This window comes from Sporomusa aerivorans (assembly GCF_041428895.1).
GTDB classification, from domain to species: domain Bacteria; phylum Bacillota; class Negativicutes; order Sporomusales; family Sporomusaceae; genus Sporomusa; species Sporomusa aerivorans.
The window spans coordinates 2,865,001-3,042,500 of the sequence record NZ_CP156926.1 but is presented as its reverse complement, the minus strand read 5'-3'; the positions used below and the strand labels follow the sequence as shown (position 1 = coordinate 3,042,500).

150 protein-coding genes, 12 tRNA genes, 1 rRNA gene, 1 riboswitch and 1 other annotated feature (1 of these 165 running past the window's edge) are annotated in these 177,500 nt (G+C 45.9%); of the genes, 49 read left to right on the top strand and 114 right to left on the bottom strand.

Annotation, left to right across the window (positions count from 1 at the left end; all coding sequences use genetic code 11):
- The 6 genes from SATMO3_RS14220 to SATMO3_RS14195 all read right to left on the bottom strand — a co-directional run.
- Positions 1-47, bottom strand: a tRNA-Ala gene (locus tag SATMO3_RS14220) (it extends 29 nt beyond the left edge of the window).
- 85 nt (positions 48-132) lie between these two features.
- A tRNA-Ile gene (locus tag SATMO3_RS14215) sits at positions 133-209 on the bottom strand.
- Positions 210-461: 252 nt separating this feature from the next.
- Positions 462-2,119: ribosomal RNA gene (locus SATMO3_RS14210) — 16S ribosomal RNA — on the bottom strand.
- A gap of 388 nt (positions 2,120-2,507) precedes the next feature.
- Positions 2,508-2,663, bottom strand: coding sequence for a hypothetical protein (locus SATMO3_RS14205; protein ID WP_371381424.1), 156 nt, complete (start codon positions 2,661-2,663; stop codon positions 2,508-2,510).
- Positions 2,664-2,960: 297 nt separating this feature from the next.
- Positions 2,961-3,926, bottom strand: a complete 966-nt coding sequence (locus tag SATMO3_RS14200; RefSeq protein WP_371381423.1) for a TIGR01212 family radical SAM protein — start codon at positions 3,924-3,926, stop codon at positions 2,961-2,963.
- On the bottom strand, positions 3,901-5,670 hold the full coding sequence (locus SATMO3_RS14195) for a B12-binding domain-containing radical SAM protein (RefSeq protein WP_371381422.1): 1,770 nt from the start codon (positions 5,668-5,670) through the stop codon (positions 3,901-3,903). The genes SATMO3_RS14200 and SATMO3_RS14195 overlap by 26 nt, the downstream gene beginning before the upstream one ends.
- A gap of 148 nt (positions 5,671-5,818) precedes the next feature.
- Here SATMO3_RS14195 and SATMO3_RS14190 point away from each other — a divergent pair, with 148 nt between their 5' ends.
- The 6 genes from SATMO3_RS14190 (at position 5,819) to ligD (SATMO3_RS14165) (ending at position 11,973) form a co-directional block, all read left to right on the top strand.
- Positions 5,819-6,601, top strand: a complete 783-nt coding sequence (locus SATMO3_RS14190) for an N-acetylmuramoyl-L-alanine amidase (RefSeq protein ID WP_371381421.1) — start codon at positions 5,819-5,821, stop codon at positions 6,599-6,601.
- Positions 6,602-6,692: 91 nt separating this feature from the next.
- Positions 6,693-8,504, top strand: coding sequence for an oligoendopeptidase F (gene pepF, locus SATMO3_RS14185; RefSeq protein ID WP_371381420.1), 1,812 nt, complete (start codon positions 6,693-6,695; stop codon positions 8,502-8,504).
- A 132-nt stretch (positions 8,505-8,636) separates the two neighbouring features.
- Entirely contained in the window at positions 8,637-8,933 is a 297-nt protein-coding gene (locus SATMO3_RS14180; RefSeq protein ID WP_371381419.1) for a zinc-ribbon domain containing protein, read from the top strand.
- Between the two features lie 265 nt (positions 8,934-9,198).
- Positions 9,199-10,185 carry a non-homologous end-joining DNA ligase gene (ligD, locus tag SATMO3_RS14175; RefSeq protein WP_371381418.1) on the top strand — a complete coding sequence of 329 codons (987 nt, stop codon included), beginning with the start codon at positions 9,199-9,201 and terminating at the stop codon, positions 10,183-10,185.
- 17 nt (positions 10,186-10,202) lie between these two features.
- Positions 10,203-11,060 carry a Ku protein gene (locus SATMO3_RS14170; protein WP_371381417.1) on the top strand — a complete coding sequence of 286 codons (858 nt, stop codon included), beginning with the start codon at positions 10,203-10,205 and terminating at the stop codon, positions 11,058-11,060.
- Positions 11,050-11,973 carry a non-homologous end-joining DNA ligase gene (gene ligD / locus SATMO3_RS14165; protein ID WP_371381416.1) on the top strand — a complete coding sequence of 308 codons (924 nt, stop codon included), beginning with the start codon at positions 11,050-11,052 and terminating at the stop codon, positions 11,971-11,973. Before SATMO3_RS14170 ends, ligD (SATMO3_RS14165) begins: the two co-directional genes overlap by 11 nt.
- 48 nt (positions 11,974-12,021) lie before the next feature.
- On the opposite strand, the gene pckA (SATMO3_RS14160) is transcribed toward ligD (SATMO3_RS14165), so the two are convergent.
- The 6 genes from pckA (SATMO3_RS14160) to SATMO3_RS14135 form a co-directional block, all read right to left on the bottom strand.
- On the bottom strand, positions 12,022-13,557 hold the full coding sequence (gene pckA / locus SATMO3_RS14160; protein ID WP_371381415.1) for a phosphoenolpyruvate carboxykinase (ATP): 1,536 nt from the start codon (positions 13,555-13,557) through the stop codon (positions 12,022-12,024).
- A 229-nt stretch (positions 13,558-13,786) separates the two neighbouring features.
- Complete coding sequence (thrC, locus tag SATMO3_RS14155; RefSeq protein WP_371381414.1) at positions 13,787-15,289, bottom strand: threonine synthase; 1,503 nt, start codon at positions 15,287-15,289, stop codon at positions 13,787-13,789.
- 31 nt (positions 15,290-15,320) lie between these two features.
- Complete coding sequence (locus tag SATMO3_RS14150) at positions 15,321-15,995, bottom strand: B3/4 domain-containing protein (protein WP_371381413.1); 675 nt, start codon at positions 15,993-15,995, stop codon at positions 15,321-15,323.
- A gap of 34 nt (positions 15,996-16,029) precedes the next feature.
- Positions 16,030-16,503: a Cys-tRNA(Pro) deacylase gene (ybaK, locus tag SATMO3_RS14145; protein WP_371381412.1), complete on the bottom strand. Its 474-nt coding sequence runs from the start codon at positions 16,501-16,503 to the stop codon at positions 16,030-16,032.
- Positions 16,504-16,572: 69 nt separating this feature from the next.
- Positions 16,573-17,646, bottom strand: coding sequence for a DUF362 domain-containing protein (locus SATMO3_RS14140; RefSeq protein ID WP_371381411.1), 1,074 nt, complete (start codon positions 17,644-17,646; stop codon positions 16,573-16,575).
- Positions 17,647-17,786: 140 nt separating this feature from the next.
- A complete protein-coding gene (locus tag SATMO3_RS14135) occupies positions 17,787-18,044 on the bottom strand; it encodes a hypothetical protein (protein ID WP_371381410.1) in 258 nt (85 codons plus the stop codon).
- A 187-nt stretch (positions 18,045-18,231) separates the two neighbouring features.
- Between SATMO3_RS14135 and SATMO3_RS14130 the strand changes: the two genes are divergently transcribed.
- The 3 genes from SATMO3_RS14130 to nadE all read left to right on the top strand — a co-directional run bounded on the left by SATMO3_RS14130 (position 18,232) and on the right by nadE (position 23,172).
- On the top strand, positions 18,232-19,308 hold the full coding sequence (locus SATMO3_RS14130) for an HD-GYP domain-containing protein (RefSeq protein ID WP_371381409.1): 1,077 nt from the start codon (positions 18,232-18,234) through the stop codon (positions 19,306-19,308).
- Positions 19,309-19,512: 204 nt separating this feature from the next.
- Entirely contained in the window at positions 19,513-21,045 is a 1,533-nt protein-coding gene (pckA, locus tag SATMO3_RS14125) for a phosphoenolpyruvate carboxykinase (ATP) (RefSeq protein ID WP_371381408.1), read from the top strand.
- 231 nt (positions 21,046-21,276) lie between these two features.
- On the top strand, positions 21,277-23,172 hold the full coding sequence (gene nadE, locus SATMO3_RS14120) for an NAD(+) synthase (RefSeq protein WP_371381407.1): 1,896 nt from the start codon (positions 21,277-21,279) through the stop codon (positions 23,170-23,172).
- Positions 23,173-23,290: 118 nt separating this feature from the next.
- Here the strand turns inward: nadE and SATMO3_RS14115 are convergent, their stop codons facing one another.
- From SATMO3_RS14115 to SATMO3_RS14095, 5 genes are all read right to left on the bottom strand, one after another.
- Entirely contained in the window at positions 23,291-23,650 is a 360-nt protein-coding gene (locus tag SATMO3_RS14115) for a zinc ribbon domain-containing protein (protein ID WP_371381406.1), read from the bottom strand.
- Between the two features lie 19 nt (positions 23,651-23,669).
- Positions 23,670-24,266, bottom strand: coding sequence for a hypothetical protein (locus tag SATMO3_RS14110; RefSeq protein ID WP_371381405.1), 597 nt, complete (start codon positions 24,264-24,266; stop codon positions 23,670-23,672).
- Complete coding sequence (locus SATMO3_RS14105; RefSeq protein WP_371381404.1) at positions 24,259-25,218, bottom strand: hypothetical protein; 960 nt, start codon at positions 25,216-25,218, stop codon at positions 24,259-24,261. Before SATMO3_RS14105 ends, SATMO3_RS14110 begins: the two co-directional genes overlap by 8 nt.
- A gap of 184 nt (positions 25,219-25,402) precedes the next feature.
- Entirely contained in the window at positions 25,403-25,675 is a 273-nt protein-coding gene (locus tag SATMO3_RS14100) for a hypothetical protein (protein ID WP_371381403.1), read from the bottom strand.
- A gap of 218 nt (positions 25,676-25,893) precedes the next feature.
- Positions 25,894-26,208 (bottom strand): pyrimidine/purine nucleoside phosphorylase, encoded by a 315-nt coding sequence (locus SATMO3_RS14095; RefSeq protein WP_371381402.1) that lies wholly within the window; start codon positions 26,206-26,208, stop codon positions 25,894-25,896.
- Between the two features lie 638 nt (positions 26,209-26,846).
- On the opposite strand from SATMO3_RS14095, the gene SATMO3_RS14090 reads away from it, so the two are divergent.
- Positions 26,847-27,761 (top strand): dihydrodipicolinate synthase family protein, encoded by a 915-nt coding sequence (locus SATMO3_RS14090; protein ID WP_371381401.1) that lies wholly within the window; start codon positions 26,847-26,849, stop codon positions 27,759-27,761.
- A 52-nt stretch (positions 27,762-27,813) separates the two neighbouring features.
- On the opposite strand, the gene SATMO3_RS14085 is transcribed toward SATMO3_RS14090, so the two are convergent.
- The 9 genes from SATMO3_RS14085 to SATMO3_RS14045 form a co-directional block, all read right to left on the bottom strand.
- Entirely contained in the window at positions 27,814-28,938 is a 1,125-nt protein-coding gene (locus SATMO3_RS14085; protein ID WP_371381400.1) for an ABC transporter permease, read from the bottom strand.
- On the bottom strand, positions 28,935-29,840 hold the full coding sequence (locus tag SATMO3_RS14080; protein ID WP_371381399.1) for an ABC transporter ATP-binding protein: 906 nt from the start codon (positions 29,838-29,840) through the stop codon (positions 28,935-28,937). The genes SATMO3_RS14085 and SATMO3_RS14080 overlap by 4 nt, the downstream gene beginning before the upstream one ends.
- Positions 29,837-30,742, bottom strand: coding sequence for an ATP-binding cassette domain-containing protein (locus tag SATMO3_RS14075; RefSeq protein ID WP_371381398.1), 906 nt, complete (start codon positions 30,740-30,742; stop codon positions 29,837-29,839). The genes SATMO3_RS14080 and SATMO3_RS14075 overlap by 4 nt, the downstream gene beginning before the upstream one ends.
- Positions 30,739-31,716, bottom strand: a complete 978-nt coding sequence (locus SATMO3_RS14070; protein ID WP_371381397.1) for an HlyD family secretion protein — start codon at positions 31,714-31,716, stop codon at positions 30,739-30,741. Before SATMO3_RS14070 ends, SATMO3_RS14075 begins: the two co-directional genes overlap by 4 nt.
- A complete protein-coding gene (locus SATMO3_RS14065; RefSeq protein WP_371381396.1) occupies positions 31,703-32,305 on the bottom strand; it encodes a TetR/AcrR family transcriptional regulator in 603 nt (200 codons plus the stop codon). Before SATMO3_RS14065 ends, SATMO3_RS14070 begins: the two co-directional genes overlap by 14 nt.
- Positions 32,306-32,459: 154 nt before the next feature.
- Positions 32,460-33,767: a DUF429 domain-containing protein gene (locus SATMO3_RS14060; protein WP_371381395.1), complete on the bottom strand. Its 1,308-nt coding sequence runs from the start codon at positions 33,765-33,767 to the stop codon at positions 32,460-32,462.
- 206 nt (positions 33,768-33,973) lie between these two features.
- Entirely contained in the window at positions 33,974-35,215 is a 1,242-nt protein-coding gene (locus tag SATMO3_RS14055) for an LL-diaminopimelate aminotransferase (protein ID WP_371381394.1), read from the bottom strand.
- Positions 35,216-35,277: 62 nt separating this feature from the next.
- Positions 35,278-35,748 carry a MarR family winged helix-turn-helix transcriptional regulator gene (locus tag SATMO3_RS14050; protein ID WP_371381393.1) on the bottom strand — a complete coding sequence of 157 codons (471 nt, stop codon included), beginning with the start codon at positions 35,746-35,748 and terminating at the stop codon, positions 35,278-35,280.
- 142 nt (positions 35,749-35,890) lie between these two features.
- Positions 35,891-36,700, bottom strand: coding sequence for a D-alanyl-D-alanine carboxypeptidase family protein (locus SATMO3_RS14045; RefSeq protein ID WP_371381392.1), 810 nt, complete (start codon positions 36,698-36,700; stop codon positions 35,891-35,893).
- 277 nt (positions 36,701-36,977) lie between these two features.
- Here SATMO3_RS14045 and SATMO3_RS14040 point away from each other — a divergent pair, with 277 nt between their 5' ends.
- The 8 genes from SATMO3_RS14040 to SATMO3_RS14005 all read left to right on the top strand — a co-directional run bounded on the left by SATMO3_RS14040 (position 36,978) and on the right by SATMO3_RS14005 (position 45,533).
- Positions 36,978-37,910, top strand: a complete 933-nt coding sequence (locus tag SATMO3_RS14040; RefSeq protein WP_371381391.1) for an ABC transporter permease — start codon at positions 36,978-36,980, stop codon at positions 37,908-37,910.
- A gap of 4 nt (positions 37,911-37,914) precedes the next feature.
- Positions 37,915-38,826 (top strand): ABC transporter permease, encoded by a 912-nt coding sequence (locus SATMO3_RS14035; RefSeq protein ID WP_371381390.1) that lies wholly within the window; start codon positions 37,915-37,917, stop codon positions 38,824-38,826.
- A 9-nt stretch (positions 38,827-38,835) separates the two neighbouring features.
- Positions 38,836-39,852, top strand: a complete 1,017-nt coding sequence (locus SATMO3_RS14030) for an ABC transporter ATP-binding protein (RefSeq protein WP_371381389.1) — start codon at positions 38,836-38,838, stop codon at positions 39,850-39,852.
- Positions 39,839-40,804, top strand: a complete 966-nt coding sequence (locus tag SATMO3_RS14025; protein ID WP_371381388.1) for an ABC transporter ATP-binding protein — start codon at positions 39,839-39,841, stop codon at positions 40,802-40,804. The genes SATMO3_RS14030 and SATMO3_RS14025 overlap by 14 nt, the downstream gene beginning before the upstream one ends.
- A 41-nt stretch (positions 40,805-40,845) precedes the next feature.
- Positions 40,846-41,625: a serine hydrolase gene (locus tag SATMO3_RS14020; protein ID WP_371381387.1), complete on the top strand. Its 780-nt coding sequence runs from the start codon at positions 40,846-40,848 to the stop codon at positions 41,623-41,625.
- 12 nt (positions 41,626-41,637) lie between these two features.
- The gene (locus tag SATMO3_RS14015; RefSeq protein WP_371381386.1) at positions 41,638-43,239 is read left to right on the top strand and encodes a peptide ABC transporter substrate-binding protein; all 1,602 of its coding nucleotides are present in this window, start codon (positions 41,638-41,640) and stop codon (positions 43,237-43,239) included.
- A gap of 70 nt (positions 43,240-43,309) precedes the next feature.
- Entirely contained in the window at positions 43,310-44,257 is a 948-nt protein-coding gene (locus SATMO3_RS14010; RefSeq protein WP_371381385.1) for an LD-carboxypeptidase, read from the top strand.
- Positions 44,258-44,411: 154 nt separating this feature from the next.
- Positions 44,412-45,533, top strand: coding sequence for an amidohydrolase (locus SATMO3_RS14005; protein ID WP_371381384.1), 1,122 nt, complete (start codon positions 44,412-44,414; stop codon positions 45,531-45,533).
- Between the two features lie 157 nt (positions 45,534-45,690).
- Here SATMO3_RS14005 and SATMO3_RS14000 read toward each other — a convergent pair whose 3' ends face one another.
- The 4 genes from SATMO3_RS14000 to SATMO3_RS13985 all read right to left on the bottom strand — a co-directional run bounded on the left by SATMO3_RS14000 (position 45,691) and on the right by SATMO3_RS13985 (position 52,256).
- Positions 45,691-47,388, bottom strand: a complete 1,698-nt coding sequence (locus tag SATMO3_RS14000) for an amidohydrolase (RefSeq protein ID WP_371381383.1) — start codon at positions 47,386-47,388, stop codon at positions 45,691-45,693.
- A gap of 87 nt (positions 47,389-47,475) precedes the next feature.
- Positions 47,476-50,520: an efflux RND transporter permease subunit gene (locus SATMO3_RS13995; protein WP_371381382.1), complete on the bottom strand. Its 3,045-nt coding sequence runs from the start codon at positions 50,518-50,520 to the stop codon at positions 47,476-47,478.
- A complete protein-coding gene (locus SATMO3_RS13990) occupies positions 50,517-51,605 on the bottom strand; it encodes an efflux RND transporter periplasmic adaptor subunit (RefSeq protein ID WP_371381381.1) in 1,089 nt (362 codons plus the stop codon). The genes SATMO3_RS13995 and SATMO3_RS13990 overlap by 4 nt, the downstream gene beginning before the upstream one ends.
- Positions 51,606-51,647: 42 nt before the next feature.
- Entirely contained in the window at positions 51,648-52,256 is a 609-nt protein-coding gene (locus SATMO3_RS13985) for a TetR/AcrR family transcriptional regulator (RefSeq protein WP_371381380.1), read from the bottom strand.
- Positions 52,257-52,424: 168 nt separating this feature from the next.
- Between SATMO3_RS13985 and SATMO3_RS13980 the strand changes: the two genes are divergently transcribed.
- Entirely contained in the window at positions 52,425-53,564 is a 1,140-nt protein-coding gene (locus tag SATMO3_RS13980) for an efflux RND transporter periplasmic adaptor subunit (protein WP_371381379.1), read from the top strand.
- 114 nt (positions 53,565-53,678) lie between these two features.
- On the opposite strand, the gene SATMO3_RS13975 is transcribed toward SATMO3_RS13980, so the two are convergent.
- The 3 genes from SATMO3_RS13975 to SATMO3_RS13965 form a co-directional block, all read right to left on the bottom strand.
- Positions 53,679-56,420: a cation-translocating P-type ATPase gene (locus SATMO3_RS13975; RefSeq protein WP_371381378.1), complete on the bottom strand. Its 2,742-nt coding sequence runs from the start codon at positions 56,418-56,420 to the stop codon at positions 53,679-53,681.
- A 36-nt stretch (positions 56,421-56,456) separates the two neighbouring features.
- Positions 56,457-56,786 carry a hypothetical protein gene (locus SATMO3_RS13970; RefSeq protein WP_371381377.1) on the bottom strand — a complete coding sequence of 110 codons (330 nt, stop codon included), beginning with the start codon at positions 56,784-56,786 and terminating at the stop codon, positions 56,457-56,459.
- A 165-nt stretch (positions 56,787-56,951) separates the two neighbouring features.
- Positions 56,952-57,245, bottom strand: coding sequence for a hypothetical protein (locus SATMO3_RS13965; RefSeq protein WP_371381376.1), 294 nt, complete (start codon positions 57,243-57,245; stop codon positions 56,952-56,954).
- 136 nt (positions 57,246-57,381) lie between these two features.
- A riboswitch (ZMP/ZTP riboswitch) is annotated at positions 57,382-57,464 on the top strand.
- Positions 57,465-57,996: 532 nt separating this feature from the next.
- Here SATMO3_RS13965 and SATMO3_RS13960 point away from each other — a divergent pair.
- From SATMO3_RS13960 to SATMO3_RS13950, 3 genes are all read left to right on the top strand, one after another.
- A complete protein-coding gene (locus SATMO3_RS13960; RefSeq protein ID WP_371373135.1) occupies positions 57,997-59,757 on the top strand; it encodes a formate--tetrahydrofolate ligase in 1,761 nt (586 codons plus the stop codon).
- A gap of 182 nt (positions 59,758-59,939) precedes the next feature.
- Positions 59,940-60,893 carry a formate/nitrite transporter family protein gene (locus tag SATMO3_RS13955; RefSeq protein WP_371381375.1) on the top strand — a complete coding sequence of 318 codons (954 nt, stop codon included), beginning with the start codon at positions 59,940-59,942 and terminating at the stop codon, positions 60,891-60,893.
- Positions 60,894-60,920: 27 nt separating this feature from the next.
- The gene (locus SATMO3_RS13950; RefSeq protein ID WP_371381374.1) at positions 60,921-61,388 is read left to right on the top strand and encodes a hypothetical protein; all 468 of its coding nucleotides are present in this window, start codon (positions 60,921-60,923) and stop codon (positions 61,386-61,388) included.
- A gap of 119 nt (positions 61,389-61,507) precedes the next feature.
- On the opposite strand, the gene SATMO3_RS13945 is transcribed toward SATMO3_RS13950, so the two are convergent.
- The 3 genes from SATMO3_RS13945 to SATMO3_RS13935 all read right to left on the bottom strand — a co-directional run bounded on the left by SATMO3_RS13945 (position 61,508) and on the right by SATMO3_RS13935 (position 64,523).
- The gene (locus tag SATMO3_RS13945; protein WP_371381373.1) at positions 61,508-62,725 is read right to left on the bottom strand and encodes an ABC transporter substrate-binding protein; all 1,218 of its coding nucleotides are present in this window, start codon (positions 62,723-62,725) and stop codon (positions 61,508-61,510) included.
- A gap of 62 nt (positions 62,726-62,787) precedes the next feature.
- Positions 62,788-63,801, bottom strand: a complete 1,014-nt coding sequence (locus SATMO3_RS13940) for an ATP-binding cassette domain-containing protein (RefSeq protein ID WP_371381372.1) — start codon at positions 63,799-63,801, stop codon at positions 62,788-62,790.
- Positions 63,802-63,836: 35 nt separating this feature from the next.
- Complete coding sequence (locus SATMO3_RS13935) at positions 63,837-64,523, bottom strand: GTP-binding protein (protein ID WP_371381371.1); 687 nt, start codon at positions 64,521-64,523, stop codon at positions 63,837-63,839.
- A gap of 487 nt (positions 64,524-65,010) precedes the next feature.
- Here SATMO3_RS13935 and SATMO3_RS13930 point away from each other — a divergent pair, with 487 nt between their 5' ends.
- Both SATMO3_RS13930 and SATMO3_RS13925 read left to right on the top strand, forming a co-directional pair.
- Positions 65,011-66,672 carry a hypothetical protein gene (locus SATMO3_RS13930; protein WP_371381370.1) on the top strand — a complete coding sequence of 554 codons (1,662 nt, stop codon included), beginning with the start codon at positions 65,011-65,013 and terminating at the stop codon, positions 66,670-66,672.
- A gap of 397 nt (positions 66,673-67,069) precedes the next feature.
- The gene (locus SATMO3_RS13925) at positions 67,070-67,273 is read left to right on the top strand and encodes a molybdopterin-binding protein (RefSeq protein WP_371381369.1); all 204 of its coding nucleotides are present in this window, start codon (positions 67,070-67,072) and stop codon (positions 67,271-67,273) included.
- 78 nt (positions 67,274-67,351) lie between these two features.
- Here the strand turns inward: SATMO3_RS13925 and hydG are convergent, their stop codons facing one another.
- From hydG to SATMO3_RS13910, 3 genes are all read right to left on the bottom strand, one after another.
- Entirely contained in the window at positions 67,352-68,770 is a 1,419-nt protein-coding gene (hydG, locus tag SATMO3_RS13920; RefSeq protein WP_371381368.1) for a [FeFe] hydrogenase H-cluster radical SAM maturase HydG, read from the bottom strand.
- 68 nt (positions 68,771-68,838) lie between these two features.
- On the bottom strand, positions 68,839-69,102 hold the full coding sequence (locus SATMO3_RS13915) for a TM1266 family iron-only hydrogenase system putative regulator (RefSeq protein ID WP_371381367.1): 264 nt from the start codon (positions 69,100-69,102) through the stop codon (positions 68,839-68,841).
- A gap of 508 nt (positions 69,103-69,610) precedes the next feature.
- The gene (locus SATMO3_RS13910) at positions 69,611-70,432 is read right to left on the bottom strand and encodes a transporter substrate-binding domain-containing protein (protein WP_371381366.1); all 822 of its coding nucleotides are present in this window, start codon (positions 70,430-70,432) and stop codon (positions 69,611-69,613) included.
- Positions 70,433-70,720: 288 nt separating this feature from the next.
- Here SATMO3_RS13910 and SATMO3_RS13905 point away from each other — a divergent pair, with 288 nt between their 5' ends.
- Positions 70,721-71,047 (top strand): MGMT family protein, encoded by a 327-nt coding sequence (locus SATMO3_RS13905; RefSeq protein WP_371381365.1) that lies wholly within the window; start codon positions 70,721-70,723, stop codon positions 71,045-71,047.
- Positions 71,048-71,122: 75 nt separating this feature from the next.
- Here SATMO3_RS13905 and SATMO3_RS13900 read toward each other — a convergent pair whose 3' ends face one another.
- The 8 genes from SATMO3_RS13900 to SATMO3_RS13865 form a co-directional block, all read right to left on the bottom strand.
- Positions 71,123-71,635 carry an L-2-amino-thiazoline-4-carboxylic acid hydrolase gene (locus SATMO3_RS13900; RefSeq protein ID WP_371381364.1) on the bottom strand — a complete coding sequence of 171 codons (513 nt, stop codon included), beginning with the start codon at positions 71,633-71,635 and terminating at the stop codon, positions 71,123-71,125.
- Between the two features lie 394 nt (positions 71,636-72,029).
- The gene (gene gdhA, locus SATMO3_RS13895) at positions 72,030-73,382 is read right to left on the bottom strand and encodes an NADP-specific glutamate dehydrogenase (RefSeq protein WP_371381363.1); all 1,353 of its coding nucleotides are present in this window, start codon (positions 73,380-73,382) and stop codon (positions 72,030-72,032) included.
- A gap of 114 nt (positions 73,383-73,496) precedes the next feature.
- Entirely contained in the window at positions 73,497-76,442 is a 2,946-nt protein-coding gene (locus SATMO3_RS13890; RefSeq protein WP_371381362.1) for a DUF5752 family protein, read from the bottom strand.
- A 23-nt stretch (positions 76,443-76,465) separates the two neighbouring features.
- The gene (locus tag SATMO3_RS13885) at positions 76,466-78,466 is read right to left on the bottom strand and encodes a molybdopterin-dependent oxidoreductase (protein WP_371381361.1); all 2,001 of its coding nucleotides are present in this window, start codon (positions 78,464-78,466) and stop codon (positions 76,466-76,468) included.
- A gap of 246 nt (positions 78,467-78,712) precedes the next feature.
- Positions 78,713-79,597: a radical SAM protein gene (locus SATMO3_RS13880; RefSeq protein ID WP_371381360.1), complete on the bottom strand. Its 885-nt coding sequence runs from the start codon at positions 79,595-79,597 to the stop codon at positions 78,713-78,715.
- Positions 79,598-79,633: 36 nt separating this feature from the next.
- The gene (locus SATMO3_RS13875) at positions 79,634-82,738 is read right to left on the bottom strand and encodes an EAL domain-containing protein (protein WP_371381359.1); all 3,105 of its coding nucleotides are present in this window, start codon (positions 82,736-82,738) and stop codon (positions 79,634-79,636) included.
- 175 nt (positions 82,739-82,913) lie between these two features.
- On the bottom strand, positions 82,914-83,750 hold the full coding sequence (locus SATMO3_RS13870) for a family 1 encapsulin nanocompartment shell protein (protein ID WP_371381358.1): 837 nt from the start codon (positions 83,748-83,750) through the stop codon (positions 82,914-82,916).
- A gap of 20 nt (positions 83,751-83,770) precedes the next feature.
- A complete protein-coding gene (locus SATMO3_RS13865) occupies positions 83,771-84,139 on the bottom strand; it encodes a demethoxyubiquinone hydroxylase family protein (protein WP_371381357.1) in 369 nt (122 codons plus the stop codon).
- A 339-nt stretch (positions 84,140-84,478) separates the two neighbouring features.
- Here SATMO3_RS13865 and SATMO3_RS13860 point away from each other — a divergent pair, with 339 nt between their 5' ends.
- Both SATMO3_RS13860 and SATMO3_RS13855 read left to right on the top strand, forming a co-directional pair.
- Entirely contained in the window at positions 84,479-85,189 is a 711-nt protein-coding gene (locus SATMO3_RS13860; protein ID WP_371381356.1) for a CAP domain-containing protein, read from the top strand.
- A 145-nt stretch (positions 85,190-85,334) separates the two neighbouring features.
- Positions 85,335-85,605 (top strand) — a binding site (T-box leader).
- 81 nt (positions 85,606-85,686) lie between these two features.
- Complete coding sequence (locus SATMO3_RS13855; RefSeq protein ID WP_371381355.1) at positions 85,687-87,087, top strand: sodium:solute symporter family protein; 1,401 nt, start codon at positions 85,687-85,689, stop codon at positions 87,085-87,087.
- A 152-nt stretch (positions 87,088-87,239) separates the two neighbouring features.
- Here the strand turns inward: SATMO3_RS13855 and SATMO3_RS13850 are convergent, their stop codons facing one another.
- Both SATMO3_RS13850 and SATMO3_RS13845 read right to left on the bottom strand, forming a co-directional pair.
- The gene (locus tag SATMO3_RS13850; protein WP_371381354.1) at positions 87,240-89,486 is read right to left on the bottom strand and encodes a heavy metal translocating P-type ATPase; all 2,247 of its coding nucleotides are present in this window, start codon (positions 89,484-89,486) and stop codon (positions 87,240-87,242) included.
- A gap of 115 nt (positions 89,487-89,601) precedes the next feature.
- Positions 89,602-90,225 (bottom strand): hypothetical protein, encoded by a 624-nt coding sequence (locus tag SATMO3_RS13845; RefSeq protein ID WP_371381353.1) that lies wholly within the window; start codon positions 90,223-90,225, stop codon positions 89,602-89,604.
- 211 nt (positions 90,226-90,436) lie between these two features.
- Between SATMO3_RS13845 and SATMO3_RS13840 the strand changes: the two genes are divergently transcribed.
- The gene (locus SATMO3_RS13840; protein ID WP_371381352.1) at positions 90,437-91,288 is read left to right on the top strand and encodes a hypothetical protein; all 852 of its coding nucleotides are present in this window, start codon (positions 90,437-90,439) and stop codon (positions 91,286-91,288) included.
- Positions 91,289-91,353: 65 nt separating this feature from the next.
- Here SATMO3_RS13840 and SATMO3_RS13835 read toward each other — a convergent pair whose 3' ends face one another.
- The 11 genes from SATMO3_RS13835 to SATMO3_RS13785 all read right to left on the bottom strand — a co-directional run bounded on the left by SATMO3_RS13835 (position 91,354) and on the right by SATMO3_RS13785 (position 101,573).
- Positions 91,354-91,893: a hypothetical protein gene (locus SATMO3_RS13835; protein ID WP_371381351.1), complete on the bottom strand. Its 540-nt coding sequence runs from the start codon at positions 91,891-91,893 to the stop codon at positions 91,354-91,356.
- A 132-nt stretch (positions 91,894-92,025) separates the two neighbouring features.
- Complete coding sequence (locus SATMO3_RS13830; RefSeq protein WP_371381350.1) at positions 92,026-92,562, bottom strand: hydrolase; 537 nt, start codon at positions 92,560-92,562, stop codon at positions 92,026-92,028.
- 47 nt (positions 92,563-92,609) lie between these two features.
- Positions 92,610-93,392 carry a response regulator gene (locus SATMO3_RS13825; protein ID WP_371381349.1) on the bottom strand — a complete coding sequence of 261 codons (783 nt, stop codon included), beginning with the start codon at positions 93,390-93,392 and terminating at the stop codon, positions 92,610-92,612.
- Positions 93,393-93,710: 318 nt separating this feature from the next.
- A complete protein-coding gene (locus tag SATMO3_RS13820; RefSeq protein WP_371381348.1) occupies positions 93,711-95,006 on the bottom strand; it encodes a purple acid phosphatase family protein in 1,296 nt (431 codons plus the stop codon).
- Between the two features lie 130 nt (positions 95,007-95,136).
- Positions 95,137-97,113, bottom strand: a complete 1,977-nt coding sequence (locus tag SATMO3_RS13815) for a TonB-dependent receptor (protein ID WP_371381347.1) — start codon at positions 97,111-97,113, stop codon at positions 95,137-95,139.
- Positions 97,114-97,172: 59 nt separating this feature from the next.
- Positions 97,173-97,949, bottom strand: a complete 777-nt coding sequence (locus SATMO3_RS13810) for a Rossmann-like domain-containing protein (RefSeq protein ID WP_371381346.1) — start codon at positions 97,947-97,949, stop codon at positions 97,173-97,175.
- Positions 97,950-98,032: 83 nt separating this feature from the next.
- Complete coding sequence (locus SATMO3_RS13805) at positions 98,033-99,064, bottom strand: ATP-binding cassette domain-containing protein (RefSeq protein WP_371381345.1); 1,032 nt, start codon at positions 99,062-99,064, stop codon at positions 98,033-98,035.
- Positions 99,064-99,759, bottom strand: coding sequence for a GTP-binding protein (locus SATMO3_RS13800; RefSeq protein WP_371381344.1), 696 nt, complete (start codon positions 99,757-99,759; stop codon positions 99,064-99,066). The genes SATMO3_RS13805 and SATMO3_RS13800 overlap by 1 nt, the downstream gene beginning before the upstream one ends.
- Positions 99,760-99,780: 21 nt before the next feature.
- Positions 99,781-100,206 (bottom strand): ExbD/TolR family protein, encoded by a 426-nt coding sequence (locus tag SATMO3_RS13795; protein WP_371381343.1) that lies wholly within the window; start codon positions 100,204-100,206, stop codon positions 99,781-99,783.
- Complete coding sequence (locus SATMO3_RS13790) at positions 100,203-100,802, bottom strand: MotA/TolQ/ExbB proton channel family protein (RefSeq protein WP_371381342.1); 600 nt, start codon at positions 100,800-100,802, stop codon at positions 100,203-100,205. The genes SATMO3_RS13795 and SATMO3_RS13790 overlap by 4 nt, the downstream gene beginning before the upstream one ends.
- A gap of 45 nt (positions 100,803-100,847) precedes the next feature.
- Positions 100,848-101,573, bottom strand: a complete 726-nt coding sequence (locus tag SATMO3_RS13785; RefSeq protein ID WP_371381341.1) for a TonB family protein — start codon at positions 101,571-101,573, stop codon at positions 100,848-100,850.
- 398 nt (positions 101,574-101,971) lie between these two features.
- Here SATMO3_RS13785 and SATMO3_RS13780 point away from each other — a divergent pair, with 398 nt between their 5' ends.
- Genes SATMO3_RS13780 through SATMO3_RS13765 form a run of 4 tightly spaced genes read left to right on the top strand, consistent with a single transcriptional unit; the run spans position 101,972 to position 105,867 of the window.
- The gene (locus SATMO3_RS13780) at positions 101,972-102,961 is read left to right on the top strand and encodes a trans-aconitate 2-methyltransferase (RefSeq protein WP_371381340.1); all 990 of its coding nucleotides are present in this window, start codon (positions 101,972-101,974) and stop codon (positions 102,959-102,961) included.
- A gap of 20 nt (positions 102,962-102,981) precedes the next feature.
- Positions 102,982-104,031 (top strand): ABC transporter substrate-binding protein, encoded by a 1,050-nt coding sequence (locus tag SATMO3_RS13775; RefSeq protein ID WP_371381339.1) that lies wholly within the window; start codon positions 102,982-102,984, stop codon positions 104,029-104,031.
- 6 nt (positions 104,032-104,037) lie between these two features.
- On the top strand, positions 104,038-105,042 hold the full coding sequence (locus tag SATMO3_RS13770; protein ID WP_371381338.1) for a FecCD family ABC transporter permease: 1,005 nt from the start codon (positions 104,038-104,040) through the stop codon (positions 105,040-105,042).
- A 9-nt stretch (positions 105,043-105,051) separates the two neighbouring features.
- Complete coding sequence (locus SATMO3_RS13765; RefSeq protein WP_371381337.1) at positions 105,052-105,867, top strand: ABC transporter ATP-binding protein; 816 nt, start codon at positions 105,052-105,054, stop codon at positions 105,865-105,867.
- A 162-nt stretch (positions 105,868-106,029) separates the two neighbouring features.
- Here SATMO3_RS13765 and SATMO3_RS13760 read toward each other — a convergent pair whose 3' ends face one another.
- Entirely contained in the window at positions 106,030-107,967 is a 1,938-nt protein-coding gene (locus tag SATMO3_RS13760; RefSeq protein WP_371381336.1) for a heavy metal translocating P-type ATPase, read from the bottom strand.
- A 2-nt stretch (positions 107,968-107,969) separates the two neighbouring features.
- Complete coding sequence (locus SATMO3_RS13755; protein WP_371381335.1) at positions 107,970-108,389, bottom strand: MarR family winged helix-turn-helix transcriptional regulator; 420 nt, start codon at positions 108,387-108,389, stop codon at positions 107,970-107,972.
- A gap of 234 nt (positions 108,390-108,623) precedes the next feature.
- Here SATMO3_RS13755 and SATMO3_RS13750 point away from each other — a divergent pair, with 234 nt between their 5' ends.
- On the top strand, positions 108,624-110,471 hold the full coding sequence (locus SATMO3_RS13750) for a nitrogen regulation protein NR(II) (RefSeq protein ID WP_371381334.1): 1,848 nt from the start codon (positions 108,624-108,626) through the stop codon (positions 110,469-110,471).
- A 495-nt stretch (positions 110,472-110,966) separates the two neighbouring features.
- On the opposite strand, the gene SATMO3_RS13745 is transcribed toward SATMO3_RS13750, so the two are convergent.
- The 6 genes from SATMO3_RS13745 to SATMO3_RS13720 form a co-directional block, all read right to left on the bottom strand.
- Positions 110,967-112,343 carry an SGNH/GDSL hydrolase family protein gene (locus SATMO3_RS13745; RefSeq protein ID WP_371381333.1) on the bottom strand — a complete coding sequence of 459 codons (1,377 nt, stop codon included), beginning with the start codon at positions 112,341-112,343 and terminating at the stop codon, positions 110,967-110,969.
- Between the two features lie 232 nt (positions 112,344-112,575).
- Entirely contained in the window at positions 112,576-113,343 is a 768-nt protein-coding gene (locus SATMO3_RS13740) for an amino acid ABC transporter ATP-binding protein (RefSeq protein ID WP_371381332.1), read from the bottom strand.
- Between the two features lie 14 nt (positions 113,344-113,357).
- Positions 113,358-115,724, bottom strand: a complete 2,367-nt coding sequence (locus SATMO3_RS13735) for a hypothetical protein (RefSeq protein WP_371381331.1) — start codon at positions 115,722-115,724, stop codon at positions 113,358-113,360.
- Between the two features lie 82 nt (positions 115,725-115,806).
- The gene (locus SATMO3_RS13730) at positions 115,807-118,929 is read right to left on the bottom strand and encodes an efflux RND transporter permease subunit (protein WP_371381330.1); all 3,123 of its coding nucleotides are present in this window, start codon (positions 118,927-118,929) and stop codon (positions 115,807-115,809) included.
- Positions 118,930-118,944: 15 nt separating this feature from the next.
- Positions 118,945-120,045 (bottom strand): efflux RND transporter periplasmic adaptor subunit, encoded by a 1,101-nt coding sequence (locus SATMO3_RS13725; RefSeq protein WP_371381329.1) that lies wholly within the window; start codon positions 120,043-120,045, stop codon positions 118,945-118,947.
- Positions 120,046-120,072: 27 nt separating this feature from the next.
- The gene (locus SATMO3_RS13720; RefSeq protein ID WP_371381328.1) at positions 120,073-120,708 is read right to left on the bottom strand and encodes a TetR/AcrR family transcriptional regulator; all 636 of its coding nucleotides are present in this window, start codon (positions 120,706-120,708) and stop codon (positions 120,073-120,075) included.
- Between the two features lie 367 nt (positions 120,709-121,075).
- Here SATMO3_RS13720 and SATMO3_RS13715 point away from each other — a divergent pair, with 367 nt between their 5' ends.
- Positions 121,076-122,239: an ABC transporter substrate-binding protein gene (locus tag SATMO3_RS13715; RefSeq protein WP_371381327.1), complete on the top strand. Its 1,164-nt coding sequence runs from the start codon at positions 121,076-121,078 to the stop codon at positions 122,237-122,239.
- Positions 122,240-122,333: 94 nt separating this feature from the next.
- Here the strand turns inward: SATMO3_RS13715 and SATMO3_RS13710 are convergent, their stop codons facing one another.
- The 4 genes from SATMO3_RS13710 to SATMO3_RS13695 all read right to left on the bottom strand — a co-directional run bounded on the left by SATMO3_RS13710 (position 122,334) and on the right by SATMO3_RS13695 (position 125,844).
- Entirely contained in the window at positions 122,334-123,920 is a 1,587-nt protein-coding gene (locus tag SATMO3_RS13710) for a DHA2 family efflux MFS transporter permease subunit (RefSeq protein WP_371381326.1), read from the bottom strand.
- 9 nt (positions 123,921-123,929) lie between these two features.
- Positions 123,930-124,949: an HlyD family secretion protein gene (locus SATMO3_RS13705; protein ID WP_371381325.1), complete on the bottom strand. Its 1,020-nt coding sequence runs from the start codon at positions 124,947-124,949 to the stop codon at positions 123,930-123,932.
- Between the two features lie 18 nt (positions 124,950-124,967).
- Positions 124,968-125,333, bottom strand: a complete 366-nt coding sequence (locus tag SATMO3_RS13700; protein ID WP_371381324.1) for a PadR family transcriptional regulator — start codon at positions 125,331-125,333, stop codon at positions 124,968-124,970.
- 295 nt (positions 125,334-125,628) lie between these two features.
- Positions 125,629-125,844: a small, acid-soluble spore protein, alpha/beta type gene (locus tag SATMO3_RS13695; RefSeq protein WP_371381323.1), complete on the bottom strand. Its 216-nt coding sequence runs from the start codon at positions 125,842-125,844 to the stop codon at positions 125,629-125,631.
- Positions 125,845-126,062: 218 nt separating this feature from the next.
- Between SATMO3_RS13695 and SATMO3_RS13690 the strand changes: the two genes are divergently transcribed.
- Both SATMO3_RS13690 and SATMO3_RS13685 read left to right on the top strand, forming a co-directional pair.
- A complete protein-coding gene (locus SATMO3_RS13690) occupies positions 126,063-127,031 on the top strand; it encodes an alpha/beta hydrolase (RefSeq protein WP_371381322.1) in 969 nt (322 codons plus the stop codon).
- 124 nt (positions 127,032-127,155) lie between these two features.
- The gene (locus tag SATMO3_RS13685; protein ID WP_371381321.1) at positions 127,156-127,374 is read left to right on the top strand and encodes a hypothetical protein; all 219 of its coding nucleotides are present in this window, start codon (positions 127,156-127,158) and stop codon (positions 127,372-127,374) included.
- Positions 127,375-127,427: 53 nt separating this feature from the next.
- Here the strand turns inward: SATMO3_RS13685 and SATMO3_RS13680 are convergent, their stop codons facing one another.
- Genes SATMO3_RS13680 through SATMO3_RS13665 form a run of 4 tightly spaced genes read right to left on the bottom strand, consistent with a single transcriptional unit; the run spans position 127,428 to position 131,830 of the window.
- On the bottom strand, positions 127,428-127,592 hold the full coding sequence (locus SATMO3_RS13680; protein WP_371381320.1) for a hypothetical protein: 165 nt from the start codon (positions 127,590-127,592) through the stop codon (positions 127,428-127,430).
- Positions 127,589-128,866, bottom strand: a complete 1,278-nt coding sequence (locus SATMO3_RS13675; protein ID WP_371381319.1) for a Ger(x)C family spore germination protein — start codon at positions 128,864-128,866, stop codon at positions 127,589-127,591. Before SATMO3_RS13675 ends, SATMO3_RS13680 begins: the two co-directional genes overlap by 4 nt.
- Entirely contained in the window at positions 128,851-129,960 is a 1,110-nt protein-coding gene (locus SATMO3_RS13670; RefSeq protein ID WP_371381318.1) for a GerAB/ArcD/ProY family transporter, read from the bottom strand. Before SATMO3_RS13670 ends, SATMO3_RS13675 begins: the two co-directional genes overlap by 16 nt.
- Complete coding sequence (locus SATMO3_RS13665) at positions 129,950-131,830, bottom strand: spore germination protein (protein ID WP_371381317.1); 1,881 nt, start codon at positions 131,828-131,830, stop codon at positions 129,950-129,952. Before SATMO3_RS13665 ends, SATMO3_RS13670 begins: the two co-directional genes overlap by 11 nt.
- 350 nt (positions 131,831-132,180) lie before the next feature.
- Here SATMO3_RS13665 and SATMO3_RS13660 point away from each other — a divergent pair, with 350 nt between their 5' ends.
- Genes SATMO3_RS13660 through SATMO3_RS13650 form a run of 3 tightly spaced genes read left to right on the top strand, consistent with a single transcriptional unit; the run spans position 132,181 to position 134,628 of the window.
- Complete coding sequence (locus SATMO3_RS13660) at positions 132,181-132,426, top strand: ferrous iron transport protein A (RefSeq protein WP_371381316.1); 246 nt, start codon at positions 132,181-132,183, stop codon at positions 132,424-132,426.
- Positions 132,427-132,451: 25 nt separating this feature from the next.
- A complete protein-coding gene (locus tag SATMO3_RS13655; protein WP_371381718.1) occupies positions 132,452-133,225 on the top strand; it encodes a FeoB small GTPase domain-containing protein in 774 nt (257 codons plus the stop codon).
- Positions 133,222-134,628, top strand: a complete 1,407-nt coding sequence (locus tag SATMO3_RS13650; protein WP_371381315.1) for a nucleoside recognition domain-containing protein — start codon at positions 133,222-133,224, stop codon at positions 134,626-134,628. The genes SATMO3_RS13655 and SATMO3_RS13650 overlap by 4 nt, the downstream gene beginning before the upstream one ends.
- A gap of 23 nt (positions 134,629-134,651) precedes the next feature.
- Here SATMO3_RS13650 and SATMO3_RS13645 read toward each other — a convergent pair whose 3' ends face one another.
- Positions 134,652-135,083, bottom strand: coding sequence for a metal-dependent transcriptional regulator (locus SATMO3_RS13645; protein WP_371381314.1), 432 nt, complete (start codon positions 135,081-135,083; stop codon positions 134,652-134,654).
- A 313-nt stretch (positions 135,084-135,396) separates the two neighbouring features.
- On the opposite strand from SATMO3_RS13645, the gene SATMO3_RS13640 reads away from it, so the two are divergent.
- Positions 135,397-137,646: an ATP-binding protein gene (locus SATMO3_RS13640; protein WP_371381313.1), complete on the top strand. Its 2,250-nt coding sequence runs from the start codon at positions 135,397-135,399 to the stop codon at positions 137,644-137,646.
- A gap of 146 nt (positions 137,647-137,792) precedes the next feature.
- Here the strand turns inward: SATMO3_RS13640 and SATMO3_RS13635 are convergent, their stop codons facing one another.
- From SATMO3_RS13635 to SATMO3_RS13625, 3 genes are all read right to left on the bottom strand, one after another.
- Positions 137,793-139,232 (bottom strand): sodium:solute symporter family protein, encoded by a 1,440-nt coding sequence (locus SATMO3_RS13635; protein ID WP_371381312.1) that lies wholly within the window; start codon positions 139,230-139,232, stop codon positions 137,793-137,795.
- 321 nt (positions 139,233-139,553) lie between these two features.
- Positions 139,554-140,849, bottom strand: coding sequence for a dicarboxylate/amino acid:cation symporter (locus tag SATMO3_RS13630; RefSeq protein WP_371381311.1), 1,296 nt, complete (start codon positions 140,847-140,849; stop codon positions 139,554-139,556).
- 550 nt (positions 140,850-141,399) lie between these two features.
- Entirely contained in the window at positions 141,400-141,582 is a 183-nt protein-coding gene (locus SATMO3_RS13625; protein ID WP_371381310.1) for a hypothetical protein, read from the bottom strand.
- Between the two features lie 207 nt (positions 141,583-141,789).
- Here SATMO3_RS13625 and SATMO3_RS13620 point away from each other — a divergent pair, with 207 nt between their 5' ends.
- Entirely contained in the window at positions 141,790-141,987 is a 198-nt protein-coding gene (locus tag SATMO3_RS13620) for a hypothetical protein (protein WP_371381309.1), read from the top strand.
- Between the two features lie 156 nt (positions 141,988-142,143).
- Here the strand turns inward: SATMO3_RS13620 and SATMO3_RS13615 are convergent, their stop codons facing one another.
- The 12 genes from SATMO3_RS13615 to SATMO3_RS13560 form a co-directional block, all read right to left on the bottom strand.
- Positions 142,144-142,956: a YaiO family outer membrane beta-barrel protein gene (locus SATMO3_RS13615; protein ID WP_371381308.1), complete on the bottom strand. Its 813-nt coding sequence runs from the start codon at positions 142,954-142,956 to the stop codon at positions 142,144-142,146.
- Positions 142,953-143,891 (bottom strand): hypothetical protein, encoded by a 939-nt coding sequence (locus SATMO3_RS13610; protein WP_371381307.1) that lies wholly within the window; start codon positions 143,889-143,891, stop codon positions 142,953-142,955. The genes SATMO3_RS13615 and SATMO3_RS13610 overlap by 4 nt, the downstream gene beginning before the upstream one ends.
- Complete coding sequence (locus tag SATMO3_RS13605; RefSeq protein ID WP_371381306.1) at positions 143,818-145,572, bottom strand: hypothetical protein; 1,755 nt, start codon at positions 145,570-145,572, stop codon at positions 143,818-143,820. Before SATMO3_RS13605 ends, SATMO3_RS13610 begins: the two co-directional genes overlap by 74 nt.
- 68 nt (positions 145,573-145,640) lie before the next feature.
- Complete coding sequence (locus tag SATMO3_RS13600; RefSeq protein ID WP_371381305.1) at positions 145,641-146,660, bottom strand: hypothetical protein; 1,020 nt, start codon at positions 146,658-146,660, stop codon at positions 145,641-145,643.
- A 13-nt stretch (positions 146,661-146,673) separates the two neighbouring features.
- Positions 146,674-147,939 carry a glycosyltransferase family 2 protein gene (locus SATMO3_RS13595; RefSeq protein WP_371381304.1) on the bottom strand — a complete coding sequence of 422 codons (1,266 nt, stop codon included), beginning with the start codon at positions 147,937-147,939 and terminating at the stop codon, positions 146,674-146,676.
- Entirely contained in the window at positions 147,927-148,715 is a 789-nt protein-coding gene (locus SATMO3_RS13590; protein WP_371381303.1) for a hypothetical protein, read from the bottom strand. The genes SATMO3_RS13595 and SATMO3_RS13590 overlap by 13 nt, the downstream gene beginning before the upstream one ends.
- Before the next feature lie 282 nt (positions 148,716-148,997).
- Entirely contained in the window at positions 148,998-150,305 is a 1,308-nt protein-coding gene (locus tag SATMO3_RS13585) for an amidohydrolase (RefSeq protein ID WP_371381302.1), read from the bottom strand.
- Positions 150,306-150,357: 52 nt separating this feature from the next.
- Complete coding sequence (locus tag SATMO3_RS13580; protein WP_371381301.1) at positions 150,358-151,836, bottom strand: sodium:solute symporter; 1,479 nt, start codon at positions 151,834-151,836, stop codon at positions 150,358-150,360.
- Positions 151,837-151,856: 20 nt separating this feature from the next.
- Positions 151,857-152,054, bottom strand: a complete 198-nt coding sequence (locus SATMO3_RS13575; RefSeq protein WP_371381300.1) for a DUF3311 domain-containing protein — start codon at positions 152,052-152,054, stop codon at positions 151,857-151,859.
- A gap of 229 nt (positions 152,055-152,283) precedes the next feature.
- Positions 152,284-152,607 carry a hypothetical protein gene (locus SATMO3_RS13570; RefSeq protein ID WP_371381299.1) on the bottom strand — a complete coding sequence of 108 codons (324 nt, stop codon included), beginning with the start codon at positions 152,605-152,607 and terminating at the stop codon, positions 152,284-152,286.
- 446 nt (positions 152,608-153,053) lie between these two features.
- Positions 153,054-154,532, bottom strand: a complete 1,479-nt coding sequence (locus tag SATMO3_RS13565; protein WP_371381298.1) for a YdiU family protein — start codon at positions 154,530-154,532, stop codon at positions 153,054-153,056.
- Between the two features lie 221 nt (positions 154,533-154,753).
- Positions 154,754-155,197 (bottom strand): tetratricopeptide repeat protein, encoded by a 444-nt coding sequence (locus tag SATMO3_RS13560; RefSeq protein WP_371381297.1) that lies wholly within the window; start codon positions 155,195-155,197, stop codon positions 154,754-154,756.
- A gap of 326 nt (positions 155,198-155,523) precedes the next feature.
- On the opposite strand from SATMO3_RS13560, the gene SATMO3_RS13555 reads away from it, so the two are divergent.
- The 3 genes from SATMO3_RS13555 to SATMO3_RS13545 all read left to right on the top strand — a co-directional run bounded on the left by SATMO3_RS13555 (position 155,524) and on the right by SATMO3_RS13545 (position 156,710).
- Positions 155,524-155,871, top strand: a complete 348-nt coding sequence (locus SATMO3_RS13555; protein ID WP_371381296.1) for a hypothetical protein — start codon at positions 155,524-155,526, stop codon at positions 155,869-155,871.
- A 140-nt stretch (positions 155,872-156,011) separates the two neighbouring features.
- The gene (locus tag SATMO3_RS13550; protein ID WP_371381295.1) at positions 156,012-156,377 is read left to right on the top strand and encodes a carbohydrate-binding protein; all 366 of its coding nucleotides are present in this window, start codon (positions 156,012-156,014) and stop codon (positions 156,375-156,377) included.
- Between the two features lie 12 nt (positions 156,378-156,389).
- Complete coding sequence (locus SATMO3_RS13545; protein ID WP_371381294.1) at positions 156,390-156,710, top strand: carbohydrate-binding protein; 321 nt, start codon at positions 156,390-156,392, stop codon at positions 156,708-156,710.
- A gap of 89 nt (positions 156,711-156,799) precedes the next feature.
- Here SATMO3_RS13545 and SATMO3_RS13540 read toward each other — a convergent pair whose 3' ends face one another.
- The 4 genes from SATMO3_RS13540 to caiT all read right to left on the bottom strand — a co-directional run bounded on the left by SATMO3_RS13540 (position 156,800) and on the right by caiT (position 161,563).
- Positions 156,800-157,447, bottom strand: coding sequence for a B12-binding domain-containing protein (locus SATMO3_RS13540; RefSeq protein WP_371381293.1), 648 nt, complete (start codon positions 157,445-157,447; stop codon positions 156,800-156,802).
- A 45-nt stretch (positions 157,448-157,492) separates the two neighbouring features.
- Complete coding sequence (mtgB, locus tag SATMO3_RS13535) at positions 157,493-158,917, bottom strand: glycine betaine--corrinoid protein methyltransferase (protein ID WP_371381292.1); 1,425 nt, start codon at positions 158,915-158,917, stop codon at positions 157,493-157,495.
- A 103-nt stretch (positions 158,918-159,020) separates the two neighbouring features.
- Positions 159,021-159,941, bottom strand: coding sequence for a tetrahydromethanopterin S-methyltransferase subunit H (locus SATMO3_RS13530; protein WP_371381291.1), 921 nt, complete (start codon positions 159,939-159,941; stop codon positions 159,021-159,023).
- A 32-nt stretch (positions 159,942-159,973) separates the two neighbouring features.
- On the bottom strand, positions 159,974-161,563 hold the full coding sequence (caiT, locus tag SATMO3_RS13525) for an L-carnitine/gamma-butyrobetaine antiporter (RefSeq protein ID WP_371381290.1): 1,590 nt from the start codon (positions 161,561-161,563) through the stop codon (positions 159,974-159,976).
- Positions 161,564-161,922: 359 nt separating this feature from the next.
- Here caiT and SATMO3_RS13520 point away from each other — a divergent pair, with 359 nt between their 5' ends.
- The 3 genes from SATMO3_RS13520 (at position 161,923) to SATMO3_RS13510 (ending at position 165,544) form a co-directional block, all read left to right on the top strand.
- A complete protein-coding gene (locus tag SATMO3_RS13520) occupies positions 161,923-163,383 on the top strand; it encodes a sigma-54 interaction domain-containing protein (RefSeq protein WP_371381289.1) in 1,461 nt (486 codons plus the stop codon).
- A 100-nt stretch (positions 163,384-163,483) separates the two neighbouring features.
- A complete protein-coding gene (locus SATMO3_RS13515) occupies positions 163,484-164,827 on the top strand; it encodes an MFS transporter (protein WP_371381288.1) in 1,344 nt (447 codons plus the stop codon).
- Between the two features lie 15 nt (positions 164,828-164,842).
- Positions 164,843-165,544 (top strand): DUF1638 domain-containing protein, encoded by a 702-nt coding sequence (locus SATMO3_RS13510; protein ID WP_371381287.1) that lies wholly within the window; start codon positions 164,843-164,845, stop codon positions 165,542-165,544.
- A 131-nt stretch (positions 165,545-165,675) separates the two neighbouring features.
- Here SATMO3_RS13510 and SATMO3_RS13505 read toward each other — a convergent pair.
- From SATMO3_RS13505 to SATMO3_RS13450, 12 genes are all read right to left on the bottom strand, one after another.
- A tRNA-Gly gene (locus tag SATMO3_RS13505) sits at positions 165,676-165,749 on the bottom strand.
- 11 nt (positions 165,750-165,760) lie between these two features.
- Positions 165,761-165,849, bottom strand: a tRNA-Leu gene (locus tag SATMO3_RS13500).
- 4 nt (positions 165,850-165,853) lie between these two features.
- A tRNA-Ser gene (locus SATMO3_RS13495) sits at positions 165,854-165,942 on the bottom strand.
- A gap of 22 nt (positions 165,943-165,964) precedes the next feature.
- A tRNA-Ser gene (locus SATMO3_RS13490) sits at positions 165,965-166,055 on the bottom strand.
- Positions 166,056-166,057: 2 nt separating this feature from the next.
- Positions 166,058-166,133, bottom strand: a tRNA-Gln gene (locus SATMO3_RS13485).
- Positions 166,134-166,146: 13 nt separating this feature from the next.
- A tRNA-His gene (locus SATMO3_RS13480) sits at positions 166,147-166,222 on the bottom strand.
- A 6-nt stretch (positions 166,223-166,228) separates the two neighbouring features.
- A tRNA-Met gene (locus SATMO3_RS13475) sits at positions 166,229-166,304 on the bottom strand.
- A 363-nt stretch (positions 166,305-166,667) separates the two neighbouring features.
- On the bottom strand, positions 166,668-166,934 hold the full coding sequence (locus SATMO3_RS13470) for a hypothetical protein (protein ID WP_371381286.1): 267 nt from the start codon (positions 166,932-166,934) through the stop codon (positions 166,668-166,670).
- A 186-nt stretch (positions 166,935-167,120) separates the two neighbouring features.
- Complete coding sequence (locus SATMO3_RS13465; protein WP_371381285.1) at positions 167,121-167,330, bottom strand: hypothetical protein; 210 nt, start codon at positions 167,328-167,330, stop codon at positions 167,121-167,123.
- Between the two features lie 161 nt (positions 167,331-167,491).
- Positions 167,492-168,847 carry a 4Fe-4S dicluster domain-containing protein gene (locus SATMO3_RS13460; protein ID WP_371381284.1) on the bottom strand — a complete coding sequence of 452 codons (1,356 nt, stop codon included), beginning with the start codon at positions 168,845-168,847 and terminating at the stop codon, positions 167,492-167,494.
- A gap of 3 nt (positions 168,848-168,850) precedes the next feature.
- Entirely contained in the window at positions 168,851-169,792 is a 942-nt protein-coding gene (locus SATMO3_RS13455) for a DUF362 domain-containing protein (protein ID WP_371381283.1), read from the bottom strand.
- Positions 169,793-169,870: 78 nt separating this feature from the next.
- Positions 169,871-171,259, bottom strand: coding sequence for an SGNH/GDSL hydrolase family protein (locus SATMO3_RS13450; protein ID WP_371381282.1), 1,389 nt, complete (start codon positions 171,257-171,259; stop codon positions 169,871-169,873).
- A gap of 225 nt (positions 171,260-171,484) precedes the next feature.
- Between SATMO3_RS13450 and SATMO3_RS13445 the strand changes: the two genes are divergently transcribed.
- Complete coding sequence (locus tag SATMO3_RS13445; protein ID WP_371381281.1) at positions 171,485-172,177, top strand: response regulator transcription factor; 693 nt, start codon at positions 171,485-171,487, stop codon at positions 172,175-172,177.
- Entirely contained in the window at positions 172,161-173,603 is a 1,443-nt protein-coding gene (locus SATMO3_RS13440; RefSeq protein WP_371381280.1) for a sensor histidine kinase, read from the top strand. Before SATMO3_RS13445 ends, SATMO3_RS13440 begins: the two co-directional genes overlap by 17 nt.
- A 105-nt stretch (positions 173,604-173,708) precedes the next feature.
- On the opposite strand, the gene SATMO3_RS13435 is transcribed toward SATMO3_RS13440, so the two are convergent.
- The 6 genes from SATMO3_RS13435 to SATMO3_RS13410 form a co-directional block, all read right to left on the bottom strand.
- Positions 173,709-174,518 (bottom strand): 3-keto-5-aminohexanoate cleavage protein, encoded by an 810-nt coding sequence (locus SATMO3_RS13435; RefSeq protein WP_371381279.1) that lies wholly within the window; start codon positions 174,516-174,518, stop codon positions 173,709-173,711.
- Positions 174,519-174,541: 23 nt separating this feature from the next.
- Positions 174,542-175,870 (bottom strand): aspartate aminotransferase family protein, encoded by a 1,329-nt coding sequence (locus tag SATMO3_RS13430; protein WP_371381278.1) that lies wholly within the window; start codon positions 175,868-175,870, stop codon positions 174,542-174,544.
- 265 nt (positions 175,871-176,135) lie between these two features.
- Positions 176,136-177,101: a glycosyltransferase family 2 protein gene (locus SATMO3_RS13425; RefSeq protein ID WP_371381277.1), complete on the bottom strand. Its 966-nt coding sequence runs from the start codon at positions 177,099-177,101 to the stop codon at positions 176,136-176,138.
- A 153-nt stretch (positions 177,102-177,254) separates the two neighbouring features.
- Positions 177,255-177,328 (bottom strand) — tRNA-Gly (locus tag SATMO3_RS13420).
- 8 nt (positions 177,329-177,336) lie between these two features.
- Positions 177,337-177,413: transfer RNA gene (locus tag SATMO3_RS13415), tRNA-Met, on the bottom strand.
- Positions 177,414-177,422: 9 nt separating this feature from the next.
- A tRNA-Thr gene (locus tag SATMO3_RS13410) sits at positions 177,423-177,498 on the bottom strand.
- Positions 177,499-177,500: the final 2 nt, after the last annotated feature.

Sequence of the window (177,500 nt, the reverse complement as noted above, 5' to 3'; positions counted from 1 at the left end):
ACCCCCTGCTTGCAAGGCAGGTGCTCTCCCAGCTGAGCTACGCCCCCGTGTTTAGCTGTTTGGACGTTGCATTTTAAATATTAGATAAAGGATTTAAGCCAGTATCTAAAGTCTAATAACCAATATCCAAAATGGTGGGCCTAAGTGGACTTGAACCACTGACCTCACGCTTATCAGGCGTGCGCTCTAACCAGCTGAGCTATAGGCCCAAGGTTCCGGCTGTATGAAAACTCGCCCTCGCTGTGTTGCTTAGCGATACTTGCTTATGACAGCCTCAAAGGAATTTTTTATACTCACTACCCCCGGCCCCTACCACGAACGCTGCAACCCGTTAACATGGTTTTGTCGGAGTATATTTTAAATGAGCATTCCCTCAAAACCAAACAATGTAAGAGTTATCATCTGCCTGATGTGTCGACCTTGGAAGTAGTTCAGGTGTTACCCCGAACGGTTCTCCCTAGAAAGGAGGTGATCCAGCCGCACCTTCCGATACGGCTACCTTGTTACGACTTCACCCCAATCATCGGCCCCACCTTAGACGGCTGGCTCCTTGCGGTTACCCCACCGGCTTCGGGTGTTTCCAACTTTCGTGGTGTGACGGGCGGTGTGTACAAGGCCCGGGAACGTATTCACCGCAGTATGCTGACCTGCGATTACTAGCGATTCCGACTTCACGGAGGCGAGTTGCAGCCTCCGATCCGAACTGAGAGCTTGTTTATGCGTTTCGCTTACCTTCGCAGGCTTGCTTCGCTTTGTTTAAGCCCATTGTAGTACGTGTGTAGCCCAGGACATAAGGGGCATGATGACTTGACGTCATCCCCGCCTTCCTCCGCATTGTCTGCGGCAGTCTCCCTTGAGTTCCCACCATAACGTGCTGGCAACAAAGGATAAGGGTTGCGCTCGTTGCGGGACTTAACCCAACATCTCACGACACGAGCTGACGACAGCCATGCACCACCTGTTTTCGTGTCCCCGAAGGGAGGGATCTATCTCTAGACCTTTCACTCAATGTCAAGCCCTGGTAAGGTTCTTCGCGTTGCGTCGAATTAAACCACATACTCCACCGCTTGTGCGGGCCCCCGTCAATTCCTTTGAGTTTCAACCTTGCGGCCGTACTCCCCAGGCGGGGTACTTATTGCGTTAACTCCGGCACAGGAGGGGTCGATACCTCCTACACCTAGTACCCATCGTTTACGGCCAGGACTACCGGGGTATCTAATCCCGTTCGCTCCCCTGGCTTTCGCGCCTCAGTGTCAGACACAGTCCAGAAAGTCGCCTTCGCCACTGGTTTTCCTCCCAATATCTACGCATTTCACCGCTACACTGGGAATTCCACTTTCCTCTCCTGCACTCAAGATCCCCAGTTTCCTGCGCCCATACGGAGTTGAGCTCCGCACTTAGACACAAGACTTAAAGATCCACCTACACGCCCTTTACGCCCAATAATTCCGGACAACGCTTGCCACCTACGTATTACCGCGGCTGCTGGCACGTAGTTAGCCGTGGCTTCCTCCTTTGGTACCGTCATTACCTTGCATTATTTACACAAGATATGTTCGTCCCAAACGACAGAGCTTTACGATCCGAAAACCTTCTTCACTCACGCGGCGTTGCTCCGTCAGACTTTCGTCCATTGCGGAAGATTCCCCACTGCTGCCTCCCGTAGGAGTCTGGGCCGTGTCTCAGTCCCAGTGTGGCCGTTCATCCTCTCAGACCGGCTACTGATCGTCGCCTTGGTGAGCCATTACCTCACCAACTAGCTAATCAGACGCAGACCCATCTCTAAACGGTAGCTTATATATAGAGGCCACCTTTCTTAACTCAGTCATGCAACCAAGTTACCACATTCGGTATTAGCACCACTTTCGCGGTGTTGTCCCCAGTTTAGAGGCAGGTTGTCTACGCGTTACTCACCCGTTCGCCACTATCTGCTATTCAACACCGAAAACTCAGGTGTTGGCACTTTTTATTTGCGTGAAGCGCTCTCTATCGTTCGCGCTTGACGCTGTCGGAGTTCACATCACCAAAACCCTCGGTGTTGAACAGCAGACCGTTCGACTTGCATGTGTTAGGCACGCCGCCAGCGTTCGTCCTGAGCCAGGATCAAACTCTCCAATAAAGTTTTATTTATTGAAGCCATCTGATGGCTCATAAAATTTAAAAGAAATTATTTAATGTGCTCAAATGAGCACCGCACATCTGGCATATGATGCATTACTTACATTGTTCAGTTTTCAGGGAACGTATTCTGACATCATTAGATGATCGTCACTTTTTGTTAACGATAAACCGTAATGACAGTTTTTATATATTAACACAATACATACACCGAGTCAACATACAACTTTTGTCAGTTTTTGTTCGGCATTGCTTTTTCGCAGCCGACTTTTATATATTAACACGCACATCATAGCGTGTCAATAAGCCCAGTAGGGTATTTTTTACCATGAGCATGCCCAGTAAAAAAGAAGTCCTGAGCATAAAGAAAACATCGTATTAAAACGATGTTAGCAATAGCATTCAATATATTCTTCAGTAAGAATATCGAGTTTTTCGCGCATCTCACTGATTGTTCCCGCTGTCAAATTGAGTTCCTCCAGATCGCTGCTATGAAGCAGAGATGAAAGTTTATCAATCTGCTTTAATAATTGAAGCTTTCTCATTGTTAATACTACACTCTCCTTAAATCGTAAACTGCAGTATAATATTAACAACTCTAACTTTCTTTGTAAATAGATTTAGACAAACACAGAAAAGCAAGTGTTTTCACATAAGTCAGAAAACGCATTCGTCCGGAATCACTGTCAGCCTTTCAACATACACACCAACATAAAATCCATAAAGATTTACAAGCAGACTAAACGCCCGCGGCAAAGCGTACCTAACACCCCTGTTTAAGAGAAAATCTTTATTGATTTCCTAATAAAGCAGACTTAGCTTCAGTTAACCCCATCTGAAGGTTAGTCGTCGGATAAAAACCTTTGGACTGCTCTTCCATTTAAATATTCACATTTTTTCCCCTGCCAAGTGTCTCTGACTCTCAGCTCGTCTTCAATAGCTTCACGTATTTTCCACCAGCCAGTCTGCCAGTTGGTAAATAGAGTATTGGTTTCCGGTGCTCGGCCGATTAAACGCTGAATTACCGTGTCTGGGTGAAGATATTCAAGGAAGCTAACTACTCTATCAACATAATTTTCTTTACTAATGAGTGTAAAGTCACCTTTTTGATACCACTCAGCCATAACCGTGTTTTTTACAATGTACAGGGCATGCAGTTTTACTTGCTCAATACCTAATGCTGAGATAATTTTAGCACTCTCAATTGTATCGATCATATCATCCCACGGGAGATTCAAAATAAGATGGGCACATACCCCCATCGACCAGCGTTTAATCCGTTGTGTGGCGTCAATAAACTCAGCCAGCGAATGCCCTCTGTTAATTTTCATTAATGTATGATAATTAACTGTCTGCAATCCCAATTCAATACTAATATCAATACCATATTCAAGCTGGATATTAGCCAGCATCTCCAGGTAAGCATCATTAATACAATCAGGTCTGGTGGCCAGTGCTATGGCCACAATATCTTCCTGACAGGCTTCCAGGACATGACGCTTGAGTTGGTCTACCGGCAAGTACGTATTACTGAAATTCTGAAAATAGGGAATAAATTTTTTCGCTTTGTACTTTGGGGCAATATGTGCTTTATTAGCAGCAAGTTGGTCACTTACACTTAGAGAAGCGGGAAGATTTTCATAACCGGCGCCAATCTCACCGCAAAATACACAACCGTTATGCCCGCACTGACCATCACGGTTAGGACAGGTTACAGGCAGACTGACCGGCAGTTTATACACCTTTTCGCCATATTTTTGGCGTAAATATTCGGAATAAGTTTTATATCTCGGTACAGAAATCATCATCTTTAATCCTCTGATAAGACGGTCTCCCGTTTTGATATGAAAAAAGTACAGCAATTTTCCGGTTATCCAAATAGCCACAGCCAGCGAGATAAGAAGGAATATCAACCATAAATACTTCAACATGGTACGCCTTTTTAATTTCCCGCCAAGTAGTAAATGAGAATTCCGGCAAATAATGCTTAGCGCGGCTGGTATCCCGCCAAAAAGAAGTTTTTGCGTCAGCCCACTTATCAGCTGCTGCCTGATTTATCTGATTCCAGGGCAAAAAGTCAGGCCGCACTGTCCCCTGTTCACTCATAAGCGCATCAAACTTCAAAAGTTCAAGATAGCTGTGCAGCAAAACCGGGTAAAGAGCCTCGCAGAATTCTGCCATATATTTATATAAGTTTTTGGCACTATGGGCAACAAGATGGTAACCGTGCTGTTCCCAATAGCAGGCAAGGTGGTAATAAAAGTCAAAAGCCCCACTGCCTGTTGCTGCTATCAGCCAAGTCAGACTATATTTAAAACGCCCGCTATTATATACCTGTTCAAATACTTCTTCTAAAATTTTAAGCCTTCTGACCTGATCATAACTTAGATAATTATTTGCTAAGACCTCATAAGGAGCAGTATCCATAGCTATATATCCATGTCTTCCGGCATCCTCCCGGATACCCGCGCCTTTAAGGAGTTTAAGAAAACCGATTTGCAGCATGTCCGGCTGAAGGCTATAGACATCATCAAACGATTTAGCAAATATAGTTTGATCTTCGTAAGGTAAGCCAATGATCAGATCAAGGTGTAAATGAATATTGTTATAACTTCTGATCCTGTTAATGTTTTCAACGATGCGCGACCAGTTATTGTGCCGCTGTATGGCCGTCAATGTTTGTTGATTTGTTGACTGAATACCGATTTCAAATTGAAATCGGCCAACCGGTACCCCATGCAAAAAATCAACTACTTCTTTATCCCAAATATCAGCAGCAATTTCAAAATGAAAATTTGTCCGGCAAGTCTGGTCCGCCAGAAATTTTAATATGGGAAAATAATGATCTTTACGGGCATTGAAGGTACGGTCAACGAATTTAACTTGTCTGACATTGTGATCAATAAAAAACTGCAAGTCGTTAAATACACGCTCAAGACTCAAAAACCTCACGCCAGAGGTTGCACTTGACAAACAGTACTGACAGGAAAACGGACAGCCCCGTGAACTCTCATAATATATTATTTTGTCCTTAAGCAACGGCATCTCAGCCTCTGAATAAGGAAAAGGTATATCATCGAGGTTATCAATTATTTGGGGTGTTCCAACAATCCCTTTGCAACTGCCGCGATAAGCTATTCCGGCGATAGCCTCCGCCGTTTTTCCCGCTTTAAGTGCGTCCAGCAACAGACTTAAGGTTTTTTCACCTTCGCCCAGGACAATATAATCCACTGCGGGATTTGCTGCCAGCACAGCCTGCGGTTCATAAGATACTTCCGGTCCGCCTAAGACAACAATAACCTCTGGCCGGACTTTCTTTATTAACGCAGCGAGCTGCAAACTGGCTTCAATATTCCATATATAACAAGCCAGTCCAATTACATTTGCCTGATAGGTATATATATCACTTAAAATCTCAAGCAACCCGTTATTCACTGTGTATTCACGGACCGTCACACTTTGTCCGTAACGCTGACAAAAAGATGCAAGATATCTAAGGGCTAACGAAGAGTGAGTATATTTTGCATTTAATGTTGAAAGTAACACCTTCATAGTCTTCTCCTGAATCCATGATCTCCTGAAAGTATAGTGTTTTCGGGCACGCTTGTCAAATATCCTGCCTGGCTGATTTACGGGTATTCACCACCCCAGTTTGCTTCGCATAAAATAGAATAAGGTTAACATGAGGATGGTGAGAAATATGCGGATAATGATCGACGGACGCTATTTACCCGGCAGTGCCCGCGTCAACCGTGATTTATTAATAACTCTCCGTAATATGGCCAAAGCGCTTAACTGGGGAATCCGTTATGATGCACAACATGAATTAGTTCTGATCAATTCCAAAGATTCCTCTATGCCCCCGCTGCCTGTCAGCCAGCAGGCCGATGACAGAATCGAAGACGAGAACGCCCGCTTGGCCGGCAAGGCCATTTGCCTGGACCCCGGACACGGGGGCAGTGACCCGGGTGCGACAGGACCTACAGGCACCCTGGAGAAAGACAATACATTAGCTATTGCGCTTCTGCTTAAAGAAAAACTGGAAAAAAACGGGGCTATTGTTATTATGACCAGAGACGCCGACGCCGACGTAGCCCATGCCGAGGCAAGCGCCAATCAAGGACTTGAAGCAAGAGTAGAGGCCGCCAATCAGGCTGAAGCCGATTTATTCGTCAGCATCCATAATGACTCCTTTACCAACAACACAGCCGCAGGCACTACCACCTTCCACTATGGTGATAAAGAGTCGACAAAATTGGCCAATCTAGTTCAGCGGACTCTGGCGGAAAACCTGGGAACAAAAAATCGCGGCGCCCGTTTTGCCAGTTTTTATGTATTACGTTATACCAATATGCCGGCGATATTGGTTGAGGTAGCTTTTATTTCCAATCCTGTGGAAGAAATGCTTTTATCCAGTGTTGACGGACGCGATAATGCTGCTGTAAGTATCTGTGAAGGAATCCTCAAATACTTCAAAGTATAGAAAATATTTTATTCAGGGCATCCTATACCAGGAAATGGCACAATCTCGGCTAATATATCTATGTGATAATTTTTGAAAGGAAAGTGATTATATGTCGCAAACATCTACTGCGCTGCCAGTACGCGAGGATATACAATCCGAGTATAAATGGCATGTTGAAGATATCTATGCAACGGAGGAGCAATGGCAAACTGACCTAGCGAAAGTAAAAAATGACCTCCCTGCTATAGGCGCCTATAAGGATACTTTGTCCCAATCTGTTGATAAGTTGGCTGCTTGCTTAAGATTACGGGATGAGATTAATATCTTAGCCGGCAAATTGTTTGCCTATGCCCGTCTACACCGGGATGAAAACACAGCAAATGCAAAATATCAAGCGCTTGTCGGTAAAACTGAAGGTATGCTTGCTGAGGCCAGTGCCGCCACTTCGTTCATAGAGCCGGAAATTTTGGCCATGCCTGATCAAGTCTTGGCTACCTACCGCAGGGAGCAGCCCCTTGCGGATTACAGCTTCTATTTTGATAATTTAGACCGGCAAAAACAACATATTTTATCACCTGCGGAAGAAGAAATTCTGTCCCGTTCAGCAGAAGCCACACAGGCATCCGAAACCATTTTCAACATGTTGGCCCATGCCGATATGAAATTTCCGGATATCTCAGGCAAAAATGGCAACCCCGTAGCCCTAAGCGAAGGACGTTACCGGTCACTGATTATGTCAAATGACCGTCGGGTTCGCAAAGACGCCTTTACAGGGTTGTTCGGCACTTATAACTCTTACCGCAATACATTTGCCGCGACGCTGTCAGGTAATGTCAAAAAAAATATCTTTTATGCCCGTACCCGGAAATTCGCTTCAACCCTGGAGTCTGCCCTGTCAGACGGGAATATACCCGTAGGTGTGTATGATAACTTACTTGCCACTATAAATTCCAACCTCGCCCCTCTCCATCGCTATATTGCACTGAAGAAAAAAGCCCTGCAGCTTGATACTATTCACATGTATGATTTGTACACCCCGTTAGCTCAGCATGTGAAATTCGATATTCCCTATGCCGATGGCCTAAAACTGGTTCGCGACGGACTAGCACCACTCGGGCCGGAATATACAGATATTTTAAATAAAGGTCTTACTTCCGGCTGGATTGATGTGTATGAGAATAAAGGAAAACAGACAGGCGCTTACTGTTGGGGTGTATATGGTGTCCACCCGTTTGTACTCCTTAACTATAATGACCGGCTGGAGGACGTCAGCACCCTGGCTCATGAAATGGGGCATGCCATCCATAGTCATTACAGTCAGGCTACGCAACCGTATGCCACTTCTCAATATACTATTTTCACGGCCGAAGTAGCGTCCACGACTAATGAAATCCTGCTAAACGATTATTTATTAAAAACAACAACTGACAAACAAAAAAAATTGTATTTGATTAATCAATATCTGGAAATGGTCAGAGCTACTGTCTACCGTCAAACTATGTTTGCCGAATTTGAGCGAGACATTTACAACAAAGCCGAAGACGGCGAGACACTTACGGCTGATTTGCTGGATGAAATGTGGCATAACCTTAATGTCAAATATTATGGTCCGGATATGGTGGTAGATAAGGAAATCGACATAGAGTGGGCCCGGATTCCACATTTTTACTGGAACTTCTATGTCTATCAATATGTAACCGGTTATGCCGCAGCCACAACTCTTGCCGCCAAAATGCTGGAAGAGAAAGCCGATGCTCAGAAAAAATATATTGGTTTCTTAAAAAGCGGCGGATCGGATTATCCCATAAACATACTAAAGAAAGCCGGAGTAGATATGTCAACGCCAGAGCCGGTAGAGCTCACACTTAACAAGTTCTCCGGCATGCTGGACGAACTGGAAAAAATACTATCCATCTCTTGACAATTAATTCTCTAAAAGGTATATTTTAGATATGACAAAACATAATTGCTCTCGATGGCTAGCGTCTTCATGTCTTGACCAACCGACCAGCAATTGTTTGCGTCAAACACATTTAACGGAGGTTGGTTAAACATGGATTATCAAGACAAAGATCTTACCTGTAAAGAGTGCGGTGCAGCTTTCGCTTTCACTGCATCTGAGCAAGCTTTTTACGCTGAGAAAGGCTTCCAAAATGATCCTTCCCGTTGCCCGGACTGCCGTGCAGCTAGAAAACGTCAAAATGGTGGCCGCATGGGCGGCAATGCTCGTCCGCAACGTGAAATGTTTGACGCTACTTGCAGCGCCTGTGGCATTCAAACTCAGGTTCCTTTCCGTCCTACTGCCGGAAAACCTGTATATTGCCGCGATTGCTTCCAAGCCAATCGTTAATTATTATTGCCTTGCTAACAGGCCGGTTAAATCCGGCCTGTTTTTATTTTTTCCATTTTCTGTCCCTACCCCATCTATATAGTATCCAATAAAGATTTACAGGCACGGCGTTAGTAAAAACTTAGGCCCGGCAAAGAGCCAATGGCAAAGTGACCTACTACCTGTCTTTTAAAAGACTCTTTATTGGATTTCATATAAGAGAATTTTGTAATATATTTGCTGTCCCTGCAAAAACTAAGACCATACTATCAATTACGAGGATATTATGCCACTAATTAAACCTATGCTGGCTAAGACAGGTAATTTGCCTGACAATCAAACCCAATACAGTTTCGAAATCAAGTGGGACGGCATCAGAACCATCTTATACTTTGAAGATTCTAAATGTAAGATAGTCAGCCGCAATCTTAAAGATTTAACCGGGCAGTATCCGGAACTAACGGCGTTGGCTTCTTCAATTGGAACTGGTCATCAAGAAATAATTCTTGACGGCGAGATCGTAGCTTTTAACACTGCCGGCCTGCCTTCTTTTTCCCTGCTCCAGCACCGTATGGGAGTAACCGATGACAAGCTGATTGCAAAACTAAGGCAAGAAATCCCTGTGCATTACATAATATTTGATATTCTGTCCCTAGACGGTAATTTACTGTTAGACAAAAACTATCTCGAACGCAGATCCATATTAGCAAGCCTGGCTTTAGAGGGACCCAACTGGCAGACTCCCGGTTTCAAAACAGGTGATGGACAAGCAATTTTAACCGCCAGCCGGAATTTAGGCCTGGAAGGTATTGTAGCCAAACGACTGGACAGCTCCTATCAGGCAGGCAAACGCACCGGCGCCTGGCTAAAAATTAAAAACCAACGCCGCCAGGAACTGATTATTGGCGGCTGGGTTCCAGGTCAGGGAACCCGCCAGGGAAAAATTGGCGCTCTGCTTGTTGGTTGTTATGATATTACTCAGCAAAACGCAAAGACACAGGGTATATCCCAACGGTTGCTGTATGCCGGCAAAGTAGGTACCGGGTTTACTCAGGCTACCCTCCAAGCTTTAGCTAAACAACTGGCGCCATTATATCGGGATGATAACCCGTTTGACCAAGATCTGCCAGTAAAAAACGTCCGTTATGTTGAACCGGTATTGATTGGCGAGTTTGAATTTACCGAATGGACCCCTAACCACACACTTCGTCATCCTTCTTTCAAAGGTTTAAGATATGACAAAAATCCGCGTCAGGTGATACGCGAAGAATAATTCCGGAGGTGATACCTGTGCCCCGTCCAATGTGGAGTGGAGCCATTAGTTTTGGACTGGTCAATATTCCGGTTAAATTGTACAATGCCGTAAAAAAGAAATCTATTCATTTCAATCAGCTTCGCAAATCAGATGGTTGTCGTATACGCTTAAAAAAAGTCTGTCCTGCCGACGGCAGCGAAGTACAGGCTGAAAACATTGTCAAAGGTTACGAGATTTCACCAGATCAATATGTGGTGGTAACAAACGAAGAGCTGGAAGCAATTCAGCCCAGAAATGCCCGTACCATTGCCATCGAGGATTTTGTCAGACTGGATCAGATCGACCCTCTTTACTATGACAGTTGCTATTACCTTACGCCTGATAAAGGCGCCGGTAAGGCCTATTCTCTGCTACATACTGCCATGCAGAACACCGGCAAAGTTGCCATTGCAAGAGTTGTTATGCGTAATAAAGAATATCTTACTGCCATCCGTCCGGTTGGGCAAGCACTGGCCCTGTCGACAATGCACTTTGCTGACGAAGTGCTGGCGGCCGACCAACTGGAAGATTTGCCAATTGATATTCCCGAGCCGCAAAAGAAAGAACTGATTATGGCCGAACAATTGATTGAATCACTGACAACTGAGTTTGATCCTGCCAAATATCATGACCAGTATCACCAGCAAATCATGGACTTGCTTGAGAAAAAAGCAGAAGGCCAAACTGTCATCAGCCGGCCTGAAGTTAAAGAAAGCGGCAAAGTTATTGATTTGATGGCTGCACTGGAAGCAAGTATCTCGGCTATTAAAGGTAAGAATACTACAGATAAGAAAATGATGCCAACCGGCAAACAAGCCGCTCCGGCCAGGAGGAAAAAAGCCCGTGCCCAGTGATAGTAAAAATAAAACTATTATTGATATAGCCGGACATAAACTTAAAATCGGCAATCTCGACAAAGTGTTTTACCCGGCAACCGGCTTTACAAAAGGGCAAATGCTTGATTATTATATCCGTATTGCTCCGTTTCTGCTTCCTCATCTAATCAATCGGCCGCTTACAATGAAACGTTACCCGAATGGAGCTAACGGCAAATTCTTTTACCAAAAGGAATGTCCGGCACATCGTCCTGATTGGGTTAGGACAATCCCTGTTTGGAGCGGTGGGAATCACCGCAATATCAATTTTTGTAATGCCGCCGATTTACCAACACTGGTATGGGCCGCTAATCTGGCGGCCTTAGAACTGCATACCTCACTATCGCAGGCACCAAAAATAAATCAACCGACCCAGCTTGTTTTCGACCTTGATCCCGGCTCGCCGGCAACAATTGTAAATTGCGCACAGGTAAGCCTGCTGTTAAAGAGTTTTTTCGATAAGCATAAGCTGCAAAGCTTTCCAAAGACTTCAGGCTCCAAAGGGCTGCAGGTGTATGTGCCATTAAATACCCCGGTAAACTATGACGCGACCAAAAATTTTGCCCGGATTCTAGCCAGCCAGTTTCAGGAAAAATATCCGGAGCTGATTACCGCCAATATGAAGAAAGCGTTGCGCCCCGGTAAAGTCTTTATTGACTGGAGCCAAAACGATGAACATAAAACCACGGTATGTGTCTATTCTCTCCGCGCCAAAGAGCAGCCCACAGTTTCCACGCCTGTTACCTGGCAGGAAGTAATCCGGGCCGTTGATCAAAACGATCCCAAACTGCTAACTTTTGAAGCCACACAAGTGTTGGAACGCACCGCTCAGGCAGGCGACCTCTTCTCTCCCCTGCTTAGTCTTATGCAGAGATTGCCCGCTCTGTCGTAATATGTACCAAGGCCGCCGTCTTATAAAAACGGCGGCCTTTCACATTTGTTAACATCTTGGTCCGGCGGAAGAGATTGCGTCCGGCATATTTTGCTTGAAGCTGCTGAAGTTTTTTACGAAAAGCCTGGCCAGTTCCAACGCCTTTTGATCATAAGCCGACTTATCCGCCCATGTGTTGCGGGGTGCAAGAATTGCCTCCGGCACGCCCGGACAGCTTGACGGTACATAAACATTAAATACCGGATCAAGCTGATATGGCACTTGATCTAACTGACCTTCAATTGCAGCGGTCACCATAGCCCGCGTATAGGATAACTTCATTCGGCTGCCTATTCCATAAGGTCCACCCGACCAGCCAGTATTAATCAGAAATACCTGCGTACCATAGCGTTTCAACTTGTCCCCTAACAGTTCAGCATATCTTAGCGGAGACAGTGGTAAAAACGGTGCGCCAAAACAAGCCGAAAAGGTTGCCTGCGGCTCGGTAATGCCACGTTCGGTACCAGCAAGCTTACTGGTATAGCCGGAAAGGAAATGATACATCGCCTGTTCGTTGTTTAGCTTGGCAATTGGCGGCAGCACGCCAAAGGCATCGGCTGTTAAAAATACAATGGTTTTGGGATGACCGGCCACTCCGGGAATCAGAGCATTCGGTATGTATTCGACAGGATAAGCAACTCTGGTATTTTCGGTAATGGAACTGTCGGCAAAGTCGGGTATTCTTGTCGCCACATCAACAACCACATTTTCCAATACAGCGCCAAAGCGAATAGCTTCCCAAATCTGTGGTTCAGTCTCGTGCTTGAGGCCAATGCATTTGGCGTAACAGCCGCCTTCAATATTGAAAATCCCTGCATCACTCCAGCCGTGCTCGTCATCGCCAATTAGCCGCCGGTAAGGATCGGCGGATAAGGTTGTTTTACCGGTACCGCTCAAGCCAAAAAACAGGGCGGTATCACCAGCCTTGCCTACGTTTGCCGAGCAATGCATGGACAAAATGTTCTTCTCCGGCAAGATATAATTCATCACGGTAAAAATAGACTTTTTCATTTCCCCTGCGTATTGCGTTCCGCCAATAAGCACCAGTTTTTGTTCAAAATTCAGGATAATAAATGCCTCTGAGTTTGTAGCGTCAATAGCCGGGTCAGCTTTAAAACCGGGAAGACAAATTACTTTATAATCCGGGCTATTAGTCGCAGTTTCCGGGGATGGGCAAATAAACAACTGCTGTACAAACAAATTTTGCCAGGCATATTCATTTATAAACTCAACATGAATACGGTATCCGGGATCAGCTCCCGCAAAGCCGTTAAACACAAACAACTCCCTGTTTTGCATATAGGCCAGCATCCGGTTATGCAACTGATTAAATTTATCTACAGAATAAGGCTTATTATTAGTCCAGTCTATTATATTGCGAACTCCCGGTGAATCGACCACGAACTTGTCATTAGGCGACCGGCCGGTGTATTTACCTGTCGTAACATGCAAGGCGCCACTGCTTGTTAATTGGCCCTCGCCCCGCTTAATGGCCGCTTCGGTCAAATGCGCCGGACTCAAATTGCGTAATATTTTACTTGTCATACCTTATACCCCTTCCCTTTCAGCAGTTATTAGTATAATGTACTTCATAGTATACTGTATACAGATCTATTTGGCTATATTAAATACAAATAAATATACTACAATATCTTTATATCAACCTATTAGTATACCTAATTGAAATAAAAAAAATACTGCTCCACATCCTTGACCGGATTACTGGCTTCAGTATTAGGCAAGGATAGTGATGCAGTATTTTTAATATTTTTCTTTATTCAGCAATTTTCAGGGCAACCTTTACGACCCCGGGCATATCCTTGGGATTACACACACTCGTATGGCGTACAGGCAAGTGTTCAAGCTCAGCCAGTGCCGCCGGCACCGGCGTATCAATAAGTTCAGCCAGCTTATTCAATGCAGTAAATTCTGATACTGCAGCCAAACTGTCAGTGCCTTGCAAAGCGCTAAGTACCGTATCATTAAATTTAAAAGGACTGGCAGTGGCAACAATAATGTTTGGACTCGAATCACCGGTCTCACGGCGATAGTTTTCAGCAACCTGCCAGGCAACTGCCGTATGAGGATCCAAAGTATAGCCATATTCCTTATAAACCTTATCAATTGTAGCTACTGTTTGCGTGTCGCTTACCCACCCTGCCGGGAAGATAGCTTGGATAGCTTGCAATTGTTCATCACTGACCTGATACTCACCTTTACTGTTTAGTTCACTCATCCAGCGGCTGACCTCAGACGGAGCGTTATTGCTCATATGGTAGAGCAGCCGCTCTAGATTACTGGAGATCAAAATATCCATAGAAGGCGAGTAGGTCTTGTGGAACTCTCGCTTACGGCTATATACACCTGTTGCAAGAAAATCGGTCAGTACATTATTCGAATTAGAAGCACAAATCAGCTTATTAATAGGCAGACCCATTCGCTTGGCATAATAGCCTGCGAGAATATTGCCGAAGTTACCAGTTGGTACAACAAAATTGACCTGCTGGCCGGCGCTAATATGCTTACTTTGGACTAAATCCGCATATGCGCTGAAATAATATACAATCTGCGGCACAAGTCTCCCCCAGTTGATGGAGTTGGCAGACGACAGCTTAAAGCTGTTAGCGGCCAATTGTGCATTAAATGCGTTATCGTTAAAAATATGTTTTACACCAGTTTGTGCATCGTCAAAGTTGCCTTTTACCGCAAATACAGCAAGATTATTCCCTTGCTGGGTAACCATCTGCAAACGCTGAATTTGACTCACACCATTTTCCGGATAAAATACCATGACGCGTGTCTGATCAACATCTTTAAACCCCTCCAGCGCAGCCTTGCCAGTATCGCCGGAAGTCGCTACCAGAATCACAATTTCCGCGTGTTCGTCAATTTTCTTAAGTGCGCAGGATAAAAGTCTGGGCAAGAGTTGCAAAGCCATATCTTTAAAGGCACTGGTTGGCCCGTGCCACAATTCCAAAGCAAAAACATCATCAGTAACTTTAACAACCGGCGCTACTGCAGAACTGGAAAACTTATCACCGCCATAAGCGCCGGCAACACAGCTTTTCAGTTCGCTCTCGCTATAATCAGTTAAAAATAATTGCAGCACAGCAACAGCACGTTCCTGGTAATTCAGTGAAATCATGCGCTTTAAGGTCTGTTCATCCATCACTGGCAAAGATTCCGGGACAAATAAGCCTCCATCCGGGGCTATCCCTTGGGCAATGGCTTGGGCCGATGTTAATTTTTCAGCTGCCCCCCGTGTGCTAACATACATATAAGTTTCCCCTTCCTACAGCTTATGGCAGTTATTCACCGGTATGAGCAACATTTTTTCCGGCTACCGTCCCACCATTATAACAAACAAACATAGCGCCTGCAAAATCCAGTATGCTATTTAATTCATTTACACTCACACTTTCATCAGCATAAATAACAGCCAAAAGATTACGGGTTGTCAGGGTAACAGCCGTCCGCCGCGAGTCTGACGTCGGATTGCCAAATACCCCCAGCGAATCTGTAAGAAACGGCTTATTGCCTGTTGAAACCTCATTATTAGCGATATTTATGTAATTGCCTTCATCGGCTCGCCGGTACACTACATCGCTGGTTATCTGATCCAAATCATACAGCCCAAAAGGCAGCAGATATTTAATTGAACAATAATTATTAACATCAACGGCACTATTGACATAGTACAAGTCTTTTTTTTGTAATACCCGCCGTACCAGCGCCTCCGACGCCGGCCGATAACGCGACGGGTCAAAATCAAGTTTTTTGTACATATTGCGCACTGCCAAAATCCGGGGAAGCTTCGGCAGAACTTCCATATTATATGCTTTGGCAACTTCCTGTTGTAACTGGCCAAACTCCTGACTTAAAGCAGGCGGCGTTCCCCGGACAACAACATTGTTAATAAGCAAATACCCCAGGCGGCAATTAGGAACAACCTGACTAATGCTTTTATGAATAATAATTTGCATACTTTACTCCTCCCCGGACATTCAGATGAATCATTTACTCGCCGCGGGCAATCGGGCACAACCGGGCATTTACCGCCTGCACCAAACTAGAAGGTGCAACCACTATCTGACAACCCCGCACACCGGCGCTAACAGCAATCACCGGCCAACTCTCAGCACTCTCATCAATAAAAACCGGATAACGTTTTTTGGGGCCGAGCGGCGAAACCCCGCCCCTGACATATCCGGTTAGAGGTTGTACCTCTTTTAATGCTACCATTTCTACTTTTTTATTGCTACTGGCGACAGCCAAAGCTTTAAGGTCCAACTCCGCAGCACCGGGAATGCAGGCCATAATTACACCAGTCTTGTCGCCTCTGGCCACCAACGTTTTAAAAACCTGACCATGCGGCATATTCACCTTGTCAGCCACATGCTGAGCACTTAGATCACTCTCATCGACCTCATATTCATGCAACTCATAGCTAATTTTGAGACCATCCAATATTCTGGCGGCATTTGTTTTCATAACATTTCCGTTTCTCCTCTAACAACCCGCACCGGGTAAGGCAATCTGTTTATATAAATGATAATCGATCTATTCCAGTGTAATCAATTGATATTCCAAAGAACCCATACCAATTTTTGCAGCATGCTTGATTTGAATCATGGCATCATGGTGAGCATAAGAAATTTCCGCTAAGGTTTTGCCATGCGCCTTGGCAGTCAGATCCAGTGTCGCCTTATCAACGGCTACAGGATCATCCGCCGCCAAAATGCCAATATCAGGAATGATCTTTGCCTGCTTTACATTAAAACAGTCACAATCCTTGGTCATATCGACAAGAACATTAAAGTAAAAACACTTGCCCGGTTTACCAATTACACTGCCATATGCATGCTCTGCCATACTCCTTTGCATATAACCCGACTCGGCATTCCAATCATATTTTACAGCATCAAACCGGCAAACAGCCAGACATTCACCACAACCTATACACTTTTCCGCAACAATAAAAGCTTTACTGCCCTGCTCAATTATAGCATCCTGCGGACACCATTTGATACATTTTTGACAATACTTACAGGCTGCGGCATTCACTTCCGGCATCATAGCCGAATGCTGCCGCATTTTTCCCATGCGGCTGGCCAAGCCCATACCGATATTTTTAATGCAGGCGCCCAAGCCGGCAGCAGGATGGCCGGTAGGATGCGAAACCACTAAAAGCGAATCGGCGCTTAACACCTCTCTGGCAACTTTGACAGATTTGTGAAGTTCGCCGTTTATCTCGACCTCGTGTTCGGTATTGCCTGCAAGCCCGTCGGCCATTACAAAAGGCGCGCCAACATTGTCAATGCTAAAACCGTGGTTGTGGGCATGCAGAATATGCTTAACAGCATTTTCACGCTCACCTTTATATAATGTAGAGGTTTCGGTTAAAAATGGCTGCCCACCTAAAGCTTTGGCCTCTTGCACCAAAACCCGGACTACTTCGGGTTTAACATGCGTTGTGTTTTTCTTCTCGCCAACATGTAATTTAATTGCGACAAAATCGTTAGTACTTATAATTTTTGAAGCGCCGGAAGCCGCAAAAATCCTGGCCATAGCGCTTACTTGCTCACCAACCGGCAGACCATCAGCCAACGGAATATAATACACATTTACAGACATTGAACATTCCCTCCACTGTTAAAATCCACCTTAGCTTTTGCATTTTTTCACAAGTATATTATTGTTTCCTCATTTTGTCAATAAAACAGCTGTATAGCAAACAAACAGGTACGAGCGCGGTAAGCCGCGCCCGTATTTTCCTAATCAATTACCATGTATTTTACTTTTACATCAGGTATTTGTTTTAGTTCTTGCTCAATCTGTTTAATTGGAATATCCTCGCCGCATAACTGCAGTAGGATTATGCCATCATTAGTACAGGAATTAACAGCCGCATCATGTAATCCCAGCCGCACCCTGATATAACAGCCATATTTGGTTAGTATATCCTGGACTTTTACAGCCGTTTCCAGACGGTTCTCCTGAACAATGGCCATGATAGTTGAACAATTGGTCATATAAACCAACACCTCCGGAAATATACTTGGTATAATACTTATCCGCAAATTACAAAAATCCTTCTGCCAAGTTGAAAAAACAGAAAATATTACCGTAGAAATTTGTCTTATGTTGGAGGATTTCTTTATATTATGTTGAATAATTTGCCATATATTTATTTATACCACTCTGATATGAGAGGTGTCTATGAGCTTAACAACTGACGAAACACGCAAGGTAATCGAGCAGCCAATAGCCTTTCTTGTTCCAGGAATGGAATTGGCGCGCGATGTCTGCTCAAGCAACGGCAAAATTTTATTTAACAAGAACAATATCCTCACTCAACATAATATTAGACAGCTTAGCAATTGGCAGATACCAAAAGTTTTTATCTATGCTGAGGTAGAAACCGCTAACCCTATCGTCGACCCCAAACTCCAAAAATTTCTTAATACCTACAACCAAACTGTAACAGTGGTACAAAAGGCGTTTGATGATATCCGGTCAACGCAGGAAATACCCCTTGATACTTTTAATACGGCTGCCGGCGAAATTGCCGCCACTGTCCATGAGGCCGGCAATGTAATTGACCGCTTGTATAACTTGCCGCCTTGCGATGACTATACTATGTACCATAGTGTTAATGTCAGCGCCATTTCGGCTCTCATTGCTATCTGGCTCAAATATCCGCCCGAATCAGTTAACGCCATTTCATTGGCGGGGTTGTTGCATGATGTGGGCAAATCCCTTTTGCCGCCCGAATTACTAAATCAGACCCACAAACTGTCTCCTGCTGAATATGAGCAATACATGAAGCATGTCGCCTATGGCTATGAACTCGTCAGTAAAATTCCTAACATATCGCAAAGCATTACCGCCGCCGTTTTTCAGCATCATGAGCGCCGAGACGGCAGCGGTTATCCGGGAGGAATCACCGAAGCCCATATACATCCTTATGCCAAAATCGTGGCCATTGCCGATTTGTATGATGAAGGCATGACCATTAACCGGGAAAACCCACAAGCTATGCTCAGTCCTTACCTAAGCCTGCAAAAATTACGGGATGAGTTATGCCGGCTTGATCCCAAAGTCTGTATAACGTTTTCCGACAACATGATGAACTTTTTATCCGGCAACAGGGTTGCGCTCACCGATGGACGCCAAGGTCGAGTAGTATTTGTAAATAAGGAGCAGCCAGCATTAGCCATGGTTCAGCTTGATAACGGAACTGTACTTGATTTGTCAGAGGGGTATGGTCTTAGTATTCACTATATTATACGTTAGTGAAAAAAAGACTATTTTCTCAGACCTTCAGGTCCTACATACAAACTCCCCCTTTTCGATGAAAGTTATACGTTCTGGCCAAAATCCGCCGTCTTTGGGACGGCTTTTTTCTATATGTTTTTAATACTCTTCCCTGTCGCATCTTTCAATTGTCTGAATACTATATTACACCATATTGAACGACAGTACCGGGGAGGGGTATAAGTGATTTATTTCAATACTGCGATACCTAAATTAATTGAGATGGCCTTGTTCCGTCGTGAAGGTATGCTAACAGCGACAGGTGCATTCTTGGTCTACACCGGCAAATATACCGGGCAATCCCCAAATGACAAATACATTGTTGAAACCGCTGATACAGTTCAGGATATCTGGTGGGAAAACAATCTCAAAATGAGCGAAAAGCAGTTTAATTCCCTTCACAACAAAATGCTGGATTACTTACGTGGCAAAGATCTGTTTATTTTTGCCGGTTATGCCGGCGCCGACCCCAGATATAGTCTGCCGGTCAAAGTCATAAATGAATTTGCGTGGCAAAATATTGTTATGCAGCAACTTCTGATCAGAGCCCAAGACACCTGTTGGCCTGTCCCCACTACACCTCAACTTACCGTATTGGCCGCACCCAGTTTTACAGCTAACCCTGCAGCCGACGGCACAAGATCGGAAACCTTTATCATTATTAATCCAGGTAGAAAGCTAATACTTATTGGTGGTACTCACTATGCAGGCGAAATAAAAGAATCCATATTTTCGCTACTAAATTACCTGTTGCCTAAACAAAATATTTTGCCGATGCATTGTTCGGCTAATCAAGCCGCAAATGGGGAAACTGCTCTTTTCTTCGGTCTGTCCGGTACCGGCAAAACCGCTTTGTCCACAAATACCGATCGCTGTCTTATCGGGAATGATGAGCATGGCTGGAGTCAGGATGGTATATTTAATATTGAGGGCGGCTGCTATGTCAAATGTACCCGTCTTTCCCGAAAATATGAACCGGAAATCTGGGATGCTATCAAATTTGGTGCAATTTTAGAAAATGTTGTTGTAGATAATGAAGCCCGCCGGCCAAACTATGACAGCCAGGCGATAACAGAGAATACACGCGCGGCATACCCTATGGACCATATACCAAATAGTATTTACCCCGGCACTGGATCTCATCCGTCCACAATAGTCTTTATGACAGCAGACGCATTTGGGGTACTGCCGCCAATTGCCAGGCTCACCACCGAACAAGCCTTGTTTTATTTCCTTTCCGGTTACAGCAGCAGGCCGGCGGGAACGGAAACTGGCATTACCGAACCGCAGGCTACATTCTCGGCCTGCTTTGGTTCATCGTTTTTCCCGCTTAAGCCTGGAGTATATGCCAACCTCCTTAAAGAGAAAATCAACAGACATAAAGTTCGCGTATTTTTGGTAAATACCGGCTGGCAGGGGGGCCCTTATAGTTCAGGGACAAGAATCAACAGTAATAACACCCGCCTGCTGGTGACAGCCGCGCTAAACGGTTTCCTGGACTCTGCCGAATATATAACAGAACCGGTATTTAAATTACACCGGCCGCTAAAATGTCCGGGAATTCCTGATGACTTACTGAATCCGTCATTATTCTGGCACAGCCAAACAGCGTACCGGGAGAATGCGCTAAAGCTTGCCGCCATGTTCCACAGCAATGCCTGCCAAGCGGATATTCCTCCTGAACTTTTCGCCGCAGGTCCTGGTTATACAAACTGAATACAAACCTGGCCGCTCTTGGCACTTTTAGGGTCAAATAAAAGTAGATGGCAGCAAAGAGCGGTCAGTTCATCGGATAAGGTTTTGTGAGATAGTGTAAAATTACAGTTAGGACTTGAATTTCCTTTCGCAAATAAAAACTGCTCAAATTGCATCATTTAGAAGGACAAGCAATGCTTGACAGCGAAAGGAACACAGCATGTTAATTGTACGATTTGAGGTGAATACTTTTTGCTCAAAATTGCTTTAGGCCAAATAGAAGTAATTCCTGGCAGACCAGATCTTAATACCGGCAGAATGCTGTCTATGATTGCCGAAGCTCGCAAAGAGCAGGCTGATATGATTATTTTTCCGGAAATGTCTATTCCCGGTTACCTATTGGGAGACATTTGGGAACAGCAGGCTTATTTACGCGACTGTGAAGCTTTTGGCCGGGAGGTAATCTCTGCTGCCCAACATATCTGCGTTATTTTCGGTAACGTGGCCATTAATTGGGAAAAGCGCGGCGATGATGGCCGGGTCCGGAAGCATAATGCCTGTTTTATTGCGCAGAATGGCCGTCTTATTGGCACCCGCATTAAAACCCTGCATCCCAATTATCGTGAATTTGATGATACCCGTCATTTTTTCAGTTTAAGAAAACTGGCCCTGGAACGAAAACAGGATATCGAAACATTACTGGAGCCTGTAAAAGTAATTATTAAGGGCGAGGAATACAACTTAGGTTGTATTATTTGTGAAGATGGCTGGAATGATGATTACAGCGTCGATCCAATTGCCGCGCTCACTGCTGACGGCCGGAGCGATCTCCTAATTAATATTTCCAGTTCTCCGTTTACTCTTGGCAAAAACAATAAGCGCAACCGGGTGTTTTCCAAACAGGCCCAGGAAGCTGGCATTCCCCTAATCTATGTCAATAATACCGGGTTGCAGAACAACGGCAAAACAGTCTATACATTTGACGGGTTCAGTACGGTATACAACAGTAACGGCCAAATCATCGCCTACTGCCAACCCTTTACAGAAAAGCTCGAGTACATCCAACTTGATATTGCTGCCGGCGGCCAGTCCCTGGGGCCGGTCAACGTACCCGATGATTTTACCATTGACAGCCTGCATCAGTGTATCAGCTACGGTGTAAAAAAGTTTCTCCAGGCTATTAATATGAACAAGGTCGTGATCGGAGTATCGGGCGGAATTGACTCGGCCGTATGCGCCGCACTGTATGCCAGCATACTTAATCCGGCGGATATTCTCCTGGTCAACATGCCTAGCCGCTTCAATTCACAAACAACCAAGGATTTGTCCTATCAATTAGCGCAAAATCTGGGTTGTCTCTACACGGTTATGCCAATTGAACAGTCTGTTGAACATACGGCAGCTCAAATTAGCGACGCCCGGATTACCGATTTGTCCAGCGGCAGACAAAACAAGCTGGCGGTAAGTTCTTTTGTTCTGGAAAACATTCAGGCCCGTGACCGTTCATCACGTTTACTGGCAGGTATTGCGGCGGCCTTCGGCGGCGGTTTCACCTGTAATGCCAATAAAAGTGAGCTGACCGTGGGCTACTCTACTCTTTACGGTGATCAGGCCGGTTTCCTAGCCGCTCTGGCCGACCTATGGAAACATCAGGTCTACCAATTGGCGCAATACCTGAACACCAGCATTTTTAGGCGTGAAGTAATACCCCAGGCGACTATAGATTTAGTGCCAAGTGCTGAGCTTTCTTTCGACCAGTCGGTTGATGAGGGCAAAGGCGATCCGATTATGTACGCCTACCATGATTATTTATATCGGGCTTTTATGGAATATTGGAACAGAACTACACCTGAGGACATTTTAGCATGGTATAGCCAGGGCAGTGAGCTACTTGAGCAAAAACTTGGCTGTGCACCCGGTCTGGTCGATAAGTTATTTCCTGGTCCCCGTCAATTTGTCGAAGACCTGGAACGCTGGTGGCGACTATATACCGGCATGGGTGTGGCCAAACGGATTCAAGCTCCGCCTGTCTTAGCAGTTAGCCGGCGGGCTTATGGCTTTGACCATCGCGAAGCACAAAACAGTGTCTATTTTACCCAAGAATATATAAAGCTTAAGAACAGATTATTATCAGAAACGCTTGGCTAACTACAATAGTAAGGAAAACACGCCCTGCCCACTTGCATCGGCAAATTATCTATTGCGAAATGTATATATAGGAAAACAAAAAACGCGGATGCATTTTTCAGTGCGTCCGCGTTCATTATTATTTAACCAGCGTCCGTAACAGCCAATAAGCAATCAGTATCACGCCTCCCACCAGCAAAAAAAACATCAGCATCGGGAGAAAAAAGAATACTAAAAGCGCCAGCACGGCAGCTATTGCCAGTTTACTGAGCCAACTTGAAGAATCAAAGGCAAGGTTAATTTGTTTTACCCGTATTTTTTCGTCTGCTCCGCCCCCTCCATACTGGCGGCGGCTGTCGCGATTTTCTTCCTCAATGGTAATTCCGTTAAAGCTGTCACGATCCTGGCGGCTTAACACAGTAACCTCCATTTCGTGACCGCAATGCAGGCACTTTCCCGCCCCGGCTTCAATTTGCTCGCCGCAATTGGGACATTTCACGTTTTACACCTCCTGATGCTTACTGTAAGTCATACAGCAAGGAGACAATGCCTTCTTCACTCAAATAGCGCGGATCGTATTTTTCCAGTTTCAGTACCTGGTATATCTTAGTCTTATTTGCACTTATACTCGACTTACCTACCGCCATCTCTTCCGCCAGTGTCTCTGCCGACATTTCAGATTCACCATTGTTCAACTGAGAATATGCCTGAATAATTGCTGCTGCCCAGGCGGCCGGTTTACGTACATTTATTGTTTCTATGCCGGAAAAATCCTGCCACATCTTTTTAGCTAAAATGGTGTCATGCTGTGAATAACCAAATTTCAGCATAAAAACTTCAATCAATTCCATGACAATTACATTTACAGTCTTATCACCGGCGGCCGGCTGAGGAAAGCTGCGTTCAACCTGCGTATAGGAAGTTACATTTACTCTGGCCCAGGTTGCCAGCAGATCGATAGTATGCCGCACGGCATTTGCGTGCCGGCCGACAAAATCTTCCCAGGCAGCTCCCGGTTGCTGCAGCTCCAACATAGCTTTCTGGCGAAAGATCTCTTCCTTTATTCGCCGGCGAAGATTATTGCTTATCTCAACACTGGTAATGAAATTAATCATTACCAGTTCGCTTTCTTCTTCGTCGCAAAAAAACATGCCCATAAAACAGCAGTCTTTTTACAAGCTTATAGTCGAAGTTAGGATTGGGCAGCCGGAACTTCTCTTCTGTCAGTAAATTAACACACTCAACCCAATCCTGATTGATTACACTTTCAACATAAAATACTGTGAACTTAGCGCCCATAAGCTCGCGGAGTATTTTCTGCTCCTCCCCGGCCAGCTTGTCGCTATAATCGATATTAAACTGGACAAGCGGCGTCCGGTCATTAGACAGTAAATGATAGTCGAACAGAAAGTAATCCCAAAAGCCCAACCAAAATTCATCATCATTCTCATCTTCCGGCATTTGTCCCAGCGGTCCCAGAAAAAGCATTAACGCGCGATCAAAATCCTCGACAAAAGATTCTTGTTGAAAATAGGCGCTAAACTTAAGCATAAGACGTTCAACAGCCTCTCCGACAATTCTGCCGATATCTTTGGGAACTGTAAGCGGCGATTTTACCGGTAATTCGCCCTGCTCATCCCCTTCTTCAATAAACCGCAGCCGTTTGCCGCCTGTCATGTATTCTGCCGCTTGCTCAAGCTCTGCCGCGCTTGAAATGATCCTCTTGGCTATAAGATAGTTGTAAAACTCTTGCAAAATATTAAAAAGATGCCTCACCGTCTGTATATTAGGCTTAAAGCCGTCAATTTGCACAATCATCCATTCCACTGCCAGACTGTACTCAGATGCCATTATTTCGTCAAGGGTATTCTCCCCTGAATACGCCAGATAGGAAATAAACATATGAAGATTACGCCACGTATCCCGCAAACCCTCATCACTGTCTCCTTGCCAGGCCTTCTGACGCAAAAACCCGTCCACCCATTCGCGTTTTACAGCAAAATCCCATTCGAGTTTTTCCTCAAAATATACCCGGACTTCATCATAAACATTTTTTATATTGGTCATTATTAGTAATTTACTCCTTTAAGCACTTTAACGAACCTAATTATAACACGTTTACCCCTTGTAACCAATAGTCCGCTTGCTTGTTCGGAATACTCTTCCAAAATTAGGTATTTATGTACATTATACTATAAAGCAAAAAATCCCCCAATACTATTTTGGGAGATTTGATTTCCGGTTTTCTTGGCTATAATTCCCCAATGAGCAAAATTGCTCTGCCCAATTCCTGCCCTGCCGGCGGCTCAGACCAGTCAAAGTAAAAATAAGTCTGACGGACTTCGGCAAACGCAGAATGTCTGCGCCACAAATAAGGCGGCTGGCCAAAGACTACTATATATTCACCGGCTTCTTGATATACAATCGCTTGTACATTTTGGTCAGGCTGCAATTCCAAATAGTCAGCTGCCCCTCGGTAATCCGCCAGCTCAACTACTTTACCCATAACAGCCTTATTCGTCATACCATCAACTACCTTCTATGTTCTTACGGTTTAAAGCTATACTTAGTGTAACCGGTCCGCATAAAAATTATAATTCAGCCGCTGGTTGAAAATGCGGGCGGCGAACAGGCGATAGCAAAACCGGCCGGCACCAGTACCGGCAATTAACAACGCAGATAAAAAAGGCAGCGCCGTACACGGCGCCGCCTTTTTTCGCAAGTTCCAGCTATTCCAGACTTTTATTCTTTATAAGAACAACAATAATCAACAACAGTCATGACTTTGAGTTTGAATTTTGAATTGGCAGGCACATCAAAAGTTTCTCCCCGCTTATATGTACGCCATGCATCCTGCCCCGGCAGCAGCACATCCATCTCACCGGCCAGCATTTCCATAACTTCTGCCGCTGCTGTGCCAAACTCATATTCACCCGGCAGCATAATACCCAATGTTTTACGGCTGCCATCGTGAAATAACACGGTACGACTTGTCACCTTGCCGTCAAAATATATGTTAGCCTGTTTTATTACCGATACATTTTCAAAACTTGTCATAAGTATTATCCCCCTATACCTTTTGTTACAATTAGTCACCTGTATTACATAAAAGTTCGCTATTGTGTAATTTTTTCCTGCCATAATTTTGTAGCCTGTTAAACAAAAACTCTTTTGTTATTCATCCCGCCGGGATAAAAAACAAAAGAGTTCTGCCTGATCAGACAACGCTTTATGCTTTCGAATTCTGCTGCCAGGTTGCTATGAGCGTAACCGCCCGGCAAAGGAACAAGGACCCAAACAAAAACCAAACCAAAGCAGACTCAATAACGGCTGTCCGGAACATTTTTTCACCTCCTCTCTAAGTGGGCATATCACCAAAATAAAAAAACATAAAACAGTAAGGGCTAGATTTAGTCCTTTTATGCTTTATGCCTCTCTCTATTCTCTGGCAAATATGGTCAAAATACAATTTGACTTTGTTCAAATTGTAACATAGTTTTATGAATTCTGTCAATAATCTCCAGCTCATTCTCACCTATAGCAATCGCCATTATTGTTTCACATGGTGAACTTTAATACTGTATGGTAACTCTTGTAAAGAATTAATGATATAATCAAACTGCAATTAATAGTACACCTATTGTGAAAATTATTTTGACGGACATTTTATATAAAATAACTTGGGGGAATGTACAGTGACCACACCTGTATTCAAAGGAATTATCCCGCCGGTACCAACTATCCTTACCCGTGAGGGACAACTTGATAAGGCCGGGATGGGACGCATGATTGATCACTTGATTGCCAGCGGCGTCGATGTTTTATTTTTCCTGGGAAGCGCCGGGGAATTTAGTCAAATGTCCAGCGGCATGCGCAAAGAGGTAGCCGAATTTTGCGTAACATATACCAACCATCGCCTCCCCGTTTTAATTGGCATTGCCTCTCCGTCAACGGCCGAAGCTATCAACTTTGGTCTTCACGCTAAAGCGATCAAGGCAGACGGGACTGTTTTAGTCAACCCCTATTATGCTCTTTTGCAAGAAGAAAATATATATAGCTTTTATAAGCAAGTAGCCGAAGCCGTAGATCTGCCGATTATCCTCTATAATTTTCCGGCCCTCACCAACCAGGATCTCAGCCCTGCGCTTGTAAAACGCCTGGCGCTCGATTTTCCGAACATTGTGGGGATAAAGGATACGGTAGATACTATCCGTCACATTCGTGATGTAATTCTTGCCGTTAAGGCAGTACGCCCTGATTTCGCCGTTTTTGCCGGCTTTGATGAATACCTTCTGGATACCCTGATTATTGGCGGTGACGGCGGTTTCCCTTCCAGCGCCAATTTTGCCCCATACCTTACAAACGGAATTTACCGCGCCTTCCAGGAAAAAGACGGTGGCCGGTTAATCGAACTACAAAAACTATTGTCTTATGTTCCGCCTATTTTTGCGCTGGAATCGCCTTTTTACAGTGTTGTAAAAGAAGCTGTTAGAATGTCGGGTATCGATATCCCGACTTATGTTCTGCCACCGGCGGCTCAGTTAACCGGAGAAAAAATAGAGCTGGCAAAAGAAGTTCTGGCTAAACTCGGTGTACTTAAACAGGCATAGGTTGCTAAAAAAGAAAGCCGCATCCGGTCCGGACGCGGCTTTGGCAATATTCTTAGGCAATTTTTTTCTGAAATTTTATGATACTAATCGATAAGGCGGCCAGGATATAGACAATAAGGGCTAAAACCTGGGACCATAAGAAATTGATCCCGATTCCCTTAAGCACGATGCCCCGTAGGATTTCCAGATAAAAGGTCAGCGGCAGCAAATGCCCCAGTTGGTAAAACAATTGCGGCATGGCATCCCTGGGAAACATAAAGCCGGATAAAAGCACACTGGGCAAAAATACAAAAAAGGACATTTGCATGGCCTGCATCTGAGTTTTTGCCACTGTCGAGATGAGTACACCCAAAGACAGGGATGCTATGATAAACAAAGTCGTCAGGCCATATAACAGGCTGAGGCTGCCTCTAAGCGGCACATCAAAGACAAGCACCCCAACCAACAGCGCCAGAGTTACCTGTACATAACCTACGATGATATAAGGGATAATTTTTCCCAGCATTAATTCATAGGTTTTCATGGGCGTTACAATCAATTGCTCCAGCGTGCCTCGTTCCCGTTCGCGGACAATGGCCATGGAAGTGATCATAACCATAGTCATGGTAAGAACAATCCCCAATATTCCCGGTACCATATAAAACGGCGAAATAAAATCCGGATTATACCAGGGCCTGATGCGAATATCAATTGGAGCCGTAATCTGTTTTCCAAGCGATCCCTGCAGGCGCTGTACCAGTAACTCCTGCGACCGCAGCTGGCCAATCATCTGGGCCGAAGCTATGGCCGAGGATGCGGCCATGGAATCGGAGGCGTCAACAATAACCTGTACTGTGGCGCTGCGGCCATGTTTTATATTATCTGTATAGTCAGGCGGAATAATAATTCCTACCTTGGCTTTGCCGCTTTCAACAGCCTTGGTAATTTCCTGGTAGCTTTTGGCCGTATATTTTACTTCAAAGTATTCACTGGCCTGAAAAGCGGCCAGCAAATCCCGCCCTTCCTGCTGGAGTGACTGATCAAAAACAATGGTCGAGAGGTGTTTTACATCGGTATTAATCGCAAAACCAAACAATAAAAGCTGCACAATCGGCAGACCTACCATCATGGCAAAAGTCAGCCGGTCCCGGCGCATTTGAATAAACTCTTTAATCAGCAAGGCTCTAAGCCGAATCATACTACCAGCTCCTTGCGTTTTGATTTAACATAATATACAAAAATATCTTCAAGCGACGGCGTAATTATATTATACGCATACGCTTGATAATCGGACAGGCGCTCTTCGCTGACCAGGGCATGCACGCTGGTTCCGTAAGGATACAAGTCTAACACTTCCAGGTGCTTTCCTGTGAGGTCGGTAAACAGGCCCATAGGGTCCTGGGTGGGGAGTTCAAGTAATAGTCCCGGCAGGTTTTGCTTAAGGTTGGCCGGGGTGTCGTCAGCAATCAGGCATCCTTCGTAAATAAAGCCTATATAATCACAGTGTTCGGCTTCGTCCATAAAATGGGTTGTAACCATAACTGTAGTCCCCTGCTGTGAAAGATCGTAAATAATATCCCAAAACATACGGCGGGATTTCGGATCAACGCCGCCTGTAGGTTCATCCAAAAACAAAATCGCCGGTTTATGAAGAATAGAGCAGCCTAGCGCCAGCCGCTGCTTCCAGCCTCCGGCCAAATTTGCCGTCATTTCCTGCCGCCTGTCCTTAAGTCCGGCCATTTCCAGCATGACATCGATTCGCTCTTTCCGTCCACTGGCAGACATACTGTATAAACCGGCGTAAAATTCCAGATTCTCAACAACGGTAAGATCGTCATAGAGACTGAATTTTTGCGACATATAGCCGATATGTTCTTTAATGGCCTCCCCCTGAGCAGCCAGGTCCAGTCCCAAAATACGGCCGGTTCCGCTTGTCGGTGTGAGAATCCCGCATAACATGCGAATGGTGGTTGATTTTCCTGAACCGTTTGGCCCTAAAAATCCATATATACTCCCTTGCTTTATTGTCAGGCTGACCTTATTAACGGCAACAAAATCACCAAAGACACGAGTAAGGTCTTCTGTTTCTATTACATTCATGACGCACCTTCTTTCTCAGCAAGGTGAACAAAAATATCCTCTAAGGTTGGGGTAATTTCCTGTAAGCTGTAATGCTGGATACCGGCATTTCTCAGCGCTGCTTCGACAGACGCACTAACACCGGTATCGGATCCGCTAACCAAATGATACCTGTCGCCGAACGCGTTTATATCCAGAATAGGACAATCAGCCAAAATTTGCTTAAGCTGTTTTCCGGCCGCCTTAAGCTCGAACAGCCGGTAGGGATAGCCGGCTTTCAATTGCGCCGGAGCGTCACAGGCGACAATGCGGCCCTGGCTCATAAACGCAACTTCGGTGCAAAGCTCTGCTTCGTCCATATAAGGAGTGGAGACGAAAATAGTCATGCCTTCTTTATTAAGACGGTATAGCATCTGCCAGAACTCGCGGCGGGAAACCGGATCAACGCCGGTGGTCGGCTCATCCAGAAAAAAAATTTTGGGACGGTGCATCAGCCCGGCAGCCAACGCCAGCTTCTGCTTCATGCCGCCGGAAAGATTATCTGCCAAGCGGTCTTTAAACGGCAGCAGGTTGGTAAAAGTCAGTATTTCTGTTGCCAGCGCATGCACCCGCTCATCATTTGCGCCGTATAAAGCGCCAATGACCCGGATATTCTCCATTACGGTAAGATCACCATACAGACTGAACTTTTGCGGAACATAGCCAATTTGTTCTTTAACCGTTTCGCTGTTATCACTGCCCAGTAGCTGTATTTGTCCTGCTGTAGGACTCATTATGCCCGTAATCATGCGGATGGTTGTTGTTTTACCTGCGCCATCAGGCCCGACCAGTCCAAAAATAGCCCCTGCTTTAACTGTCAGGCTGAGATTCCTGACAGCCGTCAGTTGACCAAAACATTTGGTTACATTACTCAGGCTAATCATTTCAGCACCACATCGGCCGGCATTCCCGGCTTTAGGCTTCCCTCGGAATTATCTACTTTAACTTTGACGGCAAATACCAAGTTAGCGCGTTCACTCTGCGTAATACTCTGGCGTGGTGTAAATTCGGCATTTTGACTGATTTCTTTAATAGTTCCCTTAAATACCCTGTCAGGGAAGGAATCCACTTTCACGGCTGCTTCCTGCCCGACAGCAATTAAACCTAAGTGAGTACTGGGCACATATACCTTCACCCAGCAATCAGACATATCGCCAACAGTCAGAATAGCCGCACCGGGATTAACATACTCCCCGTCTTCAAAATTTTTCGACAGAATCAAACCTCCCAGCGGGCTGATCACAACGGTATCTTCCAGCAGTACCTTACTGGCTGCCAGCACCGCCTTACTCCGTTCCACTTCCAGACGCTGCGCTGCAATTGTTTCCGGCCTGCTCCCTTCTTCCCCCATACTCAACCGCTCTTTGGCCGCAGTCAACGAGCTATAAGCCACTTCCATATTTGAGCGGGCTGCGTCCAATTGCTGGGTGGAAATAGCGCCTGTGGCATAAAGGCTTTGATAGCGCTCAAAATCTTGTTTTGCTTTAACATATACCGAGTTGGCCGAATCAACCGTTGCGCCAAGCTCCTGCCTTTCCTGCCGGCGCAGGCCGGATTCCAGGTCCTGCAACTGAGCAACGGCCTTGGCCAAAGCGGCTTCATCCCTAACTACCTGCGCCGCCAAATCAGCCCTGACGATTTTTGCTATTGGCTGACCGGCCTGTACAGGATCGCCTGCTTTTACCGCCAAGCCGGTCAAATACCCGTTCACTTTCGGCATGACATCAGCCCTTGTTATCTCAATTGTACCTGTGGCAGTAATTCCTGTTGCCGCCGGTTTAAGATAGTTATAGCCGGCCGCTCCGGCGATAACGGCAATAATCAAAATACCCGCGAACAGTTTTTTATTGGCGATCATATTGTTTCACCCCATTCAAAAAAATGTCAACCGCCTGCAAAACATACTGCGCATCCTGTTCAGCACCGCCTGAAACAAAATGCCGGGAAATAGGCCGGGAAATAAAGTAGAAATTCATTATGCCGGCCAAAGCCAGAGCTGCTGTCTTTACATCAATGTCCTGGCGCAATTCCCCGGCGGCAATCCCCTCATTGAGAGTATCTGTCAGAAAATCGAAGATACGTTCAATGTACTTGCGGATGACAGGTTCGAAAAACCGGGACGGGTTCAGAATTTCCCCCATAAGGAATTTCGTGAGAAAAGGCATTTTATGATGTACATTCGCTACATGACTGGCATAGCTGACAATCTTCACCTCTGCCGGATCCTTGCTGTCTGTCACTGTGTCCAGGATTGCGCCAATTGGCGCAAACTGCGCCTCCAGGACAGCAGAATAAAGACCTTCCTTGCCGCCAAAATAGTAAGAAATCAAAGCGCTGTTAGCTCCTGCTTCTTTTGCTACTTCCCGGATAGACACACCGGTCAATCCTTTTTGGGCAAACAGTTTTTCCCCGGCGGCAACCAGCTTTTCTCTTACATCCTTTTCCATGAGCCACCTCCTCTTATTTAATAAGTTCATGCTAAAATTCAATTAATCAATCGATTAATTGAATTTTAGCATGAACTCTCCTCTTTTGTCCAGAAAATTATGTAAGATCAGAAAAGCCGGCTAAACAAAAAGGAAATCTGCCTCTGTACAGAGTTCAGATTTCCTCATCACACCGGGGATATACCACTTCCATCGGCAATCCCTGCCGATCCTTGGCCGGCTGTGCGGGAATCGATGCGAAGCCGGTTTTTAGCCCGATACTTCCCATGACCGCAAGCACCATGGCATCCAGAAAATCGTCGAGCAAGCGCTGTGGGTAATGCGCTATAATTTCATCCAGGGCGTTATCGGCTTTACTAAAGAATTGTCTAAGCACCGAGCGGCGCTCACCTAAGCCAGCTTCCTCACTTTTTTTGCTCATAAGCGGCCGACCGGCATTTAGGATCGCAAAACCATATTCGGGATGCGATTCAGAGAGTCGCCCGATATATTGCGGATGGTTGCGCAAAAACTCATCGACCTGACGAATTTTGCCGCTAAAACCCAGGGACTGTTCAGACAGACTCTTTTTAAGCACAGCCTGATTGATAGTCTTGGCGGTTTGTTTATCCTGACAATAAACGGCCTGCCGGCACGGCGTGTTAAATACACTGGAAGATTTCCCTTTTAGCCTGCGCCGCAGTTCACTGTCAGGCCTCGCCGCATCCTCCGCCTGTGTTTCGGGCAGACCGATCGGAATATCGATGAGCAGGCAGGCCGCAGCATGATGATCAGCCATTATATCAGCAATTGCGGGATAGACCGCATAACCATAATCACCGGTTTCTTCTATCCAAAAAGCAGCCCATCCGTGATACCTGCCTGTTTTCTTGCAACTATCAATCCCAACACTCTTGCCACCCTGCTTCCCTTTCTCCTGACTTCGCGCCAACTGAGCGGCAAGCAGCAGAAATTCATGTTCAACTTCCCGCATGCTCCGCTCGTCAAAGTCAAGAGACGCTGACAATTCGGGGCAAGTTTCCAAAATACCCTGATAGTGCAATTGCTTAAACTCATGGTGGAGCAAGGCATTATCAATATCGCCAATATGTCTGCATTCTTCTGCAGTAAGGTCGCGTATGCCGAATTTTTCATAAATAACCTGCTGAAGCTTACGTTCTATACGTTTATACTCATCCAAATAATATTTAACCGGTCTCGTTATATCCGAAATGTACGCTTCGCTTGCATCGTGCAGAAGACAGGCCAGCTGCAGCCGGTCAGACAAGCCGCGTGCTTTGGCCTCCCGCGCACAGTTAACGGAATGCTGAGCGACACTATAAAACGTTTTGAAATGGCCATTGGCCCGGCACATTTGTGATAATGCATGGGCGATGTCTTCAAGCATTACTTTATCAGCCTCAGGGTCCAGCGGATAAAAAAGCGTGTTGGTGTATGTCAGAATTGCGTTCTCCCGTTTCATTGAAATATTAATCTCCTTGAACTAAATTCTCCTGCTAGGAAAAACTTTACCTTACTCAATATTAGCAATTTGACATCAGGGCGTAAAACACCTACACGCTTTTACAGAAAGTAAAAAATGCCGAAGAGCGGACTGTCCGCCACCAATCTGCTATAATACTGCCGGCATGCTGTATAACCAGTTGTACAATAACCTGAAATAATTATTCAAAAGAGTAAATCAAGCTCGGATAGACGTTTTTTTACTTCAGCCATAACCTGCTGTTCGGCCGCTTCATCCCCGGCTTCAAAGGTAACGGAAAAACGGACATAAGAACCGGCATCATCCCAGGGAACAGTCGCAATTAGTTTTTTCTCAATGAGATATTCGGAAAACTGTTCGGCCGATCTAAAGACATAGCCGTTTTTAGTGCCCTGGGGAATCCGGGCATACAAATAAAAAGAGGCTCCGGGCTTTTTGACCGAAAAACCGATACCTGTCAATACATCCACCAGCATATCATGCCGCCGCGAGTACTTGGCGGCCGTTCTTACGGTTATTTCCGGGTGTTCAAGGCAGTAAATACCGGCTTTTTGAATAGCGGCGAATTGTCCGGAATCCTGATTATCCTTGACTGCCGCCAAGGCTTTGACAACTAAAGCGTTGCCGCAAATAAAGGCTAAACGCCAGCCGGTCATATTATAGGCCTTTGATAGGGAATGGATTTCCACGCCCACCTCTTTCGCCCCATCCACCGACAAAAAACTCAACGGCTTTTCCGGTCCGAAAGTAAGCGCGGCATAAGCCGCATCTGCCACAACAATAATGTTATGCTTTCTGGCGAAATGCACTACCTTCCTGTAAAACTCCCTGGTGGCCGTTGCGCCGGTCGGGTTGTTCGGATAATTAATATATAAGAGTTTAGCCTTCCGACACTGCTCAGACGAAAGTGAATCCAGATCAGGTAGAAAATTGTTCTCTTCCACCAGAGGCAGGTTTATAACCTCTCCCTGAACCGCTTTCGTCATAGTGCCGATAACCGGATAGCCGGGAACAGTCATCAGCGTAATATCCCCCGGATTGATAAATGCCAAAGGCAGCATCGCCAAAATGGACTTCGAGCCGATACCATGATTAATTTCCTTTTCCGGATCTAAACCGGCAACCTGGTAAACCGATTGCATATAACGGACTGCCGCATCTTTAAAAGCCTGCAGTCCGTTATCGGTATACCCCCTGTTCTCCCGGGACCGTGCTTCCCTGCATAAGCTCTCAACCACTTCCGGGTCCGCCATCCAGTCAGGTTCGCCCACTCCTAAGTCGATTAGTTCAACACCAGGGTTATTTGTTATTGCCAGTTTTTTTGCCTGTTTAAATTTCTCGAATTTATACAAAATCGTACTTTGACCAAACTGCTCTCCGCCAATGCGGTCGGCAAATAACTGTTGGATAAAGTTGTCATCTCGCATCGCCTTACCTCCTTTTATTTATCAGTAATATATTTGTATGATACAAATATTATTTATAAAGACTAAGCGTCTTTATTACCGGCTTGCACAACAGCCGTTAACAACTGTTGTGTTGCACTCATAACTTCCCGTACATGACCGGCCGGGAGCAGCGAAATGATATTTTGATAATAACTGTGAATGCTGTTACGTAACTTAATTGCTTCCCGCCGGCCTGCTTCGGTTAATAAAGCCTCTACAATGCGTTTATCTCTTGGGGAACGCGTGCGCACCACCAGGCCATCCCGGACCAGATTATCCATAATCCTCGTTATGGTACTGATTTCCAAACCCATCTTAAGACTGATTTCGTTGATTGTCATGGATTCAGCTTTTAAAATCTCCAGTAAAATATAACATTGCGAGCTTGTGAAGCCATGTGTTCTAATTTGCTGACGCTCAAGCACCTGGCAGGTTCGCACCGTCTGTCTCAGTAATTCACCTATGTCTTCAATGCAACGATTATATTTATCAGGATCTTCGTAATTGGTCATTTTTGGCATCACTCCAATAATTATATTTGTATCATACAAATATAATTACTGTCAAGTTAAATATAGAGGGGACTAATATATTTATAGGACAGGCACCCGTCAGTTTCCTGGTGTCCTGCCCTATTCTCCTATTTTAAATTAATTATAATCCAAGCTGCTGAAATCCATAATTTAAAAGCTGAGCAGCATCATCCCAGCGCTCTTCGCTGTTTAGCACAACAGCAATCAACTCAACATCATTTCTTTTGGCAGAAGCAACCACACATTCACCTGCCGCATTAGTAAACCCGGTTTTTACACCATTGGCGCCGTTATATGTAGTAAGCAATTTATTGGTATTTCTGGCATGGGTAACACTGCTTCTGTTCAAAAAATGAACGTCATAATTGCGGGTTGCAACAATATTGGCAAACACCGGATTTTTTAACCCGTAAGCGGTAATCAGCGCCAGATCATAGGCTGTAGTAAAATGATTAACAGGATCAGGCAAGCCATGAGGATTGCTGAAGTGAGTGCGTGTTGCGCCGATTTTTTCTGCCTCCTCATTCATTTTTTTTACAAACGCAGGTATCGAACCGGCTACACTTTCGGCTACCGCCTCTGCGGCATCATTGCCTGAGACCAGCATCAGTCCGTATAAAGCTTCCTGCAGCTTGAGCCTGTCCCCGGATCTTAAATCAAGACTTGAGCCTTCACAAATTGCCGCCTTCGGGCTGACAACAACGACACTGTCCGGATTGCCTGCTTCGAGTGCGGTAATCAGAGTCATAATCTTAGTGGTACTTGCCGGATACATAATGCTGTCGGCATTCTTGGTATACAGGACCCGCTTATCGCTTGCATTCATGACAATAGCAGCTTCTGCCGCCACCTGCGGCTCAACCGCCGCAAACACGATCTGACCCCAGGTTAGCATCGTGAGGCACAAGATGAGTGGTATCTTTTTGATCATTGAATAGTTCTCCCCAATATTATGTCAGTAGAAATTCACAGCCAAAATTCCCTCCTGCACGCCAATGAATTCTACATAGATGCATGAACTCCTCCCTCATTTCTTAAGTCAAAATGAATAATTTTGCAGCAGGGCAGGTATCGCCGTCAGGAGTTTTACCGTCAATATCGGCCCATAATATGTTTATGATTTACTGTGAAAATCGAAGAACGAAAAAGGGATCAGGATAAAGGAAGCGAATATATGCTCTTATCTGCTTCCAAAGGGGTGTATAAGCTTGTTCAGATATACGCTGAACCGTATTTTTAGTTCTCTGCTTGTTTTGTTCGCAATTATTTCAGTTACCTTTGTGCTCATGCATGCTATCCCCGGCGGCCCCTTTACCAATGAAAAAAACATTCCAGCCGCTGTACTAAAGAATATCGAGGAACACTACCGGATAAATGATCCATTATGGAAACAATATGTTGATTATTTAGCCAGCTTAGCCCGCTTTGACCTGGGACCTTCCTTTAAATACGCCGGGCGTTCGGTCAACGATATTATTCGCGAGAGCTTTCCCGTCTCTTTTCAATTAGGCCTTGCGAGTATTGGTTTGGCTGTTCTCATGGGTATTCCCGCCGGGGCGGTTGCAGCCCTGCGTCAAAATAAATGGCAGGATTATTTAGCCATGCTGCTGGCGACGATTGGCGTGTCTGTCCCCAGTTTTGTCGTTGCCACCATGCTGGTTTATTTCCTGGCCATCAAGCTGGCATTGCTGCCCGCCGCCATGTGGGGCGGTATTGAATACATGATTATGCCTTGTCTGGCATTGGCAGCCCACCCTATGGCCTTCATCGCCCGCCTCACCCGTTCCAGCATGCTGGAAGTTCTTGCGCAGGATTATATTAAGACCGCCCGCGCCAAAGGCCTGCCGCAGTCGGTCGTTCTCTACCGCCATGCGCTCAAGAATGCCCTGATCCCGGTTGTAACCTATATTGGACCAATGTCTGCTTCCATACTTACGGGAAGCTTCATAATTGAAACCATTTTTGCCATCCCTGGCTTAGGCCGTCATTTCGTTACAAGTATCTATAACCGTGACTATACAGTAATACTTGGTATAACCATTTTTTACAGTGTATTAGTCATTGTTCTCAACTTAATTGTGGATCTTATCTATCCACGGCTTGATCCCCGGATAAAACTGCATGGAAAAGAGGAGGGCTGAAACTATGGAGCTTAATAGCGATTCTTTTACGCCGCTTGCCCGCACCGGCTCCCCGTTTTCCGCAATCCGGCCAAGCGCCACTTATAGCCAGGATGCCTGGCGGCGCCTGAAGAAAAACAAGCTGGCTATGATCAGCCTGTATGTAATTCTGTTTATAGTCACCGCCGCAATTATTGGTCCGTGGCTCTCCGGCCAGTCTTATTCTGATCAAAACCTCAGTCTGACCAACAAGCCTCCCAGCGCCGAGCACTGGTTCGGCACCGATAACCTCGGCCGCGACTTGTTTATCCGCGTTCTGTACGGTGCGCGGATTTCCTTAGCCATCGGCGTTGTCGCCAGTCTGATCAATCTGACCATTGGTGTTGTCTATGGCGGTTTGGCCGGATTACTCGGCGGCCGGACAGACCGAATCATGATGAATATTATTGATATTCTTTATGGTATCCCTGTTTTGCTCTATGTTATTTTACTGATGGTGGTTCTAAAACCGGGGCTTACCAATATTTTTATTGCCCTGGGTATCGCGTACTGGCTGGGAATGGCCCGGATTGTCCGCGGGCAGATTTTAAGTTTGAAGGAACAGGAATATGTACTGGCCGCCCGGACGCTGGGCGCAAGCACCTGGCGCATTCTCCTAAGGCACCTTGTCCCCAATTGTATGGGACCTATTATTATTACTATGACACTGGCCATACCGGAAGCCATTTTTACAGAAGCTTTCCTAAGCTTCATCGGCCTCGGCGTGGCAGCGCCTATGGCCAGTTGGGGGGTATTGGCCTCCGAGGGCGTTACCAGCCTGCGGTCTTATCCCTTCCAATTATTTTTTCCGGCCTTAGCCATCAGTATTACCATGCTGGCTTTTAATTTTCTCGGGGACGGTTTGCGTGACGCGTTGGATCCCCGTGTGCGGCGGTAAGGGGGACATATGAATCCATTGTTAACTGTACAGGAATTGGCGGTTTCTTTTGACACTTACGCCGGTGAAGTAAAGGCAGTTGATAAAATTACGTTTGAGGTTTTTCCCGGAGAGGCTGTGGGCATTGTCGGCGAATCCGGCTGCGGCAAAAGTGTAACTGCGCATGCCATTATGCGTCTGATTACTACTCCTCCGGGTAAGTTTACAAATGGCCGGATACTCTTCGCCGGTATGGATTTACTGCTAAAATCTGAAAAAGAAATGGAAAAAATCCGTGGAAATGACATAAGTATGATTTTTCAGGACCCCATGACTTCGCTCAATCCGGTACTTACAGTAGGTTTGCAAATTGCCGAGTCCCTTGAGTTGCATCAACAAATGAACAGAACGGCAGCCTACGCCCGGGCAGTGGAACTATTGCGCCTGGTAGGAATTCCCTCGCCTGAACAGCGAGTAAACAATTACCCTCATCAGTTTAGCGGGGGCATGCGGCAACGGGCTATGATTGCCATGGCTCTGGCCTGCGAACCCCAGTTGCTGATTGCCGATGAACCGACAACTGCACTGGATGTAACCATTCAGGCCCAAATTCTGGATCTGATGAAAGAGCTGCAGCAAAAACTTAACACTGCCATTATTTTTATTTCCCATGATCTTGGCGCTGTTGCCGGCCTATGCAACCGGGTTGTGGTAATGTATGCCGGTAAAATTGCCGAAACCGGAACAGCCTTGGATATCTTCCACTCGCCGCAGCATCCTTACACCTGGGCGCTTTTACAGTCGGTGCCGCGTGCGGATATAGCCCGCCAAGAGCAACTAGCCGTCATTGAAGGACAGCCGCCCGACCTGCTAAATCCGCCTGCCGGCTGCCCGTTTCATCCACGCTGCCCTCATGCCATGCGTATCTGCGCCGAGCATTATCCGCAGACGACAATACTGGCTGCGGCGCATAGTGTAAACTGTTGGCTGCAGCACCCCGGCGCTCCCAAACATCAGCGGGAGGTAGAGTCCCATGTTGCAAGGTAGTATTCTGGAAGTACGTAATCTGAAAAAATATTTTCCGGTAAATACTGATTTTTGGGGTCGGCCTACTGCCTGGTTAAAAGCAGTGGATGACATAAGCTTCGATATTGGCCGGGGAGAAACGCTGGGGCTGGTAGGTGAAAGCGGCTGCGGCAAATCTACAACCGGCCGGACAATCATACAGCTTTATCAGCCGACAGCCGGCACCATCCGGTTTAACGGCCGGCTCCTTGACCGTGAGGCCAAGGAAAAACAGCTATACCGTGATATGCAGATGGTATTTCAGGATCCCTATGCCTCACTGAACCCGCGCATGACTGTCAGGGATATCATCGGCGAGCCTTTGGACATTCACGGCCTGGCCGCAGGCAAAGAACGCGCCGAACGTATTGGGGACATTCTCAATATGGTGGGACTAAATTCTGAGTTTGCCAGCCGGTTTCCCCATGAATTCAGCGGTGGTCAGCGCCAGCGGATTGGTATTGCCCGGGCATTGGCGGTGAATCCTAGCTTTATTATCTGCGATGAACCCATATCTGCGCTGGATGTATCTATTCAGGCCCAAATCGTAAACTTATTGGAACATCTCCAGGCCAAGCTGGGACTGACCTATTTATTCATTGCCCATGATTTAGCCATGGTTAAACATATCAGTAACCGGGTAGCCGTAATGTACCTGGGGAAAATTGTCGAGATAGCCGCCAGCCAGGAATTATACAGTAAACCACAGCATCCCTATACACAGGCACTGTTGTCGGCTATACCGGTACCCGATCCGGTGGCTGAAGCCAGGAGGAAGCGCATTCTTCTCGCTGACGATGTACCCAATCCCATGCACCCTCCCTCCGGCTGCCGGTTTCGCACCCGCTGCCAGTATGCCATGCCCCGGTGCGCCAGTGAAGAACCGCCACTTGCTGACAGAGGCGCAGGCCATATGACTGCCTGCCATCTTTAGGCATACCTATTACCTGATAAGGAAGAGGAAAAGGAATCAATATGGAAGAATTACGCAATAAGATTGAGAGTATCTTATCTCACTATACCGGCCGTTGGGGAATTGTCATTATGAATCAGACCACCGGCGAAAAAATGGAGTTAAATCCTGATATGGCATTTCCGGCCGCCAGCATGATCAAGGTTCCTATTATGGTAGAAATTATGCGCCAGGCTGCAGCCGGCCTGCTCTCGCTTGATCAGAAGCTGGTCATTGACAGCGCCGCTAAGGTTGACGGCGCAGGTATTTTAAAAGAACTGCGCCCGGGGTTAACCATGACTGTCCGCGAACTGGTTACTTTGATGATCATTTTAAGTGACAACACAGCCACTAATATACTCATTGATCTTGTTGGCATGGAAGCCGTCAACCAAACCATGAGCAATCTGGGATTACAGTCGACAGTGCTCCGCCGCAGAATGATGGATTTTGCGGAGGCCCGGTCCGGCAAGGAAAATATGACTTCTGCAGCCGATTTGGCTCACCTGTTTGCCGGTATTGCCAGCGGCAGTCTCGGCTTGCCGCCCGCATACAGCGCTATCATGCTGGATATTCTAAAACGTCAGCAAATCCGCGATAAACTGCCGTTTTACTGGCCGGAGGAACTTGTGATCGCTCACAAAACAGGAACATTGCCGGGAGCCGAGCATGACGGCGGAATTTTATATTTACCCGGCGGCCCTTACGTGGTATGTGTTCTCGCAGCCGGGCTTAAAGAAAATTATTTAGGATTGCAAATGGTTGCCAGTATAGGCAAATGCCTATATGATCACATATCTTAAGGAGGAATGATAATGTCTTGTAAAAAACTATGGGCAGTCTTGCTTACAGTGACAATGCTGCTGACTGTAACGGCAGGCTGCGGTAAATCAGGTACCGGCGGCAACGAACAGGTACTCCGCTATGCCTTGGAGGCCGAACCGGCCACTCTGGACCCTGCTAGATCTACGGCCATTCCCGAATCATTGGTTGAACTTCAAATCTTTGAGGGTCTAACCCGCCTGGATGCCAAAGATCAGCCAGGACCGGGGGTTGCCGAAAAATGGGAAGTGTCAGCCGATGGCCTGCGCTACATCTTTCATCTGCGGGCCAATGCCAAGTGGTCTAACGGCGAACCGGTCACCGCACACGATTTCGCCTTTGCCTGGAAGCGGGCTTTAAGCCCGGAAGTAGCCTCAGAAAACGCCTATATGCTGTTTCCTTTAAAAAACGGGCAGTCCTATAACGAAAAAAAGGCAACCGCCGACCAGGTGGGAATAAAAGTTATTGACGACCGTACCCTGGAAGTAACCCTGGAAAAGCCCACTGCCTACTTCCTGAGTCTCGTTGCCTTCCATGCCTTTTATCCGCTGCACCAAAAGACGGTAACCGCTAGTCCGGACAAATGGGCTAACGAAGTAAATACGCTCATTGGCAATGGTCCGTTTAAAATCAGCAATTGGGTACACAGCGGCAAAATCGAATTTATCAAAAACGACCAGTACTGGGATGCCGCCGCCGTTAAGCTGGCTAAGATGGAATGGCCTGTCAGCGATTCCCAGACCACCCGGCTGGCCATGGTTGAAAATAATCAGGTTGATATGATGGTAGAGCCGCCTGTTGTGGAACATGACCGGCTTACCCAGGCAGGATTACTCAAAATCTCCCCTTACTTGGGACTATATTACTATGTATTTAATACCCAAAAGGCCCCCTTTGACAAAGTTCAGGTCCGTAAAGCCTTCGCCCAGGCCATTAACCGGGAGATGCTGGTCAAAAACGTCATCAAAGGCGGTAAAAAGCCGGCCTATGCCTGGGTTGCACCCGGTCTTACCAATCCGGTTACCGGTAAGGATTTCCGGGAGGAAGGCGGTAATTACGCCTTAGAAGACCCTGTGCAGGCCAAAAAACTGCTTGCTGACGCCGGTTATGCCAATGGCAACGGCCTGCCGCCTGTTACTGTTTTATTCAACACCGGCGAACTGCATAAAGCCATTGCCGAGGCCGTTCAGGAAATGTGGAAACAAAATCTGGGAATAACAGTTAACTTAACCAATCAGGAGTCCAAGGTATTCCTGGAATCGCGTAATCAGGGTGATTTTCAGGTGGCCCGGGCGTCCTGGGTCGGTGACTATGCAGATCCCATGACCTTCATGGACGTATTTTACGACCCGGATAACGATGCAAACTATAATAATCCTGCCTATAACCGCCTTATTGAACAGGCCAAGTCCACAAATGACCAGCAGGTCCGGATGCAGGCCATGCATGACGCCGAGAAAATCCTCTTTGAAGATGCGGTGATTATTCCCATTTATTACACCACCCAGCCCTTTATCGCCAAACCCTATGTCAAAGGCTATTTCTGGTCGGTACTTGGCTTAGCCGACTTTAAAACGGCTTACATAGAGAAATAAATAAAATTCGGGATATGCCGTCTACTGCGTGCATATCCCTTTTAATGATACTTAACAAGGAGATGACGGTATGAATTCCATCCCTCGGATTAAGCCCCGGCGACTTAAGGCTGGGGCTACCCTTGGCGTACTGGCTCCCGCCAGTCCCGGCGCGGCGGAGTTTGCCTCAGCCGGCGTACAGTATCTGACAGCTCAGGGATTTCAAATCCGGCTGGGCAAATCGGTAAATCAGGAGGAAGGCTACCTCTCAGGTACGGATGCCCTGCGAGCCGCCGATATAAACAACATGTTCGCCGATCCCGCTATTGACGGCATCATTTGTCTGCGTGGCGGCTACGGCACTATGCGCTTATTGGAACTTTTAAATTATGAACTGATCAAAAAAAACCCCAAGATTTTCATGGGATATAGCGACATTACCGCCCTGCACACCAGTATCGGCCAACGTACCGGTCTTGTTACCTTCCACGGGCCTATGGTTGCCTCCGATATGGGCAAAGACTTCCCAGACTACTCGGCGGATTATCTCTGGCGAGCCCTCACGCTCGCCGGGCCGCTAGGCCCTATTGCCAATCCGCTCCTCAGTCCTGCCGCCGAATTTATTTCTCCCGGAACGGCCAATGGCTGCTTAACCGGCGGTAACTTGACTCTCCTTGCGGCCACGCTGGGAACCCCTTATGAAATTGACACCTGTGGTAAAATTCTCTGCCTGGAAGAAGTCGGTGAAGCCCCTTACCGTATTGACCGGCTGCTGACGCAGTTGCTGCTGGCCGGCAAACTACAGGCTGCAGCCGGCATTGTATTTGATGTTTGCGCCGATTGTGACGCTGAAGCAAAACCGCCCAGCTTCACAGTTGAGGAGGTCTTGCGGGATCGCCTGGGCGGACTAAACAAACCGGTCCTCATTAATTTACATTTTGGCCATACTGCCGAAAAAGCCACCCTTCCTTTCGGGGTTATGGCCACCTTGGAAGAGCAAAGCGGGCTAATCATAACCGAAACAGCCACAGAGGGCTAAACAAATAGACAAAGGTATACCTGTCATTGCGAGCGATAGCGGCAATCTTGCTCTTCGTCCACGTTGCAGCCGTCAAACCCAGGTTATGTATTATCTGCTTCGTCGTACCCTCCTCGCAATGACGGTTCAGGCTATGTAAACAGGAGTTGACAGTATGGATAAACAAGCCCTGAAAAAATACGCCATAGCGGTAGTTGACGCTATGGCTCCCGAACTAAAGAAAATCAGCCTGGCATTACACAACCACCCTGAGCTGGGCGGCCAGGAACATCAGGCAGCCCGCCTGCTTACGGCCGCTGCAGAACGTCATGGTTTTTCCATACGCCAAGATATCAGCGGCTATAAAACAGCTTTTATCGCCACCAAAGGAGATACCGGACCCAAGATTGCCTTTCTCGCCGAATATGACGCTTTACCGGAGCTCGGCCATGCCTGCGGCCATAATCTGATTGCCGCTATGAGCTGGGGCGCGGCGGCAGCATTGGCGGCCGTGGCCGGCGATCAGGCTGCCACCTATTTCATCGGCTGTCCTGCTGAAGAAACAAGCGGCGCCAAAGTGGCTATGGCTGACGACGGCATTTTTAACGGATTAACGGCGGCGCTTATTGTGCATCCTGCCGACAATAATTGTATCGGCGGCACTTCCTACGCCACCCATCCGCTGAAGGTAACTTTTCATGGCCGTCCGGCCCATGTGGCCAGCAACACCGACAAAGGCGTCAATGCGTTGGATGCCCTGGTGCTGTTTTATCAAGGTCTGCAGGCACTGCGTCAAACCTTTACGCAAAAAACCATTCTTGCCGGTATAATTACCAAAGGGGGCCTCGCCCCCAATATTGTTCCCGAAGAAGCCGAAGCCAAATTTACCGTCCGGGCGTTATCCGCACAGTATTTGGAAGAAACTGTCCTGCCGGCGGTACGGCGTCTGGCGGCGGGAATCGCTTCAGCCACCGGTACTACGGTCGAACTCGTTCATTACGAGCCATTATTTAAAGAACTACGCAACTCTCCCCGTCTCATGGAGTTATTCCAGACCAATATGACGGCATTAGGTGAAGAAGTAATTGTCCTCAAGGCCGATGATGCCGACGGCTCTACCGATGTGGGCAATGTCAGTCATGCAGCCCCAACCATTCATCCTGATATCAGCATCGGTCCGGGGTTAGTGGCTCACACACCTGATTTTGCCGCAGCAGCAGGCTCTGATTATGCACAGGAACGGCTGCTTGTCGGCGCCAAAGCCATGGTAATGACGGCTATCGACCTGCTGGAATAAATCCAGTTCCGTTAATTATAAATCAAACTCCTTGACCTGCAAGCTACGAAAGAAGGGCAAAAGACTATATAATCTTTTGCCCTTCTTTCTACTTGCCACACTGGCCGCTTCGATAAAGATTTCAGGTGTTACTTACTGCCCGCCCAGGAAAAAATCTTTATTGGCTGCTAGTATATACTATTTTTCCGCCAAAAAAGGTCATGCCTACCTTTGTCGCAGCAATATCAACAGGATTTATCGTCAGCAAATCCTGTTCCAGAACGACAAGATCAGCCAGTTTCCCGGTCTCGATAGACCCGGTCTCATGATCCATAAACAAGGCATAGGCATTGTTTATGGTAAAACTCTTTATCATCTCCGTAACCGGTATGCGCTCATTTTTATTAAGCAAATACCGCTCGTCATCCATATCGTTTATGTCCTCCACGCCAAAAGGACGGCCATTAGAAAGATTGCGGGTCACTCCAGTCTCTATGGCCAAGAGAGGATTAGGTACAGGCGTGATGGGATAGTCGGAAGAGGAAGCCAGAGTGGCGCCATGTGTTAAAAAGCTCTTGAGCGGATATTCGAACTCAGCCCGTTCTCCCAATATGCGGTGATCGACATTTTGCCACCAGTTCGGCCCTTTGAAATGCCAATAAGGCTGAACACTGGCAACCACTTGCAGTTTCTTAAACCGGGGTATGTCGTCTTGATGAACTAGTTGCAGGTGGGTAATGGCATTGCGAAATGCACCTGAATTTTTTGCCTGAGCCGTTTCCAGCGCATCTAAAACCCGGCGCGTGGCGGCATCACCGATGGAATGAACATGAATTTGCAAACCTCGCCGGTTTGCCAGACAGCAGGCCTCGGCAAACATTTTTGTATCCCACAGAAAATTGCCATAATAGTCTTTTCCCCTGCCTGTAGCCAGTGTGTAAGGCTCAAGCAGATAACTGGTGCCTCCCTCCACAACGCCGTCGGCAAAAAACTTGGCCGTCGTTATCTGAAAATAGGGCGAGTTATACTGGGCCCGCAGTCTGTCGATAGCATCAAACTGACCGTTCAGGCTGTCCTGAGGGTGGACCATAATAGCGCCCCGGACATGCAATGCCAGATCATCCTGCCTGGCCAGATGATCCCAGGCCGGGATGATCCGGTCAATAAACCGCCCCATAATGCCAAGGACACCGGTAACTCCAAAGCTATGCATTCTGTTTTGAAAGGCTTTCATGGCTTCGATATATTGCTCAAGCGTATATTCGGGCTGAATAACCAGTGATATGGCGCTCTCCTTTACCGTCCCCCACACCTCACCGCTGACGGCATCTTTTTCCACTATGCCGCCTTCAGGCGATTCGGTATCCCTGGTTATACCGCTTAAAGCCAACGCCTTGGAATTAACCCACCAGCTATGACCGTCCATGGCCCGTAAAACCACCGGAATGTCAGGTGCAACTGCATCCAGGTGCTCTTTGCGCGGCCCTTTGGTCACCTCTTCCCCGGAAAAAGCGCTCCAGAGCCATCCCTGCCCATAGACAACCTTGACATCAGGATGCTGCTCAATGAAACTCCTTACAGCCTCCTGGTATCCTCGCAGGCTATTAATGCCGAACAACTGTACTTCATAAAGCTCGTAAAGAGCGATCCCCGGCGGGTGAATATGGCTGTCAATCATTCCCGGGATGACCATTTTTCCCTGTAAGTCAATTATCTTTGTCCGGGCGTCAATATAGCCGGCACACTGCTCATTACCGCCTGCGAAAATAATCCTGTCGCCTTTTACAGCAACTGCCTGGCATACGGTATCCTGCGCATCGGCGGTGTATATAACGCCATTTATTAGTGCAGTATCAGCTGCAAGTCCTTCTGTCATTTAATCCACCTGCCTGATTTCAGTTGTAGAAAAGTTAAATATCATCTTTGAGGCAATTCTGCCACTGACAGCCTTATTCCTGCCTCCTTATTTAGGTTTTACCCGAAACCAGGCTGCATACATGGTAGGCAGTACCAGCAAGGTTAAAATAGTAGCACCCAATAATCCGCCGGCGATGGCTACCGCCATCGGCCCCCAGAAGGAACTGGTAATTAGAGGGATCATTCCCAGGATTGCCGCAGCCGCTGTAAGCATAATAGGCCGGAACCTGAGCACAGCCGAATTGATAATGGCATCCCAGGCCTCTTCACCGGCCTGAATATGTTGTTCGATCTGATCAATTAAAATAACCGAATTGCGAATAATCATGCCGCTTAGCGACAAAATCCCCAATTCAGCCACAAACCCCATCGGTCGCTGGGTCAGTAGCATAAACAGGCTGACTCCGATAATTCCCAGCGGCGCCGTCAGTACTGTCAAGACCATGAGTGATATTTTCTGCAACTGGAACATAAGCAAAATGGCGATAACCAGTAACATCACCGGTACCGGCTGCAATAAGAACCCGATTGATTTTTTACTGCTCTCCATAGAGCCGCCGACATCAACACTGTACCCGGGCGGCAGCTTCTGCCTGAGCGCTGTTAGTTGCTCATATACCTGACGGGTGGCGTCATTGCCGGTAATTCCCGGTTTGACATCGGCCTGAACGGTAATGGCAGGCTTAAGATCACGCCGCCATATCAGGCCGTCTTCCGCTTCATAACTTATTTGGGCAATCTGATCCAAGGGGACAAATTTCCCGCCGCCGCTATGGATCATAAGATCTTTTATGTGCGCCAGATCCTGCCTGTTCTGTTCATCAATGCGGAATACCATATCTACCGTTTTGTCCTTTTCCCTAAACTCGGCAATAGCCGCCCCGGAAACCTGCATTTGCAGCATGGTAGCCAAACTTTGGCTATCAAGCCCCAGCGCCCGCGCTTTGTCCTGATCAACGGCTAAATGCATGCTTTTGCTTTTTTCATACCAGTCAAAATTGCAATCCCTCAAATTAGGATTAGCCGTCATTATTGTCCGCACCTCTTCCGCTATGGCGCGCACCTTGTCGTGCTCGTACCCGCTTACCCGCAGCATAACCGGATAGGCCGAAGGCGGTCCGGTCTGAATCAGCTTGATATTTTTACGAACTTCGACAAACTGTTCGGCAAACAGAGTTTCAATCTTCCGGTGTAATACGTTGCGTGCTTCCACATTCTTAGCGACAATAACAAATTGCGCATAGTTAGTGGCCGGAAGTTTCGGCTCAGTCGTTAGAACAAAGCGCGGTGCGCCCTTGCCCACATAATAGCTGAAATTATCGATATTGTCATCACCGGCAAGAGTTGCGGCAAACCGCCGGGCTTCCTGCTCAGTGGCCTTAAGCGAAGCGCCTTCCGGCAAGGTCATCTCAATAATAAGCTCAGACCGCAGCGATGGCGGGAAAAATTCCTGTTTAATGAATTTTAATAAAAAAACTGAGCCGGCAAAACTGAGTATGGTAACCCCCAAAACAAGTTTTTGGCGTTTAAGACACCATGTGAGCAATTGCCTGAACACCCGGTAAAACCGGGAATCATATACGTCATGTTCAACTTTCTCGGCCGGACGGTCCTTAAGCAGCTTATAGCCAATAAGCGGCGTAACAATAACGGAGACCAGCCAGGACAATAGCAAAGCTACCGTAATTACAATAAACAGGCTGCTGGTAAATTCGGCGGCGGGCCCTTTGGCAAAACCGATAGGAATAAAACCGGCGCAGGTAATCAGTGTACCTGTCAGCATAGGAAAGGCCGTGACTGTATAGGCATGACAAGCCGCCTTAAACCGGTCCCAGCCTTGTTCCATTTTGACCGACATCATTTCGATCGCAATAATGGCATCGTCGACCAGTAAGCCCAGGGCAATAATTAAAGCACCCAGTGATACCTTGTGCAGATCAATACCCAAGGCTTTCATCAAGGCAAAAGTTCCTGCAATAACCAACGGAATACACAACGCTACCACAATTCCTGAGCGCATGCCCAAACTAAAGAAACTAACCGCTAAAACAATGATAACAGCTTCCCGCAGGGACTTTACAAAGTCACCGATGGATTCTTCCACAACTTTCGGCTGATTAGAGACCTGGCTGATCTCAAGACCTAAGGGCAGATTTCCTCTGACTTGCGCGATGGTATTACTTAAATTTTCGCCAAGGGTAAGAATATTCCCGCCTTTTTCCATCGAAATGGCCAGACCAATGGCAGGTTGACCGTTAAAGTACATCTTGGGCTCCATGGGTTCGGCGTATTTGCGTTCCACTTTGGCAATATCCCCTAACCGGAAACTCCGGCCATTGGCATGGATCGACAGTTCCCGAATACTGTCAATAGTGTCGAATACGCCGCTAATCCTGAGATGTACATTATCAGACGAGGTCTCTACCATGCCGGCAGGCGCCATAGCGGCCTGCGCTTTTACGGTATTTAATATTATATTGGGGTCGATACCCAGTTGCGCTAACTTGCTGCTGGTCATTTCGATATATATTTTCTCTTCCTGCACCCCCAGCAGTTCCACCTTTTTCACATTAGGCACGCCCAGCAGCGTCCGGCGTATGATTTCGGCCTGTTCACGCATCTCTTCATAAGTAAAACCGTCAGCAGTCAGGGCATAAATTGAGCCGTATACGTCATCGAAGCGGTCATTAAAAGCCGGCCCCACCACACCCGCCGGCAATGTCCCCTTGATATCATTAACCATATTACGCACTTCCAGCCAGGTTGGGCGAATCTCTTTTTCACTCAGAGTATCTTTTAAGTTTACGTAAATTACAGCCTGGGAAGGCTCCGAGTAGCTTTTCAGGTAGTCGAGGCCAGGCGTGTCTTGCAGTTTCTTTTCAATTTTGTCGGTTACCTGCTCCTCCATTTGCCGGGCGGTAGCTCCCGGCCAAGCCACCGTGACCACCATCTGGCGGATAACATAATCAGGGTCTTCCATCCTTCCCAGGTTTAAATAGGAAAATATGCCGGCAAGGAAGGTTATCCCCATAAAAAAATAAACAATTTGCCGGTGGCGAAGCGCCCACTCAGTCAGGTTTAATTTATTCATGGCCTGTCACCTGCCGTACGCACTATTTGCCCCGGAGACAGTTTATGAACCCCGGCGGTCACAATGATTTCCCCCTCCGCAAGGCCGAGTACCTGGACCTTGTCATCAGCCACAGCCCCTGTCTTTACGGGTTTTAAGCCGACAGCACCATTATTGACAACCCACACCTGGGGAGTATCGCCGCTCTGATAGAGGGCCGCAAGCGGAATATACGCGGCCTTTTGTGCAGCAGAAGTTCCCGCGGCCGTTACTGTCGCTGTCATGCCAAGCTTTACTTCAGGCGGAGGATTTTTCAAACTGATCCGCACTTTATAAGTTCTGGTTGCTTTGTCAGCGACCGGCGCCACTTCCCGGATTGCCCCTTCCACCTTAGCTCCCGGCAAGGCCCAAAAAGTAATTTGCACGGATGCCGCCTTGCGCAACTCTTCAATACGATGTTCAGGAATGTAAATCTCTACTTCCTGCTCGCCGGCCTGCACCAATGTCAATACAGTCTGGCCGGCGCTTACCACTTGTCCGGCTTCCACATTGACAGCTGCAATAATACCTGCGCAATCGGCCGCCAAACTGCTGTAGCCCAGTTGGTTGCTGCCTTGGGCATACTGGGCTGATGTCTGTTGCACGGCTGCCAGGGCCGCATCATAGGCGTTCTGGTATTGCTCATACTGAGTACGGCTGATGGCCTGCTGTTCGTAGAGTTCCTGGTAACGTTTAAGATTGTTTTCCGCCAGCTTAAGCTGTGACTCAGCTGAGTAGACCTGAGCCGCGCCGGCATTGACGGTCTGCACAATGTCCCTGGCGTCAATCTCCAGCAATATATCGCCTGGATTTACAACACTCCCTAGCTCGACATTGCGTCTTATGACCTTGCCGCTGACCTGAAAAGAAAGCTGTTTTTCATATCTGCCCCGGACTTCCCCTGAATAAATTGCACCTTGGCTGTTTTGTTCCAGCCTGACAACTTGTGAGCGAACCAAAGGCGGCTGCTCCATGGCAGCCTGCTGTTGAGAGCAGCCAGCCGCAAGAATTGCGGCTATAGCAATCACGCCCCCAAGAAGTACCCAGCAACACATAGCCTTTTTCATATTCATCCCCCTCATCCCTAAAGCAGTACTTATAGAATGGACTTAGCCGGATACAGCGCCTTTCTCCGTGGGCTGCTTTTGCAGTGCATGGACAAATAGATCAACAAGCGCCTCGGTATAATAACCCTGCGCTAATTTTTCCGGCAAAAATTCCGTCGTCCGCATATAGCTGAAAGCCTGAAAGAGTTTTATCCCCGCATAGGCCATTACCGCTTCGTCCACATCACGAAATTGCCCCTTCCCTTTCCCCTCGCGGATGATATCAGCGATAACGGCAATAATCTCCTGTTCAAGCATGGAATGATACTTTGCCCCTAAAAAGGCGGAAAACAGCGCCTGATCATCTTTTAGTATTCTGGTTAGGAAATGATCCTCATTAAAATAACCAATAGCAGTCTTGGTAAGCTGAATCAAGCGTTCCATCGGATCAGAGATATCACCCATCCGGGCAAAAATGATTTCCCGTCCCCTGCGTGTTTCGCGGGCAAATAAGCTGATAAACAAATCCTCTTTACTGACAAAATGTTTATACAAAGTTTTCTTGGAAATTTTGCATTCCCGGCTGATATCATCCATAGTTGTTTTCTTTAACCCAAAACGGTCAAATTTTACCTGTGCCTTATCAAGTATGTAACCTTTTAAATCGTCCACGACAAGCCCCCATTATTTGATTATTCAGAGCACCTTAGAAACTATTATAATATTTTAGTTTCCACGTGTCTATTATTTGTTTATTTCTGCCATACAGCTTGCATGGCTTGACGAATGAAGAAAAAAGTAGGAGTATAATATTGAAACTACACCTGGAGATGATCATCCATGAATAACAGCCAATTAAAAAAGTTTGTTCCTGCCATACTAATAATCGCAGTCCTTGCCGTTGTACTCTGGGGAGTTGTCCGCACAAGTCATTTTCCGGCCGGTCAGGGATTGTCTCAGCCGTCAGCCGGTGTCACAGTCGCTCCGGTCAGCAGGCTATCCAAACCCTTGGAAATAATCCTGGCCGGTTCCATTCAAAGCCGTCAGGCAGTCAGCATCAGTGCGCCGCTTGCGGGCCGTGTGAGTGCGGTAAGCATAACCGAGGGGCAAATGGTAAATGCCGGTCAGTCTCTCCTTCATATTGAAGGCACTCCCGGGGCAGCCAACGCCGGGGCAGCTGACAATCTTGCGGTCCAGTCAAACGGGGAGACAACCCGCCAAGCCCAAATGAGTTATGACAATCTTGTAAAAGAATACGAACGTTATCAAAAACTATACCAAATTGGCGCTATTGCCCGGCGGCAGTTGGAAGAAACAGGCGCACGCCTGCAGGCTGCCAAAGATGCGTTGAACGCCGCACCAGATTCTTTTCCAGCCGGCTCCGGCAACGCAGCCCGGCAACCCAGCTCCGCTACGCTTATTGCGCCGTCATCCGGCAAGATAACAGGCCTTGCCGCCGCTGACGGCACAACGGTACAGGCCGGTCAGCAACTAATGGTACTGGACAATGGCGGTGAAGTGCGGGCCGTTGTCCATCTGGAACAGAAGGATTTATACCTCATCCAGGCCGGCACTCCCGCTGAAATTGTGCCGGACAGTCCATCCGGTCAGACACCTGTTGCCGGGCAAGTAGAGGCTATTTACCCGGAAGTAGGTACCAGCAGTAACAATCTATTCCTCACTCATATTCGCACCGATAATGCCACCGGCTTGCTCAAGCCCGAAACACCCGTCACTGTCCATATTAAAACCAGCCAGATGATAACGGTGCCGGCAGTACCCCAAGCGGCTATACTGGAAGAACAGGGAAACAAATATCTGTATCTGGCGGTTAACAACCAGGCCATCCGCCAACAGGTAACCGTCGGTGCAGCCATAGGTGATTTTGTTGAAATCACAAGTGCATTGCCGGAAGAAGCCCTGATTATAATCACTGGAACAGAGAATCTGAAAGACGGCAGTACAATAGCATTGCAGTAAATCCCCAACCCGGATAAGAGCTTAATAAAAGACCGCAAAACAGCGCGCCAAAATAAAACGGACTCTATACCCGTAATCGGGAATGAGTCCGTTTTGTTATCAGCTAAATTGTATTTACCCGTTTACGCCTGCTGACTGTGCTGGCTTACCTGTCAGTTTTAACAACCATTTGGTAATCTCGGTAGTCAGGAAAGGCAGCGGAGCCATTGCCAGCAGGAATATCCATTCTTGTACTCCCGGTTCAATGGTCTTAAATACCAGATGCAATGGCCCGTAAACCGACAGTAACAACAGCGCAAAGGAAAGCAGAACGCCGGCATTGAGAAACTTGTTGCTAAAAAAGCCGAGCGTAAACGAAGAGTAGTGTTCGGAACGGGCTGCATAAGCGCAGATAATCTGCGTGGTTATCAGGGTGACAAAAGCAAAGGTTCGGGCGATGTCGAGATCCCTGTTATATGTTGTCAGAGCGTATTGAAATGCCCCCAGAACAGTAACTGCTATCGCCGCGCTCTGCACACCAATCATAATCTTCAGGTTTTTACCCAGCAACGGCTCTGCAGGGTTCCTGGGTTTAAGCCGCATTACATTCGGCTCTTTCTTTTCAACACCGAGCGCCAGGGCCGGAAACGCATCGGTTACCAGGTTGACCCATAGCAGTTGAATTGGCAGCAAGGGAATTGGCCAGCCAAACAGAATGGCGAAAAAGATAACCAGTACTTCCGAAGCATTACAGGACAGTAAGAAGTAGACAAATTTCTTAATATTGGTATAGATAACCCGGCCTTCTTCCACAGCCGACACAATTGTGGCGAAATTATCATCAGAAACTACCATATCGGCAGTTTCCTTAGTTACATCAGTGCCGGTAATTCCCATTGCCACGCCAATGTCGGCTTTCTTTAAGGCCGGTGCGTCATTGACGCCGTCACCGGTCATGGCCACAATATGACGGTTGCTGCGCAGTGTTTCGACAATGGCTACCTTGTGTTCGGGAGATACGCGGGCAAAAACGCTGGCTGTTTCCACTGCCTGTTTTAAAGCGGCCGGCGACAGGCTGTCAAAATCTTTGCCGGTAAGTACCTCTTTAGTATTTGTAACTATTCCGAGTTCTTTGGCGATGGCGTAAGCGGTATCCGGATGGTCGCCGGTAATCATCACCGGCCGTATGCCGGCGCCTTTACATAGCTCAACGGCTGCTTTCGCTTCCAGCCGCGGCGGATCAATCATGCCTAACAAACCGACAAACACCAGATTGTTTTCAATGTCGGCGGCATTGGTCATATCCGGCTTGCTGCTATAATCACGGTAAGCCACCGCCAGTACCCGCAGGGCCCGGGCGGCCATTTCCCTGTTGGCTGCCTGGATTGCGGCCTTATCCTGATCTGTTAAGGGGCGGGCTGAATCACCGGTGACAATCGAGCCGCAACGGCTTAGCAAAATATCGGGAGCACCTTTGGTAAAAGTTCGCAATTGCCCGTTAAATGCATGCAACGTTGTCATCATTTTTCGGTCAGAATCAAAGGGAAGCTCCTCTATACGCGGAAAATGCGCTTTCAGTTGCTGATCGGTATAGCCTCCCTTGCAACCGGCTACAATGAGAGCCCCTTCGGTAGGATCGCCAATAATCGACCAGTTTTTCGCATCTTCTGAGGATTTTAGGCGGGCGTCGTTGCATAAGACTGAACCGGTTAGCAGCAAAGCAAGCTCCGGTTCAGCCGCCAATTCCACCGGCTGCTCATTGTGAGTAAACCCGCCTGCCGGATTGTAGCCTTCACCGGTTACAGCAAAATGCTTGACTGGAGTATAAATCTGCACTACAGTCATCTGGTTCTGGGTAAGCGTCCCGGTCTTATCAGAGCAGATTACCGAGATACTGCCCAAGGTCTCGACTGCATGCAGTTTTTTCATAATAGAATTCTTTTTTGCCATCCGTTGCATTCCCAGGGCCAATACAATAGTGACGACCGTGGGCAGCCCTTCAGGAATAGCGGCAACGGCAAGACTAATCGAAGTCATCAGCATCAGTTGAACTTCACCAAAGGTTAAAACTCCGTCATGATAACCTTCCCATAAACCCAACACGAAGATAATGGCGCAAACAGCCAAGCAGGCAACGCCAAGCCCCTTGCCGAACTCCTCTAGTTTCTTTTGCAACGGCGTACGGTCTTCTTCCACAGTCTGCAGCATTTCGGCAATTTTTCCGATCTCCGTATTCATGGCCGTACCAACGACAATTGCCTTGCCGCGCCCATAAGTCACCACGGTGCTCATGAACCCCAGATTATGGCGATCGGCCAGTGAAGTCTCCCCGTCAATCTCTGCACATTTTTTTTCCACCGGCACGGATTCACCGGTCAAGGAGGCCTCCTGTACTTTCAAATTATAGGAATCCAGCATGCGGACATCGGCAGGAATGTAATCGCCGGCTTCCAGTAAGATAATATCACCGGGAACTAAGTCCCGGGAAAATACGGTGTTTACCTCACCATCACGAATAACCTTTGATGTTGGTGCGCTCATCTTTTTCAAGGCATCAAGCGCCTTTTCAGCCTTTGACTCCTGATATACACCCAGCAGCGCATTAAGCAGGACAATGGCAATAATGACCAGTGAATCGGCCACCTCACCCACAGCCAGGGAAATAACACTGGCCGCCAGGAGTATGAATACCAGGAAGTCCTTAAATTGGCTTAAGAACTTTTTCCACAGGGTATCCCGTGGTTTTTCCTCTAATTCGTTATAACCATACTGTTTCAGGCGAATGGTGACTTCATCTGCAGAAAGGCCGCGGCCTGAATCGGAATTCAGCTCATTCAAAACAGTTTTTGTGTTTAACTGATACCACGTTTTTTTCACTAAAAGTTCCCTCCTTGCCGTTATTAGCATACGAAATTAAAATGGCAGTCCGCCGTTAATTCTGCTGAGTTTGGCAAAAGCCCGAAAGAAATAAAGCAGCACTGTCGGTAAGGTCAGCCACGGCACCAGGCACAAAGCCCCGGCCAGCAAGCCAACAAATATTTCATACAATTGCCCGGTCTTTTGTTTAAGATATATTCCGGTTACAACGGCAGCGTAATTCCATAAAAAAATTGACCAGCGCAAGATAGCTTCCGACTGCTCAAGCTTATGATAATTGGGGACTACAGCCGCAATTACTTGAGCTAAAACGGCAATCAGGATGCATAGTAAACCGAAATAGCCTGCAATTTTCACCCAGTCCAAGCAAATCCCCCCAGTCAGCCTTTTGATCGTAACTTTGTATATTACCACCATTACAAACATCCAGCAACCGGATAATAGAAATCACCCTTTCTGTTTATTCTTATATAGTAAAGAAAACATGGCTGACGCCGAGCCTTTGGGGAAGTGCAAGTCGGTGTTGCCCTACTACTGAAAGAAACATATACTTTCTTTCAGTATAAAGAAAACACGGCTTGCGCCGAGCCTTTGGCGAAAGAGGAGGCCGATGTTGCCCTTATCCAGGCGAAAGTTATACTTTCTATCAGGATAAAAAAAGACCTTGCCTGTAAAAGGCAAGGTCTTACCAACAACAATTTGTGTTGCCAACAAAGCCGGGACCTGAACAAGCGCCCGCACTGACGACTTTGCTGTTAAGGTTACTCCCCTTGAAAGATGTTTTCTTGTATTTTCATTATATTCTCCGCTATTAATTTTTGTCAATATGACCTGCACTGCCTAACTCGACATATTGTTTAAAGCTATAGATCAACCTGTATTTTGATTATTTAGAAATTTTATTAATTTCCTGTATTGACGTTGACAGAAAAGTTTGTTAAAATATGAACAAAGATAAATATTGGATTTGTACTACTGACGGATTAGTGGAATTAACCACATGGAGTACAGATTCTTAAAAAGTCGACCGTCTGGGCAAATCAACACGTGTAGTTGTATGCTCAGATGGTTTTTCTTGTTACAGACGAAAAAAAGGCCTTGTTTATATTTTTCATGTGTGCCATAATAAAATATAAATTTACAGAAAATAATATTAATTTGTATTTTTGCGTCTTTTCTCTTTTAGTTAATTAGATATAGCTCCAGGTTGCATATCTGTCACTATAGATTTACAACCCAAAGGAGCAGTAAATTCGGTTGTATCTCCCGCTTTAGGGAGAGGAGCGTTAAAATGAATATCCGGGATAATTTATTGCTTTATTGCCTGGTTATGGAGCCTGGTGAAAGATTTGACTTCAACACAATCCACCAATGCAGCATGGCTTGGTTTTTTGCGCCCAAAATTTAATTACCCCGGATTATTTAACGCCAATGACCGGACGATTCCCCATTATATCAGGGGAGTCCGGTTATTGTTTTTATTGAAAGGAGGTGTTAATGGCGAATTGAATGTAGTGCGGTAGTTACATTTGCAATCCACGAATGAGAAGAGAAGAAAAAAGGGGGATTTATTTTTATGGCTTGGGATCCTACAGTATTAAAAGACTGGCAAATCGCCGAAGCGGCAGAAGGAAACATACCCTCTACAGAAAAGTATCAGGAAATGATGGGACTGCAAAAAGACGAAATCATCCCTTACGGCAAAACTCCCAAAATCGACTTTTTAAAGGTAATTGACCGTTTAAAAGATAAACCCGATGGCAAATACATCGAAGTAACCGCCATTACACCTACTCCGCTGGGCGAAGGTAAATCCACCACTTCCATCGGTATCATGGAAGGCCTTGGTAAACGCGGCGTAAATGTAGGCGGAGCCCTCCGGCAGCCTTCCGGCGGCCCGACCATGAACGTAAAAGGTACTGCCGCCGGCGGCGGCAACGCACTCTTAATTCCGATGACCGAGTTCTCTCTCGGCCTGACTGGCGATATCAATGATATAATGAACGCCCACAACCTGGCCATGGTCGCTATGAACGCTAGAATGCAGCATGAAGCCAATTATGATGATGCTGAACTGGCCAAAAGAAACTTAAAAAGACTGGATATAGACCCTAAGAATATCGAAATGGGCTGGGTAATTGACTTTGCAGCCCAGGGCCTCCGGAACATCATCATGGGTCTTGGCGGTAAAAAAGACGGTTTCATGATGCATTCCAAGTTCGGTATCGCCGTAGGCTCCGAATTAATGGCCATCCTGGCTGTAGCCAAGGACCTTGCCGATATGCGGGAACGCTTCAAGCATATCGTGGTTGGTTACAACAGGAAAGGCGATCCGGTAACCACCGGCGACCTCGAAGTAGACGGCGCTATGACCGCCTGGATGCGTAACACCATTAACCCGACCCTGTGCGCCACCGTGGAAGGCCAGCCTTGTTTCGTACATGCCGGCCCGTTTGCCAATATAGCCATTGGCCAATCCTCCATCATCTCCGACCGTATCGGCCTGAAGTGCTTCGATTACCACGTAACCGAATCCGGCTTTGCCGCCGACATCGGTTTCGAAAAGTTCTGGAACGTAAAATGCCGCCTGAGCGGTCTCAAGCCCAATGTCTCCATCCTGGTGGCCACCGTGCGCGCTCTCAAGATGCATGGCGGCGGACCTACCGTTGTTCCGGGACGCCCGCTGCCGGATGAATACACCAAGGAAAACCTGGGCCTCTTGGAAAAAGGCTGCGAAAACATGGTACACCTTATCAACGTTATCAAAAAATCCGGTATCAAACCGGTGGTTTGCATCAATGCCTTCTATACCGACACTCCGGCCGAGCATGCTTTGGTTAAGAGAATTGCCGAACAAGCCGGGGCGCGGGCCGCGGTATCCGAGCACTGGCTCAAAGGCGGCGACGGCGCATTGGATCTGGCCGATGCCGTTATGGATGCCTGCAAGGAAGAAGTCAACTTCGAGTACCTCTATCCGCTGGAAATGCCGCTTAGACAGCGTGTTGAACGAATTGCCAAAGAAGTCTATGGCGCAGACGGCGTAGACTGGGCGCCGCTGGCTGAAGAAAAAGCCAAGAAGTTCGAGTCTGATCCTAAGTATGCCGACTACTGCACTATGATGGTTAAGAGTCACCTGTCCCTGTCGCATGAGCCGACCTGGAAAGGCGTACCCAAAGGCTGGAGACTGCCGATCCGTGACATCCTCGTTTACGGCGGCGCCAAGTTCCTCTGCCCGATGGCCGGCGCTATCAGCCTGATGCCGGGAACCAGCTCCGACCCTGCTTATCGCCGGATTGACGTCGACGTTAAGACCGGTAAGGTCAGCGGCTTGTTCTAATCCGAGAAATTCATAAAAATAAAGGCTGGTATAAAACAGCCTGTTAAAGTAATATCTGAATCCGTGGCAGAACTCCCAGTTAAGGCAAAATAGCAGCAAAGCTAGCCTGGCCCAGAGGAGTCTTGTGCCACGGATTCGGGTGTTATTTCACGAACTTACTCAATTATTAGGGGGAATCCATTATGGGTCTTGTTAATTCACCTGCGCAAATGGTAGGCCTAGCTTATAATGCCGGGAAATATAAAGGAGATTTACCTACTGTTCAATTATTTTTAAGAGGCATTATGGGCGGCGTATACATCGCAGTCGGCGCTGCTTTTGCAACGATAGCCATGACCGGAGTCGCTCCCTTGCTGGGCGCCGGGATGGCCAAACTAATTTGCGGCGCCGTATTCCCGATTGGCCTGATAGCCATTATTCTTACAGGAATGGAGTTATTTACCGGTGATGCCATGCTGTTGCCGATGGCTGTCTGGGCAGGCAAAAGCACCTACGGCAAGCTTATAAAAAACTGGACTTTCGTATATTTAGGCAATCTTATCGGTTCTATTGCGTTTGCTGCGCTAATGGTTATAGCGCCCTTTACTCAGGGTAATTTTACGGCGCCTGAGCCAAATGCCTTCGGATTGATGGCCGTCACCCTTACCATCGGTAAGATTCTCACTTATAAAGCCGCGGGAACAACAGGTATGCTGTCCTTGTTCTTCTCCGGCATCGGCTGTAACTTTATTGTTTGCCTGGCAGTCTTAATGGCAATGACCGGCCAGGATGTCGTAAGTAAGATGGCCGCCATTTGGTTTCCGATCATGTCCTTCGTTGTTATTGGCTTTGAACACTGTGTCGCCAATATGTACTTTCTGCCTGTCGGTAAATTTCTTATTGACGCCTTCCCTGGATTAATAACAAAACTCGGACCGGATGGCAAGGCCTGGAATGCTTTACTCCAAACCAATAACGGCCTTTCCTGGTCAGATATATTTGTCTGGAATATATTGCCTGTTACAGTGGGTAATATTGTGGGAGCTATCATCGTTATCGGCGCAACTTATCACTATTGCTATAAAGTTGACGTCTGTGAGGTTCCTGCCCCGGCAAATCCGGCTGCGAATGCCCAAGCATTGTCCGCTAAAAAATAAGCATGCTGACTAAAGGGAGGTATCGTCTTGCATATGTCCGTCTTTGCCTATATCAGCCTGGGAATGGCCGCCTGTGTCACAATCCTGGCCTATCTGGCAAGCCCTGATGCCGAACTGGCTCTTACTCTATTGCCGATGGTGCTGATTCTTGGGGGGATTCCCGTGCTGATGAATCTAATGAACAGGCGGCATGTGGAGAAATTAGATTTACACCATGTTAAGCTGAGCCGGATAAAAGATTTAGTCAAAAAAGAGATTGGTGAACAAGTACGCATCAGCGGTACAGTGGCTGCAGTTTCACATAAATGGCTTAACCGGCCTAAGTTTCAAGTGATGGATCCTACCGGTGAAATCGGCGTCCATATGTTTGTGGCGCCGCATGAAAGCATCCGCAGTGGTGACCGGATTGAAGTTGTCGGTACTCTCCGCCGTACTTTCGGATTAAAAAGAACAGACAAAAAAATCTGGGGGCTTAAGCTGGAGAAATTTTCGTAATATATGCCGGAATTTAGCGGCAGTTCCATAGCAGGCAACTGCTGTCAAAGCGAATAATTATATATCTAAAAAACATATCCCCTTCAACCTGCGTGGCAGACGTTGAAGGGGATTGTTTTTTAGATCTCTTTTTGCTGCTTTTCTACAAATAAGGCATTTACTTGCTCTACAAGCTGCTCCATATCATGTTCTCTGATAAAATCCCAGCCAAGCCATTTGAAGCGGGCATTATCCGGAAAACCAGCCATACCGGCAGGGTGTACGGACGGAAAAAAGGCTTCGCCGCATACTCTGGCAATATGCGGCCCTGTTAGAAATTCGGCCATTTCTTTATATAATTCCATTTTTTCTGTTTTCACCAGTACGGAGACAGGAAAGGCGAGCGCCCCGTCATTTGGCCAAATAATCCGGATATTGGGCTGATCTGTCAAAGTATTGGCAAAAAAATACGGCATAACATGGATGGATGGGACATCTCTGCGGCTGCTTTTTAATTCTTTGACCATTTGCGCCGGGTGCAAACCATATCTGACCGCCTGTGCCAGGGCGGCCAGACCGGCTTCACCATATTCTTTATAAAAATTCAATTGCACAATATCACAGAATTCGCCGTTATGCCCGCGAATCACCACCTGCTTTTCATAAATAGGCTGCAGTAAATCTTTCCAATTGCCTGGAACCGGCAAGTCGCCGAGCCGGTTTACATCCACAACCATTACCAGAACATTGGCGGCGATCACTGCAAAATGACTTTCCCGGTCAATCAGACCGGCTTGTTCCAGCCGGTAATCAACATTTCCGTAACCAATCCGCGCAAATATGCCGGTATGTACGAACCGGCTCATAAACAACGGATTAAAGAAGCTGTAGCCTGCCGTTATCAATATGTCCGGAACCTCGTCCGGATCTTCAAAATATTTTATGTATTCATCATAATTGACCATATTGGTCGAGAAAGCTTCGGCACAATATTCCAGGCGCACTTCCCTGGATTGCCGCAGACCTTCAACAAAGCGGTTTAACTCTGTCTGTAGCGGGATTTTTAACGGACATGGCAGCAAAGCAACCATATTGAGCCGCTTGCTGTTCTCTAAGCCAGACATTGCCGCCAGCCGGTGATATAACCCGGTATCCTCAATTTTTTCTTCCAGCAGTCTGACAAATGCCGCCAAACTGATATTCTTGCTTTTCAACGCAGTCTTTAGTTTAAGAATTGGGCCTAATTGCTGCAGCACAGCATCGTCCGCAAACTGCGGAAAACCATTATGTACAAAGACATCCCGTGTTTCAGGGTAGTTACTTATAATCTGGCAGATGGTAAGATTGGTCAATTCCAAATTACTTCCCTCCTTCGTCTTGCCTTGTGGATTTGGCAACCCTTAGTTCTTATTCTGTCCCGCTACATTCCTAAAGTGAAAGGAAGCTTATCAATACGCTCTCCTCTGCGCAGCAGTTCTCTGATAGCTGCCATCTGCCGGTCAATCAGTTCAAGTCTACTCAAGTTCTCCCGTTCTGCCGGACTTGTGTTGATAACCTGACGTATACCGCCATTCTTAATGACAATCCTTTTGTCCCCCATCAAGGCCAAAATCGGATCATGCGTAGCCATAAGCACAATTTTTTCTTTTGCAACAAGTAATTGCAAGGCTTGTTTACGGTCGATTCCGGCATTTTCAATCTCATCAATCAGAACAATCGGCGAGGTGCTTAAATACGCCGTATCTGCAATCATCAATGCCCGCGACTGGCCACCGCTTAGCGAGGTGACAGGCGTATTGAGTGCAAAGGGCTCTCCAGCCAGCTCATTGGCTTTACGAAATATGTGTTCAACAATTTCCTGCTGCTTTTCAATCATTCTGCTTTCGGCATGCATAGCAACAAACTCATGCACTGTCAGGTCCATAATAAAATTCATATTTTGCGATAATTGCGCCACCAATTTATGTTCAATGGCAAATCTTTTCGTTACATCAGGGATTTGGCTATTAATTAATATTTGACGTTTTGTCGGTGTGTCTTGTTGGGCAATCCATTCTATATCTGCCAATAGCCGGCTCTTCCCCGAGCCGGTTGGTCCCACTATGCAAATGATCTCACCCGCCCGGATGGTAAGATCACAGTTTTCCGGCTCTCCATTCTTGTCGACGCCACCGCAGATGGTCACTTCTCTGACATCATTTACCGTCTCCTTTAGTCCTTCCATTTGCATCATAAAGAAACTAAACCGGGCTTGAAGCTCCTCAGGTCCCAGCCCCAAATCCTGGAGCACATCTTCATCAAGTGTGAAAAACCACTCTTGAACCGTTCTCTCAGTACATTCTAAATCAAGGGCCAGTGAAGAAAAGAAATCCACCGCGTGAGGATATTCGGCAAATAACTGACGCAAAGATATTTGAGACAATTTTTCCCACATTATTTATACCACCTTTTACGAATGGACCATGTAAATTAATTGAAATCCATCTTACGTACATTACCCATCTGAAAATCCGCACCTACACGCGTCTGCCCCAAACAATACGAGCATACGGCAGCCGGCATGGAAAAACGCAAACTGCTGCCGTTGAGAGAAGTCAAATGGGCAGCGGTTTTGAACAGGCGTCCTACTTCCTGAGCCCCTTGGCCGGTAATACCGTTAACCTGCACAATGATCGCCCCGGGATTTGCCTGCTTGACGCGAAATGCGAACACTTCCCGTTCAGCCTGGGAAACAATATCGCCTTTGGTTATAACAACTATATCGGCTAATTTCAACATAGGTCCTACTTTACGCGGAGTATTGACGCCGCTAAGATTATCAATTACACACACAGCCATAATACCACGGATATGAGGTGAACAGCGATTGCACAAACCGGCGCTTTCACTGATTAACATATCTAGTCTTTGTTTAAACCCCCAGTCCAGACAGTCTTGAATATTCGTTACAAAAAAATGATCAGGACATAGGTTGCCGGCTAAACCGGTTTTAACAGGAACACCGTGTTTTTCATACAGCTTTTGATCCTGTGTTGACAAACAATCAAATTTCACTACACCTGTTGTTATACCGTCGGCTTGCAAGGATTTAGCAATATTAAGAATAACGGCTGTTTTCCCTGCTGAAGGGGGACCGGCTACTGTTATTAGCTGCATGTCTTTGACCTCCAAGTATCCGTTTTAAAAACCAAACAATGTTTGCATTATTCATTGTTATGCAATATAATATTACTAAACCAAACATAAACGAATTCAATTACGATTATAATTTGTTTTTGTTTTGTTTTGTTTGTTTATATCAATTTGCATCATTTTCTATTTTTATGTTTTATAATAACTCACTTTTACAGTTAAATCAATTCCCGGATAAATCCACAAGAATATTGTAAAGTACAGGTGCAAAGAAACAAGATACAACGCCTTAGCTGATTTACCCAACCTGGCCGCAGCTGTCGGCCGGACGGTATAGTGATAAACCAGTATGCTTCCCGTTTTTTGGAAGGGAGTGCAATGTTTTCAGGCGGCGCAATTTCCTGTGTCTGGTTTGTGTTAGTTAATTCGCCCCGTATAGAAAATTGCCGCGCTTCCTTACCAAAGAGGCGCGGCAATTTTTTATAGACTATATATAAGGTATGGTGATATTATGAGGATTTCAGACTTTGTTTTAGAAATCAATAATATTTCAGTGGATACTTTCCCGCTTTTTATTCAGCTTGCCGCCGATACCATTTCAACTCACAAGGAAATTGATCTATTATACGAAACTGATAAATTCCGTTTTCAAAATGCCGTCATCCATTCCCCTTATGCCAGTTGTCCGTTATTTGCCGCCGGCGGTATTGACCGGCAAGTATATGCCGCAAAATACTTGGGTATTTTTCTCACTGCAATTGATGCCGGTCAGTCCTCCCCTTTATACCAAAAGGTTTTAACTATTATGAACAAACGCATGCATGCATTGCATCACTATATAACCAATTGTGAAATTATTGATTTGTCGGAGGTGACCAAGCCGCAATATTATCCCACTCCTGCCCAAAGCAGTCAGACCCAGAATTTACTTGCAGGCGCTGCAGCGCAATATATCCATTCGTTTATCTCCCTGTATCCGGTCATTGATCTTCCCCTGCATGCTTCATTAAAATACGCCATGTTCATGGCCTGCGCCTTGCGCCGGCAAGTAGTCGTGTCAGATTCTGACACGTTATCGGTTATCCAAATACTAGCCGGGCAGTTAGACAATACCCGCGAACTCCAGTTGTTACGAAAGCGACTGAACAAAACAGCCGTTAAAAATGTTGCCCGGTATCTAAAGAACACTATCTATCAAAAATCATTTTGCAATTATCTCGATCCATGGCGTAATGACCGTCTCCTGGAGGGCTTGGCCCACTGTAGCGCTTATCTGTCTGCGGAAGAAGGTATCTCACTGCTTTCGCCCAATATGTTGTCACAAATTAAACAACGGGATGTCGAGCTCCTCTGCCGCCTCTATGTCGTAAAAATGGTTGCCGAAACTTTCCGGTTTGGCCAATTGCAAAAAAATAAAGACGAATTGGAAATGGATTGCGCCGAGTTTGTGATGCTTGGCTTAAATTTCCTGAGATTCGTACGAGAGTACAAAAAAGCTAAAAAATATTATGCCGAACAAAGTGTTACACATTTACATAGCGAATTGGACAATCTCAAAAAACAGCTTAACGAACGGGAGGCGGAAATTAGAAAAATCACTGCCGACTTGGCAGTAAAGAACAATTTATTAGCCATGAAAGAAGCCGAGCTTAACAGCCTGGCTCGCTGGCAACAATATGTAGCAAATTCTAATAATAGATCGCAGCCGGTTAAGACCAAACGGGTTCATCCAGTCGGCGACATTAACAATAATATAACCAGCATTGCTGCCAATACTATTACACCGGCAACCAATCAGCCGCTTGGTACCGATGCCTCTCTCAATGCTTTGGGAAATATTCATGCTCTGGTTATTGGCGGGGCCGAAAGCTGGCAGATTAAACTAAAAAGCAAACTGCCGCATTTTACTTATCTCTATGGTGATACTACAGGATTTGATGAATCATTGATCATTCACGCCGATATTATTTTCGCCAATGTGCGCTGCAAATTCAGTCACGACTGTTTTTATAAACTTGTAAAACTAGTACGGCAACATGATAAACGTCTCGTGTTTTTGTCTAAAACCAATATTCCCCTTACCATCCGCCAGATGGCGAGCGCAACTGCAATTTCGTCCGCAACAAAAAATAACATTATTGAATACGGCTATATTGACTGTGCTGTTGAATAATAAATCAGCAGCTAATAAAAGCAGATAATAAAGCAGATAATAAAAACAGCAGGAAAAATAAAAATAATTACCGGCATCAACAGGTAGTTTCGGATGTATTCCAAAAGCTGCCTGTACTTTTTATGTTAGTTACCTTTTGCTATTGCTCGCTCATATCTCTTGCTAATGAACCTATTCTCATCTTTAAAACAGCAAATAAACCAACTCGAACTAAATAAACGCTACTTAAAAAGATGAAAATTATAGTTATATTGCGATATATAGAGAAATCAGGTATTAATCTTATATATTCTAATATTTTGCTGCTTTTTAGCTATATTTAGCTATATTTGTTGATTTTATCTTTTTTTTATGTTATGCTTTCTACAGGTAAATATTACCGTAAGGAGTGAAAACAATGAAAATTAGCGGGAGAAACAAATTGGAGGCAACGGTAAAAGAGGTTGTCAAAGGCGCCGTCATGGCTAAAGTTGTTATGGATTATAAAGGGTCCGAACTGGTAGCGGCTATCACCGTAGATTCGGTTGAAGACTTAAACTTAGCACCGGGAGATAAAGTAACGGCACTTGTAAAAGCAACTGAGATGATGGTACTTAAATAGACTAATTGCGGGAACAAAAAACAGCCAGCTTAGTAAGCTGGCTGTTTTTGCATTTTTACTAATGTACCCCTCCAGGTATTAGAAGCGGAAATCGCGTTTTCCGCCTTTTAGTTCAGACAGATACTCCACAGCAGTTGCACGCACTTTTTCATTGGTGATACGGGTAATTTCCTTGGCGATTACCGCCTCACCTTTGGCTTTGGTCTCTGTCGAGGCATAGTCCTCCAGATATTCTTTGAGCGTCATAAGCGCGTTCGGCTGACAACAGTTGGCAATTTGTCCTGTTTTTACAAGACTCATAAACCGGTCGCCGGTACGGCCTTCACGATAACAGGCCGTACAGAAGCTAGGAATATATCCCAGCGTCAACAACCAATTTACAATCTCGTCAAGAGTACGTTTATCATTTACATCAAACTGCGCCGAATTATCATCTTCCGCCTCCGGTTCAACATAGCCGCCCACGCTGGTGCTCGAACCGCCGCTGATTTGTGATACACCCAGTTGCAGCACGCGTTCACGGGTTTTTTGCGATTCCCGTGTGGAAACAATCATGCCGGTGTAAGGAACGGCAATACGAAGTACCGTGACTATTTTGGCAAATATATCATCAGAAATAGCATTGCTAAAGTCTTCCGGATTAATGTCATCGGCAGGACGAATCCGCGGAACACTGACGGTGTGCGGCCCAACGCCGATAGCGGCTTCCAGATGCTCAGCATGCATGAGTAAACCAATAAAATCATAGCGGTACAGATTTAGCCCAAACAAAACGCCTAACCCGACATCGTCAATGCCGGCTTCCATAGCTCTGTCCATGGCTTCGGTATGATAGGCATAATCACTCTTGGGACCTGTCGGATGTAGTTGTTCGTAAGCTTTTTTATTATAGGTTTCCTGAAAAAGAATATAGGTTCCTATTCCTGCCTCTTTCAGCTTACGGTAGTTTTCTACGGTGGTTGCGGCAATATTAACATTAACGCGGCGGATAGCACCGTTTTTATGTTTTATGCCGTAAATAGTCTGAATACTTTCCAATACATATTCAATCGGATTGTTAACAGGGTCTTCTCCTGTTTCCAGAGCCAGGCGCTTATGCCCCATATCCTGCAGGGCAATTACTTCGCGGGCGATATCCGCCTGCGAAAGCTTTTTGCGGGAAATATGCTTATTTCTAAAATGATAAGGACAGTATACACACCCGTTAATACAATAATTAGAAAGATATAATGGAGCAAACATAACAATGCGGTTTCCATAAAGCTTTTGCTTGATCTCTTTGGCCAGGGTCATCATTTTTTCGTTTTCATCTGCTAAATCGCATTCCAAGAGTACTGCCGCTTCACGGTGAGTCAGCCCTTTACAGTCTTTGGCCCGCTCCAAAATACTGTCAATAAGCTCGCGATTACTTTTATTTTTCTGGGCAAATTCAATTGTGTCCAGAATTTCCTGATCATCAATAAACTCAGTGGCGACTTTCGATTTACAGTTATACATGAGTAAGTCTCCTTTGCAATTTTTTTATTGGGAAATGCCGTATAACGCACTGAACCAGAACCCCTAAGCTATTTATCCGGTACGGAAGATACTTTTGAATATACTGTTTTAATGTTGACCTGAGGAATCATTCCCAATTTGCCGGCGAGAGCGCTGATAATGTCATTAGGAGCATCCAAAACAATGCTAATAACTGAAATATTACGTTTGGAGTAGGGAATTCCCATTCTGCCGACAATATAATCTCCGTATTCATGAAGAACATCGTTAATTTTTTTGGCGGAATCCTTGTGTTCAACTACAATACCAATTAGTGCAATCCTTGTCTCCATGAGATGGCTCCTTTCCTGCAAAATATAAAATCCTTGTACCCGGAAGGCACAAGGATAGCACATCAATAACAAGGGACGCATTGAGATAGCTATGCTCCCCTTATATCCACTATTCTCTCGCCTTCTCATTCGGGACGAACCCTCATGTATTTAGCACGATACCTTTTGATTTTCATTACACACGGTTTGCTGCAAGAAAGAATGCTATTCCATCTCAGACAGCGCACCTGAATATTGGATAAATTGTAACATATTTTCAGACAAAATACAATACCTTCCACATCCATATCAGGGATATGTTCCAGAAAACCCTTTCCTTTATCATGGCTCCGAAGCTTGTCATGGCAGCCCGGCGGACGGCTTTATTACATCCGGATATTAACGAGCATTTGTTCCACCGGCGTTTCCCCACCTGCGATACGAAGGGGACTGCGCTCACAAGCCAAAGGCCTGATTTGAGAGCAGTCCCCTTTTATCCACTTAGGGTAAATAATACAATCTTCAGTCCTTATCTGGTGATCTGCCATTTTTGCATTAACTTATCCAGCTCACCGCTTTTTTGCATTTCATCAATCGTATCTACAACTATTTTTGTCAGTGCGGTATTGGATTTTTTAATGGCGACTCCGTTTCTTTGCGGTGAGTAACGGTCTTTCAGGATGACCGTTTTGTCGTCTACATAGCCAGATAGGATTGAGATATCGCCGCCGTAAGCATCAATACGCCCGGACTCAAGGGCAACCTTAATTTCCGGATGGGAGCTAAATTCAAAAAATTGCACTTTAATGCCAAGCTTATCCGCTTCTGCTTGCAAATCTTTATGGGCCGTAGCGCTTTGCGCCACGCCGATTTTTTTGCCGTCCAGGTCTTTTAAGGATTCTGCCCCTAAACTCTTTTTAACAAGCAAACCAATATGGTCGACAATATAAGGTTCGGAAAAATTGTAGCTTTTTTTGCGTTCATCTGTAATTGTAAAAGTTGCAACGACCAAGTCGATATCGCCGTTATCCAGCAAAGCGCCCCTGGTTTTTGCGGTAACAGCCTGTAATTCAAGCTTTTCGGGATCGCCTAAAATTTTCTTGGCAATCGCCCGGGCAAGATCCACTTCATAGCCGTCAATTTTATTCGTTTGCGGATCTTTATAACCAAATTTCGGTACATCCACTTTCACACCGACTTTTAATACACCGCGGTCTTTAATTGCTTTCACTTCCGGTCCGGCATCATTGGTTTGTACCGCCGGCTGTGCCGGCTGACTGCCGCCGCATCCTGAAACAAGTAGAACAAGTCCCATAAGGAACCATACGGTAAGAGTACTGATCCGCTTCATACAATCACTCCTATTTTTATTTTGCAATAAAAAAATGCCTTCTCCCAAAAGAGAAGGCAACATTGCCTCAACGATTACAAGTTGTTCGAATATATGGGAATTATAGCGAAAAGGAAACAGAAAGTCAAGCTAAAAACACAGCGAAAACAGGGAATAGTTATGACCGCACATTTTTTTCATAATACGCCCGGCATGTCTCTGCTCAAATTTTCTCGGAATATTTTCGCGACATGCCGGACGTGTTCAGGTATAATAGTAGTAACTTATCTACATTACAGGGTGAGGTCTATGAATTTTAACAGTAAAGTTTATGAATTAGTTTGCCGGATTCCGGAAGGCAAAGTTGCCACGTATGGCCAAATTGCTCATATGGCTGGCAATTGGCGAGCTTCCCGCGCGGTAGGATATGCATTGCACCGCAATCCCTATCCCGGCAAAGTTCCCTGTCACAGGGTTGTTTTTAAGGATGGCCGCCTGGCTACCGGTTTTGCTTTTGGCGGAAAGGATGTACAACGTCATCTGCTGGAAGCCGAGGGTGTAAAATTCACCAAAGACGGGCTCGTGGATATAACAAAATATTGTTGGCAACCAGAAAATTTTGCGGTGGACAGCTAGCTGTCCACCGCAAAAATTATGCCGCAAATTCTTACGGGCAAAATGCCGTCTAAAAGCCTGTCAGTATAGTACCGCTTACCTTTCAGGTTCTATAGTATTTTTCTTTGTGCGGCAAACCATTTCACAGCACGCGGCCCCTTCCAGTACATTCTGCAGCGTCACCATATCACTGTCAGGATGAAAGCCGCAGTATTTAGCCTGGTCAATATAACAGTACAGCCGGCCAAATTCGGCAAAATCCTTTTCTTGCCACAATTCGGCAAAAGGACAGTAGGTTATTTTTACATGGGTATCATTCTCGGCATTTTCCGCTTTGACTACATCCCAGCCTAGTGCGGGCAGGTCAGGCACCTTACCATAGTTAAGCGGAATATGTTCATAACCGGCTGCCAGCACTTTAGTCTTATGTGCTTCCCCTCTTTCCTTGCCTAAAGCCCATATGGCATCACCAACGATTTTTTTTGCTTGCTGCGGCCCAACCGCTGCAATCATCTGTTGCGTCATGTGATAATAGAGCAGAGCCATCATTCGCCCCATTTGTCTAACCTGGTTTGCCGCCTCCGCTTTGGAAATCAGTTCTTCTTCCACAGTTATACCCCCTCGTTGGCTAATTCCAGCCATGTTTGCAGTGAAGATCAAAATCAATTATATTGTTCTTGGCAAAATGCCGGAATTCCTATTAGAAGTATTTTTTTTAACAGTTTATGCATTCATTTTTCAATATCTTCCATGGCTTTTACAAGCTTATGCTTCGATAAACCATTTTTCTGCATCGCAAAACAAATATATTTCTTTACTGGCATTCCTGCAGGTATACCGTGTCCCCTGTCCACCTGCCTTGAGCGAAGCGGCCATACCAGTTGACGATAGTTCAAATTATCTCAAAAAAAGACTAAGGCCCCGCCGGCATCCTTAGGAGTGGCCAAAGCCTTAGTCACTTTAATTTCTCTATATCTAATTTTTTAATAAGCAAAAAAAGATTTTACACTAGGCCTTGTGCCCGCATTGCCTCAGCCACTTTAATAAAGCCGGCAATATTGGCGCCTACCACCAAATTATCCTTATGGCCGTACTCTTCAGCTGCCATGCTGGCATTTTTGTAGATATTGACCATGATGGTTTTCAGCTTGGCGTCTACTTCCTCAAATGTCCAGGCCAGACGCATGCTATTCTGGGACATTTCCAGGGCAGAGGTTGCCACCCCGCCGGCGTTGGCCGCTTTGGCAGGCCCAAACAAAACACCTCTTTCAAGAAATACCCTGGTTCCCTCAAGGGTAGTAGGCATATTAGCGCCCTCGCCGACAGCCTTGCAGCCGTTTTTAACCAGAGTCTCGGCATCTTTTTCATTAATTTCATTCTGAGTAGCGCAAGGAAGCGCTATATCGCACGGAATTGTCCAAATGCCTTCCCAGCCGACATGATATTCGGCTGTTGGATGTAATTTAACATATTCGGAAATTCTTCTGCGTTCCACTTCTTTGATTTGCTTGATTGTCGCCAGATTGATACCGTTAGCGTCGTAAACATACCCGTTGGAATCGCTCATAGCCACAACCTTGCCTCCAAGCTGGTGCACCTTGTCTGTCGCATAGATGGCAACATTCCCAGACCCGGATACCAGAACATTTTTACCGGCAAAGGACATACCTTTCGCCTTAAGCATTTCGTCCATAAAGTATACAAGACCATAACCGGTGGCCTGTGTTCTTACCAGACTGCCGCCGTAGGTCAGGCCTTTTCCGGTCAGTACGCCTGCTTCATAAGTATTTCCGATTCTTTTATACTGGCCAAACAGGAATCCTATTTCCCGTCCGCCAACACCAATATCACCTGCCGGCACATCAATATCCTGTCCGATATGCCTGTATAACTCGGTCATAAAACTCTGGCAGAAGCGCATAACTTCAGCATCCGATTTCCCTTTAGGATCAAAGTCGGAGCCGCCTTTGCCACCGCCAATCGGCAAACCGGTGAGCGAGTTTTTGAAAATCTGTTCAAATCCTAAAAATTTGATAATACCGACATTTACCGACGGATGGAACCTTAGGCCGCCCTTATAAGGCCCTATTGCGCTGCTAAATTGTACTCTAAAGCCCCTGTTAACCTGAATTCGGCCTGTATCATCGGCCCAGGGAACTCTAAAGATAATTTGACGTTCGGGTTCAGCAATTCTTTCCATTATTCCAAGCTCAATATATTCCGGATGCTTATCAAGTACTGCAACCAATGATTCAAGAACCTCTTGCACACTCTGATGAAATTCCGGTTCATTTGCGTTCCTTTTAACCACCCTCGCATAAAGCTCATCACAATATTGTTTGGCATTTGCAGTCATTTTTAAAGCCCCCTTGTAAATAATTGAATCTTAAGAATATTATACCATTTATTTTTGTGTTTTGTATACAGATAATTATCTATTTTGCCCACTGTACAAAGATAGCATGTTTTATCACTTATAGATATACCCTTGGAATTTCCGGCCGTCAATTCTGACCCGAAAAGGCTCTTCCCGCCTAATCAAGAGAACATGCTCAGTCTGCTCGGCAACGGGTTGACGGAGTAGCCACTGCCAATCCAGGCTGTTATTAGGCTGGCTATTATCGGGAATATGGAAGTAGCCCATATTGGTCGATGTCAGATTATGAAAGAAATGGCTGCCAAGCGATGGTTCAGGGTGGATTTCTTTGGTATCAACCTCCACAATGACATGAGCCTGGGACATTTGTGACCAGCTAACAGGAACACCCAGCCAGGGATCTGATGTTCCGACCCGTCCAAAGCTAATCAGTATTGAGCGCCGCCGCTCTTTGGCTAACACACTGTTAAGTTCGCCTATCTCCCTGGCAATCTGGACACTGTGGCGCATTGCAAACTTATCGGGATGAACTGCAATAATATCATGAATGTTTTGAAAGAAACCATTACCAATCGCGTGCCTGCTGACACAAAAAGGCTCGCGGAAATCATCGGCCTGAATCTCCAGGGCTTCCCGCCCCACAACCATAGGCCTGATTTGTAAAAAGTAAAATTCCTTAGGTTTTTCTCTATCCTGCGGGATGTTGACAGCAAACTCAATTTCCACCTCAGCGCCGAATGATTGCTTGCCTAAACGCAGCAAATCTTTAATAATGTTTAAAAGCGGCAACCTATTATATTTCAAGATTGGTGAAAAGGTTACCAATTTGGGACCTGGCCGGTTTACATTGTCATAAATACAATCATTTTCACTGGAGTAGGTGCTGCCGATGTATTCCAGGGTATTATCAGTTTCGGCCCGGGAAATGGAAAGCCGCTCGTAAGTGCAGTTATCATCGGCACACAAATTAATATTAGCTGAAGCCCCTAAATTTATAGCATAAAACATATTTTGCGAATTCTCCAGGTAGTCCCGGGGTCCGGCGTACATAGGATTGAGTTTGGGATGCGCCGGCGAGAATCGGTATACCCGTTCTCCCTCGACAATACTCTTTCCTAAACCTAAAGCGAGACTGACAGTACCCTCTTCCGGTTTCATGGGATAATATGGGTAAAAATTATAGGACTGAGCTACTCCGGATATAGCAGGGTAGTAACTGTCGCCATATCGTTCCCCGACCAGTTCCTGAATAAGCACAGCCATTTTTTCCTCTTCAATCCGGATATCGGCGTTTTGGGCGTATTGTCTGGGGGATGCGTAAAAGACCGAGGCAAATACTAGCTTAACGGCATTGGAAAGCTGTTTATACCGAACCGCCGGATCACTATGGCTGTTGGGCACAACATAGGTCTTGTAAATTCCGGCAAACGGCAATACCCGGGAGTCCTCAAGAATACTGGATGATCGCACGGCCAGCGGACGGTGAATATGCTGGATCAAAACCTCCAGATTCTTTTGGATGGCGGCAGGCAGTTCGGACTGCAAAAACTTGTGCGCAATAAACTCTTCATCGCTAGTGCCGGCTGCAAAATCATAAAGTTGATTGCTTTCCAAAAACTGTTCAAAGACATCACTGCAAATTACAAACGAACTGGGAATCCTCACCTGTAAATCTTCATACTTTTCTGTTAACTGCGCCTGTGAAATCAGGGAATTGATAAAGGCAATTCCCCGCGCCTTGCCGCCAAGAGATCCGCTCCCCAGTTTAATAAACGCATTTTCAATATCCTTCTTGGACAGGCCTTCAAAATCGAGAATGACACCGGCTTGATATTTTTGAAAATAGGATTTTAATACTTTCAGCATATAAGTCCGGATATCGGCTACACTGGAGAAATCCAACGCATCAATATAACGCAATTTTTCCGCTACCTCAAATTCGGTGCGGGCGCGAAACCACCTTGAAAAATGGTTGTTAGCCGCATGGTAGTACAGGCTTTCATCCGGCAAGTCCTTGATAATCCGCTCAAGATCGGTTATATCATTGGCCTTGGCGATGCCTCTGCCGTCAGGATACGTAAAAACAAACGATCCAAAACCATAGTTTTCAAGGACAAAGGTTCGCAAGTCATGCAATAAATTTGGAGAATTCTTGTCGATAAAATGAGCCTGATATTCTTTAGCTTTGACAGCGTTAACCCGGTCCTCCGACTGGAGCAAAAAAGGAACATTAGTTACTATTTTCTCCACAGTCTGCACTAATTCCAAGCCGGCAGCAGGATTTATCCTGCCATCCCGGGGGAATTTCACGTCAGAAATTACGCCAAGTAAATTGTGACGGTACAGAGTGATGATAGCCATAGCCTCTTCGTAGGTCTCGGCCAGCAGAATTTTTGGCCGTAAGCGAACTCGCAGCAATCCGTGGCTTCTATTCATGGCATGAGAGACCAGGTAACGTGTCTGGGTTAATATTTCAGTATAAATGGCCGGTAGAATTTGCGAATAATAACTGGGGGAATCATCCACAAGCAGGATAACCTGCACCCCTTGCTTACTGTCGGCAACTACATTATGCTCGTCCTCAATGCATTTTATAATGGCAAACAAGATTTTGCTGTCCCCGGACCAGTAAAATACCCTGCTTATACAAGTGGTGCTTCTTATCTGGGCAATCATTTCGGCCGTCAGGCGGTCATAAGACAGCATAACAATAGGAATTTGGGGATAAGCGTCTTTTAAAGACTTTTCAAATGAAAAAGAAGTCATATCACTAATCCGGGACATGGTAATAATCAGGTGAATATTCCAGGTTGCCAGCGCTTCCAGCGCCTCATCCAGGCTGGTAACACTATGGATTCGGGGAATAAATGGAATACTTAAATCAGAAAATTGGTTGTAAATCTGTTCAGCTAACTGTCCGTCCTCTTCCAGAACAAAACCATCATAAGCGGTAGATACCAGTAAAATTTCGGTAATCCGGAATTTCATCAAATCATGGACACTGGAAAACCGGGTTTTTAAGTCGAAGAAACGCTTCATAGCTTTCCCTCCGCTTTGTCAAGTTAACTGCAGGCTCTCACGTTCACTTTAACATCATAGAAAGTGCTCCCTTTAGCCTTGTCTGTCAGACGCTGTGAAGTCAGAGCATTTACGGAACGGCTGCCCGCAGCATGCTCCAGCCACCAGACTCCTTCGGTGACAACGACTCCTGTCGGAATGGTATCGGCAACCCTTAATGTAAAATTCACCTCACCGCGTTCATTACCGGCAATAACAGGCAGCCCGTCGCTTAATCCCTTTTTCGCGGCGTCTGCCGGGTTCATTTTGAGAAGCATTTTATTGGCTTGCGTCAGATCGTCTCTTTCGTTAAAAGACGAGTTTAACAAACGCATATCCGGTGAATTAATCAGCCAAAACTCGGCATCATCCCCGTGTGGATTTAGATATCTTGGCAAGGGATGGTCTTCACGGGGATTTAATATTTCTATTTTTCCGGACGGGGTTTTAAAGTCAGTCTTGTAACCAGCCGGCGGCGACAATTCCACAGGCCGTCCCGCCTGCAATATTTCCTGCAGATTTTTGTCCTGCCACACAGGTGACTTTGCCAGAATCGAATCAATCAAGTCATCCGGCGCTTGAGTAAAGAACCGGTTATCAAACCCCATTGCGTTTGCCAGTAAGGAAAATACTTCCCAGTTGGATTTCGCCTGCCCGACAGGCTCAATTACCGGATAGGCACGCTGCATTATATAGTTTCCGTAGGAACGATAAATATCACTGTGTTCAAGCGAAGTAGTCGCCGGCAAAAGTATATCGGCATATTTTGCTGTATCTGTCATAAAACGTTCATGCACAACAGTAAAAAGGTCTTCTCTTGCCAGGCCTGCCAGTACCTGGTTTTGATCAGGCGCAATGGCTGCAGGGTTTGAGATGTACACATATAAACTTTTGATCGGTGGATTCGTTATTTCTTGCAGTGCAGACCCCAGTGTATTCATATTAATAACCCGCGTAGACTGTGTCTGAAATTCTTCCCGGGTTATTAAGTTGGTATCAAAGGCTGCTTCCATGGACGTTCCGGCCAGCAGTCCGCCGCCAGGTTTTCCCCAGGCACCGACAACGGCCGGCAAACACGTGATAAGCCGAATCGTCATCGCCCCATTGCCGTAACGTGATAGCCCGCTGCCCAACCTGATAAACGGGGCGTGCGCGCCGGCATACAGTCTGGCGAGCTGCTCAATTACTCCGGCGGCAATACCAGTTATCCGGCTGACGACTTCAGGAGAATACTCCGGTAAAACAGTTTCCGCTAATTCTTGATATCCCTGGACATGATTATTGATAAAATCCAAATCAGCCAAATTCTCCCGCGCCATTACGTGCATCATGCCTAGTACCAAAGCACCGTCGGTTCCGGGGCGAACAACGACCGTACGGTCTGCAACCGCGGCAGTCGGTGTTTCATAGGTATCAATAAGCCATACTTTAGCCCCTCGCTTCCTGGCAATGCTTATATCATGCAGGATATGAATGTCTGTGGCCAACGCATGGATACCCCACAAAATAACAAGATCACTGGTATGAATTTCATTGGTATGCGGCGCCATCGTCTGTCCCATAACAGCTTGCCAGCCATATCCCTTGGCCGGCGAGCAAATAGTGCGTTCCAGCCTTGATGCGCCCAGGCTGTAGAAAAAGGGATGGCCGGCGTTCCGCTGAACAAGTCCCATAGTTCCGGCATACGAATAGGGCAGTATGGCTTCAGCCCCATATTGCGCAATAATTTGCTGCCAGTTGGTTGTAATGTGTTCAATAGCTTCTTCCCAGGAAACTGCTGCAAACTCACCACTGCCTTTAGGCCCACTCCGCCTGAGGGGAGTCAATATTCGCCGCTTGGAATAAACTGTTTTTTCATAATGCGCCATCTTGGGGCAAAGCGTTCCCCTGGTAAATGAATGCTCCGGATCACCCGTAACCTTTATCGCCTTCCCGTCCTCTACATAGACGAGCAGACCGCATGTATCAGGACAATCATATGGGCATACCGAGCGTAATATTTCCACGACTTGTACCTCCTGCTTTCCCCTGGTTAATCTATATTATGAACTAAGTAACATGCCCTTTATTTGATCATACTGCCTTTTGCTGTAAAAAATCAAGTCAGAATGCAGGCAATCGTAAACATCAGATTCCTTCAACAATTTCCTGGGCGACACTATGAGACTTAAAAAACTAACCTTCATATTTAGCTTAAAAAACAACCCGCTAAGTCACGGCACTGTGCTTTAGCGGGTTTATTAATTTTCAGGCTAAAATAAGGAAAGCTGTTTATCGCTATATCCTTGCTTATAGGCGGCAATAATATCCTGCATTTTATACAGAATGCCCAGCCGGTCGCATTCCTTCTGAAAGAATTGCCACAGGCCCCTGGCATTAGGTGAACGGCATTCATACGCATTGCCAAACTGGTTAACGTACTTCTGTTTAAGACCGGGAAAATGTTCATCAAGCTTTTTATAGTACCATTCCCGTTGATTTTGCCGCAGAGTCACGCCAAATGCCGGATAGATAAACCCAGCGCCGGTTTCATGGGCAAGACGAATGATTGCCCTGATATTCTGTTCATTATCTTCCAGAAACGGCAGCACCGGCATCAGCAGTATGCCGGTGAAGATTCCCCTCCCGGCAAGCCTGCGGATAGCCGAAAAACGCCGTGAGGCATCCGCAACATTGGGTTCGATCCGCTTACATAGGATATCATCTGCCGTAGTAATGGTAATCTTAACAAGTACTGGCGAATGCTCGCGGATCGACGCCAACACATCAATATCTCTTGTTATCAAATCGCTTTTCGTAGCAATGGCCACGCCAAACCGGTAGGTATCAATAAGCACTAACGCCCCTCGCGTTAGACAATGCTCTTTTTCCAAGGGATTATAAGGATCGCTCATAGCCCCTGTGCCGATTACTCCTGTCCGGCGTTTGGCTGCAAGCTCCCGGGCAAGGAGTGTAAGCGCATTTTCTTTAGCTCTTACTTCATCAAAATTTTCTATCCGGTAGCAGTCACTGCGGCTGTCACAGTAAATACAACCATGGCAGCACCCTTTATAAATATTCATGTTGTAATTCTTGCCAAACCAGGCATCACAGGTTTCATAACCTGATATGACGGTTTTTGCCGGTATAAGCTTCATTTCTTTCTTCCTTTTTAATGCCCACATGCAAATATTTCAGGAAAGCAAGCGTACAGCCGCTTCCTCTACAAGCGGTTTACTGAAAAGATAGCCTTGAATACGATCACATCCGGCCTCGGTCAGTATTGACAATTGCTCCCTATTCTCCACCCCTTCAGCCACTATTGTCAAACCTAAATTATGACCCAAATCGATAATCGAACCAACGACCTGCAATTGCATCTCATCAGTGATAATCTTATCGATAAAGGATTTGTCTATTTTTAATATCCCTACCGGTAAATTTCTTAAATAGGTCAGCGACGAGTAGCCTGTGCCGAAATCATCCAGGGAAAGTGTTACACCAATAGCTTGCAGCTGACGAAGTTTAACGACAGCATCTTCCATGGATTCAATAAAAACACTTTCGGTTATTTCGATCTCAAGCTGGTTCGGTTTAATCCCAGCCATTATAATACCGTCGCGAACATTTGTCACAAAATCCTCTGACAGCAGTTGCCGTGGTGATATATTGACCGCAACACAAAGATTTTCCTGTCCCAAATCGGCCAGCCTGCGGGCAAACCGGCAGGCCTCTTGCAATACCCATTGGCCGATTGGCAGGATAAGGCCGCTTTGCTCGGCTAAAGGAATGAACCGGTCTGGCGGAACCAGCCCATGTTCCGGACTGACCCAGCGCAGCAAGGCTTCGAAACCTATGACTTCATCTCCGGTCACAGTAAATTGCGGCTGATAATACAGTGAAAATTCCCCCCGTTCCAAGCCGCGCCGCAAGCCGTTGGTTAGCAGCAGCTTTTCATAGGTCTTCTGCAACAGGATGGGCTCATAAAAACGCCAGCAGTTCCTGCCGGCTTGTTTGGCAGCATACATCGCAATATCGGCTTTTTTAAGAATATCCTCGGCCATATCGCCGTCTTCCGGATAAAGCACAACACCAATACTAGCTGACATATGCACTCGTTGCGCGGCTATTTCGTAATCCTGACCGAGCTCTTCAGTAACCCTGCCGGCCATTCGGGCGGCTCTTTCCCGGCTGCTTTCGCCAGGAGCAATAACAATGAATTCATCACCGCCAAGACGGGAAACAAAGGCCCCTTTACCAATTGCAGCAACAATACGCTGACTTGCGGAAACAATAACATTATCGCCAAAAGAATGCCCGAAGCTGTCATTTACCGATTTAAAGTCATCGATATCAATAAACAAAATGACCCCCTTGGCTTTTTTCCCCCGGGCCTTGGCCATTTCCTCCTTAAGGTATGCGTTTAAACTGGGCCGGTTGGGCAAACCGGTTAACGTATCGTGAAACGCAATTTGCCTGATTTTTTTCTGGATAGTGTCCTGCTCCAGGGCAACCGAGGCCAAGTCCGCAAACTGGCGCAACCCCTCCAGATCTTCTTTATTTATAGGATGAACAACATCCCGCCAGCTTACGGTAAGAACGCCCTGTACTTTATCAGCCTGCTTCAGCGGAACCATGATCACGCTGCTGGTTGAGCAAGACAGGATGTTATCATCAAGACGCTGTGGAGATTTACGGTAATCTTCAAGGTAGTAAATATCGCCGGTGGCATAAACTTGACCTTGCAAACCAGCATTGGCCGGCAACGGCGAGCTGATACAGTCTGCGTCAAGTCCAATACTGTGATGAATATAGAAAACATTTCCCGCGGCATCGTATAAGCCGATATAACCTGCTACCGCGTTAAGCAATTCAACGGCATTATGTAAAATATTCTCTAAGATATCTCCCATTTCATCTGTAGACCGGGTTAAGAGGCCGGTGATAGCCCGGTATTGCCGTTCGCGCAGCAGAAGATTATTTTCCGTTTGCCGTCTGGCCTGATTTTCATCAAGTAAACGTTGATTTGTATCTTCGAGCGTTTCGTTCATTGCTGTTAACTCTTCATTCATAGCCAGCATCTCCTGATTAGCAGCAGCCAGTTCGCCGGTACGTTCCTCGACTAATTCCTCTAGTTTATCACGGTGCCGCTCAAGTTCACAGATCATTTGATTGAAATTTGCAGCTAAGACGCCCACCTCATTGGGAGAGCTCACTGTAAGCTGGATTGCTAAATTGCCTTCTTTAATTTGATCTGTGGCAGCTACAATAGCCAGTAAAGGACGGGTCAGTTTACGGGAGAACCAAATTGTCAGCAATAGGGAAAATATAATTACAAGTATACCTATACCCGTGGTCTTTAATGCTACAGAATTCACAAAAGCCATAGCCGCACTTTTCTTTTGTACAACAATCAGGCTCCACGGACTTGATTTACCGGGCAGTGAGATCGCCCGGTAAGCGCACATGTACTCTTCGCCGTTTACATCTGTATAATAGCCCTCCCCAATTTCCCCGGCAGTGACCTTGGCAACGATGGCCTCAAGGGAAGGCGTCACTTCGATGTCAACTTCCTGAGTAATTTCATTATTTTTTTCATCTTTTAGCATTTTGCCGTCAGCATCGCGCAACAGAACCTTTTTCTTCAGGGTTTTATAGTTGTACAAATCGGCAACCTGTTGCCTGTCAGGATGAGCAATTACAGCCCCTTCCCCATCCAACAGATAGGCATAGCTGCCCGCTCCCGAATTATAATTTTCCACCATTTGCTGCAGTTTCTTGATTTCGATATCCGCCATCAATATGCCGGCCAAATCACCATTGGCATAAATGCCATGAACAATCGTCGTGATGGGGGACTCAGAAAAAACAGAATAATACGTCTTAGAAATGTACGGTTGTCTTTCCGTTACAAACTTTTTAAACCACCAGCGTTCGGACCGGTTTGCCAGAGCTCCGCTGGAGCGTGCGGTCTGGTCACCACTCAGTTTATGTATGGCCAAGAGTTGAAAAAAAGGATACTGCCTCGTAGTATCCACTAATAGCTGTTGTTGTTTAACGGCAGGTAGTGACGCCAAATCAGGGTATTCAGTTACTAACTGATTAATATTATAGGCATTCTGCAGAAACTGAGATATATTCGAGGCTAAACTCTCAGCCATAGCCGAGTTGTTATAATGCATTTTCTGCTCATAATCCTCGAAAATTAAAGAATAACTTATCATCAGCGTCGAAACCATTGCCAGCGAGATCAGTGAGCAAATAATAATTGTCAATTGCTTGCGAATCGAAAGCAACATACATAATCCTCTTTCATTCCCAGTTTGTACCACTAATCACTTTATTAACTCAAAGTTTCGACAATTGTTCTAAAACTCCTTGTAGATACTTTTTGCACATAATGCAACATAGGGGACTGCTTCCTTACTTGGAAGCAGTCCCCTAATGCTACTGTGACAGCCTGAAAGTTATGCCCTACTGAAATACAACAATGGCTTCCTTCCGCTTAATTCTTAGCAATATTGTTTCGAGAATGCGCAAGGAATGATTTAGCTTTTCCGATCCCAAATAAGCGGCCACCATGTCCTGACCAATGACCAGATCAATATTTTGCGGCTCTGCGCATACCAAAACAGCTTTATCAGAACCTAAAACCGCTGACTGGTATAAATTTCCGTTCACCAAAGACCTGACTCTGTCAAGCTCAAGCAGCCCGGTTCCAGGCTGGATACGCTGCAACTGCATATACAAGTTAGGACTTACCGTAAGAACAAACTTACCTAAATATCCCTTGGCAATAAGGCTTTCTATTCCTTTGGCAATGTCCCGGAATGCGTTTTCGCCTTCCCGCCAATCCGATTTGGCAATTGTTTGCACGCCAGTAGCCGTCAATAGCCCCTCATATCCCTGACTGGTGTCACCAAGAAAAATAAGCTTATCTTCCTTTTCCGCGCAAATTGCCGCCGCTCCGGCTACCGGGGATAACTCCAGCGGCAGCCCCAGTTGTCTGCTTTTTTCTAAGTCCCGCCAGGATAATTGCAGATCTTTGTAGACCATTGGGATTTCAACAAACCTGCGGCCTACCGTTTTGACAGGGCGGTCGTCAGCGTCTCCCAGAAAATCAGCATTCCCCGGCTCGACTGTACCAAAATCATCGATATTTATACTTTGTACACCGGCGCCCAGAGGACCATAAATTTTTATAAACCTTCTTCCAACCAGCACCTGTCTGGCTGAATTTATAAGAGCTGAGTCAATTTTTTCCCATTGCTCCCGGGTAAAAGGCGCATCGTCCCGTAATAAGAATTCCATGTTACATTCCTCCCCACTCTTCACTTCTCAATTAAACTGCCAATAGTTGCTTGTGGTGCAGCTACCGGCTCGGCTTGCTTAATCTCATTTAGCCCCAGATCTTCGAGCATTTCCTTAACTTCGCTTTCACCCGAGGCAAAATGTGCGGCTTCCTCGGGATCTAATATTCTCAGCAAAGCCATCAGTTCGCCCACATGGGCTTTTTCCTCATCACGTATATCGCCAATCACTTTCTTGGCGATAGGATCATCTGTCGCCTGAACATGCGCATCATAAACATAAATTGCTTCCAGCTCACCCGCGATATTTAAGCGAATGGCTTGAATCAATTCCTCCTTTGTCATTTTCCGGTTTACATTTCCCTGAAAGGGGTTTGCAAAATTTGGCATTGTTGAGCACCATCCTTTATTTTTAAACTAATAATTGTTATTTATTGAATACTATTCGTCGTTAGGTGAAGATTTCCTGCTCCAATTTTCATTTTTTCTCCAAAATTGCCAATTAAAATCCCAAAGATGCCCCTCCTTTTCTCTCCGATAGACTCCAAACTAGTGTAAAAATGTATAGCTGAAAAAATTGGCAGTTGCCTATCCCTCCTTTAAATTAGCCAACTTCCCGTTCTGACAAAACCTGGATCGGCACTAGTAAAAGGATTATTCCGAGTAAGCGCGAATTATTATTACTCAGAACCGGCTTCAGTGTAACTCCAAAATTAGAAAGGTGATTTCATGATACAAAGATTCTTTAAAACCAAGGTGCTTTCCGGCTTGCTTGCAGTTACTATGTTTAGCACTTCATTCGGCGGTGTACTTGCCCTTCCTGCCCATGCCGAAAGCACTGACAACGCGGTTGCCGAAGAATCAGTGAAAGATACCGATACTGTTTCCACCAATACCATACTTGCCGGCATAGCTGCGATTGGTCTCATTGCCACGCTCAGCAAGCATCGCGGATCGTCCAGTAAGGGCTCTGCCAAAACTACCACGACCTCTGGCTCTGATAATAGCTCCAATTCGGGTTCTACAAGCACCTCTGGTTCCACAGGAACCTCTGCCTCCGGCTCTGAAGAATCGCAAGCACTTAGCCTGTTGAACCAAGATCGCGCCTCCAATGGATTAAGCGCGCTTAAATCGAATTCCCAGTTGACCAAACTGGCTGAAAACTACGCCGGTGATATGATCAATCGAGGCTATTTTTCCCACTATAATCCGGAAGGTCAGTCACCCTTCGACCGAATGACCAACGCAGGTATCTCCTACAAAACTGCAGGTGAAAACTTAGCGATTAATACGAGTGTTACAGCCGCTGAAAAAGCTTTTATGAATAGTTCCGGCCACCGGGCCAACATCCTCAATTCAACATACACAGATGTAGGTATCGGCGTAATGCATAGCCCGAGTGGCTCGGTTTATGTAGTGCAAGAATTTATTAGCAAATAAATCTTTTGAAATCTCCTGCAAATGCAGGAGATTTTCTTTTAAGGCGGGTCAGAAATGATTTTAGCAAATGTTTGTAAATAGTGGTCCGAAATATATTGACAACTGTGTACTGCACTCGCTATAATCATAGTAACATTAAATACTGTGATCAGTAATGACGGATAAAAGTAGTTCAGTGATTTTCACACAGAGAGCTAGTGGTTGGTGTAAACTAGCTGAGAATACTGAATGAAGTTCTTTCCCGAACTGCAGGCTGAAAATCATCAGTAGGCTGTGCCGTATGCCTTCGTTACAGGCTTAGAGTGGATTTTAAGATTTATTAGGGTGGTACCGCGGCTTTTCGCCCCTCAGGTATCTCCTTTTTTATTTTCTTAAAATTCAAGTTGGGTGGCACCACGGTAACTATCGTCCCTCTATAGAGGGGCGATTTTTTTCTTCTATTGCCGGCATAGAAGAAGCAGATATTTCTACCAGTTACATTCTAAGGGAGGTTGTTTATGAATATTTCGTTTGTCATTGTTTGCCTGTATATTGTCCTACTATTTGTGATAAGTTATTATGCCAAACGGCGTGCCGAGGGCAATGCGGCAAACTATACCCTGGCAGGAAGGCAACTCACTACCCCGCTTATAACTGTTTCTATTGTCGGTCTTGCTGTTGGCGGAGCATCAACAATCGGCGTGGCTGAACAAGCTTACAAGGTTGGTTTGTCCGCAGGCTGGTATACTACTGCCTGGGGCCTGGGCGCCATTGCCATGGGACTTTTGGTTGCCAAAAAATATCGTGAGCTGAATATCACAACAATACCTGAGTTGCTTGGCCGCTACTATGATAACAAAGGAATGATCGCCGGCATAGCCTGCCAGATATTAATTCAGCTTGTTGTCATGTCATTACAGTATATTGCAGGCGGCAGCATCCTCTGTGCTTTAATGCCTGAAATATTTACGCTGACTTCAGGAATGTTAACGAGTGCTGTGGTATTTATTGGTATTACTTCTATTGGCGGCATGTGGTCGGCAAGCTTATCCAATATATTAAATGTCAGCTTAAAATATATTGGAATCATCCTGGCTACCATCGTTGGCGTAAGTCATGCCGGCGGTATTGATACCATCAAAGCTCAATTGCCCCAAAACGTACCTTATATGGATTTATTTGACGGAGTCGGCATTCTGGGCATCATTAGCTGGATTGTCGTATTAGTGACTGTTAATCTTTCCCTGCAAAGTATCATCCAAATATCCCTTGGCGCCAAAAATGTGAAAACTGCGCAGCGAGGCTTTATAATCGGCGGACTCATGATGCTGCCCATAGGCTTCGTCAGTGCACTGATGGGGGTTTTGGCCAGGTCGATGTATCCCGATGTCAGTCCCGCGCTTGCGCTCCCTAAAGCCATTATGTCTTTGGACCCGGTTCTGGCCGGTATCACCCTGGCAGCCCTGTGGGCAGCCGATGTATCGACAGCCTGCAATCTTCTCTTGAGTTCAGCAACATTATTTTCCCAAGACATTTACAAAAAATTTATAAATCCATCAGTCAGTGACAGTAAATTCCTGATGGTAACCAAAGGAGCGGTTGTCGCCCTGGGTATCCTCACCCTCTCTCTCGCTATGACCATTAGCGGCATTATCAGTACGCTGATGATTGGTCTCAGCCTGACGGCAGCCTTTAGTGTTATTGTTTTATTTACCCTGTTTGCTCCCGGTCTTTGTCGTAAAAACTCAGCTTTCTATACTATTCTGACAGGTGTTATCGTACTGATTCTATGGCAGACTACTCCCGCCATTCGTATTTTCCCTCATGTTATTTATCTGGAGTGGCTGGCCTGCCTGGGAACTTTTCTGCTAATTTATGTTCTTGACCGGACTCCCATAACCAGTCACGAATGCGCTTAAATATATACACTCCTACTAAGCAGGCAAAAGGTTGCATATCGCATCCTTTTGCCTGTTTTACATACATTCAATAGTTTAAGCACCCTGAAGCTATTTATTCTGATCCCCTATGACTTTTCAGCAGTCATAAGGTCTCATTTGAGACTGACAAACTATATTGTACTCTGCGAGTCTTGTTCCTTATAAGCCAGCGTATACTCATCATCTTTTGTCACACTCTGCGGAGCATTTAATTGTGACGGTGAGTAAGAAAGCAGTCTCGTAGAATTCAGTACTACTGCAAGGGTGCTTGCATTATGTAAAACAGCCGCCAGAAAAGGGGAAATCAGTTTGGCCGAACCAAGACCTAAGCCAATAATGTTGGCGCCAATGGAAAAAAGAAAATTTTGTCTGATAATGAGCAGGGAGCGTTTACCCAAACGAACGACTTCGGCGATCTTTTCGGGGTTATCTTCCCTGAGGACAATTCCCGCTGTTTCAATAGCCGCATCTGTCCCGCCAACACCCATGGCAATGCCAACATTGGCAATTGCCAGCGAAGGTGAATCATTAACTCCATCCCCTACCATACCTACCACATGTCCCTCTGTTCTCAGGGACTTCACTAATTCATACTTATCCTGCGGCAGCATACCATACCAGACCTTTTCAATTCCCAGTTGACTTGCGGTCTCCTTTACAGTTGCTTCATTATCACCGGTAACAACTCCAATATCTATAATCCCTTCCGTTCGAAGAGCCTGAATTGCTTTGCCGGCATTGGGACGCAGCCCGTCTTTTATTACGATAATACCAATCACTTTACCGCTGCCGGCTACATATACCAGTGTTGCATTATGCGCAATCTCCCTGACGTCTTGCGGCATATTGGCAGGGATTTTAATCTTTAGTTCGCTTAAATATAAAGAATTGCCGACATATACCACTACACCGTTTACTGTTGCCTTGACACCGCGCCCTATTGTCATTTGGCTGTCGGGAATTGAGGAAAGAATTATTCCTCTTTTTTCTGCCGCCTCTTTGATGGCATTGGCGAGCGGATGATTGGCGTTTGCTTCGGCCGCTGCCGCTAACGCCAAGATAGCATTGGCATCATAGCCGCTGTGAAGTGAAAACACATCTATAACGGCGGGCTTACCTTCGGTCAGGGTACCTGTCTTATCGAACAGAAAATAATCTATTTTTCCCGCTTCCTCAAGATAGCGGCCACCTTTAACCAGTATGCCCCGGCTGGCGGCATTGCCGATTGCGGCGCTCAGAGCAGTCGGCGTCGCCAGTCCCGCCGCACAAGGACAAGCAACAATCAGAATCGTCATTGTCCGGCGTATATCCCGTGTCAGCAGAAATACCAAAAATGCCAACAGGAACGAAGCCGGAATTATCCGCGCGGAATATTTGTCAGCCATGGTTTGGATCGGCGCCCGGGAATGAGCCGCCTGTTCGACAAGATGAATAATCCGGGCAACAGCGGTTTGATCGCCAACTCTTTCTGCCCTGATATATAAAGTTCCCTGTTCAATTGTAGAGCCGGCTAAGACTTGATTTCCCTGGCGTTTATAAACAGGAACCGGTTCACCGGTTAAGGCAGCCTGATTAATAACGGCCTCTCCGTCCACAATAGTTCCGTCAACCGGAATCTTACTGCCAATTTTTACAGATATGATATCATTCGGCGCAAGCTTAGACAGCGGCACCAGTATCTCCTGTCCATCTACAACAAGCCAGGCTTCTTTCTGATTTCCTTCCAGCATGGCGCGGATGGTCCTGCGTGATTTGTCCAGCGTTAATGTCTCAACTAATGTGCTCAAGTTCACCAGCCACACCACAACTAAACCGGTGGCTCCTTCTCTCAATAACAGCGACAGAACGGTGGCCGAACCAATTAGAAATTCATTATTTAATTTACGGTGTAGAAATAAGCTTTCCAGACCACTGCGCAATATTGGCAGAGCCGTAACAAAGGTAAGTAAACTTAGTTTACGTTCCATGGCTGCTGAGATGGGGCTTTTACTCCATAAATGAAGAAATAAGTGATAAAGCAGTCCTAATCCGCCAAAAATAACCAATGTTAATTGTGTAGAAATTGCCATATCCTCTAATTCAAAGGACCTTTTCTTTTCCTGACTCTTCTTTTTTATAGCAGGCGCTTTTTCCGTACAGATCTCACTGGCGAACCGCTGCAGTAATTGCCACACCTTTTGTTCAGAAGTAGCAGTCTTGTTGAAACAAATTAATAGTCTTCCCGTTCTGGGGTTGGCCTTACCTTCTTTAATACCAGCCACGCCTCCCAACCATTCCTCAATTTGTGCGGCGACTTTAGGATTAGCTTTAATTGGAGGAAAATAAATGCGAATACGTCCCGGTAGTTTATGAACAAGCTTCAGGTATTGGCTAGACAAAAGCGGTTCTCCTCTCCTGAGTAATGAAAACAAAAAAATCCCAGACACTGGGATTTTGAGTGTCTAGCAAAGCTTATCGCCTTACTAGGAGATAGTATATGAAAGTTAAGACTGTTTATACCGCTGCCGCAGACACAGGCAACGATAAATCCGCTTTGTATACCAAAAGCTGTTCCTCGGTTTGACGGATTAATAAGGTCTCCCACATATAGAAAAAGTTTATGAGATGACCCTGAATATACCGAACAAGCTCTGTCAATGCAGCCTCAATTTGCTGTTTATGTGAACAGTCAAATGTATTTAACGTCAGTGTTGCAATCTCAATCTTGCAAGGAATCCCACTCTTTTTAACAGGTTTTAATGCCTGATCCCAAATCTTGTTTCCCAGAAATTCTATACAACGGGCTGTCCTTATTACTGCCCGGTATTCGTTGGTTTTAGCGAGCAACGGCTTTAGCGAAAAAGCGGGAAATTCGCCTGTAAAACTCAGCTCAGCCAAAGGAAAGCCGAACTTCCGGACATGAAAATTCAGATGCTGCAACAGCCGTTTGGTTATAATTCCTTGTTGTAGTTCAAATAATGCCCGAGGCCATTCGATCGGCTTTTTATTAAGAAGAGCTCCAGCCAGTCTATAGACTTCGTCAAGCTGAATGCGGCTACGCAATTGCCGAAACTCCCAGCGTATATCTTTGGCACACGCTGCCAATAACGGGTCAATGGTTTTTTTAAGTGCCGGCATAAACAGGAATAGCCTCCTCGATATCGATAATCATTATCATCTACCTTAAGTATATTATAACTAGATCCAGACGTCAATATGTATTGTAAAATAGTCCCGGCGTTAGCTAGTTTCCTTCCCTGTTCCCCTGTAAGGATATAATGCATATTTTGGATAAGCTTGGAAAGGCTACATTAGTGAGATATTATATAAACTGAGACGGAGGGACATCATGTCCGACATAGGAGCCAAATCAGAGGATACGTCCAAACAAAACTATGACATTCCGGCTGATCCCCGGTACGACTACAACCGTGATTCCCGGTATGATTCCAACCGCGATTCCCGGCATGACTACAATCGTGATTCCCGGTATGATTCCAATCGTGATTCCCGGTACGATTCCAATCGCGATTCCCGGTATGATTCCAATCGTGATTCCCGGTATGATTCCAATCGTGATTCCCGGTATGATTCCAATTGTGATTCCCGGTATGACTGCAAACAGGATCCCCGTTATTCCGGCGCTAGCTACAACCGCCGGAAACGGATGCGTGAGCTTGCGCTAACCCCTGGTAACAAGGAATCCCTCCAGGGGCTCGAACAAATCTTTGAAGCCAAATTGGCTGCCATACGTGGTTATGAGCAGAGTTTGAACGCAGTTGCCGATCCATACGCCCGAAAAACAATCCAGCAGATGATTCGTAATGAACGCCGGGATTTGGTTAATTTGACCGATCTTGCTGACTTAACAGAACAAAGTCCCGACCTGGGCAGTTTTACCAGAACCAAACGCCAACTGCGGCATGAAGTAAGAATGCGTACCGGTCAGGATATCACGTTCTGGTTGGGAGCAGCAGCAGTAGGAGCCGTTCTGCTTCCCAGCGTCAGGGAGAAACTGAGACCTTTGGCTGTCAAAGCAGTTCAGGGTGTGCTGGGCCTGACAGATCAAGCGCAAGGCATATTCAGTGGTGTTCGCGAAGACATTGAGGACTTGGTTAGCGAGGCTCAGTTTGAACGCTTTAAAGATTCCCTTGATCCGGCGGCAACAGAAGCCGAATCGCTTCAGCCGGATAATGTATAAATGCAAACTATTTTCCCATCTTGATAGCATGACAAAACCCTCCGGAAATACCGGAGGGTTTACGTTCATTCAGTGACTTTTGTGGATTCAGCCTGTTCATCAGGACCAACATCATTAACGGCGGCTTCCAGTCCGTCGGGTTCGATATTGGTTTCCATATTTTTATCTATATGTTTCATTCCTTTGGAATTAGATTTTGCTTCTATCTTCAACCGTTTGGCTTCATGGATAATATCCTGAAATTCATCCCGGATTGACTTTGCTTTATCCTGAACATTCAAGACTCCGGCAGTAGTTGCAACCGCCATACGCCGCCCTTTAACTTTAGCTGAGGCGCCAAGTGATTTAAATTTTGCGGCAGGACACGGGCAGCAATCTGCCTGGCGTGCCTCTTCAACAATTTCTGAAGTCTCGTCTCTTATTTTTTCCGCTAGATTGTGCACCTTATCAGTAATAATCAAAGCTCCTCTTGTAGCGGCGACCAAGGTGGCACGCAAGCCGCGCCGGACCGCTGGCAATGCAAAAACAATTGCAGCCCCGCCGCCAACCAATAATACCGGAGAACTTCTACTAAGGATCTTTGCGCCCATACTCAAAATCCTCATACTACACCTCCTTATACTAAATTTAATTTTCCCGTAGTATAAGGCTTTATGTATTAGGACTCGCGAAAAATCCTGTTACCGGCAATCTGGCAGATAGCCGCACCCCGGCCAGCAGGCTATGAATTGTGGCAACTATTTTATCAGTCGTGAAATAGTTTTAAATACGTCTGAACCAGCCTGCCCGCATAGTTCAAATAAAATAGATTCTACCGTCGTAAGAATAGCTCCTTCATATTCCATACGCCGTAACGCAAATTCATAGTCGTGGTGGTTGCGCGAGCTGACGGCATCAGCCACTACTACCGGCAAATAACCTAATGCTTTTAAATCCACAACCGTCTGCAGCACACAAATATGAGCTTCTATACCGGCAATAATAACATTTTTGCATTTTGTTGCCTGCAGTTTGCCGGTAAGATTCTCATTACCACAACAGCTAAAAGTCATTTTGTCATAGTAGTCGGTAAAATAAGGCCGAAACTCTTCGATAGTAGCACCCAAGCCCTGTGGGTACTGCCTGGCCGCCAGCAGCGGCACTCCTAAGGCTTTTCCCCCTTCCAGCAGCGTACTGACCTTTTGGCGTAAGGCTTCTTTATTCTCCATATGAGGATATAATTTTTCCTGAATATCGATCATTAACAAAACGGAATCACTTTTGGCAATACGCATATGCTGTCTCCTTAAGAATAGACTTTAGCCAGTTGTAGAGAAATCTGCTAAGAATTGAAAAAATGCAATATTGGCGTAATATTAACTATCTGATTACCCACTTCGGTTTCAAGAACCTTCTGCTTAAAAAGCGGACTTTTTGATATTGCTTTTACCAGACCTGCTTTGCTCTCAATATAAGCCACTAATTGATCAATGGCCACAAGAGCTTCTGTGCTAAAGCTCTCTTCCTCGCCAAAATCCAATATTACCCTTAGCGGCGACTCGCCACCGGTAAGGTAATCTTCCAGTTCAAAACTCAGCGACTTGCAGCTTGTCGCCGTCAATGTAGTATTAATGCTGACTAAAACAAGTTTGGGATCATTCATGGTAATTTTATAGGGAGGAACGATTTCATTAGTTACATTTGTACTGTTACAAGATTCCCGGAGCTTTTTAACTAATTCAAGATGCTTGCCTTTGTCCAAAGTTTGCTGCAATACTGTTGTAATCACCTGAGAAAGTTTTTCTTCCCTGATTGGCTTGATAATAAAATGCCTGGCTCCCCGTTCCAGCGCATCCAGGACAGCGAGGCGTTCTTCTAAAGCACTGATAATAACGATTCTAGCCTCTGGAAAGGAGGAAATAATTTTCGAGGTTGCTTCTGCGCCGGTCATGTCCGGCATAGTCCAGTCCATTGTTACCAGGTCAGGTTTTAGTTTTACATACTGAACAAACGCCTGAGCGCCTGAGGAAGCTTCCCCGACCACAGTATGCTGTAAATTTGTCAAAATACTGCTGAGGTGTTTTCTGGTAACGTTTGAATCATCCACGACCAAAATTCTTGCCATGATTTCCGCCTTCCACTATTCTAAGCTTTTATTCTGTTTTTCATCAGTAGTTCTTTTCTACAAAAGCGCAGTTATGCTAATATAGCCTACTCACATTCATCTTCCCCTACAAACTCTTAGGTCTTAAGTCCGGCATCGTCGGGACACAAGTCCTAGGCGAATATTTCGACGAACTGCGACAAATCCCTTCCAATATTTTTATATTTATTCCATTACCCGTAGGGAATTAAAAGCACCGCTCTAATCCGCTCAGCCCAGCAAGATGCTGTTATAGCAAGCAGCATTCTTGCTGGCTGGCCCCTATAATTCAGGCAATAGCTATTTACTTATTGTTTTCTGTATTAAGAAGTACGAATCGCGCCTGGTCGCGGACTTTTCTTTCCTCCAGCTATCGATCGGCTCCCCATTCTGTTTCCAGGCTTTCACCACCATTATATCGCCTTGCACCTCTACCGAAAGGTAATTGGGCTGATCTGTTGGATTATAAAATACTTCATCCCAGGCACCGGCGGCTCCATTCTCATATAATTTATCCCCGCTTCGGCCTGTAGTGATATATACTGTCCCACGATCAGTTACCTCGCCGTTATACAGCGGATATGTCCGGGCATATACATGTTCATGTCCGGAAAACACTACATCGACATTATATTTGTCCCATATGGGAACAAATGCCTGACGGATATTTTCGTTGGGCTTAGCCGCTTGGGTATGGTAGGGTGGCCGGTGGATGAAAATGACTTTCCAAAGCTTATCTGTCTGGGCGAGATCTTTTTCCAGCCACACCTGCTGCTTAGCCAGCATAGCCGGTACAAACTCGCCTTCTTCGCGTTCCTGGCTGTCCAGCATCACAAAGTGCGTATTGCCATAATCAAAGGAGTATACCTGCTCTTTAAGACCCTCCGGGCCGTTGCGCGGAAGCTGAAACTGGGCGGTAAACAACACCGGCCGGGCATTAACTTTCCACTGCGGCGTATACATTTCATGATTCCCCGTTAGTGGCATGGCAGGTAAGGTTTCGGCTATGCCACTGACAGCGGAAAACCATTCCTGCCACTCCTGCTCGTCATTCCCAACATTGACCAAGTCACCGACATTAGTGAAAAAAGCGGCGTCAGCATGTAGTTTAAAGGCTTGCCGGATGGTATTATGCCATGTATTATATAAGCTGCTTTGCGAATCCCCGAAAACCAGGAATTTAAAATTCTTCACAGCTTCACCTGCCGTCTGGAAAGCATATATTTCGCTCCAGTCCTTACCATTGCCTATCCGGTAAAAATAACGCGTACCGGGCTTTAAATCCTTCATTTCGGCAGAATAGATAATTTTACCGGCCTTTACGAGCATTCCCGCTTGCTCAGCCGGTATTGTCCTTACATGTACGGCAAAATCCCGCCTCACACCGGCCTCCCGATACTGTAGTTTATCTATTGTGGAATCAGTTGTCTGCCAGGTAACCGCCTGCGTTGTTTTGGTATCACCAGCCCAAGTCAGGACAATATTTTCCGGATTAATTTGAGCCGACCAGACTGTTTCCGGATACTCGCTCAAGGACAGAAGTACAACAAAGGACAGAAGTACTTTGGCGATAACACTGCTTGCCCGTTTTCTCATCCATAATCACGCTCCAATACAGAAGTGGGTACTCAAGGCAGTTTTTAGCTTGTAAAAAAAGCGCAAGCAACAACACTGCCGCGTCATTGCTTGCCCTAAGTACGATTATCAATCTTTTATGTGTATTTATCTATAGTTTAATATTAACGCCTGCCATAAAATTGATTCCCTCGCCTGAGTAATCATATTTTTCCCAATATGCTGCATCAAAGACATTGTTTATATGCAGAAAGTACTCAGTGTTTTTATTTTCGCGATAGTTAAAATTAAGATCAACAGTATGATAACTATCCAGACGCGGATAAGTTGTACTGTTGGTTAAAACCCGCCCGACGACATGCCCGAGCAGGCTTGCCTGAAACTTATCAACCGTATAGGTTAAACCGTAGTTAAACATGTTCTCCGGCAAACCGGTTGCTATGGTTTCTACACCGGCAGCACTGGTATCCCTGGCATCCAGATAGGTATAACTAACAAACCCCTTGAGCCGTTCTGTAAAGCTCTTATTATAAGATAACTCTGCGCCTTTTATGTCTGTTTTTGATATATTAATATACGGATCAGTCTTTTTTACTCTGTCGATGCGGTCAGTGATCTTATTAGCGAAGAAAGCGATATCCAGCGATGATTTATCATCAAGGCTATGCGACCAGCCTACTTCATAATTCTTGGACTTCTCAGGATTAGGTATCGCCGCTCCTGCCGTAAGATTGCTTGCAGCCTGCTTGGCGGTAACGAACACATGCGTCTTGCCTGCTGAGAATCGCAAAGTATTATGCTCATCCAGTTGATGCGTTAGATTCAGAACCGGATCAGTTGCATCAACCGTACTGCTCTTATTGATGGTGTCTTCCGTCTCCCGGGAGTATGAATAAGATTGCTTTGCCCGGTCGTAACGCACGCCCATTGTCAAATTGGTTTTGTCATTCAGTTTCATGCTATCCTGAACATAGTAACTCATCCGTTTATCGGCGCCATTTTCGTCAAGATTGGTGTTGTTTTCATCCGCGTTCCAATCAATTTTGCTGTATTTTCCGCCAAAAGTAATGGTATTGTTCCTGTCAGCCAGCAAATCGCCGGTAAACTCCAGACCGTTTCCTTTAGAATACCAACCGCTGCGATACCAGATTGGTTTGTATGAAGATGGCGTGCTTATTTGATTTTTAACCCAGAGATTATTGCCATCTGTAACATGGTATAGCTTGACATTGTATTTGAAACGGTTACTTGTCTTCTCATCAAACTGCAAAGCGATATTCGTTTGTTTAAAATCTGTGTATTTCCAGTCTGTTGTATTAGTAGTTGAGTTTGGATATGTAGACCACTTAATACTTGCAGGAACTTCTTCCCCGGTACGCTGGTCAATTCCATTAGGGATTTCACGGTCAGTATTCATATAATAACCGCTAAGTGTCAGCGAAGAGTCTTTGCCTACATCCCATTTGATTTTGCCATTGAAATAGTCTGTAGTAAATTCAGAGTTGTTCAAATGCCCGTTACCCTGCTTTTGGCCGGCGGTTATATAATAGCTGGCGTTATCATCGCTGCCGCTGTAGGAGATATACTTATCATAGCTGCTATGCGAGCCGGCGGAAAGACCAAGATTAAATTGCCCCGGCCCTTTTCCTGTTTTTGTAGTAATTAGAATAATTCCGCCTTTATAATCCGTCCCGTATTGCACTGGACCAGGCCCTTTGATGATCTCAATCTTTTCAATGTTATCAGCAGGTATTGTTTCCAGATTAGATGCAGAGTTGGAAGCAATACCCGACAAAGGAAATGCCGGCATGCCGTCGATATATATTTTTGTCTGGTCTGTTGCGGCGCCGCGTATGCGCGCCAAACGAGCATTCTTATCAGCATAAGCGACATACAATCCAGGTACTTTGCTAATCGCTTCCGCCAGATTGGTTGCACCCATTTCCTTAATTTTTTCCGCTGTAATAACTTCCGTTGTCACCAGATAGTCCGGCAGGGAGGTGGAATGAACCTCAACTTCGTCAACGGCAACCGTGTCAGCCTCTTCGGCCATGACGGCCATAAGCGGACAGACCAGAAAGGCAAATACTGTCGGTGGAATAACCATTTTTTTTAGACTTTTTCGCATACAAAATCTCCTCTCTCCTGTTGAGCTCAAACAAAACAATACAAATCTCTAATTTTTTTTTATAGAACTAGCGTATTGCCGTCACCGCCGGGCTTTAAAGTTACTTTTTGCCCGGTCTTGTAGATCGGCCGCCGTTCAAACCCGGCTACGATATTGGCCGCCGCAGCGTTATCCTTCACGACAAAACCGGATAAGTCGCTAACGCCATAGGAAAATAGCACCGGCGCCAACGGCGTGAAAGGACCGACAAGTATGACATAAGCATTTTGCGCTAATGCCAGCAGGCGTGGCAAAGTTTTGTAAATCAGGCTTGTACAGCTGAGAATAACGAAATCACTTTCCGGCAGAATATATTCGGCCGCCGCTTCCGGATAATCGCCTTCCTCCGGCTCACGATCAATAAGCGTAAGCTCGCATACCGGCCGGAGCAGTTGCTCGATATAGGGGAAGTGACCGCAAACAGCAACTTTTTTATTCTTTATTGCATTCTGATAGGCAATAAACGGATCGCTCAGACGGTCCTCACTATAAAGACTGTTGGTAAGAGTAATTCCATTGGCGGTTGCCGCTAATGGCGAGTTATACCAGGTGTTTATCGCCGCCATGCCGGCAGAGGCTTCAATAAAGTTCCAGGACTTAATACCTGCCGCCAATTCTCTCAGCGGCATCTTTAAAGACTTTTTCGTAGTTTCCGGCAGGGTATCGCCCGGCAGAATATGACTAAAGCCACAACCGCTGCCACTGCGTACGAGAACGCCATATGTACCGCAAATAAATTCGTCGACAAGACAATCTGCCGGTATCCCGTCAATCAAAGTATCATACAGTTTCCACATTGGTTCATCCCTCCTTTCCCCGTCGTGCTTTAGCGAACTCCTATATAACCACCATTTAGTCCGGCTATAAAGAGCCATGAAGTTTAGTCGTCGGATAAAGCCACCTTAAACGGCGAAACGCTTTCTCCCAGCCGCAGTTGCTGGCGAATGGCCAGCATGATGCTGTCCAGCTTTTCGATGTCACGCAGGCTTGCCTTTTCCACGGCTGAAGTCTCCAGAATTTTATGGATGCCGCCGTTTTTGATCACAATTCGTTTATTGGCGCTCAAGGCCAGCAAGGGATCATGCGTGGAAATCAAAACTATTTTTTCGTTCTCCGTCAACAGGCTGATAGCTTGCTTCCGGTCGATGCCGGCGTTTTCGATTTCGTCAATCAGAACAATGGGTGAAGAACTCATATAGGCCGTGTCGGCGATCATCAGCGCCCGTGATTGCCCGCCTGAAAGCTGGGTCACTTTGGTATCCATAGTGAATTTTTCACCGGCCAGTTCGTTGGCGCAGCTAAAACATTGTTCTATTACCTGCCCGGCGTTATCACAGAGACGGCTTTTGGCATGTATCGCCAGAAAATCCGCAACATTTAGGTCCATAACGAAATTCATATTCTGCGACAATTGCGCCACCATTTTATTCCCCATATCAAATCGTTCCTCGTCAGATAACGCGTGACCATTGATCAATATTTGACGTTTGGTCGGAGTATCACACTGCGCCAGACATTCAATATCTCCCAGCAGGCAGCTTTTGCCCGAACCGGTCGGCCCCACAATGCTAACCACTTCACCGGCCGCAATCGTCAGGCTCGCCGTCTCGGCCTCTCCCGCTTTATTCCGGCCGCCAATGATGGTAATATGCCGTATTTTCTCCCGTTCTTCCCGGCGGTTCACGAGGGTTGCCATGAATTTGACCAATTCTTCGGTTAGGCTGACTTCATCAATACCAAACTCAGCCAAGTGCTCTGCCGGCATCTTTTCCAAAGCCCGGGCTAGCGTAAGCTTATCCTCTAAGGTCTGCAAATTGTAATTTATAAAAAAGTCCTGTACGACCGGATAGTTGCTGATGATTTCAGCTATCGGCCTATGCGTTACGAACTCTCTGATTTTTGCATTTTGCACTATGCGTTCACCTTAAATTCCATCTTTTTCATCATTCCCATCTGGTACGCTTCACCGACCCGGGTTTCCCCGGTACAGTAGGCGCACACCGAAGAAGGCATCGAAAAACGCAGCCGCCTGTTTCTCAGAGTAGTAATGTCGGCGGCGTTTAAAACATGCTTGCTTAAGAGGAATGCGCCCTGACCGGTAATGCCGTTCACAAAGAGAATGCGGGCGCCCGGATTGACCTGCTGCACGTTGAACATAAACACTTCCCGTTCGGCCTGCGAAACGATATCCCCTTTGGTAATCAGAACAATATCGGCCAGTTTAAGCATAGGGCCGATTTTGCGGGGAGTATTAATGCCGGAAAGGTTGTCAATAACGCATATAGCCAAAATTCCCTGAACATGGGGCGAACACCGGTTGCAGAGACCGGCGCTTTCACTGATCAGTACATCCAATCCGGTCTGCTGCCCCCACTCCACGGCATCTTCAATATTACTGATAAAAAAATGATCAGGACAAAACTTGCCGGAAAACCCCACCTGAACTTTTACGCCGTACTCCTGATAGCGTACTTGATCAAACGAAGTCAGGCAGTCAAACTTTACAACCCCGACCTCTTGACCGCTTTCTCTAAGGCAATCAATCAGCCTAAGGATAACTGAGGTTTTGCCGGCAGAAGGCGCTCCTGACACGGTAATTAGTTTCATGGGCTTCTCCTCCAAACTTGGTTACCTAGCGGCCATATCTTTGCCTGCTGGATTAACCGCAATCGCAATCCTGTGTATTCCGTTTCGCCGGATACCGTCCATCAGTTCCACTACCCGCCCGTGTTCGACGCTGCTGTCGGCGTTAATAATGACTGAAATTTGTTTATCATTCTGGCTCCGGCCCACCAGCCACCGGACGGCTTCCGCCGCACTTCCCGCCTCATCCCTGTCACAAAACACTCTGCCGTCTCTGGTTACCGTCAGCGTGAATACCTGCTGGGGCTTGTCCTGCACACCGGCCGCATGTGGTAAATTCACAGGCAGTGTATACTGATTGGTCATGGTCAAAGTGGCCAGCATAAAGAATACCAGCAAAAAGAACATGGTATCAATCATGGGAATTATTTCAATACGCGCTTTTTTGGCGGGTTTTCGTGGTATTTTCATGGGCGTTGCTCCCTGACCGGTAAGATTAGCGCCAACTCAAGCCGGGTGGCGTAATATTCAATGGTCTCAGTTTCACGTTCGATACGGGCCACAAAATAGTTGTAAGGAATTAGCGCTATAACCGCCACGGTTATTCCGGCTGCGGTGGCAATCAGCGCCTCGGCGACTCCGCCGGTAACGGCGTGCGGCTGGCTCATCCCGGATAATGCCATAATCTGAAAGGAATCAATCATGCCGATAATTGTACCCAACAGCCCCAGGAGCGGTGACAGGGTGATGACAGTATCCAATACAGGCAACCCTCGCCGCATTGCCGCCACTTCATTCACACCTGCCGCTTCCATAGCTTTGGAAGGCTGCTGATGATTGACTATTCCGGCGGCCAGAACGCGAATTAGCGGCGAAACGGACTTTTCCGCCAAAACGGCCGCCTCATCGCGGCGTTTATTGCCGACCATTTCCAGTATGATTTCGGCCTGTTGTGTTGCCTTGATACGCCGGAAGAAGATAACCCGCTCAATAATGACAGCTATTGCTGTAACAGAGCAAACAGCGAGGGGCAACAGCATCCAGCCGCCTTTTAACAGTTCTTCCATAGAATCATCTCTCTTTCTGCTTGAAGGGATATTATTGAATGCAGCTTATTCAGCCTCGTCAAGGCGAAACCGGACTCTAACATCGTGAAGACTGGCAACAGGCACGCCGCCTTTTTTCGCCGGAGAGTAACGCCACTTTTTTACTGCCTGTACGGCAGCCTCATCCAGGCTGTCATAGCCGCTGCTCTCTTTTACTGTCGCCGTCGCGACAGTCCCATCGGTATTGATAAACGCACGTAATACTACCACACCTTCCCAGCCGGCTTTTCGGGCACTCTGCGGGTAGACTGGTTTGGAACCATAAAGATAGGCGGGAGGTGTTTTGCTGCCGCCGGCAGAATTATCCGCCTCGCCGCTGCCTGAACCAGATTGCCTGCCGGCCTGTTCACCAGCGGCAGCTTGTGCAACTACGGCAACATCGGCAGAATTGGCATTAGCCACAGAAACATCATTGGTTTCTCCCGGTATGGCTGTAGGAAGAAATTCAGTGCGGGATACCACAGGCGCCCAATTGGGAGCCTGTCGTTTAGTCTGAACCGGCGGCGATAGCTCTGACGGCGCGGGAGACGCCTTTTCCTGTGCTGCAACTGTTTCAACCGCAGCAGCAGGAATAATATCAACTTCAACGGCAGTAATTTCCGGCGCTTTATCAGCTGGTTCAGGCGTTCCCAACATGAGCAGGCAAATAATCAGGATACCATGAAGTAGAATGGAAATTCCGGTTGGCTTAGCGTATGGATATTTGCTGCGATACTCCTGTCTGGTCTCCAATAAAGGTCACACCTTCTTGCTTTAATCTGACTACAGCCAGGCGTCTTGTTACACCGCCTTATTTTTGCACCTCATCCATAATTTTACTTATGTTTTTTTAATATTAATACAAAACACAACACAGGTCAACAAAAACATAGCATGTATATTGTTTTCATCTATTTATGTTTGTTTATGTTTGAAAAGTGTTGTTTTTGAAATATGAAAACAACAAGAATCCTTGCAAATAAATCAATTTATTTGCAAGGATTTTTGTTGCTCCGCTAGATCCATCAGTCAAAAACTTATTGCAAAATCATTTTTGGCGGTTTATAATACCAACAAAGTTAATTTATGTTAGCTTATGTTTATTGCAGTTTAAATTCATATATCTATAATAAGTCAGGAGGATCCGAATTATGAAAATCACAAATTTCTGTGAGAAACTTCCTGTCGATCCTTCACCGGTTCAAAACCTTCTCACGCAGGGAGTTGTTTATGAACTGGTTGCCCTTGCCGTTAAAGAAGGCGTGTTTACTGCTCTGACTAAGGAAAAGACGGCTGACGTGCTGGCAGCCGAGCTTGGCTGGGATGCAATGCTGGCTGAGCTTATGCTCAAGGTTTTGGTGCAAGGGGGCTATCTGACTTGTTGCCAGGACAATTACCGGGTAATCCAAGCAGTCGAGCAATTTCTCCAACCCGGAACTCCTTTTTGCCTGGCCGATTCACTACTCCCCGAATTCCCGGCCGGTTCTTTTGCGTACAGACTGCGGCAAGCTCTTGTCAATCATGACTCATTCCCCGGCGGCCACGTTAATTTCGCTAACCCGACGAAGCGCTTGAGCGGCATCGGCGCCCGCGCCTTGACAAGCCAGTTTGTTCAAACTACCGTTCAGGCAGTATCGCTTGCGCAAAAAACTAAGTTACTGGATTTGGGCGGAGGCCACGGCTACTACAGTATTGCGTTTGCGCAAAAATATCCGCAGCTTGCTGTCACTGTGTTTGATGTTCCTGAGATTGCGGCGATGGCCAGTGCTTCGATTCAGGAATATGGACTTAGTTCACGCATTCGCACCCAACCGGGTAATTTTCTGGACGAAGATATCGGTTCAGGGTATGATGCGGTTCTGTGTTCACTTGTACTGTCCCCTCCGACTCTTGGCACCGTTTTGCCAAAGGTTTATCAGGCTTTGGCGCCGCAAGGCTTGCTGATTGTGCGTACTCATATCAGCGATGCGCCCCCTTCCCTTACCGGCAGTATTAACCGCCTGTTTTGCGCCCTTAACGGCCACCGGGTAATGCATCCAATTTCAGATTGGCAGGCTTGGCTGCTTGAATACGGCTTTCAGGATGTACAGACGGTTAGCGTCATGGAGACGGTGGTTGTATTAACGGCAATTCGCAAGTAGTAAATCACCGGAGGATATTGATGATGAAAAAATCAGTTTTTGTCCTGAGCCTGTTAGTCTTGCTGCTCTTTCTTACCGCTTGCGGCAAGCCGGCCGTTACCCAGTCTGTTTCAGAAAAACCGGCGGCAACGGAGACCATTGTTATAACAGACCAGCTTGGCCGGCAGGTGGAAATCCCCCGTCATGTTCAACGAATAGCTGCTTTGGACCATTTTGAAGGCTATATTGTCTTTGCGCTCGGCCAACAGGATAAATTGGTTCACCAGGCTCTGTACAATAAGTTAGGTCAGGCCATGGTCAAAACCGACCCGGATTTTCGCGCCAAGCCGCAGCTGCGGCAAAATCAGAAAACAATTACAACCGAGTCATTGGCGGCTTTAAGCCCGCAGATTGTGTTTATCAACACCTCTTTTGACAAAAGGCAGCTGACGCAGTTTGAAAGCGCCGGCCTGAAAGTAATCGCCCTGAAAGGTGAAACTCTGGCCGATAGTTATGCGGCCGTTTCCCTGGTGGCCAAAGTGCTGAACTGCGAAGAGCGGGGCAAAGAGTATATCGCCGCCTGTGACAGATGGCTCCAGCTTGTCAAAGAACGGATAAGCTCCATACCTGACGGCCAACGCCCCAAAGTTTTGTTCTCCGGACCGCGGGATATATTTTCCGTCGCGACCCGGGACATGCTTCAGACTTCCATGATTGAAGCAGCAGGCGGCGTCAATGCGGCCGCCGAACTGGCAGGCTACTGGGTTACCGTGTCCCCTGAGCAGATCGCCGCCTGGAATCCTGATGTAATTTTTCTGGGTTCCACCCTTGATGCCTATACTCCCGACACCTTATACGCCAACCCGCATTTCGCCGGCGTCAAAGCAGTGCAAAACAAACGGGTTTATTCTTTCCCCTCCAATATCGGCTGGTGGGACTATCCCGCTCCCAGCCATGTCCTGGGAACGGTATGGGCCGCCAAAGCTCTGTATCCGGACAAATTCAACGATATCGACATGCTAAAAATGGCTGACGATTTCTACCGGCAATTTCTTGGCCGTTCTTTCACGGAACTGGGCGGAAAGCTGTAGAACGGCATGAATGGAAAAATTTTTATAATACTTTTTGTTATATTTTTAGTTGTTTTAATGTTTTCTTTAGGCAGCGGCCGCTATGCAATTCAGCCTGCGGAAGTTGCTGCTATAATTTTGTCCTATACCGGTTTAACAGGAATTTTACCACCGGTACCACCGGAAAAGCACCAGATTTTCATGAATATTCGCCTGCCGCGTATTCTCCTGAGTATTGTCATTGGCGGCGGTATATCCATTGCCGGCGCTGTATTTCAGGGAGTGTTCCGCAATCCGCTGGCGGCCCCCGACATTCTGGGGGTTAAGTTCGGCGCTGCGTTTGGCGCGGCTCTGGGTATCGTGTTTTTTACACAGTCTTCAGTCGGCATTTACAGCCTTGCCTTCGTTTTTGCTCTCGTTGCCGTTCTTTCCGCCTACCTGCTGGCTCGCTACAGCTACGACCCTTCGGCAACAGTTCTTGTTATCGCCGGCATTGTCGTTTCCGCCATTTTTCAGGCCGGCCTGTCAGTCCTCTTATATTTAGCAGATCCGTATGACAAGCTGGCGCAAATCACCTTTTGGCTAATGGGCAGTTTTCATACCATCTCCTGGTCTAAAATTCCCTTTACACTGCTTTCCATTGTCGCGTCCTCCCTGCTTATCTGCCTGTTTAGCTGGCGCCTGAATATTATGACGCTAGGCGATGAGGAGGCTCAGTCCTTGGGCATCCCTGTTTTCCGCTGGCGCCTGCTCTATATCTCCTTAAGCACTTTGATCGCCGCATCGGCGGTTGCTGTAGTCGGCGTAATCCAATGGGTCAGTCTGATTGTACCTCATATCGCCCGCCGGCTGACCGGCGCGGAACACCGGCTGCTTATACCTGTGACCGGTATTTTAGGCGGCATATTTATGCTGCTGATGGATACTTTAGCCCGCTCGTTGCTAGTGGCGGAAATTCCGATTAGTATCCTTACCTCGGTATTAGGTGCACCTTTTTTAGCCTATCTGCTTTTACGGCACAACAGGGGGTAAACATGTCAAATGACTGTTCAGATTGAGAACGTTACGGCCGGATATGGCAAAGTGACTATCCTTAAAGACATTAGCATCAAAATTCCCAGTGGTCAGATTTGCGCCCTGCTCGGTCCCAACGGTTCTGGCAAAACCACCCTGATGCGCTGTATCAACGCTCTTCTAAAACCTTGCCACGGGCAAATCCTGATTGCCGGACAGAACATTGCCCAGATGTCCAGAAGCCGGATTGCCAGAGCGGTTGGCGTAGTTCCCCAATCCAGCCAGACTGCGTTTCCCTTTTCCGTCATCGAAATGGTGCTCATGGGCGGCGTCTCCCGCTTCAAAACCTGGTCGGCCCCCGGTGCGCAGGACAAGCGCAAAGCCAGACTTGTGTGCGCTGAAGCCGGCATCGGCCATCTGGCCGATAAAAGTTATCATGAGCTGTCAGGCGGTCAGCAACAGCTCGTTATGCTGGCCCGGGCCCTGTTTCAGGAAACACCTGTTCTGCTTCTGGATGAGCCTACATCGCATCTTGACTTTTACAACCAGCACAAAATGATGAACCTGGTGCGGGATACGATAAAACGCAAGAACGCAACGGCGCTTATCACGCTGCACGATCCTAATCTTGTCATGAGTTACTGCGACTCGGCCGCACTGCTTAAAGAGGGACGGCTCATCGCCTCCGGGCCGGTAAAAACAGTTCTCACGGACACCAATCTCCAGACAGCCTTTGGTGACAATATACAAATTGACATCACCAGTCGCGGCATGTATGTGGTTGTCCCCAAGCAGCCGGATTACAGACCTGCTAAAGAACCCACGGCTTGCGCCGAGCTTTAGATAAAGCTTAAAACCTATGGTTGCCCTTATACGAAAGGAAATTCATACTTTCCTTCACTACAAAAAAAACAGCGTGGACTGCCTGCGGGACGCAGACAGCCTACGCTGTTTTTTATTTACCGGTTAAGGTTGCTGATAACTGTCAGCGGCGGATACTTTTCCTTATTCCTTCCGTAATAACCGTGCAGAATTCAGCACCACCAGAATTGCCCCGACATTATGTACAATTGCCGCTAATACTGGCCCTACCAGGCCATAGGCCGCAAGAATAATCGCCGCAAAATTTATTACGTTGGCCACAAGGATATTCTGCCAGATAGTATGAATGGCTTTGCGGCTTTTCCTGATAAGCTCGGGAACTTTTTTCAGGTCGTCGGACAATAAAACAACATCAGCCGCCTCAACAGCTATGTCGGTGCCAGAGTAACCCATAGCAATGCCGATGTCGGCTTTGGCCAAGGCCGGGGCGTCATTGATGCCGTCGCCAATCATTGCCACTTTGGTTCCTAGCCGCTGATAGGCTTCAACATATTTTACCTTGTCGGCAGGCATCAGATCACCGTGCACATGGGAAACATTAACCTGCGAACCGACAGCCTGGCCAACTGCTGATGAATCTCCGGTCAGCAGTACTATTTTCATGATTTTTTCAGCATAGAGCGCCGCAATAGTATCTTTTGAGCCTTCACGAATGGGATCATGTATGGTCAGTATGCCGATAATGACTGCGTCAGCCGCGACGAATACAACGGTCCCGCCAGCTTTCTGGTTTTCAAGACAGTACGCCTGCTGCTCCGGAGTAAGTTCCAGCTTTTCGTTTTCCATTAAAGATAAATTACCCAGTAAGTAACGGTGGCCATCCTTTTCTGCAACGATGCCTTGCCCGATCACAGGCTCCCAGTATGCCGGCTCAACCAAGGCAATATTCTCCTTCTCCGCCGCCTGCAGGATGGCTTTTGCCAGGTGGTGCTCCGAGCGTTTCTCTATCCCTGCCGCAATGGCCAGCAGTTCTTTTATTTGCCAGCCGTTATAGCAGCGTATATCTTTTAACGATGGTTTTCCTAATGTAATCGTTCCTGTTTTATCAAATAACACCGTATCCAGCGTGCCTATTTTTTCTAATATCTCACCGCCTTTGATCAGAATTCCGCGCCGGGCTGCAGCCCCGATGGCGGCCGCTACCGCCGTAGGTGTACTTAACAGCATGGCGCAGGGACAAAACACAATCAGGATGGTTACACCCCTTACGATATCGCCTGTCACGAAATAAACCAGCAGCGCAATGGCCAAACTCAGAGGAATGAACCAGTTTGCCCACCGGTCAATGATGCGCGCACTGGGAGCCTTGCTCATTTGCGCTTCTTTAACCATTTTAATGATATGCCCCAGCGCAGTATCCTGGCCGACCTTGGTCGCGATGAATTCGATACTCCCCATGGTGACAATCGTGCCGCCAAAAACGCTATCGCCATTACGGCGCTCAACCGGAATGGACTCACCGGTTATGGTAGCCTGGTCAACCGTGGCAAAACCTGCTGCAACCGTTCCGTCTACCGGAATCTTCTCCCCTGGCTTTACTAATAATCTGTCGCCTGGCTGTACAGCTTCGGCGCTAATCTCCCGTTCGCTCCCAGCCTCTATAATTCGGGCTTTTAGCGGAGCAAGTTCTGCCAATTTCTTAAGCGCAGTGTTTGATTTTTCGAGCGTAATATGTTCTAAGAGTTCACCAATTGTCATAATCAGAGCAACTTCAGCCGCCGCAAAATATTCACCGATAGCAACAGAGGCAATGATTGCAATACTAACCAGTAAACCTACCTTGGTATCCCCACGGGTATAAATGGCCTTAGCCGCTTCTTTGATAATAGGCACACCGCCAATGATAGCAGCAATAAGAGCTGTATCCACGCCAAAAATTGTTGGCAGCCATTCAAACCAATAGCCAACTATGAGCAAGGCTGTGCTTATGATCACTATGTAGTCTTGTAAATGGCCACCTTCACCGTGTTCATGCCCGTCGAAAGGTATTGGTTCTGCTGCACCTTGCCGTTCCAGGCAATCTGTCTTTTTGTGTATTAGAACTTTCTCCTCATTCGCCATGGTTAAAAGGCCTCCGTATTAATCTTTTTAAGTAATTTTAACAATTCTTCGGTTTCCTCATTTGACAGTACGGAAGCGATCTGCTCGGTTAGATTGTGATGATACTGGTGATGCTCGGCAAATGCCGCCTGGCCTTTTTCTGTTAAAGTAATTAAATGAACCCTCCGGTCTTCTTTGATAGATTCACGCCTGGCGTATTCTTTTTTCTCAAGCCTGTCAACTGTCACGGTCGTCGTACCTGTTGTCACTCCCAAGTATTGAGCGAGGTTCTTCATATTCATTTGGCCATACCGTCCCAGCACTTCAATTGCGTGGGCTTCCGAAACAGATAAATCGCTTGTTTTTATGACTGAGTTTTCCCATGAAGAAAAGCCATTAAAAAAAGTGAACAATTCATGCGTCAATTCATCCAGCGAATGCATACTGTCAACTCCTTTGATTTTAAAATAGTATCATTATATTAATGTTTGAAATTCAAACTAATTATAGATCACAAATCCGCTTTTGTCAATTTTTTCATGTACTTACTATTTCTCGTTTTTGTTCTATATAAAAAAAATATGTAAATTTTATCCATATATTGTAGCACCCGGGAGGATTTAATGGTAATTTGTAAAATTCAATATATCAGGAACTTAATACAGGGAGAGGTTTTATTGAAGCGAATTAGCTTACTTCCCAAAAGCATCATAACCAGAGTGTATTTATTAATTACCATAATCATAACAGTCCCCATGATATTTTTTTCAATATATTGGGCAAATGAAACAAAACATATTTTATTACTTGAAAAAGAAAAGCAGCTTTTCACAATTGCCAATTTATTAATAACACGGTTTCCCGACTCATTTGATGAGATAATTGAAAAACATGATGCCCTTCACTTATCGGACGACGAAAAGAGGCTTCTCATAAATAGCATATTGCAGCCAATTGTTGCTGAGGTATCAGCCGGTTGGCCGGATTATTATATGGGATACTATTCGTGTAATCTGGGCAGAGTAGCTTTGGCCCCCACCACAGAGTTATTTGGGCAGAAAAAAATCGCTCCGGGTGTGCTAAAAGCATATCAGTCCAGACATCCCGAAGTTTTCATACTTGAAGATGCTGTTACACGCAATGGGGGATCTGTCTTAACCATCATTTTCCCCCTCTTGGACAATGGAGAAATTACCGGACATATTTGGGTCAATTCTAATCTTCAAGAAATCTTTATATTATACTATCGCCAACTATCAGAAAGATTTTTATTATCGCTGCTAATATGGCTTTGTTTAATGTTGCTGGCACGTTACTTTTTCTATCAGTTGCGTATATCTTTTATGCAAATATTATTATCCGGCAAAGAAAATCCCGAGCAGCTGACGCAGTTTAAGGTACTTATACCGGTTGCAGACGCTTTCTTTTCACTTCAGAAAAGAGAGCGGGAATTGGAAGAATTAAAAAGCAATTTGGAAATACTTGTGGACAAAAAAGTGACAGAATTGACAAAAACCAAACAGCAGCTGGCAGACGTAATAGAAAGCATAAGCGATGGCTTTTATACCTTAGACAGCAATTGGAATTTTACATATGCCAATAAAGCCTTTGAGCAAATGCTGGGAATTGACAGGGAAAACTTACTGGGCACCCAACCCGGAGATTATTGTCCGCCAAACCCAGCTATCAAAGAAGTGTTTAGCAAGGCCATGAAGGAGAGACTTCCCCAGCAATGGGAAGGTTATTCACAAAAATACAATAAGTGGATCGGCCTGACCATTTATCCCAATAATGCTGATGGCGGCCTAACCGTATATTGCAAGGACATAGACCAAAGAAAAAAAGCGGAGCAAGAACTTGCCCGGCTGGATATGCTTAATCTTATCGGGCAAATAGCCGCCGGAATTTCCCACGAAATACGTAATCCTATGACAACAGTTAAAGGATTCTTGCAAAGCATGCAAAAAAAATCCAGGAATGAAAAGGAGATTGAAATATTTCAATTAATGATAGATGAACTTGACAGGGCAAATGGAATAATTACGGAATTTCTCAGTGCGGCTAAAATAAAGAAAACTGAAAAAAAGCTTAATACGCTCGCTAGCATCTTATTCTCAATCAAACCTCTCATCGATGCAAATATCCTCGAAGAAGGCCATAATATCCGCTATGAAGTTGAGCCAGAACAAGTCCAGCTCCAAGTAGATGAAAAAGAAATCAAACAGCTTATTCTCAATCTAGTGCGAAACGGTGTTGAAGCCATGGAAAGCAAAGGATTACTCACTATTGCTATTCACCCAGGCTCTAGCGGAACTACGTTGCTTGTATCCGATCGGGGAAAAGGTATTCCTGCTGAAATCTTAGATAAGATAGGCACCCCTTTTTTTACGACCAAAGAAAGCGGCACCGGGTTAGGGCTAAGTACCTGTTACGGGATAGCGTCCAGACACAACGCAATAATTAACTGCGCCACCAGTCCACAGGGAACTACTTTCTCAATTTATTTCAACTATCCTCAATACTAATTTACGGTTAAGCAGCCAAAAAGCAACCTGAGCACAAATAACGGCCAAGCCTACATTAGTATCAACTTGCACCTGAAGGAAAACCACCAGTATTCTCAGGGGAATTAACTATGAAGTGGAATATCGTATTGCCGGTATACCGGTTAATAATGGAACCGTTATTTCTAATTTTTTTGCTGAATGTAAGGTGCAAATAACAAAGGCCGCCTACCGACTGGTAGACGGCTTGTTATAAAAGTTAACGGGCTTAGCAAACGGTGCTGCAATCGTCATTCAAACAGCAGCTGAGCAGTAGAATAATAATTATAATGATAATTATTACCATGCTACCTCCACGACCTCCACAACCAGAACCAAAACCAAAACCCATAAGTACGCCTCCTTCACTTTTGCTGTTATCTGAGATATTACATGATATGTCAGAGGCAAACTTTTTGCTACTGCGAAAGAAAACACGGCTGTTAGTACTAACACCGTGTTGTAGCTGTCACTCAATTATTGTTTTGACGGTTCTGATACCAGGCAGATGGGATCAGGAAGATTTTTCCGGATGTATTCGCCGACTGCCCGTCCGATTATGGCTTTTCCGCCGGTATCCGGATGTAAACCATCGGCAGCCAATATATCAGTCATATTGCCTTCACTATTCATTAACATTGGTGAAATGTCTACATAATGAGCCTGCTGTTTTACCCATTCATTTACTTTACGCCACTCTGCCTGCCAGGCAGGACTTGTCTCTTCGTTAAAAGCAAGCTTTATATACACAGGATTTATCGGTGTAAGTGTCAGGAAAATCGGAGTTATATTGTTTTCCCGGCACTTTTCTTCTATTTGCGTTAAGTTATCAATTACTGCAAATGCGGAGGCTCCGGCCCGAATATCATTAATCCCCCCCATGATTAAAAGTACCTTAGGCTGAAATGGCAATACATCATGATCAAACCGCGCTACCAAGGCATCGGTTGTGTCACCGCTACGTCCCAAATTTTTTACCGGTAACCCAACATAACTTGTCCAGTCATAAGCAGGATCACTGGGAGGATTAGAAATAGCGCCGCCGCCATGCGTTACACTGTCACCCAACGCTGCGACAAGGTTATCAGTGTGAAGCACGTCAAAACTTTGTGCTTCTGACCATTCTCCCATGGGGCGCCCTTTGTCGTCCAGGGCGATAACCCGCCAGGAATAGCTTCCCTCCTCGGTAAAGTCATCTACATCGTAGCAGTCGAAAGAAGCGGCGCCCTTTATAATATAGCTTTTTTTAAAATCTCCAAGTTCCCGGTTATCATTGGCAAGCGCCGGAGTATAAAATGTCTGCACCTCGTACCCGGCAGCACCTAAAACCGGAATCCACGAGTAGGATGGATAGAGTGGAGTTCTAGCCAATCTGCTCAATTCAGTAGTTATAAAAGGTGACAACGGATCAACTTCACCTTCGGTCAGCTTCTTAGGCTCGCTAAAACGGGATATCGGCTTTCGCTCCGAATTCAGCGCCCGAACCTGCCACCAAGCGGACTCAGGCTCGTTCAACAGGCTTACATCCAGCTCCACGCCCGGATTAAATATTTCTCCATAGACTAAAGTATTTTCAAAATCCGTCCTGCCGTCCACACTTTCTACCGTATTCGTAATAATAAGTTGGTATCCTACTGCATCAGGAATAGCTTTCCATACTAACCGGACTTTCCTGGCATAAAACTCGCCGGAGTTGGCTTGAGAAACCTGGGGTAAAGAAAAAGCCGGCGTAAAAAAATCAAACAAGATAAACAAGCCAATTACAATACCTGTTGCCCTCAATAAATTTATATATCTGTTATCCCTGCTTAAATTGCTCTCGGCTGACATGCGCCGCCTGGTTAACTGCTCCATTGTGAATCCTCACCTCATTATGAAAACGATAATCGTTTTCATGGTCAGGCTAATTTTACCAGGATTAGTATGGCTTGTCAAAAAGAGCTTTATTCCATAATCTTAGGGCTGTACGCTCAAAAATATCTATTCCAAAATCGCTACATATCCAGCTGAGCCGTTGACATTATCATCCGCTGGCAATATTATCCCCACCCCTGGGCCAGGTATCCCCGCACTGGCGACAAGGGGGCTAGGTGCTGCGGGCAAGACTTTGGGCACTGGTATTCATCTGATACTCAATCAGTTCTTTATATTTTCGCCCAATTTCTGATGCTGGCTGGACAAATACCTCGGAAGGTTTTCCTTCTTCCACAATACGGCCTTTATCCATTAACACAATTCTGTCAGCAACCCGCAGCGCAAAAGGCAGTTCGTGGGTGACCACAATCATAGTGCTGGCGCGATAACGCGCCAGTTCTTCCATAACCACAAGTACTTCGCGCACCAGAATTGGATCTAACGAAGCGGTAGGCTCATCCCAAAGCATTAATTCCGGCTCATAGGCTAATGCGCGTGCAATTCCCACACGTTGTTGCTGGCCGCCCGACAATTGAGCCGGAGTTTGTGTCAGATACTGCTCCATACCGACCTTAGTTAAAGCTTCAAGTGCTCTTTCCCTGGCAATATCACGACTCACTCCGCCCATCACCAGACCAAGCATAACATTTTCCAGTGTGTTTAAACGACCAATCAGATTAAAATGCTGAAAAACAAACCCGATGCGCTTTCGTACTTTACTCAGTTCGTCAGGTCCCATAGTAAGCACATTGGCGGTATCGAGCAGAATAGTGCCCCGGTCTGGCTCAATGAGACGGTTAATAGTGCGAATGGTTGTTGATTTACCACAGCCGGAAGGTCCCATAAGGACAACGATTTCACCGACCCGGATGGAAAGGTTCAGGTCATTGACAGCGATTATACTGCCAAACTGCTTATATAGATTTTGAATCTCCAGCATCTAAAACACCTGACTTATTTAAATTTCATTTTACGCCGGTTAAGCTTTTGTAACAGTCCGGGACGGCCATTGGGGATAACAATCTCCCGCATAATTTCATCGAACGACAGCCCCAACGCTTCACCGGCACTAACTTCATCTGTGGCAACCGGATTTATCTTTTCGGCGTTGTTTGCAATTAACAGCCCTAGCATAGCTCCTACGAAAGGTACCCCGATCCACGGCAAGTAGGGAATGCCGCCGCCTGATAAAACAAACATGACGGTTAACAATAATGCGCCAATCCCCATACCATACACGTATTCAGGAACAGTAAAGGCTTTTACAACACCGAATATCACTCTTTTCCACCCCTTGTTCGGCGGTTTGCGGGTAGTTGTGCGCTGGCGGCGGATAACCGCCATAATAGCGGTGTGGTCCAGTGTCAGGAAGGTAATCGTGGCAACCAGTGATATCAGCCCGGCTAAAACCGATTTTACCTGCGTTAAAATTGTCATGACTTCAGCCCGGGGATCTGGTTCAATAACCCCTAATGTCGATGTATACAAAGATATATTGCTGTGACCAACAACTCGCTGGATAATCGGCGAAGCCAGCTCCACAGTAGTGGTGCGTTGCGTCAGAATTTGCAGACGCTGCGTCGTTATGGCCTGTCCGGCAATAAACTGATCCATGAGCTTGACCGAGCGGCTTATTTCTTCGTCGCTCAGGCTGGGAACGGCTGCACTCAGGTACTGTAATTGCGCGGCCACTAACGGGGTATTAAACTGCTGCAGCTGCCCCAGATGACCACCGACGCTGGTTAGTGTCCGCCGGGCGCCCTCCGTATCAAAATTACGCAGGCTTACAACCGTACTGTTGCCATTGGTTACGAGATTGTCAATGGCGGTTCGGGCCCGCCGGGCATCGGCCGCAATATTTCCTAACGTATTTAGCCTGCTCTGCAGTGCAGTAAGATTTTGCTGCATGGCAGTAATTTCATTGATCGAAGTGACTGCCTCCGGACTCACCAGGCGAATCACTTGCAACGTATTGGCCAGGCTGCCCAATGCCTGGGCTGAACTGCCCAATTGTGTCTGTATGGCGGTAGTATCCAGGCTGGCTAGCCCGCTTGTAGCTGCCTCCAGTGTAGAGCCTGCATTATTTAAACCGGCCAAAGTTTGTTCTATAGCGCGCAGGCTGGCGGCATAGTTATCCAGCGATGAATTGGCAATACCAACCATGCTTTGGGCATCCTGGGCAAATCCCGGTATTTGTTCAACCAGTTTGGCGGTTTCCCCCAGGGCATTACCAAGCTCATTGCGAGGATTGCGAAACGTTGCTTTGCCGACCGGATTGCCAATAACTGAATTATTAACCATATATCCCTGGCTTTCCGGCAACTGTTTCGCGTCGCCCTGAATGACCGTGCCTTCAGCCGTTGTATTATCCTGCGCCGATGTAATTTGTACCATAACATTGGCGGGATCAACGGCAGCTCCCGGCACGGGCGCACTGGCAGCCGCTCCCTGAAAGACAACCGTATCGCCGGATCGCAATGTTACTCCCGCTGCCGGATGAATGGTCGCTTTTGTTATATATGCGGTCAAAAAACGTTTCAGCTCGATGATTGTGCTGACAAACGACGCCGTATCATTGCGTTTGGTGTCAGTGGACACGCTTTCCGCATAACCCACTGCTTTGTCAGAGCGCAGGGCCTCGGCAATCTGTTCACCCAGGCGAATGGGATTATCCGGCTCACTGCCGACCGGAAAGGCTATATCAATTAATTGATAATTTGCCAAAACACGCTCTACCTGCGTATTTACACTCGTGGATTGATCGAGAGACTGGATAAGAACCGTGATCGACCCGCCATCCCGGAAAGCAAAGAGTACTCCGCCAATCTGCATGATCTGATTGATAACATTTTCTTTGGCGCCTTCAGGGACCGCCTTCACCGTTAAACGAGGCTCCGTCATGATGCTGATACCGGCCTTACCAGGAACACTGCCATAAATGCTGTTAAGCGACTCATAATTTTGTTTGGTTCTGTATTCCTTAGGTACCCCGACCAGAAAGCTTGTCAGGCCATTCAAGGTTACACTTTCCTTCATTTTCGCCCCTGGGAATACCTGACCGTTAATCTGCTCAATCTGCGCCCGGCCCTCTTCCTTCATAGCTTCGCGTACATTAATCAGAAAATCAAACTCGCCGTATTCGCCAACAAGCGAAGATATCGTTTCGGAAAAATATGTATTCGCCGCCATGGCCAGCACACCGGCCAGCGCAGTTCCTATAGCAATGCTGACAAAAAGAAGTATTACCACATCCCGGTTAAAAGAATTGCGGAAAAAAGTGCGGAATATCTGGTTGCGCAGGCTAGTTAATGTTTTCGCCACAATACACTCTCCTCAGAAGTGAAAACAGTCTTACAGTTACTGTTAAGTATCTGCAAGACTGTTTTCTTTTAATCATCTGCCATTAAGTTTCCATAACGTATTTTTCCGGAACTGTATCGGGATCACAGGCCCGCTTGGTTCTCTTACCGATTTTTAAAAGTTTGAATTTACCGTTTTGCAAATCATCGAAAATGGTATAGACCACCGGAACAACCACTAGCGTCAGAATGGTCGAAGTAACCAGGCCGCCGATAATGGCATGCGCCATCGGCGCCCGGGCTTCAGCCCCCGGTCCAATGCCCAACGCCAAAGGAATCATGCCTGCGATCATGGCTGTTGTCGTCATAATAATTGGTCGCATCCGCTGAACAGCCGCCTGGACTAACGCTTCACTGCGCTCCATTCCCTCTGCGCGGCGCTGTTTGGCGAAATCGATGAGCAGAATGGCATTTTTGGTAACAAGTCCCATAAGCATAATGATCCCGATGAGCGATATGATGCTCAAATCACTGCCCATTATAAGCAGTCCGCCAAGGGCGCCAATAACGGCCAATGGCAAAGCAATCATTATGGCAAAGGGTTCAAGATAACTTTCAAACTGGGCTGCCAAAACAAAGAATACAAACAGTACCGCCATACCCAAAGCCAGTATCATGCTGCTAAAAGCATCGGACATGGATTTGGCCTGACCGGTGGCTACAAATTTATATCCATCCGGCATTTTAATATCTGCAGCTTTTTTATTAAACGCCTTGTTGAATTCTCCCAGTGTAATACCATTTAGGTTGGCGGAGATAGTAATCTGCTGCTGGTTATCATAGCGTTTAATCTGGGCCGGACTGGTAGCATACACGGTATCTGTCACCTGCGACAGAGGAACCATAACAGCCTGTCCGGTCGCGCTGCGGGCCGAGCCTGCCAGATAAACACTGTTTAGATCGCTTAGATCACGCCGCTTCTCCGGATCCTGAATAACCCGGACATCATAAGAATCTTCACCCTCTTTATATTGGGTGACAATCTTACCGTTAAACATCGTCTGCAGTGTATCGGCAATGCTGGCAGACGAAATGCCAAGATCGACCGCTCTGTCACGGTTTACAATAACCTGAGCGTCAGGATTCCCTGCTTCATAACTTGAGGAAACTTCTACTGCCCCGGGAACACTGGCTACTGCAAGCTGAACCTGCTCAGCAATCTCACTCAGCGTATCCAGCGATGCCCCCTGAATAACCAGTGATACCGGCTTGCCGCTCGAAACACCGGATTGTTTCGAGACACTGATCTCAGCCCCCGGCAAATCGCTCAATTTCCGGCGTACATCTTCAATTATCGCCGTATCACTGACATTACGCTGATTTTTAGGTGTGAGTTTAGTCAGGATGGTAATATCTTTGGCGTTGGCCACACTGTAAGTCATAGTAACTTCCGGAATGCCGCGAATAGTCTGATCCATTTCATCGGCCATCCTGCCCACAGCCTCTACGGTCATCCCAGGGTCAACAACAGCCTTAACTGTAAATTCCGCATTATCGGCATCAGGTACAAAAGTGGATCCCAGGAAGGGAATAAGCCCCAGACTGCCGATAAATAACCCAACGGCTACCAAAATTACGGTACGTCTTTTGGTAAGGGCCAGTCGTAAGAACTCGCCATAACGCGAAGTCAACTTATCAAATTTGCTATTGAAAGCTTCCCATGCCCTGCCTATTCTGCTGTCACCTTTTACTTCCACGTGGCTTAAATACTTGGCCGACAGCATGGGAGTCAAGGTTATGGCAACAAACAGGGAAACAAGTACACTGGCCGCCACCGTTATGCCAAATTCCTTAAAGAATTGGCCGACAATACCGCTCATCATACCTACAGGCAGGAATACCGCCACCAGAGTAAATGTTGTGGCCATAACGGCTAGGCCAATTTCAGCCGTTCCCTCCATAGCGGCTGTAAATTTATCTTTTCCCATCTCCAGATGACGCACAATATTCTCAATAACCACAATCGCATCGTCAATCAGAAGACCGACGGCAAGGGACAGAGCCAAGAGCGACATGGTATTGAGACTGAAATTCAGAAGTTTCATAGCGGCAAAGGAGGTAATAACCGAAACAGGGATGGCGATACCGGCAATGATGGTACTGCGCCAGTTGCCAAGAAACAAGAAGACAATAGCTACAGCCAATACACCGCCGACAAGTAAGTTGAACTCAACATCCTCAACAGACTCCTTGATGGTTTTAGAGTTGTCACGGACAACTACCAGATCTACGCCCGGCGGCAAATCCCTTTTAATAGATTCCAGCTGTCCTTTAATATTATCAACAACTTTAACCGTGTTGCCGCCTGATTGTTTCATGATATCGACACCGAGAGCCGCTTGGCCGTTTACTTTGGTAAACGTGCTGATTTCCTGGGTTGTATCTTTGACATCAGCTATATTTTTCACGTATAGAGTTACACCGTCACGCTGACCAACAGGAAGACTGAGAAACTGGTCTACAGCCGTAATACTGCCCACAGCCCTCAGGTCAGTTTTCCGCTGGCCATCTGTCACTTTACCACCGGGAACATCTACGTTTTCATTGCGGAGACTGTTTAGAACTTCAGGAATAGTCAGGCCATACGCCGACATTTGCTGCCCGTCTAATTGAATTTGCAGTTCCCGGTCCAAGCCGCCCTTAATATCAGCGGCAGCCACTCCATTAATGGCTTTAAGGCGTTTCACAAGTACGTCTTCCGCCAGCACAGTCAGTTCCCGCTGACTGATATTTCCGGCCAGCGCCAGAGACATGATCGGTGTATCAGAAGGATCAAAGCGGGAAATAACGGGAGCTTTGGCATCATCCGGCAACGTAGCCTGGAGGCCGCCTAGTTTATCCCGTACCTCCTGGGCGGCCGCATCAGCATTGGTCTCCATGGTAAACTGAATTACAGTGGTGGACATTCCCTCACTGGCGGTGGAAGTAACATGGTCTACACCGGCAACAACACTTACGGCATCCTCCACTTTCTGCGTAACCTTAGACTCCACCTGCTCCGGTGCAGCACCCGGATACAATACGGTAACAGCTACTACAGGCATTTCCATACTAGGGTATTGATCCACATTCAGGCCGGTGTAACTCACTAAACCGAGAACTACCAGCGCCAATATGATTACGGTCGCAAAAACCGGTCGCTTAATACTTATTTCGGTAAGTTTCATAGCCTTTCCCCCCAACTATGGCAATGCCCGTACGGCATCGCCATCTTTCAACCGGTTTACACTTGTTGTAATAACCTGAGCACCCGGTTCCAAGCCTGATTTCACGAGAATGGTGCTGCCTGTAACTTGCCCTGTTTCAATTTGCTTACGAACTGCTTTGCCGTCCTCAACCTGGAAAACATAGTATAAGCCTTGTTTCTGAATAACCGCAGATTGCGGGACAGTCAGGACTTTTACACTATCCCCGGTAATCAAATTAACATTGGCAAACATGCCGGGCTTTAGCTCCCCGGAGGAATTGTCAAGTTTAATCTTGGTCCGGAACATGCGACTGCCTGAGCCGGCTTCCGGATTCATTACTTCCACAACTCCTTCAAATGTTTTGCCCGGATACGCATCGAGCGTAACACTGGCTGTTTGTCCTTCTTTCACCATGCCTAAATTTTTCTGCTCCACATTAATAACCGCATAAACCTGACTGATATCCTGCACGGTTAATAGCGCCGCTCCCGGCGATACAACCTGACCGATGGTTGCCGTTTTATTGGCAACCACCCCGTCTACCGGGGCAGTGATGGTACTGTTGGCCAGTTGCTGTTCTGCGCTGTTTTGGCTGGCAACAGCACTGGATAAATCAGCCTCGGCAATTTTTAGTTTTGCACTCGTATTTTCTAATTGCTGTGCTGATATAGCCCCTTTTTCATACAGCCTCAAATAACGATCATAATCATTTTTTGCCAGATCATAGTTAATCTGAGCTTTTCTAACGGCCTCGCCGGCCTGGCGCGCCGAGTTGGACAATTCTACATCTTCCAGGCGAATCAACGGGTCACCTGCTTTGACCTGCTGTCCATCCTGCACCATAACTTCAGCAATACGACCGGAAAATTTGGCGCTGATAGTAGCTGAGGTCTGACCTTCTAATGAACCGTTAAATGACAAACTGGGAATTGAATCACTATAGTCGGCTTGCACAACCTTAACACTGACTGATGTTTGGGTGTTGGCCGCCTGCGTTTTATCGCCGGCGTACACGCCGGAACGCAAAAAGATTGCGAGGCCAACTATGAGTAAGGCAGGAACCGCCCAGTATTTTAATTTTTGCTTCTTCATCATTCGACCTCCATTTAATTATCTGACGCCTCAACATACCAGACAGTCGGTATGTGTCGGATCAATACAACGGCGGCTGGCGCCTAACTTTGCAATCATATTCCAGACTATGTTCAGCATCCGTTGTCGCATTTGACTGGTCTGAAACTCAAAACCTAACGATTTCTGACCATTGAGCAAGGCGACAATACTGGCTGACAGAGCCTCACTATCCACGTCTTCCCTAATTTCTCCTGTTTTAACGGCCTGCTGTATCTTCAAAGTGAGTGCCGCACAAAATGCCGCATGATTCTTCTGCGCTTTATTTTGTACATCAGGGAAGAGCCGCACAATCTCAATAGCAAAATGTATGTGATCGATGCCACAGGTATTGTCAACTCCCAGTAACTCTTTCGCATGAATTTCCAGGACATCCTCGACCAAGAGCGCCTGCAGAACAGTTCTCAGGCTGCCGGCGCCGGCCAGCAATTCTTTATAATTGGCCTCAAGCCGGTCAAAAAAGAAATGCATGGAGACACGCAAAAGTTCCTCCTTACTGGTGAAATAGTGATAAATCGCTCCTTTGGAGATACTCAGCTCGTTGGCCACATCCACAAGCGAGACGGATTTATACCCACGCATGAGAAATAGGCGCAAAGCTGCAACAATTATGTTTTCTCTAGTCAAGGCTATCATCTGCTTTCTATAAAGTAGACTTAGCTTCAGGTGAGTTTTTAAGCCCAGCTGAAGATTATTCGCCCTTATCCAGGGACTTAGCCGCTCGCCTGCGCCCGTAGGGGGTATAACTCCCACTTGTAGACGCGGGATTTTAGAGCATCGAATAAGACTCATTGCCGACCTACCGGTCGGTATGTTTATAATAATATTTTTATGTTAACTTGTCAATGATTAACCCTTTTGCAACAGGTTTTAATTTATGGCAATACTAATAAATTAGTATCTGTGAGGAGGTAATTAGGTGTAAATGTCTAATAAATAAAGACAGTCTTTTTAATTCTGTTGTTTCATAAAAAGGTTAAGGAGGATAACGAAGGTGAAAAGATCTCGCTACATAGGTTGCCTGCTACTTACGCTAATCTTAACTGCCACTCTAATCGCCGGCTGCGGGGATAGTGGCAGCAAAGATATTAAAATCGGCATGGTCTATGAACTCACTGGCAACACCGCATCATATGGCACTTCCGCCGCCAATGGCGCAAAACTGGCTTTTAAGGAAATTAACGCCAAGGGAGGCATGTTGGGCAAGCAAATTCAATTAGTCATTGCCGATAATAAAGGTGAACCTTCCGAATCGACGAACGCTATGTCCAAAGTAATAACGCAGGACAGAGTTGTCGCCGTTACTGGTTTTACAGTCAGCTCCTGTGGCATTGCCGGCTCTGCTGTCGCCGAGGCCAACAGGATTCCCTTTGTAGCCGCAGCTACTGTTAACCCGCGGGTAACCATTAACGATCAAACAGGAAAAGTAAAGGATTTTACATTCCGGGCTTGTTTTATTGACTCGTTTCAGGGCACTGTAGGTGCTAATTTTGCCCTTAACACTCTTAAAGTCAAAAAAGCCGCTGTCATGACTGATAATTCCAGTGATTACAGTAAAGGTTTATCACAAATATTTAAGAGTACGCTCACTGCCGGCGGCGGTCAAATCTTATCTGAAGAAGCATATCTTCAAAAAGATCAGGATTTTAAACCCATACTCACCAAAATTAAGGCGCAAAATCCGGATCTCATCTATATTCCCGGCTATTACGAAGACGTCGGCAAAATTGTCAAGCAGGCCCGTGAATTAGGCATCACTGTCCCTGTCCTGGGAGCGGACGCCTGGGACTCGCCCAAATTGGTGGAGATTGGCGGCCCGCAGGCATTAAATAACACTTATTTTACCAACTTTTACTCAGTAGAAGATAAAAACCCCACATCCAATGCGTTTGTGGAAGCCTATAAGAAAGAATATGGCCAAATTCCTGATTCAATGGCGGCAATGGGCTATGACGCTGCCAATTTATTAGCCGACGGAATTATGCGCGCTAACAGCACTGACCCTAATAAAATCCGCGAGGCATTAGCGGCAACTCAGAACTTTAAAAGTGTCAGCGGTGATATGAAATTAAACGCTACGCATGACGCTGTCAGAGGCGTAGTTATCATCGAAATGAAAGACGGCAAGCAAGTTTACAAGGAAACTGTGCGTCAATAAGTAAATGCTTTTTTAATCAATCAAACACACGAATGCCCTGCTCAGATAAATGTGCAGGGCATTCGTTATTTAATGTGACATTTTCTAAATAGAATTAATGAATTGGTTCCGGAACAGGCCCTTTATCCTCCTTTGGTAGAGTCCCGGGATCTTTTTTCGCTGTATTCCTAATCAACATGGCGGCAATAACGCCGCAGCTGGCAAGCAGGGCGGCAATTTGAAATACGTCGCTATAAGCCATCACAGCCGCCTGTTTTGCCACTATACCTTTTAAAACTGCAAGAGCCGCCGCATAGGCATGATCAGACTGCATCCCGTTTTGAACATAGCCGGACTGGATGCCGGCAATGGCTTGTAAAGCCGTAGTCGATGAGTTTTCTATATAACTTGATAATATTTGATTGTGGAAGATCTGCCGCTCGTCCAGCAATGTTCCCAGAATAGCTATCCCAACACTACCGCCTACATTTTTAAACAAATTAAATACCCCGGACCCTACGCCGGATTTTTCTTTTGGCAAAGTGGACATAGCTGCGTTAGATAAAGGCGACATGGTGAGCGCTAAGCCAATCCCCATCAGAACTAAACGGATAGCAATGAAGGGATAAGCGGTGTCCGCTGTCATCGTGTGAAAAGAATACAGCGCTAGGGAAAGAATCGACATTCCCAGCACCGTCGGCGTCCTCCCGCCGGCTTTATCGGCTAGTTTACCGCCTATAGGCGCCAGCAAAATCATGGCACCTACTAAAGGAAATAGCGACAAACCGGCATGAATGGGAGTATAAGCCAAAATATTCCGAAGAAAAAAAGGTATTAGAAACAGCCCGCCGTTTAGCGCCATAAAAGTTAAAAAGCCGACTATATTGGCCGCCGTAAAGGTGGCATTTTTAAATAAGCCCAAATCTACCAACGGGTCATCGATGCGGCTTTCAATGTAAATAAAGGCCAGCATACTTAAAACCATAACTGTGAACAGGCTAACTATATAAAATGATGTCCAGCCTTCTTTTGCGCCGCGGTTAAGAGCAATAATCAAAGAACTTAGGGAAGACACCAGCATTAAGCCACCCCAGTAATCAATCTTGGCAGTTGTATTGCTAGTCTCTGATTCCCGCAAAACGGTTACTGCCAAAACAATTCCAATAGCTGAGATTGGTACAATACTGTTAAATAGCATGCGCCAATTTAAATACTCAACAATATATCCCCCAATAGTCGGACCAAGTACAGCGCCGGAAGCGGCCAGGGCAGCCCACATCCCCATAGCCTGCCCCCGTTCGTTGGCCGGAAAAGCATCGGCGACCAGTGTCATGGCATTAGGAAAAAACATAGCCGCTCCCAACCCTTGCACCACCCGGAAAATAATTACGCTTACACTGCTCCAGGATAGTCCGACCATCATAGTGGCAAAGGTAAAAACCACCAACCCGCTAACATACATTTTTTTTCTGCCGAACTGATCACCCAGCTTACCCATTATTGGTAAAGTGGCTCCATAAGGGATCAGATACGAAAGCAGCACCCAGGTAACCGTATCCATAGTAAAGCCAAAGGTATTCATTATATTGGACAAGGCGATATCAAGTGAACTACTTACATAGCTGCTCAATACTGTACCTAATGCCACAATAAATAGCACAAAATATTTGTTTGGCCGTTCGCCTGCAGCTATCGTTGCCACAGCAATCACCTACCTTGTACGAATGTCGACAACTGCAGACATGCCCGGTTTCAACGCCATACTGCCGGCATCAACGACTTTAACTTTAACAGATATTCTCTGAGTGACTTTAGTAAAATTGCCTGATGCATTATCAGAAGGCAAGAGAGCAAATTGCGATCCGGTCGCGGCCCCAACCTCCACTACCTCACCCCTGAATTTTTTCCCTGGATAAGCGTCAATTTTAAATTCTACTTCCTGACCGATTTGAACTTTACCAATATCTGTCTCTTCAATATTGGCTTCCACCCAGGCATCAGCGAGATTGGTAATACTATAAATGGTCTGTCCTACAGATACCATTTCACCGGAATCAACAGGAGCTTTGGAAATTATCCCGGCTATAGGCGCTTTAATTACGGAGTTTTCCAATTGAAGCTGTACGTTTTTTAATGCGGCGGCAGCCTGAGCTACCTGAGCTTCAGCAAACTCTAGATCCTGTTCGGTTGCGCCTTCACTTACAAGACTCAAGGCCTGCGTCGCAGCCTCATACTGCGCCTGAGCAACCTTCAGCGAGGTTTGCGCTGTATCCCGCTGTTGCGCTGACATCGCTCCCTCTTCATATAGTCGCTCGATACGTTCGTAATTTTTACGGGCATTGTCTAGATTTGCAGATGCCTGTTCAACAGAAGACTGTGACTGAGCGACTTGCTGCGGACGATTGCCCGCCTGGAGCGAAGCCAGTTTCGCCTGGGCTGAAGCTAAATTGGCCTGGGCTTGCTCAACCTGAATTTGTAATGCCTTACTGTCAATCTTGGCCATAATCTGTCCGGCTTCAACATGATCTCCCTCGGATAACTGCAATTCTTCGATTTGCCCCGGCACCTTGGTACTAACATTCACTATATTACTTTTCACTCTGGCATCTTCAGTTGAGATTCTCCCAGCAGCAGTTACCCACCACCAGACACCGGCTATAATAAGCAAAATGACTACACTGCCGGCTATTATCATAATTCTCCTTTTATTGGTAGTTTTTACTGCGCTCATGTTTCCTCCTCCGCCCCGCTAAGGCCTCTCTACGAATAAAATATTCCGAATCACCTTGTGGCAACGCTCTATTTCGAGAAACTTTGCCCGCACCGTTTCTTTGAGCTGCTCAAAATAAGCAAGGCCGGTTGGTGTAATTGTATAAATACGTTTACTGTGGGTTATCGGATTCTCCCAACATCCCTCCACATAACCCTCTTCCTCCATTTTTCGCAACAACGGGTAAATAAAGTTGGGATTGGGTTTAATTGTATCTTGCGTATCCCGTTTAATCTCATCAGCAATTTGATTTCCATAAGCAGGCCTGTCTTTTAACATTCTTAAAATCAGCAGCCCGGTAATGAGCTTTATCCATACTTTTTTCTCTTTTTTGGTTAATGACATCAAGGCTCCTCTCAAAGTATACATAATTAATTAACATTAACATTATTAATATTAATAACTTTTTACGCGTACGTCAATTTAAGTTTCATGCTAAATCTGGAACAACTTCCCTGAAAAATAGCAAAAGAATACGGTACTGACTATCAATGCCAGTACCGTTACTGTTCTAATCGTTAAATTAATCCTGTGACTAACCCGCTTTAAGACTCCCCCTTCTGTAAGTGAGAGTAAGCGCGGATAAGTCCCGGGAGTAGTATAATCTTTCCTTATCTCTGGAGCCTGTCAGGTTAAAAGACTAGGTTGACTCGTTTTCCGCCATCTGGGCCTCCGCCATCTCAATCAACTTTTTCACCTTGGCGCCGCCAATTTTACCACCTATTCTGCCTGCCTCGGCGGTTGTTAAAGCCTCATTATGCCCTTGATCCAACGGTATCCCAAGCTCTGCAGCAACCTCATGCTTATCTGGCAATGACGCATCTAACTCTTTCATGGATTTATACTTTGGTGACATAGTCATCCCTCCCAACTTTAGGATTACCCTTAATAGACAGTTCCATTCCCAATGCTGCGACTGGCCATCGGTTAACCAGGCCGATGCGCCCTATTTCTGTTTCGCCTGGCTGTAATATTTACATTTTTATTTGGAACCCTATATACAGCTTGTCCTTTATCGTCCTTAACTATTAATTTCCTTAAATAACAGCCTATAGGAGCCAGAGGTACTTGGGAATGGATACTCAATTACAGATACATAAACGAAAGATTTACCTTTTTACTGGTTTAAGTCTTGTCTTAAGCCTGCTTATTGCCGGAAATATGCTATTACTTCTCGGCGGTATAATTTTTCATAATGAATTATGTTTATTTAACACAAGAACTGAGTTTATATATTATAAGAATCTGCAAGCCCGCCTTAAATATGGTTTAGAGATGAAAAACTGGCAATCTGTTCAACTACAGTCCCGGTATGGCTATGCCCTGACAGGAACATTCATCCCCAGCTCAATACCGTCGAACAAAACAGTCATATTTCTTCACGGTATATCGGCTACACAAAATATGGGCCTTCATTATGAAGATATGTATTTAAGCAACGGGTACAATCTTTTAATTTATGATGCTCGCGGCCATGGCGAGAGCGGCGGCCCCTGCACCTCCTGGGGCTACTATGAAAAATATGATCTGGATCAATGGGTAGACTGGCTGCTGACAAAGAATCCGCAAAGCGTTATAGGTGTACACGGCGTATCCATGGGCGCCGCGACAGCGCTTATGCATGCCGCGTTAAACGAACCGGCAAAACGGGTGAAGTTTTACATTGCCGACAGCGCCTACAGCGATTTTACAACGCTAATCTCAGAAAAGATCATAAACCTTACCCACTCGGAATATCCTCTCTGGGTATATATCCTCATAAGATACGCCAGTTTTATCGCCTATTGGCAATCTGGTTTTTTGTACGAAGAAATTTCCCCGGTTAGAGAATTAGCGCATGTAACTACTCCTATTCTCTATCTGCATGGTGCGGCAGACCCTGTAGTTCCCGTAGAAATGAGCCGTACCCTCTATGAAGCAACAAAGGGGTACCGTGAACTCTACATCTTCCCCAATACAAGGCATGGCCGGGCTATTATCGAGCGGAAAAATGAGTATCAAAATACAATCGTCCGCTTCCTGAACTTAATCAACAGTAAGTAACCTCTCAAAAGTTGAAAGCACTAACAAAATAAATCCCTTATGCATATCATATTAAGGCATTTGGTAGTGCGTATGGATTGTCCTTCATATAATGTTACAGGAATGAATCTCTGCCGGAGGGTAGATGATGAGTAAAATAGATCCCAATCGCTTAGCATTTGTTGGCACCGTAATTAGCGCAATCGGCGATGTTTTGCAAGCCTGGTCGGCCGATCTACAGATTGAGCAGCAGAATCAACAGGAAGCTAAAGAGCAAAAAGAGCAACAAAATTACGACAACAGAATGAAAGAGCTTGAGCAAAAGATTGCAGAGCTTCAAAAAAAATTAGAAAGTCTCCCGTAAAGCCATAAAACCGAAGCCGCCGTTCAACCCAACGGCCGGCTTCGGTTTAACTATTATGGCATAATAAGCCGGTACACCGTTACGCCTGCGCCTGCGAGGACAAACATAATAACCCCGCAGAACGCCTTTTTATTATCATTTTCTTTTAGCCACATGGCGTAGGAATAGGCGTGAATAACAGCTACAACAGTGCCTGCTACCAAAAAGTAATCTATCATTCGTCGCTATTCTCCCTAGCTATCGGCGATGTCCTGAATAACAGACCATGCCTTCTGAGTTTAGTTTCCACATCAATCGCTATTTCCGCATGCTGATAGGTACTCATCCATCTTGGCTCAAACTGCTCCCATTCCTGGAATGTACTAAAATTTCGTTTTGCATAGTAACCGAAGCCCGCCACGTCACTTCCTAATTCCTGAGTAATCGTAAGCATCCTTTCCATCTGCAGCTTCACCAGGTTGGATACCGCATGTTCCAGCAGCGGGCGGTATTCCTTGCTCTCATAATTTATTCCACTGGACACAGAAGTCACCTCGCCTTCAAGCAAAATCTTAATATCAATATAGGTTCTGCCGTCCGCCAGCCGGACTTTGATTTTTGGCGACTCACCCAGCCGTGCCGCCACGTTAACTTGTTTATTCTGCACCAAAGGATCGGCTACAATTATAAATCCCTTGGAATATTCATTACGAAGGATGGCCAGCATTCGTGTTTCCTGCCCGGTTAGCTTGCCTACCATCTTATCCTCCCGGAAAAGTGCCGTTCCCATAATTTCTACCGGGTTTTGCGCCCCAGGAGATTTCGGAAGATGACCGGCATAGAAATCATTCACTTTTTGTCCCGGCAGCAGCCGGCGATCTGGCTTGACCGTTTCCTGACCCTGATTTATTCCGCCCAGCACCGTAAAAGGAGAAGCACTGCCGCCTTTAAGCCTGGTATAAAATTCATGGATTGTACTCCGAAGATAATACGAAGTCTCATCATTTGTAAGCAGCATGCTTTCGTAATAACGCGAAGGCAGGGCCTCCAGCCTGGGTTTATTTGCTTCGATATAACTTTTTGCAGTGCCCCCATTTACCACCATCACGAATATGGAACCGCGAAACTCCCGGTAACGCAGAAAGGGAGCGATTATGTCACCAAGCCCTTCGCGAGCCAACTCCTCACCGAAAATGAACATTTTGTTATGAGATAAGTTTGGTATGCGGGATATTGCTGACTTAAGCAGATTCCGGGCCTCGGCAAGGTTGGCGGCGGTAATTGTTATATTAACGACGGCTTGTTTTTCTCCGCCGCCTCCGCCCTCACCACCGCCGAGAGCTCTGGCAACAGCGACCTGATAGGTAACATCAAGCTGACCCGGAGTCGCCGATTTATCAATTCCCGTTGCCAGCACATACGCTATGTCATCGCTTTCCCTCGCCCCCGCACAGCCGGAAACAAGAAGAAAAACTATAATCAAAAGAAAGGAGGCGATTAACCGGCAGACCATAGCTTTTTCTTTCCCTTCTTCTGTTTAAATATAAATGCTATAAATAATACAAGGGGAATTCCCAAAATAACTATTGTCTTAAAGTACTTAATCAGAAAAATATTCAACGCAATAATGTCGCCGACATCGGACGGTATCATGGCAGTCTGGGCCAGCGTAAATACCGCCAGCGGAATTATAGGCCGGGGGCTTGGCATATTAAATATTCTTGTAATAATATACAGAGCCATATATAGATTTAAGGCAATCGCCAAAATCCCCAAAATGACCCAAAGCAAAATAAAAACAGCTTCCACCCGTTGAATATACCGGCTCAGATAAATTAACCGGGCCATCTCAAAAAACGGCAGTAATTTTTCCCGGCCGGCAGAATAGCTAAAGACTAAAGTAAAACTCAACACAGATACTGCCTTAATAAATGTGCTGCCTGCCAGGCCATACAAAGTTGACAGCCAGACTGTGCTTGGCCGATGCAAAGCAGGCGCTAAAACGGCAACACCTAAAACACCGGCGTTGGCCCCTGACAGCATTAAACCAGCAGGTATAATTGCGTCCAAGCCCTTACCAAACAGCGGAAATAAATTATTATAGTTAAATGTAGGTGAAACTAACAGCCACACCAAAATTAACGCTATTATTGCAAACGGCGCCAAAATATACCCTGATCTGGCCAAACCCTCGACGCCGATATAAGCCAGAACACCGGCTACCGCGGCATACAAAAAAATTGCAATGCCGAACTCAATTTGCGGCAATGCGGTAAGCAAGGTATTCTCGGCATACTGGCGCAATAAAACAAAAGCGTCCAGCGAAAACGCGGCCAAACATACCAACGCCACCATATAGGCTCCTATGGAGCCTAACAAACTGCGGCTAACCTCAAATAAATCTCCCGGTACATAATTCATAACGCGAATTAGGATATACATGGAGCCCAGCACGCCGGTCCCGCTTAATACAGGCATAAGCCAGGCCAGGCTGGCCGCTATGTCAATATCGGTTGCCGGTAAAGATAAAAAGACCCAGGGAATAGAAATAATGAAAACCAGGGCGGCACCTTCAGATAATCCCATCCGGCCAGGCTTATAGGTCATCCTGATCGCCTCCTGCAAAATTTTCCTTGATCCACTTCCGGCTAAGGTGCGGCTGCCGCCTTGGATCTTGGGTCTGCAGTTCATCCGGCCTGGCTTCCTGGCGATACGCGGGTCCCCGGATTACCACATCCAAACCGGCTACTGTTTTCGGCGCAACAGGCGCTAAATAGGGAACGCCAAAGGACTTCATTGTAGCAAGCAATGATGTGGCTATCACAAATGCAAAAGCTACTCCTACTAAACCTAAAACAGCGGCCATCACCAAAAATGCGAAACGGGTGATTCGCAGTGCAAAGGCCAGTCGAAAATCAGGTATTGCAAAAGAGGCCAGCCCGGTAATAGCGATAATAATGACCATAATCGGGCTGACAATATGGGCAGCTACCGCCGCCTGCCCTATTATGATGGCACCGACGATGCCGATCGTGGAACCCAGTAAACCTGGAATCCGGGTTCCCGCTTCCCGGATTAGTTCAAATGAAATTTCCATTAGAACAATTTCAAACATAGCCGGAAAGGGCACTGATTCCCTTGCCCCGGCGATAGCCAGCGCTAACTCGGTTGGCAGAGCCTCCTGGTGAAAATAATTGATGGCAAGGTAAAAAGCGGGCAAGGTAATGGCAATTAAGGCCGAGAATAGCCTGAGAATGCGCATGAAATTTCCCGCCGGTACTTTGAGGCTAAAATCCTCGGAGGAATGAAAGAATGTAAACAAATTGATTGGCAGGATATGCGCAAACGGTGAACCTTGCAGCAGCAGTACAATTCTTCCTTCCGATAGATGGGGGGTCACTCTATCCGGCCGTTCAGTTGAAAGCATTTGGGGAAACGGCATACTGGGGTGATCTTCAATAAGTTGTTCCAGCATACCAATGTCCGTAATATAGTCTGTCGATATCCCCTTAATGCGGCGTTTTATTTCCGCCACAAGCTGAGCATTGGCCACTGGCTTAAGATACATGACGGCGCATTGCAGCGGCGCCCTCTTGCCTACCGGAATAATTTCCGTGATCAAATCGCTGGTTGGCATAAAAGAGCGTATAAGCCCCGTATTAATACGCAAACCTTCACTGAAAGCCACCTGTGCTCCCCGCACAGACTGTTCTATTGTCGGTTTCCCCACACTGCGGCTGGGATATCCCTTAGTCGACAAAACAATTGCGATTTGAGCCCCGTTCACAAACAAAACGGTATCGCCGCTGTTAATCGCTTCCCGGACAGCCTGGTACTCGTTAATCTGTTTTACCTCATTGTTAGGCAAATATTCGTCAATTAAGGATTGAACTATATCTTTGCCATCCCGTATTTTTTCAGTATTGCCCCAGACCATCAACGGCTCTAGAATAGAAATATTCATGATTTCTTTGTCCACCATTCCGTCAAGAAAAACGAGCATACATTTAAGCGGTGGATCAGTCCGGACATAAAACTTGCGTAAAACAAGGTCTTTATTTGCATGAGTCGCATAGAGTTCTTCAATGATTTTCTCATTTTCTTCAAGACTGGCACTAAGCGGCGACGTCTCAGCGCCTATTGCCATGCGATAGCTTAAATAGATAGGACTAAGTTCCGCCTGACGTTTTTCTAATACCTTAAGCTGCTCTGCCAGCGCATAAATCTGCGCCGCGTCCGTTTCGCCTTTGTCTAAGGCTGCTTTAGCCTTTTCTGTCAAATCCCGCAGGTTATAAGCATGCTCCAAAAGTTGATTCAGTTCTAGTGCTTTTTCTTTGAGAAGCTGGCTTCTTCGGGCCGGCATACTTTCCCGATCATCCGCGCCTTCTTCAAGCACAAAGGGCTTGGCCGCTTGAGGCGGCCTGTATAATAAAATATCTTTTATATAGCGATACGCCTTCCGGATTGAGTTGTCCATTCGCATCTCCTACCATTCTAATAAAGGATATTATTTCCAAAAATAGAAAAATTATCGATAAAAATCCGGTCTGTATTTGCGCAGACTAAAAAGAGCTGCTCTCTAATCAACGAATAAGAGAGCAGCTCTTTTTTTCAAACTTCGGCTGTAAAAAATCTGTTAAACCTGTAACACTTCGTTACCTTCCCCATATCATATAGCAGAGGGTTGAAAATTAGGTGTTAGCTCACGCTAACCGTTTTTTTCGCACTATATGTTAGCTGCTGCTAACCTTTATTTTATTCGATCATGTTAGTCTGAACTAACCTTGTTTAAGACCAATTCTTTTAGCAAATAAAGGAGGTTTTTGTATGTATACCCCTGATAGATTGCTGTCTCTTGCTGACCTTAGGATAGGCACCGCCGGTAGAATATCATCGGTAGAACTTGCCGGCTTACTCAGAAGACGTATTCTGGATCTGGGCATGATACCAGGAACTGAGGTAGAGTGCATCCGCAAGAGTCCGGCTGGTGATCCTATTGCGTTCCGAGTGCGAAATACTACCATTGCATTGCGCAGTGACGACGCAAGCTTGATTAAAATAAATCCTATGTGAGAATATGGAGGCGAATACGTTGAGTATGCAAACGGAAAATCATCGCGGCCGGATACTGCGTGAACATTTTGGTATCGTCGCTGAACCAGGTCAATACATAATTGCGCTGGCCGGTAACCCCAATGTTGGCAAAAGCACTGTTTTCAATGCTTTAACAGGTCTGCGCCAGCACACCGGCAATTGGCCGGGCAAGACAGTGGATAACGCCCAAGGTTCATTCACCTATTCAAATAAACCGTTTCTTTTGGTTGACCTGCCAGGTACTTATTCAATTCTTGCACATTCTGTCGAAGAGCAGGTGGCGCGGGATTTTATCTGCTTCGGCCAGCCGGACGCTACCCTTATAGTATTGGATGCCACCTGCCTGGAACGCAACTTAAATCTTGCTTTGCAGGTGATGGAAATTACACCAAATGTGATTGTATGTGTTAATCTCATGGATGAAGCCAAAAAGAAACATATAATAATTGATATTCCAGCCCTGGAAAAAGAACTTGGTGTTCCGGTAGTAGCCACAGCCGCCCGTAAAAACGAAGGCTTGGGCACGCTGCGGGAAACGCTTTATCAGGTCAGTACCGGCGTACGGCAATGCAGTCCTCGTCAGCTCGTGTATTCACCTGCGGTAGAAATGGCGGTCGAACAGCTTGTCCCCACCATTCAGCGCCTGATCGACCACAAATTAAATCCCCGTTGGGTAGCTCTCCGGTTGCTGGATGGCGATACGGCTTTTATTGAAAGTATCAAAAGACACTTAGACCTTCAGTTCAAAAATGCACTGCAGGAGGTAGCAACCGTATGAGCGGTACAGTCAAACCTATGACTACTTTAGCCACCCTTTGTACTGAGGCGGATAAGATTCGCCTCAGCGCCGGCAACTCACTGGGAGATATTATTGTAACCGACATTTACACCAATGCTGAGCAAATTGCCCGTAAAGTGACGGCACATAACCAGTCAGCGCAGTCTACCTGGGATGCTCGCCTGGATGATATTCTTACCTCGCGGCTGTTTGGCTACCCGATTATGATCGCACTGTTAGGCGCCATATTTTGGCTGACCATTGAAGGGGCCAATGTGCCTTCCGGAATGATCGCCGATGCTTTGTTCGCTTTTCAGGATCAGCTTACCGAATGGTTTAGGCTGGCAGGAGCCCCAGTCTGGCTGCACGGAGTTCTTGTGCTAGGACTCTATCGGGGCCTGGCCTGGGTTGTGTCGGTTATGTTGCCGCCTATGGCCATTTTCTTTCCGTTGTTTACTCTGTTGGAAGACCTGGGCTATTTACCCCGAGTGGCATTTAACATGGACCGGTTCTTTCAGAAGTGTAAGGCCTGCGGCAAACAGGCGCTCACCATGTGCATGGGATTTGGCTGTAACGCCGCCGGTGTTGTGTCCTGCCGGATTATTGATTCACCGCGTGAACGGATTATCGCTATTTTAACCAACAACTTTGTCCCCTGCAATGGGCGTTTTCCCACGCTGATAGCCATTGCTACCATTTTTGTCGGCGGCTCATTTGCGAGTGAATATGAAACAATAGTTGCCGCGCTGGTAATCACACTTCTTGTTTTACTAGGAATTGCAACTACTTATGCAGTTTCCTGGCTGCTATCGCATACCATACTAAAGGGTGAACCCTCGTCTCTGGTGCTAGAGCTGCCGCCGTACCGGCCACCGCAGATTGGTGCCATTATCTATCGTTCCCTCATTGACCGAACTCTCTTCGTATTAAAACGGGCTGTTATTATGGCTGCTCCTGCTGGCGCCATCACCTGGATCCTGGGTAATGCCTACATAGGTGACACCAGCATACTTGGCCATCTTGCCGCTTGGCTGCAGCCACTTGGCTATGCTATCGGCCTCGACGGGTTTATTCTCCTGGCCTTTATTCTCGGTCTGCCGGCCAATGAGATCGTTGTACCTATTCTGCTCATGAGCTATTTGTCCACAGGTCACATGATCGAGCTTGAGAGCCTGGACGAACTGCGTCAAGTCTTACTTGATCACGGCTGGACTTGGCTTACCGCCGCCTGCACAATGCTTTTCTGCCTGCTGCATTGGCCGTGCACAACGACATTGCTCTCGGCATATAAGGAATCCGGAAGTGTAAAATGGACTTTCCTGTCTTTCCTCATCCCGACCGTTATCGCCTTTGCCGTTTGCTTTGCTGTAGCACAATCGGCGAGATATCTTGGTCTGGCCTAATGAAGCAGGGGTTAGCCCCTGCTTTATCTTTCCCTATCCTTTTTCTTAGTTTCCTGTACATAATCCAGGAAATGCTTATAAATTACAGGCTGCTCTTTCATAAAGATGGTTAACCGGTGTAATGAAACAATAGTCGATTTCGACAGATAATGCTCCATAGCTTCTGCTTCGGCCGCAACATCACATTCAGCACAAATTGTCTTTAGAAATTCCTGCAAAAGCGTATTCCTTTCTACAAGATATCCCCCAGTCTGTCTCCCCTTCTCGGTCAGCCCAATCATACCGTATTTCTGATAGGTAATATATCCGCCAGCACGCAGTTTTCCCAGGGCTTTGGTTACTGAGGGCAATTTGACATTTAGTTTCTGGCTGATATCAGTAACCCTCACTATATCGCGATTGACTGAAAATCTATAGATTTCTTCCAAATAATCTTCCAGACTAGGAGACAACACAGGAGCACCTCCATTCCACTTGTTCGCCATATACTTTGGCGAATATATCTCACATATAGTTGCCTTTTCTATTTTATGCGGCATACCCCGTTTTTTTTCTAAATAAAATGAAAATATAACCCGCTGCTTATGTGCGAGCAGCGGGTTTCTACCTATATATACTACAGGGTTATTTATTTTCGCAAGTTGTCAGTGGCAGCTCAAAATTACATAAAAACTCACATAATGTATCGACGTTTAGTAGGAGTCTTTGTATATCAGTCGAAATTAAGAAATAAATACCTTCCAGGAAAAGATTGGAGATTATAGCTGCGTGTATATCAAAAATTCTTTACAGAATAATATTATTTTTTCATTCATAACAGTAACCCTCATATTTATAGCTGTTATTGTCAGTACGATGTTGTCGGGTTGGGTTAAATCTCTGGATAATCTAATTATTTGCAGGGAAAAAGAAACAGCAAAAGAAATCACCGATCGCGTAGAGGCCTTTATGAATATTCCGCTGACCGTTAATGCCGGGAATTGGAGTAATATTAAGTACGAGGTTGTTGATATTTATGATCAGAAACAACGGGATCCTTTCTTTGTCAGCGTTCTGAAAACAGCTCCTGGTGAAATATACGGCTTTAGTTATGGCACGGAAACTGGTGAATACTACGGCGCGCGGCGCAATGAGGAAAATCAAATCGAAATTATCCGTAATGACGCTACGACCAATGGACATTCCCACTATTTCCAAATTACACCCGGTCTTAACGCCGGGCAGTTCGTAAACGATTTTGGCGGATTTGATCCCAGGATAAGAGACTGGTATAGAATCGCGCAAGATAAGAGAACGCCTTCATTCTCGCCCATTTACAAACACTTTGCAGTTAAAGACCTGGCTCTCACCGCCGCCCATCCCGTCTACAATCAGGCAGGCACTCTTTTAGGCGTAATGGGGACACACTTTACTCTTTCGCAAATTAACACCTATTTGCAGGAAATCACAAAGGATCGAAAAATAACTGCGTATATTGTGGAAAAGAATTCGGGCCAGCTTGTCGCCAACTCACTAAATCAGCCCAATTTCATTCCCCTGGCCACTGGGGGAATTACAGGCTTGACAGTAGAGCAGATTGGCAATGACTATATCGCAAACGCTTATCGCAATTATAAAATTAACAAAGTCGGTCAATCGACAGTTAAAACAGCAGATGATCGCTTGCACATCAAAATAACCGAATATAACAATACAGGCATAAACTGGTTAATTATTACACTCACGCCGGAAAGCCAGTTTACAGGACAGGTAAAAACAACAATTTGGCATACAATGCTGATAACCATGACCTTATCCGTTCTTGTTATCGTCTGCTGGGTAAAGCGGGTAAAATACCTGTTAAAGCCAATTAATGCATTAAAAGAGGTAACAAACAGAGTTGCGTCAGGTGATTTATCCTGCCGGGCGAAAATCTATCGAAGTGACGAAATCGGAGAATTATCCATCGCCTTTAATAAAATGGCCGGTGACCTGCATACACTGATTGGCCGACTGTCAAAGTCCTTCAATATGAATCCCAATATCATAATGTTAGTATCTTTACAAAACAATACTTATATCGCTGTAAATAATGCTTTCCTCAATGCAAGTGGATTATTACAGGAAGAGATCCTCGGCCGCAGTATTGTTGAATATTGTTTGTGGGACGATCCAAAAAGCAAGGCGGAAATAACCAAAGCCATGCTTTCGGACGGCTACGTTTCCGGATATGAAATACAATATTATTCGTGCGAGGGAGTGCGTACCGGTTTATTATCCTGCGATAAGGATATCATTGATGATAAGCCCTGTGTATTGATTACGATTACGGATATAACTGCAAAAAAACAATTTGAAGCTGAGCTTACCCGTTTTGACAGCCTTAATCTTATCGGGGAAATGGCCGCAGGCATTGGGCACGAAGTTCGCAACCCTATGACAACAATCCGGGGATACCTGCAGTTATTGCAAGATAAGCAGGAGCTTGCCAGATATCATGGGCACTTTAAGCTAATGATCGATGAATTGGATCGCGCTAACAATATTATCACCGAATTTTTATCTCTGGCCAAAAACAAAAAAGTTGAAATGAAGTGTGGCAATCTAAATGAAGTTATCCAGTCGCTTTTTCCCTTGCTTCAAGCCGATGCTCTCCGCAGAGGACATGAAATTATATTAGATATTCATGAAATTTCCAATTTCGCATTTGATGAGAAAGAAATCCGTCAGTTAATTTTAAACTTTGTAAGAAACGGGTTTGAAGCTTTAGCAAATCGCGGTAAAGTTATTGTTCGAACTTATGAAAGAACAGGCAGTATTATCCTCACGGTACAGGACACAGGAACGGGAATACCTGAAGAAGTTATTAAAAAACTGGGAATTCCATTCGTTACAACCAAAGAAAACGGCACCGGGTTAGGGTTACCTGTATGTTACCGGATTGCAGAAAGGCATGGTGCCAGTATTAAGGTCGATACCGGTCCTCAGGGAACATCCTTTATGGTGGTGTTTCCCAAACTCGACAAACACCTCCTATAAGTAACAGCTCACGGCATTCCTGTCATTCTGTGAAGAAATGACAGGAATGCCGTACTGTTGAATATTGGTTTACGCCGGCCATTAAAATGGCTCTATTATCCGGTTTTACCGGATAATAGAGCCATACGACTGACTTTGTTGCGCTGTTAATTGCGTCCTTCTACACTCACCAAATCTGCCTCTGCATACACTTTCGATTCACCGGCAGGAATTTTATTTTTATCAACTACGGCAACTATGAAAAAGGTTACGAAACATACAACCCATTCCAGGTAAATAGGATGGGCAAATACCCGGACTTCAGGCACTATCTGCCAGCAAACCAGCGTTATAATGCCGGCCAACGTTGTGTAAAAGGCCGTGTTCCGCCGGCAAAGCGACGGCATAAACATGGTAAACAAAAATACCAGGGTAAAAGCTGTTGTGAGACTAAGACCAATAAGCATTGTTTTCACAATACCAACGGCGTTAAATGCAAACCATAAAGTAACAGCACCTAAAATGAGAATTGCGTAACGGTTAACAAGGGTGTACTGCCTGTCACTAATATCGGGTTTAAAAAAGCGCTTGTAAATATCCTGAGAAAATAGCGTCCCTGCCGCCAGTAGAATGTGGCAGGCAGTAGCAACATCCGCCGCCCAAAGCGCGGCAAGCGTTAAACCTGCAACTACGGGGTCGAGGCTCATTATCATCTGTGGCAAAGCCATTGTAGCATTCATGCCAGGATAAGCCGCCTTGGCTGCTAAACCCATGACTGCACAGGCAAAACCGATCGGGAACATCAAAAGCGCGCCCCACAAAAAACCGTGTTTTGCCGCTTTTTTATCAACGGCTGCACAGGCTATCTGCACAGGACCCTGTGCACTAATTGTTTGCGTCATCATAACGACAAACCAGCCAATAATGGTAGCCAGACCAAAACCGCCTACAGGTCCGAACCAGTCCACTCCGGCCGGCAAAGACGTAGCAATAGCGCTAATCCCGCCCTGCTTGGCAACAATAACCATGGTGCTAGTCAGTACCCCCGCATAAATGAGGGTAGTGCTTAGAATATTGGACAAGCCTGATGACCATAAGCCGCCAAGAATGGTCGTGCCTATAAACACAATTGCGCTGGTTATCATGCCGCCATGCAAGGAAAATATATCGGGCAACAACGCCGACAAAATTGCGCCACCGGCTATATATTGCAGTGAAGTAATGACCAGTTGAATCGTGATCATTCCCAATACTGCGATTGCCCGCCCCTTTTTATCATAATAACGCTCAAATAGTTCAGGTATGGTCGTGCAATTCAACTCACGATATTTGCCTGCCGCAACCATAGCCATGGCTACGGCGCCCGCCGCCCAGGCAACATTATACCAGCCGGCGGCAATCCCGAATTGAAAAGCATTCTCCGCCACGCCAATGGTCGAAGCAGCACCAATTGCTGTTCCGGCAATATTGGCAGCTACCAGGGTAGTGGTTAGCTTGCGTCCGGCAAACAAAAAGCCACTGCTATTTTCGGCTCTTCTTTTTACATAAATACTAATTCCAAATAAAACGCATACGTACAATACAATAATTACCAATTGAATACTCATTTCCATACTACCTTTCTACATTTTAATTTTTACCGGGAGGCACAAAAACACACTACATATACTACAACATCAACCTACCAGACACCAAAACTACAATATAATAATAACGCGCATAATCTTGCCTGTCAATTTCATTGCAAGCTAACTTCCAATTATTTATGTTATTTTGCTAAAGCACCTTTATATACAGGAAATACGGCTGCGCCGCTTATCTATAGAAACCAAAGCTGGAATTACTCTTTTCAAACAACTTTTGGCTAAGAAAAACGAGCTATAAACCTTTTGATTTATAGCTCGCCAATCACCTGATAATCCCAAGACTTAATACAAATTTGAGCGCTGCTGAGAGCTTTGATACTGCTCATCTTCATAATTTAGCACCAGTGCCAACTGCTTCGCGTCCAACTCGTTCTCCCAGCGGGAAATAACAACAGTAGCTACCCCATTGCCGATCAGGTTAGTCAACGCCCGCGCTTCCGACATGAAGCGGTCAATCCCCAAAATCAAGGCCAGACCTGCCAAAGGGACGGTTGGAATCACAGAGAGTGTAGCTGCCAGTGTGATAAAGCCACTGCCAGTGACGCCTGCTGCACCTTTCGAGGTTATGAGCAACACGGCCAGCATGGTAAGCTGCTGCCCCAATGTCAAATCAGTATTGGTAGCCTGCGCTACAAAAACTGCGGCCATCGTCAGATAGATAGACGTTCCGTCCAGGTTAAAAGAATAGCCGGTAGGAATGACCAGTCCAACCACAGGCTTGGAACATCCCAGCCTCTCCATTTTATCCATCATTCGCGGTAACACGCTTTCGGACGATGATGTCCCCAGGACAATAAGCAATTCTTCTTTTATAAAGCTGATAAATTTGACAATGCTGAAACCGGCTAAGGCGGTGATTAGGCCAAGAATAACAAATATAAATAACAAACAGGTTAGATAAAAGCTGCCCATAAGCTTGGCAAGGGGGATTAGTGACGCTAAACCATACTTGCCAATGGTAAAAGCCATTGCACCGAAAGCGCCGATAGGAGCGACTTTCATAATGATGCTGACAACCTGAAAAAAGCCCTGAGATAGTTCTTCCAGTATTCTGATCAAACTTTTCGCCCGTTCACCCATGGCAGAAAGAGCAACACCAAACAGTATAGAAAACAATAGTACTTGCAGAATGTCACCTTTTGCAAAAGCATCTGTCACAGTATTAGGAATGATATTCATAATAAAATCTGTCGTACTTTGCGCTTGGGCCTTCGAAGCATAGCTGGCAATCGCCTTGGTATCCAGCGTACTGACATCGGCATTCATCCCCATGCCAGGCTTCACTACATTAACAACGATTAACCCGACTATTAGGGCAAGCGTTGATACTATCTCAAAATAGAGCAGCGCTTTGCCGCTTACACGGCCTACCTTCTTCATATCCCCCATTCCTGCTATTCCCAAGACGACAGTACAAAAAATAACAGGTGCAATAATCATTTTAATTAACTTGATAAACCCGTCACCTAAAGGTTTCATGGCGGCGCCAACGGCAGGATAAAAATGCCCGAGCAACACCCCAATTGTGATCGCCATAAGTACTTGTACGTATAGAATTTTATACACCGGTTTTTTCATAGTTGTTCCCTCCTTATTAATACAGTACCGCCAGAATAAAAGGTCCAGGGAAGCAACCATTAATTTCAAGTAAATTAACTGGTCGACCCTTTACCCCTTGCAGCCCCATCATGACACTCGTCGATAACGCTTCTATGGCAACAACAGGTCGAATATATCTGCGGCCATGTCTTCGCGACTTTTACTGTCATGACTTTTAGGCAATGCAATTCCAAATACTATTATTTCCCCCCTTTCTCGATAGTAAGAAAATTCCATTCGTTATATCATAGTTAAAATCCTTCCATTACTTTACAACTTTTGTTTTTATTTTTTATTCATTCTCAAACTACGGAAGAATTTGCACTTTTTGTTCTCTTTACAAAAACAATAATGCTTTTAAAATAGTCCAGGAACATCTTGTGAAAATACTAAAGCCTGCACAATACTACTCAAAAATAAAAATCGCCTAAACCGAAGTTTAGGCAAACCGCATTCATTTCTCATAAAATAATATTTTTTTGAACTGCCTCTTCTATAGGCAGACTATATAAAGGCAGCCCCTGCTTTCTTATTCGGCCTCTGTTTTTTGCAGCAATGCATAATCAAGAGCAGTCATTGTGTCTGGTACCGCTTCAACACCGCGTACCGTGGCAGCCATATAGTAAGCACAGCCTAAATAATTGTCGGAACAAAGATTCGTTCCTGCATATAAATGTTTTATTTTACAGCCGTTATCGTAGTAAGGACACATTTATACCACTCCTTTAATGATCTGCATTAAATAAGAAATGATTATTGGCTAATATATATTATGCATTGTTGCCTATGGTGTGATAGGCTTTGAATACTCCAGCTCTATCCTAACTAAACTACTGTTGAAAGTTTAAAAATACTGTAGCCCCGTTATTTCAATCGACATAATATAGAACATGGAGATTATTTTTAAGGGGAGGAGACTATGGAGGAGCTGAAAAACCGCAAAGCTATAACCTGGGCAGACTATCGTCAAATATTACTAAAGATAGAAGAATTAGAAAAGGAACTCCAAGTCCAACAGGTTAAAATCAGCATGTTACGCGAGGAACAGAAAAAGCTGCTAGATATCTTAAAAAGCATTGGGCTTGCAGACTTTGATAACACACCGGATTCCCCTTAACGGCCAGCCGTCTGAAGTAATACGTTTTTTTGCACTTCAGCCCTGCCTGCCGCATGGAAAATGCTCCATGCCCGGCTGATAATAGTCCCCAAACACCAGGGAGCCGCACATGAAACATTGCGCTTCAGTGCGGCTCCTTACTTTAAAAAGTCAAATTCAAAATTCACTAAAATATCCAAGGGAAAAACCTGTTTTCCGGTAGGACTCTTCCAGATCCAGCCAACTAAGATCGCCGAAAATGCCTTGATGGTCATCCAGCCAGCGTCGATGGTTAAATGAGATCATTTTAGAATTTTTGTTTACCTTTTCCGGTTTTACAAGGTATGTCGCCAAATATGCTTGCTTACCGGCCGAAAAGGTCGCTGTTGTCCATTGCTTTCTCTCCTGTCCGACCCCGAAGGAAAGCAAATAAGAATATGATCCAACAGCTCCAGGATAGCTTTGGTTCCGAAATATTCGGTACTCCGCAACAGAATTATGCCGATATGCGGTAAAACCGGTTGATAATATATAGTCCTTCTGTTCACCGGAATATTGCAGGTAGCTTCCGCCTAGAGACCATATCCAGTTTTTAGCTTGACCAAATTTGAAATTAAAATTATGATCGATTCTGGTCTTAGGCAAATAGTCTGTCTCTGTCCCGGCTGCCAGCGCAGTGTAGGTATAAAAGGAACGACTCCAATCCTTATATGCCCCTACTGCCGCAAGTTGTCCGCTGCCTTCCGGCCGGGAAAAATTGAAAAACTGAGTATACCAGGTGAAGTCAGGCTGTCCTGTCCGATAATAAGATAAAGATATAGTTTTCCAATCACCATAGCCGGAATGTGGCGAAAGATATTCATACGCCGTTGATAACTCAATCCGACTGTTTGGCTTACCGTCATTCTGATCCAGCGCCTTGAGCTGCTGAAAAGGATATAACACTAGAACCAGCAACAGCGAAAAAACCAGGCTTAATCTTTTTGTCATTGCGCTACCGCACTTTCCAGCTTCTTTTTGGTAAGATTATAGATTACCTGTTGTTCGATTGGCAGGAAAGAAACCCTTGCTGCCAAATTACTGTTTACTTGCTGCCACAGATGATTTTTCATAACCGGCCTGCCGGTAAGAAGATCGTAGTAAATGGGGAACAACTGGGCAAAGGCATCCGGATATGCATTATGCCATGACGACTTGCTAAGATAGGTTTCCTCAACAGCCCAGTCAAATATCTTATTTTCGGCATCATAGAGCCGAGCCCAGATTCCTTGCGCCATAGAATCACGGACCTTATTGTAGTAGACAGCATTTCCCTTACCGGTAATCTTACATAAAGCAATATATGCCGTAACCCCTCCGTAAGCTTCGCAGTTGTCCATTAGATATTTAATCCGGCTATCCGGCAGCGCTCGGGTCAGCCCATCCTTATCCTGCAGTAACGGCAGCAGATAGGCAATATCTTCGATTTTCGCCCAGTTATTGTGGAGAATGGCAACATCGCCTGTTTTATTAACGTATTGCTGAAGGAGATGGAGAAATAGGCCCGCATACCCGTCCACAGAGTCATATTTATGCGTTGCCTGCTCCAGTCCTCCATGGAGGGTGCGAATGTAGATAGTGCCGGTAAGTCCGAATCGGTCCGGATAATTGAGCCTGCTAAAATACCAATCGATAAATTTTTCTACCTGTTTAAGATTTCTATTATTTTCGACTTCATTCAACGCCAGAACAGATACTATATAAGGTTCAATAGTGTTCCGGTCTACAAGATCACTGTCATATAACTCCATTATGGCGCGGGCAGGATGACTGGCGGCAGCAGTCTCCTGCAGGCCCAAAAACAACACTATACTAGCGAGAATTAATTGTAATAATTTTTTCTGTTTCCTGCCCATCTGGCACCACAAGGTAATAATACCGTTCATCTTCCTTAACCCGCCCCCCTTCCCAATTGGGTTTTTGATACTTTGCTTTAGGCAGGGCAACAGTGATGCCTGCCAAACCTTCCGGATTCTTTAGGGAAACAACAAGTTGCTTATCATGTAAATCAAAGCTATAGGTAGTTTTGAGAAAGCGCAGAAAAAAACTCGCATAATAACTCATGGGGCGAACGCTGATTTCCCCGGCTGCCTGCAAAGCTTCCGCTTTATCAAGGAATTCCTTTATAGCTGTAGGATATTCTCCTATATCATAGGGATGGGAATAGACGAGGCGGACAGTACGATTGCGGGCAGCATAAGCCAGGATATCACCCAGCCATTCCCCGACTTTATCCTGGGTATAATGCAGATCCTGCATTTCCCCCAGTGAAGCAGTACGGCCAAGAGGCATAACCGGAAAGGCAATAACTTTATCACTGACCATCTTTCCATCATAAAAGGTCCTGTTAGGAGCGCTGCCGGTATCGCCGGTATAATAATAAGCAATAATCCCCATATCTCCAAGCATATGAGTCATCACCGGCTGGGGATGCAAGCCGCCGGGCGCGGAATACTCAGTTACCTTATTGCCGGTGATTTTCTCAAGAACATCATTGTTGAGAGCGATATATTTTCTGATGTCTTGTTCATTTAAAGAACCGTTTAATATATTTTCTATGAACCAGTTATGCGCCCATCCCCCATGAGAACCTATTACACCGTAGTTTTTAAGCATTAAAGTCAAATCTTTGCCTGCGCCAGCGGCGTCATACCCCAGTCTATCCTTAGGGTAATCGCGGAAGCCGCCGGCAGTTACATGGAAAGACGACTGCAGCCCCGGCCGCAGGAGACCGCCGGCCTGCATGGCTGGCAATGTAGCATGTTCCACACTGGAATCAATATGCCAGTTAATAACAATTCCGCCCTGGCCCTGATCCACATTAGCGATGTGCGGAACCTCGGCCACTGTGAACAGATAGGTCCTGAGTATTGATCTTAACGGCATATCATCGCTATTACCTTTTAGATAGCCCAGCGGTATATTTACATATAGCACTTTACCCTTTGCGTAATCGGTAAGCAATATGGCGGGGAGTGCCTCACTTTTGCCGGTATCGCTGTAAGCATAGATTGCGCCGTCAGAAATTTCCCGGATAGGCACATTTCTCGCAACGGGGTATTGGAGTGAACCATAGCCATAACTGCTTAATACCAGCTCATCTAAAGTTTTTCCCGGAGGTATTTGGAAAAAATCACGTTTTTCCGGTGAAACAAACCGAAGCTGTCCGTACGTAAAAGCTTTGGCTGCCAGTGTATGATAGGTAATATAATTCAGACCAACAATGTCGGCAAGTGTTGCGCGCTCCATATAATTGCCATTATTATCTTTAATACCTACATCATAGATAACGGCAATATTTCCCCCTTGCGCGAGATATTGCTTTATCCATTCGCCAAACTGCTTTGGCACATTCTGCAAAATGCCGTCAGGCAATAGTACTACCGGAACGGTTTTTACCAGTTCATCAGGCACTTTACGCATAAGCTGGAAAACATTCACACTCGCATAAGGAACCCCTTCCTCTTTAAGCACACTCTCATAAGCGGCCAAGGTATTGGATTCTTTAATATAGTCGGGATGAAATACTACGAGGACCTTAACTCCATAGTCAGACGGCATCCACATTTTTAGTATAGGGTCCGCCAGAAAAGCAAGTAAAAATAAGCCCAGAACTCCAACTATCAGAACCTTTCTTATACGACTCTTCCCTCCCCGTCGGTGGAAACAAAACCAAAAATCTTCACACCGCTATGAAGTGTAATGCCTTTTTTACTGATTACTGATTTGACAGTATAGTAAGTACCAATAGTAACACCTTTCTCCAGCAATATGTGACCTTGTGTAAATATTGTTCCTAACACCTTACAGTGCGGCCCAATCCGGATATTACCTTCGGCAAAAATATTGCCCAAAATTGTGACTTCCGGTGCAGCAGTCAGATCGCCATGAGTTTTGATGTGGCCGTCAATAATGGCATACTCGCCAATGATCAGCGAGTGGGCAGCAATAAAATCACAATGCTGCCGGCTGTGAGCCGGTACAATGGAGAGATTGCGTTCCGGCTCATCCTGGCGGACACCGTCCGTTTGAAAGCTTTCACCCTTTTCAGTCACCGGCTTGCCTGCGTCCAGACAAGGCAATGTAACAACAGGGAAGCCATAAAGCCTCTTAAACAGACACTGCCGGGAGATAGACAATTCTTGCCCGCAGGCGGCGCTAACGCCAAGTGAACACTGCTCATCAACCCGGATATTTCCTTCGGCGTCAAGCCAGCGAGTAAACTTGGTACCTTGAAGAATGCGGATATCGCCATCACAAGCCAACGCCCGCAACCGGTTATTCTCACCAATGATCACATCCCCGCAGGCGTATATTTCCTTTTCAAATACCACCTTGCTGCCAGTTTGCAAGGTCTTCTCAACATAATAAATGTTCTTAATGTTGCTATTGTCGCCAATAGCAGCAGTATCAACTACCTCAATCTGTTCCTGCTTGGACAGGCTAATACTGAAAACTCCCCTCGCCCCCGCATAGCCGGCCAGCGACCTTTTCAGCATCTTCCTGAAAGCCAGACCAAAATAGCGTGGCTCCCGGTGAGACTCCATATTAATATATAAAGGCGCCGCGTCTTCTTTCCGCCACAGTTCGCGCACTCCGGGAACAAACGGCAGAATTAGCAAGAAGATTAGCAAGGAAAAAAGGATAATCGTCATGATACAGACCCCTTTATACCGTGCTCTGTCTGAAGCGTTCCGTCTTGTGCCAATTGGATTTGCGCAGGGTGATTGCGTCAATGACGGCATCTGCGAATCCTTTTGCTATATACCACATATTGAAGAAAAAATTAAATACCAGTAATGGCAATAACAAAATACGCTGTGAGGTGCCATCCAGGAGACAAGCAGTCCCTACTTGATAGAATGGGGCAAAATTGCCAAAAGTGCTATATGCGCCGATAAATAGTAAAAAACCCAGCCCGCTAAAAATTTGCATCTGCCCAAGAAAAAACAGGAGGACCGAGCTGGCAAGGCCTAAGAGCAGAACTACGGGTACAGAGTAAACAATAAGCAGCAGGATTCCATCGAACCTTTCCCGCCAGGAAAGATACGGCGATTTGAGGACTGCTAAAAAATATCGAAACATAACACTATTGTGTCCCCGTGACCAGCGCCTGATTTGCCGCGCCCGTACCTCCCAGGTCTCTGGTACTTCTTCATAGCATTCCGCTCTATTGGCATATAATATTTTCCACCCGTTGAGCGACAGCCGGTACGTCAGTTCGGTATCTTCGGCCAATATATCTGTGTAAAAGCAGCCGAGCCCGACAACAACACTTCGTTTAAAACCTCCGACAGTTCCGCCGTATTGCGGCAATAGCCCCAAATTGTAGCGGGCTTGCTGATCCACCTGATACCCCCCGGATCGCTCCAGGTCAAGAAGACGTGTCATTAAGTTTGTCTTAGTATTAACCGGAACTACCCGTCCCATGACTGCCCCTACTTCCGGATCTTTAAAGCAGACAGCAATATCTTTTAATATACTGCTGGGCGGAAGATAGTCGGCGTCAAAAACAATGATAACTTCGCCGCTTGCCTGTACAATGGCATCGTTTAGCGCGGCCGGTTTGCCGCGCTCGCCGCTGTAGCGGTGTATTGGCTTGATGAAAGCATGCCGTGACGCATAGTAATCAAGAATATTCCTTGTTCCATCCTGCGAGAAATCATTGACGGGAATAATTTCAAACTTGTCCTGATCATAGTCAGACTTCAGCAATCGCTCAAGGATATGTGCTGCAACCTTTTCCTCGTTATGCATAGGAATCAGCACCGATACCGTGGGTAAATCGGAATCTATAATGTCCTGATAGTATAACCGCTGTTCTCCAAACAGCCTATTAAGTGTAAAGAGAAAGTGTCTTATTGAGTACACTGCCATTATGGCGACTGTAAACAGAAGAAAAGCCTTCAGCAGGGATATGATTACCAGCGCCATAAGGAAAAATCCCCCTTTATTTTTTTCGCAAGCCAAGTAACATGAATGCTATAGATGCCTACAATATAGGCGAAATCCAGTAACGGCCCAAAGGCGAAAAACAGTAACGCCATATATAGCAAAGATGCTTTGGACAGGAAGTAAAGAATCGCAACATAGCGAACTGTACCAAACGTTAATGAATATAGATAGGTTGCAATCATTGTCAGGAATTTTGTCATCGTACCAGATGGCAATGGTAAGAGGGCAACCCCCATGATGAATGGAACAAATAATAATATGCTGATTTGTTGTACCATATATAAGTAGGAATAATCTGCGGTATCATAAGGAAACAAGTTAGGTGACACGGCAAAAAAACACGAAGCCAGCATATGCACAGTAACAATAGGGATTAAGCAAATATTTAAAGGTCTGGGTTTACAAAAATATACCAAAAACAGCAAGAGAACAAGTGAAATTGCAAAATTAACAATGGAAAACCCAAACGTTGGGTACTTGCCAGGGACATTAAGAAAATTTAAATAACCAACAGCAGCCAAAAAGGGGCCTTGAGTAATCATAACTGTATCATGAGCGTAAAAAGGCGATAGTATGGTTTCCGCCAGTAAACAAATGGCGTGAGTAAGCTTTGGATAGTTATAAGCTGTTAAAGCAGCTAGGGGAACTGCCATACAAACAAATTGCAACAGGAACAATTGGACTGATCCCGGCAGCTTGCGATAAGAACGATGATAGAGAATTACGGATTTCCCGTTTTCAATTGGGGGTTGCATCCTTGTCTCCATGGGTCTTATATATTTTGAACCAAACCCATTTCTAGCGTTAATGAAGAATGGATAATCGCAAATACGGTGCTCTTAACTGATAGTTCTCCTAGTCTAAATAATACAATTTGCAAATTACTTATGTCAACAAACATAAACATCCATTCTGCCATAACCTAATCAGGTTTTCCCAATATTAAATCCGGCTATCTTTTGGATAGCCGGATTTAATATTGTCATTATGATACTTTAATTTGATTGGTAAAATCATTGCCAGCTCATCCAAACGCGTTATTTCGCAACTTCGCTATAGAATGCCGCCAAAAACTTCGCGCCATTGGCGATTACCCGCTCGTCAACGTCAAAGGCGGCGTTGTGGTGTCCTCCGCCGGTTGGCGTTCCATACAGCACAAACATAGCCTGGCCGCCCTGGTTTTGGACATGTCGCATCATCACGGTAAAATCCTCAGATCCGTTTAAGCCCGCCTCTGGTATAACGCGCTTAACAGAAGGCAATGACCGGACAACTTTTGAACCTAAGGCGACCAGTTCAGGCGAATTTACACCGCCAAAGGCAGCTGCTGCGGGTACAATGTCAAGTTCCAAATCATACATTGCAGCAACTCCTGCTAATATCTCCTTGGCCCTAGCCACCATATAGGCATTGATGCTATCTGTCTCTCCCCGTGTTTCCAGCCGGAAAGCAGCCCTGTCAGGAATTACATTCCAATCTGTACCCGCGGTCATTGTTCCCACATTAATCTGAGATGCCCCGTCGCCGTGCCGGGCGATAGCATAAAGGCTTGTCACCGCCACACAGGCGCCCAGCAACGCATTCTTGCCCGCATTGGGCTGGATTGCGGCGTGAGCGGCCCGGCCACGGTAAGCAACTTCAAAACGCGAGATTGGATAAATGTTGTTTACGTTTACGGCTATCTCGCCAAGTTGCTTCAGACTGGTGCCAACATGCCCGCCGACAAGATACTCCACATCGTCTACAACGCCTGCGGCCACCATGGCGGCTGCACCGGAAAGGTTCTCCTCATTAGGTTGAAAAATAAATTTGATTGTACCTTTTACTATTTCCCGGTTTTCGCTAAAATACCGAGCCACCAGTAAGCCTATAGCCGCGTGAGCATCATGCCCGCACATATGGGCATACCCCGGATTCTCCGAGACAAACCCTTCTCGCGCCGGTCTATGTTCGTAATCACCAGCCTCGCACACCTCATTAGAGTCGATATCAAACCGAAAACCTACAGTCGGCCCGGGCAAGCCGCCCTTAAGAACTGCCACTACTCCGGTAAATCCGCCTTTTGCCGCCAAAATATATTTTTCTTTTATACCAAACTTCAATGCCTGCTGGTATTCTTGCTCATGTTTATCAACACCTGGCAGCATGATTTGCTTGGCAGGATCAATTATATCTTTGCCTAAAAAGAGGGTATAGTCCCACTCGGAGAGTTTTTCAGCGATAAAGCCGGTCGCAAAATATTCAAGCCAGGCTGCCTGAGGACATTTATGAAGTTGACGCCGCCATTCTACAGCATCCTTATAATAGTTTTCAATTATTTCGTCTTGCTTAAGATATGTTTCCATCAGCCATACAACCTTTCCTTAAGATTAAAACAGACACTAAATTCGCATCTATTTACAGTCTCTGGCTTGTATACGAATTGTTACTTCCGGCCTCGACAGGTCTATACGTTGCTAAACTAATCAATACGTAGCAAGTCATATTGACGACTAAAGCTACAAAACCGGCATTAAAATTCATTCCGGCAAACGCAAAGGGATCCATCTTGCCTAAAATCAAAACGAAGACCAATATTTCACCGATAATTAACCCGATATATGCACCCAGCTTGGTAGCCTTTTTCCAAAAAAGTCCTAATACAATCATAGGGAAGAATTGGGTAACTCCCGAGTAACCGGTAAGCAAGAGGTTAACCAGCATATTGGGAAGATATATCGCCAGACATAAGGCTATACAGGTAAGTACCAGAACTGCTGCCCGGGCAAGAAAAGCCACTTTTTCCGGCGAGGCATCTTTACCTATTGTTTTACAGTAAATACCGCGTGTGCATAGCATGGACGTAGACAGAAGCAAGTCGGCTGCCGGAATCATACAGGCCAGAGCCCCCGCACCGCCAACAAGGCCCAACGCCCAGCCCGGAAAGGTTTCGCGGACCATTGTCATGAAGGCCATATCCGGTGTTTTTAACGGTGAGCTTAATACCAGAATAGCCGTGAAACCAATCAGCATTGGAAACAGGAAGCATATTTGATACAGCGGCAGGTAAACGGCGTTATGCCTAAGGACGTTAGGATTACGGGCGCTAAAGCTGTTTGGCACAAAATGCGGCCACATATAAAACCCTAAGCCGGTCAACAGCAATGTTGACATCGTCCAGCTTACATCCAAGTTCTTGGTGCCGCCCGGCAAGGTCAGAAATCCCGGTTTGGCCGCGTCCAAAGCTTCAAACATGCCACCTACACTACCAAAATAATGTATGGGAAGATATAATCCAAAAAAAGCAACTGCCGCCATCATAGTAACGTCCTTGATTACAGCTGTTGCGGCAACGCCTTTCAATCCGCTTAAATATACGAACGAAGCGACCAGGACGAATGCTATCATCATGGCAGGTACGCGAGTCAATTGTCCATAAGAACAGGTTTCAATGATTAGCCCCAAACCGGTAAGCTGCAACTGCAGGTACGGGAGCAGGAACGCTACACCAATGATGGCTGTCAGTATGGCCAGGGTTCTACTTTTATATAAATGCTCAACCAAATCCGGCTGAGTCATTAAGCCAAACTGTTTACCAAGCGGTGAAATCTTAGGTAACACATAATATCCTACCACATAAGCCAATGCCCCATAACCGAGCATGTAAAATGCGGGAGCTCCCCGGCTATATGCCCAACCGCTGGCACCGAGAAAAGCAAACGCTGTATAAATCTCACCGGCTAAAACAAACCAGCTTAGCCACCTGCCAAAACTTCGGCCCCCAACGGCCCATTCCTCAAGATCCAATTTTTTCTTCATGCCAGGTATCATGCCCACTACGGTCGCTACAATAATGAATGCAAAAATCACCAGTAATGCAATTACATCATTTGCCATACTCTAACCTCCTTTTAAAACTAAAGTTCGGTGTCTTTTCTTGAGTCTATTTTGTATACAATTTTCAGGCAGCCAAATGCGACAAATATGCCGGCAAATAACCAAAATGCCAAAAAAGGCAGTCCGCAGATAATCGGATACACTTTATTGACAAATGGTATCATACCAACAATCCAGACAAAAGGAACCAATGTTAAAATTACTTTTAGAATGTCCACATATTCCCCTCCCTTCCTAAAAAAATAGAGACACCTTTTAGGGAGTCTCGTCATTGAGATATTTAAAAACTTCACTTTATTATAATACATACGTTTCTATTTTTTCAATAATTTTACTCAAACTGAATATTTATCCAGTCATAAAAAAACGCCTAAACCAAGTCTAGGCGGCATGAACCAGTTTTTCAATAAAATTATCTGGTAATCTCACTGTCGGGTATTCTGTTAATTAATGCTTTACGTCAAATAAAATCTTATAAAAACCATCATTGCTATCTTCACATAACCATACTATCGGCTTAGTACGCTTTTGCAAATATCCCCAGTCTATTGTTGCCGCTACCACTCTGTTAAAAGTACGGCAGGAAGAATCATCAAAATGGAGGGCCACCTGTAAAGACTGGCTAGTCTCATTCTTTCTCAGCTCAAATTCTTCCAAAATTTTTGTATCGTCATTTTCCTGCAGATTACCGAATACTTTTACCGGACGCCCTAACGTATTGTTTAATATTTCCTGGAGGCTGGAGTATACACCGTCAAACCGATTGTTCATTAATACACCCGCTTTCAAAAATATTACTCGAACAATGGAAAGATAAGATACGCCGCAGACAGTTACGCTAATCCTGTCTTTGCCTACCAATACACTGCTAGCAAATATACTATATAGGAACAAATAACGATAGGCAAATTATTTTTTCCAAATGTTACTAAAACAGTGCTGAAATGGCAAATAACGTTACCGAGTTGCTATTGATGTTAGCAGCAAGTCAGTTTTGAGCTACGCCCCCTAAGCAAGTGGCTTTGATTCAGGTAAGACATTTTGAATTCGCGATACTTTCCTGTAATTCTTGCGCCATCTTATTAAACTTTGGCACGATGTAGCAATCTCAACAACAGAGACTGACCTCTCTGCTGTTGCCGCTGAAACAGTTTGCGTCTGAGTCGGATAGCGATACTTACTATGTTTATTTGCCTTGTATAATAATCTCCTTTATATCAGGTCCCGCAAAATGTTCGATATGGGCAGGATGACGGCTCAGGCAGGGTGGAATATTCTGCCTGCTCCCGGGAATGAGCATAAGGATTTGCAAGAACAGCAAGCAGCTTCTCCATCACGTTGTAGTCACCTTGTGTTGCGGCTTCCAGTGCAGCTTCCACCCGGTGGTTGCGGGGAATTACCGCCGGATTGCTGTTTTTCATCAATTGGTGTGAAGCAGTTATGGTTTCCCGCTGTCGGCCTAGTCTTGCCTGCCACAGGTCAAACCACTGAGTAAACTCTGCTGTTCCATACAGCACCGTTTCTTCCGGAGTATCAAACGTCAATGCACGAAAAGTATTAGTATAATCCGCACCATACTTCTGCATCGCATCTAACAGGCCTGTGATAAGGGAATCATCGTGTGTTTCTTCATCATTAAATATTCCCAGTTTTGAACGCATTCCCCTAAGCCAATTGCGCTGGTACAGCTCGGCAAAATTCTGCAGCGCATCCTGGGCCAAGTTGATAGCCTGCGCCTGATCAGCATGCAACAGCGGCAATAATGTTTCCGCAAACCGCGTCAGATTCCATGCGGCGATATGAGGCTGATTACCATAAGCATACCGGCCTTGCATGTCAATAGAGCTGAATACTGTGGCTGGGTCGTAGGCATCCATAAAGGCGCAGGGACCATAATCAATGGTTTCGCCACTAATAGTCATATTATCGGTGTTCATCACGCCGTGAATAAAACCAACTAATTGCCATTTGGCAATCAGTGCGGCTTGGCGCTCGATTACTGCCTGAAGCAGTGAAAGATACCGCTTCTCATCTAATTCAACATCTGGACAGTGACGCTCCAGCGTATAGTCTGCCAGGATTCGAAGCTCCTCAATAGAACCCCAATGGGAAACATACTGAAAAGTGCCGACACGAAGGTGACTGGCGGCAATGCGGGTCAAGACAGCACCCGGCTGAAAGGTTTCGCGTACTATAGTTTCACCGGTTGTTACTACCGCCAGGCTGCGAGTGGTGGCAACACCCAGCGTATGCATTGCTTCGCTTATGATATATTCGCGCAGCATTGGGGCAAGGGCGGCACGTCCGTCGCCCCCGCGTGAATATGGAGTTATACCTGAACCTTTTAGTTGAATGTCAAACCGCTCACCCCGAGGAGTTATCTGCTCGCCCAGCAGCAGTGCCCGTCCATCTCCTAACATTGTAAAATGCCCAAATTGATGCCCAGCATAAGCCTGTGCAAGCGGCAATGCTCCGACAGGAGTGCGGTTGCCCGCCAATATTTCGATGCCTTCTTTACTACTAAGAGCACGGGTATCCAGCCCTAATCCTGCGGCTAAGGGATAATTAAAAAATACCAGATTGGGCGCGCGTACCGGAGTTGGCTTAAGGCAGGTAAATAGTAAATCCGGCAATCTTGCATAACTGTTATCTAAGTTCCAGCCTATCTCTATTGTTGATGTATTGCCTGTTTCCATCCTGTCTCCTCTTTTTCATTTTCTTTTAGTGTCTGCTTCCAGCAGCGTATTATACCGTTTCATACATTTTGTTTATTTATAGCTTTAACTAAGTTTCTGCTCAATATATAGCAAAAAAAGCACCTATAAACTACCAAATAAGCAATTTACCAGTGCTTTGCAAACTTACTTTTCTATCTTAAACTTAGTATTGAACAGTATATGCACTTAGAATATAAAAGCTAAATTTCGCCGCCAAGCTCTCTTATTTTTTGCTTGATTGCATCAATTTGACAGGGAGTATAATGACCCGATTTTTCACAAACAGCAACTTTGCTGATATAAACATCTACAGCTTGTGGATTTAACTCAATCGCTTGGTTATAATCCGCAATAGCCAAATCGTATTCACCTTTGAAATCATAAACAGCTCCGCGATTGGAATAAACATCAGCGTCTTGCGGATTCAGTTCGATTGCTTTCGTATAATCGCTAAGAGCTAAATCATATTCCCCCTTAATATCATAAACAGCTCCACGGTTAATATAAGCATCAGCGTCTTGCGGATTCAGTTCAATTGCTTTCGTATACGCAAAAACAGCCTTGTCGTAATCTTCTTTACTGTCATAATCATAGCCTAAATTAAACCATTGTATCGCAGTTAATGAGTGCTCATCTTCGTTCACAAACATACTCCTTTAACACTAAAATTTTATTATATAAAGTATATCATTGTCCCCCGCTAAATGCCATACTTCCCCAGAGTTCACTTTCGAATACGGTTAATTATCTTTCCTACACTGAACTGATTTATTATCTATACCAATTTTTATGGCTTGGAAATTGTACTCTCTTGAAAACAGACGACCGGATGCTAGCGAATACCAACGATTTATTTTTTGGGGTAATTATTACGTTTTATGAGTAAGCCCCTGTATCGCTTTTACGGCTCGTTATTCGAATAATGAACACAGTCTCATAAAATATACAAAACTATGCTGAAGGTGATAGGATGGATTTCAATGACATATTAGAAAATCCTACTCAAACCGCCCTAATTACCTGGCTTATAGGTATACTTCTTGCTGAAGGTTTAGATGCCATAGAATCCAGCGTATTAGGCCGGCTTATCATCGATATAGGTGAAGCACTGGTAACCCGCGGGGTAATACTGGCGGCCCAAGAGGCCATTGAGGCAAGTCAAGCCAAGGTTGCCGAGGAAAACTTCATAGATTCTACCGTAAGCGACACCCTGTTGAATACTATTAATGAGTTATATAGCCAAAATCAGTATTTGCAGGAACAAATCCGGGAATTACAAATAGCTTTGGCAGATTTGCAGAGCAAACTGGATATTTAACTTAGTATCTCTGGAATTCACTGTCATATATCACGCGAAAAGAGTAATTTAAAATTTAACAATTGCCAATAGTTTTCATGATTGCTGAAAGAAGAATGTGTAAACACTAGATTGTAGTTGATTCCAAAGGAGGTGATTCAATGAAACAGAAAATTGCCGCAAATTATCTTTACAGTAGTGTTACCATCAGTCCTTCTATTCCGGCTGTGAATCAGGAGGTCCAGATTATGTATAACGGTATCTTACTCCAAAATGGTGCATCAGAAGTTTACGCCCATGTAGGGTTCGGAAGCAACTGGAAATCAACAGCCGACTACAAAATGAATCGTACCCCACGTGGTTTTGAAGTTTCCATTCCTATCACCAATCATACCGATCGCCTCAATGTCTGCTTCAAGGATTCGGCCAATAACTGGGATAACAATTCAGGCTCTAATTATTCTTTTCCAGTTAAGAGACACAGTGTGGAGTATTCCCTGGATTATGAAACAGAAGTATGCATATAAGGAGGAATTAATATGCTCTATAAAGCAAACAGTAATGAATATTTAGCCAATGGTGTAATTATCAGTCCCACCAATCCTCATCCGGGCGAAGCTGTAAAAATTTGTTACAACGGTCTATTACCAAAAAGCGGCGCTTCCTGTATCCATGCTCACATCGGCTTTGGATTCGAGTGGCAAAATGCTCAGGATGTACAGATGACCAGGACTCCCTCCGGCTTTGAAACCACTATCATAGCCAATAATCACGACACCGTATGCATGGCCTTCAAAGATTCCGTCAACAACTGGGATAATAACAACGGTCTCAATTACAATTTCAATATTCACCAATAAAAGTAAGCAGCCTGCCAGTAATTTATGGTAGGCTGCTTACTTGGTAAGAATGAAGCTTAGCAAGACATCTTAACTATTATTTTCAAAATTTATTTTACAATAAGCTTGTCGCAGAGGATAACAGCTTCATCTGCAGTTTCGGCCCAGGCATCGGCGCCAATTTCATCAGCAAAAGCCTGACTGGTCGGGCCGCCGCCAACCATTACTTTATATTTTTCGCGCAAATTCCGGCTCCTAAGATAATCAACAATCCCTTTCTGCGCGGCCATCGTAGTCGTCAGCAAAGCACCGGCGGCAATAATATCAGCGCCTACTTCCTCGGCCTTGGCCAGGAAGCTTTCCGCCGGTTGATCAATGCCAATATCATATACTTTATAGCCGGCAGCCGTCATCATAGCGCCTACAATATTTTTGCCAATATCATGAATGTCGCCGGCCACCTGGCCGATAACAATTTTTCCTTTGGCGTCGCCACCGCTGGCGCCAGATTCGGCCACAATCGGTTCCAGCATATCGAGCCCTGCTTTCAGGGCATCTGCCCCCATCATGACATCCGGCAAAAAAGCTTCGCCTGCTTTCCATTTTGCGCCAAGTTCTTCTACTCCCTTAATTAATCCGTTCTGTATTGCTGCAACCGGATCAATTTTTTCAGCAATGACCTGCTGTACATATTCAACAACCAAATCCTCATCGCCATCAAGAATAGCCTGCTTTAAATTTTCAAAAACTTCACTCATAAAATTATACCTCCGTTTATTTTCTGCTGTAAACTCAAACTAGCCTTACAGATACTCGGCTGTTTTTTTCTCTACGAATGCATGCAACGCCTGGCTAAGCTGGCTGTCAAGCGCCGGCGCCTGGTATTCGGCCAGCATGGCTTTCCATTGGCGTTCAGCCCGTTTGTTGGTGTCAAGTCCTTCTTTTGCCCAGCCGTCATAGGATACCCGGTCGCTAAGCTGGGTGCGGCGAAGCTCTTTGGCATGATTTTGTTTGGTGTGTTTCTGGGTAAGGAAATGTCCTCCCGGACCTACCTTAGTAATAACATCAAAAGCAAACTTATCCTCGGCAAAGTCGATGCCTTTCAGATACCGGAGCACCATGCCGGCTATTTCATCGTCAACAATGAACTTTTCATAAGACATGGCCATGAAATATTGCAGGATTCCGGCTGTGTGCAGGACAAAGTTAATCCCGGTCACACTGGCAGCCATCAAGGTCATCATGGATTCATAACCGGCCTGGGCATCGACAATCTTGGCATCGCTCAGGCCGCCGCCGCCCCGGCTGGGAACCCGGTAGCATCTGGCCATCTGGGCGCTGGCCGAGGTAAACAGCGCTCCTTCCGGATTGCCGATCGACAGCGAGCCTGTCTGCATATCGGTAATGGCCGAGGTTGAGCCATAAACCACCGGCGTACCGGGATTAATGCTCTGGGCTAAAGTGATGCCGGCTAATACTTCGGCATTTTGCAAGGCTAAAGCGCCTGCCATAGTTGCCGGTCCTGTCGAGCCGGCCATGACCAGGGAAGCGATTACCATGGCCTGCCCAGCTTCAGCGTAAGCCATCAAAGCGCCCAGCATGCGGTCATCATATTTCAGCGGAGTAACTGAATTAATCAGACAGATCAGGGCCGGCTTTTCTTTGATTACTTCCCGGCCTCCAAACAACAAAGCCGCCATCTCGATACTGTCATTGGCTTTGTCATAACCGGAGGCACTGCCCATAAAGCATTTGTCGGAATAAGTTATCGAACTGTGCACCATTTTCAAATGCCGGATGGCATCAGGAATTTCAGTGGGCTCTGCGGCATTGCCGCCGGTCATATGCATGTTGGGACTCATATGGGACAGTTTTACGAAATTTTCAAAGTCCTGCATATTGGAGTTGCGCCGGGTGCCGTCGGCCTCATGGATAAAGGGAGCGCCATAGCCTGGCATATAAATGATATTTTCACCGCCGACTACCAGGTTATGCTGCAGATTGCGCGCATGCAAAGTAAACTCGGCCGGAGCCTTGGCCACCTGTTCTTCGACAAACTGCCGGCGGAAATATACTCGCTGCCCTTCTACCCGCTGTCCTTTGCCTTTCAAAACATCCAGCGCAGGCTGATAGGAAAACTCCACGCCAATCTCACTTAGAATTTTGATGCTCTGCTCATGTACCTGATTCACCTGCTCAGGTGTTAATACATTAAATTTAGGTAGCATTGTCAACACCTCTTTACATTTTTATCCTTTATATTTACCCGGCGGTCGTAACCGGCTGCAGCCAGACAGTGCTGCCACCAGACCCGCCGGGCCCCCTACCGCGTTAGAACAGTTTTAATAACGGATGCTCTGCAGTTCCCAGTTTGGTGCCGGTAATCTTAGTGGTATAGCCCATCATGGCATCGGTGGTGGCAATGCCCCGGTATACCCACGGCGCATTCATCATCGGGCCGTACAGCAGAAAGTCAGCCCCCTGGGTTACCGGATAGCTAAACACTGCAGTGCCTGCCGCTTCAAAATAAGGCGATCCTTTGGAACGCATCTTCTTCCACAGGTATAAAGCATTGGATGGCGCGCAGCCGCCCGGATAACCCATTTGCTCTTTTACATCATAGATGGCTTTGGTAGTCCAGCTGTTGCTGGCAACATCAAGCACACCGGGGTCAACCAGAAACTGTTCAATACCGGCGCGTTTGGCGGCAGCAATCAAACCTTCGTGTTTTTCGTCCCCTGTCAGCAGCTTTAACCGGCTGCTAGGTTTAAGATGTTTTTTGCTGAAAGCCAGGATTACCGCAGTCTTAACGCCGAATTCCCTTATAACGCTGAGTTCATCCTCTGTATAATTTTCTTCGATCGAATTGTAAATGAGACGGTTAATGATAGCGGGGTCCTTACCCAGCAGTTTTAGGGCGCCTGTCCGGATTTCCGGGCTTACGCTGTCAAGCAGGAACGGTGAAGAAGTATTCTTGAGAATAAATTCAACGTGGCGGGCCAGCGCCTCCGGGGTATCTCCCAGCACATCAATGATCCGGGGGTTGCCGGTCTCGGCGCTCAGTTCGCCTTCCTGGTCAAGCAACGCCTTGGCTTCGTCTTCATTGAAAAGTCCCTTGGCGGCGTCAAGCACAATTTTGTGTCCCCGGTAAAAAATGCTGCCAATCAGCACTGTCGGAAATTCGCCCGGTTGTCCCCCAATCTTTACACCATTAATGTCATACACCTGCTGTTCTGCAGTAAACCTGAACATGTAGTCTCACACTCCTATTTTGATATTACTATCTATGCTTTGATACTTTCAGCATCCGTGGCCTTATTGGGCTCGTTAACCAACCCTGGCGCAGATGTGTCAGCCTTTGCATCTGCCGGCTCATTCCATTCTTTGCCTGCCTTTTTAATGAAACCATATAAGATGATCCCCATGATAAACATAGTGGGGAAGGAGCCGGCCACCGCTGCGGCCTGTAGCGGCTTCATGCCGCCGAGGAAGATTAAGGTCAACGAAAGTCCGCCGAGCACCAAGGCCCAAAATACCCGGTTCCATTTGGCCGGTTCCTCACCGGCTTTTAGTTTTTCAGTAGTTACCATTGCGAGGGTATATGCTATACTATTAATAACAGTAGCTGTGGAAATAAACAGCAGAACTAATATTATCGGCAGTATAACTGAACTAAAAGGCAACGTTGCAAATATCTCTACAATGGCCCTGGGAACGCCCTGCGTTTTGACAATTTCCGCCAGATTGAGAACGCCTCTGGCCTGCAAATCCATGGTGTAGTTGCCGAAAATCATAAAGTAGGTATAAACACAGGTAATACCTGAGAAGGTAGCTCCAAGAGTGAATTCGCGAACTGTTCTTCCTCTTGAAATCCTCGCCAGATAAATTCCTGTGCTCAGGGCAAACGCTGTAAACCAGGCGAAGTAGAATATGGTCCAGCCCTGTGGGAACCCCGACTGTTGAATAGGATCGGTATACAAGCTCATTCGGAAATAGTTATCGAACATAACACCCAGGCTGTCAAAGAAATTATTAAACATAAAAGCGGTCGGTCCGGCTACTAAAACATAGGCCAGTAAAGCAAATCCCAGCCAATTTCTAAAATCGCTCAACTGCCGGATGCCTTTATCCAGCCCGCCATACACACTTATTCCAATAATTACCGTCCAGATAATCAAAATGGTGGCATCGAGTCCTAACGTGTGAGGTATACCCGTTATTTTGGTGATAACTTCACTAAGAAGCGGTGTACCCAAGCCGACGGAGGTGCTTATTCCGGCGATAATACCGACCATATAGAAAATATCAATAGCCTTACCCAAATAGCCGCTGGCATGCTTACCCAACATAGCTTCACAAGCTGTACTTGGACGGAAAACTTCCTTGCCTTGCACAAAGAACAAGTACCCAAACACTACGCCGACACCTACATATAGTGCATAACTGCTTGGTCCCCAATGGAATAAGGGATACGCTCCAGCCATTGCCGTAGCCTGTGGTGACATGGGTTCTAAACCAAAAGGAGGCGCTGTGAGATAAAAATAAAATTCAATCGGGCTCCAGTAAACGATCGCAGCTGAGGTACCGGCAGAAAACAACATCCCCAGCCAACTCAGCGTGCTAAACTCCGGTTTATCCCCGCCAAATCTTTTATTGGCGAATTTACCAAATATAAAATACAACACTACGCCTAAATTCGCCAAAACAAAAACCTCGTACGTCCAGCCCATGGGGCCGGTTAAAAAAGAGAACACCTTGTTTACGGCGCTAGTCCCCCCCTCAGGGTTCATAATTATTGCGCTGCAAATTACAGCAACTAGCACCAACGGCGGCCAAAACAGTAATTTATCGATCCCTTTTTCCTGTGTACTCATTTGCATCCCTCCTAACGCTGTTTTTTTATGGCACCCCCTACTACCTAAACCCCCTTCCTGATACCAGATAGATACACCCTCCAACTGTTGCAATTCTCATGCCATCCACATACATATCATGGCAGCCATGTCTTAAATAGTAAGATTCTTGCAAAAATTCGTTCGATTTTTTTTAAAATCTTGCCTGAAATAAGAATTCCGATTTTGTCCTCAGACGAAAAACTTTTTTTCACCTGTAGTTCAAATACTTTATACTCACTGGACTTACATACAAAAGACAAGAATTTTTTCAATGAAAAAATTCTTGTCTTAAAATACGCTATATATGTGACTTTGCAGGTAAAGGATGGGAGCGCTAGATGATTGATAATAAACAAAAAAATTACGAAGAGCTATATAGGGAAAACCGTCTGCTGCACGAAATCATTGACGCAATATCAGAAGGTGTATACGCTGCCGATAAAGACGGCACCATTCTCATTTATAACCGTGCTTTTGAAAGAATTGAAGACACCAAACGACAGAATATGCTAGGTAAAAAAGACACCGACATATATACGCTGCCACCGCTTGCCAATCTTCAACGCCAGGCGGTCATACAAAGTAAAAAGCCTTTACTAGAGCAATATATGACTTATCAATTATATACCGGCAAAAAAGTCGATATTGTTTACAACTCTTATCCTTTTTATGATAATGGAGAAATTACAGCGGTATATTCGATTAACCGGGATCTGCCCTCGATAAACGAACTGTTGACAAAAGTCGTAAGTTGTTTTGGCCGTAACAAGTCGAAAAACCGGCTAAATGGTACTAGTTTTAGCCTTGATGACATCATTGGCGCCAGTCCTCCTATTAAACAAGCTTTGAAACAAGCCCGAAAAATAGCGCCAACGCCGTCAACAATAATGATTTACGGGGAAACCGGTACAGGCAAAGAACTTTTTGCGCAGGGCATCCATAACGCCAGCTGCTATAGCTCCAATCCTTTCATTGCCGTGAACTGTGCGGCCCTGCCGGAAAACCTGATGGAAAGCCTGCTCATGGGTACAGTAAAGGGAGCATTTTCCGGTGCTATCGATTCACCCGGATTATTTGAACAGGCTGAGAACGGTACACTTTTTCTGGATGAAATCAATTCACTAAGCCTGCCTTTACAGGCCAAGCTGCTAAGATTACTACAGGATAAGGTCGTAAGACGCCTCGGCGACAAAAAGGAGCGTAAGATCAACTGCCGGATAATCAGCGCAACCAATCAAAGCCTCTATGAGGCAGCCAGTAAAGGAGCATTTCGTGAAGACCTCCTGTACCGGTTAACACCGGTGATTTTACACATCGCCCCCTTGAGAGAACGTCCCGAAGATATACCGATACTCGCCCTAGAATTCGTTTCCCGCTTTAATGAGCAGTTGAATTTGAATATCAAGCATTTATCGCCGGAATTATTGGAATTGTTTTCAGCACATAACTGGCCAGGCAATGTCCGCGAATTAGAACATGTGATCGAGAGCGCCATGAGCGTTGTTGAAAATACGGCAACAGAACTTGGTATCGAAGATTTACCTTCATTTCTACTAAAACGAATGCTAAGTAATTTATCCTCAAATAGACTAAACAATACACCAAAAAGTGAAATATCTGCCGGGATACCTTTGACTGAATATCTTCGCCAATGCGAACAAGATTATATTGAAAAAACTTTAAAAATGAATAACGGCAACGTGAGCGACAGTGCCAAACAAATAGGAATTTCTCGACAAGACTTGCACTACAGACTTCGCAAACTGGGTATTAAATCTACGAACTATAAATCGGGTTAATCACGCCTTCTGCCCAGCCTCAATCGTCTCCTGCCTGGCATGAAAATTGCTATATTATTTTAGCAAATAAATTGCACCATAAGCATAAGGAGGCTGAAAAATGAAAACCACAGCTCCCTCACTTGCCGTCGAGGATTCCCCCTTAACCCCTTTTTTAAAAAGACTCACAGCTTATACCAGCGGTGGGCCCTTTTTAGACGGATATATTCTGACAATTATCGGCATGGCATTATTACAACTAGAGCCCCAACTCCGTTTGGATGCATTTTGGACAGGACTTATTGGCGCCGCCGCCCTAATCGGACTGCTAGTGGGCGGAGCTATCTTTGGTTATGTGACAGATTTAACAGGGCGTCAGTTTATGTATCAAATTGATCTTATCGTCATTATAATTATCTCAATTTTACAAATTTTCGTTACATCACCTTTCGAACTAGCTTTACTAAGATTTCTCATAGGAATTGCAATCGGCGCGGACTATCCGATTGCAACATCACTGCTAGCGGAGTTTTCCCCGCGCAAATATCGTGGTGCCATGATGGGCCTATTGGCAAGTGCCTGGTATGCAGGCGCTGTTGTAGCAGGTATTATAGGTTATTTGTTATTAGCTTCTGGCCCGGATGCCTGGCGATGGATGCTGGGAAGTTCTGCGATTCCGGCGCTTCTACTGGTACTAGGCCGCTGGGGAACACCGGAATCGCCGCGCTGGTTGGTGAGCAAAGGCCGTACCGCTGAAGCTCTTACAATAGTTAAACAAGTATACGGATCTCGTGCTACATTAGACGATCTAGATGAGCCTGCCAGCGAGAAAACCGAAATTAGTAAGCTCTTTGAGCCGGAATACTTCAAAAAAACCATGTTTGTCGGACTTTTTTGGACCTTCCAGGTTGCACCTTGCTTTGCTATATATACATTCGCACCACAGATTTTGGATGCCTTCCATTTAGGCAGCGGCACTGACTGGATTATCGGCTATGCGGTCATTAATATATTTTTCCTGGCAGGCACCGTTGCATCCATTTTCTTTGTAAATAAGGTTGGCCGCCGGCCACTGATTCTGGGTAGTTTCACGTTCATGACACTGTCAATGTTATTCTTAGGTGTAATTCCAGACGCACCCTCCTGGCTAATATTTATTTGTTTTGCTGCTTATGCCTTTTTTTCCGGCCCTCCCAGCGCACTTGACTGGATTTATCCCAACGAACTGTTTCCGACTAATGTTCGTGCTTCCGCTGTCGGAGTGATAACCGCACTCAGCCGTATTGGCGCAGCTATTGGCACTTTCGCCCTACCCTATTCCTTACAAACTGTAGGAATAGGCAACACAATGCTGATCAGTACATTTATAACTTTGCTTGGGTTGGTGACTTGTATAATTTGGGCTCCTGAAACAAAAGGCCTGACGCTTAAGGAGGCAAGTTCAATTGTATTAAACCCAAAATAAGAAGACGCTTCAAAAATGCTAACGGAGGTGATTATTGTAAAAACAGTAATTTTAGCTTGTCAGACAATAAAAGACGAGTTAGAGCTTGTTATGAAGGCATCAGCTTTAATTTATCCTGTAGTGTACTTGGAATCCGGCCTGCACAATTCCCCTGATCTTCTGCGCGACAAGGTCCAGGAACAGGTTGACGCACTGGACGCGGATATTATTCTCATGGCTTTTGGCTGTTGCGGAAATGGCCTCGTAGGCATAAAATCTGCCAAAGCCAAACTCGTAATCCCGCGGATTGATGACTGCATTACTATGTTGCTTGGCTCAACAGAAACCCGGCGAAGTATCCCTAACGCAATCAGTACTTATTTTCTTACCAAAGGCTGGTTAGACCCGGCAGGCAATATAATGTGGTCATATTTATCCTGGGTCGAACGTTATGGCGAGCAGAAAGCCCTGCGGATAGTAAAAAAAATGTTGAATAACTACACCCGGTTTATGATTATTGATACCGGTGCATACAAAATTGAAAATATACTGCCAGCTATTAGAGACTCTTGCGAAAAGTTCAATATGCATTATGACGTTATCCCAGGCTCGCTGCATTTACTACGTAAGCTGCTAACACCAGTGCCATGGGAGTCCGAGTTCATCGTATGCAATCCCGGACAAGAGATTACAATATATGATTTTTATCCCGCGTTATCACCAGTAGTGGCTAATTAAGCATATCTAAAAACAAATTCACCTAAACCAAGTTAAAGTTTAGGTGAAAAATAACTAAAAGAATCTATATATATATCTGTTATGTAGTGATACCTATGGCTTACTCATCGGTAAATCACAGGTGTTATTTTTGGAGCGGGTGAAGGGAATCGAACCCTCGTAGCTAGCTTGGAAGGCTAGTGCTCTACCATTGAGCTACACCCGCATACTGTCTAATGGTGCCGAGGACCGGAATCGAACCGGTACGGAAATTTCTTTCCGACGGATTTTAAGTCCGTTGCGTCTGCCAGTTCCGCCACCCCGGCATATTGGCGGAAGGGGTGGGATTCGAACCCACGGTTCCTTGCGGAATCACTGGTTTTCAAGACCAGCTCCATAAACCACTCGGACACCCTTCCATACTATCATGATACAGTATTATGGCGGAGCGGGTGGGATTTGAACCCACGCAGGCCTCACGACCTCTAACGATTTAGCAAACCGTCCTCTTCAGCCACTTGAGTACCGCTCCATTGGCAGGGGCGGCTGGACTCGAACCAACGCATGACGGAGTCAAAGTCCGTGGCCTTACCGACTTGGCTACGCCCCTATTTGTATTAAGTTGGGGTGACTGGAGGGTCTCGAACCCTCGAATACCGGAGCCACAATCCGGCGTGTTAACCACTTCACCACAGCCACCATAATTGGTTGCGGGAGCAGGACTTGAACCTGCGGCCTTCGGGTTATGAGCCCGACGAGCTACCAACTGCTCCATCCCGCGATAAGCAGAGAACCAAGTTATTAGGAGCATCGCGGCGCTAGAACTTGTGTGAATCGCTTAGTTCCAAGCGAAGCGCGGAACTTCCTAATTATCCTTTCCCTAAAACCTTCACCGAAGACAAACATTACGAAATTGCTTGGCGTTGCAGAGCGAAAACATAAATTGAGGATGTTCGCTCACAGTTTTTTCCGGGGATCGGTTATATTTTGCCGCTTTTTAAGGCGGAATATTATATTAACATTTTTTTTTACTCATGTCAATATTTTTGTATTGAATACTTACTGGAAACTTTTGTTATTCCAGTATTTCACATCCTCGAAGATGATATAGTTCTCGTTATGTTGTCTACCAGTGCAATAAGGACTAGCCGTCCTTATTGCTTATCCTGCTGTCATTAAACAAAAAACGCATGATAGTTAATATTTCAGAAGGTCTCATATCATCTTCATAGCCTAGTTCTTTATATGCACCAAAAACATCTTCTTGCATCGCTTGCGATATCGCTGTCAAACTCCGAATTTCTGCAACAACTGCTTTAATTTCACTATTATCCATTAATTCAATGATGCTTTGCCCCTTTTCCCTGCCAATCATAATAAGAAAAATGGCCACCTTTTTTACTGGCGACAAAATAGATTTCCTCCTTGTTGCCCGCCTGCGGAACCACTGCAAAGAGCAGTCAATTCGATTGTTTTCAAATGTCTTCTCCAATACTTGGTGTAGTATACAATATCTTCCAATCACATCTTAGCTGCTATAATAAATTGCACCCCACAGGGTAAGCCTGCCAGGGCCGCCTATGGGGTTACTACTTTTCTACAATATTTCGTTAGAAGTGATCTGTACTGAAAAATCACCTTTACTTGTCCGTTTAATAACACCCTTCTTACCGGCGCCATCGTCTACTGTAATGGCCTGCAAGTTATGAGTCATCATAAAATTAAGTACATCCTGCTTCACGAACGCTTCCCAGCTTACCTTCTTGGAGTCGGCTTGATCTGCTTTTGCTATTACGTCTTCTGCCATTAGAAATCCTCTCTCTTTCCGCGTCTTAGAATGAATCAAAATCCGGCCCGCCGGAATTTTGCAGTTCAGCACGTTTTAATGGTTAACAGTAACATACCAAAAACGGCCATTATTTGTATTCGCTATTAGCCGGCTTATTCCTTTCATAAATACCGAAATGATTATTTAGGCAAAACACGGATAGCCGCTTCCCCGGCCACAGGACAGCCGTTTTCGCAGGAACCGCATCCCGCACACTTTTCAGTCAGAACCGCAGGCCGATGCTGCTCGTCTGCTTCAATGGCCGCAACCGGACACTGTTCACCGCAAATAAGGCACATTTTATTCTCATTCCAGGCTATGCACCGTTTTTTATCAATACTGGCTTGACCCATCCGGACTCTTTCCAGTGGCACCTTGGCAATGGCTCCGGTCGGACATACCTCCTGGCATGCCAGACATAAATCACAGCGGTTTTTACGCGGTATAATATATGGCGTTTCAAAATTGGCTATACCATCTGAAAGCGTCATTGGCCGCAACGCTTTGCCGGGACATACCATAACACACCGGCCGCAGCGGTTGCATACGGCAGTAAACTGTGTTTCCGTAAGAGCTCCGGGCGGCCGCAACACTTTTTTCGCCGCCGTAACCGTCTTTTGCCATAAAGCAACAGCCATAACCGCAGCAAAAGCAGCTTGGAGAAACTGTCTACGCGACGATGGATGACTTGTGGCAGCAACTTCGTCAGGTGGAGCAGCCTCCACTTTACTGTCGTTGCGGGTTGCTGGCCGCCATTTAATTGATTTGGTGGGACAAACCCGGCCGCAGTCGCCACAGGCCAAGCATCCGTCCTTTGCAATACCACTAGCAGCTACTGCGGCACCAACTGAACATGCTTGTGCACATTGCTCACAATGCACGCATTTACCCGCAATCTGATAACGAAATAGCCGTAACCGCGCTACTGCCGACAATAAAACTCCGGTCGGGCATAAGACGCTGCACCAGAGCCGTGAAAACATTAGAGTGGCGACACTTATCCCGGCAAGCGCCCAGGGGACATCCCCCTGTAAAGTCCTGATAATTTCGTGACTCAAGAGGACGAAAGGAGTAAAAAACAAAACCCAGTTCGATCCCAGTCCAAAGACAATTACTAAAAAGAACAACCAGTAGTACCGCACTGGCTGAATAAAATACAATCCTTTAATTCTAATAACAGGTACGGCTTTGAAAAATAGCCTGCCCATTTTATCGATTAGCATCAGGAAGGCGCCAAAGGGGCATACCCAGCCACAAAACACCCTCCCCCACACCAGGGTTGCCATTAAAATTAGCAACGGCAGCTCCACCCAGGAGGGTATTTCCTGCTGCCAACGCAAATGACTCAGCAAAAGCCATGGATCAAACCACGAAAACCATTGTAATAGCTGGTTTTCTGATCCAAGGGGATAGGTTAGGCAGGTAAGAAGGAACACGAACGAAACAAGCGAGATAACCTGCAAGGTATAGCGAAAAAGAGGTAACTTGAGTTTCATTAATCACACCTTCACAACGGTAAGCTTCTTCAAATCAATTTCACCCACGCCCAATTGTGCAGCTGCCGCCACATAGCCAATCTCCTCAGGCTTAACACCAAATAATGTTGCTCCATAGGCATCTACGGCCACAGAATCGACGCCAAAAACTACCTGATTCCATTCACGGATAGGTCCCGGCCCATAGGGACCTTTGGCCGTAATTCCTCTGGTAGCATCCAATATGGTAAGATGGGGCCTCCGGTAAGCAGCAAGCTCAGCCACTCCTTGCATAACATCTGTATTATGGAAGTAGCCACGGTCCCAAACCAACCCCATCATATTCTTCATCCCCATGGTCACTTTCGTAAGCTGATGATGCTTGAGTATGGGAAAATTGATAAATACATCGGCATCCAGCACATCCTTGGAAAATAAAGCTGTTTTCAAAATCTTACCCCCAATATCCACCTGGGTATAGTAAGTTTGCTCATTGATGGCAAATGCTTTTCCACCCGCAGCTTCCACTGCTCGCTTTATACCGCTGTTGGCTAGGCATACGGGCGGACTGTTAAATGGATAATCGATAACTTTAACCTCTTTTGCCCCGGCGGCCAGACATTGTTTAACCACTGCCGCAACCAGAAGCGGATTGGTGGTACAGGCTTCCTCCGGTTTTCTGGGCACACTGAAATTCGGTTTAATTACTACAGTAGCTCCTTGCCGGACTAACGCACCGATTCCGCCCAAAGCAGTGAAGCCCTTCTCAATAAGAGTTTCCGGTTCAGTGCCTTCGGCTATAACAAGTTTGCTGCGATCATGCCCGCTTACCATCGCTGAGGTTGCTTGATTGCCTGGCGTACTTTTGGTACTACTGCTGTCGCCGGGTAGTTTTAGTCCGCATCCGGCTAGTCCCAGTGATAGTATCCCATAGCCAACTCCACTGATAAATTGACGCCTGTTCATTGGAAACCAGTCTCCTCTCTAAACTTACTTTTGTGCGGTTTGCGGCTTATCAGGCATAAACTGCTGCTATTCGGCGGGCTAGCGAGACAGTTGTGTGATGCGCTGCCAATTTGTATTGATGGCGGCTGCAATCTTCTTTTTCCCTTTGATATCCAAGTGCAGTCCGTCAACAGCCAGATACCCGGGCAGGATCGCATCGTCCATTTCTGTTGTAATATCAATATAGATTTGCGAACGAATAAATTCATTGACTATTTTCATTTTATTATTCCAGTCGGGTACAGTAGACTCGTTAAACACTTTTTCTATATTCTCCGGGTTAATAGGAGGCAGCGTCAAGAATATAGGCCGTATGTTATTAGCTAAACATTTTTCTTGTAATACTTTCAGATCTTCGATAACATGGTCTGCCTCCACGCCTCCACGCAGACTGTTTGTTCCGGCCAATATCAGTAGATACCGCGGTTGAAAAGGTAAGACATCCTGGTCAAACCGCTCAACCATTGTTGCACTGGTATCGCCGCTTTTACCAAGGTTTACGGTAGGAAAATCCAAATAATGCTGGTAGCTGTACTCCCAATCTGCCGGTGAATAAGAAACACTGCCGCCGCCATGCGTAATACTATCGCCGAAGGTTGCCACAGTTACAGGCATGGCGGGATTCACGCTGTATTGCCCCGCATCCGAATATACCCCAACCGGATTTCCGGCCTGATCCAATCCCCTTACCCGCCAGTAAAAAGGTTTCTCAGAAATTCTGGGAGTTTCATCATAGTAGTCAAACCCCGCAACAACGGCTGCATCAATCCGGTGTCTGGACGGAGCAATGCCGTTAGGGTTTTCCGGAAGGTCATTCAATATTTCAACTTCGTACTTATCCGCTCCGGCTACCGGAATCCAGGCATATACCGGATATAATAACGTACTGCCGACGCTTTGGTTGAAAATTGAAGTGGGAGTAGGTTTTTGTAAAGAATCTTTCCGGCGGTCAACATATACCAGCTCTGCATCAGAAAAAACACCTATCGCCTTACCGCTAAAATCTAACCCTCGCACACGCCAGTAAAAGGTGTCCTGCATTAAATAATTGGAAACATCAGCATTAAATCCGGGGACATAGACTTGTTTCGTGGTGAAGAAGCCATGCTTGGACAAGGTTGTACCATTAGGGTTTTCCGGCGATTCTGATAGCAATTCGATTTCATATGCCACCGCCCCTTTAACTTTGGTCCACATTAGCATAGGCTTTGCCGAAGCGGGAACTTGCTTTGAGAAATGCACAGTGGCAAGCGGCTTGTCCGCCCGCGTATTTGTCAGACTTACAGACCGCGTAGTTAACTTTTCCCGGCTGCCTTTCCCTATACCAGCTACATTGCTGGTCCAAATAAAATTCCCGACTACAACAAGCGAGACACAGCTTAGTAAAAAAACTATTACAAAGTTGCGCCTATATAACGCGCCGCGCACAGTCTCCCTCCTTATCGCCAGCAGCTAACTTGCAGCCCTGGGCTTTTCGCTTATGACAAGTACATTTTGCATCGATAGTCCTATAGTAACTGATGAACATAAAACTTACATTAGTTCAAGATTAGAATTAGATTAGAAATGAGTACAGGTTCTTCCCAATCAATAAAAAATATGCTTTGATATAATTGTATCAAAGCATATTGGAAAAACGGGAAGGGTACAGTTATGACACTTGAAGGGAAAAAAATTTTGGTAGTGGAAGATGAATGGAAAATCGCCCGTTTTCTTCAGATGGAACTGGAGCATGAAGGTTTTCAAACTGCCATCGAGACAAATGGCCGCAGAGCTTTTGACCGGATTATGCAGGAAGATTTCGATCTGATCCTTTTAGATGTTATGCTGCCGGAAATGGACGGAGTGGAAATCTGCCGCCGTGTGCGGGAATTGTCTGAGATTCCGATTATTATGGTGACGGCCAAAGACGATATCGAAGCAAAAGTAACGGGGTTGGATACCGGCGCTAATGACTATCTTACTAAACCTTTTGCTATTGCGGAATTGTTTGCCCGCATCCGCGCAGCATTTCGCAAAACAAACGCTGTACACCAGACAACGCAAGACGGCCGGCTTTATGTCAAAAATTTAAGTCTGTTTCCCAGCCGCTATGAAGCCTTGGTAGACGGGCAGCCGGTAGAACTAACCAAGAAAGAATATGACCTCCTGGATTATCTGGTACGCAACAAAAATTTCGTCCTAAACCGCGATCGTATCCTGCAGCAGGTCTGGGGCTATGAATATACAGGCGATACTAATATCGTAGATGTTTACATTCGTTACTTGCGCAATAAACTGGATGAGCCCTTTAACCAAAAATATATCCACACAATCCGGGGGGTAGGCTATGTGGTTAAAGATTAAGCAGCTCGCCATACCGATCTCGGTTAAACTAGCCATTTTATATGCAGTTATTCTTTTCTGTATTCTGCTTTTTACCAGCCTGATTACTGTAGCCGGATTGTGCTATATGTTATATGCGCAGGCGGATAACAGCCTGGATAGAAGTGCAGCTACCATAACTCATTATCTTGAGACCGAAAACGCAGTAGATCAGTATTTGCTCAGGAAAAAGCTCCTACCGATGGGAATCATACTCCGCATTGTAGATAACCAGAATAACCTTATTTTTGATAACGCCCCTTTTAATGCCGATACCCTCGCTTTTTCGGAAGAACCGGCAAATGATATTGGCACTTTTTTGCTAGCATCCCTCAATAGAAAAACGCAAGTTGTCTCTATTGAAAGCCATTATTTTTATTATGCCAACCAGGTGGTTACCATTGATAAACGTCCCTATCTACTGCATTTTTTTAAACCCATGACCGAACAAGCGCATTTTCTTGTATTTCTTATCAAAATCCTACTGATAACCAACGCGTTGGGTCTGCTGATTGCTATTGTATCCGGCGTTTTTATCAGTCGCAAAATTCTCCGGCCTCTGCGTGACGTCATAAACACTGCCAGAGAAATAGAAGTCAATGACCTGGGAAAACGGATTGAAATAACTGGCAGTAATGATGAGCTGCAAGAGCTCGCTAAAACTTTTAACCATATGCTAAACCGGATTCAGACCGGGTTTGAACAGCAGCGCCGCTTTGTATCTGATGCATCTCACGAATTGCGCACACCAATTACAGTAATCAGCGGTTACACAAACATGCTGGACCGGTGGGGCAAACAAGATCCGGCTGCTTTGGAGGAAGGCATCGCTGCCATAAAATCAGAAGCTGCCAATATGTATAAGCTAATAGAAAAACTGCTTTTTTTGGCTAGAGCCGATCATAATAAGCAAATCATTGCCAAAGTTCCTGTAGCAACAGAACCGCTGATTGACGGGATTGCACAGGAAACTTGCCTGATAGCGCCAAGCCATCAAATAGTACTGGCGCATAATGATTCCGCCACTATTCATGCGGATGCATCCTCCATCAAAGAAATGCTGCGTATATTTATCGAAAACAGTATTAAGTATACGCCAGCCGGCCAAACAATCCGCATCGCGTCCCATAAAGCGGACGGCTATTTAGAAATTACCGTCCAAGATACCGGCATAGGCATACCTGAAGAAGACTTGCCCCATATTTTTGATCGCTTTTACCGGGCTGATAAATCGCGAACCAAGGCCGCCGGCGGCGGTACAGGGTTAGGATTGTCCATCGCCCGCTGGATCGCCGTTCAGCATGACAGCACCATTGATTTAACCAGCAAACCCGGGGGCGGTACCACAGTCGTGGTTAAAATTCCACTGTTGACACCGATTTTAACTATACATGATACTACACAGTAAAGCAGCAGCAGCCTCTCTGTCCATTTCTGCGAAAGAGGGCTGCTGCCGCCTTTTAAACGTTACACAGGTAATTGATTCGTATGCGGCCTCTTCGACCACTCATTGTCAGTCTCCCCAGATTCGCAGGACATCTTTAGGGGTCGCCAATTCTCGGCCAACACTTTTGGCAATAGCGGCAATTCTCGCTACCAAAGCAGCATTGGTGGCCAGAACCCCCTTTGTGTAATAAATATTATCTTCAATGCCCACACGGACATGTCCCCCCAGAGCAATTGCAACCGTAGATAAATTTATGTGCTGTGGTCCGATTATTGAAACACTCCATACAGCATCCGACGGCAGACTGTCCACGAGAAAGAATAAGTTTTTAGCAGTAGCCGGCAAAGATCCTTTTACGCCTAACACCAGGTTAAACAGCAGCGGTCCTTTCAATAGGCCGGCCTGCTGTAAATTAACGGCATTATGGATCATGGCCGTGTCAAACACTTCAATTTCCGGCTTAATGCTTTTCTCCAGCATTATTTTGGCCATATATTCCACAAGGCTTGGGGCATTGGCATTCACGCTGGCGGGAAAATTAGATGATCCTGTCGCCAAACTGGCGGATTCGGGATTCAAGGTCAAGGATTCAGCACGGGCTTCGCCTGATTTTCCACCACGAGCCCCAGTGGAAATTTGCTTAATAATGGGACAACCCGTCTCAGACAGCAAGCGGACAATTTCGGCAAAATACTTAATATCAGTTGTGGGCGCCTGCTCTTCATCCCTGGCGTGAATATGGGCTACTGCCGCCCCTGCCTCATAACACTCAGTAACTTCTTTTGCAATTTCAGCCGGTGTCACCGGAACATGCGGCGTCATTAACTTAGTTGGCACATTTCCGGTTGGCGCAATAGTAATAATTAACTTTTCCAAGTGCGATTCCCCTCTCACTCGATCTATCCAATATTATTATCGAATTCTTTAAATCCGGTTACCATTTTATCTATCAATTCATCGGCTTGGTCTTTCGTAATTGTCAGCGGTGGAGCCAACAGAAACTGATCGCCGTTTTCGCCATCTGCATTGCCGGTACCCGGATAAACAATGACTCCATGTTTTACTAAAGTAGCTGTGAGCTTTTCCGCCATCCCCATAGCAACCGGATATGGTTCCTTCGTTGCTATATCCTTAACAATCTCTACGCCGAGCATAAGACCTTTGCCGCGTACATCTCCCACAAACGGGAAAGGCAGCAGCTTTTCTTGTAATTGCGCCAGCAGATACGCACCAATTCTCCGGGAGTTTTCCACAATGTTATCCTTTACTAAGGTTTTTACCACAGCCAAAGCGACAGCAGCCGATAGCGGATTGCCACCATACGTATGGCCATGGACAAAAACTCCTGATCCATTTTTATAGGTGTTATAAATTTCGTCGGTTGCAATTACAGCTCCCAACGGCGAATAGCCTGCACTCATTCCCTTAGCGACACAAATCATATCAGGAACTACACCATAATCTTCAATGCTAAACATGGTTCCCGTTCGACCAAAACCAGCCATAACTTCATCATCTATTAATAAAACATCATAATGATCGCAAATCTGACGAATGATTTTAAAATAGTCTTTGTGAGGAACAATAGCGCCGCATGCTGCGCCGCCTACTGGCTCGGCAATAAAGGCTGCCACATATTCTGCTCCCTCCATTTTTATTGCGCGTTCCAGATCGTGAGCACAATCCACCTGGCATGTTTCCTGGCACTTGCCAAAAGGACAGCGGTAACAGTAAGCTGGTGCAATATGCGGAAAGTTTAACAACAGTGGAGTGTACTTTTTACGGCGCTTATCGCCGGTCATTGATAATGAGCCTATAGTATTGCCATGGAAACTTTTCCAGCGCGAGATAATGCGGTATTTCGAACTCTGTCCGTCACGCTCTACAAAATATCCTCTAGCCATTTTTAATGCCGCCTCGGTCGCCTCGGACCCTCCGGACACCAGATATAATTTATTTAAAGATCCTGGAGCCAGCTCGGCTACCAAATCGGCAGCCTCCTGAATAGGTTGTGAGGTCCAGCGGGATAAATGACTAAATGCTACCTTTTTCGCCTGTTCCATCATGGCCTGTAAGATAACAGGATGAGCGTGGCCTAAATTAGCTACAGCAGCACCCGAACATGCGTCAATATATTTATTCCCGTTCGTATCATACAGATAAATGCCTTCGCCGTGATCTACCTCTATATACGTTTTATTAACGGCACGATAAAAAACATTACTCATTTATCTTTCACCCTTTCCCAATATATTTCGTAAAAACTGGACTTATTTTTTTCTGTAGTATATCATGTAGCTATCCATATAAGAAATGATTGTTTTGTATTGTTATAATCACTTTTACTGATCGATTACCAACAGGAGACTGGATAGCTAATAGCAAAGCGGCGCATACCCAATTAGGGATGCGCCGCTTTGCCTGAGAATTTATTTAAGCAAATCAAGTTGCACAAAAGTGGATATTAGGTAAAGGTATTGAAGCGGCCACAAATTATGCAACTGTATCTACCTTTTTAGAACCTGCGTCGACATTACTCTTTAGCTCATCGCTTACCCAGTATAAGGGACGCTCTTTTACTTCTTCGAAAATCCTGCCAATATACTCACCGATAATGCCTAATCCTATAAGCTGCAATCCACCCAACAGCAGAACACTGGCGGCAATAGTAGCCCAACCGGGAACGGCATCGGCTGTAAACAACTTAGTATAGACAACGTCGATGGTTAACAATAAGCTTAATAGTCCCGATATTCCTCCAAAATACAATGCCAAGCGCAACGGTAATCTGGAATAGGCGGTAATACCATCAAGGGCAAAATTCATCATTTTCTTAAAGGAGAACTTAGATTTACCTGCAAAACGCTGCGGAGCAACAAATTCAATCTGCGTTTGCCGGTAGCCTATTGCACTAATTATGCCGCGAATAAATCTTGCCTTTTCTTTAAAGTTCTTGAAAGTATCTACCGCTTTTCTGTCAAGCAGTCTAAAGTCTGAGCCGCCTTCCGATATATTAATGTCTGATACAGCATTAATGATCTGATAAAACATTCTTGATGTAAACCGTTTAAACCAGGAGACACCTTGCGTATCTTTACGAATGGTTTGAACCACTTCAAAACCATCTTCCCACTTTTTTATTAACAGCGGCAGCATGGCCGGTGGGTGCTGCATGTCTCCATCCATAGTAATAACGGCATCGCCACCGGCATGCTCAAGTCCACAACTCAAAGCCAGCTGGTGTCCAAAGTTACGGGCTAAAAGAATAACACGTACCCTGCTATCCCGCTGGATTAACTTCTGTAAAACCAATACAGTTTCGTCAGTGGAACCGTCATCCACAAAGATTAACTCAAATCGGTAACCAGTCGATTCCATGTATTTACAAACCTCTCGGTAAAATACTGTAACATTATCCTGCTCATTATATACAGGTACTACTATCGATATATATTTCATCGAATCCCTCCTCACAACCGCAAAATTCAATATAACTAGTGCTGTAATTTCTATAATTATAACAATTGATTATGAAAACAAAATGAAAAAGCTGCGTAAAAAAATGCAATAAAAAAGACCTGGTTTTTACCAAGTCCTTCAAGGTACAAATTTTGGAGCGGGTGAAGGGAATCGAACCCTCGTAGCTAGCTTGGAAGGCTAGTGCTCTACCATTGAGCTACACCCGCACATTTATTGGTGGCGGCGCAGGGATTTGAACCCCGGACACTTCGGGTATGAACCGAATGCTCTAGCCAACTGAGCTACGCCGCCATATTAAAATGGAGCTAGTGACCGGGATTGAACCGGTGACCTTATCCTTACCAAGGATACGCTCTACCGACTGAGCTACACCAGCAT

Excerpts from the sequence above, each read along its gene's own strand:
- SATMO3_RS13550 (WP_371381295.1), top strand. The coding sequence starts at position 156,012 with ATGAAACAGAAAATTGCCGCAAATTATCTTTACAGTAGTGTTACCATC.
- pckA (WP_371381415.1), bottom strand. The coding sequence starts at position 13,557 with ATGACAAGTAAAATATTACGCAATTTGAGTCCGGCGCATTTGACCGAA.
- SATMO3_RS14095 (WP_371381402.1), bottom strand. The coding sequence starts at position 26,208 with ATGACAAGTTTTGAAAATGTATCGGTAATAAAACAGGCTAACATATAT.
- SATMO3_RS13675 (WP_371381319.1), bottom strand. The coding sequence starts at position 128,866 with ATGGTCTGCCGGTTAATCGCCTCCTTTCTTTTGATTATAGTTTTTCTT.
- SATMO3_RS13860 (WP_371381356.1), top strand. The coding sequence starts at position 84,479 with ATGATACAAAGATTCTTTAAAACCAAGGTGCTTTCCGGCTTGCTTGCA.
- SATMO3_RS13455 (WP_371381283.1), bottom strand. The coding sequence starts at position 169,792 with ATGAACAGGCGTCAATTTATCAGTGGAGTTGGCTATGGGATACTATCA.
- SATMO3_RS13905 (WP_371381365.1), top strand. The coding sequence starts at position 70,721 with ATGAATTTTAACAGTAAAGTTTATGAATTAGTTTGCCGGATTCCGGAA.
- SATMO3_RS14055 (WP_371381394.1), bottom strand. The coding sequence starts at position 35,215 with ATGCGAGATGACAACTTTATCCAACAGTTATTTGCCGACCGCATTGGC.
- SATMO3_RS13595 (WP_371381304.1), bottom strand. The coding sequence starts at position 147,939 with ATGGCGCTGGTAATCATATCCCTGCTGAAGGCTTTTCTTCTGTTTACA.
- SATMO3_RS13820 (WP_371381348.1), bottom strand. The coding sequence starts at position 95,006 with ATGAGAAAACGGGCAAGCAGTGTTATCGCCAAAGTACTTCTGTCCTTT.
- SATMO3_RS13700 (WP_371381324.1), bottom strand. The coding sequence starts at position 125,333 with ATGTCATTAACCAAAAAAGAGAAAAAAGTATGGATAAAGCTCATTACC.
- SATMO3_RS13630 (WP_371381311.1), bottom strand. The coding sequence starts at position 140,849 with ATGAAAAAACCGGTGTATAAAATTCTATACGTACAAGTACTTATGGCG.
- SATMO3_RS13725 (WP_371381329.1), bottom strand. The coding sequence starts at position 120,045 with ATGATGAAGAAGCAAAAATTAAAATACTGGGCGGTTCCTGCCTTACTC.
- thrC (WP_371381414.1), bottom strand. The coding sequence starts at position 15,289 with ATGTATGTTAGCACACGGGGGGCAGCTGAAAAATTAACATCGGCCCAA.
- SATMO3_RS13555 (WP_371381296.1), top strand. The coding sequence starts at position 155,524 with ATGGATTTCAATGACATATTAGAAAATCCTACTCAAACCGCCCTAATT.
- SATMO3_RS14020 (WP_371381387.1), top strand. The coding sequence starts at position 40,846 with ATGGAAGAATTACGCAATAAGATTGAGAGTATCTTATCTCACTATACC.
- SATMO3_RS13775 (WP_371381339.1), top strand. The coding sequence starts at position 102,982 with ATGATGAAAAAATCAGTTTTTGTCCTGAGCCTGTTAGTCTTGCTGCTC.
- caiT (WP_371381290.1), bottom strand. The coding sequence starts at position 161,563 with ATGAGTACACAGGAAAAAGGGATCGATAAATTACTGTTTTGGCCGCCG.
- SATMO3_RS13625 (WP_371381310.1), bottom strand. The coding sequence starts at position 141,582 with ATGTGTCCTTACTACGATAACGGCTGTAAAATAAAACATTTATATGCA.
- SATMO3_RS13620 (WP_371381309.1), top strand. The coding sequence starts at position 141,790 with ATGGAGGAGCTGAAAAACCGCAAAGCTATAACCTGGGCAGACTATCGT.
- SATMO3_RS13940 (WP_371381372.1), bottom strand. The coding sequence starts at position 63,801 with ATGTGGGAAAAATTGTCTCAAATATCTTTGCGTCAGTTATTTGCCGAA.
- SATMO3_RS13570 (WP_371381299.1), bottom strand. The coding sequence starts at position 152,607 with ATGAACAATCGGTTTGACGGTGTATACTCCAGCCTCCAGGAAATATTA.
- SATMO3_RS13665 (WP_371381317.1), bottom strand. The coding sequence starts at position 131,830 with ATGGACAACTCAATCCGGAAGGCGTATCGCTATATAAAAGATATTTTA.
- SATMO3_RS13540 (WP_371381293.1), bottom strand. The coding sequence starts at position 157,447 with ATGAGTGAAGTTTTTGAAAATTTAAAGCAGGCTATTCTTGATGGCGAT.
- SATMO3_RS14195 (WP_371381422.1), bottom strand. The coding sequence starts at position 5,670 with ATGAAGGTGTTACTTTCAACATTAAATGCAAAATATACTCACTCTTCG.
- SATMO3_RS13800 (WP_371381344.1), bottom strand. The coding sequence starts at position 99,759 with ATGAAACTAATTACCGTGTCAGGAGCGCCTTCTGCCGGCAAAACCTCA.
- SATMO3_RS13915 (WP_371381367.1), bottom strand. The coding sequence starts at position 69,102 with ATGGAGACAAGGATTGCACTAATTGGTATTGTAGTTGAACACAAGGAT.
- SATMO3_RS13825 (WP_371381349.1), bottom strand. The coding sequence starts at position 93,392 with ATGGCAAGAATTTTGGTCGTGGATGATTCAAACGTTACCAGAAAACAC.
- SATMO3_RS13840 (WP_371381352.1), top strand. The coding sequence starts at position 90,437 with ATGTCCGACATAGGAGCCAAATCAGAGGATACGTCCAAACAAAACTAT.
- SATMO3_RS13445 (WP_371381281.1), top strand. The coding sequence starts at position 171,485 with ATGACACTTGAAGGGAAAAAAATTTTGGTAGTGGAAGATGAATGGAAA.
- SATMO3_RS13670 (WP_371381318.1), bottom strand. The coding sequence starts at position 129,960 with ATGACCTATAAGCCTGGCCGGATGGGATTATCTGAAGGTGCCGCCCTG.
- SATMO3_RS13830 (WP_371381350.1), bottom strand. The coding sequence starts at position 92,562 with ATGCGTATTGCCAAAAGTGATTCCGTTTTGTTAATGATCGATATTCAG.
- SATMO3_RS13930 (WP_371381370.1), top strand. The coding sequence starts at position 65,011 with ATGAGGATTTCAGACTTTGTTTTAGAAATCAATAATATTTCAGTGGAT.
- SATMO3_RS14045 (WP_371381392.1), bottom strand. The coding sequence starts at position 36,700 with ATGATCAAAAAGATACCACTCATCTTGTGCCTCACGATGCTAACCTGG.
- SATMO3_RS14140 (WP_371381411.1), bottom strand. The coding sequence starts at position 17,646 with ATGTCTGTAAATGTGTATTATATTCCGTTGGCTGATGGTCTGCCGGTT.
- SATMO3_RS13740 (WP_371381332.1), bottom strand. The coding sequence starts at position 113,343 with ATGCTGGAGATTCAAAATCTATATAAGCAGTTTGGCAGTATAATCGCT.
- SATMO3_RS13770 (WP_371381338.1), top strand. The coding sequence starts at position 104,038 with ATGAATGGAAAAATTTTTATAATACTTTTTGTTATATTTTTAGTTGTT.
- pepF (WP_371381420.1), top strand. The coding sequence starts at position 6,693 with ATGTCGCAAACATCTACTGCGCTGCCAGTACGCGAGGATATACAATCC.
- SATMO3_RS13990 (WP_371381381.1), bottom strand. The coding sequence starts at position 51,605 with ATGAAAAAGGCTATGTGTTGCTGGGTACTTCTTGGGGGCGTGATTGCT.
- SATMO3_RS13745 (WP_371381333.1), bottom strand. The coding sequence starts at position 112,343 with ATGGAGCAGTTAACCAGGCGGCGCATGTCAGCCGAGAGCAATTTAAGC.
- SATMO3_RS13755 (WP_371381335.1), bottom strand. The coding sequence starts at position 108,389 with ATGCATTCGCTGGATGAATTGACGCATGAATTGTTCACTTTTTTTAAT.
- hydG (WP_371381368.1), bottom strand. The coding sequence starts at position 68,770 with ATGTATAACTGTAAATCGAAAGTCGCCACTGAGTTTATTGATGATCAG.
- SATMO3_RS13685 (WP_371381321.1), top strand. The coding sequence starts at position 127,156 with ATGATGAGTAAAATAGATCCCAATCGCTTAGCATTTGTTGGCACCGTA.
- SATMO3_RS13425 (WP_371381277.1), bottom strand. The coding sequence starts at position 177,101 with ATGAAATATATATCGATAGTAGTACCTGTATATAATGAGCAGGATAAT.
- SATMO3_RS13955 (WP_371381375.1), top strand. The coding sequence starts at position 59,940 with ATGGGTCTTGTTAATTCACCTGCGCAAATGGTAGGCCTAGCTTATAAT.
- SATMO3_RS13705 (WP_371381325.1), bottom strand. The coding sequence starts at position 124,949 with ATGAGCGCAGTAAAAACTACCAATAAAAGGAGAATTATGATAATAGCC.
- SATMO3_RS14135 (WP_371381410.1), bottom strand. The coding sequence starts at position 18,044 with ATGACCAATTGTTCAACTATCATGGCCATTGTTCAGGAGAACCGTCTG.
- SATMO3_RS13605 (WP_371381306.1), bottom strand. The coding sequence starts at position 145,572 with ATGTGGATGCCGTCTGACTATGGAGTTAAGGTCCTCGTAGTATTTCAT.
- SATMO3_RS14070 (WP_371381397.1), bottom strand. The coding sequence starts at position 31,716 with ATGATCGCCAATAAAAAACTGTTCGCGGGTATTTTGATTATTGCCGTT.
- gdhA (WP_371381363.1), bottom strand. The coding sequence starts at position 73,382 with ATGACTGCAAATGCCAAACAATATTGTGATGAGCTTTATGCGAGGGTG.
- SATMO3_RS14060 (WP_371381395.1), bottom strand. The coding sequence starts at position 33,767 with ATGAAACGGGAGAACGCAATTCTGACATACACCAACACGCTTTTTTAT.
- SATMO3_RS13890 (WP_371381362.1), bottom strand. The coding sequence starts at position 76,442 with ATGAAGCGTTTCTTCGACTTAAAAACCCGGTTTTCCAGTGTCCATGAT.
- SATMO3_RS13615 (WP_371381308.1), bottom strand. The coding sequence starts at position 142,956 with ATGACAAAAAGATTAAGCCTGGTTTTTTCGCTGTTGCTGGTTCTAGTG.
- SATMO3_RS13590 (WP_371381303.1), bottom strand. The coding sequence starts at position 148,715 with ATGCAACCCCCAATTGAAAACGGGAAATCCGTAATTCTCTATCATCGT.
- SATMO3_RS13855 (WP_371381355.1), top strand. The coding sequence starts at position 85,687 with ATGAATATTTCGTTTGTCATTGTTTGCCTGTATATTGTCCTACTATTT.
- SATMO3_RS14075 (WP_371381398.1), bottom strand. The coding sequence starts at position 30,742 with ATGATTAGCCTGAGTAATGTAACCAAATGTTTTGGTCAACTGACGGCT.
- SATMO3_RS13580 (WP_371381301.1), bottom strand. The coding sequence starts at position 151,836 with ATGGCAAATGATGTAATTGCATTACTGGTGATTTTTGCATTCATTATT.
- SATMO3_RS14105 (WP_371381404.1), bottom strand. The coding sequence starts at position 25,218 with ATGACCAATATAAAAAATGTTTATGATGAAGTCCGGGTATATTTTGAG.
- SATMO3_RS13730 (WP_371381330.1), bottom strand. The coding sequence starts at position 118,929 with ATGAAACTTACCGAAATAAGTATTAAGCGACCGGTTTTTGCGACCGTA.
- SATMO3_RS13865 (WP_371381357.1), bottom strand. The coding sequence starts at position 84,139 with ATGCCAAATTTTGCAAACCCCTTTCAGGGAAATGTAAACCGGAAAATG.
- SATMO3_RS14110 (WP_371381405.1), bottom strand. The coding sequence starts at position 24,266 with ATGATTAATTTCATTACCAGTGTTGAGATAAGCAATAATCTTCGCCGG.
- SATMO3_RS14025 (WP_371381388.1), top strand. The coding sequence starts at position 39,839 with ATGTTGCAAGGTAGTATTCTGGAAGTACGTAATCTGAAAAAATATTTT.
- SATMO3_RS13780 (WP_371381340.1), top strand. The coding sequence starts at position 101,972 with ATGAAAATCACAAATTTCTGTGAGAAACTTCCTGTCGATCCTTCACCG.
- SATMO3_RS13635 (WP_371381312.1), bottom strand. The coding sequence starts at position 139,232 with ATGAGTATTCAATTGGTAATTATTGTATTGTACGTATGCGTTTTATTT.
- ligD (WP_371381418.1), top strand. The coding sequence starts at position 9,199 with ATGCCACTAATTAAACCTATGCTGGCTAAGACAGGTAATTTGCCTGAC.
- SATMO3_RS14150 (WP_371381413.1), bottom strand. The coding sequence starts at position 15,995 with ATGCAAATTATTATTCATAAAAGCATTAGTCAGGTTGTTCCTAATTGC.
- SATMO3_RS13690 (WP_371381322.1), top strand. The coding sequence starts at position 126,063 with ATGGATACTCAATTACAGATACATAAACGAAAGATTTACCTTTTTACT.
- SATMO3_RS13870 (WP_371381358.1), bottom strand. The coding sequence starts at position 83,750 with ATGGAATTCTTATTACGGGACGATGCGCCTTTTACCCGGGAGCAATGG.
- SATMO3_RS13465 (WP_371381285.1), bottom strand. The coding sequence starts at position 167,330 with ATGGCAGAAGACGTAATAGCAAAAGCAGATCAAGCCGACTCCAAGAAG.
- SATMO3_RS13680 (WP_371381320.1), bottom strand. The coding sequence starts at position 127,592 with ATGATAGATTACTTTTTGGTAGCAGGCACTGTTGTAGCTGTTATTCAC.
- SATMO3_RS13430 (WP_371381278.1), bottom strand. The coding sequence starts at position 175,870 with ATGAGTAATGTTTTTTATCGTGCCGTTAATAAAACGTATATAGAGGTA.
- SATMO3_RS14050 (WP_371381393.1), bottom strand. The coding sequence starts at position 35,748 with ATGACCAATTACGAAGATCCTGATAAATATAATCGTTGCATTGAAGAC.
- SATMO3_RS14180 (WP_371381419.1), top strand. The coding sequence starts at position 8,637 with ATGGATTATCAAGACAAAGATCTTACCTGTAAAGAGTGCGGTGCAGCT.
- mtgB (WP_371381292.1), bottom strand. The coding sequence starts at position 158,917 with ATGCTACCTAAATTTAATGTATTAACACCTGAGCAGGTGAATCAGGTA.
- SATMO3_RS13790 (WP_371381342.1), bottom strand. The coding sequence starts at position 100,802 with ATGGAAGAACTGTTAAAAGGCGGCTGGATGCTGTTGCCCCTCGCTGTT.
- SATMO3_RS14065 (WP_371381396.1), bottom strand. The coding sequence starts at position 32,305 with ATGGAAAAGGATGTAAGAGAAAAGCTGGTTGCCGCCGGGGAAAAACTG.
- SATMO3_RS13880 (WP_371381360.1), bottom strand. The coding sequence starts at position 79,597 with ATGAAGCTTATACCGGCAAAAACCGTCATATCAGGTTATGAAACCTGT.
- SATMO3_RS13835 (WP_371381351.1), bottom strand. The coding sequence starts at position 91,893 with ATGAGGATTTTGAGTATGGGCGCAAAGATCCTTAGTAGAAGTTCTCCG.
- SATMO3_RS13520 (WP_371381289.1), top strand. The coding sequence starts at position 161,923 with ATGATTGATAATAAACAAAAAAATTACGAAGAGCTATATAGGGAAAAC.
- SATMO3_RS13510 (WP_371381287.1), top strand. The coding sequence starts at position 164,843 with ATGCTAACGGAGGTGATTATTGTAAAAACAGTAATTTTAGCTTGTCAG.
- SATMO3_RS14080 (WP_371381399.1), bottom strand. The coding sequence starts at position 29,840 with ATGAATGTAATAGAAACAGAAGACCTTACTCGTGTCTTTGGTGATTTT.
- SATMO3_RS13765 (WP_371381337.1), top strand. The coding sequence starts at position 105,052 with ATGACTGTTCAGATTGAGAACGTTACGGCCGGATATGGCAAAGTGACT.
- SATMO3_RS13910 (WP_371381366.1), bottom strand. The coding sequence starts at position 70,432 with ATGAAGCGGATCAGTACTCTTACCGTATGGTTCCTTATGGGACTTGTT.
- SATMO3_RS13600 (WP_371381305.1), bottom strand. The coding sequence starts at position 146,660 with ATGACGATTATCCTTTTTTCCTTGCTAATCTTCTTGCTAATTCTGCCG.
- SATMO3_RS14085 (WP_371381400.1), bottom strand. The coding sequence starts at position 28,938 with ATGATTCGGCTTAGAGCCTTGCTGATTAAAGAGTTTATTCAAATGCGC.
- SATMO3_RS13810 (WP_371381346.1), bottom strand. The coding sequence starts at position 97,949 with ATGTGGAAACTGTATGATACTTTGATTGACGGGATACCGGCAGATTGT.
- SATMO3_RS13460 (WP_371381284.1), bottom strand. The coding sequence starts at position 168,847 with ATGAAACTCAAGTTACCTCTTTTTCGCTATACCTTGCAGGTTATCTCG.
- SATMO3_RS13815 (WP_371381347.1), bottom strand. The coding sequence starts at position 97,113 with ATGCGAAAAAGTCTAAAAAAAATGGTTATTCCACCGACAGTATTTGCC.
- SATMO3_RS13655 (WP_371381718.1), top strand. The coding sequence starts at position 132,452 with ATGCAAACGGAAAATCATCGCGGCCGGATACTGCGTGAACATTTTGGT.
- SATMO3_RS13960 (WP_371373135.1), top strand. The coding sequence starts at position 57,997 with ATGGCTTGGGATCCTACAGTATTAAAAGACTGGCAAATCGCCGAAGCG.
- SATMO3_RS13695 (WP_371381323.1), bottom strand. The coding sequence starts at position 125,844 with ATGTCACCAAAGTATAAATCCATGAAAGAGTTAGATGCGTCATTGCCA.
- SATMO3_RS13440 (WP_371381280.1), top strand. The coding sequence starts at position 172,161 with ATGTGGTTAAAGATTAAGCAGCTCGCCATACCGATCTCGGTTAAACTA.
- SATMO3_RS13650 (WP_371381315.1), top strand. The coding sequence starts at position 133,222 with ATGAGCGGTACAGTCAAACCTATGACTACTTTAGCCACCCTTTGTACT.
- SATMO3_RS13515 (WP_371381288.1), top strand. The coding sequence starts at position 163,484 with ATGAAAACCACAGCTCCCTCACTTGCCGTCGAGGATTCCCCCTTAACC.
- SATMO3_RS13530 (WP_371381291.1), bottom strand. The coding sequence starts at position 159,941 with ATGTTCAGGTTTACTGCAGAACAGCAGGTGTATGACATTAATGGTGTA.
- SATMO3_RS13875 (WP_371381359.1), bottom strand. The coding sequence starts at position 82,738 with ATGTTGCTTTCGATTCGCAAGCAATTGACAATTATTATTTGCTCACTG.
- SATMO3_RS14190 (WP_371381421.1), top strand. The coding sequence starts at position 5,819 with ATGCGGATAATGATCGACGGACGCTATTTACCCGGCAGTGCCCGCGTC.
- SATMO3_RS13660 (WP_371381316.1), top strand. The coding sequence starts at position 132,181 with ATGTATACCCCTGATAGATTGCTGTCTCTTGCTGACCTTAGGATAGGC.
- SATMO3_RS13925 (WP_371381369.1), top strand. The coding sequence starts at position 67,070 with ATGAAAATTAGCGGGAGAAACAAATTGGAGGCAACGGTAAAAGAGGTT.
- SATMO3_RS14200 (WP_371381423.1), bottom strand. The coding sequence starts at position 3,926 with ATGATGATTTCTGTACCGAGATATAAAACTTATTCCGAATATTTACGC.
- SATMO3_RS13845 (WP_371381353.1), bottom strand. The coding sequence starts at position 90,225 with ATGCCGGCACTTAAAAAAACCATTGACCCGTTATTGGCAGCGTGTGCC.
- SATMO3_RS13545 (WP_371381294.1), top strand. The coding sequence starts at position 156,390 with ATGCTCTATAAAGCAAACAGTAATGAATATTTAGCCAATGGTGTAATT.
- SATMO3_RS13585 (WP_371381302.1), bottom strand. The coding sequence starts at position 150,305 with ATGGAAACATATCTTAAGCAAGACGAAATAATTGAAAACTATTATAAG.
- SATMO3_RS14000 (WP_371381383.1), bottom strand. The coding sequence starts at position 47,388 with ATGACAGAAGGACTTGCAGCTGATACTGCACTAATAAATGGCGTTATA.
- SATMO3_RS13565 (WP_371381298.1), bottom strand. The coding sequence starts at position 154,532 with ATGGAAACAGGCAATACATCAACAATAGAGATAGGCTGGAACTTAGAT.
- ybaK (WP_371381412.1), bottom strand. The coding sequence starts at position 16,503 with ATGAAAACAAATGCCGCCAGAATATTGGATGGTCTCAAAATTAGCTAT.
- SATMO3_RS14205 (WP_371381424.1), bottom strand. The coding sequence starts at position 2,663 with ATGAGAAAGCTTCAATTATTAAAGCAGATTGATAAACTTTCATCTCTG.
- SATMO3_RS14035 (WP_371381390.1), top strand. The coding sequence starts at position 37,915 with ATGGAGCTTAATAGCGATTCTTTTACGCCGCTTGCCCGCACCGGCTCC.
- SATMO3_RS14100 (WP_371381403.1), bottom strand. The coding sequence starts at position 25,675 with ATGACGAATAAGGCTGTTATGGGTAAAGTAGTTGAGCTGGCGGATTAC.
- SATMO3_RS14030 (WP_371381389.1), top strand. The coding sequence starts at position 38,836 with ATGAATCCATTGTTAACTGTACAGGAATTGGCGGTTTCTTTTGACACT.
- SATMO3_RS13795 (WP_371381343.1), bottom strand. The coding sequence starts at position 100,206 with ATGAAAATACCACGAAAACCCGCCAAAAAAGCGCGTATTGAAATAATT.
- SATMO3_RS13760 (WP_371381336.1), bottom strand. The coding sequence starts at position 107,967 with ATGGCGAATGAGGAGAAAGTTCTAATACACAAAAAGACAGATTGCCTG.
- SATMO3_RS13980 (WP_371381379.1), top strand. The coding sequence starts at position 52,425 with ATGAATAACAGCCAATTAAAAAAGTTTGTTCCTGCCATACTAATAATC.
- SATMO3_RS13935 (WP_371381371.1), bottom strand. The coding sequence starts at position 64,523 with ATGCAGCTAATAACAGTAGCCGGTCCCCCTTCAGCAGGGAAAACAGCC.
- SATMO3_RS13995 (WP_371381382.1), bottom strand. The coding sequence starts at position 50,520 with ATGAATAAATTAAACCTGACTGAGTGGGCGCTTCGCCACCGGCAAATT.
- SATMO3_RS14015 (WP_371381386.1), top strand. The coding sequence starts at position 41,638 with ATGTCTTGTAAAAAACTATGGGCAGTCTTGCTTACAGTGACAATGCTG.
- SATMO3_RS13610 (WP_371381307.1), bottom strand. The coding sequence starts at position 143,891 with ATGAACGGTATTATTACCTTGTGGTGCCAGATGGGCAGGAAACAGAAA.
- SATMO3_RS14005 (WP_371381384.1), top strand. The coding sequence starts at position 44,412 with ATGGATAAACAAGCCCTGAAAAAATACGCCATAGCGGTAGTTGACGCT.
- SATMO3_RS14130 (WP_371381409.1), top strand. The coding sequence starts at position 18,232 with ATGAGCTTAACAACTGACGAAACACGCAAGGTAATCGAGCAGCCAATA.
- SATMO3_RS14010 (WP_371381385.1), top strand. The coding sequence starts at position 43,310 with ATGAATTCCATCCCTCGGATTAAGCCCCGGCGACTTAAGGCTGGGGCT.